This is a genomic window from Buttiauxella cochleicola, assembly GCF_021283185.1.
Taxonomy (GTDB): Bacteria; Pseudomonadota; Gammaproteobacteria; order Enterobacterales; family Enterobacteriaceae; genus Buttiauxella; species Buttiauxella massiliensis.
Genome location: NZ_JAJSOS010000011.1, coordinates 1 through 212,359, shown reverse-complemented (window position 1 = coordinate 212,359; position 212,359 = coordinate 1). Strand labels below are relative to the sequence as shown.

The following is a 212,359-nucleotide window of genomic DNA, read 5'->3' as shown; positions in this document are numbered from 1 at the left end:
CAGTGAGATTGATAATACCGAGAGCTTGTGAAAGTTCCATTTAAAAAGGGTCCATGTTGTGCATGAACCCTTTTTACACGAGCCACCGGATCGGTCAACTGATCCTTAAACGATCGGCATTAGCCTTAGCTCCCATTTTTAAATCATTAGCCTCAATGGCGATGACCACCGCCGTGCCCACGTCCGTGATCACCACGGCCTCGGCCACGATGATCGTCACGATCGTTCCAGCCCGCGCGATAACCTTTCTCAAAGCTGCTACGGCCACGGTCTTTATACCAGCCACGATGGTAGCCGTTATCATGGCGGTGCCAGCCGCGGTCACGCCATTCATAATTACGATGCCAGTAATCACGGTCGCGCCAGCCGCCGCCATCCCAGTAATTACCGCGATAATCCTGATCGCCAATTTGAAGCTTAACTGACGGCAGCAGGGTGATTTCGCCCGCATTCGCCATCATTGGTGCAGATGCCAATAATGCTATCGCAAGAATCAGTGACCTGAACATACTCTCTCCCCTTACACGGTAACCGCCAGAGCGGCTTGTTAGCGGTATAGTAAGTTGTGGTAACTAAGTGTTTCATCGCCACAACTCCTAATTCGCAGAGGAGAGCACTTTTTGCTAATTTAGTTCGTAATTAAACCAGTTGGTGATAGCGGTTACACTAAAATAGCTTCAATTTCTGCCAGTTCTGCCGCCGTAAAGTGACGATTGGCTAACATGCCGACTGCATCATCAATCTGGCTGGTTTTACTGGCGCCAATCAGCACTGATGTGACTTTGTCACCACGCAGCACCCATGCCAATGCCATTTGGGAAAGTTTCTGCCCGCGACGTTGCGCTATGGCATTCAATTTACGAACTTTTTGCAGTTTTTCCTCTGTGAGCTGGTCAGCATTAAGGAACTTGCTGCCGCTTGCGGCACGGGAATCAGCAGGAATCCCATCAAGATAGCGATCGGTCAGTTGGCCGCCAGCCAGTGGTGAAAAGGCAATGCTACCCACGCCTTTTTCTTGCAGAACGTCCAGTAAACCGCCTTCAACCCAACGCTCAAACATCGAGTAACGTGGCTGGTGGATAAGGCATGGAGTACCAAGGTCATTCAAAATATCAATGGCTTGAGCGGCGAGTTCGGCTGGGTAATTTGAGACGCCAACGTACAGTGCTTTACCTTGACGCACCACGGTATCCAGTGCGCGCATAGTTTCTTCAAGGGGTGTTTCTGGATCCGGGCGATGGTGATAGAAGATGTCAACATACTCCAATCCCATACGCTTCAGGCTTTGATCAAGGCTTGAAATTAAATACTTACGCGATCCCCAATCACCATACGGCCCATCCCACATGGTGTAACCCGCTTTGGACGAAATAATCAGCTCATCACGATATGGAAGGAAATCTTCACGCAGGATACGGCCAAAGTTTTCTTCGGCAGAGCCCGGAGGTGGCCCATAGTTATTGGCCAGATCCAGATGGGTAATCCCGGAATCAAATGCGCGGTGCAACAACTGACGGCTGTTGTCCAGTAACGTGCTGTCGCCAAAATTGTGCCATAAACCCAGAGAAATGGCGGGTAGTTTGAGTCCGCTGCGCCCACAACGACGATATTCCATTGATTCATAACGCGCAGGATTTGCCTGATAGACCATATTAGTTTCCCGGTAAGTGAATAATGCCCAACTTAGTGTATACGTTTTCACAACATTACGGGCTTCAGACTACACCGCAGTTACGTGTAAATCCCTCTTTCCACACCCTTATTCTCATTGATCCTCGACAGCGATCACATATGCCCAATACTCACAGTAAGCCCTCTGAGAAGGAATCAGTTATGTCTTACACTGTCGCAGACTATCTTCTGGACCGATTCACCGAGGCTGGAATTACCCATCTGTTTGGTGTTCCCGGTGACTACAACTTGCAGTTTCTGGACAATGTGATTAATAACCCGACCCTTGCCTGGGTGGGGTGTGCCAACGAGCTGAATGCTGCATATGCTGCTGATGGTTATGCTCGCTGTAATGGAGCGGCTGCGGTGCTCACTACCTTTGGGGTTGGAGAGCTCAGTGCCATTAATGGCATCGCTGGGAGTTACGCTGAATATTTACCGGTTATCCATGTAGTCGGCGCGCCATGCCTTGGGGCACAACAGCGCGGCGAGTTTATGCACCACACATTAGGCGACGGTGATTTCCGGCACTTTGCGCGCATGGCACAGGAAGTAACAGTAGCCCAGGCTTCCCTCACTGTAGAAAATGCCTGTTATGAAATCGACCGCGTTTTGCAACAAGCTTTGACCCAACGCCGTCCCGGTTATTTGTTATTACCTGGCGACGTCTCTCAGGCCCCAGCTACTCGCCCAACAAAATCGTTACTTACTTCGCAACAGTCAACCGATCCCGCCTTACTGGCGGAATTTCGTGCCTGTGTACAAGAACGCCTGGCTGAAAGCCGCACTGTGGCCTTATTGGCGGATTTTCTGGCGTTACGTTTTGGACAGCAAAAAGCGTTGCAACAGTGGATGGATGACACTCCGATGCCTCATGCAACGTTGCTAATGGGCAAAGGGTTATTTGATGAAGGTCAGCAGGGGTTTGTAGGCACTTACAGCGCCGCTGCCAGCGACGCAACGGTGATACAGGCGATTGAAATGGCCGAACTGGTTATCTGCGTGGGCGTTAAGTTTACCGATACGCTTACTGCCGGGTTCACGCAGCATCTTACTCTTCAGCAGACTATCGACATTCAACCAAATGCCACCCGAATCGGCGAACGCTGGTTCAGCGGTATTGCAATGGCGCAAGCCGTGTCGGTCTTGCATCAGTTGTGCAAACACCAGGTTTCCGGCTGGCCCGTGTCAGAGCAAAAGCCGCCAGCACTGCCCGAAGCGACTAGCGGAAAACTAGACCAGCATGCGTTCTGGCAATCCATTCAAAAATTCCTACGCCCGGGAGATATAGTTCTGGCAGACCAGGGAACCGCCGCTTTTGGCGCGGCGACACTGACCCTACCCGCCGGGGTGACTTTTATCAGCCAGCCGTTGTGGGGGTCGATAGGTTTTACCCTCCCGGCCGCTTTTGGGGCGCAAACCGCTTGCCCCAATCGTCGCGTGGTATTGCTGGTGGGGGATGGGTCGGCGCAGCTTACGATTCAGGAGATTGGCTCAATGATGCGCGATGGGCAACGCCCGGTGATCTTCTTGCTCAACAATGACGGTTACACCGTTGAGCGGGCCATTCATGGCGCCGAGCAGCGCTATAACGACATCGCGTCCTGGAACTGGACGCAAATTCCGCAGGCGATGAATCTTCACAACCCTGCGCAATGCTGGCGAGTGACTGAGCAAGTGCAGCTTGAAGAAGTAATGCAGAAAGCGGCACTGGCAGAACGACTTACGCTTGTGGAAGTCGTTCTACCGAAACAAGATATTCCCGAACTATTGCAGGCGGTTACGGCAGCGCTTGCTAAGCGCAATGCCGCTAAGGATTAAACCTTAGGCTTCTCCGCCATCATTACCGGTTTACCTGCAAGCATCAGCCAGGCTGGCAGCATCACGATGCACAGCAATGGGAGTAGTTTGATGTCGGGCACCACGGCCATTGCCATAAACAGGCTGAGCCAACCATCACGCGTAACGACTAACACCAGGCCAAGGATGGCGCAAGATAGCGTAATGGCAGCCGGAACTGCTTCAACATGCTGGTGGAGCATCATCCCAAGTGCGACCGCAACGAAAACCACTGGGAATATGCGTCCACCACGGAATCCACATGCAGAAGCAATCACCAATGCCGCCAGTTTTACCACCGCAAACATCAGCAATGTTGCAACAGAGTAATGCTGCCCAGCGGTGAGCTGGCGCATTTCATCCAACCCCTTAAATAGCGTGACTTCACCTCCAATCAGCCCTAACACGCCTAACAGGAAGCCACCAACACCAAGAATTAACACGGGATGTTTTAACTGGTGCATTAAACGATGCATACGTGGAAGGCACCAGACGGCAACCATGCCCAATGCAATAGCGATAGCTGCCACTACGGCGCCACTGAAAATATCAACCAGGCGCAGTTCGGTATATTGCAAAGAAGGCAAAGAGAAATCAGGGTGGAAGAACAAGTCTGTGGTCATTGCTCCGGCTGCTGCTGCCATAAGTGGTGCAAAAAGTCGGTCCCACAAGGGGACATCATTGCTGCCGTTGAGGGTCTGGGAAAATACCAACGCAGCTGCCACCGGCGTGCCGAACAATGCGCCAATGGTTCCGGCTGCGGCAAGAATCGTCCAGTCGAGCGCCCCAACTTTTGGCAACAAGCGTGCGCCAATAGCCACAGCCAGCGCGATATTTACCGCCATAATAGGATGTTCAGGCCCGAGGCTTACACCACCAGCAAGCCCTAGCACTAGCGCAATAATCAAACCCGGCAACGCCATTACGTTGACTGGCGCACCAATCAACGGTTCGGTGGCAGGATCAGGGCCTGCATGGCCAGGCATATAGCGAACCACCAACCCAACTGCAATCCCGGTGAAGGTCAGCATCAATAAAATCCACATCGGGGAATTCATGTCGAGATCGAATCGGGCGGGCAGTGACACCCATAAATATTTTTGTAAAACAGCGGCAACTTTCATCACCACAATTAATACCAGGCTGGAACAGATCCCAATGACCAGTGCCGGAATGGAAAGAACCAGCATGGTTCTGGCTCGCGGATGGAGCATGATTTTTCCTTAACTAAAATTTTTTTAACGCAAAATCGTCACGGCATACAGTCTGCCAGATAACACATCATGCCTTTCAGCAATAAGGGCTGAAACGCTCAAGCTAATCTGTGACGAAGATCTATAATCCCAAGGCACTTCTCATCTGGTCGTTGTTGTTTAGGCTAGCTAATTTTACAGTGTGGCCAGGACTTATTTTGACTTTAGCGGAGCAGTGGAAGAATGACAAAATATGCTTTGGTAGGAGATGTAGGCGGTACCAATGCACGTCTGGCACTGTGCAACGTAGAAAATGGCGACATCACTCAGGCGAAAACCTATTCGGGCCTCGATTTTCCAAGCCTTGAAGCGGTTGTGGTGCATTATCTCAAAGAGCACAGTGTTAGTGTGACTGACGGTTGTATCGCAATTGCTTGTCCGATTACCGGCGACTGGGTGGCGATGACCAACCATACCTGGGCATTCTCTACCGCTGAGATGAAAAAGAATCTTGGCTTTGAACATCTGGAAATCATTAACGACTTCACTGCTGTTTCGATGGCTATTCCGATGATCAAAGATGAGCACCTGATTAAGTTTGGTGGCGGTGAGCCAATCGAAGGCAAACCTGTTGCGGTATATGGTGCAGGTACCGGGCTTGGTGTGGCTCATCTCGTTCACGTTGATAAACGCTGGATTAGCCTACCGGGTGAGGGCGGTCATGTAGATTTTGCGCCAAACAGTGAAGAAGAGGGGATTATCCTCGAGGAACTGCGCACCGAAATCGGCCACGTTTCTGCTGAACGTGTGCTGTCAGGACCAGGTTTGGTGAATCTGTACCGCGCTATTGTTAAATCAGATGGTCGCGAGCCGCAGGGTTATAAACCGAAAGATATTACTGAACGAGCGCTAGAAGATAGCTGCACCGACTGTCGTCGTGCGCTGTCTTTGTTCTGTGTGATCATGGGGCGTTTTGGTGGCAACCTGGCTCTGACGCTGGGAACGTTTGGCGGTGTTTACATAGCAGGTGGGATTGTGCCGCGTTTCCTGGAATTCTTTAAAGCATCCGGTTTCCGTGGTGGTTTTGAAGACAAAGGGCGTTTTAAAGAGTACGTGCAAAGCATCCCCGTGTATCTGATTGTTCACGATCAGCCGGGGCTGCTGGGCGCTGGCGCACATCTGCGTCAAACGCTGGGACAAGTGCTTTAATCTCTTCGGGCGCAAATTCTTGCGCCCGTCTTACAAGCGCATCAACGCACGAAACTCTTTTACCTTGCTGCGACTCACTGGCACCTGAAAATCCAGATCCCGCAGGCGCAAAATATAAGTATTGTTAAACCAGGGCTCTATCTCGCGGATTTTACTCAGGTTTACGCAATATGAACGATGGCAGCGGAAGAAGTGGCTTTCGGGCAACCTGTGGCAAAACTCGGTGATATTCATCGACATCACATAGGCTTCACGTCGCGTATAAACAAACGTCATTTTCTCGTGCGCTTCGGCGTAATAAATATCGTTGATATCGGTAACGATAATTCGTTCATCTTTTACCAGGTTAATGGTCAGCGCTTCACGGCTAGTAGTGCCGGATGTTGCGGGGGCATTTTGTTGCTGGTAAGCCGCTTCCAGTTTTTGCAGCATGCCGATAATGCGCGATTCCTGGTAAGGCTTCAGAATGTAGTCGAACGCTTCCAGTTCAAACGCTTCTACCGCATGTTCTTTCCAGGCAGTGATAAACACAATAAATGGCTTGTGGGCAAATTTACTGATGTTTTGCGCCAATAACACGCCATCTAAAGAAGGGATGTTGATATCTAAAAAAATAGCGTCAACTTCATGATGTTGCAGGTATTTCAGTACATCCATACCATCGTCAAATGTACCAACCACTTCCATCTGACTATGTTCTTTTATCAGCCAGTTAAGCTCCTGCTGCGCCAGCACTTCATCTTCTACGATGAGGACTTTCATGCATTTCCTCCTTGCTGCGACAATAACGGCGGAACGACAGTAGCGGCGTGAGGAATGTAAAACGCGATTTCCGTACCCGGCTCAAGACGGCGGATAACCAACCCCTCGCCATACAGTAATTTTACGCGATGGTGCACATTTAACAGACCAATTTTATTGCCTGGCATCTCGTTGGCCTCTACACGTTCAATAACTTGCGGATCGATACCATGCCCGGTGTCACGTACCGCAATGCGCACCCGATTCCCGCTCTCTTCCACACTGATGGTGACAACACCTTTGCCTTTACATTGCTGAACGCCATGAACTATCGCGTTCTCAACCAGTGGCTGAATCAGCAGGCTTGGAATCAGGCAGTTAACCTCTTCATCAATGTTATAAATAACCGTTAGCTTATCGCCAAAACGCGCCTGCTCAATGGCGATGTAATCCTTAATTTGATACAGCTCTTTTTTAATGTCGATCTGCTCATCATCTTTTAATTCAATGTTGTAACGCAGATAGCGCGACAGGTTATAGATAAGCTGGCGGGCGGTATCTGGATTCATACGAATAGAGGATGAAATCGCATTTAGTGCGTTGAACAGAAAATGAGGGTTAATTTTGCTTTGCAGAGCGCGTAACTCAGCTTTATTTGCCATTTCACGTAACTGCTCGGCGCGAGAAACTTCCAGTTGAGTGGAGATAATCTGCGAAAGCCCGACCGCCATTTCTTGTAATGTGGAAGTGATCTGGTGCGCGTGGCGGTAATAGATTTTAAGCGTGCCGGTGACGACACCTTTTTCCCATAACGGAATAATTATTAGCGAGTGAATTTCCGGTGTGCGATAAGCCTCATCATCATTACGAATAATGATTTTCCCTTCTCGAATCGCGAGCTGCGTTCTTGGGCTGATACCGTCGTCGTTTTGCTTATAATTGTCTTCGCCAAAGCCGACGTAAGCCAACACTTTGTCGACATCGGTAATAGCTACGGCATCGGCATTAATATCGTCACGAATAATATTGCAAACCTGGCGCAGCGATTCGCTGTTGACGTTACGAAATAAAGGTAGCGTTTTGTTGGCGATATCCAGCGCCAACTTGGCCTGGCGAGCGGCACTCGCTTCTTTTTCGCTCTCAACGCTTTGCACCAGCACTACAATCAGGCCGATTGAAACGGTACCGAGGATCATAGGAATACCGATTTTCGAGACGATATCGATTCCCAAATCCACCGACGGCGCCCAAAGCACCACCAGAATCATGGTCATGGTTTCACATAACATGGCACCGAAAATACCGACCCGCCAGTGCTGCTCTTTCGGGACTTTGCGGTTGATTAACCCGGAGATAATCCCGGCAACAATACTGGTAATTAGGCAGGGGACGGCAGTAATCCCATCCACATCAATCAAATAGCGATGTAGCCCGGCGATAATCCCGGTAATGATGCCCACCCAAGGGCCAAATAAAATCCCGCCCGCCATTACCGCGATAATACGCACGTTCACCAGCGAGCCTTCGACGTGTACACCAGACCAGGTGCTGAACAAGGCAAACATTGAGAAAATAGCGGTGACCGCTAGTAACTCTTTGGGCGTATGGGCGTTTTTATGCAGCAGCTCGCGGAACAGACGGATGCGAATTAAAAAGAACAGGCAAATCAGCATCAGCGCCGCGCGGTCAAATACCGCCATCAGCATGTCAAAAGTTTCGTGCACGGTTAACTCGCGTGACTAAGAATGGAAGGGCAATGATAAGGAAATTACTGAGTGGTTACCAGAAACGTGGGTTAATCCCCTCTCCCTGAGGAGAGGGTTAGGGTGAAGTGGTTACTTGCCGCCTAATTGCTCGCGTCCAGCCGCACTCAAATCTGCCGGAGTCGCACGCCCGTCAAAATCGATCTCAAAATCATCGGCCGCGAAATCTGGCGGTGATTTTCCTTCAATAAATGCTGACCACTGGCGCTCGAGGTATGCGGCGTTTTTCTCGCACCACGGAGCCGCAGCTATATACATCACGTTACTGTCGAATTCTCCAAGGTGTTCATTTTCAACGGCATGGATCACATCGCAGTGCCAGAACACGGTATCGCCTGCTTCCATATCCGGAATTGAGGAAATCCCTGTTAATAAAAGGGGATGCCACTGCTCGTTAATAGAAAGAGCGCGTCCCGGCTTCGCTTCGCACAGAGATTCTTCAGGCACATCGTCTTGCAAAGCGCGCAGTAAGATATAGGCCATCGCGTTCGCTACGGGCAGCAAAGTCAGCGTGCCACCGTGTTTGCGTTGCGGGCTAAGTGCCGTCCAACCCTGGAAAGTACGGAACATGGAGCACACTGCTGGGGATGGAAATTCACGTACTTCGGTTCGGCCTTCCGCAGCAAATGGATTGTAATTTTGCCAGTCACCTGCAAACACATGGCGGTAAACATGGCGGAAATTCTCATCCAGCCAGCGCTCAACTGAGCCGCCGTCGACATGTGGAGATAGACCCAAAGAGTTAGAGCGCGGCGGGCGGCGACGGGTTCGATCGGCGTAACTCACCACGCGATCCGGGTCGAAATGCTGCTTACCGTTGCTTTCGGTTTCCCATAAATTATTCAGGAAAACCTGTACCGCTTTCATACGAGCATGCTGTCGAGCTTCAACTTGTGGTTTAGACCAGTAAATACCGTAAATTTGCGGCTTACTGGCGGCAAGATTGCCAAAGTAGTTATCTTCTGCAGCATTCTTTAGTTTTTCGACAAAGTTATTCCGCTCCAGGTAATTTCCCACTTCTTCATTCCAGGCTTGAGCCTGGGATTGTGGGAATACACCTTTTACAGTGCAGCAACCGCGCTGGCGAATCAGGGCTTTTTGTTGCTCACTGACACGATTGTTGACGATATCGTCGGCATTAATTTGCGGCACCGGGTTTTCACCACGGGCCATCTCATCACGGATAGCGTCAATCTGGCGCTGCATATCGCCTTCGAGTTGTGCAAATACAGCTTTGTAGTCAGGCAATTCATGGCGAAGCTTTTGTTTTATCTCACGGATTGCATGCGGTAAGTCATCAATGTGTAGGGTCATGGCGAAACTCCACGTCTTTTGGAAAGAGGTTATATGAATGTTGCGACATGGTTAATGTAATCGATGGTCATCAAATAAAATAGGGATTAGCTTCAAGTGAAGCATTCTCTTTTGTGCGTCGTAAAAATATTTCGCTTTTCCTCTCGACAGATGATTTTTATTCAGGCTATTTTCTAAGCAAGCCACATCATGTGGCAGCGTCGCTCGGACGGTCCGGGCGCTAACGTTAATCTGAGGAATTTATGGCTGACTCCAGTCCAAAACGTCGTTTTTCGCGTATCGATCGTCTCCCTCCGTATGTATTTAACATCACCGCTGAGCTGAAAATGGCGGCACGTCGTCGCGGTGAAGATATTATCGATTTCAGTATGGGCAACCCTGATGGCCCAACACCGCCGCACATCGTCGAGAAACTTTGTACCGTTGCACAGCGTGAAGATACCCATGGTTACTCGACTTCCCGAGGCATACCACGCTTGCGCCGCGCGATTTCGCGCTGGTACAAAGACCGCTATGACGTCGAAATTGACCCTGAAAGCGAAGCGATTGTCACTATTGGCTCGAAAGAAGGACTGGCGCACCTGATGCTGGCAACGCTCGATCATGGCGATATGGTGTTGGTACCAAACCCAAGTTACCCGATTCATATTTACGGTGCGGTCATCGCCGGTGCGCAAGTTCGCTCGGTGCCGCTGGTGGAAGGCGTCGACTTCTTTGCCGAGCTGGAGCGGGCTATTCGCGAAAGCTATCCAAAACCGAAAATGATGATCCTCGGCTTCCCGTCGAACCCAACAGCACAATGTGTTGAACTCGAGTTTTTCGAAAAGGTTGTCGCTTTAGCAAAACGCTACGACGTACTAGTGGTGCATGATTTAGCCTACGCCGATATCGTCTATGACGGCTGGAAAGCCCCGTCAATAATGGAAGTCCCAGGTGCGCGAGATGTGGCCGTTGAATTCTTCACCCTGTCGAAAAGCTACAATATGGCGGGATGGCGCATTGGTTTTATGGTGGGCAATAAAGAGTTAGTCAACGCGCTTGCCAGGATCAAAAGCTACCATGACTACGGCACATTCACTCCGCTACAGGTTGCGGCAATTGCGGCACTCGAAGGGGACCAGCAGTGTGTACGTGATATCGCCGAGCAGTACAAACGCCGCCGCGACGTCTTAGTTAAGGGGTTGCATGAAGCGGGCTGGATGGTTGAGTGCCCAAAAGCGTCAATGTATGTATGGGCGAAAATCCCTGAGCAGTACGCGCAGATGGGGTCACTGGAGTTTGCTAAAAAGCTGCTTCAGGATGCGAAAGTATGCGTTTCGCCAGGCGTTGGGTTTGGTGATTACGGCGACACGCATGTTCGCTTTGCTCTCATTGAAAATCGCGACCGCATTCGTCAGGCAGTACGAGGCATTAAAGCGATGTTCCGTACGGACGGCCTATTACCAACCACACAGAAATCTTCTTCAGATTTAGCCGAATAAAAACGAAAACAGGAGCCTTATGGCTCCTGTCTCTCATTGTTTGATATTCCGGTTATTCAACCATCATCACAAACGTACCAACCCACACTAACAAAATGAACGATAAGCCCATCATGAAATATTTCACGTTACATTGCTCCGCGCGTGTTTCCGCGCAATCTTGCTAAAAATTCAGTATAGAAAGATGAAACCGCAGTTCGGGTATTTTGGGATTTACTTCACTCGATATAGCCGTTTCATATTGCATTTTGATGGCGATTCATTGATTCGCCGGCGCTAATGTACTCCCCCTATCAGGCTAAATACAAGCGCCAACAAACCGCTAAGACATTCATTTTTTAAACTTTACATTTCACATAAATAAATGGTTATAAAGTCAACTAAATTCAATTGGTTATACGTTTTTGTGTCTGGCGGGGATCAGATGAAGAACAGGCTCTTTCGAGCCTGTGTTAGCGATGATTATCAGACTTATTTTACTGCGTCGTGGGCATTTTCCATTGCCTGTTTCATCGCAACGCTATTGATGGAATTCTGACGATTCTGCTCGGCGAGATAGCAGGTATCTTTGCTGATTCCCTGCGACTGGCATTCCGCCATACGCTGTGCCGGAGAGCTACAACCAGCCAGTGCTGCGGCCATAACTAACATCAACATTATTTTTTTCATTGCTGTTTAACCCAAAATAGAGAAGAAGCCGCCGAAGCGAAACGCCATAATCTGGCGTGAGCATAATCCATCATTTTTAATAGGGGTAAACTAAGAAAAAGCCTAATCATTGATTTGGGTGATGAATGGTGATGGAAATAATTGATTTTTAGTCTACGTGCTGATTACCCACCCCAGATTTCAGCAGTGCGGCAATATGAAGTGAAAGCCTTTCAGCACTCAGGTTGGTGTCACCTTTACGAATTTCCTGTTGCAGGCGAGCAACAGGCATTAGCGTTAAACCGAACAAAGAGATGAACAAAAACTCCGGGTCAAGATCGGGATTTAAGAGTCCTTCATCCTGCCATTTGTGAATCCAGTTCACCGCCGACTGTTTTTCTTTGGAGCCAAAACGGGCATCAATTCGTTGCTTCAGTAACCCGGTTTCACTCAGTACTTCTCTTATCCAAAGCGGCGCAAACCATGGGTACAGCAAAGAGACATCAATGAATTTCTGTGTCAATGCGGTCAGCGCACCCACCGGGTCGTTTGGGTGTTGCTCAAAAGCGCCACCCATTGATGCCCGCGCTGGCATATAACGCTCATCAATTAATACATCCAGTAATTGTTCGCGGGTCTTGAAATAGTAATGCAGCATGGCAGGTGTCACACCAGCAGCAGAGGCAATGGCGCTCAGAGGGGTTTGTGCAATCCCCTGATTTGAAAATAGCTTCAGCGCAATATCAATCAAATGCTCACGTTTATCGGTGCTCTTACTGGTACCCGCTGGGCGGCCAGGGCGGCGACGTTTTTGGCCATTATCAATATGATTTTCGGATTTATCAGGGCCGTTTTCAGGTGACATTTTGTGCGCACTCCATTGACCGTGTGAAACTAATCCATCTATATTAATTATCCAGTTAATTAATTACAAGCCGATAGATAAAATGACAGTCACCGAAACACCCCAGACAGAAACGCAACAGCAAACGACATCGATTCGTTTGCTGTTTTCCGCGCTGATGCTGGTCATGCTGCTTGCGGCACTCGACCAGACCATCGTGTCTACCGCCTTGCCGACGATCGTCAGCGAGTTGGGTGGGCTGGAAAAACTCTCCTGGGTGGTGACCGCTTATTTGCTCTCTTCAACAATTGTGGTGCCGCTATACGGTAAATTTGGCGACTTGCTTGGGCGAAAAATCGTTCTGCAGGTCGCTATTGTGCTGTTCTTACTTGGCTCGGCATTGTGCGGCCTGGCGCAGAATATGACACAGCTGATTCTAATGCGTGCGTTGCAGGGGCTGGGCGGCGGTGGTCTGATGGTCGTGACAATGGCGGCAGTGGGTGATGTTATCCCTCCGGCTGACCGTGGGAAATATCAGGGCTTATTTGGCGGGGTGTTTGGGCTTGCTACAGTCATTGGGCCGCTGATTGGTGGTTTTCTGGTTGAGCATTTTTCCTGGCGCTGGATTTTTTACATCAACCTGCCGCTGGGTATTTTTGCGCTGCTGGTCATAGGTGCAGTGCTGAAACCGCAAACGGCGCGCATTCGCCACCAAATTGACTTCCTCGGTGCGGGTTATCTTGCGGCGTCGCTGACCTGTTTGATTCTGTTTACCAGCCAGGGCGGCACGGTAATGGCGTGGTCCGATCCCCAATTGTGGTGCATATTTGCTTTCTTCGTGGTGACGCTTGGTGGCTTTATTTATGAAGAACAACGGGCTTTTGAGCCAATCATTCCGCTCGGCCTGTTTCGCGATCGTACCTTCCTATTAAGTTGTCTGATTGGTTTTATCATCGGCATGTCGCTGTTTGGTTCTATGACTTTCCTGCCGCTCTATTTGCAGGTGGTGAAGTCATCCACGCCGACGGAAGCGGGGATTCAGTTGCTACCGCTGATGGGCGGACTCATGCTGACTTCGATTATTAGCGGGCGCATCATCAGCAAAATTGGGCGTTATCGTATCTTCCCCATTCTTGGCACGTTGGTGACGTTCATTGCCATGGCATTGCTCGGTACGCTGAAAATAGATACGTCGATCCACATTCTTTATCTGTATATCGCGTTGCTGGGATTTGGCCTCGGGATGGTTATGCAGGTGCTGATACTGGCGGTACAAAATAGCGTTGAGCAGAAACTTATTGGGGTTGCGACCTCCAGTACTACGCTGTTCCGCCAGATTGGTGGTTCGATAGGTGTCGCGGCTTTCGGTGCGATTTTTACTAACGTGCTGCAAAACAAACTTATTGAGTTGATCCCACCGGATGTTCAACTGCCACACCAACTGGGTGCTAAAGCGGTACATGAACTTCCGGCAGCGCTGCAGAATGATTATTTGCAGGCATTTGGGACGGCACTGCACTCGGTGTACATGATTTCGGCGTGTGTTGTAGTACTCGCTTTTTTGCTCTCATTACTGATGAAAGATGTCCCGCTGCGCAAATAATGTATGCTAATTATCAATAGATAAGTGTGCGGGCGAAGAGGGCAGTGATGGTCACGGCGATAGATTTAAATAGCGATTTAGGTGAGAGTTTTGGCGCGTGGACGATGGGTGATGACGCCGCGATACTGAAACTTGTCAGCAGCGCCAATGTTGCCTGCGGTTTCCATGCCGGTTCCCCAGTTGCACTGTTATCAACACTGCGAGAGGCAGCCCAGCAGGGCGTGGCAATTGGTGCGCACGTCTCCTATCCCGATTTAGTGGGGTTTGGTCGTCGCAATATGGACGTTGCCCGTGATGAATTAATCGCTGATGTGATTTACCAGATTGGCGCACTGCAAGGCCTGGCGAAAGCGGCGGGCACCGAAGTGCGTTATGTAAAACCACATGGTGCGCTCTATAACACTATCGCCCAGGACGAGCGGCAGGCTTTGGCGGTCATCGACGCAATCCTTGCCATTGACCCTCGTTTACCGCTGGTGGGCCTTGCGGGTTCCCTGGTGCTGGATTTGGCACAGGAAAAAGGGCTGCGAACTATTTCTGAAGCCTTTGCCGACCGCGCCTATCACGCTAATGGTACGCTGGTTTCTCGCCGTGAAGCCGGCTCCGTACTGCATGATGCGCAGCTCATAGCGCAGCGTATGCTGCAACTGATTACCGAGGGTGGCGTGACATCCATCGAAGGACAGTTTACCCCTATCAAAGCCGACTCCATCTGTGTACATGGCGACAGCCCAGGCGCTATCGAAATAGCTCGTCAGATTCGTAACCTGCTGGAAGAGAAGGGCATTGCTATTCGAGCTTTCGCTGCCAGTTAATCAAAACGCGACGGTGGCGCACCTTCAATGCGTTGACTAGACTTCAAAAGTCGCAGTGAGCTTATTCTCGCGGCAGCCCCTTTCCTGCCGGATGAAAATAATGAAAACCGCGCCCGCCGATAAATCTTCACCCGTTGTCGAAAAACCGTTCTGGCTGAACTTTGACTTTCAGGTGCGGCGCTATGGTTTTGTCCTGCTATTGCTGATTGTTGCCGCCGCCTTGTGCGGGATATTTTCAAAGGGTTATCTGAGTGATACTTACCTTTCCAATACCAATGGCTCGCTTTCCCTCCATTATGAAAAATTCAATCGGCTGATGAGTGATGCTGACATGAAAATTGTTTCAGTCTCATCCCCTGGTGATCGCAACCGTATTATTTTTGGCGGTGATTTTATGGAGAGTTTTCGCGTTGATTCTCTGCAACCGCAGCCGGATAAAATGTACAGCCTCAATGGAGAAATGATCATTGAATATGACAAACCTACAGCAGGTGCACAGCAAACACTGTGGCTAAGTCTTACCCCGATGAAAGCAGGCCAGATTAAAAGCACGATAGCGGTTGATGGCGGACCGGATATTACGTTCCGGCAAATTATTTATCCCTGAGGTGGCCAGACAATGGATATGGTATTAAGGGCTCTCGCCATTTACTTGATATTGATGGTGGTTTTTAAGATTGCCGGCCGGCGTGCCTTGCTGCAAATGACCTCTTTTGACCTGATATTACTGCTGATTATTAGTGAGGCCACCCAACAAGCATTACTGGGAAATGATTTTTCAGTGACCGGCGCGATGATTACGATCGTCACTTTAATTGTGGTGGATATGCTGTTTGGCATGATTAAAAAATATCTGCCGGGAGCGGATGACCTACTTGATGGAACGCCGGTCATTCTGGTGGAAAATGGCTACCTTTTTCAGGACAAAATGAAAAAAGCCGATATTTCCTGCGACGATATTTTGTTAATGGCGAGAGTTGACCACGGCATTACCCGGCTTGCTGAAATTAAGTTTGCGATTCTGGAAACCAACGGCCATATCTCCATCGTCCCAGAATCCAAATAAAGCTCCAGAACGGAGAAAAGCATCTCCGTTCTGTGCCCGCACTTTATAGCGTCCCGGTACCACCATCTGAACACCATACCTGGCCTGACGTAAAGCTCGACTCGGGCGAGGCCAGCGTCACATACAGTCCGGCAATTTCCGCTGGCTGCCCTGGTCTGCCAAGTGGTGCGGACTCACCGAACTTTTCAATTTTCTCTTGTGGCTGGCCGCCGGAACACTGCAAAACAGTCCAGTAAGGGCCGGGCGCTACTGCATTTACCCTAATGCCTTCTGGCCCAAGCTGTTTTGCCAGCGACTTAGTGAATGCCACGATGGCGGCTTTGGTTTGGGCATAATCGAGCAAAATTTCGCTTGGGAGATATGCCTGAACCGACGAGGTATTAATAATAGAGGCACCGCGCGGCAGATAATCTAACGCGGCTTTAGTTATCCAGAACATGGCGTAAACATTGGTTTTGAACGTCGCGTCAAAGGCTTCTGTAGTGAGATCTTTAATCGACTCGCAATACTGTTGACGACCCGCATTGTTCACCAGCAGATCCAATCCCTCCAGCTCTTGCGCAGCCTGTTTCACCAGCTGTTGGCAAAACGACTCTTCACGAATATCACCGGGAATGGCAACCGCTTTGCGCCCGGCTGCGCGAATCAGTTCGATAACCTCTTTAGCATCGTCCTCTTCTTCAGGCAGATAGTTGATTGCAACATCCGCTCCTTCACGCGCAAAGGCGATAGCCACCGCGCGACCAATCCCGGAATCACCACCGGTTATCAGCGCCTTTTTCCCAGCCAGACGGCCACTGCCTTTGTAGGAGGTTTCGCCGTGATCGGGGCGCGGCGTCATTTTCCCGGCAAGCCCAGGGAAAGGCTGTTTTTGATGGGGAAAGGGTGGAGTGGGGAATTGAGCGGCGTGTGTCTCGTTACGGGTTGCGGGTATGTTTTTGTTATCACTCATATTTTTCTCCTGTTGGCATTTCAAACGCAGACCCTAAGCATAGGACAAACTCGCCAGACGGTGGGCCTGAGCAGGAGAACCAGGATTTCCCCTGGCGGTGCTCCCATTCATGAGCACGATTCATAATAGCTATCCGATTATGCGGGATTATCTTTTTGTGCGCAGTCGCTACTATAAGCGCCTGTCTTATTCGGATACCAAATTCTATGATTGACTCTCAGGCGCGCGTGCAGACGGCAGCGAGTAAAACGGCTGGCCTCTCCTTCGTGATTATTCTTAGCGCGTTAATGGCGTTCACTTCTTTATCGACTGATATTTATTTGCCTGCTATGCCGTTAATGGCCCAGGACCTACACGGCAATGCGGAACTGACGATCACCGGGTTCTTAATGGGCTTTTGTGTCGCCCAACTGATTTGGGGGCCGTTAAGCGATCATTTTGGCCGCCGCCTGCCGTTATTTATTGGTATGGCGCTGTTTATGATCGGATCTGTGGGCTGCGCACTTTCCACCGACATTTCGCAGATTGTTTTCTGGCGCGTGTTTCAGGCTCTGGGCGCATGCACCGGGCCGATGCTGGCGCGCGCGATGATCCGCGATTTATTCAGCCGTACACGTGCCGCGCAAATGCTTTCTACGTTAATGATCATTATGGCGATTGCACCCATTGCCGGGCCACTGCTCGGTGGGCAGATGATCAAATTCACCACCTGGCACGCTATTTTTTGGCTGCTGGCGGTGATTGGCGGGATGATGTTTGTTTCACTGTTCTGGTTGCCTGAAACCTTACCGCAAGAAAAACGAGTTAAAGCCTCATTACCCAGCGCATTTCGTAACTACTACGCGCTACTAACGAATACTACGTTCATGCGTTTTACCCTGTGCCTGACCTTCTATTACGTCGCGGCCTACGCGTTTATTACCGGATCGCCATTTGTCTACATCACTTATTTTGGCGTGGAGCCGCAGCACTACGGTTGGTTATTTGCGTTGAACATTGTTGGGCTGATGGGCATGAGCGTGATAAACCGCCGTCTGGTTCAGCACTATTCGCTCGAAGTACTGCTGAAATTCGCGGTGGTGACTGCTGCCGTTGCCGCTCTGATTCTGGCCGCTGCTGCGAAGCTGGAAATCGGTGGGCTGATTTTGATTGTGGCTGCGGTTTTTGTTTTCTTCTCGATGAACGGCATTATTGCAGCAACCTCTACCGCCGCCGCGCTGGATTCCGTGCCAAACGTTGCCGGCTCTGCATCCGCCTTAATGGGGTCATTGCAGTACGGTAGCGGGATTATCTCTTCGTTGTTGTTGGCGCTGCTCAGTGATGGAACGCCGTGGACGATGGCCTGGATTATTGGGTTGTTTACCGTGGCCAGTGCGGTAATGGCACTGACCACGAAAAGCACCCAGTAAATATCAATACTTTGTGCTGCCCTCAGCGTTGAATGATTCACCCTGAAAACTCGATGTGTAATACCATTTATTTGAGAGGCTAAAGTTTATAAAATATTATCAGCAACCGGAGATAATAAATTGCACGGTGTTGCTGAGATATATAAGTAAACACTATTGCTGAGTCAGTTTATCTATTAGAACCTGACTCAGCGTATTTATATCTACCAGATATAGCCGACGGCAAGGAGCCCATACAGCTCTCCGTTGTGCTGAACGATAGGACTGTCTGCGATATCTTTGTCATAAAATTCATAGTTGGCAGCAAACATTCCTACCCATTTGGAATTGAAACGATAGCTGGTAATTACCGCCGCCATTGGGGAGAAGGTGGTACCGGTATCCCATTCCGGGCGTTCAGGTGTTGCTTCGCTTTTCGAAACACCGCCGAAGTAATAGTTTGCCATCTTATCGCTGCGAATCATCATCCCCATGCCAGGCATAACCAATAAATTTCCCTTAATGATTGGAAAATCAGCCCACAACAATAATTCCTGACCATTGCTACGGCCTGTTACATCTGAACTAATTCGTGCACTAAGTAGAGCGTAAGGGGTAATGATCGTTCCACCGACACCAGCTTCTAACTCTGATTTTCGCTTGTGCATTCCGTCGAATGCATCTTCATCATCGGGATCAAGGTTACCAAAGCGGAACCGACCGTATGCATAGGCGGCTACCTTGTCGTCGAGGTGAAAGTAATAACGCGCCCGGTCACCCAGATACATGAATTGTTCGCCAAAATAGACAGCGCCAGGGACGATATAGGTATCATTTTTCTGCGCTTCGTAACGTGGTGTGCCGCTAATGACAGCCCCGCCTAATACCAGGCCTTTGGGGATGGGGCTGGTGGCATTGTCCTTGGCGAATAAATCTAAGGAGCCTAGATCAACTTCGGCTTTCGCGGATGTACTTAGCAGCAGCAGGGAGCAGAGTGCAGCAAAATGTCGGTCTGGTCTCATCGAATTTCCCAAAAGTGGTGAGCGGGTGGGTATTTTCATTCTTGTCAAAATGTCTGTCCCGTACGAATCATTGCAGCTGATTTCATTATGTAAATGACAGATCTGCTGAGGGGCAGGCTTCTTGAAAAGTTTAGTTCACTGGCAAGAGAGAGAACTAAATTATTTATACTGTAATCAAGGTTATGCGGCGGGTGTTGAAATAATCATCAACATTGGCAGTGAACGAAGCTCTTTTAAATTAGATAATTACAGTATGAATATCTTATTGGTTATATTTTTTGTGGTTTTTAAAACTACTATTTAATTTATTGCCTATGATGAATCTGAGTGGATTTGATTTGAAATGTAGAATAATGGACATTATTGGGCTAGTGACAAATTTTAATGTTATCGACACAAAGTTCTAACATCACTGTGTGGTATTTATGCAGTCAGAGCAATTTTTGCATAATAAATGCCATGATTACTCAAAAGTGGATGTTAAATTTTTTATTTTAGTTGGGTTGCATATGAATCAGCCTGGTTTCTTTCTGGGAAATGAATTTTTTATTATTTGAGATGTTACTCACTTTATTTTTTAGTGTAAGTTATTATGTATCTGGCAACGGCAGCTTTCTTATACAGATTTCATTGTAAATAAAAAGTTAATATTAATTTTTTAATTAAAGAAAGATGTTCATTTTTAGACAAAGTGGCACATCGAATTCTTATTTTGTTGCATCTATACCCAAAATAATTCGAGTTGTAGGAAGGCGGCGACGCAGTGACAAATTCGTCGGGAACGAATTTGACCAGCCAAAGGCTGGCCTCCGGTGAGAGACAGGAGTCTCTCATTAATCCCCGGGAGCTTACTCAAGTAAGTGACTGGGGTGAGCGAGTATTGCCAACGCACATGCAACTTGAAGTATGAAAGGTATATGTAATATCAATACTCAGGGGCAAGTGGTTTGCACAACATACTCGGTATCGTCAAAGTAGTCATTGGACAGGTTTTTGCTATAGCTGTTGATGGAACGCAGCGTGAATTGCATGAAGGGGATCGAATCTTCGCTGGAGAAGAAATCGTAACCGGTGCTAACGGCGCATTAACGGTGAACTTATCCGATGGTCATACAATGGATATGGGGCGTAATAGTCACTGGAGTGACCAAAGCGGCGTAAGTGCTGCGGCTAACACTGAGCATGCAACGGATGATGTTGCAGCACTCCAGCAGGCAATTACAGATGGTGTTGACCCGACTAAAGCACTGGAAGCAACTGCTGCTGGTAATGAGACGCCAATTGAAGCCGGTACTGGCGGCGGCGGGCATTTCATTGAGCGAGTAGACCTGACTGGCGAAGTGCTGGATGTTACTTCGGGCTTTGCCACAAACAGCTTAAATTCCCAAATATCAGGCAACCGCGAATTCGATACTTTCTCTGCTCCGATTGATAATGTTCAGGACACAAATACTAATCCTACCCTGACGCAAACGGTGCAGCAGACTCCTACCAATAACGCTGTACCGGTGGGCGATCTGACGCCATCGAAAACGGTGGAGCAGCCACTGGTAGAAACGCCACACGTCGACCGACCGTCAGAGATCCCGACGACGGAGCTGATGCCAGCCGACGTTCCGCTGACAACACTGACCCCGACCGACGTTCCGCAGACGACGCTGACGCCAGCCGACGTTCCGCAGACGACGTTGACCCCGGCCGACGTTCCGCAGACGACGTTGACCCCAGCCGACGTTCCGCAGACGACGCTGACGCCAGCCGACGTTCCACTGACGACGCTGACGCCAGCCGACGTTCCGCAGACGACGCTGACGCCAGCCGACATTCCGCAGACGACGTTGACCCCAGCCGACGTTCCACTGACCACGCTGACGCCGGCCGAAATTCCGCAGACGACGCTGACGCCGGCCGACGTTCCGCAGACGACGCTGACCCCGGCAGACGTTCCGCAGACGACGCTGACGCCGGCAGAAATTCCGCAGACGACACTGACGCCAGCCGAAATTCCACTGACGACGCTGACGCCAGCCGACGTTCCGCTGACCACGCTGACGCCGGCAGAAATTCCGCTGACGACGTTGACGCCAGCCGACGTTCCGCAGACGACGCTGACGCCAGCCGACGTTCCGCTAACGACGCTGACGCCGGCAGAAATTCCGCTGACGACGTTGACGCCGGCAGAAATTCCGCAGACGGTGCTGACGCCGGTCGACGTTCCGCAGACGACGTTGACCCCGGCCGACGTTCCGCAGACGACGCTGACGCCAGCCGACGTTCCGCAGACGACGTTGACCCCGGCCGACGTTCCACAGACGACGTTGACCCCGGCCGACGTTCCGCAGACGACGCTGACGCCAGCCGACGTTCCGCAGACGACGTTGACCCCGGCCGACGTTCCGCAGACGACGTTGACGTCGGCCGAAATTCCGCAGACGACGCTGACGCCGGCAGAAGTTCCACTGACGACGTTGACCCCGGCCGAAATTTCGCAGACGACGCTGACACCAGCCGACGTTCCGCAGACGACGTTGACCCCGGCCGACGTTCCGCTGACCACGCTGACGCCAGCCGACGTTCCGCAGACGACGCTGACCCCAGCCGACGTTCCGCAGACGACGTTGACCCCAGCCGACGTTCCACAGACGACGCTGACGCCAGCCGACGTTCCGCAGACGACGCTGACGCCAGCCGACGTTCCGCAGACGGTGCTGACGCCAGCCGACGTTCCGCAGACGACGCTGACGCCAGCCGACGTTCCGCAGACGACGTTGACCCCGGCCGACGTTCCGCTGACCACGCTGACGCCAGCCGAAATTCCACTGACGACGCTGACGCCAGCCGACGTTCCGCAGACGACGTTGACCCCGGCCGACGTTCCACTGACCACGCTGACGCCGGCCGAAATTCCGCAGACGACGCTGACGCCAGCCGACGTTCCGCAGACGACGTTGACCCCGGCCGACGTTCCGCTGACGACGCTGACGCCAGCCGACGTTCCGCAGACGACGTTGACCCCGGCCGACGTTCCACTGACCACGCTGACGCCCGCGAAACATCACGATCACGTCAACATCACTATTGATAACATTGTGACCGAGACAACCCCGCCAACAATGGAGCTGCACGGCACCATTACCCATGTTAATGGTGGCAGTGGATCACCGGATGGTTTTGATGTTCAGGATGGCAAAATTGTCAGTATCGGTTCAAATGTGCGTATCTATTTGAGCAAGGATGATTTCGAGCCGAAGTGCGACGATCCTGAACATCAGATCCAGCATTACAACGAAGGTAATCAGAAAGGTGATGGGAATTATTCCGATGTATTTGTCGTGCATCCGGGCAGCCAATATATACGCCCTGCTGATAGTTATCACGATAACCTTCAGAGCGTTAAAGGGGATTCGCAGAGCGGACATAAAGACTATATCTTCCTGCAAGATGGTGAAGGGATTCATTACAAGATTACATCAGGTGTCGATCACCCTGAAAACCATCAGGTGAATTCTTGGGATAATGTTTCGGTTACCGGGACTGATGGCCATGGCCACACGTTATCTTTAAATGGTTCAAACCAAATTGCGGGAGTGATTTACGGTGATGGCACTTCTCCTAACTCGCCAGAGAGTAATCCTCCACAGGTAGAGTCTCCTGCCAGCGAACAGCACTCTACTATCACCGGTACCGTAACGGGTGACGCAGCGCTGGGCGACATCGTGAAGCTGACCGTCAACGATCATCACTATAAAGGTGAGGTGGTTGACTTGGGTAACGGGAAGCTCGGCTACAATATTGGGGTTGAAACAGGCGATCTGAAAGAGGGGCTACCTGTCCATGTCAGCATCACTATCAAAGATGACTTGGGCCATGTGACAACAGCGACGGCAGATAAAAATATTGATCATGACCAGGTCCCTCCAGCCAATTCATCTGATGATGCCGATACAATTGATGCTACCCATGATCTATACCCAGCGAGCCATGACCATGATGTGAGCGCCACTATTTCCATCGATCAAGGCATCGGAGATGGCAATACTAATGCCGGTCAATTGCTGGGTATTACGACTAATGTCATTGGCACCGTCGGGGGGAATGTCCATGTACATGATGAAGTCACTCTGGTGGTTAACAATCATACCTACTACGGTTACGTGCAGCCGATGGGAAATGGGCAGTTGGGTTATAGCATAGCGGTAACGACCACTGACCTGTCAGACAACCAGATTGCTCATGCCAGCGTGAAAACGGCGGATGGTGTAGAAGTTCATGCGGAGTATAGAGCAGGGCTTTCTATCACAATCGATCAGGTGGCTGGTGATGACAATATCAATGAGCTGGAAGGTCAAAAACAGACCACGGATGTCACCGGTACGGTGAGTGGTGATGCGAAAGCCGATGATTTAGTCACGCTAACAATCAATGGTCATGATTATACAGGTCAAGTTGTTGACTTAGGTGACGGCCATCTGGGTTACAAAATTCCGGTAAATACTGCTGAATTGGCAAATGGCCATGTCATCCACGCAAGCGTGACAGCGAAAGATGGAGTGGGTGATACGGAAGAAGCATTCACGGACCATTTCGTTCGTAATGACACCGCCGTGCCAGTCGAAAACACGGACAATACGGATTTGGCGCGAGAAGCTCCGCCTGCAAATAAAACTGTAGCAACTGAGGGGGCTGCAGCTATTGATGCATCACATAGCCCAATTACCCATATCAATGGTGGTAGTGAATCAGCTGATGGTTTTGATGTTCAGGATGGGAAGATAGTTGCCATTGGTTCGAATGTGAATGTCTGGTTGAGTGATGGTGACTCTGAGCCGAACTGTGCCGATCCTCAGAACCAAATAAAGCATTACAGCAATGGCAACGTTAACGGTGATGGAAGCCATGCGGATGTCTTCGTGGTACATGAAGGCAGCGGCTATACGCAGGATGGCAACCACCGTGGCCTGGATGCGATTAACGGAACTACGCAGCAGTTGCAGGGCGGGCACAAAGACTACATCTTCATACAGGATGGTAAAGAGTCCGACTTTGAATTCTCATTCAGCAGCAATAACAATGCGCAGACCAACGTGAACACGCTGGATAATGTGACGGTGACGGGCACTGTAGGGCAGGGGCTACATTTACAGGGTATGAACCATCTTGAAGGGGTGATCTATGGTGATGGCACTGTCCATACGCCAAACGAGGGCCGTACATCGATTTCTCATTCCGATGCTCCGGTATCTGAAGCTGAACATTCGTTACCTCCAGCCGCGCCTCCTGTACCTTCGGCCGAAGAAAGCGCTGTTCACGCGACAGTTGAGCACCACGCTGAGCAGTCGCATTCGCTTAATAACTTGCTGGAAAGTAATGATGATCTTTTCCTTCCGGCAGCTGCACCATCAGCAGATAGCGCCTTACACCACTCCGTCAGTACTGATCTGGGCAGTGATAAGGATCAGCATGTTGAAGATCGCATAAACCTGAGTGACCTGGCTCATGAGCTTGAACATGGCACGGATATTACCAGCCTGATTAAAGGCACTGAACATTCGGGTAGCGAACCGACGGTTATCGATCCTAAAGCACATGCGGCTCCGGCTATGATGTCTGAGTCTGCGGGAATGGACAGTTTGCAGCACTCATCATTTGATCATTTATTGCATAAACCAGAGCACCAGTACTAACGCTTAACACCAGTAATGAATAAGAGCCTGCCAGCGAAAGTGGGCAGGCTCTTTTAATTTCAGCCGTCTATGTAATATTCGGAACAAGGACATTAAATTAAGATGGGAATCAGGAAGATAACCTGGTTTCACATATGTTTATTGGTTCGCTAGAACCATTTTAACCTTGCTAAGGAGTTAGCATGCCACTGCATTTACGCCGTTTAGCTTTAATCCCTCTGTTTGTTCTGACCGCTTGTAATAGCCACACTAATACCACCGTTCCTCCAACCAGCACACTTTCCGCTGCGGGGTATCACCACCAACAATTGGTCGTTGATAACTCAACACTTGAAATCTCGCGTAGCGCACTGGAATACAACGTACAAAAAGTACAAAAACTGCTGGGTAATAAATCGACCATGTGCGCCATTCTGAAAGGGGATGCCTACGGGCACGACCTGTCGCTGGTCACACCGGTGATGCTGGCAAACAACGTGCAGTGTATTGGCGTTGCCAGCAATGAAGAACTTAAAACTGTTCGTGATCTTGGCTTCAAAGGCCGCTTGCTGCGCGTGAGAAATGCCACTGAAGAAGAGATGCGTCAGGCGACGGACTATGACACCGAAGAGTTAATCGGCAATCTGGATATGGCTAAACGCCTGGATGCAATTGCTCAACAACAAGGGAAAACCCTGCGTATTCACCTGGCGCTGAACTCCGGCGGCATGTCACGTAACGGGCTGGAAGTGAGTAACCAGGAAGGGCTGAACGATGCGAAAGCCATCTCTGAACTAAGCCACTTGAAAATCGTCGGCATCATGTCGCATTACCCGGAAGAAGATGCGGCGGCTGTGCGTAAAGACCTCGCGCGCTTTAAAGTTCAGTCACAGCAGGTTCTGGATATCACGGGCCTGAAACGTGAAGACGTAACAATGCATGTTGCTAACAGCTTCGCGACGCTGACAGTACCTGAATCCTGGCTGGATATGGTGCGTGTTGGCGGTGTGTTTTATGGCGACACCATCGCCAGCAACGATTACAAACGTGTGATGACGTTAAAATCGTCTATCGCCTCGGTGAATCGTTATCCTAAAGGCAATACCGTGGGTTACGACCGCACCTACACCCTGAAACGTAACTCTGTGCTGGCCAACATTCCGGTGGGTTATGCCGATGGTTACCGCCGTGTGTTCAGCAATGCGGGGCACGTACTTATTCGTGGCCAGCGTGTACCCATTCTTGGCAAAACATCGATGAATACCGTGGTAGTTGATGTAACCGATTTAAAAGGTGTTGCGCCTGGGGATGAAGTGGTTCTGTTTGGTAAGCAGGGGAATGGAGAGATTACCGCGACTGAAGTAGAAGATATCAGTGGTGCATTATTTACCGAAATGTCGATTCTCTGGGGTGCTACGAACAAGCGCGTACTGGTTGATTGATATTCTTTGCCCAGCTCTAAGCTGGGTTTTTTCTATTAGCATCTCTTATTTTTATTGCCGCGAACTTAGAGCGTTGTAGTAAATCGTTGCATGACTTTACCAACAGGTATCATTGATTCGGCATTTTGCTGGATCTAATGCCATATGCTTTGATGGTATGCTCGTGATGGTTTTTCTAAGAACTCAGGTTCTCCCTATCAAAGTGAATCTATGGCGACAATGAAAGAGGTTGCCCTGTTGGCCGGAGTGTCGACAGCAACGGTATCTCGGGTAATAAATCAAACTTCATACGTTGAACCTGTTACGCAGGAACGTGTGGAGAAAGCTATGCGTGAGCTGAACTATCGGCGTAATGCTGCAGCTCTGGCTCTCGCCAAACGTAGTGGCAATATGCTGGGGTTGTTAACCGGCAATCTGGCCGATCCGTTTTTTGCGCGATTAGCCCGGGGTGTAGAAGAAGTTGCGCGTCAGCAGGGGTTTCGTCTGATGGTCTGTAGTGGCGGCCATCAGGCTGAGCTGGAGAAGTCAGGCTTAGATTTTTTGATTAACCAGGGCTGTGAAGCCATTGTCGTGCATGCGACGCGCCTGCCCGACCAGGATTTAATTCGCTATAGCACCCATACCCCCGCTATGGTCCTTGTGAACCGCTACATTCCATCCATATCACCTCGCTGTGTTTGGCTGGATAACCAAAGTGCAGCACGTCAGGCCACACGATACCTGTTGGAAAACGGCCATCGCTGTATTGCCTGTATTACATCAGACTTGCCCATTAATGACCGACAGCAGCGGCTGGAAGGCTACCGTTTAGCGATGGCTGAATTTGGGATTACCCCGGAGAAAAGCTGGATAATTAGCGTGCCATTTAATGAAGAAGGTGGGGAAACGGCTGCCAGAAAACTTCTCGATAGCCACATTCCTTTTACTGCGGCATTTACCTTTAACGATGTTATGGCCGCCGGTATGATGCGCGCCCTTCATCAACAAGGCGTTGTCCTACCTGAACAGTTGTCACTGGTGGGTTTTGATGATGTAGTACTCGCGCGTTATCTGTTCCCTGCCTTAACCACCATGCACTATCCGATTGAGCGCATGGCCCGGCATGCAGCTCTGCTCGCCATTGGGTTACATCAACATGAAACGCCACCGCCGCGCTCCTTGTGCTTTGCTGCTGAACTGATCGAACGAGATTCGGTGATGCGGAAAAATTAATTGAAGGCGTACCGTCAACGGCTCTTTCTGTGATAAATGTCACAACTTTATTCTTCATGTATGCGGTTACATGGCAGCATCCTTTCCATCACATTTGCATTGTTCTGTTCCCTTTACGCTGCATCCACCAAAATAAATCGGAACACAATTATGAAAGCGAATGAACCACACAACGACAAAAAAGCGCTCTCTTTTGGGCTGGCTTTGCTCCCCATAATCGCGATGCTGGCATTTCTCATCATCGGATATGGGGTGATGGGGTTGCGTATTGAGCCGTTGCTTTTGAGCTCTGCGGCGATTGCGGCAGGTCTTGCCTGGTGGCAAGGATATAGTTGGGATGATGTGATGAATTCCATCGTCGCTAAACTCGCGAAAGCGATGCCGGTTATTATGATTTTGATATGCGTCGGCGGGCTTATTGGCACCTGGATGTTTAGCGGCACTATTCCTTATATGGTGTACTGGGGACTGAAGCTGATTAGCCCTCAATATATTCTTATCGCTGCATTTTTTCTGACCAGTGTGGTGTCAGTTTGTACCGGCACATCATGGGGTTCGGCGGGCACGGTTGGCGTAGCATTGATGGGGGTTGCTTCCGGGCTGGATGTCCCACTAGCTGCCGCAGCAGGGGCAGTGGTTTCTGGTGCCTACTTTGGCGACAAAATCTCTCCGCTGTCGGATTCAACTAACTTTGCGGCCATTGTTGCTGACACCTCGTTGTATGAACATATCCAGCATTTGATGTACACCACCATTCCGAGCTTCATTCTGGCAGCCATTGTTTATCTGGTTGCAGGCCACAGCAGCATGATGGGCGAAGTTGCCACTCCGCAGCGCGTGACGGACATTATTAACGCACTGGATAGCCTGTATAACTTCCATATCGTACTGATACTGCCGCCAATTATTGTCCTTTGGGGTGCTATCAGCAAAAAACCGGTCATCCCGTTGATGCTGATTGCCTGCTTGCTGGCCATTATTCTTGGCGTCTGGCTACAGGGATTGAGTGTTAAGCAGGGGCTGGATGCATTCATGGATGGTTTTAACATCAACATGTTCCCACAGGGTTCTGATGGGGTGATTGCGGATGTACCTCGCCTGCTTAATCGCGGTGGCCTGTTCTCAATGATGAGTACAATCTTGCTGGTATTCTGTGCTTTCTCTTTTGCTGGTGCACTGACACTGACAGGCGCACTGACTATCATTATCAACCGCTTGCTCACCGTTATTCATAGCGTAGGTCAACTGATTGCGGCCACTATTGGCACGACTATTCTGGTTACGGCTGCTACCAGCGACGGCAAACTGGCGCTGCTGGTTCCGGCCGAGCTTTATCAGGATGCGTATCGCCGCATGGGTTTAGATACCAAAAATCTTTCCCGCACCATTGAAGATGCAGGAACTGTGATTGAGCCTCTTATTCCGTGGACCGCTGCGGGGGTCTATATGGCGACCACGCTGGGCGTAAGTACTCTGGATTTCTTACCCTGGGCCGTACAGTGTTACTCCGCTATTTTCTTTGCTTTGATTTATGGTTTTACCGGGTTTGGTATCGCTAAAGCACCGATTAAAGTCACTACACCAATGGAGAATTCAAAGCAGGAGGCTACATCATGAATAACAATTTTGACCAGGTGATTAATCGCCATGCTACGGGTTCAGTGAAATGGGATTTCATCGATCGTTATCAGAATATGCAAACTGACAATTTACTCCCAATGTGGGTTTCTGATTATGATTTTGCCTGCCCACCAAATGTGTTGGAGGCGCTTCATCGGCGTGTTGATCATGGTGTGTTTGGTTACAGCGAGCGTGATGAAAAATACTACACGGCGCTGACTAACTGGTTTGAGCGTCGCCATCAGCTCCTGATTCGCCCTGAATGGGTTTGCAGCATTGAAGGAGTCGTGCCGGGCCTTTCACTGCTGGTACAAATGCTAAGCCAGGTGGGTGATAGCGTTGTGGTTCAGGGGCCGTACTACGGATCATTTGCCAAAATTATTACGCTTAACCAGCGCCAACTGGTTGAAAATCTGCTGCAAGAAGATCCAGATGCAGGATATGTGATGGATCTTGAGCAGTTAGAGGAATTGTTTAGCAAATACCGCCCGCCACTGTTCATTCTGTGTAATCCACATAACCCTACAGGGCGTTGCTGGAGCAAAGATGAGTTAACCAAGCTTTTGGCGCTATGTGAAAAATACGATGTGACGGTACTTTCAGACGAAATCTGGGCTGATTTGCTGCTGCCAGGCTCAACGTTTACCTCTGTTTTGCATCTTGAGTCTTGCTGGCATTCAAGGGTAATTGCTGCCACATCAGCAAGTAAAACCTTTGGACTCTCATCGCTGCGGATCTCTAACTTCCTTATTCCTGATGCAGATTTAAAGGGGAGATTTATCGAGCGTTTAAATGCTCACGGTCTGGACGTATTCAATGCGCTTTCGATGGAAGCGGCTACTGCGGCATATAATGGTGCCGAACACTGGCTGGACGAATTGCTTGGTTATCTCGCGGCAAATCGTGATTGGTTTGTGTCGCAGGTAGAGAACTATTTGCCGTGGTTACGTGTTATTCCGGCACAAGGTACCTATTTGATATGGATAGATTGCCGCGCATTGGGTTTGAACGATGATGAGTTAAAGAACGTGATGACTGAGATAGCCGGTATTGCTCCTTCCATGGGGAGTGGTTTTGGCCCATCAGGCTCTGGATTTATACGTCTGAATCTCGGTTGCCCGCGCAGTTATCTTGAGCAAGCCATTAAAGGGCTGCTGCGTATTGGCGCACAGTAGTTTCAAACATAATAATACGCCCCTCAGCCAGCCTTGGCTGAGGGGCGTATTTCAAAGGGACGCTGGAAACTTTCCCTACCACATCAAATCATCAGGCACGACAAAGTCAGCATACGGGTCTTCTTCGTCTTGAGCTTCCTGGCTCAGCGTACTGTTTAATACGATATAGCTCGCATCACGCTGCGCAATTTTATCGGCAACACTTGCTGGGATAATCGCGTATTCACCTTCAGGATTTTTGTCTGTCATCAAACGAGCAATAGCGAGACGACCATTGGTTAATTGAGTCTGAGTAACCTTATCCACATAGATTTTTTTAATTAAATTGTTATCTGTGAAGTTATAGCCAATATCGCCTTTTGAAATAATAATTCTATTCATTTCAATAAGCTGTTTAATTTGAGCCTTATATTCTTTAGATAAAGTAGCCTGCTTTTGTTGTTCAACCAGCTCTTTATCACGTTCAATTTGCGCCTTTTTATTCTCTTCTACAGCCTCGCGTGCCTCACGAGCCTGAACTCGTGATTTTTTGGCCGTTCTCTGAACTTTGGCCATTTTTTTGCTGCTGACTAAGCCAGCTTTCAGCATCTGCTCTTGTAATGTGAGTTTTGTCATGTTCGTGGTCTAAAAGATTCAAATAGTACCAGGGATTATACCTTGAATTTCCGAGGCTGTACCAGGCTGTGGGAGTGGGGGGAAATCAAAGTTGCTGAAAGAGTTAGTGCGAGTTTGGTGGTTTCTTGCGGATGTGGAGAAATATTAATGGTCCCTGCAGACTTCGAATATGAGTGGTTTTGTTACTGATAAATAAGTGTTTATTTATATTCGAAAAGTACATAGGCCCCCAGTTGGGCCCCCATGTGCTTTTTTACTAAATCTGTTGTGAGTTATGAGGTAGTTCGATTTTGTGCAACGGTATCTTACTAGTTATTACCCTGACAGAATGTGAATCCTCATTCAACAAGCTAATTGTCTTGGATAGTGTTTTGCCACAATATCATTCATTTTATCCACCAGCAGCGGGCGCCTGAATGTGATATGTCCGGTTCCCTTCTGAAAGTACCGTATAGCAAAATAGTTATCTTCGTAAACAGACAGGTCGGGGTTATCACGAATATGCTCCATCAGTCGGGTGGTGATATCACCACGATTGTCAGGAACAGGTTTACCATCAAGCAAAAACAGCATCCGCTCGAGGTCGGCCAGTTGATCCCTTCGCCACCCCCAGTTCAGACTGAAGCCCCAGCGGTTATGTGTCACCAGGTTATTGATGATGATTTTCCTGCCAAAGCTGCAGGGGCTATTGGTCTTGTAATTCCACGACAGGCCTTTGAAGACGTTGATGACGCCACGTTCGAAGACGTCCATTTTGTTCAGATGTAGCTGCTCAAAAGTACTGAGTATATTGGCTTCGCTGATGGCTGGAATATTATCGCCTTCAAGATTTCTGTCCCATTGCTCTCTGGCCTGGGCATCCATCAGGCTGAGCATTCCTGATTTTTTCATCAAATCTCGCCATATACTGCGATCAAGATTGCGGGTAATGACGTCCATGGCCGTTGCCATTTTCTCCATTAACCAGCAACCCGAGCGAAAGTCTTGTCGCATGCCCCAGTCTTTTGCCATCCCACCACCAAGACTGTGGGTCAGTGTCGAGATGTCATCAAGTTGCCGGATGAGGGATTCAATCTGTTCCAGCGCAGCATTACGGCCTGTAACAATACGTTCAATGCTGGTCGAACAGATAAGCTCATTGTGTTCCGTTAATACATCGGATTCTGTTTGCATCGTAAATCGTCCATTAAAGGAAACACGCCTGCCGGGAGTTGCAGGCGCATTATGCGGTGAATAAATAGAGGGGAAAGTACAAAGGTAAAAATCAGGAAGGAGGCTCGAAGAATTTAAGTATTCATTAATCCGGTAGCTCGCCTGGCTCTGACAATATCGGTCGCGGTAAGGAATGGTGTTTGCTCCTGCCAGGTGAATCCCTTCCGGTCAGTGCGCACCAGTTCATAGCGTTCCACCAGGAAATTCACCGCATCAGCAAGTGTGATACCCGCTTCAATATGTTCTTTGATGGCCGCCTCGTCATGGAATGGTGTATCGATGAGCATCAGGCCGTAATGGTGCTCCAGCAGATACGTTAACAATTGCTGCCAGACCTGCACGGGCGACAGGCGTGACAAAACCGGCACCGTGGCCGGTACAGTTGAAATGTGCATGAGTTGAGTCCTGATAAAAGAAGAAGAGAGAAGGTGTTACCGGGTTGCGGAGGCCTGAGGATAAATAGTGATGTAAACATAACCATGAGAGCCGAGAGTGTCAGCTTCACAGGTAAGTCCGTTGTGATACAACGTGACACAACGCTGACTGCGAGGATTAAGTTCTTCAGTGGTCAACATCTGCTCCAGCTGTTTCATCATCAGTGGAAACGTCTGGTCCAGACGCAATGCTTCATCGTCACTGAATGAGCCATTAAACCCTGCCCGGTCAGCCAGAAAGTAGAGATGATTGCCTTCCTGAACCAGGCAAGCTCCGAAGCACGGCGTGATATTACGTTTTAATCCCCACTGAAGGCAGGATGCGTTCTCCGCCGATGTATCGGATAAGGTGGTCGATTGCATTAACGTATTCCTTAATGACTGAGAGATGTGATTAATTCAGGCTGACACTACGAAGGATGGCATAGGGCCCATTGCGGTCCTGACGGCGTTCAACAAAAACAGCAAGTACGCCACTGATATCCTGAACCTCGCGTCCGTAGTAATGGCAGACACTGCCATGCCACTGGTAATGGCCTGTACAGAAAGCCGATAACCTTGATTCAGGATGCTGGCGAAAAATATGCATCGCCTGACGTTTACTGATGATTTTCATTCTTCACCTCACAACCAGCCACATTCAGCAAAAGACACCACTTCGTTCCCGACAACGAGATGATCCAACACTCGCACTTCTACCAGTGTCAGGGCTTTTACGATCCGCTGAGTGATATGTTTGTCCTGCTGGCTGATTTCTGTCGTACCGGACGGATGGCGAGCTGGTCGATGAAAACTACATCGGACATGCGCCTCTGGTGTGCGAATTCTGCGGTGTACAAATGGTGCAGGAAATCGAATCAGATAACACTCTGTACTACCGGCATGTGCTGACGGGTGAGAACGCTATCGCCAGAGCGAGAGCCTGCAAATACCGTCATCATCCAGAAGGCGGCCAGCAGCCTTATCATGCCCTAAAACCTCTTGATTACCATCAGCCGGTCCCGGTATGGATCAAACAAACACTTCAGCACAAAACGAAGATACGCAACTGGCGATGCCTGTTATGTAAACACCGCTATTACGGCAATAAACAATGTCCTCGCTGCCATGACTGGACCTGCACGTTAGAAGCCTGAGGTCCTCGAACGGCTTGAATCAAATGTTCTTCAACTCTATCCATGCCCGGCAGGGTAAGCGCTGTCGGGTATTTCTCATGCCTGTCGAAAAGGATAACGCGAGAATGAAACAAATTGAAAATACGCACGACGTAAAAGTGGTGGAATACCGTTCCTGTATAACCCATTTAAACGCATATCTGGGTGGGTTCCACGGGTGCTGCAATGACGCTGAGCGTTGTGGCTGGCGTGCAAGGGCAATTGACCAGTTGAGCAAAGCCACATCGATCCGTTGCCATCGTACGAAGCCTGCCGATATCCGGCGGTTCGAGTCGGTCTGTGAGCGTCTTCAGCAGTGCATCAATAGCATCTCACCCGAAGGCCAACTGTGCGCTCACACCGCCTGAACCCGCTGCCCGGTAATATTTTTGAGGTATAGGTATGAAACAAAAAGCAGCCAAAAGCGCCATCGATGAATTCGGTAACTTGGTCAGTGCTGAAGGTTTCCGATTTCCCTCGATGTGGAAACTCTACTGCTTTCACTGCAGCCGCCCGATGACACTCGTGCTTCCTCAAGGTGACAGGGCAGCGTATTTCTTGCATGACATCACCTTGTTGACGCCAGGTGATTATATTGCCTGCCCCAACCTGGAAGCACTGCAGACTCCGTAATCAATTTACACAGGCAGCGGGAATGCTCTCTGTTAAACCATTCGTATCATCTTTCCCATTGCCCTAATTCCCTATTTTCGAAGAAAGAGAAACCGATGATTCATTACGATGAAAAAAACACACCCCGAACACGTACTGACAATACCGATGTCGTACTTATCCGGACAACTCTGCAGCAGGCAACGGATGATTATCCACGTCTGGCCGCTCTGGGTTTTACGCTTCAGCATGCAAATTCTCATCCAGGCGGAGATATGCAACAAAACCGTGCTCAACTACTTCGCTTCCATGCTGAAACATATTGTCGTATCGGAGAATATGCAAAGGCGCGGACCAATTCAGGAAAGCTGTCACCGCCCACGCTTCTGCGCTGGTTGTGGGAGGAGAAACATACATCAACATGCCGGATGATAATGTTGTTCAATCTGGGCGTGTGCTGTTCCCTCCGGCATGATGTTTCACCGGACGAGGAGATTCAGGCAATGATATCGTTGCTCATGGCAGCATGGAGGGATGTGGAGCCCGGCGGGAAGCAGGTGGAGATGACGGAATACCGGGCTGAGAGGACGAAACCAGTGGGTTTTGGCAAACACTATTCAGCCCTGTGGGAAGCCGCTTTGCGGATGGCCTCTCCTGTCGTTTATGCACGCAGTTGCAGTAATATTTAGAACCTTTGTCACCGAAGCCAAACGCTACTGGCGGGATAGCAAACTTCAAAATGATTCAAATATGGGGTAACTCACAACCTGAACTTATTGGAATATATTAGCTTTTGTCACCGACACAGAGAACATGACCCGAAGAGTATTGCTTTCTTCTCACAACAACGAAATAAGAAAGCTTCACATCTTCTTTCCTGCATTCATTTTGACATTTAACTCAAAATGTCATTTTCATATCTACAAACAGCTATTTTGAAACGATGCACAAACCATTCGATGAGAAAATACATTCATGAGATGAATATTAGAAATATTTAGTATTGAAAATCTATAATTATTTATATTCAAATTTCAATATTGATGTAACTTACCTTTGTCCTATTTTAAGACTATTCTTGTAATATATTTTATTGCTAAGAATCACAAAACCCCACCACAAAGCGCTCTCTTAAAAGCATTGATTTAGATCAATAAAAGATCATCCGTACAACATAACACTACCATTTTATTCACATTTGGTGAATTTCGCTCTCCTGTATGTTAAAAGCAGTCAACAAACCCCACTTTAACAGCATGTGCAGAGTTCTTTCTTGTTTGTCTATAGAGGAAAATTCTTAAGAAATTTCCAATTGTAGATCTTTGATCTGTAAAGTTGATCCAAGTTAGACGTTTGCTCTATCATCGCTTTGTTAAGAAATTCGTGGAATTCATCACTACAGTTCAAGAACAAAGGGAATGATATGGCTGAGTCGACCTTCCAAAGCGAGATACCAAAAGCACGTGTAAACATCCTATTGGACCTGCATACAGGCTCTGCTCAGAAGAAAGTTGAGCTCCCCCTGAAACTGCTGGCTGTCGGGGATTTTAGTAATGGTAAAGAAGATCTCCCTCTCTCTGAGCGAAGTAAAATCAATGTTAATAAAAACAACTTTAATAGCGTCCTTTCTGAGTTAAATCCCGAATTAAAATATTCAGTCCCAAATACACTTTCTTATGATGGTTCGGAAGAAAACGTCAGTCTTAGTTTCCAGGAAATGAAAGACTTCGAACCTGAGCAGGTTGCCAGGCAGATACCGCAGCTCCGCGCCATGCTTGCCATGCGTAATTTACTTCGCGATCTGAAATCTAATTTACTAGACAATATTACTTTCCGAAAAGAGCTAGAGAAAATTCTCATCGACCCAGCTCTGACGCAGGAATTACGCGACGAATTAAGTGCCCTTGCTCCTGAATAAAACAGGGTGTCTTTTTTAATGGATTAACAGAGAGAATGCTGATGTCCGTAAATACCGAAACACATTCAGTACAAGGGCAAACGACTGTACTGGAAAAAACTCCGCATAATAGCGTTTACGCTTCACTGTTTGAAAAAATCAATCTGACTCCCGTTAAAAACCTGGGTGATATTACCGATTATCAGGACACCAGCATTATGGCTGAAGCGTCTGCTGATGAGCGAGTGACTGCTGGGATTCAGGTTTTCATGCAGGTGATTACTCAGTCAGGCCAGAAAGTCGAAAAGCTCGACAAAAATTTACTGGATCAGCACATTGCCGAACTGGACCGTCAGATCAGTCGCCAGCTTGATGAAGTGATGCACCACCCGGCCTTCCAACGCGTAGAGGGATTATGGCGGGGGCTTAAGCATACTGTTGACCGCACTGATTTCCGCCAGAATGTGAAGGTGGAAATTCTGGACGTCTCCAAAGAAGACCTCCGCCAGGATTTTGAAGATGCCCCGGAAATTATTCAGAGCGGTCTTTACTATCACACATATACGATGGAATACGATCAGCCTGGAGGCGAGCCGATTGCCGCTATTATTTCGTCGTATGAATTCGATGCGTCCTCACAGGATGTTGCGCTGCTGCGTAATATTTCCAAAGTCTCTGCCGCTGCTCACATGCCGTTTATCGGTTCAGTCGGACCCAAGTTTTTCCATAAATCCAGTATGGAAGAAGTCGCGGCCATCAAGGACATCGGCAACTATTTCGACCGTGCTGAATACATTAAATGGAAATCCTTCCGTGATTCAGAAGACTCCCGCTATATCGGCCTGACCATGCCGCGTGTGCTGGGCCGTCTCCCGTACGGCCCGGATACCGTGCCGGTGCGCAGCTTCAACTATGTTGAGGAAGTAAAGGGACCGGACCACGAAAAATACCTGTGGACCAACGCTTCATTTGCGTTTGCTGCCAACATGGTGAAAAGCTTTATCAATAACGGCTGGTGCGTCCAGATTCGTGGGCCACAGGCGGGTGGTGCCGTGCAGGATTTGCCTATCCATCTGTATGACCTGGGCACCGGCAATCAGGTGAAAATCCCGTCTGAGGTGATGATCCCCGAGACCCGTGAATTTGAATTCGCGAATCTGGGCTTCATTCCATTGTCGTACTACAAAAACCGTGACTATGCCTGCTTCTTCTCGGCTAACTCCTCGCAGAAACCGGCATTGTTTGATACAGCTGATGCGACTGCGAACAGTCGTATCAATGCCCGTCTGCCATACATCTTCCTGCTGTCACGTATCGCCCACTATCTGAAGCTTATCCAGCGTGAAAATATCGGCACTACTAAAGACCGTCGACTGCTTGAGCTGGAGCTCAATACCTGGGTGCGTGGCCTGGTGACTGAAATGACTGACCCTGGCGATGACCTTCAGGCATCACACCCACTGCGTGACGCGAAAGTGACTGTGGAAGATATCGAAGACAACCCGGGCTTCTTCCGCGTGAAACTCTTTGCGGTGCCGCACTTCCAGGTGGAAGGGATGGACATCAATTTGTCGCTGGTTTCCCAGATGCCAAAAGCAAAAGCCTAAGGTGGTCGCAGGGATGAAAATTTATCGTCCACTGTGGAACGAGGGGGCATTGCTGTCCCCTCAGCAGTTCCAGCAGCAGGCAAAGTGGGAATCATTTCGCAGTGCCGGGGTCTCGGCTCTGGCGTCTCCCTTCCCGTATGGTATAGAGAAAGTCGAGTTTGATGACAATCTGCTTTCATCGGGACTGATCCAGATTTCACAGCTGCGGTTGTGGCTGGAAGATGGTTCCCTTATCGACACTCAATGCAGTGAGTTACCCCCCGAACCTCGTGAACTCGACCCCTCGCAACTTGCGGGTCTTGATGTGGTCACGGTCGTCATTGCGCTGCCATTGATGCAGTCAGGTGTGATCAATGTTCAGCAGGAAAGCGTACTGTCTGACAGACCGCTTCGCTATCGCGAAGAATGGGTGACTGTGCAGGATGCCTTCGGTGCTGAAGAAGAGTCGATGGCCGTCGCCCGATTCAATTATTCCATCCGGTTTGCCCATGAGAGTAATGAGTCCTGGAAAACCTGTCCGGTCGCTCGGCTTATCCGGGACGGGCAGGGTGGATGGCGTCAGGACCCGTCGTTTATTCCGCCGCTGGCGTTGTTCTCCGCCAGCCCGACACTTCGTGAACGACTGGTATTGCTCAATCGCCAGCTTCGCTCCCGCCGCCAGCGTCTGATGTCAATGCGCCGTGAGAGCAACGAGCGACTGGCTGATTTTGCGGTCGCTGACGTTTCGCTGTTCTGGCTCCTGAATGCCCTCAATTCTCATGCACGAGTGCTGACAGAGTTTGAACGTTTCCCGGCTCGTCATCCCGAACAGGTCTGGGCTGAGCTTGCAAGACTGGCTGGCAGCATGCTGACCTTTTCTCTGGACCATGATCTGGATGCCATTCCCGGTTATGACCATGCAGAGCCGGTTAATGCGTTCCCGCCCCTGTTTGAGCTGATCACCGGCCTGCTGGAGGCCAGCCTGCCTTCAAGGGTCATTGCACTGGAAATGTCCCGGCCTGATGACCAGACCTGGAAAGCCAGCCTGCACGATATTCGTTTGCGTGAGGAAGCTGATTTGTATCTGTCTGTCCGTTCGGATATTCCGGCGTGGCAGATTGCTGACCGCTTCCCGGCACTTTGCCAGGCGGGTTCACCCGATGACGTGAATGAAATTTACAGTGCCGCGCTAAAAGGGATTCCACTCATTCCTGTGAGTCGAGTGCCTGCGGCATTACCGGTGCGGATGGAAAACCAGTACTTCGCGCTTGATATGGAAAGTGCTGCGGCCCGTGAGATGCAGGAGCAGGGTGTATGCATGTTCTATGTGCCTGCGTTGCTCGGAAAACTGGAGCTTGAACTCTTTGCGGTGCTGCGCTCATGAGACAGGACATCGATATAGACCAACTGATGGCGGAAGCCTGGCTGACCGTCACCATGCTGAAGAAAGGCGCAGTTACGCCCGATGGCACAGCACTTTATGAAAAATGCATCCGGCAGGTGGAAAGCGTCCGTGAAGCCCTGGAACGAGCCGGGTATGACGAGGCCAGCATTGACCATATCTCTTATGCTCAGTGTGCTCTGCTGGATGAAGCGGTGATGGCGCGAAAACCAGTGAAGCCTGAAGAGGGAGAAGAAATCGCCCTTGATGCCGGTCAGATAGCCTGGCGTAAAGCCCCGCTTCAGGCCCGGTTCTTTGGCTCCCTGCATGCCGGGGAAGCGTTATGGGATCGCATTGCCGAAGTTCTGCGCCAGCCTGCACCCATTAACGCCGTCCTGATTTGCTACCACCGGGTTATTGCCCTGGGGTTCCAGGGGCTGTACAGCCTGAAGGCGGTGAGCCAGACACAGCGTGATGAAGTGATCAAAGCCCTTTCTGAACGTGTTCCTCAGCCTGATGCGGGACTGTCTCTGGTGGTTCACCGGACCGGTAAACACCGCTACAGTCTGATGCGCTCAGTCTGGTTCTGGATAGTGCTGGCGGTCGTATTGACTGGGGTTATCTGGTGGGGTGGGCATCTGTGGCTCCAGGCGCTGTTGTCGGCGCAAATTCCGGAGCTGCCACATTAATGCGTAAATCAGTCATCGTCTCGGTTGTCTTACATACCCTGGCAGGGGCTGCGGCGTTGCTGTGGCTGCTCTGGTATTTCATCCCAGTCAGTAACGTCTCTAAAAGCCTGGCTACGGTGTTACTTATCATTGTTGCAGGCTGGACTGTCTGGAAAAACTGCCGCTATCGTGCCCCGCAGACTGACGGAACAGAAACCACGGTCGACATGCCGTTACTCGATACGCAGGGGCCGGTTGTTCTGGTATGCGGTGATGGACTTGACGCGATATTCCAGGGGCAACAACTCCGGAAAACTGCTCAGGGCTGGTGGTATCGGGCAGGAGATGTCAGTCGGTTAACGGATATTGTGCGCAGCATTCTGGTCCAGCAACCCCGTCAGGCCGGACAGCTTTCCGTGATGTATGCCTGTCTGCCGGACAAGCATCAGGATGAGGCCGTCTTACGCTCGGCACTGAAAACACTCCGTCAGCAGGTCAGGCAGATGAAAGTGCTGACCGGATTTTCGCTGCCGGTGGTGGTGTGTTGTGAGCTCTCAGGGCCAGCCACACCCTGGGTGATCGTGCGCGGAGACAGTCCGGTCGTATGTCCTCCTGATGCATCCCCTCAGGCACTCGTTGACTGGCAGCAGACGGAAAATAATCTGGTGGCACTGCCAGTTCTCAGCCAGGCATTCGCGTTTATCCAGGCAACATTGCTCGATGAGCTGGAGAAAGCGGACAGGTTAACTCCCGCCGTCCGACCATTTGCCGTGACGCTTCGGCTTGGCGCTGTCAGGCCGGACGCTCAGTCTGTCTGGTCGCAGTGGCTGTATCTGCGTTCCTGTTTGCAGTTCCCCGCGTCAATGGGGAGCGTTGATCCGTCCAGCCGTTTTCCGGATGCGGTTCTGTCGTTACTGGCTCCTTTTGCTTCCCCGATACAAGGAGGCCAGCGTACCCGCCGTGTTGTCCTGGTGATGTGGCTGTGTTCACTTGCCGCACTGGGCTTTTCAGCGACGAATAACCGGGATCTGATCCACCTGGTGAGTACCGATTTACAACGCTGGTCTGCCATTCCGATGAACCATTACGTCCCTAAAGCACAGTCGCTGGCGGCGCTGAAACAGGATGCACTCCTGCTTGAACGCTGGCAGCGCCAGGGTGAACCGCTGCGTTACAGTCTGGGCTATTACCCGGGGCAACGCCTGTGGCTTGCACTGCAACAGGCGATTGATACGTATGTTCCTCCTCCGGCCCCGAAACCGAAGCCTGTTCCGAAAATTGTCCGTCTTGACAGCATGTCGCTGTTTGATTCCGGCAAAGCGTTACTTAAAGACGGCTCGACCAAAATCCTCGTCAATGCGCTGGTGGGCATCAAAGCCAAACCAGGCTGGCTGATTGTCGTCAGCGGCCACACGGACAACACCGGCAGCGTGTCGCTTAACCAGAGCCTGTCACTGCAAAGAGCCGAATCCGTTCGCAACTGGATGCGGGACACAGGTGATGTACCGGAAAGTTGTTTTGCGGTGCAGGGCTACGGTGACAGCCGTCCGATTGCTTCAAACGATACGCCTGATGGCCGTGCGCATAACCGGCGTGTCGAGATCAGTCTGGTGCCACAGGCCGATGCCTGCCGCATTCCGGGCGAAAAACCAGCGTCACCGGATGTACGTGACGTTTCAACTCAAGAAATGGAGAAGTAAAACATGGCAATTCCAGTCTATCTGTGGCTGAAAGATGACGGCGGCGCGGACATTAAAGGTTCTGTTGACGTTAAAGACCGTGAAGGCAGCATCGAAGTGGTTGCTCAGGAACACAACCTGTACATCCCGACCGATAATAACACCGGCAAACTGACGGGCACTCGTATCCACACCCCGTTCCTCTTTACTAAAGAGATCGACTCTTCAAGCCCGTACCTCTACAAGGCCGTGACCACCGGTCAGACCCTGAAATCTGCGGAATTCAAGTGGTACAAGATCAACGACGCAGGCCAGGAAGTTGAATATTTCAACACCAAGCTTGAGAACGTTAAATTGGTGAAAGTCGCACCAAAAATGCACGACATCAAAGACCCGTCTTACGAGAAGCACAACCATCTCGAAGCGATTGAACTGCGCTACGAGAAAATCACCTGGACTTACAAAGACGGCAACATCATTCATTCCGATTCGTGGAACGAACGTACCACCGCGTAATTACCCGTCATTCTTCGCGCCGCAGGTGCGTTGGCTACGTTCGCTCACCCCAGTCGCATAGTTATCTATGCTCCCGGGGATTCCCGAACTTGCCGCCTTCCTGCAGCACGAATTATTTAGGGTAATGTCCGATGCGGATGGGGCTACCTGTCCGCAGTTTTTGCTAAGCGCCTGCGAGCCGGGTGCTCAGCAAAGCCACAATCTGCCTGCCAGCCTGACCTCGTGCGCTTTGGTCTCCTTATCAACAGGAACAGCGATGGGCGGTAGCGTGTCCTGAACGATCAGAAAAGAGAGATAGAGATATGGAAAGTCAGTCCGCCGTTTTGCTTCGCCGCCTCAACCCGTACTGTGCCCGTGCGCTTGAGGGCGCGGCTTCGCTGTGTCAGACACGCGCCCATGCGGAAATCACCCCTGAGCACTGGCTGTTAAAGTTGCTGGAGCAGGGCGAAGGGGATCTGACCGTACTCGCTCGTCGCTATGAGTGGGATATGGATGCTGTCTGGCAGAGCCTGCTGACGCACCTTGACGCACAGCCTCGCTCGGTACGCAGCCGTCCGGAACTGTCCGCCTCCCTTCAGTCGTTGCTGAAGCAATCATGGCTGGCCGCAACACTTGCCGGTGATGAACAGATCCGCAGTGTGCATCTGCTTACCGCCATGATTGAAACGCCAGGGCTTGCTCGTTGCGAAGGGCTGTGGCCGTTAATGACCCTGACCACGAGCCAGCTGGAGCGGTTGCGTCCCATTCTGGAAGCGCAGTCGGATGAACGCCCGGAAGCGCTGATACAGGAGCCTGTCGGTAATGTGAAATTCATCAGCAGGGCAACAGATACGGTCGAGGGAGCACACGATCAGGAGTCCGGGAAGCAAGCCGATTTAAGCCAGGAAGAAGCCGTACTTAACCGGTTTACGGTGGATGTCACAGCCCGGGCGCGTGAAGGCAAAATTGATCCGGTTTTTGGCCGCGATAATGAAATTCGCCAGATGGTGGATATTCTATCCCGTCGTCGCAAGAACAACCCGATTCTGGTCGGTGAACCGGGTGTCGGTAAAACCGCACTGGTTGAAGGGCTGGCGCTGCGTATTGCTGACGGTAATGTGCCGGAAAGTCTGAAACCGGTCATTGTCAGAACCCTCGACCTGGGCTTATTACAGGCGGGTGCTGGCGTAAAAGGTGAATTTGAACAACGGCTGAAAAACATTATCGACGCGGTGCAACATTCTCCGGTGCCGGTGCTGGTGTTTATTGATGAGGCCCATACGATCATCGGAGCCGGGAATCAGGCGGGGGGCGCGGATGCCGCTAACCTGCTGAAGCCTGCGCTGGCCCGTGGCGAACTGCGCACCATCGCTGCCACCACCTGGAGCGAGTACAAGCAATATTTTGAGCGTGACGCCGCATTAGAGCGCCGTTTCCAGATGGTGAAAGTCGACGAGCCGGACGATGAGACAGCCTGCCTGATGCTGCGTGGACTCAAATCCCGCTACGCCGAACACCATGGTGTGCATATTACCGGCGAGGCGGTTCGTGCCGCCGTGACACTCTCCCGCCGCTATCTGACGGGTCGGCAGTTGCCCGATAAAGCGGTGGATTTGCTGGATACAGCCGCAGCCCGTGTGCGGATGAGCCTGGACACGCTGCCGGAACAACTTACCCGTTTGCAGTCTGAACTTACCTCGCTTGCAATGGAACAGCAGGAGCTGCTGGAAGATATTGCGCTGGGTAATGCCGTGGATTCTTCCCGTCTGCCGCAGATCGAACAGCTTACATCTGAACTCAATCTGCGACAGGCATCCCTGGAGGCTCAGTTCGAAACCGAAAGGCGGCTGACTGAACAACTGAAGGAATGTCGCGGTGATATCAGCCGTCAGGAAGAACTCGCCGCACTCCAGTCCGAATTGTCTCAGGCGCAAAACAACAGCCCGTTGCTGGGGTTAGATGTGGATGTCCGCACTGTAGCAACAGTGATTGCTGACTGGACGGGCGTCCCGCTTTCATCACTGATGAAAGATGAGCAGACCGAACTGCTGACCCTGGAAGAGCAACTGGCAACACGCGTGGTCGGCCAGGGCGCGGCACTCAATGCCATTGCTCAGCGTCTTCGTGCCTCGAAAACGGGTCTCACGCCTGAGAACGGGCCGCAGGGCGTCTTTTTGCTGGTCGGCCCAAGCGGGATAGGGAAAACAGAAACCGCGCTGGCACTGGCAGATGTGATGTATGGCGGTGAAAAATCCCTCATCACCATTAACCTGTCCGAATACCAGGAGCCTCATACCGTCAGCCAGTTAAAAGGCTCGCCTCCGGGCTACGTGGGTTACGGTCAGGGCGGTATTCTTACCGAGGCGGTGCGTAAGCGTCCGTACAGCGTGGTGCTGCTTGATGAGGTGGAAAAGGCCCACCGGGATGTGATGAACCTGTTTTACCAGGTGTTTGATCGTGGCTTTATGCGGGACGGCGAAGGGCGTGAAATAGACTTCCGTAATACCGTGATCCTGATGACCTCCAATCTTGGCAGCGACCCGCTGATGCAGCTGATTGACGAACAACCGGACGCAACGGAAAGCGACCTGCAAGAACTGTTGCGCCCGATCCTGCGCGATCATTTCCAGCCTGCACTGCTGGCCCGTTTCCAGACGGTGATATTCCGTCCGCTGGCTCAGGATGCGATGCGTACCATCGTTGGCATGAAACTCGCTCAGGTCAGCCGCCGCCTGCAACGTCACTACGGCATTACCACGCATATTGGCGACAGCCTGAGTGACACGTTGACCTCCGCCTGTCTGCTACCGGATACCGGGGCCCGCAACGTTGACAGCCTGCTGAATCAACAAATCCTGCCGGTGCTGAGCCAGCAGCTATTGAGCCATATGGCCGCAAAACGCAAGCCGTCTTCACTGACGCTCAACTGGGATGAAGAAGAAGGCATTGTGCTGGAGTTTGATGTACAAGCGTAATAATAATTTTTGATAATTAAATGAAATTAAGGAGTAGTAAGTATGTATAAGAGGATTTTGGCGGTTTCAATTATGTCACTATGCTCCCATGGTGCTATTGCAGGACTATTTGATTCGAATGACTTTAAATGTGGTAGGGACGATGCGAATGCAGCCGTTCAAAAATACATAAAAGATGAAGCGTCAGGCGTATTACAGAGCAACTATCTTGCAGCGGGGAAGGATAAGTATAGCAAACCGTTAAGTGCTTATCAGGGGGAGTTGAATTTAATAAATATCAGCACCTCTAATATTTCAACTAAAAGCAATAATGATGATGAGTTGACTTGTAACGCAACGATTTCAATAAAAGTCTCACCAGAAACACTGGCTGTCATTGGTGATGATCCATCACGGCTTTACCGTATTACCCAGGGCAGTGGCAAGTTTAATAATGGAAGTGTGGTCTGGAAGAATGTCAGTTACAATTTGAATCTAGCAGATAATGGCAAAGATATCCAAGTGGATAACTTTAGTAATTATAATGATATTACCGTTTCCCTCTACCAATCATCATTGATGGGTATTGATAAAGAAACCATTATTCAGGGAAATGGTCAAAGTCGGATATTAAGTGCCAAAAGTAGTTATGATCAATCAGATGCAGTATTAAACCAGATTTGGAAAGATCTTCCTGAATCAGCCAGAAATTCAATGCGTAAAGCTCAGGGGGCATGGGCGAATGATAAAGCGGCTAAGTGTGGGAAACTATCCGATGCAGAGCTTTCAACAACGGCTATTGAACAGAGAATTAAAATATATCAATGTCAAACAAAGCTTACACAAGATCGCATTACTTACTTAGGTGGTAATGAGTCGGAATGATCGTAAGGTTATAAATTTGTAAACCTGTAAATATGTTTTCTCGGTTGTTTATTATCTAATTACTCCCCATCAAATAATAAATAACCGAGGTCATTATTAATAATGTTGGAGTGGCTTATCCTCTCCAAAGGATATGAATAGCTAAAGGAGTTTCAGGATGGATAGCGCTCTGACAAACACGACTACCAGTCTGGTGAAACAACTGCTGGGTCAGTCACGTTACCGGATGGATGTGCATGGCTGTAGTGAGTTTCTCGATGTGCTGAACTTCAGTTCGGTCGAGTCACTGAGCCAGCCCTGGCGTTATGATATCTCCGTGACCTGCTCCACACCGGATATCGGCAGTGATGCAGTACTGTTAAAGCCAGCATCCTTCACCCTTCAGACCCCGATGTTTACCGGCGCTCCCGCCATCCCGGTACGTACCATTTATGGTGTGGTGGAGTCGTTTGAACGTGTCTCCACCTCTAAAGACGATACCGTTTACGCGCTGGCCCTTGTCCCGCGTATCGCTCTGTTGGCACATACCCGGGGCAGCGAGGTGTTTCTTAATCAGTCAGTGACAGAAGTGGTTGAACAGGTGTTGCGTAAGCACGGGCTGGAAGGCGCGGATTTCGAATTCCGCCTGTCACGTGAATACGCGGCCCGGGAGCTGATTACCCAGTGGCGGGAGACTGACCTGGAATTTATTCAGCGTCTGCTGGCTGAGGTAGGCATTTTCTGGCGCTTTGAAATGGATGCCCGTCTTGAACAGGATGTGGTGATTTTCCAGGACACCCAGGAGCAGTATCAGTTTGGCGTGACCCTGCCGTTACGAAACCAGGCCGGGATGAGCGACAGTGGGCAGGAAAGCATCTGGGATATTCACACGGCTTACCAGGTGGTCAGTGGCGGGGTGGCGACACGGGATTACAACTACCGTGATGCACTGACCCCTAAAGACAGCACGGAAAGCATCAGCGGCAAAGAAGGCATCACGACAGGGGAAACCTACCACTACGCGGAACCGTTCCTGACTGAGGGGGATACCGACAGTACCGAGACCGGCGCTTACTTTGCGCGTCTGCGGCATGAACGTCTCCTGAATGCGCAGTACACCGTCAGTGGAAGCTCTTCCAGCCCTCACCTGGCTCCCGGCCAGGTACTGGAAACCGATGCCAGCCTGCCGGATGTGGTGAAAGAGGGCATTGTTATCACCACGGTACGCGCCAGCGGCTCCCGCCAGGACAGTTTCCAGCTGACGTTTGAGGGTATCCCGTACAGCGAAACCGTCTGCTATCGACCGGTACTGCTTAAGCGGCCGGTGATTTCCGGCTCGCTGCCTGCAAGAGTTGAAAGCACTCAGAAAGGTGACACGTATGCCTGGCTGGATGAGCAGGGGCGCTACCGGGTAAAACTGGACTTCGACCGCAACAGCAGCGAGCAGGGCTATGCCTGTATGTGGCTGCGGATGGCAAAACCGTATGCGGGTGATACCTATGGCTGGCATGCACCTTTACTTGATGGGACCGAAGTGTCGGTGGTGTTTGACAGCGGCGACCCGGACAGGCCGTATATTTCACACGCGATGCACGACTCTGAACACCCTGACCACGTCACCAGCGACAACCACACACGCAATGTCTGGCGCACTCCGGCGAACAATAAGCTGCGGATGGAAGATAAGCGCGGCGAGGAGCATATCAAGCTCGGGACCGAATACGGCAAAACTCAGCTCAATATGGGCCATCTGGTCAACGGCCAGCGTGAACAACGCGGCACCGGTTTTGAGCTGCGAACGGACGAATTCGGCGCGGTTCGTGCCGCCAAAGGCATATACCTGACGGCAGACGGGCAGTCAAAAGCCCAGGGACCGGTGCTGGAAATGGCCCCTGCGGTTAACCAGATTAACCAGGCCAACAGTCAGATGCAGGCGCTGAACAGTGCCGCTGATGCGGCCGGGGCACTGGTATCCGATATCAGCACCCAGATTAGCCTTGTGACAGACAAACTCAAAGATCTCCAGTCTGCCGTGATACTGGCAACAGCTCCCCAGGGTGTGGCTTTTACCTCGGGTGAACATCTCCAGATGAGCAGCACAAAGAACACAATGATGAACGCCGGTCAGCACCTCGATATCGGTGCCATGAAAAACCTGTCAGTGACGGTTGAAAAGGCGCTGGGGCTGTTTGTGCATAAAGAAGGGGCAAAGCTGGTCGCCAACCAGGGCGATATCGAAATCCAGGCCCAGCACAACACCATGTCGTTGTTCTCGCAAAAGCAGCTCACGGTCACCAGTAGCGATGACGAAATCATTATCACTACCCCGAAAACACTGACGCTGAATGGCGGTGGCACCTACGTGAAGCTGAGTGCGAACGGGATAGAGCATGGTTCAACCGGGGATTTCATTATGAAAACAGCGAACTATCTGGTCCCGGGTGCCGGGGCCAACATGCCTGCTGAAGCCCCCAAATTTAATGTGACGGATATTACCCAGGTCAATCTGGTGACCAGCAAACCCTTTAACGACTGAGATGACGACATGTGCTCCTTAGTATCTAATATTCGAAACGCCATCATATTTATTTTCGTGTTTATGTTTTCACAGTTGGCTTTTGCAACTGGAAATACTGTTACTGAAAATACAGTCATTAATTTTTATAAAGCTTACCTGAGTGATGACTCTGCAAATGACAGCTCCATAGTCAGTAAATATGTTTATGATGAACTCATGAAAAGCATTAACGATTCATCCATGTGTAATTATGACTCTGACGATTCTGTTTCAGCCGCCGATTTAGATAAATTGTGCGCGAAAAAACAAGAATGCAAAGAATATAAAGGGAATTATCTTTGCGACTGGTACGGCGTCTGGGTGGAATCAGATGTCAATTACTTTACTAAATCACAAGATGTCTACCCTTCATGGAAATCCAGCATTAAAACCAGCACCGTTCGGCAAGATGCCCAGCAATCAGTGATTGATGTCGTTTTGGGGGAGGGGACGGAGACCTCGAACTCGCTCCAGGTTACGCTGAAAGAAGATGGCGATGACTGGAAAATCAGCAGCGTAACGGAGTAGGAAAGGTTGGTTCTATATGGATTAGTGTGCTGGTTTTTTTGCTGCAATGTTCAACCCACATGCCATTGACGAGGTGCTTATGTTGAAAAAAATAATTCTCCTTTGCTGTTTATTTTGTTTGCCATATATGGCCTTAGCCTCAAATGAGAAAAATTTATCGCCAGAGGAAGTTGTTAGCGAATTTTACCATGATTATTTAGTGGCGGCTGAAATGCCTGACATGGAGTCTGCTGATGATCTTACTATGAAGGCAATATATAAATATACTACTGAACACCTCAGGGCCCTGCGAGATAATGATGATTCAGGTGCAGATTATTTTGTGGACGCTCAGGATTTCTGTGAGGAATGGAAAAGTAACATATATACAAAGTCTATTTCTGAGAGCGACCATGATGCACAAGTAAATCTAAAATTAGGTTATGGTAAGGGGGCGTCGTTATACGCTATTAGTCTAATGAAAATCAAAGGTAAATGGTTAGTTGATTCTGTTAAACTCACATCCAGAAATAGCGTTTATTGCCCTCGGCAAGGAGAGGGTGAGGGTGAAGAGTAAAAACTGTGAATGTTCTAAGCACTAAAGCTCAAAAAATAATCACGACTGATGGATGCTGCACAGGACAACTAAGTCATCAATAAACCCTTTAATTACTGAGATGGTAATTTATTATGCATCATATAGCAAAAATTGCCCGATATGGCTTAGGTTTTTTTCTTTTGTTAATAAGTGCGCAAACTTATGCAATGCAGGGAAAATTAACGACGATTCAGGATGATTTGTGCGTGAAAATTAATGAAGACGAATACACCGGTGCAACAGAGCATAAATGTGAAGGTATTGCTGGGTATGAGTTATTGGTATTGTATGATGATAATAGAATGTCGTTGAATATAATTTCTCCAGAAAAAAAACAATATCCATTAGAGCTGTGGAGTATAGTTACAACTTCATTTTCATCATTGGAGAATGAAGTTGAGTGGCGGGTGCCGGATAAGAAACAACAGGGTCAAGCGATGGCAATGATTGTTAAGGTTACTAGTGCAGGAACAGATGCTGATATGATTCCAACGTCCTGGTGGGTAATTATAAAACTGGCATCGGATAATGTTTGTGTAACCAATATAATAGAGGCTAAAACCTCTGACATTATGTCAGTCAGGATGTTAGCTGATAATTCAAACTCTCTTGCTTGTATGAATTAGCATCTTATATTAATCACGATATTTACTGTTAAAGGAATTTAGGAATGAGTTCTCCAGCACCTTCTGTAAAAAAAGCATTGCAGGATGCAACAACTCAATGGCCAGGTAGGAGTAAGCTTTCTGATGGTGCTATGGGGGATGCTGCACATAAAAAAAGAAAGAGCGATCACAATGATGGTAATGCCTTTGATATTACACATGATCCAATTAATGGACCTGATTGTAATGAGTGGTCAAAGGTGGTTATAAATGATCCCCGTGTAAAGTATGTTATTTGGAACAAAGAAATTTACGTGGTTAAGGAAGGGGTATGGAAAGAGTATCGAGGTTCTAACCCACATAATAAGCACATGCATGTATCTATCCATGCATCATCAAGGGATGATATATCCCCATGGCCTTGGCTTACCCGAAATGCGGATAGCAGTAATACAGACAAATATGGGAAAAGTATTATTTGCTGGCCGATCCCTTCCAACAATCAGGGAAGTGAGTTTGCTAACCAGGAAGAGATCCTTTCTCATCTTGGAGGGGAGTCAACTGGCCTGTATATGATTGGTCGTAATGGCATGTGGCACGGCGGAATCCATATCACCAGTGCTACCACACCATGGTGTGGGCTAAGCGGCAAGGCTGCGTCCGAGAGGATAGATTTCCCTGTTCCCTTTAAAGGTGAGCAAGCCGTGCGGTGTATGGCTGACGGGGAAGTTGTCGCCTACCGAGTCTGCAAAGATTACATGCAGATTAAATGGGAAACTGGCCCACTGAGTATTTCCGGCTCGTTCGTACTGGTGAAGCACTATATTCAGCCTGGTGAGAAAGAAACCAGTGGATTGCATTTCTACACGCTGTACATGCACCTGGCTCCCTACTCGGCCTACACAGTCAATCCCGCAGAAACCAAATGGACCGTAAAAGATACACTTTCGGCTTACGATCCTGAATGGGTGATGACGGCCAGCACAAATAACAAAGGCACCAGCGAAAGCTATAAAAAAGGGACCATGCCCAAAGGTGCCATTGTTGAATGGGACAAATCGGACAGCAGCCTCCATACCGTTGCCTTTAACAAGCGGGAATATGGTCTTGTCACCTATGTTGGCCTCACTGAGGATGCCCAACAGAGAGGCAAAAAAACAACACTGAAGCCGGGCCAGCAATACTGGATGCTGGTGGATAAAAATAACATTTCGCCTGGTACTGACGGTTTAGCTCAGCCTTCGTGGTGGCAGCAGTTGTTACCGCCAGCTAAAGAAACTATGAAGTTTGATCAGGTAGTGTGTCCAGCGCCCTATGCTATCAGTGCCGGTGATCCTGTAGGGCATATGGGTTACTATCAGGCGGCGAAAGATGGCGGCTATGAGCCCCGTTATCAGGTTCATATCGAGTGCATGAGCATGGATGATAATCTGGAGACCTTCCTGACGAATCCTGAAAAGGTTGGCGAGAAAAATCCTCTCTATCTGAAGTATTCTCCCGGCCTTGCCTTGTTTACAAAGGATCTCGCAGCCGGAACCTTCATTAAGGGGAAAAAGACTGAACGGACGGGTATTTTGACGTTAAGTCAGGTGACAACAGAAGCTGACAAAACGACGAAACAGGAATACTGGCAGTTGCGACCAGAGAATGCCTATGCGTCAAAAGGAGCGGCTGAGCCTGAGCTTTTGTCCCAGTACGATCTGGCAAAACTGGGATTCCGAACGGAAATCGCAGAGCCGTCGAGTTTTGATTACCTGGATGGCAAAACCCAGCCGACTGGTTTTTTCCGCAGTGTTATAGACTCCCTGTACAGCGCGGCCAAGGATGATACCCGCGCCAGTCACGCACTGGTGAAACATAACTATCAACGACTTCTGGATAAAATCGACAGCGGAGCATTAGATTATTCAAGCTTGGAATACGCAAGTGCGTTCCATAACCTGGATTATCGCGATGTCACTCTGAAGACGATAGTCAAACATCCAAGTGACTGGTATTTCAAAAAAGACGATGCCATCTGGCAACCATTCCTGAATGCCCTTAAGAAAGAAGCACCTGAATGGAAGAAATACAGCGAAACGTTTCTCGACAAGATGGCCTGGATGCAGGATGTGACGACAGAAAAACTGGGGCCTTCTCTATGGCATATGCATCCCTTAGTATTTTTAGGTTCATTTATTCAGAGAGATAAAATTATATGGATGAAAAAATTCACAGAAAAATTCGGTAGTACAAAAGCAGAAGCATTTAGGTCCAAGCTTTTGGAAGTATCCGAAGAATTAAGCATTGACCCAAATTACATTATGGCTTGTATTGCATTGGAGACTGGAAAAACCTTCAGGACAGATATTAAAAATCCGGGCTCATCAGCAACAGGACTGATCCAGTTTATGAAAGATACAGCCATTGCCCTTGGTACTACAACTCGCCAACTCCGGGTAATGGATCACGTAGAGCAAATGGAATACGTTAAGAAATATTTCAAGATGCAGGCGAGCAATATAGGTGTTTCGACAGATCAATGGACTCTTGAAGATGTATATTACTCAATCTTCAGACCTAAGACGATTTTGCTCGAGCCAAACGATATAGTTTATCAAAGAAGTGATGGGGACTATTATAGTAAAAACCTCTATCACGATAGGAATAGTGACGGTAAAATCACAAAAAATGAAATAGCAGAGAACATTAGAATTAATTATAAGCAAGGAATTCCAGAGGCGGGTTAACATGAAAAAAAAATTAAAACGTTATTTAACTGTAATGTGTTTGTTGTTAGTGTCTACATCAGCTTATTGTGACCAAAGCACGGGTGAATTAGTTAACGCTAAAAAACTTAAGAGTTCGGGTTTTATGGATGGACAGACGGGCAGTGTAAATACTGATTTAAATGGCGATGGAAAACAGGACGTCATTGAATACACCTTTGCGAGTACAACACCGCCAGGCACATGCGACCAATCAGACTGCATGTCAAGCTTGGATAACTCTCCAATTCTAACATTCCAGATAAAAATGCATGATGGCAAGGCTATCGATGGTTCGTATATGTGTACATCCCTGGGTGTGACAAAAAATATTCACCATGGAATGAAAGATATATTGTGCGGTCCTAAGTATATACTTCGCTGGAATGGTGAAGATTATGATGCTGATTAACTAGTACTATTAGCACTTTCTATTCAGGAGGTGCTAACCTTCTACGTGGAAGACATTCTAAAATGAATTCATATAAAATAATTATAGCTTCACTCTTGATGCTGCCATTGTTTTCCCATGCAGTTCTGAAAGACTATTCGCGAATTGAATCTGATTGCCGGAAAGAAAAACCTGACATAAATAACTCCATCGTTATGGGATGTGCTGATTTAGCATCATCCGCTGCAAAAAAAGATATGAATATCACTTACCAGAAAATATTCAAAATCATTGAATCTCGGGATGTGCCGGATATTACTAAAAACTTTGAAATGGCACAAAAAAGCTGGCTGTTGTCGCGTGAGAACTGGTGTGATGTTCAGGGTTTTATGATTGGCTCACCGATGTACAGCGTATGCCGAATGGATATGAATATTGCCAGAGTGCATGAGCTTAATGAACTTCTTGAGCAAATACAGGATTAATTACACAAAGAGTTCATTTAATTTTGGCTTCTGTCTTCATGACAAATAATCAGGCAATTAAATCAGGTACAAAAAATGCTCCAGATTATCCGTAAAGGCGATAAAACCACGCACGGCGGTTCAGTAATGGTCGCTTCTGAAACAATGAAATTCGGCGGTATTGGTGTGGCCCGTAAAGGCGATATGGTTTCCTGCCCCATCCCGGGTCATGGACCCACCACGATTATTGAGGGTAATCCAAACTATCTCGATCATGGTATCCCGGTGGCGTTTCACGGGCATAAATGCGGTTGTGGTTGCACCCTGATCAGTTCCTTTGCACCGGCCGGGGTTGCCTGATTATGCCCGTTCTGTTGGATGCCATCCCCGAAAAGGCAACCAGGATAGTCCGGCCCAGTACGCGGCGATGGCTGCTGTTCCTCGCATTTGTCATGCTGGGAGGCATTGCCCTCACACTCTGGGGATGGACGACAGAGCGCACAGGTTTTGTTTTCTGGTTTACGGCTCTGGGTCTGCCGTTCTGCACCTGGGGCCTCATTTTTGGTTTGCGTCGGTTTGCCTATAAAGCCGAACAGGTGGGGGCTGAGTCCGGAAACGTTGAGCGTGAAACACTCATTGAACGTGAAATTCAGCGCGGTCAGCGTTGTGCCTGGATTCTTGGCACCCTTGTTCAGACGCCTTCCGGAAATAAAGTCGGTGACCTGTTGACCGCAATGACCCGCTCTGCACCGGCTGTCGACTTTTCGCAACCCAGGGGATGCACTAAACCAGTTCGTTATGCTGCACTGACAGCATTCCAGGCCAGTTTGTCTGAAGAGCTGAAATCTACCGTATCCAAACTGACCTCACGCATTGAAAGCATTGTAGAGCCTCTACCGGGTGGGCTTCCTTGCTGGCTGGTGCTCGATGGAGACAGCGATGTTTTACCGCTGATAGAAGATCAGATTAGGGCTGAACTATTACAGAAAACAGGCCGCGTTTTCCGCCTGATGTCGGGTAAAGGGCTGGCCGCACTGGATGCCTGGCTGGATAAGCGCTGGGATAACCCGGGCATTCTGGTTGCGATGACGCTGTCGCTACCTGCTAACCCCACTGAACGAGACGCTGATGCTATCGCGATGCTGGTCCTCAGCAACCGTAAAGCACTCTCTTACCTGGATGCACTGCGGCTTCATCGCCCGGAACGGGGCACAGAGAGCACGCTGACTAAAACGCTCACACGGGCCCTGTTATGGGCCAACGTGCAGCCTGAAAAGCTTCAGGGCAGCTGGTTTTCTGGCCCCGCACTGACACAGGGCAGTGGCTGGAATAATGCCTGCGAAGAAAACGCGGTCAAATTCAGCCTGTCAGAAGATAATTTCAGTATCGACCCGGTGCTGGGGTATACCGGCCATGCCGCACCGTGGCTTGCCATCGCGCTTGCCGACTCAGCCTTTGCGCAGCGTGGCGTACAGGTGATTGCCGCACAACCCTCCGCTGACAAAGATGACATCTGGGTCACCGTTATCACTAAAGAAGAAGTTCGCAAGGGAACGCCTAAGAATGTCTAAGGTCAAGGTCAAAACACTCATCGGCTCCGCCGTCACTGTCGTCTTTTTTCTGACAGCCATCGTTGCATTTCTGTTTTTCGCGTTCCCGGAGAAGGTGGCTTCATCCATCGGGTTCGGGCCGTATGATGGACAGCGAATTCTTTCAGTATGTGCTGTCATCGTCGCTACGCTGTTTCTCCTGGGATGGCTGGTTGAAAAGGCATTCGATTATGCGGGTAAATCTGGCTTATACCTTCACTGGGGGCAAAACAAGAATCAGGTTGTCCCCCCGGCTAAACAAGCGATTGCCGGTGAAGAAGACGACGATGAACCTGTTTTCAATGAAGAGCTTATAGCTGAACACCTTCAGTTGCGATACGGACGCCGCTGGCAGCGTAAGGTCCGTATCCTGCTGGTCATGGGCAATCAGGACGAGGTCCAGAAGGTGGCTCCGGGTCTGTGTCATGACCTCTGGCAGGAGGGCGACGGCAATGTGCTGATTTATTGCGGAGACGCACAGTCTCTTCCGGATGACGTTTTCCTGTCAAAATTAAAACGCCTGCGTTCCGGCAATCCCGTCGATGGCATCGTGCAGGTGATGAATACCGCCGCTTTGCCGACTGACGTTGAGCGTGACGCTTTTTTACGTTGCCGTCAGAAAGCCGATCACCTGCTGGGCTGGCAGGCTCCGGTCTGGCTATGGCTGACGGACAAAGAATCAGGCAATCAGGAAGGGCGAGAGTCCGTGGCAACCGGCGCGATATTCGGTCCGGGTGCCACGCCGCAGGACGCGGTTTCCACTCTGGATACGCTGGTTCCACGTTTGCGGCAGGTCGGGATGTCACAGCTTCTGAAGAACCCGCAACATGACTGGTTCCTGCAACTCTCTTCCCGTTTACAGAGCGATCTGAAAACCAGCATGAAGGTGTTACTGGACGGACTGATGCAGGGCTCCGCCGCGTATCGCCTGCGAGGTACCCTGTTCAGCCCGGAACTGGCTGTCGCCGGTACAGTGCCAAACACCCGAATCGACTCACCGACCTGGACTGCCGTCATTGATGACTGTGCCGCCGTGCGCTCCAGAAAGCTCTCCTTTGACTGGCTTAAGGGTCTGCGTTTATTACTTCTGAGCCTGATTGTCCTGTGGGGTGCCGGTACATTGCTGTCTCTTACCGTCAACCGTGCGCAGATTTACCAGGCACAGAGCACCGCGCGTCTTGCCGCCGATACAACACTGCCGCTGACTGAACGACTGCGTAACCAGCTCATGCTTCAGCAGGCTATTGCCCGTCTGCAAAATCGTGAAGCGACCGGTGCGCCGTGGTACACCCGCTTCGGTCTCAATCAGGACCATGACACGCTGGCGGCACTCTGGCCGTTATATGCCCGTAACAACGCGCTGTTAATGCGTGATGCCACCGCCGATCATCTGAAGCAGCAACTGAACGCTTTTGTGCAGCTCCCCCCGGCCAGTGATGCCCGTACACAGGGCACACAACGCGCCTACGATGTGTTGAAAAGTTATCTGATGATGTCCCGACCGGATAAAGCGGAAGCCGGGTGGCTGGCGAAAAATGTGCTGGCGGTCTGGCCGAAGCGCCAGGGCGTGGCTGACGGCACCTGGCAGGCGCTGGCTCCGAAACTGCTGGGCTTTTACGCCCAAAATCTCCCGGCGCACCCGGAGTGGAAAATTAAGCCTGACGCTGAACTTATCAGCACTGTGCGCCAGATTTTACTCAAGCAGATAGGTCAGCGTAACGCAGAATCAGGGCTGTATCAGGACATGCTCAAACGTATTGCCAGCAACTGGCCTGATTTAACGCTGGCTGATATGACCGGTGATACCGATGCCTCGACGGTGTTCAGTACCGACGAAGTGGTGCCGGGGATGTTCACCCGCCAGGCCTGGGAAGAGCAGGTTCAGGATGCAATTGACGAGGTGGTCAAAACCCGCCGCGATGAAATTGACTGGGTACTGACGGATAAAACCCACCAGCCGGGAAGTGATATTGCCCCGGAAGCGCTGAAAGCCCGACTGACCGAACGCTACTTTACCGATTTCGGGAATGCCTGGCTCAACATGGTCAACAGCATTCAGTGGCAGGAAGCAGGTTCCCTTTCAGAAGCCATTGCCCAGTTAAACCTCATTGGCGATGTTCGCCAGTCACCTCTGGTGGCGCTAATGAACACGCTCGCCTGGCAGGGCAAAACAGGGCAGCAAGGCGAGGCGCTGGCGGATTCGATTGTGGACTCCGCGAAGAAACTGATCGGCAAAAAGAAGAATGCAAAACAGTTTATTGAGCAGGCTCAGGGGCCAAAAGGCCCACTTGAGGGTGTCTTTGGTCCACTGATGGGACTGATGGAAGGAAAAGAGGGAACCGGCAATAACGGCAATCTGAGCTTCCAGTCATGGCTGGCCCGTGTCACTCAGGTTCGCCTGAAGCTTCAGCAGGTCACCAGTGCGCCCGACCCGCAGGCGATGTCCCAGATGCTGGCCCAGACCGTGTTTCAGGGTAAAGCCATCGATCTGACCGATACGCGTGATTACGGCAGTCTGGTGGCAGCAAGCCTGGGGCAGGAGTGGAGCGGTTTCGGTCAGTCGCTGTTTGTCCAGCCACTGGATCTGGCCTGGCGGCAGGTACTGGCACCGGCTGCGGGGAGCCTGAATACCCGCTGGCAGACCACGATTGTGGATCAATGGAACAAAGCGTTTGCTGGTCGCTATCCATTCAAAGCAACAGGAAGCGATGCCTCACTGCCGCTGCTGGCACAGTTCCTGCGAAGTGACTCCGGTCGTATTACCACATTCCTGAAAACCAACCTTGGTGGCATCCTCCACCAGGAGGGCAATCGCTGGGTGGTCGATGCCGCTGCAAGCCAGGGGATGGAAGTGAACCCTGATTTCCTCCGGGCGATTAACCAGCTGGCCGAACTGTCAGACATTGTATTTGCCCAGGGCGATGCGAGTGTTCACTTTGAACTGATGGCCCGTCCGTCACGGGATGTGGCCCGTATACAGCTCTCGCTCGATGAGCAAAAACTGGATTTCTTCAACCAGATGGAAAGCTGGCAAAGCTTTACCTGGCCGGGGAACACCTGGTACCCGGGCGTAAGCCTCAGCTGGCGGAGTGTGAACAGTGGTATGCAGCTCTATACCAACAACCAGGGCAACTGGGGGTTCATTCGATTACTGGAAAGGGCGCAGGTCATCCCCCTTGATGGAAGCCGCACTCAACTGGTGTGGATAAGTCAGGATGGCAACCCACTGAAGTTTGTCATGCGCAGCGAGCTTGGCGACGGTCCGCTGGCATTGCTGAAGCTTCAGGGGTTCAAGCTGCCGGTGTCCATTTTTAATGTTGACCCCGTCGCTGAGGGGTCAGAGTAGCGATGGGCGGGAATATTCATCCTGCACTGGCTTTTGCCCGACAGGTGGAGGGCTGGTCACCGGGCATATTCAGCAAGGTGGACAAGTGGCGGGAAACAGACCCACTTGCCCCCTGGCGGTTTATGCGATTTCGCGAGTGCAAAGCCTGGCTTGCGGACTGGCTGAAACACAACCCGACGCCTCAGGAGGGGTTTCTTTGCCCTGTGCTCATGCAGCGTTTCCCTCCGCACATCGTTTACATGACGCTGGCGGCATGGCGAACCGGCAAAACCTTGCTCCATTGCGATGAATCCCTTTTCCGAGTGCTCATTGAAACAAAACAGTCTGATTCGCTTTCCGGAGAATTACTCCGTCGTTTACCTTTCTGGGGTTTCTGGCTCGACTTTCCTGCTGACACGGTCTTTTCCGAGGGGCAGGGTGCTCTGATGGGCGCATTTTTCACCCTCGCGGATCACGACAACGGGACAGATGCTCTTCTTGCTCTGACGCTGGCACAACATCCGGAAAAATCACAAAACCTGCCGCTCGGCATGGAATATCTTCCGCTGACCGATCCTGTCTCCACGGGGATCGGCCAGCAGGTGGAAGGGGTCCGCAGTTTCTGGCAGGCCGTATTGCCGGTGCTGTTCTGGCTATGTTCAGAAAACAGTGAGTGGGGCACACAAGGTAAACCTGTTCGTCCCCCACCAAGGCGAGTAGGAAAACATCAGCGATTCATTCCACCAAAGAAACCGGTGCAAATCTACGCCGGGGTTCGTGCAGGGGCTGCACTCCGTCAGCCATCTCGACCGGAACGTGACAGTTCGCTTAAGGAGCCTGGCACTCAATCTCATCGCCGCCTGCGCCCCCACGTCAGAAAAGCCCACTGGCAAACCTACTGGAAGGGGAAACCTACACAGGGGGAAGAGAAAAGCATGTTACTGAAATGGAAAGCGCCACAGATAGTGAACGGCCAGAACGACGAACTTGACGCCGTCGTGAGATTTATCAAAGAGAATAACAAACGGGAAAAAGAATGAGTTCACCGGAAGCCCTGTTATCCGCATGCACGACCCATCAGCAAGATCAGCAAAACCTCATTGCCCGGGCATCCGATGCTCTCCCTCTCTGGGATAACTGGTTGTTGCCACTCAGTCCTGAGCAGGAAACCGGAGACGACCCGGCGTATGACGACAATTTCCAACTGATGCGCGAAGAGATCAATAAGCTCTCCGGCACAGACCCGGAGCAACTCTGTGCATTAGCGGAAAAGTGTCTTTGCGAAAGTGCCAAAGATATTCGTGTGGTGACCTGGTACATCCAGGCCCGACTGAGCCGCGACGGAGAGAAAGGGCTGGCGGAAGGTTTGCTGCTGATGGTGGCGATGTTGTCACGCTACGGCAAGCTTTGCCATCCTCAGCGCCCTGTTGCCCGGAAAGCGGCTCTTGAATGGCTCAGCAGCACAAAAGTGCTAGATACGCTCTCGCTCTGGCCGGAAGTAGATCGGGACGATGCCGCGCTCATTGCTGGGGCGATAAGTCTGTTGGCAAATGCCGTTGCTGACTGGCCTGAGAATGAAAGACCGTCTTTTGCCGGACTCTGCACGGCGCTTGAGAATCGTCTGGCGCGTTCCGGTGGAATGGACGCATTAATTCCCCAGAACAGCAGCGCCCCTGAACCCGGGTACGAATCTGCCCATTCTCAGTCCCCCCAGCTTACGACCGTCAAGTCCGGTCGCGATTTACTGGATCAGGCAAAGTTACTTTCCCGCTGGCTGGGTGAACAACCACAGGGCTGGCTGGCTTCGCACCGGCTGATGAAAACGGTGCGCTGGGATACGGTCGATCAGATCCCTCCGCTGGACAGCAGTGGACGTTCCCGACTGGTCCCGCCGAAACCGGAGTACCGGGCACAGTTGAAACGGTTGTACCTGCAAAAAAACTGGACTGAGCTGGTGGAGCAGGCCAGTCAGATGTACTGCGAAGGGGTCAACCATTTCTGGCTCGACCTTCAGTGGTATCTCTGGCAGGGGCTCAGCCATGCGGGTCAACCTTGGGAAAGCTGGTCTGATTCCGTGCTGCTGGATCTGCGCCTGTTCCTGAAGCGAATGCCGGGGCTGGAAGGACTGGCCTGGAATGATGGTACTCCGTTTGCTGATGAGGTGACCACAGGCTGGATAGCCGAAAAGGTGAATGAAGAAGTGCGGATGTTCGGTGATGAACCGGCAACGGTGGCAAATGGGCAGGGAGACGATGTGCTGTTACTTGAGTCCGAAGCGATGGAGAAAGGAGACAGTGAAGGCCCCGAGTCAGCAATGACCTGGCTTCAGTCCCGACCGGGGCTCGATTCCCCCCGACAGCGCTGGCTGGTACGTCTGCTGATGGCCCGTGTCGCTGAACAGTTCGGACGTAACGAAATGGCGCTGCATTTGCTGGGCGAACTGACCACCAGCGCCCCACAACTGACGCTGGGTGACTGGGAGCCGGGCCTGTTATTTGAGGTACAGGCACGACGCCTCAAACTCCTGCGCATGAAAGCCGGTCGCAGTGAAAGTGATAAAGCCCGGCTGATGCCTGAGATGGATACATTACTTGCGGGTCTGATTGCTATCGATCCTGCCCGTGCCATGGTGCTCTGTGGCTAACTTTTTGTCTTACCCGTCATACCTGAAGTTGCCTCTGTGTTGGCTGCTTTCGCTTACCCGAATCACTTACTTCAGTAAGCTCATCGGGATGCACTCTCTTGCCGCCTTGATGCAACTCCAGTTATTTAGGGTATATAACTTTCAGGATACCCGTGCATGGATGACTTAACCCTGCGCTATTTTGAGGCCGAAATGCGCTACCTGCGTGAGGCCGGTAAAGAATTTGCCCGGGCGCACCCGGACCGGGCGGCAATGCTCAATCTGGATAAACCCGGCGCACGTGATCCTTACGTAGAACGCCTGTTTGAAGGCTTTGCCTTCCTGATGGGGCGTCTGCGTGAAAAGCTCGATGACGACCTGCCGGAGCTGACCGAAGGGCTGGTGAGTCTGTTATGGCCGCACTACATGCGGACCATTCCATCCCTGGCTATCGTTGAGTTTTCACCGGACTGGCAAAGTCTGCGCCAGGCGGAAACGCTGGCGGAGGGATTCTCCGTTCTGTCCCGCCCGGTGGGGCCACACAAAACCGCCTGCCAGTACCGGACCACGCGGGATGTGCCTTTACAACCCCTGCACATTGCAGATGTACGCCTTCATACCGAAACCGATGGACGCTCTGCTATTCGTCTGCGCTTTGAATGCCCGGAGAAGGTGGACTGGAGTAAAGGCGGGATCGACAAAGTTGCCATTTTTCTCAATGCCGAAAGCCCGATCAGCTCCGCCCTGCATCTGGCGATGACCCGTCGTGTTCATGCCATGTACGCCCGTCACGCCGGAACCCGCACCGAACGTCATAAGTTTGAGGGCTGGTGCAAGCCGATGGGCTTTGATGATAATGACGGCCTGTGGAAGAAAGCGGATTCCGCCTTCAGTGGTTATCAGCTGCTGCTGGAATACTTCAGCTTCCGTCCAAAGTTTATGTTTGTTGAGCTGCGGGGTCTTGAAACCATCGGGCTGAATGCGCTCAGCACCTGGTTTGAAATCGACATTGTCCTCAGCGAAGCCTGGTCATCCGATCTGCCGTTTGAGACCGAGAACTTCCGCCTGCACTGTGCGCCGGTTATCAATCTCTTCACACTCGAAGCCGACCCGCTGACGCTTAACCCACTGGATAATGAATACCTGCTGCGGCCGCTGCGTCTTCAGGACGGTCACACTGAGATTTACAGCGTTGATAACATCCACGGTGCGGTGAAACTTGGCAAACACCAGTATGTGCCGTTCACCAGCTTCCGGCACCGGGGCGGCATGATGCGACACGATGCGCCAGAACGCTATTTCCATACCCGGGTGAAACGCGGTGCATCGGGCCTTTATGACACCTGGCTTATTCTCGGTGGCCGCTCGTTTGAACTGGATCAGCTGTCTGAGAAGCCCGAATCCCTTTCGATGCGGATCACCGGCACCAACGGTCAGCTCCCGCGTAAGGCACTGGAAAGCACCCTGTTAGACAGGGTCGTCAAAGCAGGCAAAGTCCCGGTCCGGGTGCTGAATGTTTCTGCCCCGACGATGCCATTGTATCCCCCGGCGAATGACCGCTTCCACTGGCGGGTGATGAGTCATTTGGGGTCAAACTTCCTCAGCATGATGGATAACCCTGAAGTGCTGCGGGGGACGCTGGCGTTGTATGACTGGACCGACGATGAGATGAACCGCCGTCGCCTGGAAGCTATTGTCGCGGTGAAGCACACCCTGATCCGGCGCTTTGAAAAGGGCTTTATGCTGCGGGGCGTGGATATCGAAGTCACGCTGAACATGGATAATTTTGCTGGTGAGGGGGATGTGAATCTCTTTGGCGAAATGCTGCATCGCTTCTTCGCGCTTTATGCAGATATTCACCTCTTTAACCAGCTCACGCTGGTGCTGCAACCGACAGGGAAACGACTGCGATGGAAAGAATTCCACAGCCAGCACGTACCGGGCTGACACTTGCCCTCAACAAAGATATCTGGCGAGCTAACTTTTATCGTTTCTGCCAGTTGCTGGAGCAGGAAAATCCGGATTCACCGAAGCTCGGGGCCACCAGCCACCTGGCAAATGATCCGGTGCGTTTTCGCCCCTGGCCGGGGATGGGATTCCCGGTCAGCACGCTGAAGGCGGTTGAGACGGATGAAGATCATCCCGAACGTCCGCCGACCGTGCGCACGACTTTTCTGGGAATGTACGGTGTGGATTCTCCGTTACCCAGTGCTTATCTCGATGATATCGCGCAGCGCCGGGAAGGGCATGAAGCGGTCACCTCGTTTCTGGATATCTTCAGCCACCGTATCACCACCCAGTATTACCGGATCTGGCGCAAGTACGCGTACCCGGCCACGTTTGAAGCCGGGGGCCGTGACGCCACTTCCCAGTGTCTGCTGGGTCTGGTGGGCCTCGGCATTCCGGGTACGGCTGAACATGTGGCAACCCCCGTATCCCGATTCCTGGCGCTACTGGGCACCATGCGCTTACCGACCCGCAATGCCGAAGGTATCCGGGCACTGGTCAGCCTGCTGGCCCCGCATACCCGGGCGACCATCACTGAACCCGATCCGGTCAAAGTGCATATCGATAACCGCAGCGGGTTAGGGGCTGGAAACCGTGTTCAACTTTCACAGCGAGCGACACTGGGCAAAACCGCCAAAGAAGCATGCAGCCGGGTGCTGGTGACACTGGTTACTGACGACCCGGAGGAAGCCGAAGGCTGGTTACCAGGCGGTCATATCCATACTGATTTGCTGGCACTGATGCGCGTGTATCTCGGCTACCGCAGTGATGCGCGGTTACGCCTGACTGTACCGGTGCGCTTGTTACCTGAGCCACGACTGGGGAAAGGCCGACGTATTCAGCTGGGGCGTACCGGTCTGCTCGGACTGAAAGACGGTAAACTCAGCGATAACCGTGAAACCCTGACCGTCAGTCTGGGTTGCTATGCAGGGCTGCAATGCCAGATGCTGGCACCGGCAGAAGACGGCCACTACCGCTTCGATTAAGCACGTCATCCCGCTTCCCCTCTTTTCAATTAAGGAACTTTTGAATGGCAACAGTTACCCGCTTGTGGGCGCTGACGCTTGTCGCCTGCTGCCTGCTTTCAGGCTGCGGCCTGACCCAGATCGTCACGGATGGCACAGTCAGTCTGACGAAATCCATCTTTTATAAAAAAATCAAAACACTGCATCTGGATTTTACGCCCCGTACTGCAATCAATACTGATGGGGCCCAGACGCCACTGGCGACAATGGTGCGTGTGTACCAGCTCAAAGACCGTAAAGGTGTGGATGCCGCAGATTATCAGGCGTTGCTGCGTAACGCCGACACGGTACTCAAAGAGGATGTGCTGGCCTCAAAAGAGCTGCTGGTGATGCCGAAAGGCAGCGTGTCGCTCAATATGCCGATGGATGAAAATGCGCAGTTCGTGGCGGTGGTGGCCCTGTTCAACCGACCGGATATGAAAGACAACCGCTGGCGGCTGGTACTGACCCGTGATGACCTCGACCCGGACAAACCGCGTACCATAGAGCTGGGTGATGGCTGGCTGAGCCTCGTGCCGGTAAAGGAGTAATGTGATGGATAACTGGTTAGCCCTTTTTGACGGGCAGACACGCTATTGTCTGGATATTAACGACAGCACCGTGAAACCCGATGTGCTGAATTTCACCGGGCGGGAAGCGTTAAGCGAGCCGTTTGCCTGGGAGATTGAATTCACCACACCGCAGGGCAACATTGCCCCGGAACAGGTGCTGATGAAATATGCCTCCCTGCGGATGCGCAGTGGCAAAAACGTTCATGGCATCATTACCCGTCTGGAATGGTTGTCCACCACCAGAGACCAGTCGCATTACAAAGTGACGTTAAGCTCCCGCCTGGCGTTGCTCTCCTTCACCCGCCAGTGTGCCGTGTTTCAGAACCAGTCCGTGCCGGAAGTGGTTGAACAGGTCCTGCGCCAGCACGGGCTGGAAGGGCCGGATTTTGAGTTTCGCCTGGAGCGGACCTATCCGGCGCGTGAACTTATCACCCAGTGGCGGGAAACCGACCTGGAATTTGTGCAGCGCATTCTGTCGGAAGTGGGGATTTACTGGCGCACGGAGATGGACAGCACCCGGGAAATGGATGTCTACCTCTTTGCCGACAGCCAGCTCAACTACCAGTTTGATGTGCGCCTGCCGTACAGCGAGCCGTCCGGTCTTTACGATGGTGCGGCGGAGTCAGTGTGGGATGTGCGCACTAAAAACCAGGTGGTGACCGGCACGGTTGCCACGCGTGATTACAACTACCGGACCGCCAGTACCCCACTGGATACGGCAGTGAGTGTGCGGCAGAACGCCAGCATGACAGGCGAACATTACCGCTACGCCGCCCCTTACCGCGAAGCCGGGGATGACACCGACCCGGAGCCGGAAACGGAGAGCGGGGCGTTTTATGCTCGCATTCATCACGAGCGCGAACTGAATAAATCAGCCCGTGTCAGTCTGGACAGTAATGCCTCGGGTCTGACTCCGGGCCAGGTGCTGGAGCCGCAGGGCGCGGTTATCAGCGCCCTGAAAGAGGGCGTGATTATTACCCTTATCACTTACCGTGCAGCCCGTGATACCCGCCTGCATGTGTCGGTCGAAGGGATGCCGTACAGCGAGCGCTACAGCTTCCGCCCGGTTGAAATTCCGCGCCCGGAAATCCACGGCACCCTGCCTGCGCGAATTGAAAGCCGTGAGAAGAACGATATCTATGCCCACCTGGATGAACCGGGCCGCTACCGCGTGAAGCTGGACTTTGACCGGGAAGGGACGGAACAAGGGTACGGCTATCTGTGGTTGCGGATGGCGAAACCGTATTCGGGTGACACTCTCGGCTGGCATACACCGCTTATCGACGGGACAGAAGTGGCGATTGCGTACAGCAATGGCGATATCGACCTGCCGTATATTTCCCATGCGATGCACGACTCTGAACACCCGGACCCTGTTAACCGGGACAATCACACCCGCAACGTCCTCAGAACGCCTGCCAACAACAAACTGCGGATGGAGGACCAGCGCGGCGAGGAGCATATCAAGCTCGCGACGGAATACGGCAAAACCCAGCTGAACACCGGGCATCTGGTGGATGCGCAGGGCAAGCCCCGTGGCACCGGCACGGAGTTACGCACCGACGAACGGGGCACAATCCGCGCCGGTAAAGGGCTGTTTGTCAGTGCGGACGGGCAAAGCAAAGCCCAGGGCGAGGTGCTGGATATGGATGCCGCCCTGAAGGAAATCGACCAGCTGAACCAGCAACTGCAACAGCTTGAAATGGCCGCAGAGCAGGCCCAGGCGCTGAAGGCGGATATCGACAGCCAGATACAGATGTTTGAGCAGCGGCTGAAGCCGCTCAACGAAGCGATACTGTTCTCGGCACCTGAAGGGATAGCGTTCACCAGCGGCGAACACCTGCAACTGACGGCCACAAAAAACCTCGCCATCAATGCCGGGGGCGATATCAGTGCCGGAGTGATGGGCAATATGACCGCCCTTGCAGGGGAGAAACTGGGGCTGTTTGCCCGCACCGGGCAGCTAAGCCTGAAAGCAGGGGAAGGCCCGATAGACATGCAGGCACAGAACGCCAGCATGCGGCTGTTTGCAGAAAAGAAACTGACGTTTACCTCAGAAAGTGACATCTCATTTGCCGGGAAGAAGCGCATCACGCTGATTGGCGGCGGCAGTTATCTGAAGCTGGAGGCGGGGAAGGTGGAGTACGGCACGACAGCGTCGTATATCCGCAAGGTGAAAAGGACGATGTTTGCTGCACCTAATGCGCTACCGCTGAATACAGTCAGCCTGCCGCCTCCGGCAACAATGCGTGAATTTAATCCTGAAACGCTGACGCCATGGGTGACGCCGGTTTATGCCAAATCATGCCTGAAAGAGAAAGGGTGTACTGACGCCGGGACAAACGAAGAGCCTGTCGATAACTTTGGTGAAATGACGATTTTTGCCCAGCCAGTTGAGGACGACTGCTGCGGTTATGGTCATCAACATGAGCATGATGATGAAGTCGTTCAACATGCACAGTCTGCCAAACGGCGAAAACCCGGAAGTGAGAGTTCAGTAGCACCGGCTGAAGCTTCAGCCGCACCGCTTGCTTTAGGAGGGGGAGCGCTGGCTGCCAGAACAACTGCTGGCGTTATGACTCAGGTATGGGGGGAATGGTCTCTTACTGGCGTGTTGGGTGCCGCCCGTGGAATTCCATACGTGGGAGCGATGATGTCCGCGCTATATATCCCTTCAGCGGGGGCAGGAAGCGACAAAGTTCCTGGTCGGGACGAATACTGGTACGAAGAAGAGTTGCGACAAAAAGCGCTAACGGGTGCCAAAGCCACAACCCGGGTACGCTTTTTCTGGCATGCCGATGACCAGGGCAATATGCGTGTTTACGGTGTCCACACAGGTGAAGGTACGCCGTATGAAGGTGTGCGAACGGCCGACATGAAGTGGGTGGAAGCCAACAACCGTTATGAGTTCACACCCGCTCATGGTGTGGATGGCCCACTGATCACCTGGACGCCAGAAAATCCGGAAGGAAGCGACCTTCCATCGCATACTGGCAGCGACATCAAACCAATAGACCAGGCGACAATACTGGTCACACCGATCCCGGATGGTAAAGACGAATACACGACCCCGCCATTCCCGGTGCCGGAAGAACGTGATCTTAACGATTATATTCTGGTATTCCCTGCGGACTCCGGAATTAAGCCGATTTATGTATATCTCAAAACCGCGAGGGATGAGCCAGGTGTTGCAACAGGGAAGGGTGAGACACTATCAGGTTCTGAAAAATGGCTTGAGGCCGCTAGCTCTGGTCTGGGGGCACCAGTACCAGCGCAGGTTGCTGATAAACTCAGAGGAAAATCCTTCCGTAACTTTAACCATTTTAGAGAGGAATTTTGGCTTGCCGTGGCTGAGTGCCCAGAGCTTATGAAAGATTTTAAACCTTCTAACCAAACCCTGATAAGAATGGGGTTAGCACCGTATCCTATTCCTTCAGAACAGGTGGGTGGTAGAATGACTTTTGAACTTCATCACTTAGAAGAAATCCAGCATGGCGGAGAAGTGTTTAATATGGATAACATAAACGTTACTACTCCTCGCTTACATATAGGAATACATAAAAATGCTAATAGATAATGAAAAAACAATAAGCGATTATACTGAGTCAGAGTTTATCGAGCTGCTATCTAATTTTTTTGATAATAAACACGGGTTAAATGCAAAAGATTTTAGAAAGTTTATTGATGACCTACAACTACATGTAGTAAAAACAACCCAGCACCCACTCGGTAATGGCCTGATTTTTAACACTCCAGATGAAATTGAATGCTCACCAATGGGGATATTTGAAGAAATAAAAAAATGGAGAGCATCTAAGGGCTTAGAATTATTCAAGGACTCTAAATAAGCAATCGAGTAAAAGAAACTAGAATGTTCATAAACTGCTTAAATCGCATACTGGCAGCGACATCAAGCCAATAGACCAGGCGACAATGCTGGTCACACCGATCCCGGATGGTAAAGACGAATACACGCCCCCTCCATTCCCGGTGCTGGAAGAACGTAATCTTAACGATTACATTCTGGTGTTCCCTGCGGAATCAGGTATTAAGCCGATTTATGTGTACTTGAAAGATGACCCAAGGACTCAAGCGGGAACTGCCACTGGCAATGGCGCTCAAATTGAAAATGGGAAATATTGGCTGGACTTATCAGTTACCAACAGTGGAGAAGGAGCAAAAATCCCGGCTCACATTGCAGACAAATTGAGGGGAAGAAAATATAGTAGATTCGATGACTTAAGGGGGGATATTTGGAATGAAATCAGCAAAGACCCAGAACTGTCTTCCCAATTTTCACCCGTAAATCAAGATATCATTTCGGAAAGCGGCTCCCCAATTTCTCCGAAAATTGGTTGGTATATAGGACCAAAAGAAATTGTAAAAAAATTCCAAATACACCATGTTAAACCAATAAAAGATGGTGGTGCAGTTTATGATGTGGACAACTTGCGAGTTGTGACGCCGAAACTTCACGATGAAATTCATTATAGAAGGTAATTATATGGAACTTAAAGATTCATTTTCTGAATATACTGAACAAGAGTTTTTACTGTTTTTGAAAGAATTTTTTAAGAGCTCACGACAGGAGAACTTGAAAGGTGAAGCTCTTAGTGATTATTTAACAACCCTATCTAATCACTTTGACAAAGTCACAGAACATCCGGAAAAAAGTGATTTGATTTTTTATCCTGCGGATAATTCGCAATGTACTCCTGAAGGTTTGCTCCAGACAGTATTGAATTGGAGGAAATCTCAAGGATTGCCTCTTTTCAAAGACTCGCACCCGAGGTATTGAGATAAATATGCCATTACCAATAAAACTGATACCACTAGACATTCCAGATTCAGAAATAGAGGTAATGACGGATATAGCTAATAAGCTAACTAGTTTGATCGACTCCGGTTACGATGAAAATTCTGATGAAGTGGATGTATTAATAGGACAGTGGAACCTTGTTTCTGTTAAGCATTTTGAATTTAGTGATTTTCGCGATTATCATTCATGGATTGGTACTGAGGAATTTGTTAAGACTGCTTTTTATAAAGCACAATATTGTGATGACTTATCATACGATGAAGCAAAGGCAATCATTGAGTTTGTATATAATGCGGAAGGGGATGAAGCCCAGCATGATTATGCACTTGATTCTTTAGAACTTAACTTTCCAAATTCAAATGCATCAGATCTTATTTACCACCCAGACCATTGGTTTGATGATGATTCAATGTTTGATGTGGATTTGACGAGTGATGAAATGTTAGGTTATTTAATGAAAAAATCAAATCGCGTTTTAACAGGCGCACCTGAAATCAAATTGTCATATCCTTTATCAGTAAAATGAACAGTTAGGAATAAAATTTACTATGGACAGGAAATCACCCTCGCTATACGAAATTCTCACTGGAAATTTCACAGGTGACCTTCCCCTTGAACTGGCAAATGAAGAGGGCCAGGTTATTTTATCCGTACTGGATAATATCCAACGGATACTGAACTCACGTGCGGGTGCCATCTCTCATTTACCAGATTTCGGTTTACCGGATATGACTAAAATCCTGCAAGGCATGCCTGGAACCGCCCATGAACTGATAGATACACTTTCCGGCGTTTTACTGAAGTATGAGCCTCGTTTGCAGACGCTCAATGTCACACTGCTTGAACAGGAAGTACCTGGAGAGTTGCGTTACGCCATCGATGCCGAACTGAAAGGAATTGGCCTTGTGCGGTACGGCACTGAATTCATGCCTGAAGGTAAGGTGATGCTCAGGCATCTGAAACAACAGCAGTATCTGGAAAAACACCAGTTTATTTAACTCCCCCACACCCTCATTCGATACGGACTTCACAATGTTCCATTCAGCCGAACGCCACCTTAAAACCGGAAGCGATCCCCGCACACTGCCAGATTTCTCAGCATTACGTGATGAACTCGCAAAACTATCCCATCCCGCTCGTCCTGACGTGAACTGGCAGTATGTTGAAAAACTGGCATTAAATCTGTTCGATACCAATGGTGTCGAACTCCAGACGGCGGCATGGTTTACCCTGGCAAGAACAAACCTGGCAGGTATACAGGGTTTCAATGAAGGCATGGCGATTCTTGATGCCCTGATACGTTATCAGTGGTCAGCGATGTGGCCTGCATCGGCACATGCCCGTATTGAAATACTCAGCAGCCTGAGTAAACGTCTCCAGCAGATATTCCGGACACTGTCATTTCACAGAGTCGATTTACCAGCCCTGTACCAGAGCGAAAAATTACTGAGCTCAACAGGTGAAGCCTTACAACGTCTGGAGCTTCACAACGCAGCCGGGACGGACGTGCTACGGCAAATATTGAAAAATGCCGTAGTCAGGCTCGAAAATAGCGATACATCCTCAGACCAGTTAGAAAGCCATCGTACTGACGTCACGCTGCCAGTACGGGCAGAGGACCTTGTGCCAGAAGTGAACAACAGTCCACGTTGGGTATATGTCGTAGATACTCAGCCAACGGTTGATGTCGAAGTCAGACAGAAACCAGCACCCCGAATCGCACCCGGTCTGGCGTTTCTTTGTGGGTTGCTGACGGCTGGGGTATTGAGCCTCGTCGCGTTTAAATTCATACCGACATTGTTTAGCCATCCCGATGAAGAGGCGGTGATGTCATCTCTCAAAGCTTTACCAACCAGTTTGCCACTTCCGGTTGCTGATCAACTACGGCATGATTCACCTGCATGGTTAGCAAACAGTGACAGCTATGCGAAGACAATAAAAACCCGGCTGGATGAACTCATCACCATACCTCCTTACTGGCCGTTACAATATGGCTCTCAACTGGTCGAGCAAACTCGTCATCTTTACCCCGATACCGAACTGTCAAAAATGGTTTCAAAAGACTGGCAGTCGAAGTTAGCGGCGAATTCTTTGCCTGCTTCCAGTATTAGTGGGTGGAATCAGGGAGTGACTGAGCTTCAGAAACTCCAGGACAGACTGAACCAACTGGACGAAAAGAAGGGCAAGTACATGACAGTGAGTGAGCTAAAAACGGCGGTGTTCTCTATATCAAAGTCATTCAATGACAGCATTCCGGCCGAAGAGCTGATAAGGCAATTGCAAACATCCCCTGTAAACCAGCCAGTGTCCAGAGACTTACAAAACCGGGCAGATTTACAGCTCAGGCAGTTGAACAATTCCTACATGCTTGTCACAACCAGGAACAGGGAATAGGGGAAGTCATACCATTAAGGCATGGTATTGCGATTTCGATTGTGCATTGGGATACTAAAGCTTCTGATTAAGCAAAGAGATAGACGATTTGACACCACAATATCAAACGCAGATCACCGAGGAACAGGTTCATTTGTCCTGGTGCCTTCTGGTCCATATATAGCCATGGAAGATAAACGGTCAGGCTCCAGTAGTGAGCCAGCAGTACACATAACTAATAAGTAAAGTAACCACCCATGACGATTCATGTGAAAAATGATAAAAAAAAGACATCTGACCACTTTGATGGCTAGATGTCTGTTATGTTCATTACCCACTTTTACCTAGCGAACGATGTGAAACCATTTTGTTATCAGCTAGATCGTCAATGTAATCCGCATACCACTGCATCATCTCTTGTCTTCCTTCCAGATACTGCGCATGGTTGTATGTACCCCGAATGCTGTTTTTATCCACATGTGCAAGCTGCATCTCGATCCATGCGGTGTTATAGCCTTGTTCATGCAGGATAGTACTCATCGTGTGGCGGAAACCGTGGCCAGTTGCTCGGCCATCATAACCTATACGCTTGATTACCATGTTAATACTGGCTTCGCTCATCGGTTTGTTTACGTCATTCCGCCCTGAGAAAATCAGTTTGTAGTTACCTGTTAGCTGTTCAAGGCGGCGAAGGGCATGTATAGCTTGAGTAGATAGCGGAACCAGATGGGGCCGTCTCATCTTCATTCTGGATTTTGGTATTTCCCAAACGTTGTTATCAAAATCAATTTCATTCCATTCAGCCATGCGTAACTCCACTGTTCTCAAACCTGTTAGCATGAGTAAACGGGTTGCTAGCTGAGTTATTACGCTCCCGGTGTACAAACCCAGTTTGCTAAGAAATTCTGGAAGTTCAGTTACGGATAGAAAAGGGTAGTGTTGTTTTTGATGCCCTTGCAATGCGCTGGCAAGATCTGGCGCTGGGTTGTGCTCTGCTCGGCCCGTCACAATTGCGTACCGAAAAACTTCACCGCATCGTTGCCGCACTTTGCTGGCTAACTCTGGCGCGCCACGTTTTTCAATGCGTTGTAGCACCGACAGAAGTTCAAGAGGTTTGATCCCATCGATTGGACGAGAACCAATATAAGGAAAGACATTATTTTTAAATGCCCTGATCACGTAACTTGTATAGTTTTCGGACCAGTTAGGCATTTTAGCGGTATACCATTCAGTCGCGATAGCTTCAAAGGTATTCTCGATAGAATTCTTCTTAGCAAGTTGTTCTGCTTTTTTAACTTCACCAGGATCATTATTCGCAGCCAAAATTTTTCTGGCTTCTTCCCTTCTAGCACGAGCATTAGCAAGAGAAACATCTGGGTAGGTCCCGAAGGATAATTTTTTCTCTTTACCAGCAAATCTATATTTCATGCGCCAGTATTTAGAGCCGTTAACATTGACCTGAAGATAGAGCCCGCCGCCATCAGCGAGTTTATAGATCTTTTCTTTGGGCTTTGCTGTGTCTATCTGACGTGCATTGAGCGGCATTTGGGGGCCTCACTTTTTATTGAACACGGTAAGCCCCCATATAGGCCCCCAGTAAGTGATTTATTCTGGTGGAGTTGAGCTGACATTGGTTGATGTCAATATGCCGAAATGGTGGGTTATTACTGATTGTAGGGGGTTTTTGTTGAGTTCGGAAGACGTCAGAAGAAGTGTATATGGTGTCCCCTGCAGGAATCGAACCTGCAACTAGCCCTTAGGAGGGGCTTGTTATATCCATTTAACTAAGAGGACCTAATGCCCGTCATACTTCAAATTATGGGGGTGTTGGCTGCGTTCACAAATTCCAGTCACTTACTCAAGTAAGCTCCTGGAGATTTGTTCTTTTGCCACCTACCCACAATTCGAACTATTTAGGGCATTGCGCGGCGTAGTATACCCGCTTTTAGGTCTGAGTTAAGGGGCAGGGCTGTTGATCGCCTGAAACGTAACCATTTTTATGTGCGTCGCGCCTGCTTTTTGTCTTCGCCACCTTCTTTACCGTCTTCCACTTCCTGTTTGCGCTTCGCTTTAGCCTTCGTCTCTGCTTTTTTCTTGTTGCTCATATCGTTACGGATTTGCGCATGGCTAATCAGTGCGAAGATAAACGTGCCGCCGCAGATGTTGCCTGCGAGCGTTGGCAAGGCGAACGGCCAGAAGAATTCACTCCAGTGGATGGTACCGTTAAATACCAGGTAGAGAATTTCCACGGAGCCGACCACGATGTGGGTTAAATCCCCAAGCGCGACCAGCCAGGTCATGATGATGATGACAAATATTTTTGCCGAACCTGCTGACGGGAACATCCACACCATGGTGGCGATTATCCAGCCGGAAATGATGGCGTTGGCAAACATTTCGCCCGGCGTGTTGTGCATCACGTCCATTCCGATAGAAACGAATGCGTCGCGGGTTTGCTCGTCAAATATCGGCATATATTCAAACGCATATGCCGCAAGGCCGGTGCCGATAATATTGCCGAGTAAAACCATGCCCCATAAGCGCATCAACAGCAGGAAGTTGCTGCCGCTAGGTTTTTGCATCACGGGCAGGACAGCGGTGACGGTGTTTTCAGTAAACAGTTGTTGGCGTGCCATGATCACGATGATAAAGCCAAAGGTGTAGCCGAGGTTTTCGAGTAAAAAACTACCCGGTACACCTTCCAGATTGACGTGAAATATTCCCTTTGCCAGCAGCGATGCGCCCATCGATAACCCGGCGGCAACGGCTGACCAAAACAACGCCATTGCGTCGCGTTCCAGTTCTTTTTCACCGTCCTGGCGAATGTGCTCGTGAATCGCCATCGCCCGCGATGGCAGTTGTTCCTCGTCTACTTCAATTTTTTCCCCGTGATCTTTTTCGTCACTTTCGACCTCAATTTCATCGGTGGATTTGTTGATTTTTTCTTCTTTAATTTCACCCATTTTTAAGGTCACTCACTCATTATTGTCTTCTCTAAGCGTAGCGGCTTTTGGCGTTGTTCCCCGCCTTGCGGGCTAAATTGAGATAATTTTGATCTCGGGTGTGCGGATTACCTCTTTTGGAGTACCGCAGCGGCGCGAGCCCAACTGGAGCAAAGCCTCTGATGTGTTATGATTTTGCATCCCAAGACAAGGAGTGTTCCTCACATGCTTGATGCCATTAACCTGACCTGCGTACGTGACGACCGCGTGTTATTTAGCGAGTTGTCTTTCACCGTATGCCCAGGTGAAATGGTGCAAATCGCTGGCAAAAATGGCGCGGGGAAAACGTCACTGTTGCGGATTCTGGCGGGGCTTGCGCAGGCGGAAGAAGGTGAAGTGAAGTGGCAAGGTGAAGGCTTATCCCGCGCACGTTACCAGTATCATCAGGATTTGTTGTGGCTCGGGCATCAGCCTGGCATCAAAACCGTTCTTACCGCATTTGAAAATTTGAGCTTTTTTCACGCTCAAAGCGCGGAAACCCTACGTTGGCAAGCGCTCACTGAAGTGGGTTTGTTGGGTTTTGAAGATGTGCCTGTTAATCAACTTTCTGCAGGACAACAACGCCGGGTGGCACTGGCCCGATTATGGCTAAGCTCGCAAAAAATCTGGATTCTTGATGAGCCTTTTACCGCCATTGATGTTACGGGTGTGGAAAAACTTACCCGGCAGTTGAAGCTGCATACCGAACAAGGCGGCATGGTGATTCTCACCACGCATCAGCCACTGGTAGTCAGCAATGTGCGCCAAATCCATTTGCAGGAGAAACTGGCATGATGCGCCGAATTTTTCTGCATGAACTGCGCGTGGTGTTCCGTAAAGGTGCGGAAATAGCCAACCCACTGTGGTTCTTTCTTATTGTTATTACACTGTTTCCGCTAGGAATTGGCCCTGAGCCGCAACTTCTGGCACGTATTGCGCCGGGCGTGATTTGGGTTGCGGCGCTATTGGCATCACTACTGGCGATGGACAGATTGTTTCGCGATGATTTTCAGGATGGCTCTCTTGAACAACTGATGTTGCTGCCAATCCCTTTGCCGATGGTGGTGTTAGCGAAAGTGACCGCTCACTGGGTGGTCACTGGCTTGCCGCTACTGATCCTCTCGCCGCTTGCCGCATTGCTGCTAGGCATGGATTTTTACGGCTGGCAGGTGATGGCGTTAACGCTGCTTATCGGCACGCCGACATTGAGTTTCCTGGGGGCGCCGGGCGTTGGGTTAACGGTGGGTTTGCGGCGCAGCGGCGTGCTGCTGAGTCTGTTGGTTTTACCGTTAACGATTCCACTGCTGATATTTGCGACTGCGGCGATGGACGCTGCATCTATGCATCTTCCGGTCGATGGCTATCTGGCAATTTTAGGTGCGTTGCTGGCGGGCAGCGCGACGTTAAGCCCGTTTGCCACGGCGGCGGCGCTGCGTGTCAGTATTCAATAATTAAAAATGTCGGATGGCGCTTCGCGTTTCCGACCTACAAGTTCTAACCCGATTTTTGTCGATATTTTGTGAGCAACGATTATGTGGAAATGGTTACATCAGCTTGCTAAACCCGAGCGGCTTTATCAGCTTTGCGGGCGTCTGGTGCCTTGGTTTGCACTTGTCAGCGCGGTGCTGTTGGTGGTCGGTTGTATCTGGGGCTTTGGTTTCGCGCCCGCGGATTATCAACAGGGCCAGAGCTACCGCATCATGTATCTGCATGTTCCGGCGGCTATCTGGTCGATGGGCATTTACGGATCGATGGCGGTGGCGGCATTTATCGGCCTTGTGTGGCAGATGAAAATGTCAGACCTTGCGGTAGCGGCAATGGCTCCGGTCGGGGCTGTATTTACCTTTATTGCGCTGGTCACCGGTTCCGCATGGGGCAAACCGATGTGGGGAACCTGGTGGGTGTGGGATGCACGTCTGACTTCCGAGTTGGTGCTGCTGTTTCTCTATATCGGCGTAATTGCTCTATATAACGCCTTTGACGACCGCCGACTGGCCGGGCGTGCGGCGGGTATTTTGGTGTTGGTCGGTGTGGTGAATTTACCGATTATCCACTTCTCGGTGGAGTGGTGGAACACGCTGCATCAGGGCTCGACCAATATGCAGCAAAGTATTGACCCATCAATGCGCACTCCGTTACGCCTGACTATCTTCGGTTTTCTGATGCTGTTTGCCACGCTGACGTTAATGCGCCTGCGCAACCTTATCTTGCTTCAGGAGCAGCGCCGTCCGTGGGTAATGGAACTGGCGAATAAAAGGAGAAGCGCATGACCAGCGCATTTTTAAACTGGACAGAATTTTTTGCCATGGGTGGCTATGCGTTTTACGTCTGGCTGGCTGTCGCGCTAACCTTCATCCCATTGCTGGTATTGGTGGGGCATACCCGTTTGCAGCATCGCACCATTTTAAATTCAGTCACGCGCCAACAGGCACGAGAAAAACGGATTCAGGCAGCACGTCAGGCAGAGGGAACTGAATGAACACTCGTCGCAAAAATCGATTATATCTGGCGCTTTCTGTGCTAGTGGGATTGGGGCTTACTATCACGCTTGTGCTATATGCGTTACGTAGCAATATCGATCTCTTCTATACCCCGAGTGAAATTCTGTATGGCAAAGGCGAAAGCCACCAGTTGCCTGAAGTCGGGCAGCGTTTACGCGTTGGCGGTATGGTTCAACCCGGCAGCGTGAAGCGTGATAACCAGACCCTGAAAGTGACATTCAAACTCTATGACGCAAGCGGAGTAGTGGATGTCAGCTACGTCGGTATTTTGCCGGACTTGTTCCGCGAAGGGCAGGGCGTGGTCGCACAAGGCGTGTTTGCAGCCGGTAACAGGATTGAAGCGAAAGAAGTGCTGGCGAAGCATGATGAGAATTACACGCCGCCGGAAGTGAAAGAAGCGATGGATAAAAATCACCAACGCGCGCCACAGGCCTATAAGGATAACGCTTCATGATGCCAGAAATCGGCAGTTTTTTGCTTTGCCTGGCGCTCGGCTGGTCATTGTTACTCAGTGTTTACCCTCTGTGGGGTGTGAAGCGTAATGACTCACGGTTGATGGCTTCTGCCCGCCCGTTAGCATGGGCGCTGTTCATCACGCTGTGCGCCTGTTTCCTGGTGCTGGTGAATGCATTTGTGGTGAACGATTTCACGGTGCTGTACGTCGCCAGTAACTCAAACACTGAATTGCCAGTGTGGTATCGCGTGGCGGCGACGTGGGGCGCACACGAAGGCTCGCTGCTGCTGTGGGTTTTACTGCTCAGCGGCTGGACGTTTGCCGTGGCGTTGTTCAGCCGCAGCATGCCGCAAGATGCTGTCGCACGTGTGCTGGCGGTGATGGGGATGATTAATTTCGGCTTCCTGCTGTTTATCATTTTCACCTCGAATCCATTCACCCGCACGCTGCCTGACTTCCCTATTGAAGGGCGTGACCTGAACCCACTGTTACAGGATATCGGGCTGATTTTCCACCCACCGTTGCTGTACATGGGGTATGTCGGTTTCTCCGTGGCGTTTGCGTTTTCTATTGCCGCACTGATGGCCGGGAAACTTGATTCTGCCTGGGCGCGCTGGACTCGCCCATGGACGTTAGCGGCCTGGTCATTTTTAACCATCGGCATTGTTTTAGGTTCGGCCTGGGCTTATTACGAGCTGGGCTGGGGCGGCTGGTGGTTCTGGGACCCGGTAGAAAACGCCTCGTTTATGCCGTGGCTGGCAGGGACGGCGTTAATCCACTCGCTTTCGGTGACTGAAAAGCGCGGCAGCTTTAAAGCCTGGACGGTGCTGCTGGCGATTACTGCGTTTTCGCTGTGTTTATTGGGCACTTTCCTGGTGCGCTCAGGCGTGCTGGTTTCGGTGCATTCATTTGCTTCTGACCCGGCGCGCGGCATGTTTATCCTCGCCTTCCTGGTGATTGTGATTGGCGGTTCGCTGCTGCTGTATGCGGTTCAGGGCGGTAAAGTCCGTTCACGTGTCGGCAACAGTTTGTGGTCGCGGGAATCCTTTTTGCTCGGCAATAACGTGCTGTTAATCGCAGCGATGCTGGTGGTGTTGTTAGGAACGCTGCTGCCTTTAGTGCACAAGCAACTCGGGCTGGGCAGTATTTCTATTGGCGAGCCGTTCTTCAACACGATGTTTACCGCCTTGATGGCCCCGTTTGCACTGTTGCTCGGCATTGGCCCGCTGGTGCGCTGGCGTCGCGATGAACCACAAAAGTTGATTAAACGCCTGGTTATTGCCGTTGTGGTGACCGTGGCGCTGGCGTTAACGCTGCCATGGATGATGCAAGACCGTATCGAAGCGATGACTGTCGTCGGTTTACTGATGGCGGTTTGGGTATTTGTGCTGGCGTTAACCGAAGTCTATGAGCGCGCCACGCATCGCCATGGCTTGCTGAAAGGATTATGGAAATTGCCGCGCAGCCATTGGGGCATGGTGTTTGGACATCTGGGGCTGGCGGTAACTGTCGTCGGTATCGCATTTAGCCAGAATTACAGTATTGAGCGTGATGTGCGCATGAAAGCAGGCGACAGTATCGACATTCACCAGTACCACTTTGTGTTCCGCGATGTGCATGAACTGACGGGGCCGAACTACCGTGGCGGCGTGGGTATTATCGACGTGACGCGTAATGGCAAACCTGAAGCCACGCTGCATGCTGAAAAACGTTTCTATAACAGCAACCGCGCCATGATGACCGAAGCGGCAATTGATGGCGGTGTGACGCGCGATCTCTACGCTGCTCTCGGTGAAGAGTTAGATGACGGTAGTTGGGCGGTTCGCCTCTATTACAAACCTTTTGTGCGCTGGATTTGGATGGGCGGAATATTGATGACGCTCGGCGGCCTGTTCTGTTTATTCGACCCACGTTACCGCCAGCGTAAAAACATGCCGGAGGCTGCATGAAGCGCAAAGTATTATTTATCCCGCTCGTTTTATTTTTGTTGTTGGCCACGATGTTACTGTGGCAACTGGCACGTAATGCGCAGGGCGATGATCCGACCAATCTCGAATCTGCATTAGTTGGGAAAGCGGTGCCGGTGTTCCGTCTTGAGTCTTTGGAAAACCCTGGCAAGATTTATGACCAGTCAGTTCTGACTGATGGCAAACCGTTATTACTCAACGTGTGGGCAACCTGGTGCCCTACATGCCGTGCTGAGCATCAGTATCTCAATGGTCTCAAAGCACAAGGCGTGCGGGTGGTCGGCATGAACTATAAAGATGAGCGCCGCAAAGCGATTACCTGGCTGAATGAATTAGGTAACCCTTACGCGCTGAGCCTGTTTGATGGCAACGGTATGCTGGGGTTAGATCTGGGCGTTTATGGTGCACCCGAAACCTTCCTGATCGATGGAAAAGGGATCATTCGTTATCGCCACGCAGGGGATCTTAACGATCGTGTCTGGCAGCAAGAATTAAAACCGCTGTGGGATAAATACAACAAGGAGGCAGGTGCATGAAACGCGTATGGCTATTTCTCATCGCATTCTTGTTCTCGTTTAATGTGCTCGCGGCAATAGACACTTTCCAGTTCAAAGACGAAGCGCAAGAGCAGCAGTTCCGCCAGCTCACTGAGCAATTGCGCTGCCCAAAATGCCAGAACAATAGCATCGCTGATTCTAATGCGATGATTGCCTCTGACATGCGCCTGAAAGTTTATGAACTGATGCAGCAGGGCAAAACGAAGCAGCAGATTATTGATTACATGGTTGAGCGCTACGGCAATTTCGTGACATACGAACCACCGCTAACGCCTGCCACTATCATTTTATGGGTGCTGCCAGTGCTATTTATTCTCGGCGGTGCGGGCGTGATTGTCATGCGCAGTCGTAAACGGCGAGTGCACTTTAGTGATGAGCCTGAAAGTGAAACTCAACCAGCGATTAGCCGAAAAGCCCATTTCTGGTTTTTCGCACCCGGTGCTGTGGTGTTAATTGTAGTGAGTGTTGGTGTTTATCTGAAAACGTCTGACTGGAAACAGGTTCGCGCCTGGCAAAATGTCTCAAACCAGACGCCGCAACTATTACAACGGGCGTTAGATCCGCAGGCCGAACCGCTGAACATGGCGGAAATGGCGGATCTCGGGCTTGGATTGCGCACGCGTTTGCAACATGAACCTGGCAATATTGAAGGCTGGATGATGCTCGGGCGAATTGGTATGGTTCTGAATAACGCAAGTACCGCTACACAAGCTTTTGCACATGCGTATAAACTGTCGCCCACTAACAGTAATGTAAAGCTGGGCTATGCTGAAGTATTGACCCGTAGTGGCGATCCGCAAGATAACCAACTGGGTGGGAATCTGCTGCGAGAGCTCCTTAAAACGGACCATACAAATGTTCGCGTGCTCAGCCTGCTGGCATTTAGCGCTTTCGAACAACAAAATTACCGCGAGGCAATTGGTGCATGGCAAGTCATGCTTAAAGTATTACCGGCAAATGACCAGCGCAGGGCTGTGGTGCAAAGAAGCATCGAGCAGGCGCAGGTTGCACAAGCTGGTATGGACAGCACCAAACCTGAGAGCGCAGACAAATAATAACAGGGAGACACATATGAATTTCCGCCTGACCGGACTGGCGTTGGCCACGACACTTTTAGTCGGGTGCGCCAGCTCTGCCGATCAACAGCCGCAGGGGCGTTCGGACCCATTTGAAGGGTTCAACCGTACAATGTACAACTTCAACTTTAATGTGTTGGACCCGTATGTTGTGCGCCCGGTGGCTGTGGTGTGGCGTGATTATGTGCCGCAACCGGCTCGTAATGGGATAAGTAACTTCACCAGCAACCTGGAAGAACCCGCCACAATGGTGAACTTCTTCATTCAGGGTAACCCGTATCAGGGGATGGTGCACTTTACGCGCTTCTTCCTGAACACAATGCTCGGTATGGGTGGTTTTATCGACGTGGCTGGCATGGCGAACCCTAAACTCCAGCGTGAAGAACCGCATCGCTTTGGTTCAACACTCGGCCACTATGGCGTGGGCTACGGCCCGTATGTGCAATTACCGTTCTATGGCAGCTTTACACTGCGTGATGAAGGTGGTGATTATGCCGATACGCTCTATCCGCTGCTATCGTGGTTGACCTGGCCGATGTCTATCGGCAAATGGACAGTTGAAGGGATCGAAACTCGTGCTCAACTGTTGGACTCTGATGGTTTGCTCAAGCAGTCATCCGATCCGTACATTTTGGTTCGTGAAGCTTACTTCCAGAGCCACGACTTTATTGCTAACGGTGGGAAGCTTTCACCATCAGCAAATCCGAATGCTGCAGCAATTGAAGATGACTTGAAAGATATCGACTCTCAGTAAGCATTGAGTGGGTAATAAACATAAAAAAGGCGAAACCGAGGTTTCGCCTTTTTTATCACTATTAACTATTAGAATGCGTAGTTAAAGTTCATACCGTACAGCCACGCTTTGCCTTCAGACTGGAAGGTATATGGGCCTTCTTTGATCTCAACGTGCTGACCGTGCATGTAGGAAACGCCCAGGTCTACAGAAGCATCGTCGTTAAATGCGTAGGTAGTACCAGCACTGAGCCAGAAGCGATCCTGGTCAGGAATGGAGATCGAACGTTTGTCTGCCGGAACTGGGCTGTCATCGAACGCGATACCGGTACGGAAGGTCCAGTTTTTATCCATAAAGTAGGTGGTACCTAAAGCAATACGGTACGCATCTTTGAAGCTTTCATCTTTATAGAACAGAGTCTGTCCGTTGGTGCCTGTGGCTTTCAGCTCCTGGAACTGGCTCCAACTGGTGTAAGCCACGCTGTAGTGGATAGCCCACTGCGGCGCTACTTTGTTATAACCCGACAACTCCCACATTTCAGGTAAGTTCAGGGTCAGAGAACCTGGGACAGTTTGGCCGCTGGTTCCCCATGGGAAAGCTGTACCTGCGCCAGGGAAAGCATTCGCTTGGGCAGGAATATTACTTTTGTAATCACCATCGAAGTCAATTTTGACTTCGGAACGGTAGGTGAAGCCGTAGCGGTTATCTTTATCGATTTCATAAAGAATGCCTGCGTTCCAGCCATAACCCCACTCGTCACCTTTCATGTGTGATATTTGGGTTCCTGGAGTGGCAAGGCCTAAACCAGAGATTTGTTCACCTGCGTAACGTTCAATTTTTGCTTTAGCGTAAACAGCATCAAAGCCAAGACCAAAGCTCCAGTTGTCATTTAAACGATAAGCACCGCTAAGATTCAGGTTTAAGGTGGTCAGATCGGTTTTGCCACCATATTCACCAGCGATATAATTATTGTTAAATTCTGTAGCAAGGCCGTAGTTGGAGGTAACTGAAGCCCCCCAACCAAACTGTTCATTGATTGGCGCAACAAAATGCAGGTTCGGTACCCACGCAGTTGGCGCGATGTTGTCGGCAGCGGTGCTACGTCCGGTATAGGGTGAGCTACCAGAAATATTAACGTCTGGATCTATAAACACTGCGCCACCGGAGAAGGAAGGGCGGTCAAACATCATGATAGTTGCAGGGTTACGGCTGGCGGAGCCCGCGTTATCCGCAACTGCACCTTCCCCTGAATAAGCTCGGCCTAGGCCTGAGGAAGAGAACTCGTTTAATTGAAAGCCGGCTGAGTAGGCCTGCGATGAGACAATTGCCACTGCAACCGCTAGGGCTGACTTTGTAAACAGGTTTTTCTGGCTCATGACCAAAACCTCATAATGGATTTATTTTTATACAAACAATGTTACATACCGTAACAGGAGCGCGAATAGTAGGGTCTGTTCTGTTACAGAGAAAGCAGACCAGTGGCGAGAGTATAGGTCTGACCAGATGGGATGTTGCAAGTTTGTATCTAAGAATTTTCAAATTTGATCGTCGAAACGAGATCTGACTGGCAAAATCGGGTTCTTCGTCACTTAGCAAAATGGGTGAATCTTGTTTTAGATCATTTTTAAGTGTGATTTGGGTCACTTACGGATTTTGACAAGATTAACGACTGGAGTCGCTTCAACAGGGAGCGTAAAATAGACAAGATTCGTTGAAAACATTTTGCCTTTTAAATACAGAGGAAATCATAAAATGAGTAAGAACACTGCTGATGAAACCCCGGTTTGCTGCTGTATTGATGTCGGCTCTATCATCGATAACACCGACTGCACAGCAACATACAGCCGCGTGTTCGCGACCCGCGCTGAAGCTGACGAAACTCTGGCTGCGCTGACTGAGAAAGCACGTGCCGCAGAATCTGAACCTTGCCAGATCGTCCCTCGTTATACTGAAGAAGCTGACGGCGTTCGTCTGGATATCGATTTCACTTTCAGCTGCCAGGCTGAAACCATGATCTTCCAGCTGGGCCTGCGTTAATATTTCCTGACGCTCTCGTCCCTGAGAGCGTCATTTTCCTCTCTTAAAGCGTGTTCCCCCTCCCAAATTTTTAGTCCCCCGGTTGGCTGATTGTAACTTTTTGGTTAAAACTATGATCAGGTCAGACCACTATTGGTCATTTACAATTTTATTCCCAGAAATAGGAAGTTACAGCAATGCAGCTGTAGATTCATACACAAAGGGAAGAATAGGGGAGCGTTATGAGTCAGGCACTTCCGCTGGTCACCCGTCAGGGCGACCGTATTGCTATTGTCAGTGGGTTACGCACCCCGTTTGCCCGTCAGGCTACGGCATTTCACGGCATACCTGCTGTCGACCTCGGCAATATGGTGGTCAGCGAACTGTTGGCACGTAGCGAAATTCCCCCAGAAATTATCGAACAACTGGTTTTCGGCCAGGTCGTCCAGATGCCGGAAGCGCCAAACATCGCCCGCGAAATTGTCCTCGGCACCGGAATGAGTGTGCATACCGATGCCTATAGCGTGAGCCGTGCCTGTGCGACCAGCTTCCAGGCCGTAGCGAATGTGGCTGAAAGCCTAATGGCTGGCACGATCCGAGCAGGTATTGCTGGTGGTGCCGACTCCTCATCTGTACTGCCGATTGGCGTTAGTAAGAAGTTAGGCCGCACATTAGTGGATGTGAACAAGGCGCGTACTTTGGGCCAGCGTCTGAAATTATTCGCGCGTTTGCGCCCACGTGATTTATTACCGGTACCTCCTGCTGTTGCTGAATATTCAACGGGCTTGCGTATGGGCGACACCGCCGAACAAATGGCAAAAACTCACGGGATTACGCGTGAGCAACAAGATGCTCTCGCGCATCGCTCTCATACCAAAGCGGCCAACGCCTGGAGAGAAGGGAAACTGGCTGATGAGGTGATGACAGCCTTTATCCCGCCATATCGCCAGCCTTTCAGCGAAGATAACAACGTTCGCCAAAACTCCTCAATTGCTGATTACGCAAAGCTACGTCCAGCCTTCGATCGCAAACATGGCACGGTCACCGCCGCCAATAGCACGCCATTAACCGATGGCGCGGCAGCGATTATTTTAATGACGGAATCTCGTGCCAAAGAGTTGGGTTTGAAGCCTTTGGGCTATTTACGCAGCTATGCGTTCACCGCCGTGGATGTGTGGAAAGATATGCTACTGGGCCCTGCCTGGGCGACCCCACTGGCGCTTGAGCGAGCGGGCATCACTTTGAATGACCTGACGCTTTTCGATATGCATGAAGCCTTTGCCGCGCAAACGTTAGCTAACCTGAAAATGATTGCTAGTGAGCGTTTTGCACGTGATGTATTGGGCCGCGCCCATGCTACGGGGGAAGTGGACGATACCAAGTTTAACGTACTGGGTGGTTCGATTGCGTATGGGCATCCATTTGCCGCAACCGGCGCTCGAATGATTACGCAAACGCTGCATGAACTGCGCCGTCGTGGCGGAGGTTTTGGCCTGGTGACCGCTTGCGCCGCAGGTGGCCTGGGTGCTGCAATGGTTCTGGAGGCCGAATAATGGAACAGACTTCTGCTTTCCACTTACATATCCGTCTCGACAATATCGCGATAGTGACTATCGATGTGCCGAACGAAAAGATGAACACTCTGAAAGCCTCTTTCGGGCCCGAAGTACATAACATTATCAAACAGGTTCGCGATAACTCGGCATTGCAGGGGCTGATATTTATCTCTGGCAAGCCGGATAACTTTATTGCCGGAGCTGACATAAACATGATTGCAAGCTGCCAAAGTGCGCAAGAAGCACAGGCACTGGCACATCAGGGGCAGCAAATTATGGCTGAAATTGCTGCCTTGCCGATTCCGGTAGTTGCGGCGATTCATGGTGCGTGTCTCGGCGGTGGGCTGGAGTTGGCACTGGCATGCCATTCACGTATTTGTACTGATGACGAGAAAACAAAACTGGGGCTGCCGGAAGTGCAGCTCGGCCTGCTGCCGGGCTCGGGTGGTACACAGCGTTTACCGCGTTTGATTGGCGTCAGCAATGCACTTGATATGATTCTGACCGGCAAACAATTACGTCCACGCCAGGCGCTGAAATTGGGGCTGGTGGATGAAGTTGTGCCACAGTCAATTCTGCTGACGGCAGCAGTTGAGCTGGTGGGCAAAGGCCGTCAGGCATCGCGCACATTGCCGGTTCGAGAGCGTATTTTAGCCGGTCCGCTTGGGCGTTCTTTATTGTTCAGCATGGTGAGTAAGAAAACTGAGCAAAAAACTCGCGGTAATTATCCTGCCACGCAGCGCATTATCGATGTGATAAAAGTTGGTCTTGGGCAGGGGAGTTTTAGCGGTTACGAGTCGGAAGCGAAAGCCTTTGGCGAGTTGGCTATGACTCCGCAATCGGTGGCTTTGCGCGGGTTATTCTTTGCCAGTACCGAGCTTAAAAAAGAACATGGGGCTGATGCTCAACCACGAGTTATAAATGCAATAGGTGTGTTAGGTGGCGGATTAATGGGCGGAGGGATTGCTTTTGTCACCGCGACTAAAGGCAAATTGCCCGTACGCATCAAAGATATTAATCACGATGGCATTAACCATGCGTTGAAATACAGCTGGGACTTGCTGGATAAAAAAGTACGCCGCCGACATATGAAAGCGGCTGAGCGCCAGCGTGAAATGGCGCGTATCTCCGGTGGTACCGATTATCACGGATTCCATAACCGCGACATCGTCGTGGAAGCGGTTTTTGAAGATCTCGCTCTCAAGCAAAAGATGGTTGCGGAAATCGAACAGAACGCCGCGCCGCATACCATTTTTGCCTCAAACACGTCTTCACTGCCGATTGCTGATATTGCGGCAAATGCCGCACGTCCAGAACAAGTGATAGGCCTGCATTACTTCAGCCCGGTCGATAAAATGCCCTTGGTTGAAGTGATTCCTCATGCGGGAACCAGTGCGGAAACCATTTCCACGACCGTTCAACTTGCCAAAAAACAGGGCAAAACACCGATTGTTGTTGGCGACAGCGCCGGGTTTTACGTCAACCGTATTCTGGCACCTTACGTTAACGAAGCGATGCGTTGCCTCGTGGAAGGGGAGCCTGTCGATAAGATTGATAATGCGCTGGTAGCGTTTGGTTTCCCGGTCGGCCCAATCCAACTTTTGGATGAGGTGGGAATTGATGTGGGGACTAAAATTAGTCCTATACTTCAGCAAGCTTACGGAGATCGTTTTGCAGCGCCGTCAGAAATTGCAGCAATATTGAATGACGATCGCAAAGGTAGAAAAAACGGGCGTGGTTTCTATCTTTATTCAGGGAAAGGGAGTAGAAGCAAAAAGCAGGTCGACCCTGCAATCTATACTCTGCTCGGTGTTTCACCCAAAGGGCAACTGGCAGAAAAAGAAATCGCACAACGCTGCGTGATGATGATGCTAAATGAAGCGGCTAGATGCCTCGATGAAGGTGTTGTTCGCAGTGCCCGCGATGGTGACATCGGTGGCGTGTTTGGTATTGGTTTTCCACCGTTCCTTGGTGGCCCGTTCCGCTATATGGATACCCAGGGGGCGGGTGAAGTCGTCGCACAACTGCAACGCCTGGCCAGTCGGTACGGGGAGCGTTTTACTCCTTGTGAAAGACTTTTACAAATGGTCGAAGAGCAACGAATTTTCTGGGGGAAAGTGAACCCCGGTGAAGGAAATGTAGTCAAAGAATCATGATTATATGGTTCGGTGAATGGATGCTGGTCGCTCACTTAATAAACAGTGATTGACTATACTTGCACCATTGAGGTAAAAAACAGCGTTTCATTCGATGTACGGATAAGGCACAATGCCCGGCTGCTGAATTTCTCCACGTAGGTTTCAGGGGAATTCAAGCATTCCTGGTTAACAAAAGCGGTGCAATATGCAAGTTTTTATCATGCGTCACGGCGACGCAGCTCTCGATGCCGCCAGTGACTCGGTACGTCCGCTCACCCAGTGTGGTTGTGATGAATCCCGAGTAATGGCGACCTGGTTGAAAGGTCAGGTTGTGGATATCGAACGTGTTCTGGTGAGCCCTTATCTGCGAGCCGAACAAACCCTGGATGTTGTGCGGGAAGCACTGACTCTTCCAGGTAAAGAAGACATTCTGCCGGAATTGACACCGTGCGGCGATGTAGGTCTGGTGAGCTGCTATTTGCAAGCCCTGGCCAATGAAGGGGTTGAGTCGGCGCTGGTGATTTCTCACCTACCGCTAGTCGGTTATTTGGTCTCTGAGCTGTGCCCAGAGGAAACACCACCGATGTTCAGTACCTCGGCCATTGCTAATGTCACTCTTGATCCAGAAACAGGGAAAGGGGTGTTCAACTGGCAGATGAGTCCGTGTAATTTGAAGGTAGCTAAAGCTATCTGATAGCCGTAAGCATGAAAAAAGAGCCGCTATAATAGCGGCTCTTTGTATTTCTGGGGCCGCGGGGTGCGGGCTCAGGATTACGGCAACTCCGGCGGTAGCCACTCTTCGATTTCAATCAACACCAACAATGCAGCATCACCACCGTACTCTTTTGGTGCCTGATGAAATGCCATTATGTGTGGGTGTTGAGCCAGCCACAGTGGCGTTTGCTGCTTCAACACATGCTTACCATGGCCATGCATCACACAGGCACAAAAAACATGCTCACGCCGACAGGCCGCAATCAACGCGCCTAATTCCTGCTTTGCCTGCATCTGTGTCAGGCCATGCAAATCGAGGAATAACTCCGGCGAATAATCTCCGCGACGTATTTTTTTCAGCTCAAAATGGCTGACGTCTTCGCGCACGTAACGTGTGGGGCCTTCTGTTGCCAGACGCGGCTGGAATTCATCAGAAAAATAGTGGCTGGCATCAACCTGCTCCTGCAACAGTCGCTTTACCGGAACTTCCTGCACTTTTTTGCGTATTGGGCGATGAACAATCGTGTCCTGAGTTAATTTTTTTGTGCCGCTCATCAGATCACGGAAAAGGTTCTGATCGTCAGCGCTGAGCGGAGTTTTCTTCTTCATTGGTATCTCGTCTCGCATCTGCTATTGCGTCAGTTTACCTGGTTTGCCGTTCATCGCTAAATAAAACGTCATTTTCCCCACGCTGAGCGCGATTGAAATGCTGATTTGTCGCGGCCTTCATGGCAAACTAATCGATTATTGAATTAACGCGAACGGCCTGCGGAGGGCAACGTGGATAAAATTTTCGTCGATGAGGCAGTTAATGAGCTGCACACCATTCAGGATATGCTGCGCTGGGCAGTCAGTCGTTTTAGCGCCGCCAATGTCTGGTATGGCCACGGCACGGATAATCCGTGGGACGAAGCCGTTCAGTTAGTGCTGCCAAGTCTCTATCTGCCGCTGGATATTCCTGAAGATATGCGCACCGCACGTCTGACACCAAGCGAGCGTCATCGCATCGTTGAGCGTGTAATTCGTCGTGTTAATGAGCGTATTCCGGTGGCCTATCTGACAAACAAAGCCTGGTTCTGCGGCCATGAGTTTTATGTTGATGAGCGTGTGCTGGTGCCGCGTTCCCCGATTGGTGAGCTGATCACCAACCGTTTCGCGGGTCTTTTCGACCAGGAACCACACCATATTCTTGATATGTGTACTGGCAGCGGCTGTATCGCTATCGCCTGTGCTTACGAATTCCAGAATGCGGAAGTGGATGCGGTCGATATTTCTCTTGATGCGCTGGCAGTTGCTGAGCAAAACATCGCTGAGCATGGCCTGGAAAGCCAGGTAACGCCAATGCGTTCCGACCTGTTCCGTGACCTGCCAAAAGTGCAGTACGACATTATCGTCACTAATCCACCATATGTGGATGCGGAAGATATGTCTGACCTGCCGGGTGAGTTCAAATTCGAGCCGGAATTAGGTCTGGCTGCGGGGACAGATGGCCTGAAACTGGCGCGTCGTATTCTGGCATGTGCACCGGACTACCTCGCCGATGGCGGTATCCTGATTTGTGAAGTCGGGAACAGCATGGTGCATCTGATGGACCAGTATCCTGATGTGCCGTTCACCTGGCTTGAGTTCGATAACGGCGGTGACGGCGTATTTATGCTGACTAAATCGCAGCTTATCGATGCGCGTGAACATTTCAGTATTTACAAAGACTAATCGTGTAGACGGGCCTTATGGCCCGTCTTCTTTTGCTGACAACACAACAAAAATGACAACGGTAAGGAGCCGTGAAAAATGGCAGGAAACTCTATCGGACAAGTATTTCGCGTAACGACATTTGGTGAATCCCACGGTGTCGCGCTGGGTTGTATCGTTGATGGTGTGCCGCCAGGCATCCCGCTTACCGAAGCCGATTTACAACACGATCTCGACCGTCGCCGCCCGGGGACCTCACGCTACACCACGCAACGCCGCGAACCCGATCAGGTGAAGATCCTTTCCGGTGTATTTGAAGGCGTCACCACTGGCACCAGCATCGGCCTATTGATTGAAAATACCGATCAGCGCTCGCAAGATTACAGCGCTATCAAAGACGTGTTCCGTCCGGGCCACGCAGATTACACCTACGAACAAAAATACGGCCTGCGCGATTATCGTGGCGGTGGCCGTTCTTCAGCACGTGAAACCGCGATGCGTGTGGCAGCTGGGGCGATTGCTAAAAAATATCTGGCGCATAAATACGGCATCATTATTCGTGGTTGCCTGACGCAAATGGGCGACGTGCCGTTAGAAATCAAAGACTGGGATCAAGTTGAGCAGAACCCGTTCTTCTGCCCTGATCCAGACAAGATTGAAACACTTGATGAGCTGATGCGTGCGCTGAAAAAAGAAGGCGACTCCATTGGTGCGAAAGTTACCGTGGTCGCGGATAACGTGCCGCCGGGTCTTGGCGAACCTGTATTCGACCGCTTAGATGCTGATATCGCCCATGCATTGATGAGCATTAATGCCGTGAAAGGCGTGGAAATTGGCGAAGGTTTTGGCGTGGTTAATCTACGTGGTAGCCAGAATCGCGACGAAATCACCAAAGAAGGTTTCCAGAGCAACCACGCTGGCGGCATTCTGGGTGGCATCAGCAGCGGCCAGCAGATTGTGGCCAATATGGCGCTGAAACCGACATCCAGCATTATGGTCCCAGGCCGCACCATCAACCGCGAAGGCGAAGAAGTTGAGATGGTCACGCGTGGTCGCCACGATCCTTGTGTCGGTATTCGTGCTGTTCCGATTGCCGAAGCCATGGTAGCGATTGTATTGATGGATCATATGCTGCGTCAGCGTGCTCAAAACGGTGACGTGACTTTCCCTTTGCCGCGCTGGTAATGCGATGAAAAAAACACTCGTGGGGCTGCTGGCATTGCTTGCCAGTACCGCTACTTTTGCTGCTACGCCGTGGCAGAAAATTAGTCATCCGATTGCGGGAAGCCCGCAATCTATTGGTGCATTCTCTAACGGCTGCATTGTTGGTGCCCACGAGTTGCCGCTTAACGATCCTCGCTATCAGGTGATGAGACAGGACCAACGTCGCTATTTCGGTCATCCCGATTTAGTGATGTTTATTCAACGTCTCAGTAACCAGTCGACGCAACTTGGCCTTGGCACGTTATTGATTGGTGATATGGGAATGGCTGCTGGTGGGCGTTTTAGCTCTGGCCATGCCAGCCACCAAAGCGGCCTGGATGTTGATATTTTTTTGCAACTCCCGAAAGCACGTTGGACGTCCGCTCAGCTTCTCAAACCGCAGGCGCTGGATTTAGTCGCCAGTGATAATCAGCATGTGGTGCCGCGTTTGTGGCAGCCAGAAATCAGTAGCCTGATTAAGCTTGCGGCGAAAGATAACGACGTGACACGCATTTTCGTCAATCCGGCCATCAAGCAACAATTGTGTCTTGATGCGGGTGCCGATCGCGACTGGCTGCGTAAAGTGCGCCCGTGGTTTGCTCACCGTGCGCATATGCATGTTCGCCTGCGTTGCCCGGCAGATAGCCTCGAGTGTGAAGATCAGCCATTACCGCCGCCAGGTGATGGTTGTGGCGCTGAGTTGCAAAGCTGGTTTGCACCGCCGCCTCCGGGCAGCATACCGCCGAAAAAGAAAACTCCGCCCCCTTTACCCGCCTCTTGTCAGGCCTTGCTGGATGAGCACGTTCTCTAACGGATAAGTTCATGGAATGGTTTATGGTTTCCCCCCTGATGCTGGTGATGTTGTTTTTTGTCGCCATGCTTGCAGGGTTTATTGATTCACTGGCAGGCGGCGGCGGTTTGATTACCGTCCCTGTGTTGTTGGCAACGGGAATGTCACCTGCACATGCTTTGGCGACCAACAAACTCCAGGCCTGTGGGGGTTCGGTTTCTTCCTCGCTCTATTTTATTCGCCGCAAAGTGGTCGATCTTAAAGAGCAGAAACTGAATATTCTGATGACGTTTATCGGCTCAACAACCGGGGCATTGCTGGTTCAATACGTAAAATCAGACGTGTTGCGTCAAATCTTGCCGCTGCTGGTGATCTGTATTGGTCTGTACTTTTTACTGATGCCAAAACTTGGTGAAGAAGACCGACAGCGCCGTTTATACGGCCTGCCATTTGCGCTGGTTGCAGGTGGTTGCGTCGGTTTCTATGATGGTTTCTTTGGCCCAGGTGCTGGCTCTTTTTACGCACTAGCGTTCGTCACGCTGTGCGGTTTTAACCTCGCAAAATCTACGGCTCACGCCAAAGTATTAAACGCTACATCAAACCTCGGCGGCCTGCTTTTGTTTATCATTGGCGGGAAAGTGATTTGGGGAACCGGTTTTGTAATGATGGCCGGGCAGTTCTTAGGGGCGCGAATGGGATCACGCCTCGTGTTGAGTAAAGGGCAAAAACTGATCCGTCCGATGATAGTTATCGTGTCAGCGGTGATGAGCGCCAAACTCTTATTTGATAGCCACGGACCGGAGATTCTCCATTGGTTGGGGATAGTTTGAGATGACAACAGCAAATATGACAATAACGACAGAACACCATTATCAGGAACTTATCGACATTTTCGATAACTGCTTTAAAGACGAATTTAATACACGTCTGATTAAAGGCGACGACGAACCGATCTATCTTCCTGCTGATGAGGAAATTCCTTATCACCGCGTGGTGTTTGCCCATGGCTATTACGCCAGCGGAATGCATGAAATTTCTCACTGGCTTATTGCGGGCAAAGCGCGCCGTGAACTGGTGGATTTCGGTTATTGGTATTGCCCGGATGGGCGTGATGCCGAAACACAAAGTAAATTCGAAGACGTGGAAGTGAAGCCGCAAGCGCAAGAATGGTTGCTGTGTGTGGCAGCAAACTTCCCGTTCAATGTGAGCTGCGACAACCTGAGCGGGGATGTTGACCCGGACAGAATCGCGTTCCAGCGTCGTGTGCATGCGCAGGTGATGATCTACCTGCAAGAAGGCATCCCGGCTCGTACGGCAAAACTGATTGAAGCGCTGCGGGACTATTACAAAACCCCGCCGCTGGCAGCGGAGCATTTTCCGTGGCCGGAAGACCTTTAGACATACCCTAAATAATTCGAGTTGCAGTCAACGCGCCTGCGGCTTGAAGTATGACGGGGATAAAAACCTGCAAAATGATGAGGAAGTACGATGATCGCTGAATTTGAAACACGCATTCTGGCGCTAATTGATGAAATGGTTGAGACGGCCAGTGATGATGAACTGTTTGCCAGCGGTTATCTGCGTGGCCATCTGACTCTGGCGGTAGCTGATCTGGAGCATGGTGAAGACCACAGCCCTGAAGCGCTTAATACTGCGGTATCAGGTAGCCTGGAAAAAGCGATTCAGGCAGGCGAACTGTCGCCACGCGACCAGTCTTTAGTGCTGAGTATGTGGGACAATTTGTACCAGAAGGCTAAGTTCTAAGTCATTTGCCCTCTCCTTTGGGAGAGGGCTTAATCTCAAATCTATTTAACTTCTCTTCCTTTCAGTAACTTCCGCACCCAAAATCGATTTGGATTGAGCGCCGCAAGCGTTTCAGTATCCATCGGAACCGGTTCATCGCTCATTTGAGCCGCCAGAATTTCTGCCGCCAGTGGCGCACTGCATAATCCCCTTGAACCCAGAGCCGCCAACATAAAAAGATTCTCATAAACCGGAGCGGTTTCGGCGTTGTCATGGTTTTCAACAAGTGTTGCGTAGGTTTCAAGCGTGTCATCGTAGCGAGGGACACTTCCTACAAGCGGCATATGGTCGCGCGTCGCACAGCGCACGCCACAGCGTGCTTCAGTGGCGCTAACATCCACTTCGCACGGCCAGTCCACATCCGGCAAACAGTTCAGTAAACGCTGGCGATTATGCTGCTGATCTTCTTCGTTGTACTGCATCTCTTCTACGCCACGGTGGTAGCTGGCACCGATACAATGCTGCTGATTGTTCGGATTTTGCGGCGTTAAATAGCCGTCGTAGCACAACACCTGGCGCAATTCTGAAAGTGCCGGGGTCGTTGGGATGTGGCTGACCTGGCCGCCTACCGCTGAGAACGGCAGTTTTTCAGTTTGCGCGAATTTACTGACCCTGAAGCCGTTTGCCAGCACTACAGCCGCATGTTGTTTTGCATCCTGTTCGGCTAACGATAATTGCCATCCATCACATGTTTGAGTCAGTTCCTCAACCTGATGTTGATAATGGGTTTTTAGCCCCAGGGTTTCTGCCAGCGCCAGCGCACCGGCTGTCAGTTGTGCCGGGCATAACCAACCACCAAGAGGGTAGGTTGCTCCACCATGGCCGGTTTCTAAGCCGCAAAGTTTTGTCGCCGTTTCTGCATCGACGGCATGAACGAGGGCATCGGGAAATTTGAGGCTCAGCATCTGGTCGATTTTATGCTGACTTTTTTCGTCCCAGCCCAGTTGTGTGACCCCGCACCAGGCATGATCAAACTCGACGGGCAGTGAGTCGTACACGCGACGAGCAAAAGTAAATGCAGCACTAAAAAAGTTTGTCAGCGTGGCGCTGTGAGTGTTTAGCAGCGGGTAAAGCGCGCCCTGGCGGTTGCCGGAAGCACCGTGTGCCGGAGCGTCATCTTCGCAATACAGCGTCACTTGCCAGCCACGGCGCAATAAAGCGAGTGACAGTAGGGCGCTGGCAATGCCGCCGCCCACAATCGCGACTTCTTTTCCTTGCGCGGCAGGGCGCGCATACCACGGCGTGCGTGCTGGCGATTCAATTGCACGTTCCATTACGCCAACCAGCATTTCGCGTTTGCGGCCAAAGCCCTTGGTTTTGGTCATCGAGAAACCAGCATCAATTAAGCCACGGCGTACAAACCCGGCGCAGGTAAATGTCGCCAGTGTGCTTCCCGTGCGTGCCAATTTCGCCATCGCATTGAACAACTGTGGTGTCCACATATCCGGATTTTTTGATGGTGCGAAACCGTCAAGGAACCAGGCATCTACCTGATTATTTAAAGTGTCATCTAATTGCGGTATCAGTTCGTTGATATCACCGAACCAAAGGTCGAGAGTAATGCGGCCTTCCGCCAACAAAATACGGTGGCAGCCTGCGATTGGCAGCGGCCATTGTTGCTGTAATTGCTGCGCGAACTCGGCAAGTTCAGGCCAATGGGCATGAGCGGCATGTAAATCTTTTACGGTCAGCGGGAATTTTTCAAAACTAATAAAGTGCAGACGTTTGAGGGTGGCTTGAGGCTGATTTTTGCAAAAATCTTCAAAAGCTTGCCATAAAGTCAAAAAGTTAAGACCGGTGCCGAAACCACTTTCACCGACTACAAACAGCGAACGCTCATGGGTAGCAAAACGCTCATTTAGACGGTTTCCTCCCAGAAATACATAACGAGTTTCCTCCAGTCCATTATCATTAGAGAAGTACACGTCGTCGAACTCTCGGGATACAGGTGTACCCTCTTCATTAAAGTCCAGGTTGGCAGATTGTATTGGGGAGTGTTTCACGTAAGTTACTCGTCTGGCAGGCAGTGTAACGATCATAACGATGTGTGCGAAGCGGCGCAAATTTCAGACTGATTTGGCTGATCGGACTTGTTCGGCGTACAAGTGTACGCTATTGTGCCTGTCGAAATCCTAATAGTGCAGTAGAAGAGGTATTGAATGAAACGTGCAGTGATTACTGGTCTGGGCATTGTTTCCAGCATCGGTAACAACCAGCAGGAAGTCCTGGCATCTCTGCGTGAAGGTCGCCCGGGGATCACTTTCTCTCAAGAATTCAAAGATTCTGGAATGCGCAGCCACGTGTGGGGTAACGTTAAACTGGACACCACCGGCCTGATTGACCGTAAAGTCGTCCGTTTCATGAACGATGCCTCTGTCTATGCTTACCTTTCAATGCAGCAAGCTATTGAAGATGCTGGTTTGAAAGAAGAAGTTTATCAAAGCAACCCTCGTGTGGGCCTGATTGCAGGTTCCGGTGGTTCTTCTAAATCTCAGGTGTTCGGTGCAGACGCAATGCGTAGTCCGCGCGGCCTGAAAGCGGTTGGTCCTTATGTTGTGACCAAAGCGATGGGTTCTGCGGTATCCGCATGTCTCGCGACTCCGTTCAAAATTCACGGTGTGAACTACTCAATCAGCTCCGCATGTGCGACTTCTGCGCACTGTATCGGTAATGCTGTTGAGCAAATTCAACTGGGCAAACAGGACATCGTATTTGCTGGCGGCGGCGAAGAGCTGTGCTGGGAAATGGCCTGTGAGTTCGATGCAATGGGCGCACTGTCTACCAAATATAACGAAACGCCAGACAAAGCATCCCGTACCTATGATGCGAGCCGTGACGGTTTCGTTATCGCAGGCGGCGGCGGTATGGTTGTGGTTGAAGAACTGGAGCACGCTCTGGCTCGTGGTGCACACATCTACGCTGAAATCGTTGGCTACGGCGCGACGTCTGATGGCGCGGATATGGTTGCTCCATCTGGTGAAGGTGCGGTGCGTTGCATGAAGATGGCAATGCACGGTGTTGATACCCCGATTGACTACCTGAACACCCACGGGACTTCTACGCCGGTTGGCGATGTGAAAGAACTGGGCGCAATCAAAGAAGTCTTCGGTAACAACTCGCCAGCAATGTCTGCGACCAAAGCGATGACCGGTCACTCTCTGGGTGCCGCAGGCGTTCAGGAAGCTATCTACTCTCTGCTGATGCTGGAGCACGGTTTCATCGCGCCAAGCATCAACATTGAACAGCTCGATGAGCAGGCTGCTGGCCTGAACATCGTGACTGAAACTACCGAGCGTCAACTGAACACTGTTATGTCTAACAGCTTCGGTTTCGGTGGTACGAATGCCACGCTGGTTATGCGTAAAGTTAACGCTTAATCCCAGGTGATGTTAATAAGCGGGGTGCCTTGTGCACCCCGTTTTTTTTTGCATAATGGCTGCTGCCAAGGAGCCGTGAGATGTCCTCAATAAAAAATTCTCAGCTAAACAACAAATCCGAAAATAAGTCCTTATTCAGCATTACCTTCGCGGTGTTTCTCACCTATATGACGGTAGGCTTGCCGTTGCCTGTTATCCCGCTTTTTGTTCACCATGAGCTTGGGTTTGGCAACACCATGGTCGGGATTGCCGTAGGCATTCAGTTCCTGGCAACGGTTTTAACCCGCGGTTATGCCGGGCGTCTGGCCGACCAGCAAGGAGCGAAGCGTTCGACGTTACAGGGGATGTGCGCATGTGCATTTGCTGGCGTCGCTTATCTGCTGGCGGCGCTATTGCCCGTAGATGCGATGGCGAAATTCGGCTTGTTGATAGTGGGGCGCTTGATTCTCGGTTTTGGTGAAAGCCAGTTGCTGACCGGAAACCTTACCTGGGGTTTGGGTCTGGTTGGCCCGGCTCGTTCCGGTAAAGTGATGTCCTGGACCGGTATGGCGATTTATGGCGCATTGGCGGCGGGTGCACCTATTGGCCTGCTGTTAAACAGCCATTGGGGATTTGTGGCGCTGGGTGTTTCGACTATCGCCTTGCCACTGGTAGCACTGGCGTTTAATGGTCGAATTCGTGCCGTGCCTGCGCATAAAGGCGATCGTCCTTCACTGTTCGCCGTGATAGGCCTCATCTGGAAACCAGGTCTTGGGCTGGCATTACAGGGCGTCGGTTTTGCCGTGATCGGCACTTTTGTCTCACTTTACTTTGCATCGAACGGCTGGGCCTGGGCAGGCTTTACGCTGACCGCTTTTGGTGGCGCTTTTGTGCTGATGCGTGTGCTGTTTGGCTGGATGCCAGACAGATTTGGTGGTGTGAGAGTGGCACTGGTCTCGTTGGCGATTGAAACCGCCGGGTTGGTTTTACTCTGGCAGGCACCGGGAGCAGGCGTTGCGCTAATCGGTGCTGCGTTGACGGGTTGTGGCTGCTCGTTAATCTTCCCGGCCCTGGGTGTTGAAGTGGTGAAACGTGTACCGGCTCAGGTACGCGGTACGGCGCTTGGTGGCTATGCGGCGTTTCAGGATATCTCGTACGGTGTCGCAGGGCCATTGACCGGATTGTTGGCAACCTCGATGGGTTATCCGTCAGTGTTTTTAGCTGGAGCAATTTCTGCGGTAGTCGGGATTGTGGTTACACTCATCGCCTTTCGCAAGTAACTATAGCCACCCAAGGCTGGGTGGCTAACGTTTAAATCACTATCCAGAACAAAACCATCACCACAATCAGTGCGATAAGTGCCAGGCCTGGGCGGGCACTTATTACCTTCATCGGTTCAATAAATGGCGCCCAAATTGGGCTGGCGATCGGCTGAATGTTATGCACTTCTAGCGCTGATGGCTGGCGTTCGGCGCGTTTTAAAAACACCTGATTCAAAATATCCTGCACCTGCGCGGCGGTCAGTAACGTTTGCGGTGTAGCCTGAAAACGTTGCTGCGTATAGTCCGTTATCTCTTTCCATTCAGCGGGTTCGAGCGGCTGCTTCAAAGCCGCCTGAATGGTGTGCAATGTCGGCGTGTTTTGCTGGCTTAATGTCTGGCGTGCTTGTAACCAGGTAGTCAGCAGCGCGAAATGTTTGGCCGGGATCAGCTCGCCCGTTTTCACACCGCTTAACTCAAGCATTGACTGCCAGATTAACTTACTGGACTCGCCCGTTGCGGCAGCGAGTTTAGCGACTTGTTTATTTAATGAATTGTGTTCAGCGGGCAATAGCGGGCGATCTGTCGCCGGGCGTTGCTGTGGCTGCGGGATAGCCAACTGGTTATTTTGCAATAACGTCAGTACGCTTTTTAATTGTTCTGGCGTGAGCTGGCTAAGGGCTGTCTGCCCAAACTGTTGGCGAATGTAATCACTCACCGCCTGGCGATTATTGCCCTGCGATAGCAATTCGCTAAGCTGTTGTACAACCTGACGTGTGGCATGGGTTGTTTGAGCATTACTGAGACGCTGATTCAGATTTTGTTCAGCCGCGGGGAAGTGACGCGATAACAATGGCGTTTCACCTTTTAGCCCGAGGTCATGTTTTAATCCCGCCCACACTTCGGCACTTTGTTGCTGGTTAAGCGCAACAATACGTGTAATCAAACGTTCCAGAACGGTACGTTGCTGTGTAGAAAGCGGAAACTCACCTGCCGCTGAAGTTGGGGAGGGTGGTTCCCCCGGAGGACGTGCTGTCGCCCCCTGAATGGGTTGCATAGGCTTAAATCCTTTGTCATTCCCTGGCTCAAGTATGCCAGGACGCCAGATTATGGCACACTATCGGGCTTATTCTCGACGATTAACCGAACAGGTAGCTAACGTGAAAATCCTCGTTGACGAAAACATGCCCTATGCACGTGAATTGTTTAGTCGCTTAGGCGACGTAACCGCCGTCCCAGGCCGCCCAATTCCCGTATCCGAACTGGCTGATGCCGATGCGTTAATGGTGCGTTCAGTCACCAAAGTGAATGCTGATTTACTCGATAACAAAGGGATAAAGTTTGTCGGTACGGCAACGGCTGGCACTGACCATGTTGACGAAAACTACCTTGAGCACGCGGGTATCGCATTTTCGGCCGCTCCCGGTTGTAACGCCATTGCCGTAGTTGAATATGTCTTCTCCTCACTGCTAATGCTTGCCGAACGCGACGGTTTCCAGCTTACCGACCGAACCGTGGGTATTGTTGGTGTCGGTAATGTCGGCTCGCGTTTGCAGGCGCGTCTCGAAGCTTTTGGCGTTCGTACGCTGCTTTGCGATCCACCTCGTGCCGACCGCGGTGATAAAGGCGATTTTGTTTCACTAGAACAACTGGTGCATGAAGCCGATGTGCTGACGTTCCACACGCCGCTGTTTAAAGACGGTGCGTATAAATCGCTGCATCTGGCCGATGAAAAACTGATCTCAAGCCTCAAAGCCGGTTCGATTCTGATTAACGCCTGCCGTGGCCCGGTCGTCGATAACGCCGCCTTGCTGAAATGCCTCGAGAACGGGCAGGATCTCAGCGTGGTGCTGGACGTCTGGGAGCCGGAGCCGGAACTCAATGTATCTTTGCTCGAGAAAGTTGATATTGGTACCGCCCACATTGCGGGCTACACGCTCGAAGGTAAAGCGCGTGGCACCACGCAAGTGTTTGAAGCATTTAGCGAGTTTATTGGTCAGAAACAACAAGTGGCTTTAGACACCCTGCTTCCTGCCCCAGAATTTGGTCGTATTACCCTTCATGGCCCGCTTGATCAGGCAACACTCAAAAGACTGGTTCATCTGGTGTATGATGTGCGCCGCGATGATGCTCCGCTGCGTAAAGTGGCGGGAATTCCTGGTGAGTTTGACAAGTTGCGCAAAAATTATCAGGAACGCCGTGAATGGTCATCGCTATATATCCAGTGTGATGATGAAGCGGCAGCGACAATGCTGCAAAAGCTAGGCTTTAGCGCCACCTATCACACTGCGCGTTAAACAATCCTTCTCATTTCCCCGGCGTTACACCGGGGAAATACTGCTATTTAAGTCTGGAGTAAACCAACATGTCTGAAGGCTGGAATATTGCCGTTTTAGGTGCCACGGGTGCCGTAGGCGCAGCTGTGATTGAACTGCTTGCCGAACGCCAGTTCCCGGTTGGTGAATTGTATGCCCTGGCGCGCAATGAAAGCGCCGGTGAAAATATCCGTTACGAAGGCAAAACCGTGATGGTTCAGGATGCTGAATCATTTGACTGGACTCAGGTTCAATTGGCGTTCTTCGTTGCGGGTGTTGAAGCCTCTGCGCGTTACGTTGAAGAAGCCACGAATGCCGGTTGCCTGGTTATCGACTCTAGCGGCCTGTTCGCCATGGAACACGATGTCCCGCTGGTAGTACCTGACGTGAATCCTTTTGTGCTGGGTGAATACCGCAATCGCAATCTGGTGGCCGTGGCTGATAGCCTGACCAGCCAACTCCTGACAGCCCTGAAACCGCTTATCGAACAAGGCGGTTTATCACGTATTCAGGTGACGAATTTGTTGGCCGCTTCTGGCCGTGGCAAAAGTGCCGTCGATGCATTAGCCGGGCAGAGCGCCCGCTTGCTGAACGGTTTGCCTATTGAAGATGCGGATCTGTTTGGTCGCCAGCTGGCATTCAACATGCTGCCGCTGGTGCCGGATGCAGAAGGCAGCGTTCCGGTAGAACGCCGCTTAGTGAACGAAGTGCGTAAAGTGTTGCAGGATGAAGGCGTGATCATTTCGGCCAGCTTCGTCCAGGCCCCGGTGTTTTACGGCCACGCGCAAATGGTGAACTTTGAAGCCATGCGCCCGCTTGCCTCTGAAGAAGCGCGTGACGCGTATATCCAGTTTGAAGATATCGAACTTTCTGAAGAGGGCGATTTCCCTACTCAGGTTTCCGATGCTTCCGGCAGCTCGCACCTTTCCATTGGCTGTATCCACAACGATTACGGTATGCCTGAGCAGATTCAATTCTGGTCTGTTGCCGATAACGTTCGTTTCGGTGGTGCATTGATGGCGGTGAAAACGGCTGAGAAATTAGTGCAGGAGTATATGTACTAATGTCCGACGAGTTGCACCAAACACCACTCAACAAGATTGCACTCGGCATTGAATACGACGGCAGCAAATATTATGGCTGGCAGCGCCAGAATGAAGTGCGCAGCGTGCAAGAGAAGCTTGAAAAAGCGCTCTCTAAAGTGGCTGATGAGCCAATAAATGTATTCTGCGCCGGACGTACCGACGCTGGCGTACACGCCACCGGCCAGGTGGTGCACTTTGAAACGCGTGTGCAGCGTAAAGATGCGGCATGGACGCTTGGTGCAAATGCGAATTTACCTGGTGACATTGCGGTGCGTTGGGTTAAAGCTGTGCCCGATGATTTTCACGCGCGCTTCAGCGCCACGGCGCGCCGTTATCGTTATGTCATCTATAACGAGCGGCTACGTCCTGCAGTGATGGGGCAGGGGGTGACGCATTTTTATCATCTGCTGGATGCTGAACGTATGCACCGTGCAGCGCAATGTTTGCTGGGTGAGAACGATTTTACGTCGTTCCGTGCCGTGCAATGCCAGTCGCGCACACCCTGGCGCAATCTGATGCACATCAACGTCACACGTTATGGTTCATACGTGGTGGTGGATATCAAAGCCAATGCGTTTGTGCATCACATGGTGCGAAACATTGTCGGCAGCCTGATGGAAATTGGTTGTGGCAATCAAGAAGAGAACTGGATGGCCGAATTGCTGGCGGCGAAAGATCGTAAGCTTGCAGCGGCGACCGGAAAAGCAGAAGGCTTGTACTTAGTTTCTGTTGATTACCCTGACCACTTTGCATTACCTAAACCCCCGATGGGGCCTCTTTTTTTGGCAGACTGACGCCAGTCGAGAAAGGTAGATAACGATGGAATTTATCCGCTTTATTATTGATTTTATTTTGCACATTGATGTGCACTTAGCGGAGTTGGTTGCACAGTATGGTGTCTGGGTTTATGCCATTCTGTTTTTGATTCTGTTTTGCGAGACAGGTCTGGTGGTGACGCCATTCCTTCCCGGTGATTCGCTGCTGTTTGTTGCCGGAGCGCTGGCCGCCTTGCCGACCAACGATCTGAACGTTCATACCATGGTGATTTTAATGATCATCGCGGCTATTGTTGGAGATGCGGTGAACTACACTATTGGGCGGCTGTTTGGTGAAAAGCTGTTCAGCAACCCGAATTCAAAAATCTTCCGCCGCAGTTATCTTGATAAAACACACGCTTTTTACGAGCGTCATGGTGGAAAAACGATTATCCTCGCGCGCTTCGTACCGATTGTGCGAACTTTTGCACCGTTTGTCGCCGGGATGGGGCATATGTCCTATCGCCATTTTGCGATGTATAACGTTGCCGGTGCGTTGCTGTGGGTATTGTTATTCACCTACGCAGGCTACCTGTTCGGCGATTTGCCAATTGTGCAGGAAAACCTGAAATTACTGATTGTGGCGATTATCGTGTTGTCGGTCCTGCCTGGTGTGGTTGAAATTATTCGCCACAAACGCGCGGCCAAACGCCTGCAAAAGTAACCCCATCGCGCGGTTCGACCACTTTTTTATCCAAAGTCGCGGGCCGTTATGTTTTAATGAGCACCATTTATGGTCTGGGGCAGCTAGTTCTGCCACAGAAAAACTGGCATCGACCAGGTTCAAGCAGAAAGGTCATCAATGAGCTGGATTGAACGAATTCTCAATAAGAGCAATATCACCCCTACCCGTAAGGCGAGTATCCCTGAAGGGGTGTGGACGAAGTGCGACAGCTGTGGCCAGGTTTTGTACCGTGCCGAACTGGAACGCAATCTCGAAGTCTGCCCAAAATGCGATCACCACATGCGTATGTCTGCGCGCGATCGCTTGCACAGCCTGTTAGATGAAGGCTCGATGTTTGAATTGGGTAGTGAACTTGAGCCAAAAGATATCCTCAAGTTTAAAGACTCTAAAAAATATAAAGACCGTCTGGCATCAGCCCAGAAAGAAACCGGCGAGAAAGACGCGCTGGTGGTCATGAAAGGCACGCTCTATAACATGCCAGTTGTGGCGGTGGCGTTTGAGTTTGCTTTCATGGGCGGTTCTATGGGTTCTGTTGTCGGCGCGCGTTTTGTTCGTGCCGTAGAACAAGCTCTGGAAGATAACTGCCCGATGATCTGCTTCTCTGCTTCCGGTGGCGCACGTATGCAAGAAGCGCTGATGTCGCTGATGCAGATGGCGAAAACCAGTGCAGCGTTGGCCAAAATGCAGGAACGCGGTCTGCCGTATATTTCGGTTCTGACTGACCCGACTATGGGTGGCGTTTCCGCAAGCTTCGCGATGCTGGGCGATCTGAACATTGCTGAACCAAAAGCACTGATCGGCTTTGCTGGCCCTCGTGTTATCGAGCAGACCGTTCGCGAAAAACTGCCGCCGGGCTTCCAGCGCAGTGAGTTCCTGATCGAAAAAGGGGCGATCGACATGATCGTCCGCCGTCCAGAAATGCGCCTCAAACTGGCAAGCGTTCTGGCAAAGCTGACCAATCAGCCCGCGCCAAATCCGGAAGCGCCGCGCGAACCGATTGTGGTTCCGGCAGCACCGGAAGAAGGTCACGAGGCCTGATAGTTAATAAGGGCAGGCCAAATAGGTTCTGCCCTTTTTCTTGAACCGTAGACAGAGCGGGCATCATGGAAAAAATTCAAACTCCTCAAGCCACGTCGCCTCTGGCCACGTGGCTTTGTTATCTGGAAAACCTCCATTCTAAAACCATCGAGCTTGGCCTTGATCGCGTAAAAAAAGTTGCCGCAACGCTCGATGTGTTGAAACCTGCGCCGACGGTATTTACCGTGGCGGGAACCAATGGCAAAGGCACCACTTGTCGCACCCTGGAAAAGGTGTTGATGGCGGCGGGATATCGTGTTGGTGTCTACAGCTCACCGCATCTGGTGCGTTACAACGAGCGCGTGCGCGTGCAAAGTGAAGAGCTGGACGAGGCGTACCACACGGCGGCCTTTGCACAAATTGAAGCCATGCGTGGCGAAACATCACTGACCTATTTTGAGTACAGCACGTTGTCAGCGCTATTGTTGTTTAAGCAACTGGCAGTGGACGTGGTGATTCTTGAAGTCGGCCTGGGTGGTCGCCTGGATGCGACCAATATTGTCGATGCCGATGTAGCTGTCGTCACCAGTATCGCGCTGGACCACACCGACTGGCTGGGGCCAGACCGCGAAAGCATTGGGCGTGAAAAAGCCGGGGTCTTCCGTGGTGGTAAACCTGCTGTGGTGGGCGAGCCAGATATGCCACACACTATTGCTGATGTGGCGGCGGAAAAGGGCGCTCATCTGCTGCGCCGTGATGTTGACTGGTCTTATGAGGTTGGTGAGAACAGCTGGATCTTTAAAGATGCTCAGGGTGAACTCAACGGCTTACCGTTGCCACTGGTCCCGCAGCCGAATGCCGCAACCGCGCTGGCCGCATTGCGTGCAAGCCAGTTAAATGTCAGTAATGAAGCTATTATTCAAGGGATTAAAGAGGCGACGTTACCGGGCCGTTTCCAGATTATTTCGCAGGCACCGTTGGTTATTCTCGATGTGGCGCATAACCCCCACGCGGCGGCCTATCTTGCCGGGCGCCTGGCACAGCTACCAAAGCGTGGGCGCGTGCTGGCGGTAATTGGTATGCTGCACGACAAAGACATCGCCGGTACGCTGGCAAATTTGTCGCCTCAAGTTGATAGCTGGTATTGTGCTCCGTTGGAAGGGCCGCGAGGTGCGAGTGCTGAACAGTTGATTGAGCATCTGGGCCAGGGTGAAGTCTACGGTACAGTGGCGCAAGCCTGGAATGCTGCGATGAGTGCAGCAACAGGGGATGATACCGTGCTGGTGTGTGGTTCATTTCATACAGTAGCCCACGTAATGGAAGCGCTGGACGCGGAGAAAACAGGTGGCGAGTAAGTTTCAAAATCGATTAGTAGGGACCATCATTTTGGTCGCACTGGGGGTCATTATCCTGCCAGGGCTACTCGATGGTCAGAAAAAACATTATCAGGATGAATTTGCAGCCATTCCTCTGGTTCCAAAACCTGGGGATACCGCTGAGCCGGATATGTTGCCTGTTGCAACTCAGGCACTCCCTTCTCAGCCACCTGAAGGTGCCGCCGAAGAGGTGAGAGCGGGTACGGCAGCAGCACCAGGATTAGATATCGCCTCACTGCCGAGTGATGGTGGTGCGGGTATTGATGAAGTTCCGGTCGCCCGTGCTCAACCAAAACCGCAACCTGTCGTTGAGAAACCGAAACCTAAGCAGGTCGAAAAACCGCAGAGTAGGGCTGAGATTGATCAAACGGCAGAACGTCTGGCGATGATGAACGAAGAACCACCTGCGCCTGAAAAACCTGTGAAGCAAGAAGCGACCGAACAAGCGCCAACCGGCAAAGCTTACGTCGTGCAACTAGGTGCATTAAAGAATGCCGACAAAGTAAATGAAATTGTTGGTAAACTACGCGGCGCTGGGTTCCGTGCTTACACGTCACCGTCTACACCAGTGCAGGGGAAAGTTACCCGTATTTTGGTGGGGCCGGACGCTTCGAAAGACAAACTTAAGTCGTCTTTGGGCGAGCTGAATTCGCTTTCCGGGCTGAACGGTGTGGTGATGACTTACACGGCCAGGTAAACCCGCAGAGGCGGGATTTAGGGCAGATTTTTAATGGCGTTGAGCATTTTTTCAACGCCATTATTTATTTACGCGAGGGAAGGAAATCCCTACGCAAACGTTTTCTTTTTCTGTTAGAATGCGCCCCGAACTGGACGTCAGGGCGATTTGTCGTGGGATTTGTTCATGGTTTGGATAGATTACGCCATTATTGCGGTCATCGGCTTTTCGGCTCTGATTAGTGTTATTCGTGGGTTTGTGCGTGAAGCGTTATCGCTGGTGACCTGGGGCTGTGCTTTCTTTGTCGCCAGTCATTACTACACTTACCTGTCAGTCTGGTTCACAGGCTTTGAAGACGAACTGGTACGTAATGGAATAGCTATCGCGATTCTATTTATCGCGACACTCATTGTCGGTGCGATAGTCAATTATGTGATTAGCGCGCTGGTTGAGAAAACCGGCCTGTCGGGTACAGACAGGGTGTTGGGGATCTGTTTCGGTGCTTTACGTGGAGCATTGATCGTCGCCGCCATTCTGTTCTTTCTTGATACGTTTACTGGTTTTTCGAAGAGTGACGACTGGCAAAAGTCGCAGCTTATCCCGCAATTCAGTTTCATCATCAGATGGTTCTTTGACTATCTGCAAAGCTCGTCAAGTTTCTTGCCTCGGCCTTAGGGCGGGGGTTATGGCTTAGAGTCTGATTTTTCTGGCTATTTTATTTTCAAATAACGCCAGAAAAACAGACTCACGATGAGGAAAAGACAACATGTGCGGTATTGTCGGTATCGCCGGTTTCATGCCGGTAAACCAGTCTATCTATGATGCGTTAACGGTGCTTCAGCATCGTGGACAAGATGCCGCAGGCATCGTCACCATTGATGCTTTAAACTGTTTTCGTCTACGCAAAGCTAATGGACTGGTGAGTGATGTATTTGGTGCCATTCACATGCAACGCTTACAAGGAAACATGGGCATTGGTCATGTGCGATACCCTACAGCGGGTAGTTCCAGCGCTTCTGAAGCCCAGCCTTTCTATGTGAACTCTCCGTACGGCATTACCCTTGCACACAACGGTAACCTGACTAACGCCCACGAACTGCGCCAGAAGCTGTTCGAAGAAAAGCGTCGTCACATTAACACCACTTCCGATTCTGAAATCCTGCTGAATATTTTCGCCAGTGAGCTGGATAACTTCCGCAACTATCCGCTGGAAGCAGACAATATTTTTGCCGCTATCGCTGCAACTAACCGTCAGATTCGTGGCGCTTACGCATGTGTGGCAATGATTATCGGCCACGGTATGGTTGCGTTCCGCGATCCAAACGGCATCCGCCCACTCGTAATGGGCAAGCGTGATTTGAACGATGGTCGCACTGAATATATGGTGGCTTCCGAGAGCGTTGCGCTTGATACCCTGGGCTTCGAATTCCTGCGTGATATCGCACCAGGTGAAGCGGTGTATATCACCGAAAAAGGTCAACTGTTTACCCGTCAGTGTGCCGACAACCCAACAAGCAACCCTTGCTTGTTCGAATATGTCTACTTTGCACGCCCGGACTCTTTCATCGACAAAATTTCCGTTTACAGCGCACGCGTTGAGATGGGCAAAAAACTCGGTGAGAAAATTGCCCGCGAGTGGGAAGATCTGGATATCGATGTGGTTATCCCGATTCCAGAAACATCCTGCGATATCGCGTTGGAAATCGCCCGTATTCTCGACAAGCCATATCGCCAGGGCTTCGTGAAGAACCGCTACGTTGGCCGTACCTTTATCATGCCGGGCCAGCAGCTGCGTCGTAAATCTGTACGCCGTAAACTCAACGCCAACCGCGCTGAGTTCCGCGATAAGAACGTTTTGCTGGTGGATGACTCTATCGTTCGTGGCACCACTTCTGAGCAGATTATCGAGATGGCGCGTGAAGCCGGTGCGAAGAAAGTTTACCTCGCGTCAGCGGCACCAGAGATTCGCTTCCCGAACGTATACGGCATTGATATGCCAAGCGCTAACGAACTGATTGCTCACGGCCGTGAAGTTGACGAGATCCGTCAGCTGATTGGTGCCGATGGTCTGATTTTCCAGGATCTGAACGATCTGATTGAGGCTGTACGCGTTGAGAATCCGGATATCACGCAGTTTGAATGCTCGGTGTTCAACGGTATTTACGTGACCAAAGATGTGGATCACGAATATCTTGAGTATCTTGAGTCCTTGCGTAATGACGATTCACAAGCGATTGCCCGTCAGAACGAAGTGGAAAACTTAGAGATGCATAACGAGGGTTAAAGCCATCCTCACCGTAACCCTCTCCCAGAAGGAGAGGGTTACCATTTCTTGCATCCCTGCCCATCTTGCGGCAAAGTCAGCCCAGATAAACTCCTCGGGCGAACTAAAATATGAAACGGTTAATTGTTGGGATTTCAGGTGCCAGTGGTGCAATCTACGGTGTGCGACTACTTCAGGTTCTGCAACAATTACCCGATATCGAAACTCATCTCATTCTGAGTAACGCAGCTCGCCAGACCCTTGCCTTAGAAACCGATATTTCCCTGCGCGAAGTTCAGGCTCTGGCTGATGTGGTTCACGACGCCCGTGATATCGCCGCCAGCCTCTCTTCAGGCTCTTTTAAGACGCACGGCATGGTGATATTGCCTTGTTCAATTAAAACCCTTTCTGGCATTGTCCACAGCTATACCGATGGCCTGCTGACGCGTGCGGCAGATGTAGTGCTAAAAGAGCGTCGTCCGCTAGTGCTTTGCGTGCGCGAAACGCCGCTGCATCTTGGCCATTTGCGTTTAATGACCCAGGCCGCCGAACTAGGTGCGGTGATTATGCCGCCAATGCCGGCGTTTTATCATCGTCCGCAAAGCGTGCAGGACATTATCGACCAGACGGTCAACCGGGTACTCGATCAGTTTGATATTGAGCTACCACAGGACTTATTCACCCGCTGGAACGGGGCATAAATATTGCGCCAGTGTGGTGCATCACAAAACGCTTCGCCTCAAATTGGGGCGATTTTGTAACCCCGATCACTTCCAGAACATTTATCCGCTATTTTCCACCGTTAATGCTTTTCCCTCATACCAGACCTGCTATCTTTCATTCTCGTGACAGAGTTGTAACTTTTATTTAACACAAAACCGCGCACTTTCTTTCACGCAAGAAAAAGTGGCATGGGAACTGCAACTCTGGTCTGCAACACAAAACAAACACAACACGACGTTACACATAATAAGATCAGCCACCTGAGGGTTATGTATGAAAAAGCAAGTTCTCGCTCTGTCATTACTGCTTGGCCTGAGTGCCACCGCAAGCGTCTTCGCAGCCATTCCGCAGAGCATTCGTCTTGGTACGGACACCACATATGCACCGTTCTCATCTAAAGACGCGAAAGGGGATTTTGTTGGTTTCGATATCGATCTCGGCAATGAGCTGTGTAAACGCATCAATACTAAATGTACGTGGGTAGGAAGCGACTTTGATGCGCTGATCCCATCGCTAAAAGCGAAGAAAATCGACGGTATCATCTCCTCGCTTTCCATTACTGAAAAACGCCAGAAAGAGATTGCCTTCTCAGACAAACTTTATGCTGCTGATTCACGCCTGATTGCTGTTAAAGGCTCTCCGGTTCAGCCAACTCTTGATTCACTCAAAGGCAAGCACATCGGTGTGTTGCAAGGCTCTACCCAAGAAGCATATGCCAACGCTGAATGGCGTAGCAAAGGTATCGATGTGGTGCCTTACGCTAACCAGGATCTGATCTATTCTGACCTGGCTGCTGGCCGCCTTGATGCGGCATTCCAGGATGAAACCGCTGCAAGCGAAGGCTTCCTGAAATTGCCTGCGGGTAAAGGCTATCAGTTTGCTGGCCCATCTGTGAAAAACAAACAGTACTTTGGTGACGGCACCGGTATTGGCTTGCGCAAAGACGACGTAGAGCTGAAAGCTGCCTTCGATAAAGCGCTGGCAGAAATGCGTAAAGACGGTACTTACGACAAATTTGCTAAAAAGTACTTCGATTTTAATGTTTACGGTGAATAACCTCATCCCGTAGTCTGTAGCCCGGTTATGGCTTTCATGGCCGGGCTGAATAGAATTGCAATCTAACCTGATTCTACTTGCACTCCGTTAGTGCAAATTATTGCTGATGCACCAAAATGGTGTTTTACTTGCATCCTGTTGGTGCGACATGCTTTTCAAGTGAAAGTGCTCCTGAAACAGGGCGCGCCATCCGCTTGAAAAAACACTATATTGGTATGCATAAATTGGCATGAAACATGCAATTTTATCCGGTTAAAAAGCAATCGCGCAAAATATACGGTCTACTCGAGGATAATTATGAACAAGCAGATCATCGCTCTTTCTTTGGTACTGGCATTTTCCAGTGTTTCCACAGCTTTCGCCGCAATTCCTAAAAATGTACGTATTGGTACTGACCCAACTTACGCACCGTTTGAGTCGAAAAACGCTCAAGGGGAACTAGTCGGTTTTGATATCGATTTGGCAAAAGAACTCTGCAAACGCATCGAAACTAATTGTACCTTCGTGGAAAACCCACTGGATGCGTTGATCCCCTCGTTGAAAGCGAAAAAAATCGACGCGATTATGTCGTCGCTTTCTATTACTGAAAAACGCCAGCAAGAAATTGCCTTCACCGACAAACTGTACGCTGCAGACTCGCGTTTAGTGGTCGCGAAAGGTTCGCCGATTCAACCCACTCTTCAGTCTCTGAAAGGTAAGCGTGTCGGTGTGCTGCAAGGCACTACGCAAGAAACCTACGGTAATGAGCACTGGGCACCGAAAGGCATCGAAATTGTCTCTTACCAAGGCCAGGACTCTATTTACGCTGACCTGACGGCAGGCCGTATTGACGCCGCGTTCCAGGACGAAGTGGCTGCGAGCGAAGGCTTCCTGAAACAACCTGTTGGCGCAAATTACCAGTTCGGTGGGCCATCAGTTAAAGACGACAAACTGTTTGGTGTTGGCACCGGTATGGGTCTGCGTAAAGACGATACCGAGTTACGCGAAGCACTGAACAAAGCATTTGCTGAAATGCGCAAAGACGGAACTTACGAGAAGTTAGCGAAGAAATACTTCGACTTCGATGTTTACGGTGGTTAACAGTCACCAGTGGTTCAACCTGCCCGCTGCGGGCAGGTTAGGTTTGTGCAAACACTGACGACAGGATACGCACCATGTTGTACGGTTTTTCAGAAGTCATTTTTAAAGGGGCTGTCGTCACGCTGGAACTGGCGCTAAGCTCCGTTATCCTCGCCGTTATTATTGGCCTGGCGGGAGCTGGTGCTAAGTTATCCAAAAATCGCCCGTTAGCCATGCTGTTCGAAGGTTACACCACGCTGATTCGTGGCGTGCCCGATCTGGTACTGATGCTGCTGATTTTCTATGGCCTGCAAATGGCGCTCAATGTGTTAACCGACTCGCTTGGCGTTGCTCAGTTTGATATCGACCCAATGGTTGCCGGTATCATTACGCTTGGTTTTATCTACGGTGCCTATTTTACCGAAACGTTCCGCGGTGCTTTTATGGCTGTTCCGAGAGGGCACATTGAAGCGGCAACCGCCTTTGGTTTTACCGGTTCGCAAACTTTCCGCCGCATTCTCTTCCCAGCCATGATGCGCTACGCGCTACCAGGCATTGGGAACAACTGGCAGGTTATTTTAAAAGCCACCGCGCTGGTCTCGTTGTTGGGTCTGGAAGATGTGGTGAAAGCGACTCAGCTTGCCGGGAAAAGCACCTGGCAGCCATTCTACTTTGCGATTGTCGCCGGGATCATTTACCTGTTCTTTACCACGGTATCGAATGGTGTACTGCTCTGGCTTGAACGCCGTTACTCGGTTGGCGTGAAGAGGGCTGAGCTATGATGGATATTTTCCACGAATACTGGAAGGCGCTGCTGTGGACTGATGGCTATCGGTTTACCGGGGTTGCCATTACGCTGTGGTTGCTGATTTCATCGGTGGTGATGGGCGGGATTCTGGCATTGTTTTTGGCCATCGGCCGCGTATCCAGCAACAAATTTATTGCGTTCCCTATCTGGCTGTTTACCTACATTTTCCGTGGCACACCGCTGTATGTGCAGTTGCTGGTGTTTTACTCCGGCATGTATACGCTGGAAGTGGTGAAAGGCACGGTATTGCTCAATGAGTTTTTCCGCAGTGGCCTGAACTGTACGGTCCTCGCGCTGACGCTCAATACGTGTGCGTACACCACCGAAATCTTTGCCGGGGCTATCCGTGCTGTACCGCATGGTGAAATTGAAGCCGGGCGCGCATATGGTTTCTCGCCATTCAAAATGTATCGCTGCATTATTCTGCCTTCAGCGCTGCGTATCGCACTGCCTGCGTACAGCAACGAAGTGATTTTGATGCTGCACTCCACCGCACTGGCGTTTACCGCCACGGTGCCGGATCTCCTGAAGATCGCCCGCGATATCAACTCCGCAACTTACCAGCCGTTTACCGCTTTTGGGATTGCTGCGGTTCTGTACCTGTGCATTTCTTATGTGCTGATTAGATTGTTCCGCAAGGCGGAGCAACGCTGGTTGCAGCATATTAAACCAAGCTCAACACATTGAGTGTTCAACGATGACTGATAAAAAATTAAGCGTTACCGACCTGCACAAGCGCTACGGCCAACATGAAGTGCTGAAAGGGGTCTCTCTACAAGCCAATGCGGGCGATGTGATAAGCATCATTGGCTCATCGGGTTCTGGCAAAAGTACCTTTTTACGCTGCATTAACTTCCTCGAAAAACCGAGTGAAGGGACGATTGTTGTCAATAACCAGAACATTAATCTGGTGCGTGATACCGACGGACAGTTAAAAGTTGCCGATAAAAATCAGCTTCGTTTACTACGCACGCGTCTGACGATGGTATTCCAGCATTTCAACTTGTGGAGCCACATGACGGTGCTGGAAAACGTCATGGAAGCGCCGATTCAGGTGCTTGGCCTGAGCAAGCAAGAAGCGAAAGAGCGTGCAGTGAAGTATCTGGCGAAAGTTGGCATTGACGAGCGCCAGCAGATTAAGTACCCGGTACATCTTTCCGGCGGCCAGCAGCAGCGTGTCTCTATCGCCCGTGCACTGGCGATGGAACCTGAAGTATTGCTGTTCGATGAACCGACCTCCGCGCTTGATCCTGAACTGGTAGGCGAAGTGTTGCGTATCATGCAGAAACTGGCCGAAGAAGGGAAAACGATGGTAGTGGTAACGCATGAGATGGATTTTGCGCGCCACGTTTCAAACCATGTGATTTTCCTGCATCAGGGTTTAATCGAAGAAGAGGGGACACCAGAAGAGTTGTTTGGTAACCCGAAAAGCGCCCGTTTGCAGCAGTTCTTGTCGGGATCGCTGAAGTAATACTGAAAGTCCCGCCGTTGCGGCGGGACTTGAATATTAACGCACTACATCCCCCAGCGCCTCTTCCAGATCATACCAACGGAAGCCAAACCCAGAATCTTCAAGCCGCTTTGGCAACGCGCGTTGCCCGCCCAATACCAACACCGAAGATTCCCCCATCATCATCCTGACTGCGGTTGCCGGTGCACGTATAAATGCCGGGCGATTCAGTACATGGCCGAGAGCATGAGAGAACTGTTCATTGCGCACCGGATAGGGTGAAACCATGTTAAATGGCCCGCGTAGGTCGTTATCCAACAGCCACAAAATACCGTTCACCATATCGTCGATATGAATCCACGCCAGATATTGCCGCCCATCACCCATTGGCCCACCCAGACCTAAACGGAATATCGGCAGCAGTTTTGCCAGAATCCCGCCTTTGGGGGCTAACACTACGCCGGTACGCAGCAGGCAGACGCGCGTGTGCTCGCTCTGTGCCCCACAAGCAATTTGCTCCCAACGGGCGCACAGCTTATGGGTAAATTCATTGTGGGGCGGTTCATCTTCGTTGACGACCACTTCACCGAGGTCACCATAATATCCGGCGGCAGAACCAGAGATAAACACTGCAGGCGGCGTCTGGCTTGCTTTAAACATCTCAACCAGGCGTTCGGTGATTTGCCAGCGGCTTTGACACAAGCGCTGTTTTTGCGACTCGGTCCAGCGTTTGTCGGCAATGGGTTCACCTGCAAGATTGATCACCGCATCGAACCCATCAAGATTTTGATGGTCGTTCAACCCTTTCCAGAATGTGACTTTGGGGTCAAAAAGCGTACGCGCTTTGTCGGGGTTTCTGGTGACGATCGTGACACCGTGCCCTAATTCCAGCAAGCGCGGTACCAGATGGCTGCCAATCAGGCCGGTTCCTCCGGTAATCAGTATCTGCATGCTCGTCTCCAGTTGTTTGCGCTTACTTTCGCCAACTCATGGTCATTGATACCGAGTCGGCATAGCGCAGCGCGTGAAGTTTATCGATCTCTACTTCAGCATAAGATACCCACGGATGATCGCATGCGATGTCGAGCACATCCTGAGTTAATTTTTCCAATAATGAGAAGCGATGGTTCTCTACCAACTGAATGATTTGTTTAGTGATAGTGCGGTAATTCAGCGCGTCGTTGATATCTTCGCTGGCGCGGGCTTTGTCCGCCGGGTAATGAATGGCGACGTTAATGACTATATCCTGGCGATTGGCAATTTCTTCTTCCTTGATACCAATGAAGGTGCGCAGGCGTAAATTTTTGATTCGAATAATTGCGTCTGGTTGTGGGGACATTGCAGGTGTGCTCCATGTAGTTATTTTCCATCGCAGACTATACCCAAATTAGATGAGGAAAAAAATTGCGCGCCTTGTCGGGCGCGCAGGGTTTAGTTTTGCTGCGCTTTCTCATAAGCACGTTCGGTTGCCGGGCGTGAGCGGATTCGCTCAAACCAGTTTTGAACGGCAGGGAAGTGCGCCAGATTGATGCGCTGGCGCTCATGGGAAACCGTCCACGGATAAGTAGCAATATCAGCAATGCTGTATTCGTTACCGCCCAGCCATGGAGTTTTCTCAAGCTGCTTATTCAGAACGCCGTACAAGCGTTGGGTTTCAACCTGGTAACGCTCAATGGCATAGGGTACGGGCTGCGGTGCGAAGTGATTGAAGTGATGATTCTGACCAAGCATTGGGCCAAAGCCCCCCACTTGCCAGAATAGCCACTGCAATGTGTGGGTGCGTTCGCGCAAGTCTTTGCTTAATAGTTCGTTGGTTTTTTCTGCTAAATACAGCAGGATTTCACCGGATTCAAACAAGCTCAGTGGGCCGCCGCCGTCCAAAGGGTGGTTGTCGATAATCGCCGGAATTTTATTGTTCGGAGAAATCGCTAAAAAGGCAGGCTGAAACTGATCTCCTTTGCCAATATCAATACGATGAATGGCGTAGTCCAGGCCCGTCTCTTCCAGAAACAGCGTGATTTTGTGGCCGTTTGGTGTCGGTGCGTAGTAGAGGTCAATCATGTCATTCCCATCCTGATATCAGTATTTTTCTTAAACCTATGGAGTATAGACTTTTTGAAAAAAGTGCTTCGTAGATGATTTTTGCTCAAGTGACAGTTGCCATTTTCCGCTATATGTTCAATAGCCTGGGAAACGAAATCATGGGGATATTATGAGCCAGCCGACAATAACACTTTGGTCCGATGCGAATTTTTTTAGCCCGTACGTGATGTCTGTCTACGTTGCACTCAAAGAAAAAGGCCTGAACTTTAACCTGCAAACGATTGATCTGAATAGCGGGCAAAACCTGCAACCTGGCTGGAAAGGCTATGATTTGACGCGCCGCGTTCCCACTTTAGAAGTCGATGATTTTCTACTGAGTGAATCCTCCGCCATTACTGAATATCTTGAAGAGCGTTTTGCTCCGCCAACCTGGGAGCGTATTTATCCGCATGATCTGGAAAAACGCGCCCGGGCGAGACAAATCCAGGCCTGGATCCGCAGCGATTTAATGCCAATTCGTGAAGAGCGTTCAACCGACGTGATTTTCGCAGGCGTGAAGAAACCGCCGCTGACGGAGAAAGGACAGATAGCCGCTCAAAAACTAATAACGACGGTAGAAAAGTTGTTGCTTGTCGGCCAACAAAATATTTTTGGCGAGTGGTCGATTGCCGATACCGACCTGGCATTGATGCTTAATCGTTTGATTCTCAATGGCGATGAAGTCCCTGATCGGCTGGAAGAATATGCAGCCTTCCAGTGGCAGCGGGCTTCGGTGCAGCGTTTTCTGGCACTTTCCGCAAAGCATTCTGGCTGATTAGCCCCATAATTCGCTATGATAATTCCGCTTACCATTAACAGGAATAGGGCTTTATGAAGCTGATGTTTGCCTCGGATATTCACGGATCGTTACCCGCAACAGAGCAGGTGCTGGCACATTTTGAGCGCAGTGGTGCTAAATGGTTAATATTGCTGGGTGATGTGCTGAATCATGGGCCGCGAAATGCGCTACCGGTGGGCTACAATCCTGGCGCTGTTGCTGAGCGCTTCAACAGCATTGCAGACAGAATTATCGCGGTTCGTGGTAACTGCGACAGTGAAGTTGACCAGATGCTGCTTCATTTTCCGATTACTGCACCCTGGCAACAAATATTGATGGAGGACCAGCGTTTATTTGTGACGCATGGTCATCTGTATAACCCTGATAAATTGCCACCACTGGCAGAAAACGATGTTTTGGTTTTTGGTCATACTCATCTTCCACTGGCTGAGAAGCAAGACACGGTCTATCTCTTTAATCCGGGCTCGGTGAGTATCCCTAAAGGCGGCTTTGAAGCGAGTTATGGCATGCTAAACGACGGTGTTCTGAGCGTTCACGCACTGAATAACGCTGGGGTTATTGCACAGGTCGAGATTACCCCGTAACTTACCGCTTGTTGAACATAACGCGCCAAAGAGCGCCCTGAATAAGGTTTCCCCAATGGCGGAACAGAGTCATTTTGTTGGCATGGAATGGGTAGATATTGTCAATGAAGACAATGAAGTAATCGCGCAAGCAAGCCGCGAGCAAATGCGCGCGCAGCGTTTGCGCCATCGCGCGACTTATATCGTTGTGCATGATGGTATGGGGAAGATTTTGGTGCAGCGTCGTACCGAAACCAAAGATTTTATGCCGGGCATGCTGGATGCTACCGCTGGTGGCGTAGTGCAGGCTGATGAACAACTGCTGGACTCAGCACGTCGTGAAGCGGAAGAGGAGTTGGGTATTGCCGGTGTGCCATTTGCCGAGCATGGTCAGTTCTACTTTGAGGACACCAACTGCCGCGTATGGGGAAGCCTGTTTAGCTGTGTTTCTCATGGCCCGTTTGCGTTGCAGGAAGAAGAAGTCAGCGAAGTATGCTGGATGTCGCCGGAAGAAATTACAGCCCGCTGTGACGACTTTACGCCGGACTCTCTTAAAGCACTGGCGTTGTGGATGACCCGCAATGCGAAAAATGAATCCCAGCACACGGCTGCTGCGGAGTAATTCATTTAGTTTTACTTTAACATGCCAATAAAAAAGGCCGCTAAATTAGCGGCCTTGTTGCTTCTCAGAAGAACTTAGTCTTGTTGAGAAGACTGAATCGCAGTCAGAGCGATGGTGTAAACGATATCGTCTACCAGTGCGCCACGAGACAGGTCGTTGACTGGTTTACGCATACCTTGCAGCATTGGCCCGATGGAGATCAGGTCTGCTGAGCGCTGTACCGCTTTATAGGTGGTGTTACCGGTGTTCAGGTCTGGGAAGATGAACACGGTAGCGCGACCCGCAACCGGTGAGTTTGGCGCTTTGGATTTCGCAACGTCAGCCATAACTGCGGCGTCGTACTGCAACGGACCGTCGATGACCAGGTCAGGACGTTTTTCTTGAGCAATACGTGTAGCTTCACGTACTTTCTCAACGTCGCTACCTGCACCAGAAGTGCCGGTGGAGTAGGACAGCATTGCAACGCGTGGGTCGATACCGAATGCAGCAGCGGAATCCGCAGACTGAATAGCGATTTCTGCCAGTTGCTCAGCAGTTGGGTCCGGGTTGATCGCGCAGTCGCCGTAAACGTAAACCTGTTCTGGCAGCAGCATGAAGAACACAGAAGAAACCAAAGAGCTGCCTGGTGCAGTTTTGATCAGCTGCAACGGTGGACGAATGGTGTTCGCGGTAGTGTGAACAGCACCGGAAACCAGACCGTCAACTTCGTCTTGCTCAAGCATCAAAGTACCCAGCACAACGTTGTCTTCCAGTTGCTCACGGGCAACGGCTTCGGTCATGCCTTTGCTCTTACGCAGCTCAACCAGACGTGCAACGTAGCTCTCGCGAACCACTTCCGGGTCAACGATTTCGATACCCGCACTCAGTTCAACGCCTTGCGCAGCAGCAACACGGGTGATTTCATCCGGGTTACCCAACAGTACGCAAGTTGCGATACCACGTTCAGCACAGATAGATGCCGCTTTCACGGTACGTGGCTCTTCACCTTCTGGCAGAACAACACGTTTGCCGGCTTTACGCGCCAGCTCAGTCAGCTGGTAACGGAAGGCTGGAGGAGACAGACGACGGCTACGCTCAGACGTTGCAGTCAGAGATTCGATCCAGTTTGCATCGATGTGGCTGGCCACATATTCCTGCACTTTCTCGATACGCTGATGGTCGTCAGTTGGGACTTCCAGGTTGAAGCTTTGCAGGCTCAGGGAAGTCTGCCAGGTGTTAGTGTCAACCATGAACAGCGGCAGGCCGGTAGCGAATGCACGCTCACACAGTTTGGTGACGCGTGGGTCCATTTCGTAACCGCCGGTCAGCAGAACTGCACCGATGTCTACACCGTTCATTGCAGCCAGGCACGCGGCAACCAGCACGTCTGGACGGTCTGCTGAAGTCACCAGCAAAGAACCTGGACGGAAGTGTTCCAGCATGTGCGGAATGCTACGCGCACAGAAGGTCACAGACTTCACGCGACGAGTTTTGATGTCGCCTTCGTTGATGATGGTTGCGTTCAGGTGACGCGCCATATCAATTGCACGAGTAGCGATCAGATCAAAGCTCCATGGCACACAGCCCAGAACTGGCAGCGGGCTGTCAGCGAACAGCGCTTTAGGATCGATGTTAGCGATGCTCGCTTTAGTGGAGTCATCAAAAATTTCGGACAGATCAGGACGGGTACGACCCTGCTCATCAACTGGGGCATTCAGTTTGTTAATGATAACGCCAGTGATGTTGGTGTTTTTGCTGCCGCCGAAGCTGCTACGAGCCAGTTCAATACGCTCTTTCATCTGCTCTGGGGAGTTGTTACCCAAAGACATAACGAAGACGATTTCAGCGTTCAGCGTTTTTGCGATTTCGTAGTTCAGAGATTGCGCAAACTGATGTTTACGAGTTGGAACCAGACCTTCAACCAGAACCACTTCAGCATCTTTGCTGCTGGCGTGGAAGTTGGCGATGATCTCTTCCATCAGCACGTCTTGTTGGTTGCTGGACAGCAGCGACTCAACGTGATTCATGTGCAGCGGTTCAGCCGTTGGGATGCTGGAGTTAGCACGCACAATGCTGGTGGTTTGATCTGGAGTATCGTCACCGGTACGCGGTTGGGCGATAGGTTTGAAAACGCTAAGGCGAACGCCTTTTTGTTCCATAGCACGGATAACACCAAGGCTGACGCTGGTCAGGCCGACGCTGGTTCCGGTAGGGATCAACATAATAGTACGGGACACGGTATAACCTCTTTGTATATACCCGGCATATTTCGGGTCGCAGAGGATTGCAGCAACTCGAATTATTTTGGGTATTGCCCTTTACAGGACTCAGAAAACAACACCGCCAGCGAAGGCTGGCGGTAAGGAGAATCAAGCGGTCAGGCGAGATGCATCCTGAGCGATAACCAGTTCTTCGTTGGTCGGAATGACCATCGCAGGAACGGTACCCTCTTTGTTGATGTAGCCTGATTTGCCGAAACGAGCAGCCAGGTTGCGTTCATGGTCAACTTCAAAGCCCAGAACACCCAGTTTGCCCAGAGACAGCTCACGTACCATTGCAGCGTTTTCACCGATACCACCAGTGAACACAACGCCGTCCAGACGACCTTCCATCAGTGCAGTGTAAGAACCGATGTATTTCGCCAGACGATGGCAGAACACGTCCATTGCACGTTTAGCATCTTCTTTAGTGGTGTAGTTGTCTTCAACATAACGGCAGTCGCTGGTGACTTCAGTCAGACCCAACAGGCCAGACTCTTTAGTCAGCATTTTGTTGATATCGTCAACGCTCATGCCCAGGGAATCGTGCAGGTGGAAGATGATAGCTGGATCGATGTCACCAGAACGGGTGCCCATTACCAGACCTTCCAGCGGAGTCAGACCCATAGAGGTGTCAACACACTTGCCGTTACGGATAGCAGAAACAGAACCGCCGTTGCCCAGGTGGCAAGTGATCAGGTTCACTTCTTCCACTGGCTTGTTCAGCATTTTCGCGGCTTCTTGAGTCACATAGAAGTGGCTGGTGCCGTGTGCGCCGTAACGACGAACGCCATGCTCTCTGTACAGGTTGTACGGCAGAGCATAGAGGTAAGATTCTTCTGGCATGGTCTGATGGAACGCGGTGTCAAACACAGCAACGTTTTTATCAGCCAGTTTAGGGAAAGATTTCAGTGCTTCAGCAATACCTATCAGGTGTGCCGGGTTATGCAGTGGTGCAAAAGAAGCAGTATCTTTGATACCCTGAATCACGGTCTCGTCGATAACGACGGAGCTGGTGTACTTCTCGCCGCCGTGAACAACACGGTGGCCGATAGCAGTCAGCTGCTCGGACAATTCAGGTTTTTGTGCCAGAATGGTATTAACCATAAAGTTAAGAGCTTCGCTGTGAGCGGCGCCTGCACCCAAAGCCGCTTCTTGTTTACCGCCATCCATTTTCCACTTGATACGTGCTTCAGGAAGATGGAAACATTCGGCTAAACCAGAAAGGTACTCGTCACCGTTTACTGCATCAATGATTGCAAATTTCAGTGAAGAGCTACCGCAGTTCAGAACCAGTACTAACTTACTCGACATGGAAGTACCTACTATTAATATGTGGCTAAAAAAACGTCAGTTAGTCTCTCAGCGTAGCGCATGATGAGCCTGACATTTATGATTAACGTCATGCCAGAAGCGTTTTTTTGGCATGAAGATTAAATACTCTAGAGTTTACGCCATGTTGCGCGATTTTTCGGCAACGGCTGACTGAGCAAAAAATTGACAACCTGCGGTTTCCCTTCTACGGCCATCAAGGCCGGCACAGGATACCCGATTGCAGCAGCTAAAGACAAAAGATTTTGAACCATGTAATTTAGAGTTGTTGTTTTGCACAAAAATTTTATTTTTTATATGTGAAGTTGAGGTAAAGCCATGTCGACACCCCTAAATAGCCACGCCAGCTGGTTTAGCATGTTCAGTCGTGGGCAACACTATTCTAAGACCTGGCCTGTCGATAAACGCCTCGCGCCAGTCTTTGTAGAAAATCGTGTTATCCGCGCCACACGTTTTGCCATCCGCTTTATGCCCCCACTTGCTGTGTTTACGCTGACCTGGCAGATTGCCCTTGGCGGCCAACTTGGCCCCGCAGTCGCAACCGCATTATTCGCCTGTAGCTTACCAATGCAGGGTTTATGGTGGCTAGGTAAGCGCTCAGTTACGCCACTGCCGCCGACCATTTTGAGCTGGTTCTACGAAGTGCGTGGCAAATTACAGGAAGCAGGGCAGGCGCTAACACCGATTGAAGGCAAGCCAGATTACCAGGCGCTCGCTGAAGTACTGAAACGTGCGTTTAAGCAGTTGGATAAAACTTTTCTTGATGATTTGTAAAATCCCTGCCGTTACGCATATATAGAAGGATATTTTTTCGCAGGAGTGATTCTGCGCAACAGGAGCTAAGAAATGGAAATGACTAACGCCCAGCGTCTGATTTTATCTAATCAGTACAAAATGATGACCATGCTCGATCCAGACAACGCCGAGCGTTATCGTCGCCTGCAAACGATCATTGAGCGCGGTTACGGCCTGCAAATGCGCGAGCTGGATCGTGAGTTCGGTGAGTTGACGGAAGAAACTTGCCGTACTGTCATCGACATTATGGAGATGTACCACGCGCTGCACGTCTCCTGGACGAACCTGAAGGATAACCAGGAAATTGACGAACGCCGTGTCACCTTCCTCGGCTTCGATGCAGCAACTGAAGCTCGGTTCCTGGGATATGTTCGATTCATGGTCAATATTGAAGGCCGTTACGCGCATTTTGACGCAGGTACTCATGGCTTTAACGCGCAGACCCCAATGTGGGAAAAATATCAGCGTATGTTGAAAGTGTGGCAGTCCTGCCCACGTCAGTATCATTTAAGTGTGAATGAGATCGCGCAGATTATTAATGCCTGAGGGGAGACGCGTCGTGAAGTGCAAAGGTTTCTTGTTTGATTTGGATGGGACTCTGGTTGACTCCCTGCCAGCGGTTGAGCGTGCATGGATTAACTGGGCTAAGCGTTTCGATATTTCGCCGCAAGAAGTATTAGGCTTCATTCATGGTAAGCAGGCGATAACTTCACTGCGTCATTTTATGGCGGGTGCGTCTGAAGAAGAGATCCAGCAGGAGTTTTTCCGTCTTGAGAAAATCGAGTCTGAAGACACCGACGGTATTGTGGCATTGCCAGGTGCCGTTGAGTTGTTGGCTCATCTGAACGAAGCGGGCATTCCATGGGCTATCGTGACCTCAGGTTCATTACCGGTGGCTTCAGCTCGTCGTGCGGCTGGCGGACTGCCAGAGCCTGAAGTGCTTGTTACTGCTGAACGTGTCTCCCGAGGGAAACCTGAGCCGGATGCCTACTTACTCGGTGCGCAATTATTAGGTTTAGAGCCTGAAGAATGCGCTGTAGTAGAAGATGCGCCAGCAGGTGTACTTTCTGGCCTGGCTGCAGGTTGCCATGTTATTGCGGTCAATGCACCGGCCGATACGCCACGGCTTGAGCATGTCGACTATGCTCTGCATTCGTTGACTGAGCTTCTGGTTCAGAAGCTGCCAGATGGCACAGTCGAAGTGTTGAGAAAACACTAAACACATGATTTAGCCCCGCGATAGCGGGGCTTTTTTATGGCATGATTTTTACCCTTTCAATCAGCTATCACCCTAATTAATTGGAGTCACAGCAAGGCAGCAAGGGAGCTTATCCCGGGGAACTTACATGAGTAAGTGACTCGGGTAAGTGAGCGTAGCTAACGCGGCTGTGGCTTCAAGTAAGACGGGGAAAAAGGAATTGTTTTGAACTCAGAACTGATTTGGGTTTTATCGCTGTTAGCGATAGCGGTGGTGCTGTTTGCCACTGGCAAAGTACGTATGGATGCGGTTGCACTTCTTGTCATTATTGCATTTGTCCTCAGCGGCACACTCACTCTCAGCGAGGCCTTCTCAGGCTTTAGCGATCCCAACGTTATCCTGATTGCAGCACTCTTTATCATTGGCGACGGCCTGGTACGAACCGGCGTTGCTACCAAAATGGGGGCCTGGCTTGTGGATGTTGCAGGCAGTAGCGAAACCAAAATGCTGGTTTTGCTGATGCTCACCGTTGCGGGGCTTGGCGCATTTATGAGTTCAACGGGTGTGGTCGCAATATTTATCCCCGTGGTACTCAGTGTTTCAATGCGCATGAAAACCTCGCCATCGCGCTTAATGATGCCGCTCAGTTTTGCCGGGTTGATTAGCGGCATGATGACGCTGGTCGCAACACCACCCAATTTGGTCGTAAACAGCGAATTGCTACGCGAAGGGTTGCAGGGGTTCCACTTCTTTAGCGTTACGCCTATTGGTTTGGTCATTTTATTGCTGGGTATCGGCTATATGCTGATTGCGCGTTTTGCACTGAAAGGGCAGAACAAAGACGATGGCAAGCAGGACTGGCGTCGTCGTACTTTTCGTGACCTGATTAAAGATTACCGCCTGACTGGCCGTGCGCGTCGTCTCGCAATTCGCCCGGGTTCACCGATGGTGGGCCGACGTTTGGATGATTTAAAACTGCGTGAGCGTTATGGCGCCAATGTCATCGGCCTTGAGCGCTGGCGCAAATTCCGCCGGGTTATCGTCAATGTCACTGGCGTCACTGAATTTCGCGCGCGCGACGTGCTGTTGATTGATATGTCTGCTTCTGAAGTCGATCTGCGTGAGTTTTGTAGCGAGCAAATGCTTGAGCCAATGGTTCTGCGCGGCGAGTATTTCTCGGACCAGGCGCTGGATGTTGGCATGGCCGAAGTTTCGTTGATCCCTGAGTCCGAACTGATAGGGCAGACACTGCGCGAGATAGGCTTCCGTACTCGCTACGGCCTGAACGTTGTTGGGTTACGTCGCAATGGCGAGGCAATGGAAGGGCTGTTGGTCGATGAAGCGTTACAGCTTGGTGATATCTTGCTGGTTGTCGGTGACTGGAAACTGATTAGTCAGTTGCAGCAAAAAGGCCGCGATTTCCTGGTACTCAATTTGCCGGTGGAAGAGGGCGAGGCGTCTCCAGCGCATAGCCAGGCACCCCATGCGATTTTCTGCCTGGCGTTGATGGTCGCCCTGATGTTGACGGACGAAATTCCTAACACCATCGCGGCCATTATTGCCTGTTTGTTGATGGGTAAGTTCCGTTGTATCGACATGGAAAGTGCCTATAAAGCGGTGCACTGGCCAAGTATTATTTTGATTGTCGGTATGATGCCATTCGCTCTTGCACTGCAAAAAACGGGTGGTGTGGATTTGATTGTAAACGGGTTGATGAGTCTCGGCGGTGGCTATGGTCCACACATGATGTTGATTTGCCTGTTCGTGATGTGTGCCGCGATTGGCTTGTTTATCTCAAATACGGCGACTGCGGTGTTAATGGCACCTATTGCGTTAGCTGCGGCAAAATCGATGGGCGTTTCCCCTTATCCATTTGCCATGATTGTCGCACTCGCCGCATCTGCTGCATTCATGACACCAGTGTCATCGCCGGTTAATACCTTGGTTCTGGGGCCTGGAAATTATAAGTTCAGCGATTTTGTGAAGATGGGCGTGCCGTTTACGGTGATTGTGATGGTGGTAAGCGTGGTGATGGTGCCGATGTTATTCCCGTTTTAATACCCTTCATACTTGAAGCCGCATCTTTGTTGGCTAGGTTTACAAACCCCAGTCACTTACTTTTGTAAGCCCCTGGGGATTTTCTCTCTTGCCGCCTTGATGTAGCTCCAATTATTTTGGGTATAGGTTAAAGCGGCGAGTCCTGGCTAATCTCATCGAGCGACAGCTGGAAGCTCGGCACAAAGACATTCATAAAATAGTCCATCTCTTCGCTGTGGCGGTCAGCCAGCGTTTTCTCGAGCCTGCCTTTTGCCAGTAAAAATTCATTGTTACCGGCAGAGAGCTCTTCCAGACATTTTAGATAGGCACATAACGCATCGGCTTGCTTGACGATGGCTCGCTCCTCGTCGCTACTGCGATGTTCATCAATCAGTGGTGCCCAGATATCACGTAACTCTTCTGGTACCATATCAATCAATTTCTGTTGGGCGATTTTCTCGATAGCTTTGTATTCATGAGCAATTTGCGTGTTGAAATACTTCACCGGCGTTGGTAAATCCCCCGTAAGCACCTCACTGACATCGTGATACATCGCAAGCAGGGCAACATGTTCGGCGTTAATTTGGCCGTTGAATTTACGATTTTTAATCACGGCTAATGCATGAGCGACCATTGCAACTTGCAGGCTATGCTCCGACACATTTTCGGTACGCACATTACGCATCAGCGGCCAACGATTGATTAATTTCAGGCGTGAAAGGTGGGCAAAGAAATGGCTTTGGCTCATAGATACACTCGGTACGTAAGCAAAGAAAACCATTGTGCGGGGAGTCGGGGGAAGATGCAAACATCTCCCCCGAGAGAATTATTGGTGGTAATGGCCGAGGAAACGACCAAATTTATTGATAGCCATTTCCAGTTCATCAACACGCGGTAAAGTCACGATACGTACGTGATCCGGCCACGGCCAGTTAAATGCCGTTCCTTGAACCAAAAGCACTTTTTCTTGTAATAAGAAATCCAGCACCATTTTTTGGTCGTCGTGGATATTAAAGCGTTTAGCGTCGATTTTAGGGAACATATAGAGTGCGCCCTGCGGTTTCACACAGGAAACACCAGGAATATCGTTAATCAGTTCCCACGCACGGTTACGCTGTTCATACAGACGCCCGCCTGGTGCAATAAATTCGCTAATACTCTGATAACCGCCTAAAGCCGTCTGAATCGCATGCTGAGCAGGTACGTTCGCGCACAAACGCATCGACGCGAGCATCTCCAGCCCTTCGATATAACCTTTTGCGTGCTTCTTCGGCCCATTCAGAACCATCCAACCCTGGCGGAACCCGGCAACACGATAAGTTTTGGACAGCCCATTAAAGGTCACTGTCAGCAGGTCCGGAGCCAGTGCCGCAATTGAATGGTGCTGTGCCGCGTCGTACAGAATCTTGTCGTAGATTTCATCAGCAAAAATAATCAAATTATGCTGACGCGCAATTTCTACAACTTCCAGCAACAGCTCTTTAGAGTAAACCGCACCGGTTGGGTTGTTCGGGTTAATAATTACGATACCGCGAGTACGTGGTGTGATTTTAGCCCGAATATCGTCAAGGTCCGGGAACCAGCCTGCCGACTCATCACATAAATAGTGAACGGCTTTGCCACTAGAAAGCGAAACTGCTGCAGTCCACAAAGGGTAATCAGGCGCTGGTACCAGCATCTCATCACCACTGTTCAGCAATGCTTGCATCGATTGAACAATCAGCTCAGAAACACCGTTGCCGATGTAAATATCTTCAACTGTCACGTCCCGCATTTCACGAGCCTGATAATGCTGCATGATGGCTTTACGTGCGGAGTAGAGTCCTTTCGAGTCGCAGTAACCCTGAGCAGTAGGCATATTACGAATCACATCGACAAGAATTTCATCCGGGGCATCAAAGCCAAATGGCGCAGGGTTGCCAATATTCAACTTGAGGACTTTATTCCCTTCTTCTTCAAGACGCTTAGCCTCCTTGAGCACTGGGCCACGGATGTCATAACAGACGTTATCAAGTTTGCTGGATTTTTCGATAGGGGACATGAACCTGACCTTTAATGTTAGCGCCACTTCCTGCCGTGGAAGCGACCAGGCAACAAATGTACTCCTGCCACGCCCAGATTTGAAGGCAGTCGAGGCGCCAGACTGCAATTTATCTTTCAAGTTAGGCACAAGCAGAAAAACCAATTGAATATCTAATGATTGGTATAAAATACTGATTATTTTACATAAGATAGATGTATATATAAATGTTAAGCCATTTGGTGATTTCATCAACTGGTGTGGCGCTGGTGTTGTAGTGGGTAATGCTGAGTGGTTTGAAAATTAAATTGAGTGATAGTTAAGGAAAATTGAATGTTTATGCTTGAGGTTAAAAGAAGTTCACTAATGTGAGTTAATAATATGTATATAAAAATAACTCTGAGTGTCATTAATATAACCGAAGAATAGAGTTAAGTTACTTCTCTTTTGCCTCGTATAGCTTCAGGGATTTTTATGAATAACCTGTTGAAGAGTGAAATGAAAAAGGAGAATGAGATCAGATAATTCGCAACAAAACTTATGGAATGGCATGATTTGCGGTAAGATATGTCACGGAAAATGACGAGTGTCTATTTTTGGACATACTGAAACTCTATGTTTTACCTCGGGTTAGTATATAACCATTGTTCTTTGGTAATTGTCCGTGCAGCAAAAATGACATAGAGAAAACTTTCATTGCACTTATCCTCGTAGCCACAAAATGTTGAATAAATAAAACTCAGTACTGAAGTAGGCTTACAATAATTACTCAGTTTTAATTTAAGTGACTAGTACAATAAGACGAATGTTTGTATGTTGGTTACGGCGGTATAATATTTCCTGGAATATGTGATCTACATTATTGGCTCGCATGTACTGGGATGCATGAAAAATAAAAAGTCAGAACGACTGTCAGGATGACGGTATGGCCCCTCGGGAGACGTTCTGTAAAAGGGAATTGCTTTATCTTTTTGATAAATCACAGCAATAAAACTAAGGCAGACTCGTAAGAGCAACCTACTAGTGAAAAAATTATGATTAACGCAAATCGTCCGATACTAAATCTCGACCTCGATCTGCTAAGGACTTTTGTTGCCGTAGCGGATTTGAATACTTTTGCTGCGGCGGCAGTTGCGGTTTGCCGTACGCAATCGGCTGTAAGCCAGCAGATGCAGCGTCTTGAACAGTTAGTAGGAAAAGAGCTCTTTGCCCGTCATGGTCGTAATAAGCTGCTGACCGAGCATGGTATTCAGCTTCTGGGTTATGCGCGAAAAATTCTACGTTTTAATGATGAAGCATGTACGTCACTGATGTTTAGTAATTTGCAGGGTGTGCTCACGATTGGTGCATCTGATGAAACTGCGGATACCATTCTGCCTTTCTTGCTTAACCGAATAAGTTCGGTTTATCCAAAGCTGGCGTTGGATGTCCGGGTTAAACGTAATCCATTTATGGTTGAAATGCTTAATCAGCAGGAAGTTGATTTGGTTGTCACCACATCAAAACCCGCGCATTTTGAATCCATTGTGTTACGTACCTCACCAACTTTATGGTATTGCGCATCGGATTACGTCTTCCAGAAAGGTGAAACCGTACCTTTAGTCATGCTCGACGATCCGAGTCCTTACCGGGATATGATGCTTGAGCATTTGAATGCAGCGCGCATTCCCTGGCGTATTGCGTATGTTGCTTCCACTCTTTCGGCTGTGCGTGCCGCGGTGAAAGCCGGCCTGGGTGTGACTGCACGACCTGTAGAAATGATGAGCCCTGAATTACGTGTACTGGGTAATGCTGATGGCTTACCAGTTATGCCAGATACTCAATATTTGTTGTGCCGTAATGTGCAAACCAGTAATGATTTGGCTCAGGCTATCTTTAGTGCTCTGGAATCAAACCCTAACCCATACCGCTACATGGCTTCGTCAGATGAAGATGATGATACCGTGCTGATGGAACGTGATTTCGAGTAATGCCTTCGGTTTGTTAGTAACAAAATATGAAATTCGAAAACAGGTCATTGAGGTCATTTATTGACTCAGTGGCCTGTTTTTTAATCACTGCAAGATGTCTTTATTACTAATTTGTAAAAACATGTTTTAAAACAATCTGCTTCATAGCGCCCTAGATACCTACCTTCTACGTACTTCCTTCGACTCAATACTCGTTTAATTGTTAAAAAATACGCTGCAATGTTGTTGTTTTCTGAGATGGATTAACAGAAGCGTGTCTCAGATCAAGAAAATACTCCCTCTTAGGGGGATGAATAGTTGAGATTTCCTGCCAAAATAGAACGGTAGATATTTTTTCCCTCGTTAACGGACACGATTCACCTTCATTAAAATAGGGTTAATAATTCGTCATTACTGATTTTTAACGCACTAAATGTTAATGAAGTTGGTTTCATGTAAATTAATGTGTGGATACTTTTGTTAAAGTTGACAAAAGGTTATAGAAAGGAGTAAAAAACCCCATCAATTTGCTGGTAAAGTTTTGATTCCGGCAGTTATTGTAAGGTTTATTGTTCCTCCCCATGAATCGATGTGGTGTTCATCTGCCAGCAAGAGCAGAGACTTTGGCGCCACTTTTGATGAGTAAGCAATGAGTATGTCAACATCCACTGAAGTTATCGCTCACCATTGGGCGTTCGCAGTTTTTCTTATTGTTGCCATAGGCCTGTGTTGCGTAATGCTTCTCGGGGCCTGGTTCCTTGGCGGGAGAGCTAAGGGTCGGCACAAAAACACTCCCTTCGAGTCAGGTATCGACTCAGTTGGTACAGCGCGCTTACGTCTATCCGCCAAGTTTTACCTGGTTGCCATGTTCTTCGTTATCTTCGACGTGGAAGCCTTGTATCTCTATGCGTGGTCAGTTTCCATCCGTGAAAGTGGATGGGTAGGCTTCGTCGAGGCCGCAATTTTCATTTTAGTGCTACTGGCAGGCCTGGTGTATCTGGTGCGTATTGGCGCGCTTGACTGGACACCTGCGCGTTCGCGCCGTGCCCAAATCAACCCGGAAACCGACAGTATCACTAACCGTCAGCAGTAACAGCGAGGCAATAAGATGGACTATACGCTCACCCGCATAGACCCCGACGGTGAGAACGACCGTTACCCCCTGCAAAAACAGGAGATCGTGACCGATCCTCTTGACCAAGAAATCAACCGTAGTGTGTACATGGGCAAGCTCGAACATGCCATGCACGATATGGTGAACTGGGGTCGTAAAAACTCAATTTGGCCTTATAACTTTGGCCTTTCTTGCTGCTACGTTGAAATGGTGACCTCGTTTACCGCCGTGCATGACGTGGCACGTTTTGGTGCCGAAGTTCTGCGTGCTTCCCCGCGTCAGGCTGACTTAATGGTGATTGCAGGAACCTGCTTTACCAAAATGGCTCCGGTCATTCAGCGTCTGTATGACCAAATGCTTGAGCCAAAATGGGTTATCTCAATGGGTGCCTGCGCCAACTCCGGCGGCATGTACGACATCTATTCTGTAGTGCAAGGAGTGGATAAATTCCTGCCGGTAGATGTTTACATTCCAGGCTGTCCACCGCGCCCGGAAGCCTATATGCAGGCTCTGATGTTGCTGCAAGAATCTATTGGTAAAGAGCGTCGCCCACTTTCTTGGGTGGTTGGCGATCAAGGTGTATATCGCGCCAACATGCAATCAGAGCGCGAACGTAAACGTGGCGAGCGTATTGCTGTCACTAACTTGCGGACACCAGACGAGATTTAATTTGCGCCTGTGGTCGGCGTGAGTTTACTTCGCATATCAATAATATTAGCGCGAAGCCGCTGACCAACAGTCACCACAGTACCATTTGCAATGGTGAGAATTATGACCGATTTAACCGCGCATGATGCCAACCAGCAAGCCTGGCAAACCCGTGACCATCTTGATGATCCGGTTATTGGCGAACTGCGTAACCGTTTTGGGCCGGATGCTTTTACTGTTCAGCCAACCCGCACTGGAGTTCCGGTGGCCTGGGTTAAGCGTGAACAATTACTGGAAGTGGTCGATTTCTTAAAGAAATTACCGAAGCCCTACGTCATGTTGTTCGACTTACACGGCATGGACGAACGTCTCCGTACCCACCGCGACGGTTTACCGGCCGCGGATTTTTCCGTTTTCTACCACCTGATTTCTATCGATCGCAACCGCGATATCATGCTCAAGGTGGCGCTGTCTGAAAACGACCTGAACGTGCCAACGATCACCAAAGTTTTCCCGAACGCTAACTGGTATGAGCGTGAAACCTGGGAAATGTTCGGCATCACCTTTAATGGTCACCCGCACCTGACGCGCATCATGATGCCGCCAACGTGGGAAGGCCATCCGCTGCGTAAAGATTATCCGGCGCGTGCCACCGAGTTCGATCCGTTTGAATTGACCAAACAGAAAGAAGACCTCGAGATGGAAGCGCTGACCTTCAAGCCTGAAGAGTGGGGCATGAAGCGCAGCAGCGAGCATGAAGATTTCATGTTCCTGAACCTCGGTCCAAACCACCCATCCGCGCACGGTGCATTCCGTATCGTTCTGCAACTCGACGGTGAAGAGATTGTCGATTGTGTACCTGACATCGGCTACCACCACCGTGGTGCTGAGAAAATGGGTGAGCGTCAGTCCTGGCACAGCTACATTCCGTATACCGACCGTATCGAGTACCTCGGTGGCTGCGTAAACGAAATGCCATACGTGCTGGCGGTTGAAAAGCTGGCGGGTATCAAGGTTCCTGAACGTGTTGACGTTATCCGCGTCATGCTGTCCGAACTGTTCCGTATCAACAGCCACCTGCTTTACATCTCTACGTTTATTCAGGACGTGGGCGCGATGACTCCGGTGTTCTTCGCCTTTACCGACCGTCAGAAAATCTATGACCTGGTCGAAGCGATTACCGGTTTCCGTATGCACCCGGCTTGGTTCCGTATTGGTGGTGTTGCTCACGACTTGCCAAACGGTTGGGAGCGCCTGCTTAAAGAGTTCCTCGATTGGATGCCAAAACGTCTGGATTCCTACGAGAAAGCCGCACTGCGTAACACCATTCTGAAAGGTCGTTCGCAGGGCGTTGCTGCTTACGGCAAGAAAGAAGCTCTGGAGTGGGGTACAACGGGTGCTGGCCTGCGCGCAACTGGCGTTGACTTCGATATCCGTAAAGTTCGCCCTTACTCTGGTTACGAAAACTTCGACTTCGAAGTCCCGGTCGGCGGTGGCATCAGTGACTGCTACACCCGCGTGATGCTGAAAGTTGAAGAGCTTCGCCAGAGTTTGCGCATTCTTGACCAGTGCCTGAAAAACATGCCTGCTGGCCCGTTCAAAGCTGACCATCCGCTGACAACGCCGCCACCGAAAGAACGCACGCTGCAACATATCGAGACCCTGATCACTCACTTCCTGCAAGTTTCGTGGGGCCCGGTTATGCCGGCTAACGAATCCTTCCAGATGATTGAGGCGACGAAAGGGATTAACAGTTACTACCTGACCAGCGACGGCAGCACCATGAGCTACCGTACCCGTATTCGTACCCCGAGCTTTGCGCACTTGCAGCAAATCCCGTCGGCGATTCGCGGCAGTCTGGTTTCTGACCTGATTGTCTATCTGGGTAGTATCGATTTTGTAATGTCTGATGTGGATCGCTAACTATGCACGATAAACAACAACCCCAGGCAGAAGCCTTTGAGCTGAGTCAATTCGAGCGTGATGCGATTGAGCACGAAAAACATCATTACGAAGATGCTCGCGCAGCCTCTATCGAAGCGCTGAAAATTGTTCAGAAGCAGCGTGGCTGGGTGCCAGACGGTGCTATTTACGCCATCGCTGAAGTTCTGGGCATTCCAGCCAGTGACGTAGAAGGTGTTGCCACATTCTATAGCCAGATTTTCCGCCAGCCGGTTGGCCGCCACGTAATTCGCTACTGCGATAGCGTGGTTTGCCACATTACGGGCTACCAGGGCATTCAATCGGCTATCGAAGCAAAACTGAGCATCAAACCGGGTCAAACCACGTTTGATGGACGCTTTACCCTGCTGCCAACCTGCTGTCTGGGTAACTGCGACAAAGGGCCGACCATGATGATTGATGAGGACACTCACAGTTATCTGACGCCGGAAGCAATCCCTGATTTGCTGGAGCAGTATAAATGAAGACGATTATTCGTACTGCCGAGACCCATCCGCTGACCTGGCGGTTGCGTGATGACAAACAGCCTGTCTGGCTGGATGAATATCGCAGCAAAAACGGCTACGAAGGTGCGCGTCTTGCTCTGACCGGCCTCGCACCAGATGAAGTCGTTACCCGCGTTAAAGACTCAGGTCTGAAAGGGCGTGGCGGCGCAGGCTTTTCCACCGGTTTGAAGTGGAGCCTGATGCCGAAAGACGAGTCCATGAATATCCGTTACCTGCTGTGTAACGCCGATGAAATGGAACCCGGCACTTATAAAGACCGTTTGCTGATGGAGCAATTGCCGCACCTGTTGGTGGAAGGCATGCTGATTTCTGCATTCGCCCTGAAGGCGTATCGCGGTTACATCTTCCTGCGTGGCGAGTACATCGAAGCGGCTGTGCATTTGCGGCGTGCTATTGCAGAAGCGACCGAAGCGGGTCTGCTTGGCAAAAACATTCTCGGTTCTGGTTTTGATTTTGAGCTGATCGTGCACACCGGTGCCGGGCGTTATATCTGTGGTGAAGAAACCGCATTGATTAACTCCCTGGAAGGCCGTCGTGCCAACCCGCGTTCAAAACCACCATTCCCTGCATCAAGCGGCGTGTGGGGTAAACCAACCTGTGTAAACAACGTTGAAACCCTGTGCAACGTGCCAGCCATTCTGGCCAACGGCGTGGAGTGGTACCAGGGCATTTCTACCAGCAAAGATGCTGGCACCAAGCTAATGGGCTTCTCTGGTCGCGTGAAAAACCCAGGCGTCTGGGAATTACCGTTCGGCACCACGGCACGTGAAATCCTCGAGGATTACGCGGGCGGTATGCGCGATGGACTGAAATTCAAAGCCTGGCAGCCGGGTGGGGCAGGGACTGACTTCCTGACCGAATCACACCTTGATTTACCGATGGAATTCGAAAGCATCGGCAAAGCAGGCAGCCGTTTAGGTACCGCACTGGCGATGGCCGTAGACCATGAAATTGGTATGGTCCCGTTGGTGCGCAATCTGGAAGAGTTCTTTTCCCGCGAATCTTGCGGCTGGTGTACACCATGCCGTGACGGCTTGCCGTGGAGTGTGAAAATTCTGCGCGCGCTGGAGCGTGGCGAAGGCCAGCCTGGGGATATCGAAACACTTGAGCAACTGTGTCGATTCCTGGGTCCAGGTAAAACCTTCTGCGCGCATGCGCCAGGTGCGGTTGAGCCATTGCAGAGCGCGATTAAATATTTCCGCGAAGAATTCGAAGCAGGCATTGCCAAACAAGATTTCGGTAACACCCGTGCCATTACGGGCATTCAGCCGAACTTGTTAAAAGCACGCTGGTGATATCTGCACCCATAAAGGTGCAGGTAAGAAAAATTTTATAATTAACTGGAAGCATGCTGACTATGGCTACGATTCATGTAGACGGCAAAGAATATGAGGTAAACGGGTCAGACAACCTGCTGCAAGCATGTCTGTCGCTCGGCCTCGATATTCCTTATTTTTGCTGGCACCCGGCGCTAGGCAGCGTCGGTGCTTGCCGCCAGTGCGCGGTGAAGCAATATCAGAACGCAGAAGACAATCGTGGGCGCCTGGTGATGTCATGTATGACACCAGCCTCAGACGGTACGTTTATCTCTATTGACGATAGCGAAGCAAAAGAATTCCGCGAAAGCGTTGTGGAATGGTTAATGACTAACCACCCGCACGACTGCCCGGTTTGTGAAGAAGGCGGCAACTGCCACCTGCAGGATATGACGGTCATGACCGGTCATAGCTTCCGCCGTTACCGCTTCACAAAACGCACCCACCGTAATCAGGATCTCGGCCCGTTCATCTCTCACGAAATGAACCGCTGTATCGCCTGTTACCGCTGTGTGCGTTATTACAAAGATTACGCTGACGGCACCGACCTGGGTGTTTATGGCGCGCACGATAACGTCTACTTCGGTCGCCCGGAAGACGGCACGCTTGAGAGCGAATTCTCCGGTAACCTGGTAGAAATCTGCCCGACCGGCGTGTTCACCGACAAAACTCACTCCGAGCGCTACAACCGTAAGTGGGACATGCAGTTCGCACCAAGCATTTGCCAGCAGTGCAGCATCGGCTGTAACACAAGCCCAGGCGAGCGCTACGGCGAATTGCGTCGTATCGAAAACCGCTACAACGGCACCGTGAACCACTACTTCCTGTGTGACCGTGGCCGCTTTGGTTATGGCTACGTCAACCTGAAGGATCGTCCACGTCAGCCGATCCAGCGTCGTGGCGACGATCTGATCACGCTGAACGCCGATCAGGCGATGCAGGGTGCGGCAGATATTCTGCGCCAGTCGAAGAAAGTGATCGGTATCGGTTCTCCACGCGCCAGCGTTGAAAGCAACTTTGCGCTGCGTGAACTGGTGGGTGCGGACAACTTCTACACCGGTATTGCAACCGGTGAGCAAGCACGTCTGCAACTGATGCTCAAAGTGCTGCAAGAAAGTGGCATTCACACTCCGGCACTGCGTGAAATCGAAACCTACGATGCGGTTCTGGTGCTCGGCGAAGACATTACTCAGACCGGCGCACGTGTTGCACTGGCTGTGCGTCAGGCTGTGAAAGGCAAAGCTCGTGAAATGGCAGCAGCGCAGAAAGTGGCTGACTGGCAGATTGCGGCCATCCTGAACATCGGCCAGCACGCTAAACATCCGCTGTTTGTCACTAACATCGACAGCACTCGTCTGGACGACATCGCCGCATGGACTTACCGTGCGCCGGTTGAAGATCAGGCGCGTCTGGGCTTCGCGATTGCTAACGCGCTGGACAGCAACTCCCCAGCTGTTGAATTAGATCGCGATCTGAAAAATAAAGTCGACGTGATTGTTCAAGCGCTGGCTGGTGCGAAAAAACCATTGATCGTATCCGGTACTAACGCCGGAAGCGAAGCGGTGATTCAGGCCGCAGCAAACGTGGCGAAAGCGCTGAAAGGCCGTGGTGCCGATGTCGGTATCACTATGGTGGCTCGCGCGGTTAACAGCGTTGGCCTCGGCCTGATTGGCGGTGGCTCGCTGGAAGAAGCGTTAAGTGAACTGGAAAGCGGTGCTGCCGATGCGGTAGTGGTGCTGGAAAACGATCTGCATCGCCATGCTTCCGCGGCTCGCGTTGACGCAGCACTCAGTAAAGCTCCGCTGGTGATGGTGATTGACCATCAGCGCACCGCGATTATGGACAAAGCCCATCTGGTGCTGTCCACCGCAAGTTTTGCTGAAAGCGACGGTACGGTTATTAACAACGAAGGCCGCGCACAGCGTTTCTTCCAGGTTTATGACCCGGCGTATTACGACCATTCCGTTGTGATGCTGGAAAGCTGGCGCTGGTTGCACTCCCTGCACAGCACGGTTCAAAGCCGTGAAGTGGACTGGACGCAGCTTGACCATGTTATCGACGCGTGTGTGAAAGCGCTGCCACAGCTGGCCGGAATTAAAGAGGCGGCACCAGATGCCAGCTTCCGTATCCGTGGTCAGAAACTGTCACGTTCCCCAATCCGCTCCAGTGGTCGTACGGCTATGCGTGCCAACATTAGCGTGCACGAACCGCGTCAGCCGCAGGATAAAGACACCATGTTCGCCTTCTCGATGGAAGGGAACAACAGCCCGACAGCTAATCGCCAGCAGATCCCATTTGCATGGGCGCCAGGCTGGAACTCACCGCAGGCATGGAACAAATTCCAGGCCGAAGTGGGCGGCAAACTGCGCCACGGTGATCCTGGTGTGCGTCTGATTGAAGCTTCCGAAACGGGTATTGATTACTTCACCGATGTGCCGGAAATCTTCCATGCCGAAGAAGGGAAATGGCGTATCGCGCCTTACTACCATCTGTTTGGCAGCGATGAAATGTCCCAGCGTTCACCAATCTTCCAGAGCCGTATGGCGGAACCGTATATCAAGCTCAATCCGGCTGACGCTGCAAAACTGGGCGTGAATGCAGGAAGCCTGATTTCGTTTAGTTACGAAGGCCAGACGCTGAGTCTGCCACTGCAACTTTCCGAAGGTCTGGCAGCAGGGCAGGTCGGTTTACCGATGGGTATGCCTGGCATCGCTCCGGTGCTGGCGGGTGCGCGTCTTGAAAATCTCCAGGAGGCTGGCCAATGAGTTGGTTAACACCGGATGTTATCGACATTCTGCTGAGCATTCTCAAAGCGGTGGTGATCCTGCTGGTCGTGGTGACCTGTGGTGCGTTCATGAGTTTTGGCGAGCGTCGTTTGCTGGGCCTGTTCCAGAACCGTTACGGGCCTAACCGTGTTGGCTGGGGCGGATCGCTCCAGCTCGTCGCGGATATGATCAAGATGTTCTTTAAAGAAGACTGGACTCCGCGCTTTGCGGACCGCGTCATCTTTACCCTGGCTCCGATGATTGCTTTTACCTCGCTGCTGTTGGCCTTTGCCATTGTGCCGGTCAGCCCAAACTGGGTCGTTGCCGACCTGAACATTGGTATTTTGTTCTTCCTGATGCTGGCAGGCCTCGCGGTTTACGCCGTGCTGTTCGCTGGCTGGTCAAGTAACAACAAATACTCACTGTTGGGCGCAATGCGTGCTTCTGCACAAACGCTGAGCTACGAAGTGTTCCTTGGTTTGTCGCTGATGGGCGTTGTTGCGCAGGCAGGTTCGTTCAATATGGGCGATATCGTTGATAATCAGGCCAACCTGTGGAACGTGATTCCGCAGTTCTTCGGCTTTGTTACCTTCGCAATTGCTGGTGTTGCAGTTTGTCACCGTCACCCGTTTGACCAACCAGAAGCTGAGCAAGAACTGGCAGATGGTTACCACATCGAATACTCAGGCATGAAGTTCGGCCTGTTCTTTGTGGGTGAGTACATCGGCATCGTTACGGTTTCAGCCCTGATTGTCACCCTGTTCTTTGGTGGCTGGCATGGCCCGTGGTTACCACCTTTCATCTGGTTTGCGCTGAAAACTGCATTCTTCATGATGATGTTCATTTTGATCCGTGCAGCATTGCCTCGTCCGCGTTATGACCAGGTGATGTCCTTCGGCTGGAAAATTTGCCTGCCGTTGACACTGGTTAATCTGCTGGTGACCGCCGCGGTCATTCTCTATCAGGCACCATAAGGGGTGAAAAAACCATGACATTGAAAGAGTTAGCGGTTGGTTTCGGCACCCAGGTACGCAGTATCTGGATGATCGGTCTGCACGCGTTTGCCAAACGCGAAACGCAGATGTATCCGGAAGAGCCAGTCTATTTACCGCCGCGCTACCGTGGCCGCATCGTGTTAACGCGCGATCCGGACGGCTCCGAGCGCTGCGTAGCCTGTAACCTGTGTGCGGTAGCCTGCCCGGTGGCCTGTATCTCTTTGCAAAAAGCAGAAACAAAAGATGGCCGCTGGTATCCAGAATTCTTCCGCATTAACTTCTCGCGCTGCATCTTCTGTGGCCTGTGCGAAGAAGCGTGCCCAACCACGGCTATTCAGCTGACTCCAGACTTCGAGCTGGGTGAGTTTAAGCGCCAGGATTTGGTGTACGAAAAAGAGGACCTGTTGATCTCCGGTCCGGGCAAATACCCGGAATATAACTTCTACCGGATGGCAGGTATGGCAATCGACGGCAAAGATAAGGGCGAAGCGGAAAACGAAGCCAAGCCTATCGACGTCAAAGGCCTATTACCTTAAAGGAGCAAGGCAATGGAATTCGCTTTTTATATTTGCGCAATCATCGCGGTCGGGACCACTCTTCGAGTGATCACCCATACCAACCCGGTGCATGCCTTGCTGTATCTGATCATCTCGCTGCTGGCTATTTCCGGGGTGTTCTTCTCCCTGGGAGCGTACTTCGCCGCAGCGCTTGAGATTATCGTTTACGCCGGTGCCATCATGGTGCTGTTCGTCTTCGTGGTAATGATGCTCAACCTCGGCGGTGCGGTCGTTGAACAAGAGCGTAACTGGCTGAAACCGCAGTTGTGGATTGGCCCTGGCATTTTGTCAGCCGTCCTGCTTTCGGTGCTGGTTTACGCAATCCTGGGTCTGAATGACCAGGGGATTGACGGTACGCCAGTGAGTGCAAAAGCGGTAGGTATTGCGCTGTTCGGACCGTATGTTCTGGCAGTGGAATTAGCCTCAATGCTGCTGCTGGCGGGTCTGGTTGTTGCATTCCACCTGGGTCGTGAAGATCGTCCGGGTGAAGTGCTGAGCAACCGCCAGGCCGACGCAGCTGCGAAAAGAAAAACGGAGGAGCACGTATGATTCCGCTGCAACATGGACTAATCCTTGCTGCCATTTTGTTCGTCCTCGGGCTGACAGGGCTGGTGATTCGTCGCAACCTGCTTTTCATGCTGATTAGCCTGGAAGTGATGATCAACGCCGCCGCGCTCGCGTTCGTGGTCGCCGGAAGCTATTGGGGCCAGGCTGACGGCCAGGTGATGTATATTCTCGCGATTAGCTTAGCTGCCGCCGAAGCCAGTATTGGCCTCGCGCTGTTATTGCAGCTCCATCGTCGTCGCCAGAGCCTGAATATCGATTCAGTAAGTGAGATGCGTGGATGAACCTTCTCTGGTTAACCATTCTTTTGCCGTTTATTGGCTTTTTATTGTTGGCGTTCTCTCGTGGCCGCTGGTCAGAAAACCTTTCTGCCACCGTTGGCGTGGGCTCGATTGGCCTTACCGCGTTAGTGACGGCGATTGTCGGTGTTGATTTCTTCAACAACGGGCAACAGGCATTCACTCAACCGCTGTGGACGTGGATGTCGGTTGGCGATTTTAATATCGGCTTCAACCTGATCCTCGACGGCTTGTCACTGACCATGCTGTCTGTGGTGACCGGCGTTGGCTTCTTGATCCACATGTACGCGTCCTGGTATATGCGTGGGGAAGAGGGCTATTCGCGCTTCTTCGCCTACACCAACCTGTTTATCGCCAGCATGGTAGTTCTGGTTCTCGGCGACAACTTGTTGCTGATGTACCTTGGTTGGGAAGGCGTGGGCCTGTGCTCGTATCTGCTGATTGGTTTCTACTACACCGATCCTAAGAACGGCGCGGCAGCCATGAAAGCCTTCGTGGTAACCCGTGTCGGCGACGTGTTCCTCGCGTTTGCGCTGTTCATTCTTTACAACGAACTGGGCACGCTGAACTTCCGCGAAATGGTTGAACTGGCTCCGCAGCACTTTGCAGCTGGCAACCAGATGCTGATGTGGGCAACCCTGATGCTGTTGGGCGGTGCGGTGGGTAAATCTGCACAGTTGCCATTGCAGACCTGGCTTGCGGATGCGATGGCTGGCCCAACGCCAGTTTCAGCACTGATCCACGCAGCGACCATGGTTACCGCGGGTGTCTACCTGATTGCTCGTACTCACGGCCTGTTCCTGTTAACGCCGGAAGTGCTGCATTTAGTTGGCATCGTGGGTGCAGTAACATTGGTGATGGCAGGCTTTGCGGCGCTGGTGCAAACCGATATCAAACGCGTACTCGCGTACTCGACCATGAGCCAGATTGGCTATATGTTCCTGGCACTCGGTGTGCAAGCGTGGGATGCTGCAATCTTCCACCTGATGACTCACGCGTTTTTCAAAGCGCTGCTGTTCCTGTCGTCCGGTTCGGTGATTCTTGCCTGCCACCACGAACAAAACATCTTCAAAATGGGTGGCCTGCGTAAGTCCATTCCGCTGGTGTATATCTGCTTCCTGGTCGGCGGTGCCGCGTTGTCCGCGTTGCCACTCATTACTGCGGGCTTCTTCAGTAAAGATGAGATTCTGGCCGGTGCGATGGCGAATGGTCATGTGAACCTGATGGTTGCGGGTCTGGTCGGTGCGTTTATGACCTCACTGTATACCTTCCGTATGATCTTCATCGTCTTCCACGGTAAAGAGCAGATTCACGCGCATCCACTTAAAGGCATCACTCACAACTTGCCGCTGATTGTGCTGCTGGTGTTGTCCACCTTCGTTGGTGCAATGATTGTTCCGCCGCTTGCAGGTGTTCTGCCAGCGACTACAGAACTTGCGCACGGTAGCGTGTTGGCACTTGAGATTACCTCTGGTGTTGTCGCCATCGCCGGTATCCTGATTGCCGCATGGCTGTGGCTGGGTAAACGTACTCTGGTAACAGCGATTGCCAACAGCGCACCGGGTCGCTTCTTCGGTACCTGGTGGTTCCATGCCTGGGGCTTCGATTGGCTTTACGACAAAGTCTTCGTTAAGCCATTCCTGGGTATCGCCTGGCTTATCAAGAGCGATCCACTGAATTCACTGATGAACATTCCGGCAGTTCTTTCACGCTTTGCAGGTCGCGGCCTGTTGGTGAGTGAAAACGGTTATCTGCGCTGGTATGTGGCATCAATGAGTATCGGTGCGGTGGTCGTATTGGGCCTGCTGCTGGTCTTGCGTTGAGTATTGTGATTTTTGAGTGAAGATCGTTTCACAAGAAAAATGAATTTTAAGTAACTGTTCCTGAAGGACAGGCGTCATCGGCGAAACCAGACTGGACACCGCCTGCGCGTAGCAACCGGAGCGTACTCAAGTACGTGAGGATTGCGAGCACAGCCGGGGTTCAGTATGGCGAGCAAGATAGCCTGAGCAGGAGCAAAGATAAGGAACATACTGAGCTATGTTATTACCCTGGCTGATATTGATTCCCTTCATTGGCGGCTTCTTCTGCTGGCAGACTGAACGCTTCGGCGTAAAAGTGCCACGTTGGATTGCGCTGGTAACGATGGGACTGACACTGGCTCTCTCGCTGCAACTGTGGTTAGCCGGTGGCTATTCACTGACGCAATCCGCCGGTTTGCCGCAGTGGCAGTCTGAATTTATCCTGCCGTGGATCCCACGCTTTGGGATAACCATCCACCTTGCGCTGGACGGCTTATCTTTACTGATGGTAGTGCTCACCGGTCTGCTCGGTGTGCTGGCGGTACTCTGTTCCTGGAATGAAATCGAAAAATATCAGGGCTTCTTCCACCTCAACCTGATGTGGATCCTCGGCGGCGTTATCGGCGTGTTCCTTGCCATCGACATGTTCCTGTTCTTCTTCTTCTGGGAAATGATGTTGGTGCCGATGTACTTCCTGATCGCACTGTGGGGCCACAAAGCCTCCGACGGGAAGACGCGTATCACCGCTGCAACCAAATTCTTCATTTATACCCAGGCAAGCGGCCTGGTGATGCTGATTGCGATTCTTGGCCTGGTGTTCGTGCATTACAACTCAACCGGTGTGTGGACGTTTAACTACGAGCAATTGCTGCACACTGAAATGTCCAGCAGCGTTCAATGGTTGCTGATGTTGGGCTTCTTCATTGCGTTTGCGGTGAAAATGCCAGTGGTTCCATTGCACGGTTGGCTGCCGGATGCGCACTCCCAGGCACCAACTGCAGGTTCTGTTGACCTCGCAGGTATCTTGCTGAAAACCGCAGCCTACGGTCTGTTGCGTTTTGCACTGCCACTGTTCCCGGAAGCGTCTGCTGAATTTGCACCGATTGCCATGTGGCTGGGTGTCATCGGTATCTTCTACGGCGCGTGGATGGCCTTCGCACAAACCGATATCAAACGTCTGATTGCTTACACTTCCGTTTCCCACATGGGCTTCGTGTTGATTGCCATTTATACCGGCAGCCAACTGGCTTATCAGGGTGCGGTGATTCAGATGATTGCTCACGGCCTTTCTGCGGCCGGTATGTTCATCATCTGTGGTCAGATTTACGAGCGTTTGCACACTCGTGACATGCGTCTGATGGGCGGTCTGTGGAATAAAATCAAATGGCTGCCAGGTCTGTCGTTATTCTTTGCAGTGGCAACACTGGGTATGCCAGGCACCGGTAACTTCGTTGGCGAATTCATGATTCTGTTCGGCAGCTACCATGTCGTGCCAATGATTACCATTATCTCGACCTTCGGTCTGGTCTTTGCCTCAGTTTATTCTCTGGCGATGATTCATCGTGCTTACTTCGGGAAAGCGAAAAGCGAAATCAGTGATAAACAACTGGCAGGCATGTCGCTGCGTGAGTTCTTTATCATCCTGTTGCTGGTGGTGTTGTTAGTCCTGTTGGGCTTCTACCCGCAGCCAATTCTGGATACTTCGCATGCCGCGATGAGCAATATTCAGCAGTGGTTTACCAGTTCAATTCCAACTACAAGGCCGTAATTCGCCATGACTATAACTCCTCAACAATTGATCGCGCTGCTACCGCTGCTCGTCGTCGGATTGACGGTGGTGGTTGTGATGCTCTCCATAGCGTGGCGACGCGACCATTTTGTCAATGCAACACTGGCAGTAATTGGCCTTAACGCCGCACTCGTTTCACTGTGGTTTGTGGGTCAGGCTGGCGCGATGGATGTCACGCCGCTGATGCGCGTTGACGGCTATGCGATGCTCTACACAGGACTGGTTCTGCTAGCGAGCCTTGCCACTTGTACGTTTGCTTACCCGTGGCTTCAGGGTTACACCGACAACCGCGAAGAGTTTTACCTACTGGTGTTGATTGCAGCACTGGGCGGTATTCTGCTGGCAAACGCCAATCACCTGGCAGCATTGTTCCTGGGTATTGAGCTGATCTCGCTGCCGTTATTCGGTTTGATTGGCTACGCCTTCCGCCAGAAAAGGTCGCTTGAAGCGAGTATCAAATACACTATTTTGTCTGCTGCAGCGTCTTCATTCCTGCTGTTCGGTATGGCGCTGGTGTATGCGGAATCTGGCGACCTGTCGTTTGTTAGCCTCGGTAAGAGCCTGGCAGACAACATGCTGCATGAGCCTCTGCTGCTTGCGGGTTTGGGGCTGATGATTGTTGGCCTTGGCTTTAAACTGTCACTGGTTCCATTCCACTTGTGGACACCTGATGTTTACCAGGGCGCACCGGCCCCTGTTTCCACTTTCCTGGCTACCGCCAGCAAAATCGCCATCTTTGGTGTGGTGATGCGTCTGTTCCTCTACGCGCCAGTTGGCGATAGCGAAGCAGTCCGTGTGGTACTGGGGATTATCGCCTTTGTCTCCATTATCTTCGGTAACCTGATGGCGCTGAGCCAGACCAATATCAAGCGTCTGCTTGGTTACTCGTCTATCTCACACCTTGGTTATTTGATGGTGGCGTTGATTGCACTGCAAAGCGGCAACATGTCGATGGAAGCGGTCGGCGTGTATCTTGCAGGTTATCTGTTCAGCAGCCTCGGCGCATTCGGCGTGGTGAGCCTGATGTCCAGCCCGTACCGTGGCCCGGATGCAGACTCGCTGTACTCCTACCGTGGCCTATTCTGGCACAAGCCAATTTTGTCTGCGGTCATGACGGTGATGATGTTGTCGCTTGCTGGTATTCCAATGACGCTGGGCTTCATCGGTAAGTTCTACATCATTGCGGTAGGTGTGCAGTCTCACCTGTGGTGGTTGACCGGTGCTGTGGTGCTGGGTAGTGCGATTGGTTTGTACTACTACCTGCGTGTAACGGTGAGTTTGTACCTGAACGCACCGCAACAGCCAGGCCGTGATGCGCCAACTAACTGGGCGTTTACAGCTGGCGGTGTAGTGGTTCTGATCTCCGCCGTGCTGGTGTTGTTGCTGGGTGTTTACCCGCAGCCGCTGATTACGCTGGTGCGCATGGCAACACCGATGATGTAAGCCGTATTGGCATGAAATGAAAAGGCTACCTTTCGCGGTAGCCTTTTTTATTTCAATGAATTGCTACACTTAAGTACACTTTTAGCTTCGGCAAATAAAAATGGAGTTGTATGGCCACGCATCTGGTCTGGTTTCGTAATGATTTACGCATTCATGACAATCTGGCGCTGGCGGCAGCCTGCCGTGACCCTAACGCTCGCGTGGTGGGGCTGTTTATTGCCACACCTGAACAATGGCGACAACATGATATGGCGCCACGCCAGGCGCAGTTTCTTCATGGTCATTTAAATGCGTTACAAGCGTCACTTGCGGAGCGTGGCATCGAACTTTGTATCAGGCAAGTGCCTGATTTTGCCGCTTCGATAGAGTGCCTTGCGCAGTTTTGTGAAAGCGAAAATATCGACGCACTGTTTTACAACTATCAATACGAGCTGAATGAGCGCCAACGCGATCTGGCGGTTGAACGTGGCCTCGGTAAAAAAGTGATTTGCCAGGGTTTTGATGACAGCGTTTTGCTGGCGCCCGGAAGCCTCATGACTGGCAATCACGAGATGTACAAAGTGTTCACCCCGTTCAGCAAAGCGTTTATTAAAAGGCTGCGCGAAGGGTTGCCCGAATGCGTTGTGGCTCCGCGACCGCGTGGTGAGGCGCTTTCAGTGACGCCAACAGAGCCGTTTGATTATCCATGTGCGGAAATCGACTCCTCACTGTTTCCCATCGGCGAGCGGGCCGCTATTGCGAAATTACGTGAGTTTTGCCAGCATCCTGCGGCACATTATCCCGAACAGCGTGATTTCCCTGCTATCGAAGGCACCAGCCGTTTGTCGCCGTATCTGGCGCTTGGCGTGCTTTCGCCGCGCCAGTGTTTGCACCGATTATTGAAAGAACATCCGCAGGTACTGGACGGTGGGAGCGGGAGCGTGTGGTTAAACGAGCTGATCTGGCGCGAGTTCTATCGTCATTTGCTGGTGGCGTATCCGAAACTTTGCCGCCATCAGCCGTTTATCCTATGGACAGACAACCTGTGCTGGCAACAAGATGAAATGCTGTTGGACGCGTGGCAGCAAGGGAAAACGGGGTTCCCGATTGTCGATGCCGCAATGCGCCAACTGAATACCACGGGCTGGATGCACAACCGCTTGCGTATGGTTGTCGCCAGTTTTCTGGTAAAAGATCTGCTTATCGACTGGCGATGCGGCGAACGCTACTTTATGTCACAACTGATTGATGGTGACCTGGCTGCTAACAATGGCGGCTGGCAATGGGCGGCCTCGACCGGCACTGATGCAGCACCTTATTTTAGAATCTTTAACCCAACCACCCAGGGCGAGCGATTCGATGGAAAAGGTGAATTTATCCACCAGTGGCTGCCGGAATTGAGTGATATACCTGATAAATACATCCATACCCCTTGGGTCTGGGCGGACAAACAACAATTGGAACTGGACTATCCGCGCCCGATTGTCGACCATAAACAAGCACGTATCGCGACACTCGCCGCTTATGAAGCGGCCCGTAAATCTGAAGAGAAAGATAATGAAAAATAGCGAACTGGAACGCCTGATTAACGAAAAACTCAACAGCGCTGCTATCAGCGATTACGCGCCGAATGGTTTGCAGGTCGAAGGGCGTGAAGAAGTCCGCAAAATCGTTACCGGTGTGACAGCAAGCCAGGCGCTGATTGACGAAGCGGTGCGCCAACAGGCCGATGCGGTGATTGTTCACCACGGGTATTTCTGGAAAGGTGAGTCGCCGGTGATTCGTGGGATGAAACGCAATCGCCTGAAAGCGCTGCTCAGCAATGACATCAATTTATACGGCTGGCATTTACCGCTTGATGCGCATCCACAGCTCGGTAATAACGCGCAGCTTGGAGCGTTGCTGGGGATTGAAACCAAAGGAGAAGTTGAGCCGCTGGTGCCGTGGGGGGAGTTTCCAACTCCGCTTTCGGGGGTAGAGCTGGCTTCGTGGATTGAGATGCGCCTTGGTCGTACACCGCTTTGGAGCGGTGATACTGGTCCTGAACAAATTCGCCGTGTCGCCTGGTGTACGGGCGGCGGGCAAAGTTTTATTGATAGCGCGGCTCGTTTCGGCGTTGATGCGTTTATTACTGGTGAAGTTTCAGAGCAGACGATTCATTCTGCACGTGAACAAGGTCTACATTTCTATGCGGCCGGGCATCACGCCACCGAGCGCGGCGGTATTCAGGCATTAAGTGATTGGCTGAATAGTGAGACAGATTTGGAAGTAACCTTTATCGATATTCCGAACCCGGCATAACGTCAGACCGAGGAGTAAAAGTGCAAAGAGCGCGGTGTTATCTGCTAGGCGAAAGTGCAGTAGTTCTTGAACTGGAACCACCTTTATCGCTGGAAAGCCAGCAACGAATCTGGGGATTAACCCAGCGTCTACTGGAATCTCCCGCTGTTTCAGAAGTTATTCCTGGGATGAACAACATCACTGTGGTGCTACGTGAACCGCAAAGCCTGGCGCTGGATGGTATTGAGCGGCTCCAGCGCTGGTGGGAAGAGAGCGAGGCCATGGTGGTTGAATCCCGCCGCATTGAAATTCCGGTCATTTATGGTGGCAGTTTTGGCCCTGATTTAGCCGAAGTCGCAGGGCATTGCGGCTTATCGGCAAGCCAGGTTGTGGAGCTGCACTCATCCGTTGATTACATTGTCTATTTTCTCGGTTTTCAACCGGGCTTTGCCTATCTTGCAGGCCTTGCTCCAACTCTTTCTATGCCGCGTCGAGCTGAGCCACGCCTGATGGTTCCTGCAGGCTCAGTAGGTATTGGCGGCAGCCAGACAGGTATTTATCCGCTGGCAACGCCTGGTGGCTGGCAGCTTATCGGCCAGACGCCCGTGAGACTCTTCAATCCGGCTGATGACGTGCCAACACTACTGGCTCCGGGAGATACCGTCCGCTTTGTGCCTCAAAAGGAGGGCGTGTGCTGAAAATAATCCGTGCTGGAATGCATATGTCGATACAAGACGCAGGGCGTTTTGGTTATCGGCAGTTGGGCGTTAGCCGCTGTGGTGCTCTTGATACTCCAGCGTTGAAAATTGCTAATTTGCTGGTGGGTAATGCACCCGATAGTGCCGCGCTGGAAATCACGCTAGGCCATTGCGTTGTTGAGTTCACCAGCGATGGCTGGTTTGCGTTGACTGGTGCAGGAAGCCACGCTGAATTGGATGGACGTACAGTCTGGACTGGCTGGCGGCTACCGGTGAAAGCGGGCCAGCAATTAAGGCTAAAAGTGCCTGAACGAGGGATGCGTAGCTATCTTGCTGTCGCCGGTGGGTTGGATGTCCCGGAAATCCTGGGTTCTTATAGTACCGATCTTAAAGCGCAAATTGGCGGGATCGAAGGGCGTTTGCTCAAAGATGGCGATGAAATACCGCTATTACCGGCAACTCGACGGTTCCGGGAGTCGCGCGGTGTAAAGCAACTCTTGTGGGGGAACCGCATTCGTGCGCTGGCCGGCCCGGAATATCAGGAGTTTACACACACTTCGCAAGATGCATTCTGGCGTTTACCGTGGCAGTTAAGCCCACAAAGTAACCGCATGGGTTATCGCATGCAGGGGCAGCGGCTTGAGCGCACTACCGATCGCGAGTTGTTGTCGCATGGGCTACTGCCGGGAGTAGTGCAGGTGCCGCATAATGGGCAGCCTATTGTGCTTATGAATGATGCGCAGACGACCGGTGGATATCCAAGGATTGCCTGCGTTATCGAAGCTGACATGTTTAATCTTGCGCAATTACGCTTAGGGGAGCCGGTTCATTTCGTGCAATGCACGTTGGAAGAAGCCCTGAAAGCGCGTCGTGAGCAGCAAATCTATCTTGAGCAACTGGCATGGCGGCTGAATAACGAAGACTAATTTTCAAGGGCAAAGAGATGCCAGAAGGTCCAGAAATAAGGCGAGCGGCGGATAAACTTGAAGCCGCCGTTTTAGGTAAATCATTAACTGCGGCGTGGTTCGCCTTTCCTGAATTAAAAGTGTTTGAACAGGCGTTAGTCGGCCAGACAGTCGAGCGTATGGAAACGCGCGGCAAAGCTCTGTTGACGCATTTTTCCGGCGGTTTAACCCTTTATAGCCACAACCAGCTTTATGGCGTGTGGCGCGTGATTAACACCGGGGAAATGCCGGAAACCACGCGAGTCTTGCGCGTGAAATTGCAGACAGCCGATAAAGCCATTTTGCTCTATAGCGCTTCGGACATTGAAATGCTCGACGCGGATGGTCTGGCGAATCACCCGTTTTTGCTGCGTGTTGGCCCGGATGTGCTGGATCTCACTCTCAGCGCGGAGCAGGTGAAAGAGCGTTTGTTGTCGACGAGATTTCGCAAGCGCCAGTTCAGCGGGCTGTTACTGGATCAGGCGTTTCTGGCAGGATTAGGAAATTATCTGCGCGTTGAAATTCTCTGGGCGGTGGGGTTGCTGGCGCATCATAAAGCGCAGGATTTAACGGCTGAACAGCTCGAAAATCTTTCGCACGCGCTGCTGGATATACCGCGACATTCCTACAAGACGCGTGGAAATGTGGATGAAAACAGACATCATGGGGCGATTTTTAGCTTCAAAGTCTTTCATCGGGCAGGGGAGAAGTGCGAGCGCTGCGGCGGGGTAATCGAGAAAACGATGCTTTCATCGAGGCCGTTTTATTGGTGCCCTGGTTGCCAGTATTAAATAATCGCGAAGATTGCGTTTATCTCACCGGGCAGAAATCGGGTATATTGGGACGCAGATCACAAAAAAACCTTACAGGAAGACGTTGCACTATGAGTTCTCGTTTCGCCCTGGCTGCTGTGGCAGCCGTTTTAGTCCTGACAGGATGCGCAAAATCGAAAACCGATGATCCGACATCGGCTTTCGATTTCGGCTCCTCGCGCGTGACCGTGACGCATATCCCAACGAAAACCGACGATGGCACCACAATATACGTGACCGTGGATAGCAAGGATGCCGGTGCGCTGGGGACGGGTAAGAGTCTTGAGCTACAACTGCCAGAGGGCAAACATACAGTCGGCGGCTATGCCCGTACGTTAATTGGTCGCGTAACCATATCGCCTGTCGAAGTATCGACATCGAGCGATGTTGTCAGCCACGTGACATATTCCATTGCGAATAGTAAACCGACATTTACCGTCCGCGCGTCAACTCCGGTTCCTAAACCGAAGTCAGAAACGATTCCGGTAGAATCTGTTCCGGTTATACAACAGCAAATTGAAGCGCCTGCCGCGACTGAACAAACGCAGGTTGCGCTACCTGCCACGGTCGAACAGACGCAGGTTACACCACCTGCCACGGTCGAACAGACGCAGGTTACACCACCTGCCACGACTGAACAGACGCAAGTGACAACACCTGCCGCGCCAGCAACGACGCAGGAAACTCAGTCGCCGAAAGTCACCGTACTGACGCCAACAACCCAGTCGCAGACCGAAACGCAAACATCGGCACCGCAGGGCGTGGACATCACCAATCTGACGGATAACCCACAGGCATAACGCTGACCAAAAAAAACGCGCCTTTCGGCGCGTTCTTTAATTTCCAGAAACGAACTTATTTTTTCAAATCAGATTTGAAATCACGCTGTTCGTAGCCAGTATACAACTGACGTGGACGGGCAATTTTAATGCCGTCGTCGTGCATTTCATTCCAGTGTGCAATCCAGCCAACAGTACGCGCCATCGCGAAGATAACGGTAAACATGGAAGATGGAATACCCATTGCTTTCAGGATGATGCCTGAGTAGAAGTCCACGTTCGGGTAGAGTTTTTTCTCGATGAAGTACGGGTCGTTAAGCGCGATATGCTCAAGTTCCATCGCCACTTCAAGCAGGTTGTTATCTTTCAGATTCAGCTCTTTGAGAACTTCATGGCAGGTTTCACGCATTACTGTGGCACGCGGGTCGTAGTTTTTGTACACACGGTGGCCAAAGCCCATCAGGCGGAAAGAGTCATTCTTATCTTTCGCACGACGAACGAATTCAGGAATGTGTTCAACACTGCTGATCTCTTCAAGCATCTTCAGTGCTGCTTCGTTAGCACCACCGTGCGCAGGTCCCCACAGGGATGCGATACCGGCTGCGATACACGCGAATGGGTTAGCGCCACTTGAGCCAGCAGTACGAACGGTTGATGTGGAAGCGTTTTGCTCGTGGTCTGCGTGCAGGATCAGAATTCGGTCCATTGCGCGTTCCAGAATTGGGTTAACTTCGTATTTCTCGCACGGCGTGGAGAACATCATGTTCAGGAAGTTACCGGCATAAGACAGGTCGTTGCGTGGATAAACGAACGGTTGACCTATTGAATATTTGTAGCACATGGCTGCCATGGTTGGCATTTTGGACAACAGTCGGAACGCGGCAATCTCACGGTGGCGTGGGTTATTCACGTCCATGGAGTCATGATAAAACGCCGCCAGTGCACCGGTCACACCACACATCACAGCCATCGGGTGGGAGTCACGACGGAAACCGTGGAACAAACGTGTGATTTGTTCGTGGATCATGGTGTGACGGGTGACGGTGGTTTTAAATTCTTCGTATTGTTCCTGGGTCGGTTTTTCGCCGTTCAGCAGGATATAGCAGACTTCAAGATAATTGGAGTGTGTTGCCAGTTGATCGATCGGGAAACCACGGTGCAGCAAGATGCCTTCATCACCGTCGATAAAGGTGATTTTTGATTCGCATGATGCGGTAGAGGTAAAACCCGGGTCAAAAGTAAATACACCTTTAGAACCAAGACTACGGATATCAATTACATCCTGACCGAGAGTGCCTTTTAGCACATTCAGTTCCAGAGCATCATCACCGTTATAGGTGAGAGTTGCTTTTTTATCAGACATTTACGGTCTCCTTAGCGCCTTATTCATCAGACTGCGGGATGCCCGACTTGCCTATTCCCGTCATACTTCAAGTTGCATCTTTGTTGGCTTTCCTCGCTCACCCCAGTCACTTACTTATGTAAGCTCCTGGGGATTCGCTGCGTTGCCGCCTCGATGCCACTCGAATTATTTAGGAAATACATTCAAACCAACCGTGACGCATACCAGTTTTTTATTTGGCTCTCAGCTCTGTTTTGATATCAGTGTAACGCAGGGTACAGAGCAATGGGCGCTTGCAGGTAACACGAGCCACGCAGGTGAAAAAACAGCAAATCAGGGTGTTAGCAGTCCATATCATTCAAATCTGTGTACCACTAATAACGGTCCTGATTGATTGGGTCAATACCGATACACTGTTACATAACTTATTCTCAGGTGAAAGGCTGACCCTATAACTTTTGCGAATTATACGGCTTTTCTGGCATCGTTTGTAACAAGAATGTTTAACTTTTGTCAAATCAGATGATTAAAATTTAAAATAATGTTGTTATCGTGATCCTGCTCACTGTTCAGACCAAAAGCCCTTCAAACTATATGTAGGTTAATTGTAATGAATTTGTGAAGCGCCTATACTGCCGCCAGGTCTCCGGAATACCCTGCCACCGGGCGCCACCCAGCGTTGTAGCCAGCTTTTTGGCATCTGGATGTAGCTGTTTTTGCATGACGCACAGTTATAGAAAGTTCACGCTGTCTGACCCCGCCTGCAGATCCGGAGGAAGGAAACTATAAGAACAGCATGTGGGCGCTATTCATGATAAAAAATGCGAAAAAACAAAGACCTGTAAACCTCGATCTCACAACGATGAGGTTCCCCGTCACTGCAATCGCTTCCATCCTCCATCGTGTATCCGGCGTGATCACCTTTGTGGCTGTAGGCATCCTACTGTGGTTGTTAGGCCAGTCACTCTCGTCTCCAGAAGGCTTCCTTGTTGCGTCAGCAATAATGAGTAGCTTCTTTGTTAAATTCATTATGTGGGGCATCCTCACAGCACTGGCTTATCACGTTGTTGTGGGCATCCGCCACATCATGATGGACACCGGTTTGCTGGAAGAAACCCTGATAGCGGGCAAACGATCCGCAATGATTTCATTTGTTATTACTGTCGTGCTTTCACTTCTCGCAGGAGTCCTCGTATGGTAAGTAATGCCTCCGCATTAGGTCGCAATGGTGTGCATGACTATATTCTGGTTCGTGCCTCCGCCATCGTCATCACCCTGTACATCATTTATATGATCGGGTTCTTCGCTGTTACCGGCGATTTAACCTACGAGGTCTGGAGTGGTTTCTTCGGCTCCGCCTTCACCAAAGTGTTCACCCTGCTGACATTGTTCTCAATTTTGATCCATGCCTGGATTGGCATGTGGCAGGTGTTGACCGACTACGTTAAACCAGTGGCGATTCGTCTTGGCCTGCAACTTGTTATTGTTGTTGCACTGCTGGTTTACGTCATTTATGGATTCGTTGTGGTGTGGGGTGTGTAATGAGTTTACCAGTCAGAGAGTTTGATGCAGTCGTGATCGGTGCTGGTGGTGCAGGTATGCGCGCCGCACTGCAAATTTCACAAGGCGGCCAGACTTGTGCCTTGTTATCTAAAGTTTTCCCAACCCGTTCCCATACCGTGTCTGCGCAGGGTGGCATTACCGTAGCGCTGGGTAATACCCACGAAGACAACTGGGAATGGCATATGTATGACACGGTAAAAGGTTCCGACTATATCGGTGACCAGGACGCCATTGAATATATGTGCAAAACCGGCCCGGAAGCGATTCTGGAACTGGAGCATATGGGTTTGCCGTTCTCCCGTCTTGAAGATGGCACTATTTATCAGCGTCCGTTTGGCGGTCAGTCGAAAAACTTCGGCGGCGAGCAAGCGGCACGTACTGCGGCAGCGGCTGACCGTACCGGTCACGCATTACTGCACACGCTTTATCAGCAAAACCTGAAAAACAAAACCACGATCTTCTCCGAATGGTATGCGCTTGATCTGGTGAAAAATGCTGATGGTGCCGTGGTGGGTACCACCGCGCTGTGTATCGAAACCGGCGAAGTGGTTTATTTCAAAGCGAAAGCCACCATTCTGGCAACCGGCGGTGCAGGCCGTATTTATCAGTCCACCACTAACGCGCACATTAATACCGGCGACGGTGTTGGCATGGCGTTGCGTGCAGGCGTGCCAGTACAAGATATGGAAATGTGGCAGTTCCACCCAACCGGCATTGCTGGCGCGGGTGTACTGGTCACTGAAGGTTGTCGTGGTGAAGGCGGATATCTGCTGAACAAACATGGCGAGCGTTTCATGGAGCGCTATGCACCAAACGCTAAAGACCTTGCTGGACGCGATGTTGTTGCTCGCTCCATCATGATTGAAATCCGTGAAGGTCGTGGTTGTGATGGCCCATGGGGTCCACACGCCAAACTGAAACTTGATCACTTAGGTAAAGAAGTTCTGGAATCCCGTCTGCCGGGTATTCTTGAGCTGTCTCGTACCTTTGCCCACGTTGACCCGATTAAAGAGCCAATTCCAGTTATCCCAACTTGCCACTACATGATGGGCGGTATTCCGACCAAAGTGACCGGGCAAGCGCTGACGGTAAACGAGCAGGGCGAAGACGTTCTGATTCCAGGTCTGTTTGCCGTAGGTGAAATCGCCTGCGTATCGGTTCACGGTGCCAACCGCCTGGGCGGTAACTCGCTGCTGGATTTGGTGGTGTTTGGTCGCGCTGCGGGCATGCATCTGCTGGAGTCTATCCAGGAACAGGGCGAGCTGCGTGACGCAACCGAAGACGAAATTAATGCAGCACTTGAGCGCCTGAACCGTTGGAACGGCAACCGTAACGGCGAAGACCCAGTACAAATCCGTAAAGCGCTTCAAGAATGTATGCAGCACAACTTCTCGGTATTCCGCGAAGGTGATGCGATGGCCAAAGGCCTTGAGCAGCTGAAGCAAATCCGCGAACGCCTGAAAAACGCTCGTCTGGATGACACTTCAAGCGAGTTCAACACCCAGCGTGTTGAGTGCCTCGAGCTTGATAACCTGATGGAAACCGCTTACGCGACTGCTGTTTCCGCTAACTTCCGCACCGAAAGCCGTGGCGCGCATAGCCGCTTCGACTATCCGGAACGTGACGATGCAAACTGGCTGTGCCACAGCCTGTATCTGCCTGAGTCGGAAAGCATGACGCGCCGTGAGGTGAACATGCAGCCGAAACTGCGTCCGGCATTCCCGCCGAAAGTGCGTTCTTATTAATAGCGGAGCAAAGTGATGAAACTCGAATTCTCTATTTATCGCTACAACCCGGATGTTGACGATGCTCCGCGTATGCAGGAGTACACCCTGGAAGGGGAAGAAGGGCGCGACATGATGTTGCTTGACGCGCTGATGCAACTGAAAGAAAAAGACCCAACGCTGTCGTTCCGTCGCTCGTGCCGTGAAGGGGTTTGTGGCTCTGATGGTGTGAATATGAATGGCAAGAATGGCCTGGCTTGTATCACGCCAATCTCAGCATTGGGTAACGGAAAGCAGAAGATTGTCATCCGTCCACTGCCAGGATTACCGGTTGTGCGCGATCTGGTTGTGGACATGGGGCAATTCTATGCCCAATATGAGAAGATTAAGCCTTACCTGTTGAATAATGGGCAAAATCCACCGGCTCGTGAGCATTTACAGTCTCCCGAGCAGCGTGAGAAGTTGGATGGTTTGTACGAGTGCATTCTGTGCGCGTGTTGCTCGACCTCTTGCCCGTCGTTCTGGTGGAACCCGGACAAGTTCATCGGCCCGGCAGGGTTACTGGCGGCGTATCGCTTCCTGATTGACAGCCGTGATACAGAAACTGCAAGCCGTCTTGATGGTATGAGTGACGCTTTCAGCGTATTCCGCTGCCATAGCATTATGAATTGCGTCAGTGTTTGTCCTAAGGGATTGAACCCGACGAAAGCCATCGGCCACATTAAGTCGATGTTGCTGCAAAAGAGTGCCTAGCTTTTCGTTCCCTCTCCTTAAGGGGAGAGGGAAATAAATTGCAGGAAACCTTTAAAAACTGCCCTGTTGCGACAGTTTTTAAAGGTTCCTTCTCGAGTCGCCTGGAAAGGAAAAAGGCTCGTAGTTGTGAACCCCGGTAATGCGTACAACTTCTGTATTTTGTACGTAATAGTTATTCACGGCGAAATAAGCATAAAAATGCTTAAGGGATCACGATGCAGAACGGCGAAATGAAAGCCTGGCTGGATTCCTCTTACCTGGCAGGTGCAAACCAGTCCTGGATAGAGCAGCTCTATGAAGACTTCTTAACCGATCCTGACTCTGTTGATGCGCACTGGCGCTCAATGTTCCAGCAATTACCTGGAACCGGGGCCAGACCGGATCAATTCCATTCCAAAACACGTGATTATTTCCGTCGTCTGGCGAAGGATGCCTCACGTTATTCCACCGCAATCACCGACCCTGACACCGACGTCAAGCAAGTCAAAGTGTTGCAGCTGATCAACGCCTGGCGTTTCCGTGGGCATCAGGCTGCAAACCTTGATCCACTTGGTTTGTGGAAACAGGACGCGGTTCCAGATCTTGACCCCGCATTCCACAATCTGACTGATGCCGATCTTCAGGAAACCTTCAATGTAGGTTCTTTTGCCAGCGGCAAAGAGACCATGAAGCTTGCTGACTTGATTGATGCGCTCAAGCAGACGTATGGCGGTTCGATCGGTGCGGAATATATGCACATCACCAACACTGAAGAGAAACGCTGGATTCAGCAGCGCATTGAATCTGTGGTTGGGCACTCAACGTTTACCGTTGAAGAAAAGAAACGCTTCTTGAGCGAGCTGACCGCAGCAGAAGGCCTTGAGCGTTACCTGGGTGCGAAATTCCCAGGCGCGAAACGCTTCTCGCTGGAAGGTGGTGATGCACTGGTGCCAATGCTCAAAGAGATGATCCGCCATGCGGGCAAGAGCGGCACACGTGAAGTGGTTCTGGGCATGGCACACCGTGGCCGCCTGAACGTACTGATCAACGTACTCGGCAAGAAACCGCAGGAACTGTTCGACGAGTTCGCCGGTAAGCATAAAGAACATCTCGGCACTGGTGATGTGAAGTACCACATGGGCTTCTCATCTGACGTGGAAACCGAAGGCGGTCTGGTTCACCTGGCGCTGGCGTTTAACCCGTCGCACCTTGAAATTGTAAGCCCGGTGGTTATTGGTTCTGTGCGTGCACGTCTGGATCGTTTAGACAAACCAGGTAGCAACCAGGTTCTGCCTATCACCATTCACGGTGACGCAGCGGTAGCCGGGCAGGGCGTGGTTCAGGAAACCCTGAACATGTCTAAAGCGCGTGGTTACGAAGTGGGCGGTACCGTTCGCATCGTCATCAACAACCAGATTGGTTTCACCACCTCCAACCCTCTGGATGCGCGCTCCACGCCGTACTGTACCGATATCGGTAAGATGGTGATGGCACCGATTTTCCACGTGAATGCGGATGACCCGGAAGCGGTGGCGTTTGTTACCCGTCTGGCACTGGATTTCCGTAACACTTTTAAGCGCGACGTGTTTATCGACCTGGTTTGCTACCGTCGCCATGGTCACAACGAAGCTGATGAGCCAAGCGCAACTCAGCCAGTGATGTACCAGAAAATTAAGAAACACCCGACGCCGCGTAAAATCTACGCAGACCGTCTGGAGCAGCAAAAGCTGGCGACGCTTGAAGATGCCACCGAAATGGTGAATCTCTACCGTGACGCGCTGGATGCTGGCGAGTGTGTGGTGGAAGAATATCGCCCGATGAACATGCATTCATTTACCTGGTCGCCATACCTCAACCACGAGTGGGATGAGAGCTATCCGAACAAGGTAGAAATGAAGCGTTTGCAGGAATTGGCTAAGCGTATTAGCAGCGCACCAGAAACCGTTGAGATGCAGTCACGTGTAGCGAAAATCTACAGTGACCGTATGGAAATGGCGAATGGCGCGAAGAAATTCGACTGGGGTGCTGCTGAAAACCTGGCGTACGCCACACTGGTCGATGAAGGCGTTTCTGTACGTTTGTCCGGTGAAGACGTGGGCCGTGGTACGTTCTTCCACCGTCACGCCGTTATTCACAACCAGACTAACGGTTCGACTTACACACCGCTGCAACACGTTCACAACAGCCAGGGCGAGTTCAAAGTCTGGGACTCCGTGCTGTCTGAAGAAGCGGTGCTGGCGTTCGAATACGGTTATGCCACTGCGGAACCTCGTACACTGACCATCTGGGAAGCCCAGTTCGGCGACTTCGCTAATGGCGCTCAGGTTGTGATTGACCAGTTCATCAGTTCCGGCGAGCAGAAGTGGGGCCGTATGTGTGGCCTGGTGATGTTGCTGCCACACGGTTACGAAGGCCAGGGCCCTGAGCACTCCTCTGCACGTCTGGAGCGTTATCTCCAGCTGTGTGCGGAACAGAACATGCAGGTTTGCGTGCCTTCGACTCCAGCACAGGTTTACCACATGCTGCGTCGTCAGGCGCTGCGCGGTATGCGCCGTCCGCTGGTAGTTATGTCCCCGAAATCTTTACTGCGTCACCCACTGGCGGTTTCCACTATGGATGAACTGGCTAACGGCACCTTCTTGCCTGCAATCGGCGAAGTTGACGAGCTGGATCCTGCTGGCGTGAAACGCGTGGTAATGTGTTCTGGTAAGGTTTATTACGATTTGCTGGAACAGCGTCGTAAGAACGGCCAGAAAGATGTGGCAATTGTGCGCATCGAACAGTTATATCCATTCCCGCATCAGGCGATGCAGGAAGTGTTGAAACCATTTGCTCACGTACATGATTTTGTCTGGTGCCAGGAAGAGCCGCTTAACCAGGGCGCCTGGTACTGCAGCCAGCACCATTTCCGTGAAGTAGTTCCATTTGGATCAGGTCTGCGTTACGCAGGTCGCCCAGCCTCCGCATCACCTGCGGTAGGGTACTTGTCCGTTCACCAGAAGCAGCAGCAAGATCTGGTTAATGACGCGCTGAACGTCGATTAATTAAAGGATAAAAAATGAGTAGCGTAGATATTCTAGTTCCTGACCTGCCTGAGTCCGTTGCCGATGCAACCGTTGCTACCTGGCATAAAAAACCGGGTGACACCGTTACCCGTGACGAAGTGCTGGTGGAAATCGAAACTGACAAAGTGGTACTGGAAGTACCGGCGTCTGCAGATGGTGTTCTGGATGCTGTACTGGAAGATGAAGGTACAACCGTAACTTCTCGTCAAATTTTGGGCCGCCTGCGTGAAGGTAACAGCGCCGGTAAAGAGACTTCTGCGAAAACAGAAAGCAAAGAGTCTACCCCGGCACAGCGCCAGCAGGCTTCTTTGGAAGAGCAGAGCAATGACGCACTCAGCCCGGCTATTCGCCGCCTGATTGCAGAGCATTCTCTGGATGCTAACGCCATTAAAGGCAGCGGCGTCGGTGGCCGTATCACCCGTGAAGATGTTGATAAGCATCTGACCCAGGCGAAAGCGGCTCAACCTGCGGCAGCTAAAGCGGCTGTTGAAACTAAAGCTCCGGTTGCACCAATTGCTGGCCGTAGCGAGAAACGCGTTCCAATGACTCGCCTGCGCAAACGCGTTGCTGAGCGTCTGCTGGAGGCGAAAAACTCTACCGCCATGCTCACCACGTTTAACGAAGTGAACATGAAGCCAATCATGGATCTGCGTAAGCAGTACGGTGACTCTTTCGAAAAACGCCACGGTGTGCGTCTGGGCTTTATGTCCTTCTACATCAAAGCGGTGGTTGAAGCGCTGAAACGCTATCCGGAAGTGAATGCTTCTATCGACGGCGAAGACGTGGTTTACCACAACTACTTCGACGTTAGCATCGCGGTTTCAACTCCACGTGGTCTGGTGACTCCGGTACTGCGTGATGTTGATACCCTGGGTATGGCTGACATCGAAAAACGCATCAAAGAGCTGGCAGTGAAAGGTCGTGACGGCAAACTGACCGTTGAAGATTTGACTGGCGGTAACTTCACCATCACCAACGGTGGTGTGTTCGGTTCCCTGATGTCTACGCCGATCATCAACCCGCCGCAGAGCGCGATCCTCGGTATGCACGCTATCAAAGATCGCCCGATGGCGGTTGACGGTAAAGTTGAGATCCTGCCGATGATGTATCTGGCGCTGTCTTACGATCACCGTTTGATCGATGGCCGTGAGTCAGTGGGTTATCTGGTAGCAATCAAAGAATTGCTCGAAGATCCGACTCGTTTGCTGCTGGACGTTTAGTTTTAAAGCATCACCTGCACTGTAGGCCGAAAGCTGCGCGCCATCTGGCATGAATAGCGCACCGGCCTACAGGTTTATAACGATTACCCTGAAGGATGATAGAACTCATGAACTTACACGAGTATCAGGCGAAACAGTTGTTTGCTCGATATGGCCTGCCGGCTCCAGTCGGTTACGCCTGTAATACACCGCGTGAAGCGGAAGAAGCGGCATCAAAAATTGGTGCAGGTCCGTGGGTGGTGAAATGTCAGGTTCATGCTGGTGGCCGCGGTAAAGCGGGCGGCGTGAAAGTGGTTAACAGCAAAGAAGACATCCGTGCTTTTGCTGAACACTGGCTGGGCAAACGCCTGGTTACCTACCAAACAGACGCAAATGGTCAGCCGGTTCACCAGATTCTGGTTGAAGCTGCGACTGACATTGATAAAGAACTGTATCTTGGCGCGGTGGTTGATCGTAGCTCCCGTCGCGTAGTGTTTATGGCGTCTACCGAAGGTGGCGTTGAAATTGAGAAAGTTGCGGAAGAAACCCCGCACCTGATCCACAAAGTTGCACTGGATCCGCTGGCAGGCCCAATGCCTTACCAGGGCCGTGAACTGGCTTTCAAACTGGGTCTGGAAGGTAAACAAGTTCAGCAGTTCACCAAGATCTTTATGGGTCTGGCGAACATCTTCCTTGAGCGCGACCTGGCACTTATCGAAATCAACCCGCTGGTTATCACTAAGCAGGGTGACCTGGTGTGCCTTGATGGCAAACTGGGTGCTGACGGCAACGCGCTGTTCCGCCAGCCAGAGCTGCGCGAAATGCGTGACCCAAGCCAGGAAGATGCACGTGAATCTCAGGCTGCACAGTGGGAACTGAACTACGTTGCCCTGGATGGCAACATCGGTTGCATGGTTAACGGTGCGGGCCTGGCAATGGGCACCATGGACATCGTTAAACTGCACGGCGGCGAACCAGCAAACTTCCTGGACGTTGGTGGCGGCGCAACGAAAGAACGCGTAACCGAAGCATTCAAAATCATTCTGTCTGACGACAAAGTGAAAGCGGTTCTGGTGAACATCTTCGGCGGTATCGTGCGTTGCGACCTGATCGCAGACGGTATCATCGGTGCGGTTGCCGAAGTGGGTGTTAACGTTCCAGTGGTAGTACGTCTGGAAGGTAACAACGCGGAACTGGGTGCGAAGAAACTGGCTGATAGTGGCCTGAATATTATTGCAGCGAAAAGTCTGACGGACGCAGCGCAGCAGGTTGTTGCTGCCGTGGAGGGGAAATAATGTCCATTTTGATCGATAAAAATACCAAGGTTATTTGCCAGGGCTTTACCGGCAGCCAGGGGACTTTCCACTCCGAGCAGGCGATTGCATACGGTACGCAAATGGTTGGCGGTGTTACGCCAGGCAAAGGCGGCACTGAGCACCTCGGCCTGCCAGTGTTTAACACTGTGCGTGAAGCAGTAGAAGCAACTGGTGCGACCGCATCTGTAATCTACGTTCCGGCACCGTTCTGCAAAGACTCCATTCTGGAAGCAATCGACGCAGGCATTAAGCTGATTATCACCATCACCGAAGGCATCCCGACGCTGGATATGCTGACTGTGAAAGTGAAACTGGACGAAGCTGGCGTGCGCATGATTGGGCCAAACTGCCCGGGCGTTATCACCCCTGGCGAGTGCAAAATCGGCATTATGCCGGGTCATATTCATCTGCCAGGCAAAGTGGGTATCGTTTCTCGCTCTGGTACGCTGACGTATGAAGCGGTCAAACAGACCACTGATATCGGTCTTGGCCAGTCTACTTGTGTAGGCATCGGCGGTGACCCGATCCCTGGCTCTAACTTCATCGATATCCTGAAGATGTTCCAGGAAGATCCGAAGACTGAAGCTATCGTGATGATCGGTGAGATCGGCGGTAGCGCTGAAGAAGAAGCAGCCGCGTACATTAAAGAGCATGTCACCAAGCCAGTTGTTGGTTACATCGCAGGTGTCACTGCGCCGAAAGGCAAGCGTATGGGCCACGCTGGCGCCATCATCGCGGGTGGTAAAGGGACTGCGGACGAGAAATTCGCAGCGCTGGAAGCCGCAGGCGTGAAAACCGTTCGCAGCCTGGCTGATATCGGTGACGCACTGAAAGCTATTTTGCCTCAGTAAGCAGAACTAATAATAATTGTTCGACATGGTTGGCCGCTCAATGAGCGGCCTTTTTTATGGCCAAAATTTGTGGTCATCGATGACAGTATTTCCCAAACAGCCATTTATGGCCCCTTGAGTGATTTGGCTGCCTGAGCAGCTTAAAAAGCCGAAAGCCTCTCACTTCGACTTCTATCATCGCTACTGGAGCATGATTACTGGTGTGTAGAATATCAAAAAGTGACAATGGATGAAAATTCACTGTAACAACAATCGGCAAGGGGAGGGGGGCCAAACCTTTCTGCTCTCACATGCCGTCAGAATCGTATCTGGTAATGGCTAACGGAGCGGAATCTTACCGTTTTTTAAGGTTGGGGTTTTTAAGTAGTTTATGTTTTTAAGAACTACACTACTGAATACTAACCTTATCAAAAACAGCGCCTTGTTAAATAATGAAACATTAAAAGTAAATCAATTGTTAATTTTAGGTAAGAAAAGAAACAGCCTGATCAAAATAGCGCGTGAAGATAAAAAACCATCGCTGTTAACGTTCGGAATTTATTTTTTAACTTATCTGCAATAAATAGTTTTTGTTTATGGATATCATTTTCCCATTAACCTTAGTGATATCTTAAAAACATGTCATTAACATCAAATTTACTATTAATTTAAGTGGGAAACTAAATTAACAATCAGGGAATAAATTGCGCCAGATCAATATCTAAAACTGGCTAGTAGTATGCAAAACAGCGTAAATTGTTGCAGATCAAACTGGCTGTTAAGGGACATTTTCGCTATAAATTGATCACTGTCGAGAAACGTAAATAACACTAAGCAATTACCTATTTATTGTAGGGAAATTGCAGGGTAATATATTTGCGGATTATTTTTGGTTTTTATTAACGTGTTTGTAACCTTTCATCTTTCTTCGTTACATGCAAATAAAATGACGAAGGGATGAAGTCTGGAAGCTAATGTTTTTGTATTAGGGCATGCGTTGTGGTTTTCCTTACGGTTGGCCACGGTCGAAGTCTTCATGCGAAGAGCAAGGAGTCAAGATGTTGGATATTGTCGAACTGTCGCGCTTACAGTTTGCCTTGACCGCGATGTACCACTTTCTTTTTGTGCCACTAACGCTCGGTATGGCGTTCTTGTTGGCCATCATGGAAACAGTGTACGTTCTGTCAGGTAAGCAAATTTATAAAGATATGACCAAGTTCTGGGGCAAGTTGTTTGGTATCAACTTTGCTTTGGGCGTGGCTACCGGTTTAACCATGGAGTTCCAGTTCGGTACAAACTGGTCTTACTATTCACACTACGTGGGTGATATTTTTGGTGCCCCACTGGCCATCGAAGGCCTGATGGCATTCTTCCTTGAATCCACCTTTGTAGGTCTGTTCTTCTTCGGTTGGGATCGTCTGGGCAAAGTTCAGCACATGGCGGTAACCTGGCTGGTGGCACTTGGCTCCAACCTTTCAGCACTGTGGATTCTGGTCGCAAACGGCTGGATGCAGAACCCGATTGCTTCCGACTTCAACTTCGAAACCATGCGTATGGAGATGGTCAGTTTCTCCGAGCTGGTCCTTAACCCGGTTGCGCAGGTGAAATTCGTTCACACCGTAGCGTCTGGTTACGTATGTGGTGCGATGTTCATCCTCGGTGTGAGCTCTTACTACTTGCTTAAAGGCCGTGACGTTGCATTTGCGAAGCGTTCTTTTGCAATCGCTGCAAGCTTCGGTATGGCGGCAATCCTGTCTGTAATCGTGCTGGGTGATGAATCCGGTTACGAAATGGGTGACGTGCAGAAAACCAAATTGGCTGCTATTGAAGCTGAGTGGGAAACTCAACCGGCTCCAGCATCATTTACGCTGTTTGGTATCCCGGACCAGGACAAGCAGGAAAATAGCTATGCGATTCAGATCCCATACGCGCTTGGCATCATCGCCACCCGCTCTGTGGATAAGCAAGTTATTGGTCTGAAAGACCTGATGGTGCAACACGAAGAGCGTATTCGTAACGGTATGAAGGCTTATAGCCTTCTGGAACAGTTACGTGCAGGTTCTAAAGACCAGGCTGTTCGCGATAACTTTGAGTCAGTCAAGAAAGACCTGGGTTATGGTTTGCTGCTCAAACGCTATACCCCGAACGTCTCTGACGCGACGGAAGAGCAGATTCAGAAAGCAACTAAGGATTCTATTCCTCGTGTAGCTCCGCTGTACTTTGCATTCCGTATCATGGTTGGCTGTGGCTTCCTGATGCTGTTCATCATCGCGGCTTCGTTCTGGACTGTGACGCGTAATGCAATCGGCTCGAAAAAATGGCTGTTGCGTGCGGCGCTCTATGGTATCCCGTTGCCGTGGATTGCGATTGAATCTGGTTGGTTTGTTGCTGAATACGGTCGTCAACCATGGGCTGTTGGTGAGGTATTGCCAACTGCGGTTGCTAACTCCTCTCTGACCGTGGGCGATCTGATCTTCTCCATGGTACTGATTTGCGGCCTTTACACGCTGTTTATGGTGGCGGAACTGTTCCTGATGTTCAAATTTGCTCGCCTTGGGCCGAGCAGTCTGAAAACAGGTCGCTATCACTTTGAGCAGTCCAATGTGACCTCTCAGCCGGCACGCTAAGACAGGAGTCGTCAAATGATCGATTATGAAGTATTGCGTTTTATCTGGTGGCTGCTGGTTGGCATTCTGCTGATTGGTTTTGCAGTCACCGACGGCTTTGACATGGGTGTGGGCATGTTGTCTCGCATCATTGGCAAATCTGACGTTGAACGCCGCATTATGGTGAACTCCATCGCCCCTCACTGGGATGGTAACCAGGTATGGCTCATCACTGCTGGTGGCGCATTGTTCGCTGCCTGGCCGATGGTTTATGCAGCTGCGTTCTCTGGTTTCTATGTGGCAATGATTCTGGTACTGGCTTCATTATTCTTCCGTCCGGTAGGTTTTGACTACCGTTCGAAGATTGAAGACATGCGCTGGCGTGGCATGTGGGACTGGGGCATTTTCATTGGTAGTTTTGTGCCGCCGTTGGTTATCGGTGTGGCGTTCGGCAACTTGCTGCAAGGCGTGCCGTTCCACGTTGATGAGTATCTGCGTCTGTACTACACCGGTAACTTCTTCCAGTTGCTGAACCCGTTTGGCCTGTTGGCTGGTGTCGTGAGCGTTTCCATGATCCTTGCTCAGGGTGCAACTTACCTGCAAATGCGTACTGTGGGTGAACTGCATCTGCGTGCTAAAGCCGCTGCGCAAATTTCAGCGCTGGTGATGATGGTGTGCTTCGCACTTGCTGGTGTTTGGGTGATTTACGGCATTGATGGTTACGCTGTGACTTCAGAGCTGAACCACCATGCAGCATCGAATCCGCTGACTAAAGAAGTCGCTCGTCAGGCTGGTGCCTGGATGGTGAACTTCAATAATATGCCGATTCTATGGCTCATCCCTGCTCTGGGTGTGATTCTGCCACTGTTGACTGTGCTGATGTCTCGTCTTGAGAAAGGCGCGATGGCATTCGTGTTCTCCTCACTGACTCTGGCTTGTGTCATTCTGACTGCCGGTGTGGCGATGTTCCCGTTCGTGATGCCTTCGAGCACCATGTTGAACGCTAGCCTCACCATGTGGGATGCAACATCCAGCCAGTTAACTCTGAATGTGATGACCTATGTTGCTGCGGTATTTGTACCGATCATTCTTATCTACACCACCTGGTGTTACTGGAAAATGTTCGGTCGAATCACCAAAGAGCATATCGAAAGCAACACCCACTCTCTGTACTAAGTAAGGAGCTGATTATGTGGTACTTTGCATGGATTCTGGGGACGCTTCTTGCCTGTGCTTTTGGCATCATTACCGCCCTGGCACTTGAGCATGTTGAAGCTGCTAAAGCCGGTAAAGAAGAAATTTGATGGAAGCAATTATCGCGAAGCTTTATGCGGTAATGGATAAGAGCCCTTTAAGGGCTCTTTCCTTGATAATGGCATTAGTTCTTGCCGTGTGTATATTTTGGGACCCGTCCCGCTTTGCGGCGAAAACCAGTAGTCTTGAAATCTGGCATGGTTTTTTGCTGATGTGGGCTGTATGCACCGGCGTGATTCATGGCGTGGGTTTTCGCCCTCGTAAAGTGCTGTGGCAGGGGATTTTTAGCCCATTACCCGCACAATTAGTCTTGCTGGCAGGACTGGCTATTTTCTTCTTCTGATGCTTCTTTAACCTCAGCGCATTTCACTTAATATTTATGGGCTTTAACAAGCCCATAAATATTTACCTAACGTTTAATGCTACCCATTCCCAACCCCCATCCTCTTGCGTATAGTAGCAACGTTAAATTGCATTACCGGGATGTATTGTGAGTACAACGCTGTTTCGATGGCCGGTTCGTGTCTATTACGAAGACACTGACGCCGGTGGTGTGGTATACCACGCCAGTTATGTTGCTTTCTATGAAAGAGCACGCACTGAAATGTTGCGCCATCACCATTTTAGCCAGCAAGATTTGTTGGCAGAGCGCGTCGCCTTTGTTGTCCGCAGAATGACTGTGGATTATTTGGCGCCTGCCCGACTCGACGATTTACTCGAAATCCAAAGTGAAATTACATCGATGCGTGGTACCTCTATGGTATTTACACAGCGAATCGTCAATGCCGATAATCAGGTACTCAACGAAGCTGAGGTCCTGATCGTCTGTGTTGATCCACACCTAATGAAGCCTCGTGCGCTTCCCAAGTCTATTGTCGCGGAGTTCAAGCAGTGACTGACATGAATATCCTTGATTTGTTCCTGAAGGCAAGCCTTCTGGTCAAATTTATCATGTTGATTTTGATTGGTTTTTCCATTGCATCATGGGCAATCATTATTCAGCGAACGCGAATCCTCAATGCTGCTACTCGTGAAGCAGAAGCTTTTGAAGATAAGTTCTGGTCGGGCATTGAATTGTCCCGTCTCTATCAAGAAAGCCAGGGCCGCCGTGACAGTCTTGCTGGCTCTGAACAAATTTTCTATTCAGGTTTTAAAGAGTTTGCCCGACTGCATCGTGCTAATACGCACGCACCTGAAGCAGTCGTTGAAGGGGCATCTCGCGCCATGCGTATTTCCATGAGTCGTGAGTTGGAAACGCTAGAAACTCATATTCCTTTCCTCGGAACTGTGGGTTCCATCAGCCCGTATATTGGTCTGTTTGGTACGGTTTGGGGGATCATGCACGCCTTTATCGCACTCGGTGCGGTGAAACAAGCGACATTGCAGATGGTTGCTCCAGGTATTGCAGAAGCACTGATTGCAACTGCAATCGGCCTGTTCGCTGCAATCCCTGCGGTTATGGCGTATAACCGCCTGAACCAACGTGTGAACAAACTGGAATTGAATTACGACAACTTCATGGAAGAGTTCACGGCTATCCTGCACCGTCAGGCTTTTACCAGCAGCGATAAGCAGTAAGGGGTAAGTCATGGCCAGACGTGGACGTGGGCGTGGTCGTCGGGAATTAAAGTCCGAAATTAACATCGTTCCTCTGCTGGACGTACTGTTGGTATTGTTGCTTATTTTTATGGCAACGGCTCCAATCATTACACAAAGCGTAGAGGTAGATTTGCCGGATGCGACAGATTCGCAGACGGTGAGCAGTAACGATGAACCGCCGGTCATTATTGAAGTGTCCGGGGTAGGGCAGTACAGCGTGGTGGTTGAGAAAGACCGTATGGACCAGTTGCCATCTGAACAGGTTATTGCGGAAGCACAGCGTCGTTTGCAGGCAAACCCGAAAACGGTCTTTTTGATCGGTGGTGCTAAAGATGTCCCTTACGAGGAAATCATCAAAGCACTTAACATGCTGCATAGTGCAGGTGTGAAATCCGTCGGTCTGATGACGCAGCCAATCTGATCTATTCCTAAATAATTCATGTTGCAGGTAGGCGGTAAGTGAGTGAATCCCCAGGAGCTTACTTAAGTAAGTGACTGGGGTGAGGGAGAGCAGCCAACGCCCCTGCAACTTGAAGTATGACGGATATATCTTGCTATATTTGGGAACCGATAGTGTCAAAGGCAACCATAGAAAACGATAAGCTCAAGCGCGCGATAATCGTCTCAGTGATCCTGCATATCATTTTGATTGCAATCCTGATTTGGAGCTCGTTTGACGAACACATCGACGCCAGTGCTGGCGGCGGTGGAGGTTCGGCTATTGACGCGGTCATGGTCGACCCAGGTGCAGTTGTTCAGCAGTACAATCGCCAGCAGCAACAGCAGGCGAGCAGTAAACGTGCGGCAGAGCAACGCGAGAAACAAGCGCAACAGCAGGCGGAAGAACTTCAGGAAAAACAGGCTGCTGAACAACAGCGTCTGAAGCAACTGGAGAAAGAACGCCTGGAAGCGCAGGAACAAGCGAAGCAACAAGCAGATCAGCAGAAGCAAGCGCAAGAAGCCGCGAAAGAAGCGCAGGAGCAACAGAAGCAAGCTGAAGCAGCGGCGGCGAAAGCCAAAGCAGATGCCAAAGCCCAAGCTGATGCTCAGGCCAAATCTCAGGCTGACGCTCAGGCGAAGGCTGCGGAAGAAGCGGCGAAGAAAGCTGCTGCAGATGCACAAAAGAAAGCGACTGAGGAAGCAGCTAAAAAAGCCGCTGATGCAGAGAAAAAAGCAGCTGCTGAAGCCGCTGCTGCGGCGAAAAAATCTCAGCAGGAAGCCGAGAAGAAAGCCGCAGATGCTGCAGCGAAGAAAGCTCAGCAAGATGCTGAGAAGAAAGCCGCCGCTGAAGCTGCTAAAAAGGCTGCTGATGCTGAGAAAAAAGCAGCAGCAGAAGCTGCCGCCGCCGAGAAAGCTGCGTCTGAAAAAGCCGCGGCCGATAAGGCTGCTGCTGCAAAAGGTGCTGCTGATAAGAAAGCTGCTGCAGATGCTAAGAAAAAGGCTGCTGCTGAGAAAGCCGCTGCCGATAAAGCTGCCGCTGCGGGCGTTGACGATCTATTTGGCGACTTGAGCTCAGGTAAGAATGCACCGAAAACGGGTGCAGGAGCAAAAGGTAATAGCGCAGCTGCGGCTGGGAAAGGGAATAATAAAAATAATGGCGCTTCTGGTGCTGAAATCAATGGTTACGCAGGTCAGATAAAAGTAGCAATAGAAAGTAAGTTTTACCAGGACCCTGCCTTTAGTGGTAAGACCTGTTCATTGCGCATAAAACTGGCTCCTGATGGTTTACTTCTTGATATCAAATCAGAAGGTGGCGACCCGGCCCTGTGTCAGGCTGCCATTGCGGCAGCACGTCTGGCGAAGATTCCGAAGCCGCCAAGCCAGGACGTTTATGAAGCTTTCAAAAACGCGCCTATCGACTTTAAGCCACAGTAAAATTTTCCTCGCGAAAGCGGGGAAAACTAACCAGGCTGTGTCACAGGGTTTTGGTAGTTTTGTGTATTTGAGTTTGTTAACATTCTGCTAAATTATCGTGGGCTTTGGGTCCAGATAAGGGAGATATGATGAAGCAGGCATTTCGAGTAGCTTTAAGTTTTTTAATGCTGTGGGCAGCAGTACTGCACGCAGAAGTCCGTATTGAGATCACCCAAGGGGTGGACTCAGCACGTCCAATTGGTGTTGCGCCATTTAAATGGGGAGGCCCCGGTGCCGCGCCAGAAGATATTGGTGGCATCGTTGCTGCAGACTTACGTAATAGCGGCAAATTCAATCCACTGGATCGTTCACGCTTACCGCAGCAGCCTGGCTCCGCTCAGGAAGTGCAACCGGCCGCGTGGACTGCTCTGGGTATTGATGCCGTTGTTGTAGGCCAGGTTACACCAAACGGTGATGGCAGCTATACCGTTGCTTACCAGTTGGTTGATACTTCTGGTGCACCTGGTACTGTGCTTGCGCAGAACTCCTACAAGGTGAACAAACAGTGGATTCGCTATGCTGGTCATACCGCAAGTGATGAAGTGTTTGAGAAGCTGACAGGCATTAAAGGTGCGTTCCGTACTCGTATCGCTTATGTGGTGCAGACTAACGGCGGCCAGTTCCCGTATGAACTGCGCGTATCTGATTACGATGGCTACAACACCAATGTTGTCAAACGTTCTCCTGAACCGCTGATGTCACCAGCGTGGTCTCCAGACGGCAGCAAACTGGCTTACGTAACATTTGAAAGTGGCCGTTCTGCTCTGGTTATCCAGACTCTGGCGAATGGTGCAATTCGTCAGGTAGCTTCGTTCCCTCGTCATAACGGTGCGCCAGCATTTTCTCCAGACGGCAGCAAACTGGCCTTCACGCTATCTAAAACCGGTAGTATGAACCTGTATGTTATGGACATAGCTTCTGGTCAGATTCGTCAGGTAACTGATGGACGCAGCAACAATACAGAACCAACGTGGTTCCCGGATAGCCAGAATGTAGCTTATACCTCTGACCAGGCTGGGCGTCCGCAGATTTATAAAGTGAATATCAACGGTGGTGCTCCACAGCGTCTGTCCTGGGAAGGTCCTCAGAACCAGAATGCTGATGTGAGTTCCGACGGTAAGTTTATGGTGATGGTTAGCTCCAATAGTGGGCAGCAACACATCGCCAAACAGGATCTGGTAGCGGGTGGCGTACAAACTTTATCGTCAACGTTCCTGGATGAAACGCCAAGTCTGGCACCTAACGGCACGATGGTAATCTACAGCTCTTCTCAGGGGATGGGATCTGTGCTGAATCTGGTCTCAACAGATGGGCGTTTCAAAGCGCGTCTTCCGGCAACCGATGGTCAGGTTAAATCTCCTGCCTGGTCGCCGTATCTGTGATAATAAAATATTAAAGGATCAAAGAAATGCAACTGAACAAAGTGCTGAAAGGGCTGATGCTGGCACTGCCTGTTATGGCAATCGCTGCGTGTAGTTCTAACAAGAGCGCCAACAACGAGAGCGGCGAAGGTATGCTGGGCGCCGGCACTGGTATGGACGCTAACGGTAGCAATGGCAACATGTCATCTGAAGAACAGGCTCGCCTGCAGATGCAACAGTTGCAACAGAACAACATCGTATACTTCGGTCTGGATAAGTATGATGTTTCTTCTGACTTCGCTGCAATGCTGGATGCACACGCTAACTTCCTGCGTAGCAACCCATCTTACAAAGTGACCGTAGAAGGTCATGCGGACGAACGTGGTACCCCGGAATATAACATTGCGCTGGGTGAGCGTCGTGCTAGCGCTGTTAAGATGTACCTGCAAGGTAAAGGCGTTTCTGCAGACCAGATCTCCATCGTTTCTTACGGTAAAGAAAAACCAGCAGTACTGGGTCATGACGAAGCGGCTTACGCTAAAAACCGTCGTGCCGTACTGGTTTACTAAGAGAACTGCATGAACAGTAACCTCAGACATCACTTGTTGAGTCTGTCGTTACTGGTTGGCATAGCGGCCCCCTGGGCCGCTACTGCTCAGGCGCCAATCAGTAGTGTCGGCTCAGGCTCGGTCGAAGACCGTGTCACTCAACTCGAGCGTATTTCTAACGCTCATAGTCAACTTTTAACTCAACTCCAACAACAACTCTCTGATAATCAAAATGATATTGATTCCCTGCGTGGTCAAATTCAGGAAAGCCAATACCAATTGAATCAGGTTGTTGAGCGTCAGAAGCAAATTTTATTGCAGATAGACAGCCTTGGTAGTGGTGCAGCAGCAGGACAAGCGGCTGGTAGTACCGATCAGGGGGCTGCAGCGGCAGCTACACCTGATGCTGGTGCTGCAGCTGAAACACCAGCTGCAGCAGCCCCAGTGCAAGGTGGTGACGCTAACAGCGACTACAATGCGGCTATTGCCATGGTGCAGGATAAGTCCCGTCAGGATGAAGCCCTTGCTGCATTTCAGAGTTTTGTTAAAAAGTACCCAGATTCAACTTACCAGCCAAATGCAAATTATTGGTTAGGTCAGTTGAATTACAACAAGGGGAAAAAGGATGATGCGGCGTTTTATTTTGCCTCTGTGGTGAAAAATTACCCGAAATCACCTAAGGCTCCAGATGCAATGTATAAAGTCGGTGTGATCATGCAAGACAAAGGCGATACCGCAAAAGCGAAAGCTGTGTATCAACAAGTGATCAAACAGTTCCCAAATACCGAAGGCGCAAAGCAGGCTCAAAAACGTCTGAATGCGATGTAGTGTGTGCGGCCTGACCAGATATTGCTGCTTTTCTGGTCAAGCCGGACAAAACACAAGCCATTAGGTGATCTTGATCGAAATTCTTGTTGCGTCAAAATCTTAAATCAGTAATATATGCCGCCGTTGCCAAGGGATATCAAACAAACCGAAAGTGACACGAAATTGGGGCGTTAGCTCAGTTGGTAGAGCAGTTGACTTTTAATCAATTGGTCGCAGGTTCGAATCCTGCACGCCCCACCAATTTCGATGCAGTTTGAAAGAAGTGAACGTGAAGGGTTTGAACCTGCAGCAGGTTCGAGTTGAGCGCAAGCGAAACAACGTTGCATAGCAACGACCCGAAGGGTGAGGCCAAAGGCCGAATCATCCTGTACGCCCCACCAATTTCGATGCAGTAAGTATTTGAAGAAGCAGTAAACCGCATAGCGGGGCGTTAGCTCAGTTGGTAGAGCAGTTGACTTTTAATCAATTGGTCGCAGGTTCGAATCCTGCACGCCCCACCAATATTTAAGTAGTGCGAAGTAAGTGAGTCGTGAAGGGTTTGAACCTGCAGCAGGTTCGAGTTGAGCGAAAGCGAAACAACGTTGCATAGCAACGACCCGAAGGGTGAGGCCAGAGGCCGAATAATCCTGCACGCCCCACCACTCCTCGAGTGAAAGCATCTTCGATATTAGCAGTAAACCGCATTGCGGGGCGTTAGCTCAGTTGGTAGAGCAGTTGACTTTTAATCAATTGGTCGCAGGTTCGAATCCTGCACGCCCCACCAATATTTAAGTAGTGCGAAGTAGTATGAAGTAGTACCGAAGTTTGGGTGATTAGCTCAGTTGGTAGAGCACCTCCTTTACACGGAGGGGGTCGGCGGTTCGAGCCCGTCATCACCCACCATTCGGGGCGTTAGCTCAGTTGGTAGAGCAGTTGACTTTTAATCAATTGGTCGCAGGTTCGAATCCTGCACGCCCCACCAAATTCAGAAAAAAGCGCCTTTGGGCGCTTTTTTCGTTTCTACAGTCCGAACGACTTCTTCCTTCTGCAGAAGGAAGGCATTGGGCTTAGGTAACTGTAAATTCCTCACGACAATCCCGCCATAATTCGCTATCTTGTTTAGCATACAAAACAACCGTGGCCATTTCTGGTAGGTCTTCGCCAGAATAGTGCTAATTTGGTTAAGTCAGTCAAACGAGAAAGCACTATGAGCGTAATGTTCGATCCAGAAGCAGCGATTTATCCCTTCCCACCTAAACCACAGCCTTTGAGCGCGGATGAAAAGCAATTTTACCGTGAGAAAATCAAGCGCCTGCTGAAAGAGCGGAATGCTGTGATGGTGGCTCATTACTACACTGATCCTGAAATTCAGGCTCTGGCTGAAGAGACGGGGGGCTGTATCTCTGATTCGCTGGAGATGGCGCGTTTCGGAGCCAATCATCCAGCAACCACGCTGTTGGTGGCTGGGGTGCGCTTTATGGGGGAAACCTCGAAAATCCTGAGCCCAGAAAAAACCGTTCTGATGCCAACTCTTAATGCAGAGTGCTCTTTGGATCTCGGCTGCCCAATCGAAGAGTTCAACGCCTTCTGCGATCAACACCCTGATCGCACAGTGGTGGTCTATGCTAATACTTCCGCAGCGGTAAAAGCGCGTGCGGATTGGGTTGTGACTTCCAGCATTGCAGTTGAATTAATTGAACATCTGGACAGCCTGGGCGAGAAAATCATCTGGGCACCGGATCGTCATCTGGGAAATTACGTTCAAAAGCAGACTGGTGCTGACGTGTTGTGCTGGCAAGGTGCGTGTATTGTGCATGACGAGTTTAAAACTCAGGCATTGACCCGCATGAAAGCACTTTATCCGGATGCAGCAGTATTGGTTCACCCTGAATCACCGCAAGCAATCGTTGATTTGGCCGATGCTGTCGGTTCTACCAGCCAACTGATTGCTGCAGCGAAAACGTTGCCCCACAAGAAACTTATAGTGGCCACGGATCGTGGCATTTTCTACAAAATGCAGCAGGCATGCCCGGATAAAGAATTGTTCGAAGCGCCAACCGCAGGAGAAGGTGCAACGTGCCGTACCTGTGCACATTGCCCATGGATGGCGATGAATGGCCTTAAAGCCATCGCTGAGGGATTGGAGCAAGGCGGAGCGGCACACGAGATCCATGTTGATGCTGCGCTGCGTGAGGGCGCGCTGGTGCCTTTAAATCGAATGTTAGATTTTGCCGCTGAGTTGCGACGCAACGTTAAGGATAATGCGTAAGGATTTTATCCTGTCATATTTGAAGCTGCATCTATGTTGGCTACGTTCACGTACCCTTGATGCAGCTCCAATTATTTTGGGAATACCTTAAGGAGCGAATATGGACTTTTTTAGCACGCAGAACATTTTGGTTCACATACCCATCGGGGCTGGCGGGTATGATTTATCGTGGATTGAGGCAGTCGGGACAGTGGCGGGTTTACTGTGTATCTGGCTGGCAAGTCTTGAGAAAATCAGCAACTACGCATTTGGTTTAATTAACGTCACTCTATTTGCGATTATTTTCTTCCAGATTCAACTCTATGCGAGCCTGTTGCTACAACTGTTCTTCTTTGCAGCTAATATTTATGGCTGGTATGCCTGGTCGAGACAGACCAGTGACAATCAGGCTGCACTCCATATTCGTTGGTTACCGTTACCTAAGGCGCTGGCCTGGATTGTATTCTGCGTCGGTGCTATTGGACTGATGACAATCTTCATCGACCCGGTATTTGCTTTCCTGACTCGTACGGCGGTTTCCGTTATGCAGGCTTCAGGCATGAATGTAACGATGCCTGATCTTCAACCTGATGCTTTCCCATTCTGGGACTCTTGCATGATGGTACTGTCCATTGTGGCGATGATTCTGATGACTCGTAAGTACGTCGAAAACTGGCTACTTTGGGTGATCATTAACATGATTAGCGTGGTTATTTTTGCCTTGCAGGGCGTCTATGCAATGTCGCTGGAGTATTTGATCCTGACGTTTATTGCGCTCAACGGTAGCCGCATGTGGATCAAAAGTGCGCATGAACGGGGTTCACGCGCCTTTTCCTAATCAGTGGTGATGATGAGCATGGCCATGATGGTCATGCTCGTTTAAGTCGCAATCCTGCCCCTGGCAAAGCTGATACTCCATCTGCACCGTCGCATGCTCAATCTGATATTCCTCTTTTAAAAAATGGTGGATGCGTTCTAGCAGAGCATCGTGATCGTGCGGAGGTACCACCTGAACATGAAGAGTCATCAACGGTTTCTCACCAACTAACCAGATATGGACATGATGAACATTCCGTACTTCCGGGATGGTTCTGGCCAGTTTGCGCTTCAGTACCGGAATATCAAAAGCATGAGGTGCGCCTTCGAGAAGTTCATTGACGCTCTCTTTGAGCAAACTCCATGCGCTACGTAGCACCAGGCACGAAACCAGGATGGAAAGGATAGGGTCAATAGGTGTCCAGCCTGTCCAAAGAATGATCAGTGCCGCAGCAATGGCTCCTACCGAACCTAACAAATCTCCCAAAACGTGCAGAGCTGCAGCGCGAACGTTAATATTTTTTTCTTCGTTTCCGCGATGCAAAATCCAGAACGAAAATAGATTCGCCAGTAACCCGGCAAACGCAATAATCAGCATCGTCCAGCCGGCTATGGGTTGCGGATGATAAAAACGAACTACTGCCTCCCAGACAATCAGAATGGTTATCACCACCAGAGCAATGGCATTCACAAAGGCTGCAAGTGTCGTCAACCTTAACCAACCGAAGGTATGGCGAGTATTTGCTGGACGGCGCGCAAACTGTACTGCCAGCAAAGCCACCAGTAATGCCGCTGCATCTGTCAGCATATGACCCGCGTCAGCGAGCAGGGCAAGCGAGCCAGAAAGCACACCACCGATGACTTCGGCCACCATAAAGATTGCTGTGACGGCAAAAGCCCACAGAAGGCGCCTGGAGTTGGAATCACTCGGGGTATGTTGATGTGTATGCGCCATGGTTCCTCTGTATCCGTAAAGCAACAATGCGCTAATTATAACCACTAACATTGATAACTTGTTGAATAACGCTCATAAAAAAGGAGAGCCTAAGCTCTCCCCTTTATTTTCCGGGCTTAATTTACTGCGAGGTGCCGTCCACTTTCGTGTTCACGTCATCTCCGCTACCGGTTTCTACCTTTTTGTTCATATCCGGGCATTTCCCGTCCTTACACATCGAATTTTTATGGATTTCATCTTTGCTCATCCCATCGTTGGTCATACCGCTGCTGCTGGTTGAGCCATTAGGATGAAGCATAGTGCCGCCATTATTGATATTGCTATTATCGACGTTTTTGGGTGCGAGATTCTGATTCGCGTCGGGTGCAACCTGGCCTGCTTCGGCACTTGCATTTGCCTGACCGTTATTGCTCCCGCTGGTTTCAGCGGCCATTGCCAGACTGCTTGCTACAGAAAGGGTTGCTGTCAGGAAAAGTGCAGTTAATTTATTCATTTAATGCTCCTGTTATGGTCGTTATTGCTGGGTAACTTCTTCCAACAGTGCACTGGCTTTATTCTGTGCCTGGTGCTTTTATTGGCTAAATATGTCAGCCATGAAAGCCGCATCAGAATACAATTTTGCTAATTGAGTGTTTTTCAGTGTTAACAATTAAAAATTGTAGCGGGAAACCGGGTTTTTACCATTTTTTGACGCTTTTTAGGTCGTTTCCAGGAATATTCTGCCTGAAGTGTAAAAGCCCGTTTACACTTCAGGTCTGAAGCGATAGATTGAAAGGATTGCAACTAAGCTAAATCTCAAGGCCATTCCCGGAAATATCATGAATTATCAGAATGACGACTTACGTATTAAAGAAATCAACGAACTTTTACCGCCAGTAGCGCTGCTCGAAAAATTCCCCGCCACTGAAAAAGCCGCCGCAACCGTATCTGGCGCGCGCAAAGCGATTCATAAAATTCTGAAAGGAAATGATGATCGCCTGCTGGTTGTCATTGGCCCTTGCTCAATTCACGATATCAAAGCTGCGAAAGAGTATGGCGCGCGCTTATTAACACTGCGTGAAGAATTGCAAGGTGAGCTGGAAATCGTTATGCGTGTCTACTTCGAAAAACCACGCACAACGGTGGGCTGGAAAGGTCTGATCAACGATCCGCATATGGACAGCAGCTACCAGATCAACGATGGCTTGCGTATTGCCCGTAAGTTATTGCTGGATATCAACGACTCTGGTCTACCAGCGGCAGGTGAGTTCCTGGATATGATCACCCCGCAGTATCTGGCGGACTTGATGAGCTGGGGTGCCATTGGTGCACGTACTACAGAATCTCAGGTTCACCGTGAGCTGGCGTCTGGCCTTTCATGCCCGGTTGGCTTCAAAAATGGCACTGACGGCACCATGAAAGTTGCGATCGATGCGATCAATGCAGCTGGTGCGCCACACTGCTTCCTGTCTGTGACCAAATGGGGCCACTCTGCCATCGTTACTACCAGCGGAAATGGCGACTGCCACATCATCTTGCGCGGCGGTAAAGAGCCAAACTACAGCGCAGCGCATGTTGCTCAGGTGAAAACCGATCTGCAAAAAGCTGGCCTGCCTGCCCAAGTGATGATCGACTTCAGCCACGCGAACAGCAGCAAGCAGTTTAAGAAGCAGATGGAAGTGTGCACAGATGTTTGCCAGCAAATTTCTGGTGGTGATGCCGCGATTACTGGTGTGATGATTGAAAGTCACCTTGTAGAAGGCAACCAGAACCTGGAAGGTAGCGAGCCGCTGGTTTATGGCAAGAGCGTGACCGATGCATGTATCGGTTGGGAAGATACCGAAACCGTACTGCGCCAGCTGGCTGATGCAGTAAAAGCACGCCGCGGCTAAGTTTTAACGCGATAACAATAAAAAAGGCGTGGTTTTCACCACGCCTTTTTCACATCTAACGAATTACTTCGCTTTACCCTGGTTTGCTACTGCTGCGGCTTTTGCTGCAATTTCATCAGCATTGCCCAAATAGTAGCGCTTCAGCGGTTTGAAGTTCTCGTCGAACTCATACACCAACGGCACGCCAGTTGGGATATTCAGCTCAAGAATTTCGTCTTCGCTTAGGTTATCGAGGAATTTAACCAATGCACGCAGGGAGTTACCGTGAGCGGCAACAATCACACGCTCGCCGCTTTTCATGCGTGGCAGAATGGTTTCGTTCCAGTAAGGGATAACGCGATCGATAGTCAGCGCCAGGCTTTCAGTTACCGGCAGCTCTTTATCGCTCAGGCTTGCATAACGTGGATCATGGCCTGGGAAACGTTCGTCATCACGCGTCAGCTCTGGAGGTGTGATAGCAAAGCCACGGCGCCATTGCTTAACTTGCTCATCACCGTATTTCTCAGCAGTTTCAGCTTTGTTCAGACCCTGAAGTGCACCGTAGTGGCGCTCATTTAGCTTCCAGGATTTCTCAACTGGCAGCCATGCCTGGTCCAGTTCATCGAGGATATTCCACAGTGTATGGATGGCACGTTTCAGCACTGAGGTATAAGCAAAGTCGAAAGAGTAGCCTTCATCTTTCAGTAGTTTACCTGCAGCTTTCGCTTCAGTTTTACCTTTCTCAGACAGATCAACGTCATACCAACCGGTGAAGCGGTTTTCGTTGTTCCACTGGCTTTCACCGTGACGAACCAGAACCAGCTTAGTAACAGCCATAGTTTACTCCTTAATAAGCCTGCGATTAATGATAACGATTATCATTATATTGCCGCAAAGGGGCAAGCGGCAATGCTAAACGTTTAACATAGCGAAAAAGAGTGTGGAGTGTAAGGTGGATGTGAATGGTTGTTATATTTTTGTCGCTAAACGGTGGGAAATCCAGCGATCAGGATAAGATTCGCCCTCCATTGTGGAGGGCGAAAAATTTAAAGCGCAATAAACTCGTATTCTGTAATGCTTAAATACTCTTCATTTGGCTGTAACCAGCAATCGGGTTGTGGCCATTCAGGGTGATTTGGGCTGTCCGGCAGGAACTCGCTTTCGAGCGCCAGGCCCTGATAAGCACTATAGGTACCTTGCTCCCTTGCTGGTGTTCCTTCCAGGTAATTTCCGCTATAAAACTGCAGAGCAGGGGCGGTGGTATAGACCGTCATTTGCAGTTTATTATCGCTCGACCAGACATGTGCAGCGGGCAGGCTGGCATCACCTTGCGCCTGCAACAAGAAAGCGTGGTCGTAGCCTTTCACCAACACCTGGTCGTTGTCATGCAGGAAATCATCGGCGATAGTTTTTGCTGTGCGGAAATCAAAGCCTGTGTTCGTAACATCGGCAAGTCCAGCTTGCGGGATACCGTTGCTGTCGACGGGTAAATAGCTATCTGCCAGCAATTGAAGGCGATGTTGACGAATATCGTTTTGCTTACCATCGAGATTGAAATAAGCGTGATTAGTCAGATTTACCGGGCATGGTTTACTGGTTTTGGCACGGAATTCGACGGTGATACAGTTATCTTCGGTAAGGGCATAACGCGCAGTTGCGCGCAACTCACCGGGGAATCCCTGGTCGCCGTCTTGAGAATCAAGTGTATATAGCACCTCATGCTCATTCTGGCGCACAATCCGCCAGCGGCGTTTGTCAAAACCATCAGGCCCACCATGCAACTGATGTGCGCCCTGATTTGCTGTCACTTTAACAGTGACGCCATCGCGCTCAAACTGGCTGTTAGCAATGCGGTTGGCATAACGCCCAACGGTTGCACCCAGATAAGCGGATTGATTCAGATAATCTTCCGGCGTTTCGCAGCCAAGCAGCGTTTCACGCACGCTGCCGTCTTTCATCGGCACGCGGCACGAGAGCAGGGTAGCGCCCCAGTCCATTACTGTGACCACCAGCCCTGCGCTATTGCGCAGGGTGGAGATGCGGAAGGGTTGCCCGTCAGGTGCGAGCTGTGGAGTCTCTTTTAGCATTGACCAGCGCCCTCCGAAGGTTTGCAGACATAGAAGGTTTCTTTGATACCGGTTTTCGCTTCGTACTGTTTTTCGACAGCCTGTTTAACCGTTGTAACTAAATCTTCCGGAATCAGCGCCACGATACAACCACCGAAGCCGCCGCCAGTCATACGCACGCCGCCTTTATCGCCGATAGTCGCTTTGACGATTTCAACCAAAGTATCGATTTGTGGCACGGTGATTTCAAAATCATCGCGCATAGAAGCGTGAGATTCAGCCATCAGCACGCCCATACGTTTTAAATCACCTTTTGCCAACGCATCAGCGGCCTCTACGGTGCGGATGTTTTCAGTCAGGACGTGGCGTACGCGTTTCGCAACAATCGGGTCAAGCTCATGAGCCACTTCATTAAACTTGGAGAGCTCAACGTCGCGCAGTGCTTTCTGCGTGAAGAAACGCGCGCCGGTTTCGCATTGCTGACGGCGGGTGTTGTATTCGCTGCCTACCAGAGTACGTTTGAAGTTACTGTTGATAATGACGACAGCAACGCCTTTCGGCATCGAAACCGCTTTAGTGCCGAGCGTGCGGCAATCGATCAGCAATGCGTGATCTTTTTTGCCTAACGCTGAAATCAACTGATCCATGATGCCGCAGTTACAGCCGACGAATTGGTTTTCAGCTTCCTGGCCATTTAAGGCAATTTGCGAGCCATCAAGCGACAGGTGATAAAGCTTCTGGAACACAGTACCTACCGCGACTTCCAGTGATGCCGATGAACTCAGGCCTGCACCTTGTGGCACGTTACCGCTAATCACTAAATCTGCGCCGCCGAAGTTTTTATCACGCTTTTGCAGATGTTTAACGACACCGCGAACATAGTTGGACCACTGTTGTGTGTCGTGGCTCAGAATTGGCTTATCGAGCGAAAATTCATCTGTTTGGTTATCGTAATCTGCAGCAATCACGCGCACCAGACGGTCGTCACGCTTCGCGCAACCGATCACCGTTTGGTAATCGATAGCACAAGGCAGCACAAAGCCATCATTGTAATCGGTGTGCTCGCCAATCAGGTTAACCCGGCCTGGAGCCTGAATTGTATGGGTCGCCGGATAACCAAATTGTTCGGCGAAGAGATGTTGGGTTTTATCTTTCAGACTCATTTTTTATTCTCCGGATTGGCGAAAGTGAATATCGGATACGGCACGCAAGCGTTCTGCGGCTTGCTCTGCGGTTAAATCACGTTGGGTTTCAGCCAGCATTTCATAGCCGACCATAAATTTACGCACTGTTGCGCTACGCAGCAGTGGCGGATAGAAGTGAGCGTGTAACTGCCAGTGACCATTTTCCTCACCGTTAAACGGTGCACCGTGCCAGCCCATGGAATACGGGAATGAGCACTGGAAAAGGTTGTCGTAACGGCTGGTCAGTTTTTTCAGCGCCAGGGCCAAATCGCTGCTTTGCTCGGCGCTAAGATCGGTGATGCGTAGAATATGGGCTTTTGGCAGCAGCAGCGTTTCGAACGGCCACGCGGCCCAGTAAGGAACTACAGCAATCCAGTGTTCGGTTTCTACCACCGTACGACTACCGTCTTTAAGCTCGCGCTGTGCGTAATCGACCAACATCGGCGAGCCATTTTCGGCAAAGTATTCGCGCTGCAGCACATCTTCACGTGCCACTTCGTTTGGTAGGAAGCTATTTGCCCAAACCTGGCCGTGCGGATGCGGGTTGGAGCAGCCCATTGCTGCGCCTTTATTTTCAAAAATCTGCACCCACGGATAGGTTTTACCCAGATCCGCAGTCTGTTCTTGCCAGGTTTTGACCACTTCTTCCAGTGCTGTTACGGAAAGTTGCGGCAGCGTTTTGCTGTGATCTGGGGAGAAGCAGATAACCCGGCTGGTACCGCGAGCGCTTTCACAACGTAAAAGTGGATCGCTGTTTTCAGGCGCGTCTGGCGTGTCCGTCATCAACGCGGCAAAGTCGTTAGTAAAAACAAAAGTGCCGGTATATTGCGGATTTTTATCGCCAGTGACGCGCGTATTCCCCGGGCACAAGAAACAATCCGGATCGTGCGTCGGTAATGTTTCCTGTGATGGTGTTTCCTGGGCCCCTTGCCATGGGCGCTTAGCCCGATGCGGAGAGACCAGAATCCATTGTCCGGTTAGGGGGTTAAAACGGCGATGTGGATGATCCACCGGGTTAAACTGCTCCATCACATTTCCTTAGTCTGGATAACCTTGAGGATGGCGAGACTGCCAGCGCCAGGTATCATCTGCCATTTCTTGCAGAGTCCGGCTGACACGCCAGTTAAGTTCTTGATCGGCTTTGGTGGCATCTGCCCAATAAGCGGGGAGATCACCTTCACGGCGCGGGGCGAAGTGATAATTCACCGGCTTGCCGCAAGCGGTACTGAAAGCGTTGATCACATCCAGCACGCTGCTACCAACGCCTGCGCCGAGATTATAAATATGCACGCCAGGCTTGCCTTGTAGTGTTTGCATTGCTGCAACATGGCCATCGGCAAGATCCATAACGTGAATGTAGTCGCGCACGCCAGTACCGTCTTCGGTTGGGTAATCGTTACCAAAGACTGCCAGTGAATCACGACGTCCTACTGCAACCTGCGCGATGTACGGCATCAGGTTGTTGGGAATGCCTTGCGGGTCTTCGCCCATATCGCCTGATGGATGTGCGCCAACCGGGTTGAAGTAACGCAGCAGCGCCACGCTCCAGTTTGGCTGGGCTTTTTGCAAGTCAGCCAGAATCTGTTCAACCATTAACTTGCTGCGGCCATATGGGCTTGCAGGTGTGCCGGTTGGGAAACTTTCAACGTAAGGGATTTGCGGCTGGTCGCCATAAACTGTTGCAGATGAACTGAAGATGAAGTTGGTGACATTAGCCGCGCGCATGGCAGAAATCAGGCGCAAGGTGCCGGTAACGTTGTTGTCGTAATATTCCAGCGGCTTGTTAACCGATTCGCCAACGGCTTTGAGCCCGGCAAAATGGATTACGGCATCAATTTGATGATCGTGGAAAATTTCAGCCAGCAATGCTTCATCACGGATATCGCCGTCAATGAACAGAGGGTGTTTGCCGCCAAGACGTTCAATTACTGGCAGCACACTACGTTTGCTATTGCACAAATTGTCCAGAATGACGACATCATGACCATTTTGCAGTAGTTGCACGCAGGTATGACTGCCAATGTAACCGCTACCACCTGTTACCAATACTCTCATTTTGCTCTCCATTACGCGTATGGTATGTATTAAACATAGCATAACAGAGATGGCAAAAGTGTGACATGGGATAAATTAGTGGAATCGCTTACACTAGTATTTCAACGGCGGCCTTTAGCAGTAAAAATGATTATAAAACAAATGGTAGCTACGAGGATGTTGCGGGTTGTCTGAAAGTAGGGTGGCAAAACGAAAACGTAGCCACCCCGGCGGAAAGGGCTTTATCTTTCAGGCGCTATAAATCTTCAAACTCGTAGCGATAAGCGTCGTCATTAGCAACGAAAGTCAGCCGCTTAGTGATGCATTCAGGCGCGTCTTCGGCATGGTGAGAGACAAACAGTAATTGCGTTTCCCCTTCACCAATCAAAATATCAATGAAACGACGCACTAGCTGGCGGTTTAATGGGTCGAGCCCTTGTAGTGGTTCATCCAGAATCAATATCGTTGGGTGTTTAACCAACGCACGGGCAATCAAGGCAAGGCGCTGCTGGCCCCATGACAGACTATGGAATGGCGCATCAGCGATGGCGTTATCCATACCGAGCATGTTCAGCCATTCGCGGGCAAGTTTATGCTGGCGGTCCGAAACAGCCTGATAAATGCCAATCGAATCAAAATATCCTGAAAGAACAACGTTTCTTACTGTGGTGCTCACGCGATAATCCAGATGTAAGTTACTGCTGACGTAACCGATATGCTTTTTGATATCCCAGATGGTTTCGCCGCTGCCGCGACGGCGGCCAAACAGTGTCAGATCGTTACTGTAGCCTTGCGGATGATCGCCAGTTACCAGGCTCAATAATGTTGATTTACCCGCCCCGTTGGGGCCAACAATTTGCCAGTGTTCACCAGGGTTTACCGTCCAGGAAAGCTTGTGCAGGATAGGCCGCTCATTATATTCCACCACACCATCACGCAAAATAATGCGCGGCTGATCGGCAGGCAGAGTGTAACGAGCACTTGGGTCATCAGCTTCTGGCAGCGCAACGCCTGTTAGTTTTTCGCTGTGGGCAAGCTGCGCAATTAACGCCTGTTCCAGCAGTTTTTGTTTTTCGCCCACTTCAATCAGCGCACAATCTGCCAGCACGCCAGCATGCTGTACAAAATCAGGGATTTCATCGAAGCGATTAAGCACCAGCACCACGGTGTAACCCTGTGTGCTTAGTTCACCTAATAGCCCTGCCAATTGTTCACGGGACTGCACATCCAGCCCGTCAAACGGTTCGTCGAGAATAAGCAAATCAGGCTGCGACATCAGCGCCTGGCAAAGCAGCGTTTTGCGCGTCTCTCCGGTTGAAAGGTATTTAAAACGGCGAGTCAGTAACGGGGTAATACCAAAAAGCTGCGCTAGTTTCTGGCAACGGTTTTCATCTTTGACTTCATCCTGAATAATTTCCGCCGTCGTGCGACCCGTGTCGTCTTCGTCCGGGCTCAACAGGTCAGTGTTATTGCGCTGCCATTCATCGCTGACCAATTTTTGCAGCTGTTCAAAGGAAAGATGAGCAATACGAGAAAACGAGCACTGGCGCTCGCCTTTCTGTACGGGTAGGGAACCCGCAAGTGCACGGGCGAGGGCTGATTTCCCACTACCGTTAGCGCCCACAAACGCCCAGCTTTCACCGGCGTTAATGGTTAAATCATTGAGGGCCAGAGTTCGGGTATCGCTAAGGTGAAATATCCCTTGCGAAATTTGCAACGTCGACATAGATCATCCCATTTTTTGCAGTCATTAAACTCAGATTTACGGATTGCCTGTCTTGTTGTCAATTCGCCAGGTTTTTTTAGCACAGAGTGGCGATAATCACTCGATCGGCATTAAAAAATGCTATGACTTCAGCACCTTCTACCAGTTTCTGAATTTCCACCACGTTATTCGGAACGGTCGCACATAACGTTTGTCCATCAGGCAATTGCACCAGAACTTCGCTTTGTTCCGCACCTTGCTGAATATTGCTGACAATGCCGGCGAGCTGGTTGTCTGCGCCGCTGGCACGTTTTGTATCGGTGGTGATTTCCACCCACGGCGCTTTAATCAAAACAAGGACTTCTTTGCCTTCGCTCAAACCCAGGCGTTCTGCGCTTTGACGCGTAATTGCTGCTTGCAAACGTGTGGTGCCATCAGCCAGTAAGATATCGACGTGCTGTTGTACTTGCTCGCTGTTGCGATGCAGAACAGTGCCAAAAAGCTGATTACGGGCGCTGGTTTGCAATGAGAATCGTGAAATTGCAGCGAGTAGACTATCGAGTGGTAGCGCGTCATCACGCAGCACATCAAAGGCTTTTTGTTGGATTTGCGCGAGCAGTTCATACAGTTGGATAAGACGTTCACCATAACGTGTAAGTATCGCGCCGCCACCGCCTTTACCGCCTGTTGCTCGTTCAACTAATGTCTCATCGCTTAACTGATTCATCTCATTGATGGCATCCCAGGCACTTTTGTAGCTGATGCCTGCAAGCTTCGCACCCTGGCTAATTGAGCCGGTATGTTGTATTTGTTTAAGTAGCGCGATACGACGTGGATCGGCGAACAGCCGCTGCTGGAGTTTCAGCGTCAGTAAAATTTCAGCTTGCATAACCGCTCCGTAATAAGGAAAACGCCATTTTCCCCTATTGCGCGGGGTTGGGCAAATCGCACAAAAGGAGAGTGCGTTTTTCTGTCAGGTCGTTAGAATAGCCGTTCTCACTTTTGTTGGAGGCATCCATGTTAGAGTTATTGAAAAGCTTGGTGTTTGCCGTGGTCATGGTGCCAATCGTTATGGCGGTGATCCTCGGACTTATCTATGGATTGGGTGAAGTCTTTAACGTCTTCTCAAAAGTCGGTCACAACGACCAACCGAAACAAAACCATTGATTCTCTAACGCCCGCTGATGCGGGCGTTTTCTTTAGAAGTTTAGCAGCGGTAGTACCGCCGGTATCTGCGATAGCAGGTACAACACCAGCCCGATTGATCCCCCAACTAGCGTGCCGTTAATGCGGATAAACTGTAAATCCTTGCCGATATTCAGCTCGATTTGCCGCGACATATCCTGGGCATCCCAGCTTTTCACCGTATCGCTAATATGGCGAGTCAGGAACGTAGCAAACTCAGGGGCAATCTTTTGTACTGCCTGCTCCAGATGCTCGTTTAATGAAGCGCGTAACGCGCTGTCAGCAACTAGCGTTTCCCCAAGCCATTGTCCAGCCTCAGCAATTCGCTGTTTCACACGCGAGTCCTCAGCATTAACATCAACCTTCAGCCATTGCCGCAAATCGCCCCAAAGTTCGCCCAGATAGCGGTTAAACGCCTCATCCTCTTTCAAATAACTCTTGATGCTGTCTGCTTTTTCCGCCATCTGCGGCGAGTGCTTAAGATTCTCGATAAGCTTTAATGTAGCGCGGTCGAATGCCTGGCGAATCTGATGGCCCTGATCGTGGCTGACATCATCGAGAAACGAGTTCACCGCATTGGAAACCAACTGGGCGCTATGTTCCCCCAGCCATTCTGTCGGCAGAATGCTGGCTTTACGTGGGTGCTCCGTTTCCAGCCAGCGCACAATCTGGTGGGCAATAAACGCCCGCGTACTGTCACGCTTAATCAGCGTGAGCATTTGAGCAATCACGGCGTCGAGCAATTCCTGATGGCGGTTATTTTTGGTCAGACTTTCCAGCAGCAGAGCACTTGAATGCGTTAAATCGACTTTATCAATTGCCTTATGTACCGCCTGGCGGATTAAACGCTGAATACGCGCATCGTCTGTTAAGTCCAAAAACGCGCTCATCACTTGCAGCAAATGCTGCCCAACGCGCTGCGCATTGTCGGGCTTGCTGAACCACTGGCCAATCATATGCGCCGGTTCATGGCGGCGAATCAGCGCTATGAGTGATTGAGTATCAAGAAACTTTTCCTGCACAAAGATGCCCAGGTTTTCACCAATGCGGTCTTTGTTACGAGGAATAATTGCCGTATGGCGGGAAATAAAAGGAATCGGCACGCGATGAAACAACGCAGTAACGGCAAACCAGTCAGCGAGCGCACCCACCATCGCGGCTTCGGCGATTGCCTTTAAGCCGCTAACCCAGAATCCCGGTGGCAAAAAGAGGGTTATCACAAAAGTCACAGCCGCAATCAGCAGCAAGGAAAGCGCAAGGCGCTTGGTGCGTTTCAGTTCAGTCATTTTCTCCATCAACTAAGCATAGAACGGTGAGGACTGAAGCGGTAGGGCAAATTTGGGGTGAGATTCATCTCGATCGATTTCGATTAACTAAATTTCCCACCTCTTCAAATTGTTATAAAAATCTTTTTGCAAGCGACTTGCCTGGTGCGCTCATTTAACGATACTGTATGTATATACAGTTATTCTTGTTGGGGGATTATATGGCAGCGCTGACTCTTTTTGTTTTATCAGCAAGTGATGGAGCATAACCATGGGCGCCTTTCCATCACCGGCGCAGGATTATGCCGAGCAGAGCATTAATCTTCATGACTTGCTGGTTAAACACCCTACAGCCACGTATTTCGTGCGGGCTTCGGATGATTCGATGATCAACGGTGGAATCGGTAAGGATGATTTACTGGTGGTCGATAGCGCTAAAACGGCGGTGCATAACAATATTGTGATTGCAGCAATCAATGGCGAATTTATTGTCAGGCAGTTACAGCTTCGGCCGGTGATTCAGTTAATGCCACTCAATCGTGCCTACAAACCTACCTTTATCGGAACCGATGCAGCGCTTGAGATATTTGGCGTCGTCACTTTCATTGTGAAATCGGCGAGTGAATGATGTTTGCTCTGGTGGACGTGAATAGTTTTTACGCGAGCTGTGAAGCCATCTTTCGGCCCGACCTGAAAGGCAAGCCAGTGGTTGTGCTAAGTAACAATGATGGCTGCATTATTGCGCGTAATGCCGAGGCTAAAAACTGTGGTGTGCAAATGGGAGGGCCGTATTTCAAGCAGAAGGATCTTTTCCGGCAAAAAGGTGTCGTTGCCTTCAGCAGTAATTACGAACTCTACGCCGATATGTCTTATCGGGTGATGACGACGCTGGAGGAAATATGCCCGCGTGTTGAGGTTTACTCCATTGATGAAGCTTTTTGCGATCTTTCTGGGGTGCGAAATTGTCGCAATCTGAAAGAATTTGGCCGGGAGATTCGTGACGTTCTTTTGCAACGCACGCATTTAACAGTGGGCGTGGGAATAGCCCAGACAAAAACTTTGGCGAAGCTTGCGAACCACGCAGCGAAAAAGTGGCCGCTAGAATCGGGTGGTGTTGTTGATCTGTCTGGTCGCGAGCGGCAACGCCAATTAATGGCGGCGTTTCCTGTTAGTGAAGTCTGGGGAATTGGTCGCCGAATCAGTAAAAAGCTTGATGCCATGGGTATTAAAACCACACTACAGCTGGCGGATGCGGATATTCGTTTTATTCGTAAACACTTTACTGTTGTGCTGGAGCGTACGGTACGTGAACTGCGCGGTGAATCTTGCCTGGGGTTTGAAGAGTTTGCGCCGACAAAACAGGAAATTATTTGCTCTCGCTCCTTTGGCGAGCGGCTTACCGAGTACGAACATATGCGTCAGGCTATTTGTAGTTATGCGGCACGCGCCGCAGAAAAACTCAGAGCTGAGCACCAGTATTGCCGACATATTTCTGCCTTCGTCAAAACATCACCTTTCTCTGCGAATGAACCCTACTATGGCAACCAGGCGATGGTGAAATTGCTGACGCCTACGCAGGATACCCGAGATATTATCGCTGCCGCCACGCGCTGCCTGGAAGCTATCTGGAGAAGTGGCCAGCATTATCAAAAAGGCGGGGTTATGCTGGGCGATTTTTTTAGCCAGGGCATCGCGCAACTTACTCTGTTTGATGAAAACCCACCACGGGCCAACAGCGAAATGCTGATGCAGGTGATAGACGGCATTAATCAGAAGAAAGGTAAAGGGACTATCTATTTTGCAGGGCAGGGGATTGAGCAGCCATGGCAGATGAAAAGAGCGATGTTGTCACCGCGTTATACGACTCGAGCTTCAGATGTATTGAGGGTGTAATAAAGGGCGAGAAAGTGGCTGGAAAGTTTCCCTTAGCTCAAAATACAGACATAAAAAAGCAGCCATAATAGGCTGCTTTCTAAGAGGTTGCTGGTCGGCACGGAGAGATTCGAACTCTCGACCCTCGCCACCCCATGACGATGCGCTACCAGGCTGCGCTACGTGCCGAAGCATAAAAAATAATACTACTTATCTGGCGATCGTTTGCAAGACGGCTTATTGCTAACTGTTTCATAAATATACAATCAGTTGGCAATAAAGCGCTTCTCATCAGTTAGCACTTGCAGCAATAACCCAAGTTGAGGCTTGGTTTCTTTGATGCTTTCGCCTTTCAAATCGTACATCCGGTAGTTGCCATTGTTATCAAGCACCAGCGTCATGGTCGGCAAAGTAATCGCAAGACTGTTGTTATCAGCACCAACTACCCAGTTATTACGGCGTGTTGCGGCAAACAAGTCTTCACCTTGTGAATACTCATTCGCTGGGTTTTTGACATGAAGCAGGCGCTGCATCAGCGTTGTCATGACATCCTGGTGATCGGTGAGCTTCGTAATGGTCTGTGCAGGTGTGCCCGGCCAATGGATAACCAGTGGCACCTGAATTCGTGAACGTGACCATGCGAAGGAGTCTTGCTGCTCTTTGCCAAGAGGCACACCGTGGCCTGCGGTAATAATCACAACTGTATTCTGGAGCTTGCCTGAGGCTTCCAGTGCATCAAGCACACGTTTGATTTGCTCATCAACGTTACCCGCTGCACGCGCATAGCGGCGAGCAAAGGCTTGCTGATTAGTATCTGCCGTGATGCTGGTGCCGTTAAAGGCAACCCACGAGAACCAACGGTTGTCATCAGATGCGTACTGCGTCAGCCAGTTAATCCATTGCGAGGCTGTTTGTCCGTCAGATTGGCTTTGCGCTGAAGGCAAAGAGAAGTCAGACAACAGGGCCTGGCGGTACATCGACGAGTCAAAACCATCGGAAGCGAACAGCCCCAATTGATAACCTTGTTGGTTCAAGGCAGTAATTAATGCTGCTGGGATTCGGGCTGATAAAACACCGTCCATATACGCAGGCGAAATCCCATAGAACAGGCCAAAAATACCGCTGTCGGTACCGTTACCTGCACTCATATGTTGCTTGAAGTTAATGTTGCTGGCAGCAAATTCGTTGAGGTTCGGCAAGTTTTTCGGCGCGTATTCAGCGTTCAGACCATCGACGGTAATCAGCAATACATTGTGGCCCGCGCCCATATCACGGAATTGCAGATCGCTAAGCGGGTACTGTACCGATACAGCTTCAGGATTACCCTGTTCCACCAGGCGACGTTGGTACTCCTTCGCATCCAGCAGGCCATGTTTTTCGAGGAAACGACGGGCTGTCATTGGATAGGAGAGCGGCAAGTTGGCACGCTGCATGGTAATCGGGCGATAGAAATTCGCATCAGCCCAGATATACATAATATGGCTGCTGAAGAATGCGACGAAGAACAGCACAACAACAGGTTTTGCATAATGTTTACGACGCCCCAGGCTGCGCAGTTTCTGCCAGCTCCAGGTCGCAAACAGCATTTCAATCAATAAAATTACCGGTACGCTGATAAACATCAGCTGCCAATCTCGCGCCATTTCACTCTGGTCGGGGTTAATCACCAGTTCCCAGACAATCGGATTAAGATGGAGATGGAAGCGAGTAAAGACTTCGCTGTCGATAAGCAGAAGTGTCATACCTGCGGTAGCAAGCGCTGCCGAGATAAAGCGCATCAGGCGCTGTGACATGACAACGAAGGTCAGCGGGAAGAGAATCAGCAGGTAAGTGGCGAAAACCACAAAACTAAAATGACCGATAACACTCAACCAGGAATAAATACGACCCGTGAGTGTTGCCGGCCAGTCAGCGACAAATAGATAGCGGCTACCCAGCAGCGTTGCCAGCAGGATATTGAACAGGGCGAACCAATGTCCCCAACTGACCATCTGGGAAACTTTTTCGCGGTAGCGCTGACGATTAGTCACCATAACGTGTAACTACAATCCCTTAATGAGCTTTGTCTTCGCTCACGGAGGCTTGCAGTGCCTCTGCGAAAGAGCGAGCCAGCGAGCGGCGTTGAGCAGAAGCTACGCTGGTATTAATCAGGTTGGTGACCATATTTCCCAGCACCATCAGGGAAAGATCGGTTGGCGTTTGGTGCTTTTCCAGCACGCTCGCCAGTTCACTCAACAGTTCTTCGACGCGTTCGTCACTATAACGGGATATTTGTGGCATAAATTAACAATCAATTAGATTCAGGAAAGGGCGTTATCTTACCGTAGAAGGACCTGTTTTTCTGCTTTTTTATCTTTCCCCTTCATACTTCAAGCTGCACGTGCGTTGGCTGCCTTCTTGCCGCCCGAATTATTTAGGGGAGGTTGCACAAGGCTTCTGGCAATGGTTGAATACCGCCGAGTTTAAAAGGAGAGTTTATCATGAGTCTGGATATCAACCAGATTGCCTTACACCAGTTGATCAAACGCGGCGAACAGACACTTGAAGTCGTGCTGCGTGATTCTCTGTTGGCAACGAACGGCGCCGTAGAAGAAATGATGGCCGAATTGCACCGCGTATATAGTGCAAAAAATAAAGCATATGGTCTGTTCAGCGAAGAGAGTGAATTAGCGCAAGCCCTGCGTTCACAGCGAAAAGGTGATGAGGATTTCCTCGCCTTCAGCCGTGCTGCGACCGGTCGTTTGCGTGATGAGCTGGCAAAATATCCATTTGCTGATGGCGGCATTGTGCTGTTTTGCGAATATCGCTACCTGGCGGTGGAATATTTACTGGTAGCGGTGCTGAACAATTTAAGCAGCATGCGCGTCAACGAAGAGCTGGATATCAGTTCTACGCATCACCTGGATATCAACCACGCCGATATCGTGGCGCGTATCGATCTGACCGAATGGGAAACCAACCCGGAATCCACGCGTTACCTGACTTTCCTGAAAGGGCGAGTGGGGCGCAAAGTGTCCGATTTCTTTATGGATTTCCTCGGTGCCAGCGAAGGTTTAAACGCCAAAGCGCAAAACAAAGGTTTGTTGCAAGCGCTGGATGATTTCACCAACGAAGCGCAACTGGATAAAAACGAACGTCAGGCCGCACGTCAGCAGGTTTATGCCTACTGCAACGAGCAACTCCAGGCGGGAGAAGAGATCGAACTTTCTTCCCTTGCAGACGAGTTACCCTGGGCTGTTGACGACAAAAACTTCCAGCAGTTTACTGCTGATAAAGGCTATGAACTTGAAGAAAGTTTCCCGGCTGACCGTGGAACATTGCGCCAGTTAACCAAATTCGCCGGTAGCGGTGGTGGGTTAACGATTAGTTTTGATGCGATGCTACTTGGTGAGCGTATTTACTGGGATCCAGCGACTGACACGCTGACCATTAAGGGCACGCCACCGAATCTGCGCGACCAGTTACAACGTCGCAGTTCTGGAAAATAGCCATAAAAAAACCCGCCGAAGCGGGTTTTTTTTCGAACTAAATTCGCGATTAAGCGCGAACGAAGTCGATGTGGCTCAGTTTTGGCTTGAACGGGTGACGCTGAACAGCCTGAACTTTAACCTTAACTTCTTTACCGTCTACAACCAGAGTCAGAACTTCTTCGTAGAAACCTGGTTTAGCTTGCAGGTTCATTACGTTGTCGTGATCCAGTTCGATAGAGATCGCAGCTTCGGAACCACCATAGATGATTGCCGGGAATTTGTTAGCTGCACGCAGGCGGCGGCTCGCACCCTTGCCCTGCTCTTTGCGTTCTACTGCATTGATAGTAAACATTAACTGTTTCTCTCTTAAATAATCCTGTTACAGGCGACCCAGCAACAGGTAAGTGATCTGCTTTGCGGATGCAAAAGCGGGCGCATTATAGCCATTCCACGCGACATCAGCAATTAAAAGAACCTTTAGCCACGTAATTCATTTGCCCGGCGGAAGCGTCCTTCATAATCAAATACCTTTTCCCGCACATTCCAGAAGTTGCCGTTCTTGCGTGCGACGACAAAATCCGGGTGGCGAAGTGCTGATTGCTGAGCCACAACATCAGCGGCGTTTATCCAACGTAGCGGCACGCCTGGTGCACGGCTGTGTGGCCGAATAAATAGCTGCTCGAAAGCCATACGTTGGGCGGGTGTTTGCAGGCGGAAGCGCTCACTGACATCTGCGCCATCTTCATCAAAATAGGTAATCTTTAGCCAGTCACCTTTTTCGTCGCCGCCGTGTTGCAGCGTCATTCCGCCACAGCGCAGCACCAGTGCATCTTTCAATTTCAGTGCGGCTTTTAACATATCGTCGGGATCGACCAGAACATGGTCACACTGATGGCAGCGACGAGCGGCAATATCGTTCTCTGCATTACATTGCGGACAATTTTTGAAACGGAAGCGGTAATCACATTGTTCGCGTGTGCCGTCGTTATCTTCAAACCAGCCCTGGCAGCGGCGGCCAAAGTGTTCAATTAACTTGCCGTCGCTGGTGGTCTTGCCCCAAAAGGTGTTGGCAAAACCGCATGAAGGGCAGAAAACCTGCACGGGCACATTGTTGCTTTTGCCTTTCGCCGCGCCGACTTCGGGCGTGAACAGGTCATGGGGATTTCCAGCGTAATCCAGTATCAAGCAATCTTTTTTACCGGGAGCCAGGCGCAAACCACGACCAACAATTTGTTGATAAAGGCTGACAGACTCTGTCGGGCGCAAAATAGCGATCAAATCGACATGCGGTGCGTCAAAGCCGGTGGTGAGCACGGAAACGTTAACCAGGAAACGGAATTGCTGGTTTTTAAACGCCTCTATTAATGTATCGCGTGCGGGCCCAGGAGTGTCGGCAGTAATCAGTGCCGCATCATTTGCGGGCAGCAGTGCTGTTACTTCTTTTGCGTGCTCGACTGTTGCGGCAAAAACCATCACGCCGCGCCTGTCGGCGGCAAACTCAACAATCTGGCTGATGATATGCGGGGTGATGCGCTTTTGTTGTTTCAGTTCACGGTTAAGATCAGCTTCGCTAAATAAACCGTTCGATTGCGCCTGCAAACGGCTGAAGTCGTACTGTACCACCGGCATATCCAGCCGCTCAGGTGGTGTTAAATAGCCGTGCTTAATCATGTAACGCAGCGGTAATTCGTAAATGCAGTCGCGGAACAGGGCGTTTTCATTGCCACGAACCATGCCGTGATAGTGAAAATGGTAGATCCAGCCTTTCCCCAGCCGATAGGGTGTTGCGGTGAGGCCAAGCAGACGCAGTTTAGGGTTCGCGGTGCGTAAATGGGCGAGAATTTGCTGATATTGGCTATCGTCAGAATCACCAATGCGGTGGCATTCATCGACAATCAGCAACGAAAACTCGCCGTGGAATTGCTCAAGATTGCGGGCTACAGACTGGACGCTACCGAAAACAACTTTGCCATTGCTCTCTTTGCGTTGTAGACCGGCAGCGAAAATATCGGCTTCCAGGCCAAGCGCGCAATATTTTGCATGGTTTTGCGCGACCAGCTCTTTAACGTGTGCAAGTACTAACACTCGTCCTCGCGCCACACGGGCAAGTTCGGCAATCACCAGACTTTTTCCCGCGCCCGTAGGCAGCACAATCACCGCAGGGGTGATGTTTTTACGGAAATAGTGCAGCGTGGCGTCTACTGCTTCTTGTTGGTAGGGGCGTAAGGTAAAGGACATTATTGATCAGGTCTGTGAAACATCAGCGGCGATTATGCCATGAAACAGGGTTTTAGCTTGAGAGACTTTTCTATCCGGCTATACTGGCAAACTAATTAACAGGCAAACGAATTTTACCCATATAAACGGGCTGATGCCCGGCCAGCTGTTTTGTACTGGTACCTCTTAGAAACAGGCAATATTTAATGCGACTCGATAAATTTATCTCTCAGCAGCTCGGTGTGAGCCGTGCTATCTCTGGCCGTGAAATCCGCGCAAGCCGTGTCACGATTGACGGTGAAGTGGTGCGTGACGCCTCTTTTAAGCTGAACCCTGAGCACCAGGTTGAGTTTGATGGTCGCTCGCTGACACAGCAAGTCGGCCCTCGCTACTTTATGCTTAATAAGCCGCAGGGTTATGTTTGTTCGACAGAAGACCCGGATCATCCAACCGTGCTCTATTTCCTTGATGAGCCAATGGCGCACAAACTGCATGCAGCAGGGCGTCTGGATATCGACACTACCGGTCTGGTATTGATGACCGATGATGGTCAGTGGTCGCACCGCATTACTTCTCCGCGTCATCATTGTGAGAAAACCTATCTGGTGACACTTGAGAATCCGATCTCCGATGACACAGCAGAACAATTTGCAGCTGGCGTTCAACTGCATAATGAAAAAGATCTGACACTGCCAGCCACACTTGAAGTGATTACTCCGCTTGAAGTGCGTTTGACCATCAGCGAAGGCCGTTACCACCAGGTAAAACGGATGTTTGCGGCGGTAGGCAACCATGTGGTTGGCTTGCATCGTGAACGCATTGGCGCAATTGCTATGGATGCAGATCTCGCACCCGGCGAATACCGCACATTAACCGAAGAAGAAGTTGCCAGCGTTGGCATGCCGCCACGTTAATTCCAGGAGGAAGCTTGAGCAGTAAGCAAAACTCGTCAATTGGTATTGTGGTGATACTTGGCCTGCTGGCCATGTTAATGCCGTTATCAATAGATATGTATTTACCGGCCCTGCCGGTTATCGCCTCGGAATTTGGCGTGCCAGCGGGCAGCGCACAAATGACGTTAAGTACCTATATTCTTGGCTTTGCTATTGGGCAGCTATTTTATGGTCCGATGGCAGACAGCATTGGCCGTAAGCCAGTGGTGCTGGGTGGTACGCTTGTCTTTGCTGCGGCGGCAATTGCTTGCGCGCTCTCACAAACGATTGATCACCTGATTGCAATGCGTTTTCTGCATGGTCTTTCTGCTGCTGCGGCAAGCGTGGTGATTAACGCCCTGATGCGTGATATTTATCCAAAAGAAGAGTTCTCGCGCATGATGTCGTTCGTCATGCTGATAACCACTATTGCACCACTTGTAGCACCGATGGTCGGTGGGGCAGTGCTGGTATGGTTTAGCTGGCATGCAATCTTCTGGATCCTGGCACTGGCGGCACTACTGGCATCAGCGATGATTTTCTTCCTGATCCACGAAACGCTACCCGTAGAACGTCGGCAGAAATTTCATTTACGTACAACGATAGGTAACTTCGCGACGTTGTTCCGTCATAAGCGTGTGTTGAGCTATATGTTGGCGAGCGGTTTTAGCTTTGCAGCAATGTTCTCATTTTTGAGTGCTGGCCCATTTGTTTATATTGAACTCAATCACGTTGCGCCACAGCATTTTGGTTACTACTTCGCGCTTAACATCTTGTTCTTGATTGTGATGACGCTAATTAATAGCCGCTTCGTACGTCGTTTCGGCCCGCTGGCAATGTTCCGCTTTGGGTTGTTTGTCCAGTTTGCTATGGCTATCTGGCTGGTACTTAGTACGATGCTGGGGTTCGGTTTTTGGTCGATGGTGTTGGGCGTAGCGGCGTTTGTTGGGTGCGTTTCAATGGTGTCGTCAAACGCGATGGCGGTAATTCTTGATGAGTTTCCACATATGGCGGGAACAGCTTCTTCGCTGGCTGGCACGTTTCGTTTTGGTATCGGCGCATTAACCGGCGCGCTGCTATCTTTTGCGACGTTTAATTCAGCATGGCCAATGATTTGGTCGATCGCGGTGTGTGCTACATGCTCTATTGTGTTTTATCTCTACGCAAGTCGCCCTCGATTAGCCACTAAATAATCCTAAAGTATGTAAACGGGTATCGCCAGATGCCCGTTCTTTAATCCAAATCAACGAAAATCCCCCATTAGCGTCTACAATTTGTTTCTCAAATGTAAACGTATCAACAATAAAAAGTCACATTCTTGTAGTTAAAAAGGTTGAGTTACATCGCAGAAAGCGTTACATATAGCGCCGAAATGTGTGCGGCACCACAAAAATAAAACGTTAAATATGAAATGGTAGACAAATAATTACAACGGATGTAAGCGGTTTCCAGGTTGTTTACACACAAAGCATCAACATTGTGTTAACCTTTATGTAAACTGTTTGTGAAATATTTTTGGATTTTTTGGGGACACCACAGTGAATACGTTACAGCTTTCCATTGTTCATCGCTTACCGCATAAATATCGTTGGTTGGCGGGTTTTGCAGGTTCCAGAGTTGAACCGATTCCGCAAAATGGTCAGAACGCTGAAAATTGTCTGATTGGCCTGAAATTGCTTAGCGACAACAATAGTGATTCAGCCTGGCCGACGATGCACAAACTAAGCCTGGCGCTGAGAGATATCGAAGTGGATTCTGCCGTCGTGGAATGTGAAGGTCAGCCATGCCTGTTTGTTAACCGTCAGGATGAGCAAACTGCAACGTGCAGACTTAAGAACTTCGGCGTGGCTATTGCTGAATCTTTCTCCAGCACGAATCCCTTTTGATTCTTAAGCTTGCAAATCAAGCAAGCGCGAGTAACTGGCGTGTGTATTCCGCCTGAGGTGCTGCAAAAATTTGCTGGCATGCTCCTTGCTCAACCACTTCTCCCTGCCTCAGTACCACTACCTGGTGGCATAATGATTTCACTACTCGCAAGTCATGGCTGATAAAAATGTAGGCCAACTGATGCTTTTCTTGTAACGACTTCAGCAACGCGAGTATTTGTGCTTGTACGGAGCGGTCGAGCGAAGAGGTCGGTTCATCAAGAATGATTAGCTCAGGTTGTAAAATCAGCGCTCTGGCAATGGCGATACGCTGTCTTTGTCCGCCAGAAAATTCTGCCGTATAACGATGCATTGTTTGCGGATCTAACCCCACCTCCTGCATTGCCACGATGACTTTTTGCTCACGTTCTGCCGCAGTTAACGCAGGCTGATGCACGCGTAAACCTTCTTCAATTATCTGCAAAACATCCAGACGTGGGTTCAACGATGAATTTGGATCCTGGAAAACGACCTGAATACGTCGACGCAGTGGTAGCAGCTTTTTGCGATTAAGCTCATGCAGTGGCTTGCCATCAAACCATATCTCACCGTTGGAATTAATTAGGCGTAGCAACGCAAGCCCAGTGGTACTTTTACCTGATCCTGACTCCCCAACCAGACCGATGCTTTCACCGGCACGCAGCGTAAAACTTAGGTCTTTTATTCCATAGTTATAACCGATGGTTTTCTTAAGCAACCCGCGGCGAATAGGGAAGGCGACCTGCAATCCTTGAACGGTCAATAGCGGCTTGCTGCTCTCATCTACGGGACGTGGGCTACCCGTGGGCTCGGCGTCCAGCAGTTGTTGCGTGTAAGGATGCTGCGGTGCAGATAACAGTTTAGTTGCGGAGTTTTGTTCAACACATTTACCGTTGCGCATGACAGCAACGTTATCCGCCAGCTTTTTGACGATATTCAGGTTATGGGTAATGAACAACAACCCCATATTCAGCTCTTGTTTGAGCTCTTTGAGTAATTGCAGAATTTGCGCCTGCACCGTGACATCCAGAGCAGTTGTCGGCTCGTCGGCAATAAGTAATTCTGGGCGAGTCAGCAGCGCCATGGCAATCATCACGCGCTGGCGCTCGCCACCAGAAAGCTGGTGGGGGAAATCAGTTAAGCGATTTGCCGCATTACGAATGCCAACCCGGTCCAGGCACGTAAGCATTTCAGCACGAGCGGCTTCACGGCGCATTCCACGATGCAGCGATAACACTTCATAAAGCTGCTTTTCAATATTGTGCAGCGGGTTTAGTGAAACCATCGGCTCTTGAAAAATCATGGCGATTTTGTTGCCACGTACGCTTCGAAGTGTGCGTTCAGGAGCATGTAATAACTCCTGCCCTTTAAAGAAGATCTCACCCGACGGATAAACAACTGGCGGCGCCGGTAACAGACGCAGCACCGATAACGCCGTGACGCTTTTCCCTGAGCCTGATTCACCGACTAACGCGAGTGTTTCACCGGCATTCACCTCGAGCGATAAATCGTCCACAACTTGCGCAATGGTGTCGCCGCTTCGGAAAGCCACGGATAAATTCTTTATGGACAGCAGTGGAGTCGTCATATCAGTGCGCCTTGCTCGGATCGAAGGCGTCGCGCACTGCTTCGCCGATAAAAATAAGTAACGTCAGCAATAGTGCCAGCGAGAGAAATGCGGTGATGCCAAGCCACGGAGCCTGAAGATTATTTTTGCCTTGCAGCAACAGTTCACCCAGTGATGGTGAACCAAGTGGCAAACCAAAGCCCAGGAAATCCAGTGAGGTGAGTGTGGTAATCGAACCGCAAAGAATAAACGGTAAGAAAGTCAGGGTGGCGACCATGGCGTTGGGCAGCATATGGCGTGTGATTATCGACCTGTCGCTAACACCCATTGCCTGTGCCGCGCGAATATAATCGAAGTTCCGGGTGCGCAGAAACTCTGCACGAACCACTCCCACCAGACTCATCCAGCCAAACAGCACCGTAATCCCCAACAGCCACCAGAAATTAGGCTGGATGACGCTTGAAAGCAGGATTATCAGGAACAGTGTCGGCATTCCGGACCACACTTCGATAAATCTCTGCCCCCATAAATCTACTCGCCCGCCGTAATAGCCCTGAACCGCACCAGCAACTATCCCAATCACGCTGGAAAAGAGTGTCAGCATCAGGCCGAAAAGAATGGAAATGCGCGTGCCGTAGAGAATGCGTGCCAGTACATCGCCACCGTTGGCGTCAGTCCCTAGCCAGTTTTGGGAACTTGGCGGGGAAGGGAAGGGAACAGTGGTAGCAAAGTTAATGGCACTAGAGCCAAAGCGAATCGGTGCCCAGATTACCCAACCTTTTTGGTTCAGACGTTCTGCAAGCCACGGGTCCTGATAATCAGCAGGGGTTGCTAGAGGCCCGCCGAAATCACTTTCACTATAATTGGCAATAAATGGGAAATAGAGACGTTCCTGGTAGTGAACGACCAATGGACGATCGTTAGCAATAAGCTCTGAACCGAGACTAAGCACAAACAGAACAGCGAATATCCACAACGACCAGTAGCCGCGTTTATTTTGACAAAACCGAGCCCAACGGGCCTGAGTCACAGGACTTAAACGGCTCATCCACGCCCCTCAAAATCAATACGCGGATCGACCAGCGTGTAAGTGATGTCGCTCAAAATATTCAGTAGCAAACCAATGAGCGTAAATATGTACAGCGTGCCGAACATTACCGGGTAATCGCGTGAGATGGTTGAGTCATAGCCCAATAAACCCAGGCCATTTAGCGAGAACATCACTTCGATTAGCAGTGAACCGGTAAAAAACATACTGATGAACGTGGCAGGAAAACCGGCAATCACTAATAGCATGGCGTTGCGGAACACATGGCGATAGAGGATTTTCTTTTCACTCAGCCCTTTGGCGCGGGCTGTAACCACATATTGTTTACGAATTTCATCAAGAAACGAGTTCTTCGTCAGCATGGTTAAGGTCGCAAAGCCACCGACTACTGTTGCCAGCACCGGCAAGGTGATGTGCCAGAGGTAGTCAATAATTTTCCCGTACCACGGTAAGGTATCGAAATTGGTCGACACCAACCCGCGTAGTGGGAACCAGTCCAGATAACTGCCACCGGCAAACAATACAATCAGCAAAATTGCGAATAAGAATGCGGGAATGGCGTAGCCAATGATAATAAAAGTGCTACTCCAGATATCAAAACTGCTGCCATTGCTGACGGCTTTTCGTATGCCGAGTGGGATCGACACGATATAGATAATCAGAGTGCTCCATAGGCCAATTGAGATAGAAACCGGCAGGCTTTCTTTAATCAGATGGATAACGGATGCGCTGCGAAACAGGCTGTCACCGAAGTCAAAACGCAAATAATCGCCAAGCATTTTGAAGTAGCGTTCATGGATCGGTTTATCAAAACCATAGCGATGAGTGATTTCAGCAATCACTTCCGGGTCGAGACCGCGCGCTCCTCGGTACTGGCTGTCACCAACGTTACCCACGCCAACACGCGCATGGCCGCTGCCCATAGTGTCAGTGCTCATACCCGGCATACCCGAACCATGGCCAAACTGAATTGCTGCAATAGCCTGATCTACAGGGCCGCCAGGTGCTATCTGTACGATGAAAAAATTGATGGTGATAATTGCCCACAACGTGGGGATTATCAGCAACAAGCGACGTAACAGATAACTTCCCATATATTCCCTTAACGCCTGTTGGCTGGTAATTGTGCGGCTTTATTGACGTCGTACCACCAGGTATCAAACCCGGTTGCGTATAACGGATGAATAGCCGGCTTTGAAAACTTGTTCCACCAGGCGAAACGATCTGCGGCCATGTACCACATCGGGATCATGTAGTAATTCCATGTCAGTACGCGATCCAGAGCCCTGCCTAAGGGAAGCAGCTTTTGTTTATCGCCTTGATTAGCCACAATCTGAGAAATCAGTTCGTCAACCACCGGGCTTTTCACTCCGGGGGCGTTATATGTGGAATCAACGTATTCCGAAGCCCATGCGATTTGCACGTCAGCACTGGGATATGGCATGGCGCTATAAAGCGTTGGGATCATATCGTAGTCCCTCTTGCGCATGCGGTTAGTCAGTTGCGAGTTGTCGACCTGGCGAATTTCCATCGTGATCCCCAGCCGCTGTAAATTATGCTGGAACGGCAAAACCCATTGTGTATTACCGGTAGCCCCTATCAGCAATTCGAAGGTGAAGGGTTTACCTGTTTTAACATTGATGAGTTTCTGGTCTTTCAGCTCCCATCCAGCCTCTTTTAACAACGTCATGGCTTTGAGCAGGTTTTCTCGGTCAAAACCATTGCCGTTCGATTTTGGCGGGTTGTAGATGCTGGTGAATACTTCTGGCGGTAAATCCTTTTTCATGGGCGCCAGGAGGATGAGCTCATCCGCATGTGGGTAATCACGAGCGGCATATTCTGTATTCTGGAAATAACTGTTTGCCCGGCTGTAAGCGCCATAGAAAAGCGCTTTGTTCATCCACTCAAAATCAAAGGCCAGGCCAATCGCTTCGCGTACTTTCCGGTCTTCAAAAATTGGGCGCTGAATGTTAAATGCCAGCCAGCGTGCATCCTGAGCAGCATCATTGGGTTGTTCTTCTTTTACGATGAAATGGTTAGCAAAATTCTTTCCTGTGTAGCGCGTGGCCCAGTTTTTGGCTGAAACTTCGTTACGAAAATCGAACGCACCGGCTTTGAAAGCTTCGAAAGCGACGTTGTCGTCGAGGTAATAGTCGTACCGAATGGAGTCAAAATTCCAGCGCCCGCGGTTAACTGGCAAATTGGCAGCCCAGTAATCCCTGACACGTGAGTAGGTGATGTATTGCCCCATACGCCAGGCCGTTATTTTGTAAGGGCCACTTGCCAGAGGGGGAGCAGACAGAGGATCGCTGAGTTTATGATTCTTCCAGAATTTTTCAGGGAACACGGGTAATGAGAACAAACCTAACATTCGTTCTTTACTGGGTGTTGCCAGTTCAATGCGCACCGTTAAAGGGGCAATAGCCCGCACTTTTGCACCCTTATAAACCAGACGAAATTGCGGTACACCTTCGGTCATAAATTTATTGAAGGTAAAGGCGACATCGCTGGCTTTTATGGGCGTCCCATCATGAAAGCGCGCCTGCGGATTAATTTCGATTTCAGCCCACGCAAAGTTATCAGGGTAGCGCGCCATCTCAGCGACCAGAGGGTAGTAGCTTCCCGGCTCATCATCCGAGTTGGTAAAAAGCGTGTCATATAGGGTTTCGGTGCTTACACCAGGATTGCCGCGCAGAGCATAGCGGTTGAAGTTATCAAAGGTGCCAATGGCTGATAGCGTGATATCCCCGCCTTTCGGAGCCGCAGGGTTAACATAATCAAAATGAGTGAAGTTGATGGCGTATTTCGGTTCCCCTAAAACGGCAAAGGAGTAGCTTTCCTTGATGTTTTCAGCAAGGCCTGGGGCTGCAATCAGGCAAAGGCTCAGCAGGGTGAGAATGCGGGCAAACATCGTATAGATCAATCCTTGTTGGGGAGGAGCTTACCTAATTGTTTCATCCCGAAACAATATCAGTGTCCAGGCAACGCCCCGCCGCGTTATAACGCCATGATGATAAATCATAAGTTATAGCTGCCATACTTCAAGCAGCATTGGTGTTGGCTAGGCTCAAACAAGCTCATCGTAGGTTTTTTGCTGACCGCCCCATGACTGCAATTGCTCAAGAGTGAGTGGGCGGGCGAAATAATAACCTTGTAAATAATTCACCCCTCGGTCGATTAACCATTTGGCTTGCTCAGGTGTTTCCACACCTTCTGCAACTGTCGTCATGCTTAGCTTGCGAGCAAGGGTTAATACGGCATCAAGTACTGGGGATGTTACAGTTTCTAAACCTATAGAATTAACAAAGCCGCGATCGATCTTCAGATAATCCAGCTTAAAGCGTTCAAGATAGATAAGTGCGCTGTGCCCCGTGCCAAAATCATCGACTGCAGTTTGAAATCCTTGCTCATTCATCCATGTAAACAGGCAGCTGGCTTCATTTTCTTTCACCATATCTCGTTCAGTGATTTCGAAAATTAACTGGAAATGATGAAGGGGCAATGAGGCGGCAAAGGCTTGAATATCTTCTTTAAAGGTTGGTGAGTGTAAATGGCTAGGAGCCAGATTAACGCCGAGGCGCGCACCAGCCGGTAAGATGTGCTGGAGCTTTTTGGCATCGCGTGCAATCAATTCAAACAAATGGCGGGTGAGGGGAACGATCAATTGCTGTGCTTCGGCGAATGCAATAAATGCATCGGGAGGAATAGGCCCTGCAATTGGGTGGTTCCAGCGCATCAATACTTCTACGCCTGACATTTTTAACTCTTTGGCATCAACTACCGGCTGATATACAACATAAAATTGCCCGCGTTTAATCCCCATCAAAATCTCTTTACCGGAACGTAGACGCACCGTCAGGAAATAGGCGCATAGCGCACCACCCAAGATCCCGAATACGAGCCCGGTCAGAATCGAGATTTGAATGTCTTCTACAGGCCAGGTTTTGCCATACAACGCTATCTTGATGGGAAAGTCTTCCATGGCTATCACGCGCGTAGGATGCTTCGGTAGGCTCGCAGCATTCATCACATTGCTGGATATTGTGGTTAGCGCTTTATCGCCAGCGATGATCGCCATCGACACCATGTCGCTCTGGCGAGTAGTGAACAATAGATACGGTGTAAGATTTACGTTCAGGGTGGCGAAAACCCCACGCCCCTCAATTACCGGATTTTTAAACCATGCGGCAATAGTCGGCTTACCGGGCATCATTGGGGTACCGAGCATGATAACCAAATCGATATTTTTATTGATATCGATATCCGGGGAAAGCTGACGCATCTCCATCAACATGCTGCCTGTAGCCGAGGAACAGTAGGCATTGCCGTTACGAACTAATACAAAGGCGCGAACGTTAGCGTTAAAGGCTGCGCGCGACGTTAATTCGCCGGAGACTTGATGGCAGTCTGAAAGGGTTAACGGTTGAATGCCGCTGATAGTCGACTGGAGGTCCTGGAAAAAGGTGCTGAGATATTCACGCATATCTTCAGTTAGTGTGTCGTAGCTGGCTTCACGCTTGCTGTGCAATGTCAGGCTAGTTATTCCGCCAATCAATAGCGCGGCAAGCACGCCGGCCAAAATACTGAAGGCGGCTATTTGCCGGACAGAGGTAAAGTAACGTGAGAAAATATTTTTAGAAAACATGTATGAATGGTTCCTGCAGGCGCAAGAGACTGATTGTTTATTTGCGTTTTTTTGGACTATAACGCAAAAACGATCAATGCGTCATAAAGTTTCGAACGAAAACCATCATCATTTTAGAATTATTTAACTGGATGAATTTTAGGCAATAAAAAACGCTGCATAAGCAGCGTTGTTTTGTCTCGTCATATTGTTGTCTTGCAGAACAGCCAAGGGAGTAACTGTCTGCAAGGTGCGCATTAACTGCGGCTCAATACACGTCGCGCTTCGTTGTAACGCTTTTTCCAGTAAGGCTCATCCATGCTTGAAATCGTCACACCACTGCTGGTGGAAGCATGTACAAACTGGTTGTTACCGATATAGATTCCAACATGTCGACCCGTTGAACCCGCACGGAACAGAACTAAATCGCCAGTACGTAATTTACTACGTGAAATCGATTTACCTGAATCCTGCTGTTCAGAAGTTGAACGAGGCAACTCTAAACCAAATTGTTCACGGAATGTGCGCTGCACAAATGCAGAACAATCAATGCCGCTTCTATTACTGCCACCGAGGCGATAACGAACGCCTTTCCAACTTGCATATTGATCCATAAGACGTGATTTCACATCTACATTACGGACCATCTCTTCGAATTCATCCTGAGAAGCTTGCAGTAAAAAACCATCTTTATTGCCGACTGCATGCGTCTCAGAATGCATATTTGCGGTGTTTGTCGAACTACATGCTGACAGCAATACTGCCACAGCAACGGCGGGAATTACCCGCAAGATATATCTCAAAATAGGCTGAGACTTGACCATTATGTTTGTTATCCCTTGATGTCCTTTACGATAAATATCGTTATACAAAATACCAACGTGACGAGACTAATTACCTGCGCGCCATGAGACAAATGCTAATGAACAAAACTGTGGTTTGTCGCACAAAATTATTCACATAACAAATGAATTGGGCTTCAGCGCAAAACGTATTCGAGGTTACCTCATCAAATCAGGCATGGCGAGCGGTTTTCTCTGAAATTTTATAAGAAATTGTGATGTTAAAAGGTAAAAAGTAATATTGCATAGTTGTTAACCAGAACTGTTGCTTATCTGTGCAGGTACTTCATTTATCTAATGAAGATGGCAGGTTAAATATTAGCCGCCCTATGTGAGTGACTAAAAAACAGACAGCAATCATTTCTGGTTTCTGATGATTGCTGAAAATAATGTTTATTTGTTGTTATTGAATTGTTCTTTTTTTGCCGGGTAAATAACGATCCAGGAGATTAATTAACCCATCGCTTAATGGGGTTAATAGAACCCAGGGCAAACCAACGAGAGCAATAGATAACGAGCCGACAAAGATATCAGTGAACCAATGTGCGCCGATCATCATGCGCGGCATGATGAAAATCAGGAAAATAACTACAGCAATAGCAAACGCTTTTTTACCGAAATATCGCAGCATGAAGCCGGTGAAAATCAGCAGCATTAATCCATGATCACCAGGGAAACTGTCCTTAGACGCATCTTTAGTTGGGAAATGCAGCAATTCGCTGACACGGTGAATATCCGTGAAATAGAGCGTTGGGCTGACGTGAGATTCGGGAATCAAATGGCCAAGTTGATTGATAATAATTGCGCAAAATAACATCACAATACCCATGATGAACATGCGTCGGCGGCCTGTCGCTGACTCTTTGCGCCAGTAACAGAAAAACAGTAAACCCATTGCTAATAGTGAAATGCCATCGAACACCCGATTATTGGTCACGGCAACAAACACCAGGAAGGCGTGACTCTTAACCAGCTCGCGGTTAAAGAAATGGAAGATCCCGGAGTCCAGGGTAAACCAAAAACCGTGCCCTTCAGGCAGGTACCAACTAAAAAAAAGTGCTAACCCAAGTGCATTGAGCACAAGGATTAGAGGGAATCGAATATTATTCATACAAAATCATTAGATATTTTAACAAAGACGAAAGGGTAGGCTCACAAACTTAAACGTAGCTTCAACAATGAAGTTTGTAGCGCATTCCAGTCAACGTCACCGCTATGTATTAACTCTATGCGGCTGTCAGGTGGTGCGATATTCTGCGTTTCAATATGGAAATCATGGCCCTGACGGTTAATTCTTACCAAACCTTCCGCAATACGCAGCACACCTTTGACGCGGTCGACAGGTGCAAGTCTAGCCCATTCCAGAATACCTACAGTGTCAAATAGTGTCTCAGCATCAAAAATCCATCCGCAACCCACATAGCCCTGGCCACTGTTGATGCTGCGCCGCCAGCGTTGATGTTCAGGCAAACTTAACGCCGCTAGCCCACGTGTTGCTGCATGACTGTGGTTGTGATCCGGACTGGATGGTATCTCGCGCAGGTTTTGGCGTGGTTTATCAAGAAGGCTAATATCGATATGACCATTTTGCGCGGTGATCATTTCCCGCCCAGCCCCCTCACGCAACCACCACTCGTTAAGAGCCGCGCGGCTTTCATCGCTGGCACGGTCTTCTTTATTTGCAATGATGATATCGGCAGCAGCAAGTTGATCGCGGAAATTGTCATTATTGACTGCTCGCTCATCAAGCAACTGGCGTGGGTCAAGCAGACACAGAGTGGCGTTGAGTTCGATCCAGGGTTGGTAAACTTCGGCGGTCAACATATCGAGGATTTGTTTTGGGTGACCAAGCCCGGTCGGTTCAATGAGTAGACGGTCAGGTTTACCCTGACGAAGTAGAGTATTGAGCCCTACCTGCATCGGCAGTCCATTTACACAACACATACAGCCGCCGGGGATTTCTTTCAGCAAAGCACCGCTGTCGGCTAATAACGCGCCGTCGATTCCGACTTCACCGAATTCGTTGACCAGCACAGCCCATTTTTCATGCTCGGGCTTGTTGGCAAGTAAATGCAGAATGGTAGTGGTCTTTCCGCTACCGAGGAAACCGGTAATCAGGTTGGTTTTAGTCACAAGTGCTCCGGACAGGTTGAGTGAACCTTACGTGATGTTCAATTATCACTATCCTGAACAACAATTACCAAAAAATGAAGCCCGGACGGCTCCACATCCTTGTGAAGCGGGTTTAAAGGCATTGATTGTTAAATTAATCGATCAGGTCTGCGACCGTTGCTCGCGCACCTTTGCTGCATAACTCATTCCATGCAGCGGTAATACGCGCGACGAATTGTTCATCAGCAGGCAGGTCGCTGCCAAAGATTTCATGCAGGTTGAGTAGGGCATTAACGCGTTCATTAACAGGGCTGTTTGCGACCAGCGTTTTAATTTTTTCAGCTAACGGATCGCGAATATCAATTTCGTTGCCCGCGTCGTCAATACCGCTGACATAGCGCATCCAGGCGGCAACGCCTAATGCCAGGCATGGCCACTCATCGCCTTGTTGCAGATGCCAGCGCACACTTTCTAGCATCCGTTGAGGCAGTTTCTGGCTACCGTCCATCGCAATTTGCCATGTGCGGTGCTTCAGCGCCGGATTGTCAAAACGTTCGAGCAGGTTATGGGCATACTGCTGTAGATTTACGCCCGTAACGCGCAGTGTGGGCGCTTGCTCCTGCATCATCAAACGGTGCGCCGCCTTGCGGAAATTCTCATCTGCCATGCAATCATTCACATGAGGGTAGCCCGCAAGATAGCCGAGATAGGCGAGGAATGAGTGGCTGCCGTTCAACATGCGTAACTTCATTTGTTCCCATGGCATCACGTCGTCAACCATTTCGACGCCAACTTCTTCCCATGCCGGGCGGCCTGCAACAAAGTTATCTTCAATGACCCACTGGATAAACGGCTCGCCAGAAATCGCGCATGGGTCTTCAACACCCAGTGTGTCAGTGATTTCTTGCAGTGATTCAGGCGTGGCGGCAGGTACGATTCTGTCGACCATGGTGCTTGGGAAGGTGACATGTTCGCGGATCCAGTCGGCTAATTCCTGGCTGCGCGTTTCCGCCATGCCAATCACGGCGTTACGCACCACATGGCCGTTATCGGGAATATTGTCACAGGAAAGCACGGTAAACGGACGCAGGCCGCGTTCACGGCGGCGGTTCAAAGCTTCAACCAAAATGCCGGGAGCGGAATGCGGTTCGGTCGGATTTTGCAGATCATGAATAATGCGCTCGTTATTGCCATCGAGCCTGCCGGTTGCCGGGTCGATGCAATAACCCTTTTCCGTCACAGTCAGCGAGACAATAGCCACTTGCGGTTCGCAGAACTTCTCAATAATCGCGTCCAGCCCATCGAGTTTTGCATTCAGGCATTCGTTAACCGCGCCGACAATAATCGCCTGATTACCTTCGCGACCTTTTTCCAGTACGGTGTACAAATGGTCCTGCGCACGCAGCGCACTCATTAGTTTATCGCCGCTAAATAGACTAATTTCACAAATGCCCCAGTCCCCCCCCAATTTATTGAGTACCCGGTCGGTCAGCAGCGCCTGGTGTGCGCGGTGAAACGCACCAAAACCAAAGTGGACGATGCGTGTTTTTAACGCCCGGCGGTCATAATTAGGCTGTTGAATATCGGCAGGTAACGCGACTGAAGCAATTGTGTTCATAAAATGCAAATCCTGATTAACGAATTGGTAACATTGCGCAGTCTAAAGTTATATGACAACAAATCAAATTGGTGTGCTGTCTTTATCCCTTTAATGTGAGCTGGATCAACCAATATCATTGCAAAATTTGACCGTAAGCGAGAATCCGGTATGGTAGTAGTCAATACGGCATTATAGAATTGGTATGACAACTTAACTGAGGAACTGTCGATGGAACAAACATGGCGTTGGTACGGCCCAAAAGACCCGGTATCTCTGGATGATGTGCGTCAGGCGGGCGCGACCGGTGTCGTTACTGCTCTGCATCACATCCCAAATGGTGAAGTCTGGCCGGTTGCTGACATCAAAGAGCGCCTGGCTGTGTTGGCGGAAAAAGGTCTGACCTGGTCTGTAGTAGAAAGTATTCCGGTGCACGAAGAAATTAAAACTCACTCGGGCGACTTTGATAAGCATATTGCAAACTACCAGCAAAGCATTCGTAACCTGGCTGAATGTGGCATCGACACCGTGTGCTACAACTTCATGCCGATTCTTGACTGGACACGTACCGATCTGGAATATGAATTGCCAGATGGTTCACGCGCTCTGCGTTTTGACCAGATTGCTTTTGCAGCATTTGAGCTGCACATCCTCAAGCGCGAAGGCGCTGAAGCTGACTACAGCGAAGAAGAGCAGCGCCAGGCGCTGGGCTACTTCAACAATATGTCTGATGCTGAAAAAGAAAAACTGACCCGCAATATCATTGCTGGTTTACCGGGTGCGGAAGAGGGTTACACCCTTGACCAGTTCCGTGCACGTCTTGCTGAATATGACGGCATCAGTAAAGAACAGCTGCGCGAAAACATGGCGTACTTCCTGCGTGCAATTGTTGCGGTAGCGGAAGAAGTTGGCGTTCGTCTGGCAGTGCACCCGGATGATCCACCGCGTCCAATCTTAGGCCTGCCGCGTATCGTTTCTACTATTGAAGATATGCAATGGCTGAAAGAAACTGTCGACAGCATTTATAACGGCTTCACCATGTGTACCGGTTCTTACGGCGTTCGTGCTGACAACGACCTGGTACGCATGATTGAAACCTTCGGCGATCGCATTCACTTTACTCATCTGCGGGCAACTTGCCGCGAAGATAACCCGAAAACCTTCCATGAAGGCGCGCACCTGCAAGGTGATGTGAACATGGTTGCAGTGGTGAAAGCGATTCTGACTGAAGAACAACGTCGTAAAAACGCCGGCGATCTGCGCCCGATCCCGATGCGTCCGGATCACGGCCACCAGATGCTTGACGATCTGCACAAGAAAACTAACCCAGGTTATTCAGCGATCGGTCGTCTGAAAGGTCTGGCGGAAGTTCGCGGTGTGGAACTGGCACTGAAACAAACCATGTTCCCTGACTTGCTGAAGTAAGCTGAACATTATTGATGTAAAAAATTGATGTAAAAAACGCGCCTTCTGGCGTAATGCCGATCGTTTAAGGATCAGTTGACCGATCCGGTGGCTCGTGTAAAAAGGGTTCATGCACAACATGGACCCTTTTTAAATGGAACTTTCACAAGCTCTCGGTATTATCAATCTCACTGCCCCC

At 50.4% G+C, this 212,359-nt stretch carries 192 protein-coding genes, 7 tRNA genes, 2 other RNA genes and 2 pseudogenes; 146 read left to right on the top strand and 57 right to left on the bottom strand.

The features are described 5' to 3' along the window. Positions 1-152: 152 nt before the first annotated feature. Positions 153-509: a DUF2502 domain-containing protein gene (locus LVQ76_RS17660; RefSeq protein WP_232922166.1), complete on the bottom strand. Its 357-nt coding sequence runs from the start codon at positions 507-509 to the stop codon at positions 153-155. A 152-nt stretch (positions 510-661) separates the two neighbouring features. Beyond that, on the bottom strand, positions 662-1,651 hold the full coding sequence (mgrA, locus tag LVQ76_RS17655; RefSeq protein WP_232922165.1) for an L-glyceraldehyde 3-phosphate reductase: 990 nt from the start codon (positions 1,649-1,651) through the stop codon (positions 662-664). 182 nt (positions 1,652-1,833) lie between these two features. On the opposite strand from mgrA, the gene LVQ76_RS17650 reads away from it, so the two are divergent. Next, positions 1,834-3,492, top strand: a complete 1,659-nt coding sequence (locus LVQ76_RS17650) for an alpha-keto acid decarboxylase family protein (protein WP_232922164.1) — start codon at positions 1,834-1,836, stop codon at positions 3,490-3,492. Here LVQ76_RS17650 and LVQ76_RS17645 read toward each other — a convergent pair. Next, positions 3,489-4,724 (bottom strand): ion channel protein, encoded by a 1,236-nt coding sequence (locus LVQ76_RS17645; RefSeq protein WP_232865916.1) that lies wholly within the window; start codon positions 4,722-4,724, stop codon positions 3,489-3,491. The genes LVQ76_RS17650 and LVQ76_RS17645 overlap by 4 nt on opposite strands. Before the next feature lie 222 nt (positions 4,725-4,946). On the opposite strand from LVQ76_RS17645, the gene glk reads away from it, so the two are divergent. Beyond that, positions 4,947-5,912, top strand: coding sequence for a glucokinase (gene glk / locus LVQ76_RS17640; protein WP_232865917.1), 966 nt, complete (start codon positions 4,947-4,949; stop codon positions 5,910-5,912). Positions 5,913-5,942: 30 nt separating this feature from the next. On the opposite strand, the gene LVQ76_RS17635 is transcribed toward glk, so the two are convergent. The 3 genes from LVQ76_RS17635 to LVQ76_RS17625 form a co-directional block, all read right to left on the bottom strand. Then, entirely contained in the window at positions 5,943-6,674 is a 732-nt protein-coding gene (locus LVQ76_RS17635; RefSeq protein WP_232865918.1) for a LytR/AlgR family response regulator transcription factor, read from the bottom strand. Next, positions 6,671-8,377, bottom strand: a complete 1,707-nt coding sequence (locus LVQ76_RS17630) for a sensor histidine kinase (protein ID WP_151995183.1) — start codon at positions 8,375-8,377, stop codon at positions 6,671-6,673. The genes LVQ76_RS17635 and LVQ76_RS17630 overlap by 4 nt, the downstream gene beginning before the upstream one ends. A 111-nt stretch (positions 8,378-8,488) precedes the next feature. Then, entirely contained in the window at positions 8,489-9,730 is a 1,242-nt protein-coding gene (locus tag LVQ76_RS17625; RefSeq protein WP_232904975.1) for a DUF1479 domain-containing protein, read from the bottom strand. Positions 9,731-9,972: 242 nt separating this feature from the next. Here LVQ76_RS17625 and alaC point away from each other — a divergent pair, with 242 nt between their 5' ends. Next, positions 9,973-11,211, top strand: a complete 1,239-nt coding sequence (gene alaC / locus LVQ76_RS17620) for an alanine transaminase (RefSeq protein ID WP_232865920.1) — start codon at positions 9,973-9,975, stop codon at positions 11,209-11,211. A 52-nt stretch (positions 11,212-11,263) separates the two neighbouring features. On the opposite strand, the gene ypdK is transcribed toward alaC, so the two are convergent. From ypdK to LVQ76_RS17610, 3 genes are all read right to left on the bottom strand, one after another. Next, complete coding sequence (ypdK, locus tag LVQ76_RS22400) at positions 11,264-11,338, bottom strand: membrane protein YpdK (RefSeq protein ID WP_115631778.1); 75 nt, start codon at positions 11,336-11,338, stop codon at positions 11,264-11,266. 344 nt (positions 11,339-11,682) lie between these two features. Further along, positions 11,683-11,868 (bottom strand): hypothetical protein, encoded by a 186-nt coding sequence (locus LVQ76_RS17615; protein ID WP_232922163.1) that lies wholly within the window; start codon positions 11,866-11,868, stop codon positions 11,683-11,685. A 160-nt stretch (positions 11,869-12,028) separates the two neighbouring features. After that, a complete protein-coding gene (locus LVQ76_RS17610) occupies positions 12,029-12,724 on the bottom strand; it encodes a TetR/AcrR family transcriptional regulator (RefSeq protein WP_232865922.1) in 696 nt (231 codons plus the stop codon). A gap of 82 nt (positions 12,725-12,806) precedes the next feature. Here LVQ76_RS17610 and LVQ76_RS17605 point away from each other — a divergent pair, with 82 nt between their 5' ends. The 4 genes from LVQ76_RS17605 to LVQ76_RS17590 all read left to right on the top strand — a co-directional run bounded on the left by LVQ76_RS17605 (position 12,807) and on the right by LVQ76_RS17590 (position 16,187). After that, on the top strand, positions 12,807-14,306 hold the full coding sequence (locus tag LVQ76_RS17605; RefSeq protein ID WP_232865923.1) for an MDR family MFS transporter: 1,500 nt from the start codon (positions 12,807-12,809) through the stop codon (positions 14,304-14,306). Between the two features lie 47 nt (positions 14,307-14,353). Further along, the gene (locus tag LVQ76_RS17600; protein WP_232922162.1) at positions 14,354-15,121 is read left to right on the top strand and encodes a LamB/YcsF family protein; all 768 of its coding nucleotides are present in this window, start codon (positions 14,354-14,356) and stop codon (positions 15,119-15,121) included. Between the two features lie 100 nt (positions 15,122-15,221). After that, a complete protein-coding gene (locus tag LVQ76_RS17595) occupies positions 15,222-15,728 on the top strand; it encodes a hypothetical protein (RefSeq protein WP_232922161.1) in 507 nt (168 codons plus the stop codon). A 12-nt stretch (positions 15,729-15,740) separates the two neighbouring features. Then, on the top strand, positions 15,741-16,187 hold the full coding sequence (locus LVQ76_RS17590) for a DUF421 domain-containing protein (protein WP_232865926.1): 447 nt from the start codon (positions 15,741-15,743) through the stop codon (positions 16,185-16,187). Positions 16,188-16,230: 43 nt separating this feature from the next. Here LVQ76_RS17590 and LVQ76_RS17585 read toward each other — a convergent pair whose 3' ends face one another. After that, positions 16,231-17,139, bottom strand: coding sequence for an SDR family oxidoreductase (locus LVQ76_RS17585; RefSeq protein ID WP_232922160.1), 909 nt, complete (start codon positions 17,137-17,139; stop codon positions 16,231-16,233). A gap of 206 nt (positions 17,140-17,345) precedes the next feature. On the opposite strand from LVQ76_RS17585, the gene LVQ76_RS17580 reads away from it, so the two are divergent. Both LVQ76_RS17580 and LVQ76_RS22480 read left to right on the top strand, forming a co-directional pair. After that, on the top strand, positions 17,346-18,548 hold the full coding sequence (locus LVQ76_RS17580) for a multidrug effflux MFS transporter (protein WP_232922159.1): 1,203 nt from the start codon (positions 17,346-17,348) through the stop codon (positions 18,546-18,548). 84 nt (positions 18,549-18,632) lie between these two features. Then, positions 18,633-18,698, top strand: a pseudogene (locus tag LVQ76_RS22480) (multiple stress resistance protein BhsA); the annotation flags it as partial. Positions 18,699-18,751: 53 nt separating this feature from the next. On the opposite strand, the gene LVQ76_RS17575 reads toward LVQ76_RS22480, so the two are convergent. After that, positions 18,752-19,549: a MipA/OmpV family protein gene (locus tag LVQ76_RS17575; protein ID WP_232865929.1), complete on the bottom strand. Its 798-nt coding sequence runs from the start codon at positions 19,547-19,549 to the stop codon at positions 18,752-18,754. 947 nt (positions 19,550-20,496) lie between these two features. On the opposite strand from LVQ76_RS17575, the gene LVQ76_RS17570 reads away from it, so the two are divergent. The 5 genes from LVQ76_RS17570 (at position 20,497) to LVQ76_RS17550 (ending at position 30,661) form a co-directional block, all read left to right on the top strand. After that, positions 20,497-25,233, top strand: a complete 4,737-nt coding sequence (locus tag LVQ76_RS17570) for a retention module-containing protein (protein WP_232922158.1) — start codon at positions 20,497-20,499, stop codon at positions 25,231-25,233. Between the two features lie 182 nt (positions 25,234-25,415). Further along, positions 25,416-26,654 carry an alanine racemase gene (gene alr, locus LVQ76_RS17565; protein ID WP_232922157.1) on the top strand — a complete coding sequence of 413 codons (1,239 nt, stop codon included), beginning with the start codon at positions 25,416-25,418 and terminating at the stop codon, positions 26,652-26,654. Positions 26,655-26,864: 210 nt separating this feature from the next. Next, entirely contained in the window at positions 26,865-27,866 is a 1,002-nt protein-coding gene (locus tag LVQ76_RS17560) for a LacI family DNA-binding transcriptional regulator (protein WP_232865932.1), read from the top strand. 150 nt (positions 27,867-28,016) lie between these two features. Next, entirely contained in the window at positions 28,017-29,483 is a 1,467-nt protein-coding gene (nhaC, locus tag LVQ76_RS17555; RefSeq protein ID WP_232922156.1) for a Na+/H+ antiporter NhaC, read from the top strand. Next, complete coding sequence (locus LVQ76_RS17550; RefSeq protein ID WP_232865934.1) at positions 29,480-30,661, top strand: MalY/PatB family protein; 1,182 nt, start codon at positions 29,480-29,482, stop codon at positions 30,659-30,661. The genes nhaC and LVQ76_RS17550 overlap by 4 nt, the downstream gene beginning before the upstream one ends. A gap of 75 nt (positions 30,662-30,736) precedes the next feature. Here LVQ76_RS17550 and LVQ76_RS17545 read toward each other — a convergent pair whose 3' ends face one another. The 6 genes and pseudogenes from LVQ76_RS17545 to LVQ76_RS17520 all read right to left on the bottom strand — a co-directional run. Beyond that, complete coding sequence (locus LVQ76_RS17545) at positions 30,737-31,276, bottom strand: DUF2058 domain-containing protein (RefSeq protein WP_154155845.1); 540 nt, start codon at positions 31,274-31,276, stop codon at positions 30,737-30,739. A 342-nt stretch (positions 31,277-31,618) separates the two neighbouring features. Next, positions 31,619-32,449: a DUF4942 domain-containing protein gene (locus tag LVQ76_RS17540; RefSeq protein WP_232922155.1), complete on the bottom strand. Its 831-nt coding sequence runs from the start codon at positions 32,447-32,449 to the stop codon at positions 31,619-31,621. Between the two features lie 113 nt (positions 32,450-32,562). Then, entirely contained in the window at positions 32,563-32,883 is a 321-nt protein-coding gene (locus tag LVQ76_RS17535; RefSeq protein WP_232922154.1) for a TA system toxin CbtA family protein, read from the bottom strand. Between the two features lie 36 nt (positions 32,884-32,919). Continuing rightward, positions 32,920-33,285 (bottom strand): type IV toxin-antitoxin system YeeU family antitoxin, encoded by a 366-nt coding sequence (locus LVQ76_RS17530; RefSeq protein ID WP_232922153.1) that lies wholly within the window; start codon positions 33,283-33,285, stop codon positions 32,920-32,922. A gap of 31 nt (positions 33,286-33,316) precedes the next feature. Beyond that, positions 33,317-33,538, bottom strand: a complete 222-nt coding sequence (locus LVQ76_RS17525; RefSeq protein ID WP_232922152.1) for a DUF987 domain-containing protein — start codon at positions 33,536-33,538, stop codon at positions 33,317-33,319. Between the two features lie 8 nt (positions 33,539-33,546). Then, positions 33,547-33,696, bottom strand: a pseudogene (locus LVQ76_RS17520) (JAB domain-containing protein); the annotation flags it as partial. A 782-nt stretch (positions 33,697-34,478) separates the two neighbouring features. Here LVQ76_RS17520 and LVQ76_RS17515 point away from each other — a divergent pair. The 32 genes from LVQ76_RS17515 to LVQ76_RS17360 all read left to right on the top strand — a co-directional run bounded on the left by LVQ76_RS17515 (position 34,479) and on the right by LVQ76_RS17360 (position 72,414). Beyond that, the gene (locus LVQ76_RS17515) at positions 34,479-34,709 is read left to right on the top strand and encodes a hypothetical protein (protein ID WP_232922151.1); all 231 of its coding nucleotides are present in this window, start codon (positions 34,479-34,481) and stop codon (positions 34,707-34,709) included. A 95-nt stretch (positions 34,710-34,804) separates the two neighbouring features. Beyond that, a complete protein-coding gene (locus LVQ76_RS17510; protein ID WP_232922150.1) occupies positions 34,805-35,377 on the top strand; it encodes a UCP030791 family putative phage-derived protein in 573 nt (190 codons plus the stop codon). A 734-nt stretch (positions 35,378-36,111) separates the two neighbouring features. After that, the gene (gene tssB / locus LVQ76_RS17505; protein WP_232922149.1) at positions 36,112-36,606 is read left to right on the top strand and encodes a type VI secretion system contractile sheath small subunit; all 495 of its coding nucleotides are present in this window, start codon (positions 36,112-36,114) and stop codon (positions 36,604-36,606) included. A gap of 35 nt (positions 36,607-36,641) precedes the next feature. Further along, positions 36,642-38,192 (top strand): type VI secretion system contractile sheath large subunit, encoded by a 1,551-nt coding sequence (gene tssC, locus LVQ76_RS17500; RefSeq protein WP_232922148.1) that lies wholly within the window; start codon positions 36,642-36,644, stop codon positions 38,190-38,192. Between the two features lie 13 nt (positions 38,193-38,205). Next, a complete protein-coding gene (gene tssK, locus LVQ76_RS17495; RefSeq protein WP_232922147.1) occupies positions 38,206-39,555 on the top strand; it encodes a type VI secretion system baseplate subunit TssK in 1,350 nt (449 codons plus the stop codon). Further along, positions 39,552-40,241 carry a type VI secretion system protein TssL, short form gene (gene tssL, locus LVQ76_RS17490; RefSeq protein ID WP_232922146.1) on the top strand — a complete coding sequence of 230 codons (690 nt, stop codon included), beginning with the start codon at positions 39,552-39,554 and terminating at the stop codon, positions 40,239-40,241. Before tssK ends, tssL begins: the two co-directional genes overlap by 4 nt. Next, complete coding sequence (locus LVQ76_RS17485; RefSeq protein ID WP_232922145.1) at positions 40,241-41,920, top strand: OmpA family protein; 1,680 nt, start codon at positions 40,241-40,243, stop codon at positions 41,918-41,920. The genes tssL and LVQ76_RS17485 overlap by 1 nt, the downstream gene beginning before the upstream one ends. 3 nt (positions 41,921-41,923) lie before the next feature. Continuing rightward, positions 41,924-42,415 (top strand): type VI secretion system effector Hcp, encoded by a 492-nt coding sequence (gene hcp, locus LVQ76_RS17480; protein WP_115631982.1) that lies wholly within the window; start codon positions 41,924-41,926, stop codon positions 42,413-42,415. Positions 42,416-42,717: 302 nt separating this feature from the next. Beyond that, positions 42,718-45,369, top strand: a complete 2,652-nt coding sequence (tssH, locus tag LVQ76_RS17475; RefSeq protein WP_232922144.1) for a type VI secretion system ATPase TssH — start codon at positions 42,718-42,720, stop codon at positions 45,367-45,369. A gap of 42 nt (positions 45,370-45,411) precedes the next feature. Beyond that, positions 45,412-46,233, top strand: coding sequence for a lysozyme inhibitor LprI family protein (locus tag LVQ76_RS17470; RefSeq protein WP_232922143.1), 822 nt, complete (start codon positions 45,412-45,414; stop codon positions 46,231-46,233). A gap of 157 nt (positions 46,234-46,390) precedes the next feature. Further along, positions 46,391-48,748, top strand: a complete 2,358-nt coding sequence (locus tag LVQ76_RS17465; protein ID WP_232922142.1) for a type VI secretion system Vgr family protein — start codon at positions 46,391-46,393, stop codon at positions 48,746-48,748. Between the two features lie 9 nt (positions 48,749-48,757). Then, entirely contained in the window at positions 48,758-49,297 is a 540-nt protein-coding gene (locus tag LVQ76_RS17460; RefSeq protein ID WP_232922141.1) for a DUF3828 domain-containing protein, read from the top strand. Between the two features lie 79 nt (positions 49,298-49,376). Further along, on the top strand, positions 49,377-49,853 hold the full coding sequence (locus tag LVQ76_RS17455; protein WP_232922140.1) for a DUF3828 domain-containing protein: 477 nt from the start codon (positions 49,377-49,379) through the stop codon (positions 49,851-49,853). A gap of 113 nt (positions 49,854-49,966) precedes the next feature. Beyond that, positions 49,967-50,500 (top strand): hypothetical protein, encoded by a 534-nt coding sequence (locus LVQ76_RS17450; RefSeq protein ID WP_232922139.1) that lies wholly within the window; start codon positions 49,967-49,969, stop codon positions 50,498-50,500. 44 nt (positions 50,501-50,544) lie between these two features. Beyond that, entirely contained in the window at positions 50,545-53,208 is a 2,664-nt protein-coding gene (locus tag LVQ76_RS17445) for a VldE C-terminal domain-containing protein (protein WP_232922138.1), read from the top strand. Position 53,209: 1 nt separating this feature from the next. Next, positions 53,210-53,638 (top strand): hypothetical protein, encoded by a 429-nt coding sequence (locus LVQ76_RS17440; RefSeq protein ID WP_232922137.1) that lies wholly within the window; start codon positions 53,210-53,212, stop codon positions 53,636-53,638. Between the two features lie 62 nt (positions 53,639-53,700). Beyond that, complete coding sequence (locus LVQ76_RS17435; RefSeq protein ID WP_232922136.1) at positions 53,701-54,102, top strand: lysozyme inhibitor LprI family protein; 402 nt, start codon at positions 53,701-53,703, stop codon at positions 54,100-54,102. Positions 54,103-54,177: 75 nt separating this feature from the next. Next, positions 54,178-54,441, top strand: coding sequence for a PAAR domain-containing protein (locus LVQ76_RS17430; RefSeq protein WP_232922135.1), 264 nt, complete (start codon positions 54,178-54,180; stop codon positions 54,439-54,441). Positions 54,442-54,443: 2 nt separating this feature from the next. After that, positions 54,444-55,652: a KPHS_23130 family T6SS system protein gene (locus tag LVQ76_RS17425; RefSeq protein WP_232922134.1), complete on the top strand. Its 1,209-nt coding sequence runs from the start codon at positions 54,444-54,446 to the stop codon at positions 55,650-55,652. Then, positions 55,645-59,016, top strand: coding sequence for an ImcF-related family protein (locus LVQ76_RS17420; RefSeq protein ID WP_232922133.1), 3,372 nt, complete (start codon positions 55,645-55,647; stop codon positions 59,014-59,016). The genes LVQ76_RS17425 and LVQ76_RS17420 overlap by 8 nt, the downstream gene beginning before the upstream one ends. A gap of 2 nt (positions 59,017-59,018) precedes the next feature. Then, on the top strand, positions 59,019-60,035 hold the full coding sequence (locus LVQ76_RS17415) for an AcrVA2 family anti-CRISPR protein (protein ID WP_232922132.1): 1,017 nt from the start codon (positions 59,019-59,021) through the stop codon (positions 60,033-60,035). Beyond that, complete coding sequence (tssA, locus tag LVQ76_RS17410; protein ID WP_232922131.1) at positions 60,032-61,639, top strand: type VI secretion system protein TssA; 1,608 nt, start codon at positions 60,032-60,034, stop codon at positions 61,637-61,639. The genes LVQ76_RS17415 and tssA overlap by 4 nt, the downstream gene beginning before the upstream one ends. 156 nt (positions 61,640-61,795) lie before the next feature. Next, a complete protein-coding gene (gene tssF / locus LVQ76_RS17405; protein WP_232922130.1) occupies positions 61,796-63,565 on the top strand; it encodes a type VI secretion system baseplate subunit TssF in 1,770 nt (589 codons plus the stop codon). Beyond that, entirely contained in the window at positions 63,529-64,611 is a 1,083-nt protein-coding gene (gene tssG / locus LVQ76_RS17400) for a type VI secretion system baseplate subunit TssG (RefSeq protein ID WP_232922129.1), read from the top strand. The genes tssF and tssG overlap by 37 nt, the downstream gene beginning before the upstream one ends. A gap of 44 nt (positions 64,612-64,655) precedes the next feature. Then, positions 64,656-65,180 (top strand): type VI secretion system lipoprotein TssJ, encoded by a 525-nt coding sequence (tssJ, locus tag LVQ76_RS17395; protein ID WP_232922128.1) that lies wholly within the window; start codon positions 64,656-64,658, stop codon positions 65,178-65,180. Between the two features lie 4 nt (positions 65,181-65,184). Further along, the gene (gene vgrG / locus LVQ76_RS17390; RefSeq protein ID WP_232922127.1) at positions 65,185-68,778 is read left to right on the top strand and encodes a type VI secretion system tip protein VgrG; all 3,594 of its coding nucleotides are present in this window, start codon (positions 65,185-65,187) and stop codon (positions 68,776-68,778) included. Further along, positions 68,765-69,049: a bacteriocin immunity protein gene (locus tag LVQ76_RS17385; protein WP_232922126.1), complete on the top strand. Its 285-nt coding sequence runs from the start codon at positions 68,765-68,767 to the stop codon at positions 69,047-69,049. The genes vgrG and LVQ76_RS17385 overlap by 14 nt, the downstream gene beginning before the upstream one ends. A 34-nt stretch (positions 69,050-69,083) precedes the next feature. Continuing rightward, on the top strand, positions 69,084-69,701 hold the full coding sequence (locus LVQ76_RS17380; protein ID WP_255681629.1) for a pyocin-S2/colicin E7-DNase domain-containing protein: 618 nt from the start codon (positions 69,084-69,086) through the stop codon (positions 69,699-69,701). A gap of 4 nt (positions 69,702-69,705) precedes the next feature. Then, positions 69,706-69,999, top strand: coding sequence for a bacteriocin immunity protein (locus LVQ76_RS17375; RefSeq protein ID WP_232922124.1), 294 nt, complete (start codon positions 69,706-69,708; stop codon positions 69,997-69,999). 7 nt (positions 70,000-70,006) lie between these two features. Beyond that, positions 70,007-70,546: a hypothetical protein gene (locus LVQ76_RS17370; protein ID WP_232922123.1), complete on the top strand. Its 540-nt coding sequence runs from the start codon at positions 70,007-70,009 to the stop codon at positions 70,544-70,546. A 22-nt stretch (positions 70,547-70,568) separates the two neighbouring features. After that, complete coding sequence (tssE, locus tag LVQ76_RS17365) at positions 70,569-71,018, top strand: type VI secretion system baseplate subunit TssE (RefSeq protein ID WP_232922122.1); 450 nt, start codon at positions 70,569-70,571, stop codon at positions 71,016-71,018. 34 nt (positions 71,019-71,052) lie between these two features. Next, positions 71,053-72,414, top strand: coding sequence for a VasL domain-containing protein (locus tag LVQ76_RS17360; RefSeq protein WP_232922121.1), 1,362 nt, complete (start codon positions 71,053-71,055; stop codon positions 72,412-72,414). A gap of 309 nt (positions 72,415-72,723) precedes the next feature. Here the strand turns inward: LVQ76_RS17360 and LVQ76_RS17355 are convergent, their stop codons facing one another. The 3 genes from LVQ76_RS17355 to LVQ76_RS17345 form a co-directional block, all read right to left on the bottom strand. Next, complete coding sequence (locus LVQ76_RS17355; RefSeq protein WP_232922120.1) at positions 72,724-73,938, bottom strand: tyrosine-type recombinase/integrase; 1,215 nt, start codon at positions 73,936-73,938, stop codon at positions 72,724-72,726. Between the two features lie 174 nt (positions 73,939-74,112). Then, positions 74,113-74,187: transfer RNA gene (locus tag LVQ76_RS17350), tRNA-Arg, on the bottom strand. A gap of 203 nt (positions 74,188-74,390) precedes the next feature. Continuing rightward, on the bottom strand, positions 74,391-75,356 hold the full coding sequence (locus LVQ76_RS17345; protein ID WP_233338043.1) for a formate/nitrite transporter family protein: 966 nt from the start codon (positions 75,354-75,356) through the stop codon (positions 74,391-74,393). Between the two features lie 204 nt (positions 75,357-75,560). Between LVQ76_RS17345 and ccmA the strand changes: the two genes are divergently transcribed. From ccmA to mlaA, 9 genes are all read left to right on the top strand, one after another. Then, positions 75,561-76,169 (top strand): cytochrome c biogenesis heme-transporting ATPase CcmA, encoded by a 609-nt coding sequence (gene ccmA / locus LVQ76_RS17340; protein WP_232865935.1) that lies wholly within the window; start codon positions 75,561-75,563, stop codon positions 76,167-76,169. Further along, positions 76,166-76,825 carry a heme exporter protein CcmB gene (gene ccmB, locus LVQ76_RS17335; RefSeq protein ID WP_232922119.1) on the top strand — a complete coding sequence of 220 codons (660 nt, stop codon included), beginning with the start codon at positions 76,166-76,168 and terminating at the stop codon, positions 76,823-76,825. The genes ccmA and ccmB overlap by 4 nt, the downstream gene beginning before the upstream one ends. An 81-nt stretch (positions 76,826-76,906) precedes the next feature. After that, positions 76,907-77,644: a heme ABC transporter permease gene (locus LVQ76_RS17330; RefSeq protein WP_232865937.1), complete on the top strand. Its 738-nt coding sequence runs from the start codon at positions 76,907-76,909 to the stop codon at positions 77,642-77,644. Next, entirely contained in the window at positions 77,641-77,853 is a 213-nt protein-coding gene (gene ccmD / locus LVQ76_RS17325; protein WP_232865938.1) for a heme exporter protein CcmD, read from the top strand. The genes LVQ76_RS17330 and ccmD overlap by 4 nt, the downstream gene beginning before the upstream one ends. After that, entirely contained in the window at positions 77,850-78,329 is a 480-nt protein-coding gene (gene ccmE, locus LVQ76_RS17320) for a cytochrome c maturation protein CcmE (RefSeq protein WP_232922118.1), read from the top strand. The genes ccmD and ccmE overlap by 4 nt, the downstream gene beginning before the upstream one ends. Beyond that, positions 78,326-80,278: a heme lyase CcmF/NrfE family subunit gene (locus tag LVQ76_RS17315; RefSeq protein ID WP_232922117.1), complete on the top strand. Its 1,953-nt coding sequence runs from the start codon at positions 78,326-78,328 to the stop codon at positions 80,276-80,278. The genes ccmE and LVQ76_RS17315 overlap by 4 nt, the downstream gene beginning before the upstream one ends. After that, positions 80,275-80,832 carry a thiol:disulfide interchange protein DsbE gene (gene dsbE, locus LVQ76_RS17310; RefSeq protein WP_232922116.1) on the top strand — a complete coding sequence of 186 codons (558 nt, stop codon included), beginning with the start codon at positions 80,275-80,277 and terminating at the stop codon, positions 80,830-80,832. Before LVQ76_RS17315 ends, dsbE begins: the two co-directional genes overlap by 4 nt. Beyond that, the gene (locus LVQ76_RS17305) at positions 80,829-81,908 is read left to right on the top strand and encodes a cytochrome c-type biogenesis protein CcmH (protein ID WP_232865941.1); all 1,080 of its coding nucleotides are present in this window, start codon (positions 80,829-80,831) and stop codon (positions 81,906-81,908) included. Before dsbE ends, LVQ76_RS17305 begins: the two co-directional genes overlap by 4 nt. Positions 81,909-81,924: 16 nt before the next feature. After that, positions 81,925-82,683 carry a phospholipid-binding lipoprotein MlaA gene (gene mlaA, locus LVQ76_RS17300; RefSeq protein ID WP_232865942.1) on the top strand — a complete coding sequence of 253 codons (759 nt, stop codon included), beginning with the start codon at positions 81,925-81,927 and terminating at the stop codon, positions 82,681-82,683. Between the two features lie 68 nt (positions 82,684-82,751). Here mlaA and fadL read toward each other — a convergent pair whose 3' ends face one another. Beyond that, positions 82,752-84,044: a long-chain fatty acid transporter FadL gene (fadL, locus tag LVQ76_RS17295; protein WP_502258296.1), complete on the bottom strand. Its 1,293-nt coding sequence runs from the start codon at positions 84,042-84,044 to the stop codon at positions 82,752-82,754. Between the two features lie 370 nt (positions 84,045-84,414). Here fadL and LVQ76_RS17290 point away from each other — a divergent pair, with 370 nt between their 5' ends. The 4 genes from LVQ76_RS17290 to sixA all read left to right on the top strand — a co-directional run bounded on the left by LVQ76_RS17290 (position 84,415) and on the right by sixA (position 89,066). Beyond that, positions 84,415-84,699: a YfcZ/YiiS family protein gene (locus LVQ76_RS17290; protein WP_064512780.1), complete on the top strand. Its 285-nt coding sequence runs from the start codon at positions 84,415-84,417 to the stop codon at positions 84,697-84,699. Between the two features lie 221 nt (positions 84,700-84,920). Next, positions 84,921-86,231 (top strand): acetyl-CoA C-acyltransferase FadI, encoded by a 1,311-nt coding sequence (gene fadI, locus LVQ76_RS17285; RefSeq protein WP_232922114.1) that lies wholly within the window; start codon positions 84,921-84,923, stop codon positions 86,229-86,231. Next, positions 86,231-88,390: a fatty acid oxidation complex subunit alpha FadJ gene (fadJ, locus tag LVQ76_RS17280; protein ID WP_232922113.1), complete on the top strand. Its 2,160-nt coding sequence runs from the start codon at positions 86,231-86,233 to the stop codon at positions 88,388-88,390. Before fadI ends, fadJ begins: the two co-directional genes overlap by 1 nt. A gap of 187 nt (positions 88,391-88,577) precedes the next feature. Beyond that, positions 88,578-89,066: a phosphohistidine phosphatase SixA gene (gene sixA, locus LVQ76_RS17275; RefSeq protein WP_064512773.1), complete on the top strand. Its 489-nt coding sequence runs from the start codon at positions 88,578-88,580 to the stop codon at positions 89,064-89,066. A 77-nt stretch (positions 89,067-89,143) separates the two neighbouring features. Here the strand turns inward: sixA and smrB are convergent, their stop codons facing one another. Further along, entirely contained in the window at positions 89,144-89,695 is a 552-nt protein-coding gene (smrB, locus tag LVQ76_RS17270) for an endonuclease SmrB (RefSeq protein ID WP_232865946.1), read from the bottom strand. A 171-nt stretch (positions 89,696-89,866) separates the two neighbouring features. Between smrB and prmB the strand changes: the two genes are divergently transcribed. The 6 genes from prmB to LVQ76_RS17240 all read left to right on the top strand — a co-directional run bounded on the left by prmB (position 89,867) and on the right by LVQ76_RS17240 (position 94,535). Beyond that, entirely contained in the window at positions 89,867-90,799 is a 933-nt protein-coding gene (gene prmB, locus LVQ76_RS17265; protein WP_151995285.1) for a 50S ribosomal protein L3 N(5)-glutamine methyltransferase, read from the top strand. Positions 90,800-90,877: 78 nt separating this feature from the next. Then, positions 90,878-91,963, top strand: a complete 1,086-nt coding sequence (gene aroC, locus LVQ76_RS17260) for a chorismate synthase (protein WP_064512767.1) — start codon at positions 90,878-90,880, stop codon at positions 91,961-91,963. 4 nt (positions 91,964-91,967) lie between these two features. Continuing rightward, entirely contained in the window at positions 91,968-92,792 is an 825-nt protein-coding gene (gene mepA / locus LVQ76_RS17255; protein WP_232865948.1) for a penicillin-insensitive murein endopeptidase, read from the top strand. A gap of 11 nt (positions 92,793-92,803) precedes the next feature. Continuing rightward, on the top strand, positions 92,804-93,601 hold the full coding sequence (locus LVQ76_RS17250) for a sulfite exporter TauE/SafE family protein (RefSeq protein WP_172893554.1): 798 nt from the start codon (positions 92,804-92,806) through the stop codon (positions 93,599-93,601). A 22-nt stretch (positions 93,602-93,623) separates the two neighbouring features. Further along, on the top strand, positions 93,624-94,169 hold the full coding sequence (locus LVQ76_RS17245) for an elongation factor P hydroxylase (protein ID WP_232865971.1): 546 nt from the start codon (positions 93,624-93,626) through the stop codon (positions 94,167-94,169). Between the two features lie 90 nt (positions 94,170-94,259). Continuing rightward, complete coding sequence (locus LVQ76_RS17240; protein ID WP_064512761.1) at positions 94,260-94,535, top strand: YfcL family protein; 276 nt, start codon at positions 94,260-94,262, stop codon at positions 94,533-94,535. Positions 94,536-94,576: 41 nt separating this feature from the next. Here the strand turns inward: LVQ76_RS17240 and mnmC are convergent, their stop codons facing one another. Then, the gene (mnmC, locus tag LVQ76_RS17235; protein WP_232922112.1) at positions 94,577-96,577 is read right to left on the bottom strand and encodes a bifunctional tRNA (5-methylaminomethyl-2-thiouridine)(34)-methyltransferase MnmC2/FAD-dependent 5-carboxymethylaminomethyl-2-thiouridine(34) oxidoreductase MnmC1; all 2,001 of its coding nucleotides are present in this window, start codon (positions 96,575-96,577) and stop codon (positions 94,577-94,579) included. A 156-nt stretch (positions 96,578-96,733) separates the two neighbouring features. Between mnmC and fabB the strand changes: the two genes are divergently transcribed. Both fabB and LVQ76_RS17225 read left to right on the top strand, forming a co-directional pair. Continuing rightward, positions 96,734-97,951, top strand: a complete 1,218-nt coding sequence (gene fabB, locus LVQ76_RS17230) for a beta-ketoacyl-ACP synthase I (RefSeq protein ID WP_151995290.1) — start codon at positions 96,734-96,736, stop codon at positions 97,949-97,951. 80 nt (positions 97,952-98,031) lie between these two features. Continuing rightward, positions 98,032-99,210 (top strand): MFS transporter, encoded by a 1,179-nt coding sequence (locus LVQ76_RS17225; protein WP_232865950.1) that lies wholly within the window; start codon positions 98,032-98,034, stop codon positions 99,208-99,210. A gap of 31 nt (positions 99,211-99,241) precedes the next feature. Here LVQ76_RS17225 and flk read toward each other — a convergent pair whose 3' ends face one another. Further along, on the bottom strand, positions 99,242-100,246 hold the full coding sequence (flk, locus tag LVQ76_RS17220) for a flagella biosynthesis regulator Flk (RefSeq protein ID WP_232922111.1): 1,005 nt from the start codon (positions 100,244-100,246) through the stop codon (positions 99,242-99,244). A 103-nt stretch (positions 100,247-100,349) separates the two neighbouring features. On the opposite strand from flk, the gene pdxB reads away from it, so the two are divergent. The 15 genes from pdxB (at position 100,350) to hisP (ending at position 114,538) form a co-directional block, all read left to right on the top strand. Next, on the top strand, positions 100,350-101,486 hold the full coding sequence (gene pdxB, locus LVQ76_RS17215; protein ID WP_232865972.1) for a 4-phosphoerythronate dehydrogenase PdxB: 1,137 nt from the start codon (positions 100,350-100,352) through the stop codon (positions 101,484-101,486). Between the two features lie 68 nt (positions 101,487-101,554). After that, positions 101,555-102,568: an aspartate-semialdehyde dehydrogenase gene (locus LVQ76_RS17210; protein ID WP_232922110.1), complete on the top strand. Its 1,014-nt coding sequence runs from the start codon at positions 101,555-101,557 to the stop codon at positions 102,566-102,568. Further along, positions 102,568-103,383, top strand: coding sequence for a tRNA pseudouridine(38-40) synthase TruA (gene truA, locus LVQ76_RS17205; protein ID WP_232865953.1), 816 nt, complete (start codon positions 102,568-102,570; stop codon positions 103,381-103,383). Before LVQ76_RS17210 ends, truA begins: the two co-directional genes overlap by 1 nt. Positions 103,384-103,408: 25 nt before the next feature. Then, positions 103,409-104,068: a DedA family protein gene (locus LVQ76_RS17200; RefSeq protein WP_034458864.1), complete on the top strand. Its 660-nt coding sequence runs from the start codon at positions 103,409-103,411 to the stop codon at positions 104,066-104,068. A gap of 138 nt (positions 104,069-104,206) precedes the next feature. Further along, entirely contained in the window at positions 104,207-105,127 is a 921-nt protein-coding gene (accD, locus tag LVQ76_RS17195; RefSeq protein ID WP_064512747.1) for an acetyl-CoA carboxylase, carboxyltransferase subunit beta, read from the top strand. 65 nt (positions 105,128-105,192) lie between these two features. Then, positions 105,193-106,461 (top strand): bifunctional tetrahydrofolate synthase/dihydrofolate synthase, encoded by a 1,269-nt coding sequence (gene folC, locus LVQ76_RS17190; RefSeq protein WP_232922109.1) that lies wholly within the window; start codon positions 105,193-105,195, stop codon positions 106,459-106,461. Then, on the top strand, positions 106,451-107,179 hold the full coding sequence (gene dedD / locus LVQ76_RS17185; protein WP_232922108.1) for a cell division protein DedD: 729 nt from the start codon (positions 106,451-106,453) through the stop codon (positions 107,177-107,179). The genes folC and dedD overlap by 11 nt, the downstream gene beginning before the upstream one ends. Before the next feature lie 165 nt (positions 107,180-107,344). Then, positions 107,345-107,833 carry a colicin V production protein gene (gene cvpA / locus LVQ76_RS17180; protein ID WP_034458856.1) on the top strand — a complete coding sequence of 163 codons (489 nt, stop codon included), beginning with the start codon at positions 107,345-107,347 and terminating at the stop codon, positions 107,831-107,833. A gap of 91 nt (positions 107,834-107,924) precedes the next feature. Further along, positions 107,925-109,442 carry an amidophosphoribosyltransferase gene (gene purF / locus LVQ76_RS17175; RefSeq protein WP_064512741.1) on the top strand — a complete coding sequence of 506 codons (1,518 nt, stop codon included), beginning with the start codon at positions 107,925-107,927 and terminating at the stop codon, positions 109,440-109,442. Between the two features lie 110 nt (positions 109,443-109,552). Beyond that, positions 109,553-110,122, top strand: a complete 570-nt coding sequence (locus LVQ76_RS17170; RefSeq protein ID WP_034458851.1) for a UbiX family flavin prenyltransferase — start codon at positions 109,553-109,555, stop codon at positions 110,120-110,122. A gap of 295 nt (positions 110,123-110,417) precedes the next feature. After that, on the top strand, positions 110,418-111,200 hold the full coding sequence (gene argT / locus LVQ76_RS17165; RefSeq protein ID WP_232865955.1) for a lysine/arginine/ornithine ABC transporter substrate-binding protein ArgT: 783 nt from the start codon (positions 110,418-110,420) through the stop codon (positions 111,198-111,200). 297 nt (positions 111,201-111,497) lie between these two features. Next, positions 111,498-112,280 (top strand): histidine ABC transporter substrate-binding protein HisJ, encoded by a 783-nt coding sequence (hisJ, locus tag LVQ76_RS17160; protein WP_034458847.1) that lies wholly within the window; start codon positions 111,498-111,500, stop codon positions 112,278-112,280. Positions 112,281-112,354: 74 nt separating this feature from the next. Beyond that, complete coding sequence (locus LVQ76_RS17155) at positions 112,355-113,041, top strand: histidine ABC transporter permease HisQ (RefSeq protein WP_134185133.1); 687 nt, start codon at positions 112,355-112,357, stop codon at positions 113,039-113,041. Beyond that, positions 113,038-113,754, top strand: a complete 717-nt coding sequence (locus LVQ76_RS17150) for an ABC transporter permease (protein WP_151995300.1) — start codon at positions 113,038-113,040, stop codon at positions 113,752-113,754. The genes LVQ76_RS17155 and LVQ76_RS17150 overlap by 4 nt, the downstream gene beginning before the upstream one ends. Before the next feature lie 10 nt (positions 113,755-113,764). Further along, a complete protein-coding gene (gene hisP, locus LVQ76_RS17145) occupies positions 113,765-114,538 on the top strand; it encodes a histidine ABC transporter ATP-binding protein HisP (protein ID WP_151995301.1) in 774 nt (257 codons plus the stop codon). A 36-nt stretch (positions 114,539-114,574) separates the two neighbouring features. On the opposite strand, the gene LVQ76_RS17140 is transcribed toward hisP, so the two are convergent. From LVQ76_RS17140 to yfcG, 3 genes are all read right to left on the bottom strand, one after another. Beyond that, the gene (locus tag LVQ76_RS17140; protein ID WP_232922107.1) at positions 114,575-115,468 is read right to left on the bottom strand and encodes a TIGR01777 family oxidoreductase; all 894 of its coding nucleotides are present in this window, start codon (positions 115,466-115,468) and stop codon (positions 114,575-114,577) included. Between the two features lie 22 nt (positions 115,469-115,490). Next, positions 115,491-115,856 (bottom strand): dihydroneopterin triphosphate 2'-epimerase, encoded by a 366-nt coding sequence (folX, locus tag LVQ76_RS17135; protein WP_151995303.1) that lies wholly within the window; start codon positions 115,854-115,856, stop codon positions 115,491-115,493. Positions 115,857-115,948: 92 nt separating this feature from the next. Then, the gene (gene yfcG, locus LVQ76_RS17130; protein WP_151995304.1) at positions 115,949-116,578 is read right to left on the bottom strand and encodes a GSH-dependent disulfide bond oxidoreductase; all 630 of its coding nucleotides are present in this window, start codon (positions 116,576-116,578) and stop codon (positions 115,949-115,951) included. A gap of 151 nt (positions 116,579-116,729) precedes the next feature. On the opposite strand from yfcG, the gene yfcF reads away from it, so the two are divergent. From yfcF to yfcD, 3 genes are read left to right on the top strand one after another with little or no spacing between them, the layout of a single operon-like run. Beyond that, positions 116,730-117,374, top strand: coding sequence for a glutathione transferase (gene yfcF / locus LVQ76_RS17125; RefSeq protein WP_232922106.1), 645 nt, complete (start codon positions 116,730-116,732; stop codon positions 117,372-117,374). Between the two features lie 56 nt (positions 117,375-117,430). Then, positions 117,431-117,982 (top strand): phosphodiesterase, encoded by a 552-nt coding sequence (gene yfcE, locus LVQ76_RS17120; protein WP_232865961.1) that lies wholly within the window; start codon positions 117,431-117,433, stop codon positions 117,980-117,982. 55 nt (positions 117,983-118,037) lie between these two features. After that, entirely contained in the window at positions 118,038-118,583 is a 546-nt protein-coding gene (gene yfcD, locus LVQ76_RS17115) for an NUDIX hydrolase YfcD (protein ID WP_255666872.1), read from the top strand. Positions 118,584-118,657: 74 nt separating this feature from the next. Here the strand turns inward: yfcD and pta are convergent, their stop codons facing one another. Both pta and ackA read right to left on the bottom strand, forming a co-directional pair. After that, positions 118,658-120,799 (bottom strand): phosphate acetyltransferase, encoded by a 2,142-nt coding sequence (gene pta, locus LVQ76_RS17110; protein ID WP_151995307.1) that lies wholly within the window; start codon positions 120,797-120,799, stop codon positions 118,658-118,660. 132 nt (positions 120,800-120,931) lie between these two features. Beyond that, positions 120,932-122,134: an acetate kinase gene (ackA, locus tag LVQ76_RS17105; protein ID WP_064512697.1), complete on the bottom strand. Its 1,203-nt coding sequence runs from the start codon at positions 122,132-122,134 to the stop codon at positions 120,932-120,934. A 336-nt stretch (positions 122,135-122,470) separates the two neighbouring features. Between ackA and yfbV the strand changes: the two genes are divergently transcribed. The 4 genes from yfbV to LVQ76_RS17085 all read left to right on the top strand — a co-directional run bounded on the left by yfbV (position 122,471) and on the right by LVQ76_RS17085 (position 126,203). Next, positions 122,471-122,926 carry a terminus macrodomain insulation protein YfbV gene (yfbV, locus tag LVQ76_RS17100; protein WP_151995308.1) on the top strand — a complete coding sequence of 152 codons (456 nt, stop codon included), beginning with the start codon at positions 122,471-122,473 and terminating at the stop codon, positions 122,924-122,926. A gap of 72 nt (positions 122,927-122,998) precedes the next feature. Beyond that, positions 122,999-123,493 (top strand): YfbU family protein, encoded by a 495-nt coding sequence (locus LVQ76_RS17095; protein ID WP_034458818.1) that lies wholly within the window; start codon positions 122,999-123,001, stop codon positions 123,491-123,493. Next, positions 123,486-124,166, top strand: a complete 681-nt coding sequence (locus tag LVQ76_RS17090) for a sugar phosphatase (RefSeq protein ID WP_232922105.1) — start codon at positions 123,486-123,488, stop codon at positions 124,164-124,166. Before LVQ76_RS17095 ends, LVQ76_RS17090 begins: the two co-directional genes overlap by 8 nt. A gap of 204 nt (positions 124,167-124,370) precedes the next feature. After that, positions 124,371-126,203, top strand: coding sequence for an SLC13 family permease (locus LVQ76_RS17085; RefSeq protein ID WP_232865962.1), 1,833 nt, complete (start codon positions 124,371-124,373; stop codon positions 126,201-126,203). 127 nt (positions 126,204-126,330) lie between these two features. On the opposite strand, the gene yfbR is transcribed toward LVQ76_RS17085, so the two are convergent. Continuing rightward, complete coding sequence (gene yfbR, locus LVQ76_RS17080) at positions 126,331-126,930, bottom strand: 5'-deoxynucleotidase (protein WP_232865963.1); 600 nt, start codon at positions 126,928-126,930, stop codon at positions 126,331-126,333. A 78-nt stretch (positions 126,931-127,008) separates the two neighbouring features. Beyond that, the gene (alaA, locus tag LVQ76_RS17075) at positions 127,009-128,223 is read right to left on the bottom strand and encodes an alanine transaminase AlaA (RefSeq protein ID WP_064554960.1); all 1,215 of its coding nucleotides are present in this window, start codon (positions 128,221-128,223) and stop codon (positions 127,009-127,011) included. Positions 128,224-129,236: 1,013 nt separating this feature from the next. Here alaA and lrhA point away from each other — a divergent pair. The 20 genes from lrhA (at position 129,237) to LVQ76_RS16975 (ending at position 151,424) form a co-directional block, all read left to right on the top strand. Further along, positions 129,237-130,172 (top strand): transcriptional regulator LrhA, encoded by a 936-nt coding sequence (gene lrhA, locus LVQ76_RS17070; RefSeq protein WP_232865964.1) that lies wholly within the window; start codon positions 129,237-129,239, stop codon positions 130,170-130,172. Between the two features lie 628 nt (positions 130,173-130,800). Continuing rightward, positions 130,801-131,244 (top strand): NADH-quinone oxidoreductase subunit NuoA, encoded by a 444-nt coding sequence (nuoA, locus tag LVQ76_RS17065; protein ID WP_034497229.1) that lies wholly within the window; start codon positions 130,801-130,803, stop codon positions 131,242-131,244. A gap of 15 nt (positions 131,245-131,259) precedes the next feature. After that, on the top strand, positions 131,260-131,934 hold the full coding sequence (gene nuoB / locus LVQ76_RS17060; protein ID WP_034458804.1) for an NADH-quinone oxidoreductase subunit NuoB: 675 nt from the start codon (positions 131,260-131,262) through the stop codon (positions 131,932-131,934). 90 nt (positions 131,935-132,024) lie between these two features. Further along, positions 132,025-133,836 (top strand): NADH-quinone oxidoreductase subunit C/D, encoded by a 1,812-nt coding sequence (nuoC, locus tag LVQ76_RS17055; protein ID WP_232922104.1) that lies wholly within the window; start codon positions 132,025-132,027, stop codon positions 133,834-133,836. 2 nt (positions 133,837-133,838) lie between these two features. Next, positions 133,839-134,339 (top strand): NADH-quinone oxidoreductase subunit NuoE, encoded by a 501-nt coding sequence (gene nuoE, locus LVQ76_RS17050; protein ID WP_232904405.1) that lies wholly within the window; start codon positions 133,839-133,841, stop codon positions 134,337-134,339. After that, positions 134,336-135,676, top strand: a complete 1,341-nt coding sequence (gene nuoF / locus LVQ76_RS17045) for an NADH-quinone oxidoreductase subunit NuoF (protein ID WP_232865966.1) — start codon at positions 134,336-134,338, stop codon at positions 135,674-135,676. The genes nuoE and nuoF overlap by 4 nt, the downstream gene beginning before the upstream one ends. A gap of 62 nt (positions 135,677-135,738) precedes the next feature. Continuing rightward, complete coding sequence (nuoG, locus tag LVQ76_RS17040; protein WP_232922103.1) at positions 135,739-138,462, top strand: NADH-quinone oxidoreductase subunit NuoG; 2,724 nt, start codon at positions 135,739-135,741, stop codon at positions 138,460-138,462. Then, complete coding sequence (gene nuoH / locus LVQ76_RS17035) at positions 138,459-139,436, top strand: NADH-quinone oxidoreductase subunit NuoH (protein ID WP_232922102.1); 978 nt, start codon at positions 138,459-138,461, stop codon at positions 139,434-139,436. Before nuoG ends, nuoH begins: the two co-directional genes overlap by 4 nt. Positions 139,437-139,450: 14 nt before the next feature. Next, entirely contained in the window at positions 139,451-139,993 is a 543-nt protein-coding gene (gene nuoI, locus LVQ76_RS17030) for an NADH-quinone oxidoreductase subunit NuoI (RefSeq protein WP_034458795.1), read from the top strand. Between the two features lie 12 nt (positions 139,994-140,005). Beyond that, the gene (gene nuoJ, locus LVQ76_RS17025) at positions 140,006-140,563 is read left to right on the top strand and encodes an NADH-quinone oxidoreductase subunit J (RefSeq protein WP_232865968.1); all 558 of its coding nucleotides are present in this window, start codon (positions 140,006-140,008) and stop codon (positions 140,561-140,563) included. Next, positions 140,560-140,862: an NADH-quinone oxidoreductase subunit NuoK gene (nuoK, locus tag LVQ76_RS17020; protein ID WP_034458791.1), complete on the top strand. Its 303-nt coding sequence runs from the start codon at positions 140,560-140,562 to the stop codon at positions 140,860-140,862. Before nuoJ ends, nuoK begins: the two co-directional genes overlap by 4 nt. Continuing rightward, positions 140,859-142,700, top strand: a complete 1,842-nt coding sequence (gene nuoL / locus LVQ76_RS17015; protein ID WP_232904402.1) for an NADH-quinone oxidoreductase subunit L — start codon at positions 140,859-140,861, stop codon at positions 142,698-142,700. Before nuoK ends, nuoL begins: the two co-directional genes overlap by 4 nt. Positions 142,701-142,917: 217 nt before the next feature. Beyond that, positions 142,918-144,447, top strand: a complete 1,530-nt coding sequence (gene nuoM / locus LVQ76_RS17010; protein ID WP_064512657.1) for an NADH-quinone oxidoreductase subunit M — start codon at positions 142,918-142,920, stop codon at positions 144,445-144,447. A 6-nt stretch (positions 144,448-144,453) separates the two neighbouring features. Then, positions 144,454-145,911: an NADH-quinone oxidoreductase subunit NuoN gene (gene nuoN / locus LVQ76_RS17005; protein ID WP_232904401.1), complete on the top strand. Its 1,458-nt coding sequence runs from the start codon at positions 144,454-144,456 to the stop codon at positions 145,909-145,911. A 110-nt stretch (positions 145,912-146,021) separates the two neighbouring features. Further along, positions 146,022-147,458: a deoxyribodipyrimidine photo-lyase gene (gene phrB / locus LVQ76_RS17000; protein ID WP_232922101.1), complete on the top strand. Its 1,437-nt coding sequence runs from the start codon at positions 146,022-146,024 to the stop codon at positions 147,456-147,458. Further along, a complete protein-coding gene (locus LVQ76_RS16995) occupies positions 147,448-148,191 on the top strand; it encodes a type 2 GTP cyclohydrolase I (RefSeq protein WP_232867015.1) in 744 nt (247 codons plus the stop codon). Before phrB ends, LVQ76_RS16995 begins: the two co-directional genes overlap by 11 nt. Positions 148,192-148,211: 20 nt before the next feature. Continuing rightward, complete coding sequence (gene pxpB / locus LVQ76_RS16990) at positions 148,212-148,868, top strand: 5-oxoprolinase subunit PxpB (RefSeq protein ID WP_232904399.1); 657 nt, start codon at positions 148,212-148,214, stop codon at positions 148,866-148,868. Then, positions 148,862-149,794 (top strand): 5-oxoprolinase subunit PxpC, encoded by a 933-nt coding sequence (pxpC, locus tag LVQ76_RS16985; protein ID WP_134185173.1) that lies wholly within the window; start codon positions 148,862-148,864, stop codon positions 149,792-149,794. The genes pxpB and pxpC overlap by 7 nt, the downstream gene beginning before the upstream one ends. 17 nt (positions 149,795-149,811) lie before the next feature. Beyond that, positions 149,812-150,603, top strand: a complete 792-nt coding sequence (nei, locus tag LVQ76_RS16980; protein WP_232922100.1) for an endonuclease VIII — start codon at positions 149,812-149,814, stop codon at positions 150,601-150,603. A gap of 92 nt (positions 150,604-150,695) precedes the next feature. Continuing rightward, positions 150,696-151,424 carry a ribonuclease E domain-containing protein gene (locus tag LVQ76_RS16975; RefSeq protein ID WP_232922099.1) on the top strand — a complete coding sequence of 243 codons (729 nt, stop codon included), beginning with the start codon at positions 150,696-150,698 and terminating at the stop codon, positions 151,422-151,424. A 55-nt stretch (positions 151,425-151,479) separates the two neighbouring features. Here the strand turns inward: LVQ76_RS16975 and LVQ76_RS16970 are convergent, their stop codons facing one another. Together LVQ76_RS16970 and LVQ76_RS22475 are read right to left on the bottom strand one after the other, a co-directional pair. Continuing rightward, positions 151,480-152,766 carry a citrate synthase gene (locus tag LVQ76_RS16970; RefSeq protein ID WP_064512639.1) on the bottom strand — a complete coding sequence of 429 codons (1,287 nt, stop codon included), beginning with the start codon at positions 152,764-152,766 and terminating at the stop codon, positions 151,480-151,482. Positions 152,767-153,103: 337 nt separating this feature from the next. Next, positions 153,104-153,262 (bottom strand): hypothetical protein, encoded by a 159-nt coding sequence (locus LVQ76_RS22475; RefSeq protein ID WP_502258295.1) that lies wholly within the window; start codon positions 153,260-153,262, stop codon positions 153,104-153,106. A gap of 279 nt (positions 153,263-153,541) precedes the next feature. Between LVQ76_RS22475 and sdhC the strand changes: the two genes are divergently transcribed. The 28 genes from sdhC to pnuC all read left to right on the top strand — a co-directional run bounded on the left by sdhC (position 153,542) and on the right by pnuC (position 176,349). Further along, positions 153,542-153,946, top strand: a complete 405-nt coding sequence (gene sdhC, locus LVQ76_RS16965; RefSeq protein ID WP_064512637.1) for a succinate dehydrogenase cytochrome b556 subunit — start codon at positions 153,542-153,544, stop codon at positions 153,944-153,946. Then, positions 153,940-154,287 (top strand): succinate dehydrogenase membrane anchor subunit, encoded by a 348-nt coding sequence (gene sdhD / locus LVQ76_RS16960; protein WP_034458774.1) that lies wholly within the window; start codon positions 153,940-153,942, stop codon positions 154,285-154,287. The genes sdhC and sdhD overlap by 7 nt, the downstream gene beginning before the upstream one ends. Further along, entirely contained in the window at positions 154,287-156,053 is a 1,767-nt protein-coding gene (sdhA, locus tag LVQ76_RS16955) for a succinate dehydrogenase flavoprotein subunit (RefSeq protein ID WP_120066214.1), read from the top strand. The genes sdhD and sdhA overlap by 1 nt, the downstream gene beginning before the upstream one ends. Positions 156,054-156,068: 15 nt before the next feature. Beyond that, positions 156,069-156,785 carry a succinate dehydrogenase iron-sulfur subunit gene (locus LVQ76_RS16950; RefSeq protein ID WP_034458770.1) on the top strand — a complete coding sequence of 239 codons (717 nt, stop codon included), beginning with the start codon at positions 156,069-156,071 and terminating at the stop codon, positions 156,783-156,785. A gap of 215 nt (positions 156,786-157,000) precedes the next feature. Continuing rightward, complete coding sequence (gene sucA / locus LVQ76_RS16945) at positions 157,001-159,808, top strand: 2-oxoglutarate dehydrogenase E1 component (protein WP_151995323.1); 2,808 nt, start codon at positions 157,001-157,003, stop codon at positions 159,806-159,808. A 14-nt stretch (positions 159,809-159,822) separates the two neighbouring features. After that, complete coding sequence (gene odhB, locus LVQ76_RS16940) at positions 159,823-161,049, top strand: 2-oxoglutarate dehydrogenase complex dihydrolipoyllysine-residue succinyltransferase (RefSeq protein WP_151995324.1); 1,227 nt, start codon at positions 159,823-159,825, stop codon at positions 161,047-161,049. A gap of 107 nt (positions 161,050-161,156) precedes the next feature. Next, positions 161,157-162,323 (top strand): ADP-forming succinate--CoA ligase subunit beta, encoded by a 1,167-nt coding sequence (gene sucC / locus LVQ76_RS16935; protein WP_034458764.1) that lies wholly within the window; start codon positions 161,157-161,159, stop codon positions 162,321-162,323. Further along, entirely contained in the window at positions 162,323-163,195 is an 873-nt protein-coding gene (sucD, locus tag LVQ76_RS16930; RefSeq protein ID WP_034458762.1) for a succinate--CoA ligase subunit alpha, read from the top strand. Before sucC ends, sucD begins: the two co-directional genes overlap by 1 nt. Before the next feature lie 1,037 nt (positions 163,196-164,232). Further along, a complete protein-coding gene (cydA, locus tag LVQ76_RS16925; protein ID WP_151995325.1) occupies positions 164,233-165,801 on the top strand; it encodes a cytochrome ubiquinol oxidase subunit I in 1,569 nt (522 codons plus the stop codon). 15 nt (positions 165,802-165,816) lie between these two features. Next, on the top strand, positions 165,817-166,956 hold the full coding sequence (cydB, locus tag LVQ76_RS16920; protein WP_232904395.1) for a cytochrome d ubiquinol oxidase subunit II: 1,140 nt from the start codon (positions 165,817-165,819) through the stop codon (positions 166,954-166,956). 14 nt (positions 166,957-166,970) lie between these two features. Next, positions 166,971-167,084, top strand: coding sequence for a cytochrome bd-I oxidase subunit CydX (cydX, locus tag LVQ76_RS16915; protein ID WP_064512614.1), 114 nt, complete (start codon positions 166,971-166,973; stop codon positions 167,082-167,084). Further along, on the top strand, positions 167,084-167,377 hold the full coding sequence (gene ybgE / locus LVQ76_RS16910) for a cyd operon protein YbgE (RefSeq protein ID WP_151995327.1): 294 nt from the start codon (positions 167,084-167,086) through the stop codon (positions 167,375-167,377). The genes cydX and ybgE overlap by 1 nt, the downstream gene beginning before the upstream one ends. 147 nt (positions 167,378-167,524) lie before the next feature. After that, positions 167,525-167,929, top strand: a complete 405-nt coding sequence (gene ybgC, locus LVQ76_RS16905) for a tol-pal system-associated acyl-CoA thioesterase (RefSeq protein ID WP_034458754.1) — start codon at positions 167,525-167,527, stop codon at positions 167,927-167,929. Beyond that, positions 167,926-168,612, top strand: a complete 687-nt coding sequence (gene tolQ / locus LVQ76_RS16900) for a Tol-Pal system protein TolQ (protein ID WP_074391983.1) — start codon at positions 167,926-167,928, stop codon at positions 168,610-168,612. The genes ybgC and tolQ overlap by 4 nt, the downstream gene beginning before the upstream one ends. Before the next feature lie 10 nt (positions 168,613-168,622). Beyond that, the gene (gene tolR / locus LVQ76_RS16895; RefSeq protein WP_034497142.1) at positions 168,623-169,054 is read left to right on the top strand and encodes a colicin uptake protein TolR; all 432 of its coding nucleotides are present in this window, start codon (positions 168,623-168,625) and stop codon (positions 169,052-169,054) included. Positions 169,055-169,206: 152 nt separating this feature from the next. Then, a complete protein-coding gene (tolA, locus tag LVQ76_RS16890; protein WP_232922098.1) occupies positions 169,207-170,508 on the top strand; it encodes a cell envelope integrity protein TolA in 1,302 nt (433 codons plus the stop codon). Between the two features lie 128 nt (positions 170,509-170,636). Further along, positions 170,637-171,929 carry a Tol-Pal system beta propeller repeat protein TolB gene (tolB, locus tag LVQ76_RS16885; RefSeq protein WP_034458746.1) on the top strand — a complete coding sequence of 431 codons (1,293 nt, stop codon included), beginning with the start codon at positions 170,637-170,639 and terminating at the stop codon, positions 171,927-171,929. 26 nt (positions 171,930-171,955) lie between these two features. Next, on the top strand, positions 171,956-172,477 hold the full coding sequence (gene pal / locus LVQ76_RS16880; RefSeq protein ID WP_064512605.1) for a peptidoglycan-associated lipoprotein Pal: 522 nt from the start codon (positions 171,956-171,958) through the stop codon (positions 172,475-172,477). Positions 172,478-172,486: 9 nt separating this feature from the next. Then, complete coding sequence (gene cpoB / locus LVQ76_RS16875; protein ID WP_232922097.1) at positions 172,487-173,284, top strand: cell division protein CpoB; 798 nt, start codon at positions 172,487-172,489, stop codon at positions 173,282-173,284. Between the two features lie 164 nt (positions 173,285-173,448). Further along, positions 173,449-173,524 (top strand) — tRNA-Lys (locus tag LVQ76_RS16870). A gap of 14 nt (positions 173,525-173,538) precedes the next feature. Then, positions 173,539-173,664, top strand: a non-coding RNA gene (locus tag LVQ76_RS16865) — RtT sRNA. A 44-nt stretch (positions 173,665-173,708) separates the two neighbouring features. Further along, positions 173,709-173,784 (top strand) — tRNA-Lys (locus LVQ76_RS16860). 15 nt (positions 173,785-173,799) lie between these two features. Continuing rightward, positions 173,800-173,925: non-coding RNA, RtT sRNA (locus LVQ76_RS16855), on the top strand. Positions 173,926-173,971: 46 nt separating this feature from the next. Then, positions 173,972-174,047, top strand: a tRNA-Lys gene (locus LVQ76_RS16850). A 43-nt stretch (positions 174,048-174,090) separates the two neighbouring features. Beyond that, positions 174,091-174,166 (top strand) — tRNA-Val (locus tag LVQ76_RS16845). Between the two features lie 3 nt (positions 174,167-174,169). After that, positions 174,170-174,245: transfer RNA gene (locus LVQ76_RS16840), tRNA-Lys, on the top strand. Positions 174,246-174,470: 225 nt separating this feature from the next. Further along, entirely contained in the window at positions 174,471-175,532 is a 1,062-nt protein-coding gene (gene nadA / locus LVQ76_RS16835) for a quinolinate synthase NadA (protein WP_232922096.1), read from the top strand. 100 nt (positions 175,533-175,632) lie between these two features. Next, positions 175,633-176,349 (top strand): nicotinamide riboside transporter PnuC, encoded by a 717-nt coding sequence (gene pnuC, locus LVQ76_RS16830; protein WP_232867033.1) that lies wholly within the window; start codon positions 175,633-175,635, stop codon positions 176,347-176,349. Here pnuC and zitB read toward each other — a convergent pair whose 3' ends face one another. After that, positions 176,350-177,282 carry a CDF family zinc transporter ZitB gene (gene zitB / locus LVQ76_RS16825; protein ID WP_232867034.1) on the bottom strand — a complete coding sequence of 311 codons (933 nt, stop codon included), beginning with the start codon at positions 177,280-177,282 and terminating at the stop codon, positions 176,350-176,352. A 121-nt stretch (positions 177,283-177,403) separates the two neighbouring features. After that, on the bottom strand, positions 177,404-177,775 hold the full coding sequence (locus LVQ76_RS16820; protein ID WP_151994519.1) for a YbgS-like family protein: 372 nt from the start codon (positions 177,773-177,775) through the stop codon (positions 177,404-177,406). A 325-nt stretch (positions 177,776-178,100) separates the two neighbouring features. On the opposite strand from LVQ76_RS16820, the gene aroG reads away from it, so the two are divergent. Next, positions 178,101-179,153, top strand: coding sequence for a 3-deoxy-7-phosphoheptulonate synthase AroG (gene aroG, locus LVQ76_RS16815; protein ID WP_232866909.1), 1,053 nt, complete (start codon positions 178,101-178,103; stop codon positions 179,151-179,153). Positions 179,154-179,216: 63 nt separating this feature from the next. On the opposite strand, the gene gpmA is transcribed toward aroG, so the two are convergent. From gpmA to modE, 7 genes are all read right to left on the bottom strand, one after another. Next, positions 179,217-179,969 carry a 2,3-diphosphoglycerate-dependent phosphoglycerate mutase gene (gene gpmA / locus LVQ76_RS16810; protein WP_064512586.1) on the bottom strand — a complete coding sequence of 251 codons (753 nt, stop codon included), beginning with the start codon at positions 179,967-179,969 and terminating at the stop codon, positions 179,217-179,219. A 209-nt stretch (positions 179,970-180,178) separates the two neighbouring features. Beyond that, on the bottom strand, positions 180,179-181,219 hold the full coding sequence (gene galM / locus LVQ76_RS16805; RefSeq protein ID WP_232904390.1) for a galactose-1-epimerase: 1,041 nt from the start codon (positions 181,217-181,219) through the stop codon (positions 180,179-180,181). After that, positions 181,213-182,361 (bottom strand): galactokinase, encoded by a 1,149-nt coding sequence (gene galK / locus LVQ76_RS16800; RefSeq protein ID WP_232922095.1) that lies wholly within the window; start codon positions 182,359-182,361, stop codon positions 181,213-181,215. Before galK ends, galM begins: the two co-directional genes overlap by 7 nt. Positions 182,362-182,364: 3 nt before the next feature. Next, positions 182,365-183,411 (bottom strand): galactose-1-phosphate uridylyltransferase, encoded by a 1,047-nt coding sequence (galT, locus tag LVQ76_RS16795; protein ID WP_232922094.1) that lies wholly within the window; start codon positions 183,409-183,411, stop codon positions 182,365-182,367. A gap of 9 nt (positions 183,412-183,420) precedes the next feature. Then, positions 183,421-184,437, bottom strand: a complete 1,017-nt coding sequence (gene galE / locus LVQ76_RS16790; protein ID WP_232866898.1) for a UDP-glucose 4-epimerase GalE — start codon at positions 184,435-184,437, stop codon at positions 183,421-183,423. Positions 184,438-184,672: 235 nt separating this feature from the next. Further along, on the bottom strand, positions 184,673-186,142 hold the full coding sequence (modF, locus tag LVQ76_RS16785; protein ID WP_232904388.1) for a molybdate ABC transporter ATP-binding protein ModF: 1,470 nt from the start codon (positions 186,140-186,142) through the stop codon (positions 184,673-184,675). Between the two features lie 76 nt (positions 186,143-186,218). Beyond that, positions 186,219-187,010: a molybdenum-dependent transcriptional regulator gene (gene modE / locus LVQ76_RS16780; protein WP_232922093.1), complete on the bottom strand. Its 792-nt coding sequence runs from the start codon at positions 187,008-187,010 to the stop codon at positions 186,219-186,221. A gap of 128 nt (positions 187,011-187,138) precedes the next feature. On the opposite strand from modE, the gene LVQ76_RS16775 reads away from it, so the two are divergent. Beyond that, positions 187,139-187,288, top strand: a complete 150-nt coding sequence (locus LVQ76_RS16775; RefSeq protein WP_064512573.1) for an AcrZ family multidrug efflux pump-associated protein — start codon at positions 187,139-187,141, stop codon at positions 187,286-187,288. Between the two features lie 32 nt (positions 187,289-187,320). Here the strand turns inward: LVQ76_RS16775 and LVQ76_RS16770 are convergent, their stop codons facing one another. Then, complete coding sequence (locus LVQ76_RS16770; RefSeq protein ID WP_232922092.1) at positions 187,321-188,601, bottom strand: DUF445 domain-containing protein; 1,281 nt, start codon at positions 188,599-188,601, stop codon at positions 187,321-187,323. A 241-nt stretch (positions 188,602-188,842) separates the two neighbouring features. Between LVQ76_RS16770 and umuD the strand changes: the two genes are divergently transcribed. Then, a complete protein-coding gene (gene umuD / locus LVQ76_RS16765; protein ID WP_233338040.1) occupies positions 188,843-189,199 on the top strand; it encodes a translesion error-prone DNA polymerase V autoproteolytic subunit in 357 nt (118 codons plus the stop codon). Then, on the top strand, positions 189,199-190,464 hold the full coding sequence (locus tag LVQ76_RS16760) for a Y-family DNA polymerase (RefSeq protein ID WP_232922167.1): 1,266 nt from the start codon (positions 189,199-189,201) through the stop codon (positions 190,462-190,464). Before umuD ends, LVQ76_RS16760 begins: the two co-directional genes overlap by 1 nt. A 91-nt stretch (positions 190,465-190,555) precedes the next feature. On the opposite strand, the gene LVQ76_RS16755 is transcribed toward LVQ76_RS16760, so the two are convergent. The 3 genes from LVQ76_RS16755 to LVQ76_RS16745 form a co-directional block, all read right to left on the bottom strand. Beyond that, a tRNA-Pro gene (locus LVQ76_RS16755) sits at positions 190,556-190,632 on the bottom strand. A 77-nt stretch (positions 190,633-190,709) separates the two neighbouring features. Beyond that, positions 190,710-192,476 carry an LPS biosynthesis-modulating metalloenzyme YejM gene (gene yejM, locus LVQ76_RS16750; protein ID WP_232904384.1) on the bottom strand — a complete coding sequence of 589 codons (1,767 nt, stop codon included), beginning with the start codon at positions 192,474-192,476 and terminating at the stop codon, positions 190,710-190,712. Positions 192,477-192,495: 19 nt separating this feature from the next. Next, positions 192,496-192,723, bottom strand: coding sequence for a YejL family protein (locus LVQ76_RS16745; RefSeq protein ID WP_034458713.1), 228 nt, complete (start codon positions 192,721-192,723; stop codon positions 192,496-192,498). Positions 192,724-192,923: 200 nt separating this feature from the next. Between LVQ76_RS16745 and yejK the strand changes: the two genes are divergently transcribed. Next, positions 192,924-193,931: a nucleoid-associated protein YejK gene (gene yejK, locus LVQ76_RS16740; protein WP_151994509.1), complete on the top strand. Its 1,008-nt coding sequence runs from the start codon at positions 192,924-192,926 to the stop codon at positions 193,929-193,931. Positions 193,932-193,980: 49 nt separating this feature from the next. Here the strand turns inward: yejK and rplY are convergent, their stop codons facing one another. Continuing rightward, positions 193,981-194,265: a 50S ribosomal protein L25 gene (gene rplY / locus LVQ76_RS16735; protein WP_034497069.1), complete on the bottom strand. Its 285-nt coding sequence runs from the start codon at positions 194,263-194,265 to the stop codon at positions 193,981-193,983. A gap of 125 nt (positions 194,266-194,390) precedes the next feature. Continuing rightward, entirely contained in the window at positions 194,391-196,151 is a 1,761-nt protein-coding gene (gene radD, locus LVQ76_RS16730) for a DNA repair helicase RadD (RefSeq protein WP_232922091.1), read from the bottom strand. A gap of 185 nt (positions 196,152-196,336) precedes the next feature. On the opposite strand from radD, the gene rsuA reads away from it, so the two are divergent. The 3 genes from rsuA to LVQ76_RS16715 all read left to right on the top strand — a co-directional run bounded on the left by rsuA (position 196,337) and on the right by LVQ76_RS16715 (position 198,948). After that, entirely contained in the window at positions 196,337-197,044 is a 708-nt protein-coding gene (gene rsuA / locus LVQ76_RS16725) for a 16S rRNA pseudouridine(516) synthase RsuA (protein ID WP_232922090.1), read from the top strand. A gap of 14 nt (positions 197,045-197,058) precedes the next feature. After that, a complete protein-coding gene (locus LVQ76_RS16720) occupies positions 197,059-198,255 on the top strand; it encodes a Bcr/CflA family multidrug efflux MFS transporter (RefSeq protein WP_232866878.1) in 1,197 nt (398 codons plus the stop codon). Between the two features lie 345 nt (positions 198,256-198,600). Then, positions 198,601-198,948 (top strand): YejG family protein, encoded by a 348-nt coding sequence (locus tag LVQ76_RS16715; RefSeq protein ID WP_232866875.1) that lies wholly within the window; start codon positions 198,601-198,603, stop codon positions 198,946-198,948. Positions 198,949-198,964: 16 nt separating this feature from the next. Here the strand turns inward: LVQ76_RS16715 and yejF are convergent, their stop codons facing one another. The 9 genes from yejF to LVQ76_RS16670 all read right to left on the bottom strand — a co-directional run bounded on the left by yejF (position 198,965) and on the right by LVQ76_RS16670 (position 210,777). Next, positions 198,965-200,554 (bottom strand): microcin C ABC transporter ATP-binding protein YejF, encoded by a 1,590-nt coding sequence (gene yejF, locus LVQ76_RS16710; RefSeq protein ID WP_232866873.1) that lies wholly within the window; start codon positions 200,552-200,554, stop codon positions 198,965-198,967. A 1-nt stretch (position 200,555) separates the two neighbouring features. Continuing rightward, positions 200,556-201,581, bottom strand: coding sequence for a microcin C ABC transporter permease (locus LVQ76_RS16705; protein WP_232866870.1), 1,026 nt, complete (start codon positions 201,579-201,581; stop codon positions 200,556-200,558). Next, positions 201,578-202,675 carry a microcin C ABC transporter permease YejB gene (locus LVQ76_RS16700; RefSeq protein ID WP_232904379.1) on the bottom strand — a complete coding sequence of 366 codons (1,098 nt, stop codon included), beginning with the start codon at positions 202,673-202,675 and terminating at the stop codon, positions 201,578-201,580. Before LVQ76_RS16700 ends, LVQ76_RS16705 begins: the two co-directional genes overlap by 4 nt. A gap of 8 nt (positions 202,676-202,683) precedes the next feature. Further along, on the bottom strand, positions 202,684-204,492 hold the full coding sequence (locus LVQ76_RS16695) for an extracellular solute-binding protein (protein ID WP_232922089.1): 1,809 nt from the start codon (positions 204,490-204,492) through the stop codon (positions 202,684-202,686). Positions 204,493-204,648: 156 nt separating this feature from the next. Continuing rightward, positions 204,649-206,226 carry a cyclic di-3',5'-guanosine monophosphate phosphodiesterase PdeN gene (gene pdeN, locus LVQ76_RS16690; protein ID WP_232922088.1) on the bottom strand — a complete coding sequence of 526 codons (1,578 nt, stop codon included), beginning with the start codon at positions 206,224-206,226 and terminating at the stop codon, positions 204,649-204,651. 236 nt (positions 206,227-206,462) lie between these two features. Then, positions 206,463-207,029 carry a bifunctional murein DD-endopeptidase/murein LD-carboxypeptidase gene (gene mepS / locus LVQ76_RS16685; RefSeq protein WP_151994501.1) on the bottom strand — a complete coding sequence of 189 codons (567 nt, stop codon included), beginning with the start codon at positions 207,027-207,029 and terminating at the stop codon, positions 206,463-206,465. Between the two features lie 421 nt (positions 207,030-207,450). Continuing rightward, positions 207,451-208,158: a phosphatase PAP2 family protein gene (locus LVQ76_RS16680; protein WP_232866858.1), complete on the bottom strand. Its 708-nt coding sequence runs from the start codon at positions 208,156-208,158 to the stop codon at positions 207,451-207,453. Between the two features lie 41 nt (positions 208,159-208,199). Next, positions 208,200-209,180 carry a CobW family GTP-binding protein gene (locus LVQ76_RS16675; protein WP_232922087.1) on the bottom strand — a complete coding sequence of 327 codons (981 nt, stop codon included), beginning with the start codon at positions 209,178-209,180 and terminating at the stop codon, positions 208,200-208,202. A gap of 133 nt (positions 209,181-209,313) precedes the next feature. Further along, the gene (locus LVQ76_RS16670) at positions 209,314-210,777 is read right to left on the bottom strand and encodes a mannitol dehydrogenase family protein (protein ID WP_232866852.1); all 1,464 of its coding nucleotides are present in this window, start codon (positions 210,775-210,777) and stop codon (positions 209,314-209,316) included. A 210-nt stretch (positions 210,778-210,987) separates the two neighbouring features. On the opposite strand from LVQ76_RS16670, the gene uxuA reads away from it, so the two are divergent. Beyond that, positions 210,988-212,181: a mannonate dehydratase gene (uxuA, locus tag LVQ76_RS16665; RefSeq protein WP_232866849.1), complete on the top strand. Its 1,194-nt coding sequence runs from the start codon at positions 210,988-210,990 to the stop codon at positions 212,179-212,181. The last annotated feature ends 178 nt before the right edge of the window (positions 212,182-212,359 follow it).

Bases quoted from the DNA above. Each gene is read 5' to 3' on its own strand.
- nuoM (WP_064512657.1), top strand. From the start codon at position 142,918: ATGTTATTACCCTGGCTGATATTGATTCCCTTCATTGGCGGCTTCTTC.
- tssE (WP_232922122.1), top strand. From the start codon at position 70,569: ATGGACAGGAAATCACCCTCGCTATACGAAATTCTCACTGGAAATTTC.
- fadJ (WP_232922113.1), top strand. From the start codon at position 86,231: ATGGAACAGACTTCTGCTTTCCACTTACATATCCGTCTCGACAATATC.
- LVQ76_RS17560 (WP_232865932.1), top strand. From the start codon at position 26,865: ATGGCGACAATGAAAGAGGTTGCCCTGTTGGCCGGAGTGTCGACAGCA.
- tssF (WP_232922130.1), top strand. From the start codon at position 61,796: ATGGATGACTTAACCCTGCGCTATTTTGAGGCCGAAATGCGCTACCTG.
- smrB (WP_232865946.1), bottom strand. From the start codon at position 89,695: ATGAAGAAGAAAACTCCGCTCAGCGCTGACGATCAGAACCTTTTCCGT.
- accD (WP_064512747.1), top strand. From the start codon at position 104,207: ATGAGCTGGATTGAACGAATTCTCAATAAGAGCAATATCACCCCTACC.
- cydB (WP_232904395.1), top strand. From the start codon at position 165,817: ATGATCGATTATGAAGTATTGCGTTTTATCTGGTGGCTGCTGGTTGGC.
- LVQ76_RS16700 (WP_232904379.1), bottom strand. From the start codon at position 202,675: ATGGGAAGTTATCTGTTACGTCGCTTGTTGCTGATAATCCCCACGTTG.
- LVQ76_RS17450 (WP_232922139.1), top strand. From the start codon at position 49,967: ATGCATCATATAGCAAAAATTGCCCGATATGGCTTAGGTTTTTTTCTT.
- dsbE (WP_232922116.1), top strand. From the start codon at position 80,275: ATGAAGCGCAAAGTATTATTTATCCCGCTCGTTTTATTTTTGTTGTTG.
- truA (WP_232865953.1), top strand. From the start codon at position 102,568: ATGTCCGACGAGTTGCACCAAACACCACTCAACAAGATTGCACTCGGC.
- tssH (WP_232922144.1), top strand. From the start codon at position 42,718: ATGGAAAGTCAGTCCGCCGTTTTGCTTCGCCGCCTCAACCCGTACTGT.
- LVQ76_RS17585 (WP_232922160.1), bottom strand. From the start codon at position 17,139: ATGAGTGATAACAAAAACATACCCGCAACCCGTAACGAGACACACGCC.
- yfbR (WP_232865963.1), bottom strand. From the start codon at position 126,930: ATGAGCCAAAGCCATTTCTTTGCCCACCTTTCACGCCTGAAATTAATC.
- sdhD (WP_034458774.1), top strand. From the start codon at position 153,940: ATGGTAAGTAATGCCTCCGCATTAGGTCGCAATGGTGTGCATGACTAT.
- nuoI (WP_034458795.1), top strand. From the start codon at position 139,451: ATGACATTGAAAGAGTTAGCGGTTGGTTTCGGCACCCAGGTACGCAGT.
- LVQ76_RS17510 (WP_232922150.1), top strand. From the start codon at position 34,805: ATGATTCATTACGATGAAAAAAACACACCCCGAACACGTACTGACAAT.
- LVQ76_RS17345 (WP_233338043.1), bottom strand. From the start codon at position 75,356: ATGGGTGAAATTAAAGAAGAAAAAATCAACAAATCCACCGATGAAATT.
- LVQ76_RS17635 (WP_232865918.1), bottom strand. From the start codon at position 6,674: ATGAAAGTCCTCATCGTAGAAGATGAAGTGCTGGCGCAGCAGGAGCTT.
- sucA (WP_151995323.1), top strand. From the start codon at position 157,001: ATGCAGAACGGCGAAATGAAAGCCTGGCTGGATTCCTCTTACCTGGCA.
- hisP (WP_151995301.1), top strand. From the start codon at position 113,765: ATGACTGATAAAAAATTAAGCGTTACCGACCTGCACAAGCGCTACGGC.
- cydA (WP_151995325.1), top strand. From the start codon at position 164,233: ATGTTGGATATTGTCGAACTGTCGCGCTTACAGTTTGCCTTGACCGCG.
- LVQ76_RS17605 (WP_232865923.1), top strand. From the start codon at position 12,807: ATGACAGTCACCGAAACACCCCAGACAGAAACGCAACAGCAAACGACA.
- LVQ76_RS17440 (WP_232922137.1), top strand. From the start codon at position 53,210: ATGAAAAAAAAATTAAAACGTTATTTAACTGTAATGTGTTTGTTGTTA.
- LVQ76_RS16705 (WP_232866870.1), bottom strand. From the start codon at position 201,581: ATGAGCCGTTTAAGTCCTGTGACTCAGGCCCGTTGGGCTCGGTTTTGT.
- alaA (WP_064554960.1), bottom strand. From the start codon at position 128,223: ATGTCCCCTATCGAAAAATCCAGCAAACTTGATAACGTCTGTTATGAC.
- LVQ76_RS17590 (WP_232865926.1), top strand. From the start codon at position 15,741: ATGGATATGGTATTAAGGGCTCTCGCCATTTACTTGATATTGATGGTG.
- LVQ76_RS17530 (WP_232922153.1), bottom strand. From the start codon at position 33,285: ATGCAATCGACCACCTTATCCGATACATCGGCGGAGAACGCATCCTGC.
- LVQ76_RS17150 (WP_151995300.1), top strand. From the start codon at position 113,038: ATGATGGATATTTTCCACGAATACTGGAAGGCGCTGCTGTGGACTGAT.
- LVQ76_RS17600 (WP_232922162.1), top strand. From the start codon at position 14,354: ATGGTCACGGCGATAGATTTAAATAGCGATTTAGGTGAGAGTTTTGGC.
- LVQ76_RS17580 (WP_232922159.1), top strand. From the start codon at position 17,346: ATGATTGACTCTCAGGCGCGCGTGCAGACGGCAGCGAGTAAAACGGCT.
- nuoH (WP_232922102.1), top strand. From the start codon at position 138,459: ATGAGTTGGTTAACACCGGATGTTATCGACATTCTGCTGAGCATTCTC.
- LVQ76_RS17615 (WP_232922163.1), bottom strand. From the start codon at position 11,868: ATGTTGATGTTAGTTATGGCCGCAGCACTGGCTGGTTGTAGCTCTCCG.
- odhB (WP_151995324.1), top strand. From the start codon at position 159,823: ATGAGTAGCGTAGATATTCTAGTTCCTGACCTGCCTGAGTCCGTTGCC.
- nuoN (WP_232904401.1), top strand. From the start codon at position 144,454: ATGACTATAACTCCTCAACAATTGATCGCGCTGCTACCGCTGCTCGTC.
- LVQ76_RS16975 (WP_232922099.1), top strand. From the start codon at position 150,696: ATGAGTTCTCGTTTCGCCCTGGCTGCTGTGGCAGCCGTTTTAGTCCTG.
- LVQ76_RS17375 (WP_232922124.1), top strand. From the start codon at position 69,706: ATGGAACTTAAAGATTCATTTTCTGAATATACTGAACAAGAGTTTTTA.
- nuoL (WP_232904402.1), top strand. From the start codon at position 140,859: ATGAACCTTCTCTGGTTAACCATTCTTTTGCCGTTTATTGGCTTTTTA.
- LVQ76_RS16820 (WP_151994519.1), bottom strand. From the start codon at position 177,775: ATGAATAAATTAACTGCACTTTTCCTGACAGCAACCCTTTCTGTAGCA.
- LVQ76_RS17095 (WP_034458818.1), top strand. From the start codon at position 122,999: ATGGAAATGACTAACGCCCAGCGTCTGATTTTATCTAATCAGTACAAA.
- yejK (WP_151994509.1), top strand. From the start codon at position 192,924: ATGAGTCTGGATATCAACCAGATTGCCTTACACCAGTTGATCAAACGC.
- uxuA (WP_232866849.1), top strand. From the start codon at position 210,988: ATGGAACAAACATGGCGTTGGTACGGCCCAAAAGACCCGGTATCTCTG.
- tssG (WP_232922129.1), top strand. From the start codon at position 63,529: ATGGAAAGAATTCCACAGCCAGCACGTACCGGGCTGACACTTGCCCTC.
- LVQ76_RS17225 (WP_232865950.1), top strand. From the start codon at position 98,032: ATGTCCTCAATAAAAAATTCTCAGCTAAACAACAAATCCGAAAATAAG.
- LVQ76_RS17460 (WP_232922141.1), top strand. From the start codon at position 48,758: ATGTGCTCCTTAGTATCTAATATTCGAAACGCCATCATATTTATTTTC.
- LVQ76_RS17660 (WP_232922166.1), bottom strand. From the start codon at position 509: ATGTTCAGGTCACTGATTCTTGCGATAGCATTATTGGCATCTGCACCA.
- mepA (WP_232865948.1), top strand. From the start codon at position 91,968: ATGAAAAAAACACTCGTGGGGCTGCTGGCATTGCTTGCCAGTACCGCT.
- sdhC (WP_064512637.1), top strand. From the start codon at position 153,542: ATGTGGGCGCTATTCATGATAAAAAATGCGAAAAAACAAAGACCTGTA.
- LVQ76_RS17610 (WP_232865922.1), bottom strand. From the start codon at position 12,724: ATGTCACCTGAAAACGGCCCTGATAAATCCGAAAATCATATTGATAAT.
- tolB (WP_034458746.1), top strand. From the start codon at position 170,637: ATGAAGCAGGCATTTCGAGTAGCTTTAAGTTTTTTAATGCTGTGGGCA.
- nuoK (WP_034458791.1), top strand. From the start codon at position 140,560: ATGATTCCGCTGCAACATGGACTAATCCTTGCTGCCATTTTGTTCGTC.
- yfcD (WP_255666872.1), top strand. From the start codon at position 118,038: ATGGCGGAACAGAGTCATTTTGTTGGCATGGAATGGGTAGATATTGTC.
- LVQ76_RS16745 (WP_034458713.1), bottom strand. From the start codon at position 192,723: ATGCCACAAATATCCCGTTATAGTGACGAACGCGTCGAAGAACTGTTG.
- LVQ76_RS16680 (WP_232866858.1), bottom strand. From the start codon at position 208,158: ATGAATAATATTCGATTCCCTCTAATCCTTGTGCTCAATGCACTTGGG.
- tssK (WP_232922147.1), top strand. From the start codon at position 38,206: ATGAAAATTTATCGTCCACTGTGGAACGAGGGGGCATTGCTGTCCCCT.
- ackA (WP_064512697.1), bottom strand. From the start codon at position 122,134: ATGTCGAGTAAGTTAGTACTGGTTCTGAACTGCGGTAGCTCTTCACTG.
- pal (WP_064512605.1), top strand. From the start codon at position 171,956: ATGCAACTGAACAAAGTGCTGAAAGGGCTGATGCTGGCACTGCCTGTT.
- mlaA (WP_232865942.1), top strand. From the start codon at position 81,925: ATGAATTTCCGCCTGACCGGACTGGCGTTGGCCACGACACTTTTAGTC.
- LVQ76_RS17250 (WP_172893554.1), top strand. From the start codon at position 92,804: ATGGAATGGTTTATGGTTTCCCCCCTGATGCTGGTGATGTTGTTTTTT.
- LVQ76_RS17540 (WP_232922155.1), bottom strand. From the start codon at position 32,449: ATGCAAACAGAATCCGATGTATTAACGGAACACAATGAGCTTATCTGT.
- LVQ76_RS17330 (WP_232865937.1), top strand. From the start codon at position 76,907: ATGTGGAAATGGTTACATCAGCTTGCTAAACCCGAGCGGCTTTATCAG.
- mepS (WP_151994501.1), bottom strand. From the start codon at position 207,029: ATGGTCAAGTCTCAGCCTATTTTGAGATATATCTTGCGGGTAATTCCC.
- LVQ76_RS17315 (WP_232922117.1), top strand. From the start codon at position 78,326: ATGATGCCAGAAATCGGCAGTTTTTTGCTTTGCCTGGCGCTCGGCTGG.
- pdeN (WP_232922088.1), bottom strand. From the start codon at position 206,226: ATGTTTTCTAAAAATATTTTCTCACGTTACTTTACCTCTGTCCGGCAA.
- yejF (WP_232866873.1), bottom strand. From the start codon at position 200,554: ATGACGACTCCACTGCTGTCCATAAAGAATTTATCCGTGGCTTTCCGA.
- nei (WP_232922100.1), top strand. From the start codon at position 149,812: ATGCCAGAAGGTCCAGAAATAAGGCGAGCGGCGGATAAACTTGAAGCC.
- argT (WP_232865955.1), top strand. From the start codon at position 110,418: ATGAAAAAGCAAGTTCTCGCTCTGTCATTACTGCTTGGCCTGAGTGCC.
- LVQ76_RS17470 (WP_232922143.1), top strand. From the start codon at position 45,412: ATGTATAAGAGGATTTTGGCGGTTTCAATTATGTCACTATGCTCCCAT.
- rplY (WP_034497069.1), bottom strand. From the start codon at position 194,265: ATGTTTACTATCAATGCAGTAGAACGCAAAGAGCAGGGCAAGGGTGCG.
- hisJ (WP_034458847.1), top strand. From the start codon at position 111,498: ATGAACAAGCAGATCATCGCTCTTTCTTTGGTACTGGCATTTTCCAGT.
- LVQ76_RS16950 (WP_034458770.1), top strand. From the start codon at position 156,069: ATGAAACTCGAATTCTCTATTTATCGCTACAACCCGGATGTTGACGAT.
- tolR (WP_034497142.1), top strand. From the start codon at position 168,623: ATGGCCAGACGTGGACGTGGGCGTGGTCGTCGGGAATTAAAGTCCGAA.
- sucD (WP_034458762.1), top strand. From the start codon at position 162,323: ATGTCCATTTTGATCGATAAAAATACCAAGGTTATTTGCCAGGGCTTT.
- yfcF (WP_232922106.1), top strand. From the start codon at position 116,730: ATGAGCCAGCCGACAATAACACTTTGGTCCGATGCGAATTTTTTTAGC.
- LVQ76_RS17140 (WP_232922107.1), bottom strand. From the start codon at position 115,468: ATGCAGATACTGATTACCGGAGGAACCGGCCTGATTGGCAGCCATCTG.
- yfcG (WP_151995304.1), bottom strand. From the start codon at position 116,578: ATGATTGACCTCTACTACGCACCGACACCAAACGGCCACAAAATCACG.
- folX (WP_151995303.1), bottom strand. From the start codon at position 115,856: ATGTCCCCACAACCAGACGCAATTATTCGAATCAAAAATTTACGCCTG.
- LVQ76_RS17425 (WP_232922134.1), top strand. From the start codon at position 54,444: ATGCCCGTTCTGTTGGATGCCATCCCCGAAAAGGCAACCAGGATAGTC.
- LVQ76_RS17415 (WP_232922132.1), top strand. From the start codon at position 59,019: ATGGGCGGGAATATTCATCCTGCACTGGCTTTTGCCCGACAGGTGGAG.
- LVQ76_RS17435 (WP_232922136.1), top strand. From the start codon at position 53,701: ATGAATTCATATAAAATAATTATAGCTTCACTCTTGATGCTGCCATTG.
- nadA (WP_232922096.1), top strand. From the start codon at position 174,471: ATGAGCGTAATGTTCGATCCAGAAGCAGCGATTTATCCCTTCCCACCT.
- LVQ76_RS17430 (WP_232922135.1), top strand. From the start codon at position 54,178: ATGCTCCAGATTATCCGTAAAGGCGATAAAACCACGCACGGCGGTTCA.
- yejM (WP_232904384.1), bottom strand. From the start codon at position 192,476: ATGGTGACTAATCGTCAGCGCTACCGCGAAAAAGTTTCCCAGATGGTC.
- gpmA (WP_064512586.1), bottom strand. From the start codon at position 179,969: ATGGCTGTTACTAAGCTGGTTCTGGTTCGTCACGGTGAAAGCCAGTGG.
- LVQ76_RS17525 (WP_232922152.1), bottom strand. From the start codon at position 33,538: ATGAAAATCATCAGTAAACGTCAGGCGATGCATATTTTTCGCCAGCAT.
- galE (WP_232866898.1), bottom strand. From the start codon at position 184,437: ATGAGAGTATTGGTAACAGGTGGTAGCGGTTACATTGGCAGTCATACC.
- tssA (WP_232922131.1), top strand. From the start codon at position 60,032: ATGAGTTCACCGGAAGCCCTGTTATCCGCATGCACGACCCATCAGCAA.
- LVQ76_RS17305 (WP_232865941.1), top strand. From the start codon at position 80,829: ATGAAACGCGTATGGCTATTTCTCATCGCATTCTTGTTCTCGTTTAAT.
- aroG (WP_232866909.1), top strand. From the start codon at position 178,101: ATGAATTATCAGAATGACGACTTACGTATTAAAGAAATCAACGAACTT.
- LVQ76_RS17535 (WP_232922154.1), bottom strand. From the start codon at position 32,883: ATGCACATTTCAACTGTACCGGCCACGGTGCCGGTTTTGTCACGCCTG.
- nuoE (WP_232904405.1), top strand. From the start codon at position 133,839: ATGCACGATAAACAACAACCCCAGGCAGAAGCCTTTGAGCTGAGTCAA.
- hcp (WP_115631982.1), top strand. From the start codon at position 41,924: ATGGCAATTCCAGTCTATCTGTGGCTGAAAGATGACGGCGGCGCGGAC.
- LVQ76_RS16760 (WP_232922167.1), top strand. From the start codon at position 189,199: ATGTTTGCTCTGGTGGACGTGAATAGTTTTTACGCGAGCTGTGAAGCC.
- nuoC (WP_232922104.1), top strand. From the start codon at position 132,025: ATGGTGAGAATTATGACCGATTTAACCGCGCATGATGCCAACCAGCAA.
- LVQ76_RS17550 (WP_232865934.1), top strand. From the start codon at position 29,480: ATGAATAACAATTTTGACCAGGTGATTAATCGCCATGCTACGGGTTCA.
- LVQ76_RS17355 (WP_232922120.1), bottom strand. From the start codon at position 73,938: ATGCCGCTCAATGCACGTCAGATAGACACAGCAAAGCCCAAAGAAAAG.
- ccmA (WP_232865935.1), top strand. From the start codon at position 75,561: ATGCTTGATGCCATTAACCTGACCTGCGTACGTGACGACCGCGTGTTA.
- LVQ76_RS17090 (WP_232922105.1), top strand. From the start codon at position 123,486: ATGCCTGAGGGGAGACGCGTCGTGAAGTGCAAAGGTTTCTTGTTTGAT.
- tssL (WP_232922146.1), top strand. From the start codon at position 39,552: ATGAGACAGGACATCGATATAGACCAACTGATGGCGGAAGCCTGGCTG.
- LVQ76_RS17240 (WP_064512761.1), top strand. From the start codon at position 94,260: ATGATCGCTGAATTTGAAACACGCATTCTGGCGCTAATTGATGAAATG.
- LVQ76_RS17515 (WP_232922151.1), top strand. From the start codon at position 34,479: ATGAAACAAAAAGCAGCCAAAAGCGCCATCGATGAATTCGGTAACTTG.
- LVQ76_RS17290 (WP_064512780.1), top strand. From the start codon at position 84,415: ATGAGTAAGAACACTGCTGATGAAACCCCGGTTTGCTGCTGTATTGAT.
- LVQ76_RS17210 (WP_232922110.1), top strand. From the start codon at position 101,555: ATGTCTGAAGGCTGGAATATTGCCGTTTTAGGTGCCACGGGTGCCGTA.
- LVQ76_RS17595 (WP_232922161.1), top strand. From the start codon at position 15,222: ATGAAAACCGCGCCCGCCGATAAATCTTCACCCGTTGTCGAAAAACCG.
- glk (WP_232865917.1), top strand. From the start codon at position 4,947: ATGACAAAATATGCTTTGGTAGGAGATGTAGGCGGTACCAATGCACGT.
- sucC (WP_034458764.1), top strand. From the start codon at position 161,157: ATGAACTTACACGAGTATCAGGCGAAACAGTTGTTTGCTCGATATGGC.
- ccmB (WP_232922119.1), top strand. From the start codon at position 76,166: ATGATGCGCCGAATTTTTCTGCATGAACTGCGCGTGGTGTTCCGTAAA.
- sixA (WP_064512773.1), top strand. From the start codon at position 88,578: ATGCAAGTTTTTATCATGCGTCACGGCGACGCAGCTCTCGATGCCGCC.
- LVQ76_RS16775 (WP_064512573.1), top strand. From the start codon at position 187,139: ATGTTAGAGTTATTGAAAAGCTTGGTGTTTGCCGTGGTCATGGTGCCA.
- LVQ76_RS17170 (WP_034458851.1), top strand. From the start codon at position 109,553: ATGAAACGGTTAATTGTTGGGATTTCAGGTGCCAGTGGTGCAATCTAC.
- vgrG (WP_232922127.1), top strand. From the start codon at position 65,185: ATGGATAACTGGTTAGCCCTTTTTGACGGGCAGACACGCTATTGTCTG.
- LVQ76_RS17385 (WP_232922126.1), top strand. From the start codon at position 68,765: ATGCTAATAGATAATGAAAAAACAATAAGCGATTATACTGAGTCAGAG.
- nuoJ (WP_232865968.1), top strand. From the start codon at position 140,006: ATGGAATTCGCTTTTTATATTTGCGCAATCATCGCGGTCGGGACCACT.
- fadI (WP_232922114.1), top strand. From the start codon at position 84,921: ATGAGTCAGGCACTTCCGCTGGTCACCCGTCAGGGCGACCGTATTGCT.
- LVQ76_RS17575 (WP_232865929.1), bottom strand. From the start codon at position 19,549: ATGAGACCAGACCGACATTTTGCTGCACTCTGCTCCCTGCTGCTGCTA.
- modE (WP_232922093.1), bottom strand. From the start codon at position 187,010: ATGCAAGCTGAAATTTTACTGACGCTGAAACTCCAGCAGCGGCTGTTC.
- LVQ76_RS17465 (WP_232922142.1), top strand. From the start codon at position 46,391: ATGGATAGCGCTCTGACAAACACGACTACCAGTCTGGTGAAACAACTG.
- LVQ76_RS17420 (WP_232922133.1), top strand. From the start codon at position 55,645: ATGTCTAAGGTCAAGGTCAAAACACTCATCGGCTCCGCCGTCACTGTC.
- mgrA (WP_232922165.1), bottom strand. From the start codon at position 1,651: ATGGTCTATCAGGCAAATCCTGCGCGTTATGAATCAATGGAATATCGT.
- ybgE (WP_151995327.1), top strand. From the start codon at position 167,084: ATGGAAGCAATTATCGCGAAGCTTTATGCGGTAATGGATAAGAGCCCT.
- LVQ76_RS17625 (WP_232904975.1), bottom strand. From the start codon at position 9,730: ATGACCCTACACATTGATGACTTACCGCATGCAATCCGTGAGATAAAA.
- yfbV (WP_151995308.1), top strand. From the start codon at position 122,471: ATGTCGACACCCCTAAATAGCCACGCCAGCTGGTTTAGCATGTTCAGT.
- rsuA (WP_232922090.1), top strand. From the start codon at position 196,337: ATGCGACTCGATAAATTTATCTCTCAGCAGCTCGGTGTGAGCCGTGCT.
- LVQ76_RS16770 (WP_232922092.1), bottom strand. From the start codon at position 188,601: ATGGAGAAAATGACTGAACTGAAACGCACCAAGCGCCTTGCGCTTTCC.
- galM (WP_232904390.1), bottom strand. From the start codon at position 181,219: ATGCTAAAAGAGACTCCACAGCTCGCACCTGACGGGCAACCCTTCCGC.
- alaC (WP_232865920.1), top strand. From the start codon at position 9,973: ATGGCTGACTCCAGTCCAAAACGTCGTTTTTCGCGTATCGATCGTCTC.
- aroC (WP_064512767.1), top strand. From the start codon at position 90,878: ATGGCAGGAAACTCTATCGGACAAGTATTTCGCGTAACGACATTTGGT.
- fabB (WP_151995290.1), top strand. From the start codon at position 96,734: ATGAAACGTGCAGTGATTACTGGTCTGGGCATTGTTTCCAGCATCGGT.
- galK (WP_232922095.1), bottom strand. From the start codon at position 182,361: ATGAGTCTGAAAGATAAAACCCAACATCTCTTCGCCGAACAATTTGGT.
- umuD (WP_233338040.1), top strand. From the start codon at position 188,843: ATGGGCGCCTTTCCATCACCGGCGCAGGATTATGCCGAGCAGAGCATT.
- LVQ76_RS17645 (WP_232865916.1), bottom strand. From the start codon at position 4,724: ATGCTCCATCCGCGAGCCAGAACCATGCTGGTTCTTTCCATTCCGGCA.
- lrhA (WP_232865964.1), top strand. From the start codon at position 129,237: ATGATTAACGCAAATCGTCCGATACTAAATCTCGACCTCGATCTGCTA.
- LVQ76_RS16695 (WP_232922089.1), bottom strand. From the start codon at position 204,492: ATGTTTGCCCGCATTCTCACCCTGCTGAGCCTTTGCCTGATTGCAGCC.
- sdhA (WP_120066214.1), top strand. From the start codon at position 154,287: ATGAGTTTACCAGTCAGAGAGTTTGATGCAGTCGTGATCGGTGCTGGT.
- cpoB (WP_232922097.1), top strand. From the start codon at position 172,487: ATGAACAGTAACCTCAGACATCACTTGTTGAGTCTGTCGTTACTGGTT.
- nuoA (WP_034497229.1), top strand. From the start codon at position 130,801: ATGAGTATGTCAACATCCACTGAAGTTATCGCTCACCATTGGGCGTTC.
- LVQ76_RS17445 (WP_232922138.1), top strand. From the start codon at position 50,545: ATGAGTTCTCCAGCACCTTCTGTAAAAAAAGCATTGCAGGATGCAACA.
- LVQ76_RS17545 (WP_154155845.1), bottom strand. From the start codon at position 31,276: ATGACAAAACTCACATTACAAGAGCAGATGCTGAAAGCTGGCTTAGTC.
- LVQ76_RS16970 (WP_064512639.1), bottom strand. From the start codon at position 152,766: ATGTCTGATAAAAAAGCAACTCTCACCTATAACGGTGATGATGCTCTG.
- nhaC (WP_232922156.1), top strand. From the start codon at position 28,017: ATGAAAGCGAATGAACCACACAACGACAAAAAAGCGCTCTCTTTTGGG.
- LVQ76_RS17370 (WP_232922123.1), top strand. From the start codon at position 70,007: ATGCCATTACCAATAAAACTGATACCACTAGACATTCCAGATTCAGAA.
- LVQ76_RS17485 (WP_232922145.1), top strand. From the start codon at position 40,241: ATGCGTAAATCAGTCATCGTCTCGGTTGTCTTACATACCCTGGCAGGG.
- tssB (WP_232922149.1), top strand. From the start codon at position 36,112: ATGGCTGAGTCGACCTTCCAAAGCGAGATACCAAAAGCACGTGTAAAC.
- nuoF (WP_232865966.1), top strand. From the start codon at position 134,336: ATGAAGACGATTATTCGTACTGCCGAGACCCATCCGCTGACCTGGCGG.
- ccmD (WP_232865938.1), top strand. From the start codon at position 77,641: ATGACCAGCGCATTTTTAAACTGGACAGAATTTTTTGCCATGGGTGGC.
- galT (WP_232922094.1), bottom strand. From the start codon at position 183,411: ATGGAGCAGTTTAACCCGGTGGATCATCCACATCGCCGTTTTAACCCC.
- purF (WP_064512741.1), top strand. From the start codon at position 107,925: ATGTGCGGTATTGTCGGTATCGCCGGTTTCATGCCGGTAAACCAGTCT.
- modF (WP_232904388.1), bottom strand. From the start codon at position 186,142: ATGTCGACGTTGCAAATTTCGCAAGGGATATTTCACCTTAGCGATACC.
- LVQ76_RS17155 (WP_134185133.1), top strand. From the start codon at position 112,355: ATGTTGTACGGTTTTTCAGAAGTCATTTTTAAAGGGGCTGTCGTCACG.
- pnuC (WP_232867033.1), top strand. From the start codon at position 175,633: ATGGACTTTTTTAGCACGCAGAACATTTTGGTTCACATACCCATCGGG.
- tssJ (WP_232922128.1), top strand. From the start codon at position 64,656: ATGGCAACAGTTACCCGCTTGTGGGCGCTGACGCTTGTCGCCTGCTGC.
- flk (WP_232922111.1), bottom strand. From the start codon at position 100,246: ATGCAACCCATTCAGGGGGCGACAGCACGTCCTCCGGGGGAACCACCC.
- LVQ76_RS16670 (WP_232866852.1), bottom strand. From the start codon at position 210,777: ATGAACACAATTGCTTCAGTCGCGTTACCTGCCGATATTCAACAGCCT.
- zitB (WP_232867034.1), bottom strand. From the start codon at position 177,282: ATGGCGCATACACATCAACATACCCCGAGTGATTCCAACTCCAGGCGC.
- cydX (WP_064512614.1), top strand. From the start codon at position 166,971: ATGTGGTACTTTGCATGGATTCTGGGGACGCTTCTTGCCTGTGCTTTT.
- phrB (WP_232922101.1), top strand. From the start codon at position 146,022: ATGGCCACGCATCTGGTCTGGTTTCGTAATGATTTACGCATTCATGAC.
- cvpA (WP_034458856.1), top strand. From the start codon at position 107,345: ATGGTTTGGATAGATTACGCCATTATTGCGGTCATCGGCTTTTCGGCT.
- LVQ76_RS16995 (WP_232867015.1), top strand. From the start codon at position 147,448: ATGAAAAATAGCGAACTGGAACGCCTGATTAACGAAAAACTCAACAGC.
- LVQ76_RS17650 (WP_232922164.1), top strand. From the start codon at position 1,834: ATGTCTTACACTGTCGCAGACTATCTTCTGGACCGATTCACCGAGGCT.
- LVQ76_RS17455 (WP_232922140.1), top strand. From the start codon at position 49,377: ATGTTGAAAAAAATAATTCTCCTTTGCTGTTTATTTTGTTTGCCATAT.
- nuoB (WP_034458804.1), top strand. From the start codon at position 131,260: ATGGACTATACGCTCACCCGCATAGACCCCGACGGTGAGAACGACCGT.
- yfcE (WP_232865961.1), top strand. From the start codon at position 117,431: ATGAAGCTGATGTTTGCCTCGGATATTCACGGATCGTTACCCGCAACA.
- radD (WP_232922091.1), bottom strand. From the start codon at position 196,151: ATGTCCTTTACCTTACGCCCCTACCAACAAGAAGCAGTAGACGCCACG.
- tssC (WP_232922148.1), top strand. From the start codon at position 36,642: ATGCTGATGTCCGTAAATACCGAAACACATTCAGTACAAGGGCAAACG.
- folC (WP_232922109.1), top strand. From the start codon at position 105,193: ATGGAAAAAATTCAAACTCCTCAAGCCACGTCGCCTCTGGCCACGTGG.
- ccmE (WP_232922118.1), top strand. From the start codon at position 77,850: ATGAACACTCGTCGCAAAAATCGATTATATCTGGCGCTTTCTGTGCTA.
- LVQ76_RS17200 (WP_034458864.1), top strand. From the start codon at position 103,409: ATGGAATTTATCCGCTTTATTATTGATTTTATTTTGCACATTGATGTG.
- alr (WP_232922157.1), top strand. From the start codon at position 25,416: ATGCCACTGCATTTACGCCGTTTAGCTTTAATCCCTCTGTTTGTTCTG.
- nuoG (WP_232922103.1), top strand. From the start codon at position 135,739: ATGGCTACGATTCATGTAGACGGCAAAGAATATGAGGTAAACGGGTCA.
- LVQ76_RS17360 (WP_232922121.1), top strand. From the start codon at position 71,053: ATGTTCCATTCAGCCGAACGCCACCTTAAAACCGGAAGCGATCCCCGC.